Here is a 230686-nt window from a genome sequence, read left to right as displayed (position 1 = left end):
CGACCGCGTTTTTATGTACAACGATGTGAAAACCTTTATTATACGCGTCGACCGCAGTATGAAGCACACAAATATCCGTACAGCAGCCGACTAAATGAACTTCGTTAATTCCTCGTTCTCTTAACTTGATTTCCAAATCCGTCCCCGCAAATGCGCTATATCTCGTTTTATCCATCCAATACACATTGTCTTTATGTTTGTTTGCCTGATAAACCGCTTCCAGTTCTCCATACAATTTCCGGCCGTCCGTGCCTTCGATATTGTGCGGCGGAAACAGCTTCGTTTCCGGATGATAAGTATCACCCGCTTTATGCATATCAATCGCAAATACAACAAAATCGCCATTTTCGATAAACTGTTTCGTAATCCGCACCAGCTCCGATTCGATTTGCTGGCCGGGCTTACCGCAAGTAAGCGCGCCGTGGTCAGCGATGAAATCGACCGTATAGTCTATGTTGATCAACGCCTTTTTCATCCAACACTCCCCCCACGTCTTTTTAAAATTTTTCCCTATCAGACAAAACGCTTCTTGCTAAGAACAGTGTGCGAAAACAGCTCCTGTTCTTTTGAATATAGAAAATACAACTAAGTAAAAGAGTTTCCCCTATATGATAGCGAAAAACCGCAAAAACAATCAACCATTCTGTCTTGGCTTGTTATGGAGCCTTACTTTGTTTTGCTCTCCACCAACGTAATTTTATATACGTATGCGCTTTCTACTTCTTTGACTTCTTCAGGAAAAGCACCTTCATGATTGGTATCACTTAGATGATTTTTAGAAGTGCCAAGCCAATAAGCGATATACACCGGTTTGTTCTTATGAAGTTCTACCGGTTTGGTTATATTTGCGACAAGCATACTGCTTGTAGGGACAGTTAGAATTGGGGATGTTACTAATCCGCCCGGAACCCCTGTCAACAATAATGGGGCTTGCTTCTCGACTTCCGCTGAGATTCCAAAAGACAAAATTTCTCCTTGAAAATCGCTTGGGATGTCTGCAGTGGCATGATGAAATTCGCTTTCCTTTCCGTTATGGTAGGCAATGACATCGACCACTAATTGTTCTTCTTGCCGTTTGGATCCGTTTAGCTCAAAAAACTTGATATCCCTTGTATTGGTTTTGCTGATGAGCAGTTTTTCTTTTTCTGTCAGCTTTAACGGTTGAATGATCAACTGTTTTTTTCCCTCGTTGTTTGCTCGAGTCGGATTCGCTTTAGGCTCTGAACAAGCCGACAGCAACACCATCAACGACAATAACGACAGCCAAATCCATCGTGTTTTCATCCTTGTCTCCTTTCATCTATTGTTCTATAAGTATTCATTGCTATCATAATGTTTAATTTTTCCACATTATTGTAGTTGATGTTATTCATTTTGTCTACGTATGAAACGGTAAATTTTTCACTTTCTCTAAACTACTGCCTTTTTACATATCCATTTGACCGCTTTCTATTCGCGCTTTTTTACCACTAATATTGGAGCATTTTCTTTTCAATGCGATGGTCCTCGATTACAAAAACACCCCGCTCTCCGTTGATGGAAAGCGGGGAAATTGTCATGCTTGTCCGTTTTTTGCGGCTTTGACCGCTTTTAGTTGCGATCGTAAAATCAACGATTGGATGATGGAGAAGCAGCCGCCGACCACCCAGTAAAGCGACAGGGCGGAAGGAACGGAACTTGCCCCGAGAAAAATCATGATCGGCATGATATACGACATCATCGCCATTTGCGGCATTTGTTCCTCCGTCATCGATGGCGACAAACGCACCGAGATGAATGTCATGAGGCTGGCCAAAATTGGCAAAATGAAGTACGGATCGCGGTGGCCGAGCTGCACCCATAAAAACGAGTGCGTCTTAATTTCTTGCGTGCGCGAAATCGCGTAATAAAGCGACATAAAAATCGGCATTTGAATCAGCACCGGCAGGCAGCCGCTCGCAGGATTGACGCCGTGCTTTTGATACAATTGCATCATTTCCTGCTGGAGCTTACGCTGTGTTTCGATGTCATTCCCTTTATATTTCTGCTGGAGCTTTTGCAGTTCCGGGCGGATTTTTTGCATCGCAATCGTCGTTTTAAACTGCTTTAAAATCAACGGCAACAGGCAAAAACGGACGATTAACGTTAATATGATGATGGCAATTCCGTAGTTATTGCCAAATAGATGCCCAATCGTCAAAAGCAATTTCGACATTGGATAGACAAAATAATGATCCCAAATTCCTTGACTATGTTCATTAATCGGCTTGTTGCGATTGCAGCCGCTTAGTAAAACAACTGCTCCAAATAACGCAAAAATCCACTTTCTCATAAGAGACCTCCTTGTTGTTTTAGTCAATCAGTCAAAAAGAAAAGCGAGGTCTCCTTCCTTCCTCATCGGTTTGGCGCGAACGTTCACGAATAGGAATTTTTCGTCGTTTCCTTACGAAAACGCGGCAGAGCGGGACCATCGCGCCAGACGCGTATCTTTCGTCTTTTTTTCCCGCTACATACGAGAGCGTAACATCATATAAAAAGGCTTTCGTTTTTCGGTATTCGCCGATATAGCATTTCACAACAACAAGCAGTGCACCCACAAGCGATACATACGCCAGCAAATCAAAGGGGGCTTCCATTCTCCCACCTCTTTTCTATTCAAGAAAAGCTTTTCCTTACATAACATAGCAAACTTAGCGAAAAAAGAAAAGAAAAAGATTCACAAAAACGGCAATGTTATTTTTTCGACAACAGCCGCAACAGCGGCGCCAACGCCGGTTCTTCTTTAGCCAGTTCGGCAAAATCTCCTGTTTCATCTTCGTCAAGAACATGCGCCAATTCGCGCTCGGCTTCCTCCATTCGCCCGAGCTTGGCTAAATAACACGCTCGTTGATAACGAGCGAATAAGTCCTCTTCAGCAAATTCAAGCCATTCATTGGCAACGGAAAGCGCCTTTTCCGTCTGCCCCGCTTCGTCATACGCACGAGCCAATTCTTGCATCAACTCTGCATCATGCGGATGATGGGAAAGCCCATTCGCAAGTATGGCAATCGCTTCATCATAGCGCTGTTTTGTCGTATAGATCGTTCCTAACGTCAAAATACTGCGATGTAAGAGCGGCTCTATTTCAATGATGGAACGAAGCAGATTTTCTGCTTCCTCTTCCCGTCCATCGTCAAGGAGCAGGAACGCCTTTAACTCCAGCATAGCCAGGTCGTTCGGCTGTTCTTCGAGCAGCCGCTCGATCCACTCGCTTGCTTCTTTTTGGAGCTTGCTGCTTTCAGAGTGAATAAGAAGCAGGACAAGCTCACGGGCGACATCGGCATTCCACTTGCATGTTAATGCCCTGCGCAGCGTTTTGATCGCATCATCTGTCAATTCCGCCGCTTCGTAAAACTCAGCAAGTCGCTCATACGCTTCCATATTGCCGCGGTCAAGGCGAAGCGACGTTTCGTATAAATCCAAAACAGCGGAAACAGCAACAATTTCTTTCGTCCATGCTTTCGCTTTTGTCCACAGCCTTTTAGCGAAAGAGTCTTCCGCTTTGGCCCACGTTATGTCCATCATATATGGGGAAAGGGCGGAAGCGACGTGCATGTATATGATGCTCTTTTTTTGATCGTCAAGCTTCCATTTGCCGAGCCGCTCGCGCAGTTTTCCTATGCCTCTCATTGTATACGAAAATGCTTGAACATAAGTTTCATACAAGGATTCATTACGGACATCCTGCTCAATCAGCCGCTCAAGGATGGCGATCGCTTCGCTTGATTTCCCTTCCTTGATAAGCGTTTTCGCATAATGGTGGAGTACATCCGGATGATCAGGATGGAGGCGAAGCGCTTGTTCGACCGCCTCTTTTTCTTTGGCAACGTCCCCCATTGCTCCGTATACGTGGCCGAGGCTGTCATAGTACCAAACGTCGCCCGCCCGCTCCCGCGCAGATTCCAATATTTGGATAAGAAAGGAGGGATCTTCAAACAGCGCGACGGCACGTTCGACATGGACGTGCAGTGGCTCATGCACGAACGCTTTTTGCAGATGGAAGCGCTGCTTATCCATATTTTCTTCCATTTCGTAAAGAACCGCCAAGCGAAGGTGAGCCACTGCAAATGTATCATCGACCTCGAGACATGCTTCATAATACCGTTTCGCCTCGTCCCAGCGCTCAAACGCCCGATACGTCTCCGCAAGGCGATAAAGCGGGAACGTACTCTTTTGCACCTTGCTCGCCCGTTCGTATAAATCGATCGCTTTCGAAAACATGCCGCTTTGTTCATAAAGCACGCCGAGATAGCAAAGCGCGTTTACATCAGCCGGACGCTCGTTGATGAGTTTCTCGAGAAAAGCCACTCCGCGGTCGACAAGAGAATGGGCAGTCAGTTGTTCGATATAAAACTCATATGCTTCCGCCACATCAAATTGGGCGATCCGCAGGCCTTCTTCGAGAAATGAAAACACGGCGTCCCGCTCTTCCCCTTCTGTGACCAGCTCATTAGCCAGGAGCATTTTTCCGGCATTTAATAGAAATTCGCCGTTTTGGGCAAATAATAGCTTTTTGTCCAATAAATACTGTTTTGCCTCAGCGCGCTGCCCCCGCTGCATCATCACGTATGCAAGACCGAGATGGGCAAAAACTTCTTTTTCCTCTTGCTCGAGTGCTTTTTGGTAATGCGCTTCCGCCTTTTCCGCTTCTTCTCGCTCCATATACCAGTCGCCAAGGCAAACGTGTAACGCAGGGGCGCATCCAGCCTTGGCCACTCCTTCCAACAAAACGGCTTCGGCTTTTTGCCAATCTCCTAACTCGTTTTCATATAAATCCGCTAACGCCAGATATGGATACGGCTCTTCTCCATCGAGCGCTTTAGCGACAAGAAAACCGCGTTCTGCTTTGCGGATCTTTCCTAGCCTTTCATCGCAGCGCGCCCGTTCATACCATAGATAGGCATCATGCTTATGGCGGCGCAGTAATTGGTCGAAAAAGGCGCGCGCCTCCTGAAATTGTTTGGCCTGGAATAACATGATGCCATGGTTCGTGCCGATAAACAGATCGTCAGGATGTAGCGTTAAAGCGATTTGCGACAGTTCCAATCCTTTCTTTTCCTTTCCGCTATACGTGATGCTAAGGGCCATATAGCTCCAGACGTCAGGCTGGTCGGGATCGAGCTGGAGCGAAGCCCGGAAATAGCGGCTTGCTTCTTCGTACCGGCTTTCGTAAAACGCGATCCGTCCCCGCAAATAGTGATAAAGCGGACTTTGGGCTTTGCCCTTCACCCGTGCCAGCACCGCTTCGGCCCGTTCAATTTCTTTCACATACACATATGCTTTCGCTGCCACTAGCAGCAAATCATTGATATCGCCGTATTGGGCAAGCACCCGCTCGGTATAGTCGAGAAGCAGGTCTTTCGCTTCTTCCGTGCCAACATGCTTCACCACATACAGCCATGTGTATGGAATGTGTTCATGCCTGCGCAAAAACGAAAGAAACGGCGCCATATACGCTTGCTCATCTTCGTCCATTTTTTCGGCGAAGGCATGAAGCTGACGGAAATATTGATCTTCCTCTTCCGGCAGCAACATGGCAATCGCTTCTTTTTCCCGGGGAATCGCAGCAATCGACAAATAATGTGTTCCCGCATACCATTTTTCGACTTCGTCATAAGCAACCACAAACGGCTCAATCATGTTTGGGTCTTGCACGTAAAACGCCCCGAGGCGCTCATCATAGCCGAACAATACTTGCACATGCGACGATTGTTCGTAATCGACGCTTAACAGCACGGGAATACCGGCATCGACCAACCGTTTCCATCGCTCCGTAGAACCGATGAAAAAGCGGCATAAAAAACCGAGCGTTTCCAAATAATGTACGGTCGTCGATAATTTCGAGCCGCGCACATCGAAAATATGCTCGGCCACTTCATCTTGTGTGCGCTCTGTGCCTAACAGCCGCAGCATCATTTCCAAACTCGCGGGCACACAATAATTATGCTTTTGTACGACAGGCACAAGCGGCAAGATCACTTGCGGCAGAGAAGCGCGCTCGCCCGCACGCGCGTACGGCGTGGACGCCAACGATTTTTCCGTTTGCACTAGCGCCTTTAGTTCTTCCCATCTGCCAAGCTTGTAATAGATTTGCGCACGCACATGGGCAAAATAGCGGCGGTGGACGTGAAACGGAGCGAGGCGGTCGACTTCATCCATCGCTTCGAGCGCCGCTTTGTACTCCTGCAAGTCACGCAACCGGCGCGCTTTTTCCGCATATAACGCCGGCACTTGCGGAAACCGCTTGATGCCGCGCTCGACGATTTCCAGCGCTTTCCGCTGACAGCCGTTTAGCGCGTATAGGTCGGCCAAAAGCAAATGGCACATATCGCCGCGCTCCGGCTCATCCAATCCTTTCCGCAATATTTCTTCCGCTCTGTCGCGGTCGCCAGTTTCGATATAAAAATACCCCCATTTATCATAAATTGGAACTGTTTCATATCGCTCTACCACGTTCATCCACTGCTGTGCTTCTTCAATTCGGCGCATTTCCAAAAGAGTACGTACGAGCGTAAAAGCAGCACGAGCGATATGTTCCGGTTTTTCCTTTCCGTTCGCGATCGCTTCTTCCAAACGCGGCCGCAGCGCTTCCTCGGCATCCAGCGGCCGCCGTTCTTCGAGCCACTCATCACATACCCATGTCAGCGTCTGCAGCGTCGAAAAACGGCGATGGGCGTAGCGCGCCAATAGCGCGCTATGACGGTACATTAGCGCATAGTCAAACAAGCGAATCAGATGATGAAACGAGTCTGCTGTGTTCCATGTCCGCAGCAGCGTTCTCCAGCGAAACAGATGTTCTATTTTCTGAAGCATCGGCTTTATTTCCTCTAATGCTTCGATAATGCGTTTTTCTTTTATATAGGTAGCGATTCGTTCGATGTTCATGTGCGAAACCCCTTTTCTTTCTTCCATTCCCCATACTATAACTGTACAAGCCTGTCCAACAGATGATGCCAACTTTTCATGATATTTTTAGTGTAAAATGAATCACGGAGAAGTTCTATAAATTTTTAGAAAAATCGGCAGGAAAATGAATCCTATCCTATAAAAAAAGATTTGCCGCGGATGATGGCGGGCAAATCTTTTTTATTAAAAAACTAATTCGCTTCGGATAGGCTTTTTCCTTTTTTCTTATCGAAATAACGCAAGCGAACGACACCATTCGAAAAACAGCTGTTCTTTTGCGCCAATATAGATAAGCAAGGCAAATGCTGCGTAAAAGAGCGCTTTTTCGACAAAATTGCCTGTACGATAGATGGGAATCTTAAATCGCTTTGCGGTGAACGGCCAAAAAAGCGGCACGCCTTGGACGGACAAAAAGTCTTCGAAAATATGAAACAAATAGCCGAGCACCAATCCTGCAGCAAATAATGAAGGCGATTCCCACAAAATAACGAGGGCGATAACCCCCCATACAATAAGCGAATGGGTCATGCCGCGATGGCCGAACGCTTCTTTTACTTTATTGGACATCCCCATTGAGCGGCGACCGACGTACGACTTTGGTTCATCAATGTCGGGGAGCAGGCTGCCGATGACGACTCCCACCGTATAGCTTGCTGTAAAGGAAAGCGATGTGTGCGCGGCGACCGCCGCCCCAAGGCATAATGATGTGACAATATGGCTATGGTATCGCATGTAACCTCCTCATTATGTAAAACTTTTTTTCTATTATAACACAAGAAAAGAATGTTTGTTCGTTTTTCTCCATCGTTTGAAAGATTTGTGACAATCGCGCTAAGTGTGACAAAGTTAACATCTCTTTATTTCTATTATGGCTATAGTAAAATTACACACATTGATAAGGAGTGAGCAAAATGAAACGAAAACGATCACCGTTATGGAACCGTTTCAAATATATGAAACCGATAGAGCGATATGCGAACGAGCATAGTGAAGTGACATACGGCGATCGCGCTTGGGAAAATGTTTACCGCCGCCGTTGGCAACATGATAAAGTCGTCCGTTCGACCCACGGCGTCAACTGCACGGGTTCGTGCAGCTGGAACATATACGTAAAAGACGGAATCGTCACCTGGGAAGGGCAACAGCTCGATTATCCATCGACCGGACCGGATATGCCCGATTTTGAACCACGCGGCTGTCCCCGCGGCGCGAGCTTTTCTTGGTATATTTACAGTCCGCTCCGCGTTAAGTACCCATATGTGCGCGGCGTGTTAATCGATATGTGGAGGGAAGCGCTCCAAACGCACAAGAATCCGCTCGATGCTTGGAAAAGCATCGTGGAAAATCCAGAAAAGGCGAAGCGATATAAACAAGCGCGCGGAAAAGGCGGCTTCGTCCGCGTCAGCTGGGATGAAGCGTTAACGCTTGTCGCTACTTCGCTATTATACACTGTCATCAAATACGGGCCGGACCGCAATGTCGGTTTTTCGCCGATTCCAGCGATGTCGATGGTCAGCTATGCCTCTGGAGCTCGTTTTATGCAGCTCATGGGCGGACCGATGCTTAGCTTTTACGATTGGTATGCGGACCTGCCGCCAGCATCGCCGCAAGTTTGGGGAGACCAAACCGACGTTCCAGAATCGAGTGACTGGTACAATTCCGGCTACATCATTACATGGGGCTCAAACGTACCGCTTACTCGAACGCCGGACGCTCACTTTTTAGCGGAAGTCCGCTATCGCGGCACAAAAGTCGTTTCCGTCAGCCCGGATTACGCCGAATCGACGAAATTTGCCGACGACTGGCTCAGCGTAAAACCAGGAACGGACGGCGCACTCGCGATGGCGATGGGACATGTCATTTTAAAAGAATATTACGTCGATCAGCAAGTTCCTTACTTCCAGCAATATGCGAAAACGTACACCGATTTTCCGTTCGTCGTCACCTTGAAAAAAGATGGCGACAAATGGATAGCCGGCCGCTTCTTGCAGGCAAAAGACCTCGGCCGCAGCGTCGCCAACGCCGAATGGAAGCCGGTCGTTTACGATGAAAACAGAAAAACATTTGCGATTCCGCATGGAACGATCGGCTCGCGCTGGGATGGCCAAGGAAAATGGAATTTACATATGGTGGATGAGGAAACAGGAAACCCGATTGAACCGTGCTTAACGTTTTTACACTGCAAAGACGAGCTTGTTACGATTCATATTCCGTACTTCACTAATGAAGGAAGGGAAACGATGGAACGCGTTGTCCCAGCGAAAAAAATTCATACGGAAGACGGCGAAACATACGTAACCACCGTCTACGATCTTATCCTTGCCAATTACGGCATCGATCGCGGCATTGGCGGAAACGTCGCCCGTACGTACGATGATCTTGTTCCATTCACTCCGGCATGGCAAGAAGCGATTACCGGCGTGAAACGGGAGCTTGCCATTAAAATCGCGCGCGAGTTTGCGCAAAACGCGATTAATACAAATGGCCGCTCGATGATTATTATGGGCGCTGGCATTAACCACTGGTTCCACTCCGATACGATTTACCGCGCCGTCTTAAACCTCGTCTTATTTGTCGGCGCGCAAGGCGTCAACGGCGGCGGCTGGGCGCACTACGTCGGACAAGAAAAACTGCGGCCGGCGGAAGGATGGCAAACGATCGCAACGGCACGCGACTGGACAGCACCGCCGAAACTGCAAAACGGCACATCGTTCTTCTATTTTGCGACCGATCAATGGCGATATGAAGAAATGCCGGTCGATGAACTTGTATCACCGCTTGTGAAAAAAGCGCGCTATTCCCATTACGCGGATTACAACGTTCTCGCCGCCCGGCTTGGCTGGCTTCCGTCTTACCCGACGTTTAACAAGAACGGCATTGACCTTTACAAAGAAGCTGTCGCCAATGGAAAAACGACTCCGGAACAAATTGGAAATTACGTTGCCGAACAGCTCAAAACGAAGCAATTGCAATTTGCGATTGAAGATCCAGACAATGAAGTAAACTTTCCAAGAAACTTAATCGTCTGGCGCGCGAACTTAATTTCCAGCTCAGGTAAAGGCCATGAATATTTCTTAAAACATTTGCTCGGCACAACACACGGTTTATTAAACGATGATGAGAACAGCCTGCGGCCGCAAGAAATTACATGGCGCGACGAAGCTCCGGAAGGAAAGATTGATTTGTTAGTGAACCTTGATTTCCGCATGGCGGGAACGGCGCTTTACTCCGATGTTGTTCTTCCGGCGGCGACATGGTACGAAAAACACGATTTAAGCAGCACGGATATGCATCCGTTCGTGCATCCGTTCAATCCAGCGATTTCCGCGCCATGGGAAGCGCGCTCGGATTGGGACATTTTCAAATCGTTAGCGAAAGCCGTCTCCGATATCGCCAAACAAATCGGCATGAAGCCGGTCAAAGAAGTCGTCGCCACCCCGCTCTTGCACGATACAACACAAGAACTGGCGCAGCCGTTTGGCAAAGTGAAAGACTGGAGCAAAGGCGAGTGCGAACCGATTCCGGGAAAAACGATGCCGAACATTCATGTCGTCGAGCGCGATTACACGCTCATTTACGACAAAATGATTTCCCTTGGACCAAACATAGCCAGACAGCCGATGGGCACAAAAGGCATCGCCTGGTCAGCCAAAGACGAGTACGAAAAATTGAAAAAGACGTTAGGAACGATCAAATGCGCCTCGATCGCTGCTGGCTGTCCAGATATCAGCGATGCGAAAAACGCAGCGGAAGCCATTCTCACATTATCATCGACAACAAACGGAAAAGTGGCGGTAAAAGCGTGGGAGGCACTCGAGAAAAAGACGAATTTGCAGCTCGCCGATTTAGCGAAAGAACGCGAGGAAGAATGTTTTACGTTTGAACAAATTACGGCGCAGCCGAAAACAGTGATCACCTCGCCGGCGTTCAGCGGCTCGGAAAAAGGCGGCCGCCGCTACTCGCCATTTACAACCAACGTCGAGCGGCTCATTCCGTGGCGCACATTGACAGGTCGGCAGTCGTTCTATCTCGACCATGAGCTTATGCACGAATTTGGCGAAGCGATGGCTACCTTTAAGCCAATATTGCAGCACCGCCCGTTCTCGAAAAAGCGGCCGGAAGCAAAAGGAAAAGAAATCATTTTGAACTATTTAACACCACATAACAAATGGTCGATTCACAGCATGTACTTTGATGCGCTACCAATGCTTACGCTGTTCCGCGGCGGTCCGACCGTCTGGATCAACAAAGATGATGCCGAAGAAGCCGGCATTCGCGATAACGACTGGATTGAATGCTTCAACCGCAACGGCGTCGTTGTCGCACGCGCTGTTGTCTCTCACCGTTTGCCGCGCGGTATGGCATTTATGCACCACGCCCAGGACCGACACATTAACGTTCCTGGTACGAAACTGACAAACAACCGCGGAGGCACGCACAACAGCCCGACACGCATTCATATGAAACCGACCCATATGATTGGTGGGTATGCGCAATTAAGCTACGGATTTAACTATTACGGCCCAACGGGAAACCAACGCGACTTGTATGTCATTATTCGCAAATTAGAGGAGGTCGATTGGCTTGAAGATTAAAGCGCAAGTCGGCATGGTGATGAACTTGGATAAATGCATCGGCTGCCATACGTGCAGCGTCACTTGCAAAAATACGTGGACAAATCGTCCCGGTGCAGAATATATGTATTTCAACAACGTCGAAACAAAACCAGGGATCGGTTATCCGAAACAGTGGGAAGATCAAGACAAATATAAAGGCGGCTGGGAGCTCAAAAACGGCGAGCTCCAGCTCAAATCCGGCTCGAAAGCAACCCGTCTGCTTAACTTGTTTTACAACCCGTACCAGCCAACGATTGATGATTATTATGAACCGTGGAATTACGATTACGAAACATTGACCAACAGCCCGCAAAAACGCCATCAGCCGGTCGCCCGCCCGAAATCGGCCATTACCGGCGAATTCATGGAACTGTCCTGGGGGCCAAACTGGGAAGACGACCTTGCCGGCGCCCATATTACCGAGTTGAGAGATCCAAACGTTGTCAAAATGGAGCAGTCGATTCAAGCGGAGTTCGAAAACGTCTTTATGATGTATTTGCCGCGCATTTGCGAACATTGCATCAATCCCTCGTGCGTCTCGAGCTGCCCGTCAGGAGCGATGTATAAACGCGACGAGGACGGCATCGTCCTCGTCGACCAAAACGCCTGCCGCGCCTGGCGTTATTGCGTAACGAGCTGCCCGTATAAAAAAGTATATTTCAACTGGCAGACGAATAAAGCGGAAAAATGCACGCTCTGCTTCCCGCGCATTGAAGCAGGCATGCCGACGATCTGTGCGGAAACATGTGTCGGCCGCATCCGTTACATCGGCGTCATGCTTTACGATGCCGACAAAGTGAAGGAAGCGGCGAGCGTAGAAGACGAAAAAGAGTTGTATCATGCACAGCTTGGCATTTTCCTCGATCCGCACGATCCGGAAGTGATCGCAAAAGCAAAAGAAGAAGGCATTCCGGATGAATGGATCGAAGCGGCGCAGCGTTCGCCGATTTATAAAATGATTGTCGATTGGAAAATCGCGCTTCCGCTACATCCGGAATACCGGACATTGCCAATGGTATGGTACATTCCACCATTAAGCCCGATTATGAACATGTTTGAAGGAAAAGGAAGCAAAGCGAATGCGGAAGACATTTTCCCAGCGATTGACGAAATGCGTATCCCGATCGAATATTTGGCGAATTTACTGACAGCCGGTGACGAAACACACATCCGCACAACGCTGAAAAAAATGGCGGTGATGCGCTCCTATATGCGCGCAAAACAAACGAACAAACAGCCGGATGTCCGCATCATTGAAGAACTCGGGCTAAGCGAACAAGATATCGAAGACATGTACCGTTTGCTCGCCATCGCAAAATACAATGACCGCTTTGTCATTCCTGCCTCCCACCGCGAAGAAGTCGCAGAGCTATACGCAGAACAAGGAAGCTGTGGGTTGGCGTTTGCCGGCGGTCCTGGCTCTTGCGGTACGCTTTCTTAATGGAGGTGAGGAAACATGGACAAAGATCAAATACAAACGGTGTTTTTATGCGCTTCCCATCTATTGTCCTATCCCGATGAAGCATGGGCGGACTCTCTCGCTGATTGCCTCGAGGCAATCAGCGCCGTCCCAAACGATGCCATCGTCGAAAAAATGAGCACTTTTATTCACGATATCCAATCCATGCCTGCCCGCAAGCGGATGGAGCAATATGTCGAAACATTTGATTTCGGCAAAAAAACGAATTTATATGTGACTTACATGAATACAGGCGAGCAACGTGAACGCGGGCTCGAGCTATTGCAATTGAAACAGCGCTATAAAGCGGCTGGATTTGATACGAGCGAGCAGGAACTTCCAGATTATTTGCCGCTTATGCTCGAGTTTGCCGCCTATGCGGAACAGGAGCACGTCGTGCCGCTCTTTGCGGCATATGTCAATAACATCGATGAAATACGGAAGCAGCTTGCCGCGGGCGGCAGCCCTTATGCCACTGTGTTTGACGCGATTTTCCTCGCACTTGCAGAACTCGGCGTGACGCCGATTCCGAAAGGAAGTGTGTAACCGTGTTGGAGCAATTTCTTTGGGTGATTTTCCCTTATATTGTGCTAACAATTTTTATTGGCGGCCATATTTGGCGTTATCAATACGACCAATTCGGCTGGACGTCAAAATCGAGCGAAATGTTGGAAAAGAAGCAATTGCGGCTTGGCAGCCTGCTGTTCCATTGGGGAATTTTGTTTGTGTTCGTCGGCCACGTCATGGGCATTTTGATTCCAGAATCGGTGTACGCAACGCTTGGCATAACGGAAGAAGCGTACCATTTCATCGCCCTTATCGGCGGCGTTCCGGCAGGATTGGCCGCTCTTATTGGGCTTCTCATTCTGATTCGCCGGCGCGCGACCGTCAAACGGGTGTGGGCCACAAGCAGCCGCGGTGACTGGATCGCCCTCTTGTTCCTGGCGACGGTTATTGCAACCGGGCTGTCGTCGACGCTGCTGAATGTCGACTCGCATGGTTTCGATTATCGAACAACGATCGGCCCTTGGTTCCGGAGCGTTCTTCTGTTCCATCCCGATCCATCTTACATGGAAACCGTGCCAGTTTGGTTTCAAATTCATATTTTGGCTGCCCTCAGCATTTTCGCCGTCTGGCCGTTTACGCGTCTTGTGCATGTGTTTAGCTTTCCGCTTCGCTACTTGCGCCGAAGCTATGTCGTCTATCGCAAACGCATGCCGAAACAGGCGGAACAGCCGCATAACATTCATTGATCAAAATGTGTTCGAATCCCCCTTTCACATATTTCTCCCTCCTTCTTCTTTTAGAGGCGGGAGATTTTTTGAGCGTATGCAAAAACGGGATGCTCCTATGAGAAGGAGACATCCCGTTTTTTTATATTTGGCCTATTTTTTCCGCCAATTCTTCTTTTTCTTCGTCAGACAGCAAACGTTCGGCCATCGGAAATAGCACGTTTTCTTCTTTCATAAAGTGTTCCGCTAAAATATGATAGGCCTCGATTACCTCATTAGCAAGCGCTGCCGCACTTTCGCGGTCGACTGTTTCCGGAAGTTCCGCCGTTTTCGTTAAAAAGGAAGCAAGTCGCTGCTTCGCCTGGTCATGTTCATACTCCATAACGGCAATCGGTCCGAATGTTCTTCCAATATACTGCGCCATCATCGGAAACAGCACGCCTTCTTCCCGCTCGGAGTGCGGATCGAGTTCAGTCACCAATGCCTGTACGCTTTCCCGCAACACAAGCAACCGTTCCTTCCAATTTCGCTCTTCCTCATCGCCGACGATTTCTTGTGCCAGTTCAAACATGCGCTGTTTTAGCTCACGCAACGGTCCATGTTCCTGTTTTAAACGCTCTAATCCCGCGCATAGCTTCACTTCTTCCTGTCCGCCCATATGGCAACATAAATCCATCATCCATCATCCCTCCTACCCTTTCTTTGTCATGATTGTACCTTGTTTTTCGCAAACACGTTGTGAGCGATATCACACCCAAAGATAAAGAACAATCACGCAAGAGAGTTTCCTGCGTGATTGTTCCGCATTTTTTATAAATACAGATGTTCATGCTTTGCTTTTAGTATGCGCCATCTTCGTTCAACTTCTTCTTCCAATTCCATCAAAAGATCGCGGTTTTCTTCTTTTAATAAATGTTTCGTTTTTCCCATATATTTTAGCCATTCGCTTAACGGAATGCGCCGATTTTTTTCTTCCGGATCATACGTAATGGTTGTTTTTCCACGTTCTACTTCATATAGCGGGAAGAAACATGAATCTACCGCCGCTTTCAAAATTTGTTCGCCATATCGTTCTTCCGATTTCCAGTTCAGCGGACATGTAATAAGCAGCTTGCCGTATACCGTTCCTTCATGCTGAGCATACCATTGCGCTTTCGCCGCTTTTTTCACTAAATCTTGCGGAAACGCTTCTGTTCCCGTAAATACGTAAGGGATGTTCGTCGCCGCCATAATTTGCGGCGTATCTTTATGATGGAACGCCTTTCCGCGCTGCGCTTTTCCAACTCCCGTTGTACTTGTCATATGCCCCATCGGCGTGGAATAGGACATTTGCGAGCCAGTATTCATATATCCTTCATTATCATACTCGAGAATAATTAATTTATGGTTGCGCAGGGCAGTTCCGATGGCAGAGCCCATTCCGATATCCATGCCGCCGTCGCCTGTGACCATCACAAATGTCACATCGTCAGAAACATGAAGTTCCCCGCGGCGTTTCATTTCGAAAAATGCTTCTACCATTCCGGACAATGTCGCCGCTCCATTTTGGAATAAATTGTGGACCATTGTCTGTTTATGTGAGCTATACGGGTAAGCGGCCGATACAACATAAGCGCATCCTGTTTGAAACAAGACGACAATATCGCCTTCAATTCCTTTAAAAAACAGCTCTAACCCTGGAAAAATCCCGCATCCTGGGCAGGCGCCATGTCCTGGAGCAAGCCGTTTCGGCTTGGCGGTGAGCGCTCTTAGCGGCGGAATTTTAACTTTTAACCGCTTCGTCTCTTCATCTGGAGTGACTTGAATGAATCCCGTTTTAAACGCATCGCCATGCATTGGCTCCATTACTAGAGTTTGCCGATTTTCAGGGCGACCTGGCACATGCCCGAAATAATCAAACGGCTTTTCTGCGTATCCTTTTTCCATTGCCTCGATCGCCATTTGGAAAAATGCTTCCGCATCTTCCGCATAAAAATCTTTCCCACCAACGCCAAACACGCGGCTTAACACAATGGTTTTATTTTCTTTATCCTCTTGTAACGCTGATTTCACTTCATGCGTCATGTTTGGCCCATGTGCTCCGTACGAATCCGCCCGTTCCCCGATAAGAAGCGCTTTAACATGCTTTAACGCTTGGCGGATTTCTTCGGCTGGGAATGGACGGATAATATTTGGGCTGATGATCCCCGCTTTAATTCCTTTCGCCCGCAGCTTGTCAACGACATCTTTTGCCGTTTCCGCCGCTGAGTTTAATAAAAATAACGCTACTTCCGCGTCTTCCATTTTATATAAATCGAGTACCGGATATTCGCGGCCTGATAACACAGCATACTCGCGCGCTACTTGTTTAAACACTTCTCCTGCACGGTATAGCGCTTCGGATTGCTGATAGTTATTATTGATTAAATCATCCCCGAGCATATGCGCTCCGATGGTAATCGGCTTTTTCGGGTCAGACGCATTTGGGAAATTCGTTGGTCTCTCGCCAATAAAGGATTGTACGATGCTTCTGTCTTTAAAATATTGTACTTTTCGTTTTTGATGCGATGTGAAGAAACCGTCATACGCAACGATGACAGGTAAACGAACATCGGCATGCTCAGCGATTTTCAACGCCATAATATTCATGTCATATACCGCTTGTGGAGTGCGGGCAAGTAAAATAACCCATCCGGTGTTTAAGGCAAAATAAAGATCAGAATGATCGCCACGAATATCCAGCGGACCGCTGATCGAGCGGGTAACTAAATTGAGCACCATCGGGAAACGTGTTCCAGACTGTACTGGTAGCTGCTCAAGCATGTACATTAAACCGTTCGCACTCGTTGCATTTAACACGCGTGCTCCCATAGTGGACGCTCCATAACAAATACCGGCAGAACCGTGTTCCCCATCGGCTGGTATGAGTTGAATCGTATGCTCTCCTCTTACTTTCATTTGATCTAACAGCTGAGCAATTTCTGTAGACGGTGTAATTGGGAAATAACCCATAATATGATAGTTAATTTGTGCAGCAGCACGTGCCGCCATTTCATTCCCCGATTCGAACGCCGTCACTTGTTCTGCTTTTGTTGTCATGCTTAATTTTTCTTCCAAGATTGCCATCAGTTTGTCCCCCCTGCTACGAACGGGAATTTGTGTTTCACCGTATGCTGCTCAGCAAACCCAAGCACTTCTCTCTCAGCGCTTAGCGCGCCTGTCGGACATGCTTCGACGCATTTTAAACAACCTTTGCAATATTGATAATCGATACCTTTTAAGAACATTTGCTTTCGACCTTTTTTATCTAACCCTTCTTCCCAAACGAAGCAAAAATCTGGGCAAACATTATCACAAGCAACGCAATGAATGCATTTTTCCGCTTCCCATTTCGGCAAAAATCCTTGGCGTGATCCGCTTAAATTTTTGAAAATACTATTCCCATTCGCCACAATAATCCCGCCTATTTCTTGCGTTTTATATCCTAAAAGCGGTTCAGGGCGGGAAAACGCTTTTCCACGAACATCTTTCGGTGCTTCATATGTTTGAAAACGAACTTCATGATATCCACGTTCAAATGTACGAATATTCGGTTCTACTAAATGCGGATATTTCTTTGAAAACGTTTTTCGGATAACCTCTTTCATCATCTCTGGATCAAGAAAATCGCAAACGCGGAATAACGCTCCAAGCATTGCCGTATTTACCTTTGTTTTTTCTTCCACAGCAATCCCGAGCGCATCTACAACAGCAAGCGTTCCATATTCCAAACGCAAATCACGGCGAATATCAGCAAAATCCCTTGTGGAGTTCACTACAACGATTCCATCGGGAACTAAACCACTTACAACATCCACCATCTTATAAAGCGCTTCATGAAATATCCCGATAACATGCGGTTGTTCAACCGGACTATGCGCCCGGATTTCTACATCCGGCTCACAGAAGCGAATAAAGCTTTTGACCGGAGTTCCTTTTTTTTCGGAACCATATGAAGAAAAGTTAGAGCCATTTAGACCAAGCCCTAACACTCCCGCCTCGGCAAGCATTTTTCCTGCCAGATTAGCGCCGAGTCCCCCAATCGACTCGAGGCGTATTTCAAAAAAACCTAAGTCATTCGTTTTTGGCAAAATAGACATACAATCCCTCCCAAAATGAATAAAAGTAGTTTACACCCCCAAATTTCATTTTAATTAAAAAATCATAAAAAAGGTGTGACAAAAATCATATATTTAAGTTTTTACTAATAATACACATATTAAATATCTGATAAAAACCTTTTACTTATCACGGTTTAAGCAAACAGAACAATTATATAACAGATATTTATTTATAATATAACAGAAATAAACATAAAAACGCTTAAGGAACCGTGTCCTTAAGCGCTGTTTATGTAAAAGCGGTTATTTTTATAGGCTGGAAGTAGAATGTTTTATCCTTGTAATTGGCGTTCAAAATATTGCGACAACGTGACAATCATCGCCCCCATCCGCTCCAGTTTAGGAGCGATCACCCTAGTAATTCCTTCTTCTTGAAGCGCTTCTTGCGTGACTTTTCCAACCGCACAGGCAACGACATGTTCATTCAGCGTTTGGCGGAACAGCTCAATATCTTTTTGCTCCTTTACAAAAGAAAATAAAAAGCGGACTTGCATCACCGCTGTAAAACAAACGGCATCGACTTCGCGGCGCACGATTTCCTCATACAGTGTTTCCAATGTTTGCGAATCTGGCGCCACATGGCGGTATGGAAGCAATTCGCTATAGGACGCGCCGTTTTCGGTTAGATATTGCTTAAGCGTCGGCGCGGTATCGCCATGTAGTTGCACTACGACCCGTTTCCCCGCCAATGTATATTCTTCCAAGGAGCGGATCAGTCCTTTCGTGGTGCCATCATCGCTGACAGCGATAGGAGAAATGCCGATTTTTTTCAGCGCCGCAACCGTTTTATAGCCGCGCGCCGCTACGTTCGCCTTTTGGATGGCGGCCATCCATTCTTCTTTTATGTTTCCTCTCTCTGCCGCCTCCAGCAACGTCTCCACCCCAACGCCGGTTGTAAAAACAAACCAGTCCGGGCATAAGGCCATTACCGCGCTCATTTCCTCTTCCAGTTCCTTTTCTTTCAAAAATACCGTTCCTTGCGCCGGCCGCACGACCGCAATGCCGCCTTGCTTTTTAATCAGCGTCGACATTTCTTCCAGCTTCCGTGACGCGCATAATGCAATGCGTTTTCCACGCATTTTCCCCCCACCTTCCTAGATACGAATACCTTAATTGTAAAATACCTCCTTCCTACCGCGCAATACAAAAAAAGAGCAGGCCTCAAAGGGGCATGCTCTTTTTCTTTTTGCCTAGCGAGTATGTACCATATATTTTTCTCTTCGATCAAATGACCCGTAAATGCGCGTTGGTTCAATGGAAATCACATGGTCTAACGAGATGTTGATCAAGTTCATATTACGGTTATAGGCAAATAATTTCCGCACATCTTTATAAAGTTTTACAGGCAAAAACGTTGCCTCTCCTTGCTTTGTTTTAATCTTGACCGGCTGCTTTTCTTCAATCCACACCATTAACTGATTATAAAGCTCCATCATGATAGAAAAATCCCCCTTGATATAGCGTCTCTATTACAATTATAAAAACAAATGGAGGGGGGAAAGAATAAAGAAAAATCAACAAATTATTATACCCGTTTCTGAAAATATTGTCGATAAAACGATTGCCCAAGGTCCTTTCCTTTTCCATTTAAAACGCTAACGTTTGTTGAAAAACGCAGATTTATGTCAAAAAAACACTATGAATTCGTCCTTAACATCTGACACGTTTTCCGTTTACAATGTAATATATTAGCAGTAATTGTTGAATTGGCTCCAAGCGTACCGTATTCTGCGAAAGAAGGTGCAGCCATGCTTAATATCCTAAAAGACTTTTTGTTAAATTTGTTTTTTATCCTTCTTCCTATTTTCATTGTTCCGTTATGGATCGAGCAACGAAACGTGCCAAAGCATATTAAACAATATTTGCTCACCGTTTGTTATGCCCTTGTCATTATACTGTGCATCACCCTTCCGGTTGGCGCCGACAAGGATTTTATCTTCGATTTGCGGCAAATACCGCTTTGGCTCGGAAGTTTATATATAGGAGTCGGGACGGGCGTATTTCTTTGTTTGACGAACCTTGGCTATCGTTCGTTATTCGGAGGTGCGGGATTTTTCGTTACCGCTGTTATTTCCGTCCTCGTTATGATAACAAGTATCATATTGTCAAAAAAATTTTTACAGCTACCGTCAAAACATCGTATATCGTTGATAACGGCGCTATGCGCTTTTTCCGGAATGTTATCTGTCGGGCTAGCCGAAACATTTCACGGCATTCCGTCATCATCTGTTCCCCTTTCCCTTACCTATTTGCTCGCTCAGCCGCTATGCATGTTAATCGTCTCTTCATTAAAAGAAATGATATATAAAAATATTGCTTTGCGAAAGCGGATTATCCGCGCGGAAAAAATGGAAGCGGTAAGCCATCTAGCTGCCTCCATTTCCCATGAAATCCGCAATCCGCTCACGGCCGCGCGCGGGTTTATGCAATTGCTGGAGCAGCACCATCTACCGCCGGAAAAACGGAAGCAATATGCACGAATCGCGATTGAGGAGATAGACCGGGCCGAAGCAATCATCACCGATTATTTAACATTTGCCAAACCGGCACCGGAATCGGTAGAAAAGCTGAATGTGAAAACGGAAATCGAACGCGCGATCGATCTTATACGCCCGCTCGCCAATATGAACAGCGTCGAAGTGAAAGCAACATTGGCGCCGTTTTCCATCACAGGGGAGCGCGAGAAATTCCGCCAATGTTTGCTGAATATTATGAAAAATGCTGTCGAAGCGATGCCAAACGGCGGCTTGCTGCAAATTTACGTTTCGATTGAAAAGCAGCGTGTGCTGATTCGTATTTCCGATACCGGCGTCGGCATGACAAAAGAACAAATCGAACGGCTCGGGGAGCCGTATTTTACGACGAAAGAGATTAAAGGCACCGGGTTGGGAATGATGGTCGTATTCCGCATCATTGAATCCATGAATGGAACGATTCATATCCAAAGTGAAGTACATAAAGGAACCGAAGTATCCATTTATCTGCCTCTTTCTTCCTCCCACTTGCCACATGTGGTTCGGAAAGAAAAAAAGATTTTTGCCACGTCATAAACTAGGACGTCGTACATATGTCCAACAGAAAAGAAGCGCGTGAATGGAACGGCGGGCAAAATGCGTAGAAACAAAAAACGGCTATCCATCGCAAAACGGATAGCCGTTTTCATTACAACTGAAACTGTTCGACCGATTGGTATAAGTCTTGCGCCTTTCCGTTTAATGACTAAGCGGAATAAGAATTTCCTCCATCGCCGCCACTTGCCCGGAAGCCTGCATCTTGTAAAGAAGCCGATACTTCTTCGATCAGTGGGTGGTTCGCCGAAATGATCGTCCAAAACGAACGGGTGATGCGGGCAACTCATCTTTTGTATGAATATGCCGTTAAATCGCCTTTTGCTGCTTGCAACGTTCTTTCTTCAATCAGCATAAGATAGAAATATAATAGAAATTTCTTTCCAATGGAAGTTGGTTAAAAAGCAATCGTCCAGATCGAAATAAAATCAATAAAAAAGCTCCTTTTATTGACCTGATCGCCGCAACATTATTTTATCAAAAAATTTCGGGAATTAAAAATGTATTTACCAATATTTCCTTTTGTTTATCACCATGCCATTTTTCTGCTACAATACACAATAGACTTTCAGCAAATATGAATGAAAAGGGGATTTTGGCATGATTCATGTGAAAACGGAAAGAGAAATAAAACTAATGCACGAAGCGGGAAAATTATTAGCGGCTTGTCATCAAGAAATCGCTAAGCTCATTCAGCCCGGGATCACCACCATGGAAATTGACCATTTTGTGGAAACATTTTTGGCAAAGCACGGGGCAACGCCGGAGCAAAAAGGGTATCGCGGATATCCTTATGCAACATGCGCCTCGATTAACGACGAAATTTGCCACGGCTTTCCGCGCAATGAGCCGTTAAAAGAAGGCGACATTGTCACGATCGATTTTGTCGTCAACTTGCATGGCGCTCTTGCCGATTCGGCATGGACCTATGCTGTCGGCCAAGTGAGCGAAGAAGTGCAAAAATTGCTTGATGTGACAGAGCAGTCGCTCTATAAAGGGATTGAGCAGGCGGTCATCGGCAACCGGATCGGCGACATCGGCCATGCCATTCAAACGTATGTGGAAACAAACGGCTTCTCCGTCGTCCGCGATTTCACCGGACATGGAATCGGGCCGACGATTCACGAAGAACCATATATTCCGCACTTTGGGGAAAAGGGAAAGGGCATGCGCCTAAAAGAAGGAATGGTGATCACGATTGAACCAATGGTCAACATCGGCGCGTGGCAAAGCAAAATGGACCAAAACGGCTGGACCGCGCGGACGATCGATGGCTCCTATTCCGCACAATATGAACATACGATCGCAATTACAAAAAACGGTCCGCTCATTTTAACAACCCTTTCCTAAACCGTTTCCCTGCACTGTGCACGAAGAAAAGACAAAGGACTAGCCACTTTTGGTTAGTCCTTTGCGATTTAGTTTACATAATAATATTATAGTTATCCTTTTACGACTTTCACATAAAATGTGCGTTGGCGCGGACCGTCGTACTCGCAAAAATAAACGCCCTGCCATGTTCCTAAAAGGAGCCGTCCATCCGTAATAATGACATGCTGCGACGCGCCGACCGTACTCGCTTTCATATGCGCCGCCGTATTTCCTTCCAGATGGCGGTCAAGCGGGTGCTCCCAAGGATACGTTTCGTCAAAGCGGCGCATCATATCCCGCTTTACATCCGGATCGGCGTTTTCGTTAATCGTGATTCCCGCTGTCGTATGCGGGCAATACACGATGGCAACCCCTTCCGTTACACCTGACTCACGAACCGTTTCCGCGACAAACGAAGTAATATCAATCATCTCATCCCGCTTCGTCGTGCGAATGGCAAAAGAGCGAAGCATGTTCCTCACCACCAAGCAACATTTTTTGTTTCCGACAAGAATTTTTGTTACTTTTATATTATAGCGCACAAAAAAGGTGAGGAATAAAATGAAAAGATACGAAAATCTAGATGGGGTTTCGACGAAAAAAACATTTGCCGATTTTCGCCGCTGGCAAAAGGAACGGAAAAGCAAAAAGAAAGATTTATCTTACCAAGTTCCGCGCATCGCCATGCCGCAGTACGAACAGCTTCATACGAACCGCGGCCGCACATTGCTATCTTGGGTCGGACATTCGACCTTTGTCATTCAGATAAACGGCATCACGATCGTCACCGACCCGGTATGGGCCAAACGGATGGGAACGGCAAAGCGGCTTTCCGAACCAGGCATTCCATTAAGCGAAATGCCGCCAGTCGATGTCATCCTTATCTCCCACGGCCATTACGATCATTTGCATTTTCCAAGCATTCGCAAACTAAAAGGAAATCCTCATCTATTGGTGCCGATCGGGCTTGGCCGCCTGTTCCGAAGACGAGGATACAAGCAGGTAACAGAATTTTCGTGGTGGGAAACGCAACAACTTCAAGGCGTTGCGTTTACATTTGTCCCAGCGCAGCACTGGACGAGACGGACGCTATGGGATATGAATACATCGCATTGGGGCGGATGGGTAATCGAGGCAGACGAAAAGCCGACCATCTATTTTGCCGGCGATAGCGGCTACTTCCGCGGATTCCGTGAAATTGGCGAGCGCTTTTCGATTGATTATGCGCTTCTGCCAATCGGCGCGTATGAGCCAGAATGGTTTATGGGACCGCAGCACGTTACTCCTGAAGAGGCCGTGCAAGCTTTCCTTGATTGTCAAGCCGGCTGCTTTATTCCCATGCATTACGGCGCTTTTCGCTTGGCGGATGATACGCCGAAAGAAGCGCTTGACCGCTTACTCGCTGAATGGAAGCGGCGCGGGTTGGATGATAGCCGATTAAAATGCCTGAAGCTTGGGGAAGTGGTAAACCTCTCCTCCTAAATACTACACATGATAGAAAGTGGTTCACCTATGATACATAAGAAACGCGGTCACCGATTTCAAGCCGGAAACCCTCCCTAGCAATGTAAAAAAGGAGCCTGTCATTGGCTCCTTTTCACTGATTATATTGGCGAAATACGTACGGCTCCTTCGGCTCGCTGATCCGTTGCCATGATGTTACTTTCACATATGGGATGTTCATATGAAACGGCTGGTAATAAACAGTGGAAAGCGTTCCTTTGACATGAATCCATTCATCATTTTTCAGCCGCGGCTGCTGCGGAAACTCCGTCAACAGACCATATACCCCCGAATCGGCCACACAATGAATAATGCCAAAGCGAAGCACAAAAACTTGATTGGCTTTCGTCGTCTCATCATGGTACACAAACCCATCAAATTCGATGTCTCGCTCGTCAAACTGGCCTGGGAATTGGTAAATCGTCTCCATCACATTTAAATAATTTTGTGGATCAAGCTTTAGTCGCGACACTTTCCCGTATTTTTTTAATTCCTTTTGCATTAAATCATTATAATCATCTTTCCCGTAATAAATGCTGGTGTCGGGACGCAAAAATTGCCGCTGGACAAACGGATCGCCGCTGTCGGCCGCCATTCCGGGAATATGAAATCCTTTCGCTTTCACCATCTCCGAATCAAGCGTTGCGACAGGAAACAGCAGTGCCGATACAATCGGAAAAATAAATATCATATAGTTGACCGCCCGCTTCCAACGCGATTGTTCTTCATGGTGATGGTGGCAGCACGCGTCATCATCGCAGTGATCATGTTCTTGTTTCCGGCTGACAAAAATAAACTGGATAATTGTCAACAAAGCAAAAACAAAGATGGCGCTGAATGATAGATACGAATAACGCATATTAATATATTTGCTAATTTCCCCTGTAATATATAAATGAAAGAATAAAAACGTAAATCCGAGCAAAATATACATGCGCAACACGCTATTTCACCTCCTTTATATCAATAGCGAACCGATAAATACGAATATTGTAATATACAAAATGAGCATCAATACAAAACGCGTTTTAAATGACTGCAGCAACATGATCGTGTTTTTTATATCCAGCATCGGTCCGAATACGAGAAACGCGGCAAGCGCGCTAAACGGAAACGTATTTTGAAACGAGGAAGCGATAAACGCATCCGCTTCCGAGCACAATGACAAAACAAAAGCCATCGCCATCATCACCAGCGAGGAAGACGCTTTCCCATGGCCAATCGCCAGCAACACGGATGTTTTTACATACGTTTGCATCACGGAAGCAATAAAAGCGCCAATGATTAAATATTTTCCGGTCGTGAAAAACTCTTCAATCGTATGCTCTAGCGTCCCAATGACCTTTTCTTTCCACGTTTTTGCCGCAATGCTCGGAGCCGGCGTCAAATGGCGCAATTGAGTATCTTTATATTGTACAGCGATAACCAAACCGACTACAATGGCCACGATGCAAGCAAAGATAGAGCGATATAATACCATCGTCCAGTTGCTTCCAAACGCAATATAGGTCGAAAACAAAACAACCGGATTAATGACTGGACCGGTTAACATAAACGGAATCGCGGCATACAGCGGCACGCCTTTGGCGACAAGACGGCGCGTAATTGGCACAATCCCGCATTCGCAGGCGGGAAACAACACACCGATCAGCGCCGAATAGATGATAGCCAGCACCTTATTTTTCGGCACCCACTTCTTTACCATTTCTTCCGTAACAAACATTTGAATGATGCCGGAAATAAACACGCCAAGCACGACAAATGGCATCGATTCTATTAATATACTAATAAATATCGTATTCAGCTGGAGAAATGTCTTCATAGATTTGTAGGCTCTCCTTTTTCACATATTACAATCATCTATTGTACCATGAAACATTCCTTCTTTCATCGTTTTAGCACCTTCCTCCTTTCTTTTGAGTAAAGCATATCGCTAAATATATGAGATAATATAATTAGTGAAAGTGAGGTGAAAACGAGTGGACATTACATTAACAGCCAAAATTAAAATTTCTCCAACCATCGAACAAGCGGAATTACTCCAACAAACGCTATCCGTTTATCGGTCGGCTTGCAACTATGTGTCTGCCTTGATCCATGAAACCAAGATACTCGTACAAGCAAAACTGCATCACATGGCCTATCGGACCCTTCGAGCAAACTACTCCATGCGCTCACAAATGGCGCAATCCGTGATGAAAACCGTCATCGCAAGGTATCGTTCTCTTAAAAGCAACGGTCATGAATGGACATTGATTCGTTTTAAAAAACCGGAATACGATCTTGTTTGGAATCGGGACTATTCCCTTGTTCAAAGAACATTTTCCGTCAACACGCTAGAAGGTCGAATTAAAGTTCCGTTCGAAACAAAAGGAATGGAACACTATTTTGACGGATCATGGACGTTTGGAACCGCGAAACTCGTCTATAAGCACGGCAAGTTCTTTTTGCATATCCCGATGACAAAAGATATTCCATGCGTGGAGGACCACCACATTCGACAAGTCGTTGGGGTAGATTTGGGTGTTAATTTCCTTGCGGTCGCCTATGACTCACAAGGGAAAACCACGTTCTTCCATGGTCAGGAAATCAAGCACATACGAGCGAAATACAAGCGAATGCGAAAAGCCCTTCAACAAAAAGAAACTGCTTCAGCCCGTCGTAAACTCAAAAAAATGGGACAACGAGAACACCGTTGGATGACGGATGTCAACCATACCGTCAGTAAGGTACTCGTTCGTCAATATGGGGAGCGCACCCTTTTTGTATTGGAGGACTTAACAGGCATTCGAGAAAAGACGGAACGTGTACATATCCATGACCGTTATGAAACTGTATCATGGGCGTTCCATCAATTCCGTGAAATGCTTGAGTATAAAGCCCGCTTGTACGGCTCGAAAGTGGTGGTGGTTGATCCACATTACACCTCACTCACATGCCCAAAATGCGGACATACGGAAAAAGCGAATCGCAACAAGCGGACACACATGTTTTGTTGTCAGACATGTGGTTACACATCCAACGATGACCGCATTGGTGAGATGAACCTTCAACGAAAAGGAATCGAGTACATCGTTGAAGGAACGGCTCAAGCATGACTTGGGTCGTTGGGTAGCTGTCAACCTGCCTAAAGTAACACCAAGTCAAGGAAGGAGGTTTATAAGAACCGCTTGCACTTCCGGGTAGTTACAACCCCCCACTTCAAAAGCCTCTAGGCTTTAAGTGGCGGGTAGTTGACGAAAGTTTGATAAGAAAACTGGAGCGGCAACCAACCGCTCCAGATTTCCTTTCGTTATTCTTCCACTTCTTTCTTCCACAATCCGACCATCAGCGCCGTGACAAGCGAGCCGATCAAAATCGCCAATACATATAACCAAGAGCTGCCTTTTACGATCGGGATGACGAAAATTCCGCCGTGCGGCGCCGGAAGACCGATGTGAAACAACATCGTCAACGCTCCAGCCACCGCGGAACCGACAATAATAGACGGGATTACCCGCACCGGGTCGGCTGCCGCAAACGGAATCGCGCCTTCCGTAATAAAAGTCGCTCCCATGATGTAGCACGTTTTTCCTGCTTCCCGTTCTGCTTTTGTGAATTTCTTTTTAAAGAAGGTCGTCGCCAGCGCGAGCCCTAGCGGTGGCACCATTCCGCCCGCCATAATCGCCGCATGCGGCGCATAGTTGCCGGCGTCGATCATAGCGAGGCCGAACGTAAACGCCGCTTTATTAATCGGACCGCCCATATCGACCGCCATCATGCCGCCAAGAATCGCACCGAGCAATACCAAGTTCGCCGTTCCCATATGTTCAAGCCAATGTTTTAATCCTTCGTTCAGCGCCTTGACAGGATCGATAACGACATACATCATAATCATTCCGGTAATAAAAATGCCAAACAGCGGATAAAGCAAGACCGGTTTAATTCCTTCGAGCGACTGCGGCAGACGGCTGAATAGCTTTTTCAAGCCAACGACTAAATAACCCGCAAGAAATCCGGCAATTAATCCGCCTAAAAATCCCGCTCCGCCGTTAGCCGCCATAAAGCCGCCGACCATTCCCGGCGCGAACCCCGGACGATCGGCAATGCTCATCGCGATAAATCCGGCAAGCACCGGAATCATTAAGGCGAAAGCATTGCCGCCGCCGATATCCATCAACGCTTTGGCGATTGGATGATACGATGGGTCTTTCGGGTCGAATGCCTTAATGCCAAAAATAAACGAAATCGCAATTAAAATCCCACCGCCAACGACAAACGGCAGCATGTTGGAAACGCCGTTCATTAAATGTTTATAAAATCCGGTACGAGGCTTCCCTTGCCCTATCGTTTCTTTGACGCCGCTTCCTTGGTAAATCGGCGCTTCCTGGCGGAGAGCTTGGTCAATCAGTTCTTTCGGCTTGCGGATCGCCTGCGCCACAGGCACTTGAATAACATGCTTTCCGTTAAACCGCTCCATTTCGACCTGCTTGTCCGCCGCTACAATGACCGCTACCGCTTCCTCAATATCTTGTTTTGTTAATTTGTTTTTCACACCGCTAGAACCATTTGTTTCCACTTTGATGTCGACGTTCATTTCGGCCGCTTTCGCTTTTAACGCATCAGCTGCCATATACGTATGGGCTATTCCCGTTGGACACGCGGTAACCGCGACGACTTTCGGGCGCTTCGCTGCCGAAGCCGCCGTCTTTTCCGTTTTCTCCTCTCCTTCTTTTTCCGCGATTAGGCGAAACACTTCTTCTTCGTCTGAAGCGCTTTCAAGTTGTGCGCGAAAAGACGCATCCATCAGCATCGACGATAAGCGGGCAAGCGCTTCTAAATGCGTGTTGTTCGCTCCTTCTGGCGCCGCGATCATAAAAAACAAATGGCTTGGTTTTCCGTCCAATGCGTCATAATCAATGCCGGTTTTGGAGCGCCCAAACGCAACTGCCGGCCGTTTTACCACAGCAGTTTTGGCGTGCGGAATGGCAATGCCGTCGCCGACGCCTGTCGTGCTTTGCGCTTCCCGAGCCCAAATCGCTTCTTTAAATGCTTGGGCATCCGCTAATACTCCCGCTTCCTGTAATTTTGCGACAAGTTCCTCAATCACTTCCTCTTTTGTGTTCGCTTGAAGCTGAAGAATCATCGTCTCTTTTGTGAGCAAATCCGTGATTTTCATCCAAATAATCCCCCTATCTATCAATCTATCGTCACGATGCAACACGCGTAACTTTAACGGCATTGACCAACTGTTCCACATCCTCTTTCGAACATAAATCTTCAGAAAACGCCGTTGCGCTTCCGGATGCGACGCCGTAAGCAAACGCCTCATCGATCGTTTTCCCGCTCACATACGCAGCAAGAAAACCAGCGACCAGCGAATCGCCCGCACCGACGGAGTTTTTCACCGTTCCTTGCGGCGCTTTGGCAAACAGCGTCACTTCGCGATTAAAGTAGAACGCGCCATTGCCGGCCATCGATACGATTACATTTTCAACGCCCATTTCGACAAGCCTGCGGCCGTAAGCGATGATTTCCTCTTTAGCTTGAAATCTTGTCCCAAATAGCTCGGCTAATTCTTTATGATTTGGCTTGGCGAAAAACGGCTTGTGCGCAAGCAGCGCTTTCAATGCCGGTCCGCTTGTATCCACAACCACTTTTGCATTCCGTTTTTTTGCCTCATCGCAAATTTTCTCATAAACGTCTGAAGGCATGGAAGACGGCACACTCCCTGCCAAAACAATGATATCATTCCCCGTCAGGGAGCGGATTTTTTCAAGAAGCTGCGCTTCGTGCTCCGCCTTTACTGTTGGTCCTTGGCCATTAATTTCCGTTTCTAGACCCGCTTTCAATTTCACATTAATTCGCGTATTTCCCGGAACTTTCACAAAATCGCACACAATGTTTTCTTTGCCAAGCTCTTTTTCGATAAACTCGCCGGTAAAGCCGCCGATAAAGCCAAGCGCGGTGCTGTCGACACCGAGCCGTTTCAATACCCGCGACACGTTAATTCCTTTTCCGCCAGGGAATGCCAACGTTTTCATTGCGCGGTTTAATTCACCCACGCGAAGTTCATCGAGTTGCACTATATAATCGACAGATGGATTTAACGTACATGTGTAAATCATTTTGTCACAACCTCTACTGCTGTTTTTGCTTTGTATAGTTCTTGCCACTCTTCATCCAACTGATCAGTAATCAGTATTGCTTCATGCAAATCGGCAATTTTCGCAAACGTGCTTTCGTTCAGCTTCGAATGATCGGCAAGTACATACGCTTTTTGCGCCAGCCGCATCGCCGTATGCTTCACCATCGCCTCTTCCGGATCCGGCGTCGTATATCCGTATTCATAGTGAACCCCGTTGGCGCCGATAAAACATTTGTCAAAGCTGTAGCTTTGCAACGACTGCAACGCGCCGCGGCCGATGAGCGCTTTCGTTTTCTTTTTCAACAAACCGCCAAGCAAATAAGTCACAATATCATTTTCTAAAAGCAGTTCTAGATGCATCATCCCGTTTGTCACAACCACGATATCTTTGCCGCGCAAGTGCGGAATCATCTCGAACGTCGTTGTGCCCGCATCTAAATAAATGCAATCCCCGTGCTGGACAAGGCTTGCTGCGTATTCGGCAATCCGTTTCTTTTCTTCGATATGCTTTGTCGATTTTTCCAACACGCTTAACTCTTCCCGTTTTTGATGAGGCAACGTGGCACCGCCATGGATCCGCCGCAGTTTTTTCTCTTTTTCCAGCTGTGTTAAATCACGGCGAATGGTGGACTCGGAAGAATTGGTCGCCTCCACTAGCTCTTGCAGCTTGACTACTTCTTTTTCTGCGAGAAGTTCTAATATAATACGGTGGCGTTCCTCAGTGAGCAAACATTCTACCTCCTCGGACGGAAATGATCACTTTGTACTTTTATCATAAACGAAAGCGCTGGTACCGTCAAGAATTTTGTGTAATGTAAATGGGGTAGGGTTTCTCTGAAATGGATTTGAATTGATAGGGGACTGATTTTCTCCACACAGGAGACTGAATATTCAGTCTCTTGTGTGGAAAGGGAGAATCCCCTTATTTTGTTTATTTACAATATTTGGTTAACAATAACGTTCTTCAAACATTCGTTGAAGGGCTTCCTGCGCTTCGGCAAATCCTCTTAACTTTCGCCCTGCCCATTTCTCATTAAAATCTTGGATGGTCAAATACACGACTTTTTCCGCGGCTTCTAAACTGCTCAAACTGTTCATCGGCTTTAGACGTTTCCGAATCTCTTTGATCGTTCGTTCGATGACATTCGTCGTGTAAATCACACTTCGAATACTGCTTGGATAATCCATAAATGTAAGGAGGACATCCAACTCATTGGCCCAAGATTGAACTTCTCTTGGATATTTGCTGGACCATTTCGACTCAAACTGTTGAAACATTTGTAACGCCATCTCCTTATTCGGCGCGCGATAAATCAGCTTGAGATCCTCGGCCACTTCGAATTGGTCTTTTTTCCGAACACGGCTGAGGGTGTTGCGGACTTTGTGCACGACACAGCGCTGCACATCGGCTTTCGGATACACCGCCTTAAAGGCTTCCTCCAGCCCCGGAAGGCCATCGAAGACGCCAAGAAGCACTTCCTTGACGCCTCTTTGGTAGAGGTGTTGAAGAATTTCCTGCCATCCATAGGCGCTTTCTTGTCCTCCCACGAAGAAATCCAGAATTTCTCGATACCCTTCTTCATTCACTCCTAACACCACATAAATGACTTCTTTCTCTACCGTATCGCGGCGAAGTTTCACGTACAAGCCGTCCAAATATAAGACAGAATAACGTTTGGATAGTGGACGATGGTGCCATTTCTCGATGTCTTCTTTCACGACATCGGTAATACGGCTGATCGTCGCTGGAGAATAAGCATTTCCTAGAATTCGTTCGATAAACTTGCCAATTTCCCGTGTACTCATGCCACTTTGATACATCCTAATGATGGCTTCCTCCAGCCAGCCGGTGTGGCGTTGATAAGGGGCAAACAACTGTGTTTGAAATTCCCCGTTTCGGTCTCTTGGAACCAAAAGACCCTCAATCCGGCCATATTGCGTATCTAGATTTCGCTGATAGTAGCCGTTTCTCATATTCGGCGTTCCAGCCTGTTCGATTTCGAGGAAATGTTTGATTTCTTCCCGCATAATCAGCTCTAATTTTTCCTTCACAAACTGACGAATGACACTTTCCAGTTGATTTGCCCAGTCGACATTCGGTATACTTCTTTTAGACATAGGTAGGGTACTCCTTTCTCTAAGATTTTTGGTCCAATCAGAGAATACCCTACCTTTTTTCTTTTGTTCTAGCAAAATGCTTTACACAAACTTTTATACATCATCAAAGCGCTTTAAAAATCAATCATTTTCAATCAATATATTTCAAAATCAATCAAATTTCATCAAAAAACATTCAAATTCAATCATTTTTACAAAAAGAAAAGCCGTCCCTTTATCGTTGGACAGCTTTGTTATCTTGATATTCCTCCGCTTGTTCTTGAACACGCGATAAGTATTTTTCTTGAACAAACTCTGTAAATAATTTCGCGTAAAAAGGATCGAACTGAGTGCCTGCGCAATGTATAATTTCGGATACTGCCTCTTCAAACGTTTTTGTGCGCTGATACGGCCGTTCCGTCGTCATCGCATCAAACGAATCAATAATACATAAAATGCGGGCCAGTTTTGGAATTTCCTCCCCTTTCAGCCCGTACGGATATCCTTTTCCATCATAGCGCTCATGGTGAAGTTCCACTAGCGGGATTAAATCATCAAACTGTTTTTCCGCAGCGATAATTTCTTTCCCCCAAGTGACGTGCTTTTTGACAATTTCCCATTCGTGCTTTTCCAATTTCCCTTCTTTGTTTAAAATATCCCGAGGGACTTCAATTTTGCCAATATCATGGATTAATGCTCCTAAAATAAGCGTTTGTTTTTCATGATCCGTTAAATCAAGCCGTTCGCTAAATTCGAGCGCATATTTGAAGACGCGTTTGCTATGGCGATATGTATAAACGTCTTTAGATAAAAAAAATTTTACTTGTTGTTCCAGCGTATCTAAATCTTGTTTAAACTTTATTTCATCAAGACTGATGTTGTGCTCTTTGTAGATTTGCACATTGTTTTTTCCTTGCGCTTTCGCATAATAAAGCGCTTGGTCTGCTTTATGAATCAACTCACCGCTGTCATACATTCCTTTTTCCATTTCCGCAATCCCGCAGGAAAAAGAAAGACAACGGTAAGGAATGTGCTCCACTCCGAAAAAGTATGTATCATTGACCTTTTTTCGCAACCGGTCTAAAAAGACATACGCCTCTTCCTTCGTTGTATTTGGCATTAAAATCGCAAACTCCTCGCCTCCGTAACGGGCGGCGATAAAATTTGTATCCTCCGTCGATTTTTTCAGCAACTCACCGAAAAACTCAAGCAGCTTGTCTCCCTGAAGATGACCGTTGCGGTCGTTATATTTTTTAAAATCGTCCAAATCTAATAAAGCAAGAGTAAACGGTTGTTTTAATTTTTTCGCATCATGAAATTGTTCCTTTAACGTTTCTTTAAAAAATCCGTGATTATACAGTCCTGTTAAATGATCTTTATTTGCACGATTAGATATTTGTTGATATAGATGAAGAAACTTACTAAATGCAATAGATAATAATACAACTAAAATAGTAAACAAAAATATACCAAAATATTTTTCTTTCTGTAACAAAATAGACAAGACAAGAGAAAGAATTAGAGTTATGCAGTATGTCATTGCAACTTCCTTAAAAAGTCCAAAGTTCAATACTCCCTTAAATATTTTTGAGGAAACAATGAAATAGGATGACAATACAAAAATGTTTAATAAAAAATATATTAACAATGCAAATACATACTGTAGATGAGCAAATTCGCTAACATAAATTTACAACCAAACAAAAAAAGAGACATGAACCCGATTCCTTGATTAGAATAGATGTGTCACCAAAACTATTCACAAGGAGGTTCATGTCTCATGAATAGATTAGCACATCATCAAGGAATCCACAAGTTTTTCACGATGTTGGGGTTGGCCCTTTATTTTTCAAAACCTGTCATGAAGCATCTCGTTCATATCGTGGATGCGCTGACCACCAAAGGATTTGCGGGAACATTGACCGATCTTCATCATTGGAGCTTTCATCCGAACCACCGCACGACACTCAGCCATTTTTTCACGAAAAGCCCTTGGGATGAAGAGACGCTGCTTCGCAAACTTCAACAGTGGATGCTTCGTCGTGTCGAACGCATCGCCAAACAGGAGAGTCAACCCCTTTTTGTTTCGATCGATGATACGATTTGCCAAAAAACCAAGCCTTCGTCACAGGCAACGCACGCCATTCAAGGGTGTGATTGGCACTATTCTCACACAGAGAAAAAGTCGATCTGGGGACATTCTCTCGTTTGGCTCATGGTTCATACGATGACCCAGGCTTTTCCCTTTGCGTTCCGCCTCTACGACAAGGCGGCTGGGAAAAGCAAGGGGGAACTCGCGATCGAGATGCTTTCTTCTTTGGATGTACACCGTCCTGTTTATGTGCTGATGGACTCTTGGTATCCATCGCAAACGCTCGTGGAAGCTTGTCTGAAAAAGGGATTCCACGTAATCGCAATGCTCAAGGCCAATCGGCTTCTTTATCCAAAAGGCATTGCGGTTCAGGTGAGGGAGTTTGCCCGCTACATCGAACCGAAAGACACTCACCTCGTCACGGTGGGAGAAGAGCGTTATCGGGTTTATCGCTACGAAGGCTCTCTCAAAGGTCTCGATGATGCCGTGGTGCTGCTCGCTTGGAAAGCCGATCAGCCGATGACATCGGAACATCTTCACTGCGTCTTGAGCACCGACCGGGATCTAAGCGATGAAGAGATCTTGCGCTACTATGCCCAGCGTTGGTCGATCGAATGTTTTTTCCGTCAAGCGAAAGACCAGCTGAAACTCGATGGATACCGCGTTCGCGGACGTCGGGCGGTGAAACGCTACTGGATCTTGGTGCAGCTTGCTTACGTGTACAGCATGTTCGAGTCGAACAGCGATTTTTCTGATGGGCTCGATCTTCTGCGCAAGAGAAAAGGACATAGCCTCGTGGAGTTCATTTACCGTGCAGCGAAACAAAATATTCCCATTGATACCGTGAAAAAACAGCTCCACGTGGCATAAGGGGTACCCTGTTTGTCTCTTTTACATGGTAATTATTGTAATTAAAATTGCTCAACTACAGTACATATGGAAAAATATCATAAATATTTATTACACCGATTTTCCCACCAATAACTAAGAATGTATAATAAGAACCTATAATCATCAAGCTGTACATTGAAAAGTTAAACAAATGCTTCCATAACTCTATTTTACGTTTATATAAAGCATATATAAAGCTAGCTAAAAGCAAGATAATTAAAGTTATACGTAATCCAAACGTAAAAAGACATGCTAAATAAATGGCTGAATCCATTGAGATGGAGTTTCCCTCTGGGGGTAAATATACTAGAAAATGATTGACTAATAAAACCGACGATGTCAATACATAAATTAAAACCCAATTATCTAAGGATGCTGCTGGAAGCTTTGCATGTAACAAATAAACGGCTATCCCTAGCCAAATTATAAGCCAAATATATAATTTAGTATATATGGAATGTCTATACATATTTAATCACTCTCGACTCATTACTCAATTAATAGCAAAACAAGGAGAAGTAATTATAAAATTACTTCTCCTCCTATTTCTACACTAACTTCATTCCAGACGTCAACGCCACAATTACAGAACCAATAATAAAAAGATTAATAAGCACTTGTTTTGCTTTAACACTCATGCTTTTTGCCTCCTTATAAATATTATAATTTATCTACTCGCAGGAGCGGTAGATGTTTTCTCACTTGGTGCACTAAGCATTAGATGCTGGATAAATAAAAACGCCCCAACATTCATCACGACATCGCCAATGCTGATCACTTGCCTGCGCGGATATGGCGGTGAAAGCGGAATAATATCACCTAGAAACGGCAACAATGTTTCTGATGTAATCGCTTGATGTTTGCCGTATGTTCCCGCTTTTAGCGCGTCTATGTATTCGCGGCCAAGAAATTGTGCCGCTTCGACCGATACCGGCATCCTTCCACCATTGAGTGCCATTACGATAAAGTTTAATAGCACTCCCATAAAAATAACGGTAAATCCAGGCTGGTTTCGATTGAGCCAAAGAAATATAAGACCGATAATATAAATGAGAAGAAATAAACTATTACTTAATTTTTCAATGATGCTAACTTTATTTTGTAACGCAAAAATAATGATTTGTATTACTAACAATAATGGAAACAACCAGCCGCCACGCAGTTTCATATTGGCGAGGCCTTTTAAACTTCCGCCGCGAAAAAAGCCGATCACCAGCGATAACAAAATCCCATCATATACCATGATGTTTTCTCCTATCATTCATTAGACAGAATATTTAACCTTTTCGAAACTATCCTTCTATCTTCATTAATATCGATTTTTGTCGTCCATGTAAATAGGACTTTCTTACTAATTGAAGTAATTTTTTTCTAATTCCCCTAAAATTCACGGTTATTAGATAAATTTTCCGATTATGCTTCGGCATATAATTTCGACAGAAGAACAGCCATAGAAAAAGGATTCTCGCCCATAGTGGAATGGGCAGAATCCTCGTTCACTCACTCAGATGCGATTTTCTTGGTTATAGGAGTATGTCGAAGCACATGAACCTTCGCAATTCTTGGCAAGGGAGCAGCTTGCGCATTTCCCTTTAGAGCTTTTTTTAATATGGCGGACAAGCATAAAGCCCGCATAGCCAAAGATAACGCCACCAATCAAAATATTTGCAATCATTGTTTGTCGCCTCTTTTTCCTTTTATTTTATTATGAAAGTCCAAACCATCTTCCGCCTTGATAGACAACGAAAGAAATGATATACGCAATCGTCAGCGCACAACCAATGGAAATCAACGTCCATTTTCTTGAACCAGCTTCTTTGCGAATCGTCGCCACTGTAGCTAGACATGGGATGTAAAGGAGCACAAACACCATAAAGCTAAGCGCCGATAGCGGCGTAAAGTGTTGCGTGATCGCCCCTTGCAGCAAGTCCATATCTTTTGCATGATAAATGATATTCATCGTCGAAACAACGATTTCTTTTGCTAAAAATCCCGTTATCAACGACGCGCCGGCTTGCCATGTTCCAAAGCCAAGCGGCGCCAAAATCGGCGCGATCACACCGCCTATCACCGCGAGAAAACTGTCATCCATGGAAACACCAATTCCTTTTGGCCCAACATACGTCAATAACCAAATCGCAACCGATCCTCCGAAAATAAACGTACCAGCTTTCCGCACAAATCCTTTTCCCTTGTCCCATGTGCTCCGCCACAACGTCAATAGTTGCGGCATTCGATACGGCGGCAGTTCAATCACGAAAATGGAGCTTTCATTTTTTAATAAGGTAGAAGAGAACAGTTTTGCAAGACCAAGCGCGACAACAATTCCTAATACATATAGCGAAAACACGACAATTGCTTGGTTTTTCGCGAAAAATGTACCGGCAAACAACGCATATACCGGCAGGCGAGCCGAACATGACATAAACGGCAGCAACAAAATCGTCAACAGCCGCTCTTTTGGCTGCTCAATCGTTCGCGCAGCCATGACGCCCGGAACGTTGCAGCCAAAACCGATGATCATCGGAATAAACGCTTTCCCGTTTAAGCCAATCGCCTCCATAAACCGATCCATGACCATGGCGACGCGCGCCATATATCCGGAGTCTTCTAACAACGAAATGAAAAAGAAGAGAATGAAAATTTGCGGCACAAAGACAAGCACTCCGCCAACCCCGGAGACGATTCCATCCAATACGATCGCTTGAATGAACGGCGATGCCCCTGCAAGCGTCAACAGCTTAGACAGCCAATCCGTTAACGGACCGGAAAAAAATTGATCCAGCAAATCAGCAAGCGGCGACCCAAGCCAGTCAAACGTTAACATAAACATGATATACATAAATGCTAGAAATATCGGTAAACCCAAATATTTATTGGTGACGACGGCATCGATTTTCTCCGTTAATGTAAGCGATTTTTGCTGAAATATAACCGTTGATGTCTCGATGGCATGCGCAATCCACTTGTCGCGCGCGTCATAAATATGTTCGGCTAAAGGACGGCCGAGCGTTTGCTGCGCCTCATCCCGAATCGCTATAAGAGGAGCGATGTCCATATACGTCTGCAAATAGGTGTGAATACGCTCATTTCCTTCTAAAAACTGAAGCGCAAGCCAGCGTTTCGCTGCCGGCAAATCGTCAGGCAGCTGCTCGGCTATTTCTTGCACGGCCGTTTCTACATCTTGGCCGTAATCGATCGCAACATGCTCCCTACTTCGCTCAGACAGGGACAAAATCGTGCGAACGAGCTCTTTCGTTCCTTTTCCAGTGCGGGCAATCACCGGAACGACAGGAGCGCCGATGCATCGCGACAGTTTTTCCGCATCGACTTTGACGCCACGCTTTTCCGCTACGTCCACCATATTTAACGCGACAATCAACGGCTTGCCAAACTCCAGAAGCTGCACAGTTAAATGCAAATTCCGCCGCAGCTGGGAAGCATCAACAATGTTGACAATCGCGGAACAAGGTTCCGTTAGTAAAAAATCGGTCGCCACCCCTTCATCGCGGGAAAGTGGCTGCAGCGAATAGATTCCTGGAAGGTCGACGATTGGAACACCGTGCTGCCGCAATACGCCAACCTTTTTTTCTACCGTTACTCCGCTCCAGTTCCCAACATATTCATAGGAGCCAGTTAAATTATTAAACAATGAAGTTTTTCCCGTATTAGGATTGCCGAATAACGCAATATATGATGACATCGATTATCTCACCCCAATGCAAGCAGCCTCTTTCCGCCGCAGACAAATGTATTGCCCATCGACCTCTACCATGACCGGTCCGCCAAACGGCATGACGCATTTCACGCAAACTTTTTCTCCTTCATGCATCCCCATATGAAGAAGACGTTGTCTCACTACTTCATTGGCTACTGCTAGATTTGTAATAACGGCCTGTTGCCCTTGTTGAAGATCAGTCAAAACCATCTTTTCCGTCCCCCCAAACAACAATGATTCTTTTTTTCAATTAACAATATGGTAAAGTGAGAAAATGGATAAAATGGTGTTTTTCATTTTTCTTATTTGATTAAGAATGATTTTCACCGAACAGCAATAATGATTATTTTTCTCAATTAATATAATAACCCACAATTTACGATTTTGAAAGTGATTTTTTTCACACTTTTTCTACTGTCACCTCACATTTCGCACCCTAACAAGGTCAAAACAAAGGATTTTTTATTTAGTTTTTCAGAATAACTTTTTGACCAACACAACGAGCGATGGCAATCCTTTTTTTACCATCGCTGGTCGTTCCGTATCACGTTACACGTAGATGCTCTCATCCATGCCCAATCCCTGCAGAATCCTTCGCTGATCAGGGGTAAGGGAGCGATCCAGTGAGCGTTGGATGCGCCCATCCGGCAGCTTGAACAGGACGACGTTCACATATTGAAACAGCTGAAAAATCGCCTGTCCCGTCGGCCGGGTCAGCTTGCGGCCTCCAGGACCCTTCAACGGGTGTTCTGGAGTAATAAACTGACGCACTCGGCGCTGAAAAACGCGGTAAATAGCCAAGGCCAACAGAAACAAATAGCCTAATACTGCGACCCGTTCTGGTTTTTTGACGTAAATCTCATCCGTGAAAAACGGATCTTTCAAAAAAGCGAAGTTCATTTCCACCGAGATCTGCCCTTTATACAGCTTCAAGATCTCTTGGGCATCCATGGGTTGGCCCTTCCATTCCTTCGGAACGGTCGTGACAAGGACAAACCGGGACGCTTTCCGTCTCGCCTGTTCCCACGCGTCTTGGTCGAATTCGACGTCAAGGTGCAAGAAATACAGCGTCTCCACCTCGGGTTCCGCCCCTTTTTTCGGCCGTCCGCGCCGTTTTTTCAGGCGTACGATCTCTTCGACCGCGGCCTCAACCCGATGAAACCGGGGGCGAAGGGACGCCTTGAGGGACGCCAAGGCTTGTTCGGCATCTTCCCGGCAGGAGAAGGGGTGACGCTCCCAACGGGCTTGTTCCTCGCGAAGAAGCTCCGCTTCTTTGGTTCGTTCTTTTTCAAGCGTCTTTCCTTTTCGCTGGTCGAGCGCGCTCGATTCAACAACGATCAGCCGAACGGGGTGGCCTTCATACGTCGAGGCCGTTTCCCATACCCGGTACGTGGCGCCGTTTCTCTCCGCCAACGTAAAGGGATCGCTCCACGTCGTGTCCTCAGCATCCGCTTCGGCCAGCGCGGTTTTCACGATCCGGAGCGACGAAGGGCCTCTGGTGATCAAAAAGGCGTTGGCCGCTTTGGTTTGCGCCAGGGTCTCTTTCGTCATCGCGGCGGAATCGGCCACGTAAATCCATTCGTCTTCGATTTTGGCCTGCTTCAGCTGTTCATGGACACGAGACAGCACCTCGGGATTCCATGTTTTATCGGGCAGGTTGCCATCGTGCACATCGCCGTAAAACGGGATGCCGTCCTCGTTGCCGACCAGTCCGAAACCGATCTGTTTTTGCCAACGATGATGGCGGTTGTAGCCATGTGTGATTTGTAAGGCCTCTAACGAGGCCGATTCATACGCGCCGTAAACGGTCTTGTCCGTCGTATCGGCGTGGAAGGCTCGGAGGGAAAGGCCTTCTTTTCGATAAATATGAATCAAGCAAGTGCTGATGACGTTGTGAATGCCAGCCTCATACAGGCGATCGAGATGACGGGCCAACGCATCGTCGTTCAACCAGGAAGGATGGAGATCGGGACGGATGAGTTTCTCACAATCGACCTCCTGAGCCCAATGTTCCAAGTGAACAAGGGCTTGCCGGCCGTCAAACACATTGTAGAGGATGGCCTGAACGGCATCGCTGACTCGCGTTTGGCACTGCGGATCGACGGGCACGAGATGGTCAATCAATTGAGGCAGACCCAGTTTCTTGAATAGGGCACTTATTATATTCAAATAAGAATTGCGATAGACCTTTTTGACTTGAACGTTCATAAGTGAAAAACTCCTTTACGTTCCTTGTGTGTCAAGGATTCATTCGACATCGGAACGAAAAAATCCTCCCGATTTTCGTCGAGAGGGTGCGAAATGTGAGATTAAATCCATCTCATTTTGCGATAAATGGCAGGGAGGGGAGAGAAAAATGGAGCTGAGACAGCTGCAATATTTCGTGGAGGTAGCGAAGCGAGAACACGTTTCCGAAGCGGCGGAAGCGCTGCATGTCGCCCAATCCGCCATCAGCCGGCAAATTGCAAATTTGGAAGCAGAACTTGGCGTCCAATTGTTTGAGCGGGAAGGGCGAAACGTCAAACTCACCCCGGTTGGCCGCCATTTTTTGCCGCACGTCGAGACGGCGCTCAAAGCGATTGAATACGCCAAGCAGCAAATCGAAGAATATTTGGATCCCGAGCGCGGAACGATCAAAATCGGTTTTCCGACGAGCCTCGCGAGCCATACGATGCCGATGGTCATCTCCGCCTTTAAAGAAGAGCATCCAAACGTGGCGTTCCACCTGCGGCAAGGGTCCTATCGCTACTTAATCGATGCCGTGAAAAAACGGGAAATCGATTTGGCGTTTCTCGGGCCTGTTCCTACTGGAGAAATGGGGATTAAAGGAGAAATTTTATTTTCGGAACCGTTTGCCGCGCTGCTGCCGAGCACCCATCCGCTCGCCAAGCGAAGCAGTTTAGTATTAAACGAGCTGCGCAACGATCCGTTCGTCACGTTTCCAGAAGGGTATATTTTGCATCAAATTGTGCTCGATGCCTGCCATCAGGCCGGATTTTCCCCGGTCATCTCGTCAGAAGGAGAAGATTTGGATGCGATCAAAGGACTTGTCTCGGCGGGAATCGGCGTCACCCTGCTTCCGGAAAGCGCCTTCTATGAAACGGTATTGCGCTTTGCCGTCAAAGTGCCGATCGAAATGCCGCAAGTCAAGCGAAACGTCGGCATTATCATCTCCGACCATCATGAACTGGCGCCGTCAGTCAAAGTGTTTTATCGGTTTGTGAAAGACTTTTTCGCCCAGTTGGAGCGGTATCAGTAAAAAACATTGTCTAGCTTTTTTATAAAAACCAGCTCTGCGGCTTATCTTGTGCCACACCAGTTGCTGCAAAATTTTTTCGCGGCCAAACAAACAAAAGCCCCCGGAAATCATTTCGATTCCGGGGCTTTTCTATCAATGTTTCTTCACGTTTTCGCTTTCCATTATTGCCATGGTTCGTTCATTCAGCCTCTGAACGTGCCACTTTCACCATCTGCTTCGCCTGTTCGCACGCGCGGACGACTTCATCAAGCGATTTTCCCAATCCCGCTTCCACGGCGGCGATATACGCTCCTTCCACCAACGGAGCATCAGCGATGGCGATACGATCCGTTTTTTCTAGCATCTCGATCGCCAATTCCGCGTTCATCAAAGCGCTTCCTAAATCAAACAGAATGACAACCCCGTTTTCCGAAAAAACGGATTCAATCGCTTCTTTGATGCGGAAAGCGTTTGTTCCGATCTCTCCGTCATTCCCTCCCGCAACTGCGATGTTGACATCGGGCTGGACTTGATTTAATAGTTTTTTTAAACCGTTTACAATTTCTTCGCTGTGCGAAATTAATACAAGGCTGACATACTTCATGAATGATCTCTCCTTTATCCCTCGAGCGCTTCCGCTAAAGCGGCAAACAATAAATACGAAGAAGCCGAACCTGGATCGATGTGGCCGATCGATCTTTTTCCTAAATAAGCGGCGCGGCCTTTTTTCGCCTCGAGATCTTTTGTATGTTCCATTTTTTCTTTCGCGAGAAGCGCTGCTTCTTTCGCTTGTATGCTTCCTTTCTCCCGCAAAAATTCCATGATCGGCTCCCATACGTCCACCATCGTTTTCTCGCCGACGTTTGCTTTTCCGCGCGCTTTGATTCCGTCTAGCGCCGCTTCTAACGCTGCGATCAGCTCCTTATCATCCGCTTCCTTTTTTCCCGCGAGCGCCAGCGACATTTTTAAAAAGGCAGTGCCGTATAGCGGTCCTGAAGCTCCTCCAACTTTCGCGATTAGCGTCATGCTTATATCTTTGAAAAGCGAGCCGAGATCTTCGTAATTGGCAGAAGCAATTTTTTCAACTACTTCTTGAAATCCCCGCGCCATATTTAGCCCGTGGTCTCCATCGCCGATTGCTTGATCGAGCTCCGTTAAATATTGTTTTTGTTGCTGAATGTGATCGTTTGCGATGCTTATCCATCGTTTTGCCTGTTCCACGCCAAACGCCATGACAATTTCTCCTCTCACCCTTATTTTTTCAACGCAATCGTATCCGCAGGCGCATCTAGCAATTCGATCAAGGAATCATCCAATTTGAATAGCGATATTGAACAGCCGGCCATTTCCAGCGAGGTCATATATTCTCCAACAAATGTTTCATGGACGTGAATTTGTTTTTCTTCCAACGTCTCCGAAACTTTCTTGTTGACAATATATAATTCCATCAACGGTGTCGCGCCAAGCCCGTTAATCATCACCGCGACGCGATCGCCTTTTTCTAGTTTCATGTCATCGAAAATTTTGTTCAACAACGTTTCCGCAATTTCATCCGCTGTTTTGATCGTTGTTTTTTCAATTCCCGGTTCGCCGTGAATACCGATGCCGACTTCGATTTCGTTTTCTCCAAGTTCAAAGCCAGGTTTTCCCGCTGCTGGCACGGTGCATGGAGTAAGCGCCATCCCCATGGAGCGAACGTTTTGCACCACCTTTTTCGCCGCCGCCTCGATTTCTTCAAGCGATGCGCCGCGTTCCGCCAGCGCCCCTGCGATTTTATGAACGAACACCGTTCCCGCGATGCCGCGCCGCCCTGTCGTAAACGTGCTGTCTTCCACCGCTACGTCGTCATTTACAATAACTTTTGCAACACGAATTCCTTCTGCTTCGGCCAACTCCGCGGCCATTTCAAAATTCATCACGTCTCCCGTGTAATTTTTGATAATAAGCAATACGCCTTTCCCGCTATCGACCGCTTTGATGGCCTCTAGCACTTGGTCAGGTGTCGGTGAGGTGAACACTTCCCCGCATACCGCCGCATCTAACATTCCTTTGCCGACATAGCCCGCATGCGCCGGTTCATGTCCGCTGCCGCCGCCGCTTACGATTCCGACTTTTCCTTTTACTGGAGCATCATTTCTTACAATCACATTTGTACCCGGCAGCCGTCTCACTCGATTGCGATAAGCCGCTACCATTCCTTCTAACATATCGTTGACGACTTGATTTGGGTTGTTGATTAGTTTTTTCATCACTTTCTCCCCTCCCAATAAAAGTGAACATGTTCAAAAGTAGATATAGAATGATAACCCAGTTTCTAAAGCACAAAAAACTTGTCACCCCATTAATCTTTATTAGTTAAGATGAAAGAAGGCAGCCATACGCTCACCTATACCTCAATCACGAAAAAGGTGACAAATTTGTTACCTCTATTAATAGCTTATTTCCTTAAAAATAGCAAGAATATTCCGGTTCATCCACCTACTGGCTCATCACCAAAAGATGTACTTGATTTTTACGTAAAAAATGTGCAGGAAATTTCGTTTTTTTGTACCCTTATGCACAAATAAATGAGGCTGTTAAGTACATTTGTGGTGAAAAGCATAATTTTCATCTTTTTTACCACAATTTGTGATTAAGCGTTTGTTTTATTTGCGATGTTTTAGATCCCTTTTTATAACCTCATAGCTATGTTGAACATACAATGTTACATGCTTTTTTGTTACGGTCAAGCATATGATGATAAACTCTATATTTTACCTAAAAATCCATTGACATCCTTTTTTTGCTCCATTAATTTAAAAATAAATTAAATATGCAGGATGGGGATGTTGTGAAACTATTTATATTTCGCTCGCTTATGTTTGCGGTTTTATGGACAGGGTACTTATATGAACATAGCCAACATTCAAATCAACCTGCTCTTCTATGGTTGATTAGCTCACTTGCGATTTTAAGTTATTTTTTACTTTCTATTGTGAAAGAGCCGCTTGTCTTATATATAATCATTCATTTTTTGATTGTAGTAGCTGAATTTTGTTATCCGCTTCCTAAAAATATGTATAACCCGTGGTGCTAGTTGAGTTTTAACACTCAACTAGCCCAAGAACAACAAGGGAGTAAGCCAGTAAAATACCATCCAGCGCCGTTTCAAATCCAGAAACCGAGTTCGCTCGAATCTCGGTGATCCGATACGAATCGACTAAAATCGAAAACACGGTTTCCACCACTTTACGTTTTCGCTTCATCCACTGTTTCCATGCGTCCGATTGGCGAATTCGCTGATTTTTTCGAACGGGCGTCCAAAAAGCGACCCGGTGCTCTTCGTACAGCTTCTTTTGCAGCTTTTGGCTGATATACCCTTTGTCACCGAGGTTATACGGATGTGGAATTTGCGTCATGACGGTTTCAGCGGCCACCCGGTCGTGACAAGACGCTTCGGTGACAACATATCCCATCGGAAGCCCTTGGTCGGTGACCTGCAGGTGAAGTTTCAACCCATAGAAAGTGATCCTTTTGGAAGCACAATAGCCAATATCGGCAATTCCACGGAATCGTTTGACGCGATGCATTCGAGCTGAATGACACAGCTCGATCGGCAAGCTGTCCACGACCGCATACGCATGGTGTTGCCCGCGCTTGGCCAACTGGTGTCGAATCCACTTGATCGCAAAGCTAAGCGCTCGGCAGCGACGGTTGTACCGAGAACGCTCAGGGAACAAGGCCTTGGGAAACAAATTCCCAATCACAAACCGGTGCCAAGCCCGTTCGGAAGTGAAGCCCAACAACTTTCCAAGGACATGGATGGTGATGATGACTTCGTCTTTCTGTTTCAACAAATGACGATTTCGACGTTGAAGATGAATCTGGATACTCGATAGTTGAGCCGATACAAAAAGCAAAATCGATGCATATTGTTTTTGAAGTTTGACACGATCTGTTGTAAAATGAAAGTGCTCTTGCATGGGAACTTCTCCTTTTGATGTTTGGTTGCACTTTCATTTTAAGGAGATCCTCATGCAAGGGCTATTTTTATGCTTGTCTGATTTTATCTAGCACCACGGGTATGTATAGTCTTTTATTATTTTTATACATTTATTTAGAAGCAATTTTTCAACTGCCGATAAAAAAATTCCGCTTATTGACCATCATTACGTTTCTGTGTTCAGCAATGATCATTATTGGCTTAAAAAGCGGAGAAATGGAATGGCTCATCGCTTTCATTCTTTTTTCGATCATCTCTGCTCTATTAAACGAATATGTGTTGGAAAGAAAAGAGCAACGAGAAATTTATGAACAGTTATTAGGAGAATACCGGCGTTTAAAACGTTTGCATTATGAAACAGAACGATCTGCAAGATTGGAAGAACGAACAAGAATTGCCCGTGAAATTCACGATTCCGTAGGGCATAAATTAACCGCCCTTCTTATGCAGCTAGAAATGTTGTCCATCAAAGAACCGAAACAAGAATACGAGCAATTAAAACGTTTAGTTCGTGATAGTTTAGAGGAAACAAGACAAGCCGTAAAAGCGTTAAAAACAGAAGAAAATGAAGGAATTGCCTCTGTGCTTCAATTGATTCGAAAATTAGAATCGGAAAGTCATATTATGGTTCACTTTACAACGAAACAAGGGGTGCTATCTACGAAAATTTCCAATCAACTTAGTGTTGTGCTATATCGCGTCATTCAAGAAGCATTGACAAATGCAATGAGGCATTCCCATTCAAGAGAAGTATTTGTCGTATTAGGAAAATCAGCAGTGGGTGATATTCATTTTTCTATTAAAAACCGTATTTTTGAGCCGAAACCTTTTCAAATGGGGTTTGGTTTAACGAGCATGAAAGAACGTGTAGAGGAAGCCGGAGGAACTCTGCACATTTTCCAAACCGATGATGAATTTATTGTTCAAGGAACGATTCCAGTAAAGGAGGGTCATCGTGTTTAACATTTTACTTGTAGAAGATCAAGCGCTTGTCAGACAAGGATTAAAAATGATGATTGAACAGGATCCGCAACTAAAAGTCGTCGCAGAAGCGGAAAATGGATTAGAAGCACTGCACGAAATGGAACAACATATTATCGATATCGTTATTATGGACATCCGCATGCCTGTGATGAACGGATTGGAAGCAACAAGGAAAATGAAAGAGCGATGGCCGGATGTCAAAATTTTAATTTTAACTACTTTCAATGATGATGAATATGCTGTGCAGGCATTGAAAGATGGGGCCAATGGATTTTTATTGAAAACAGCTGAACAACAAAAACTGATTCAAGCGATATATAGCTGTATGAAAGGCGGAATGACCATCCATGAAGATGTCGCGGCAAAAATGATGCCAAAACTATTACAAAAATCGAAACAAGCCCATGTTGACATTCCTCTATCCCCTCGTGAACTCATCATTACAAAATTAGTAGGAGAAGGAAAAACGAACAAAGAAATTGCGGCAGAGCTTCATTTATCCGTCGGAACAGTAAAAAATCATATTACACAAATCCTCCAAAAACTTCAGCTGCGCGATCGCACCCAGCTTGCCATTTATGCCATTAAACATGATATTACCTCATAATACCGACCGAAACATACGGTCATTTTTTTATGGGTTCATGAACCCAAAAGACGAATGAAAAATGACTAAAGTCATGTTTTTTATTTGAAGTAATGACTTGCGATAGTATGATTTTACCAAGCAATAGCGTAACATGAAAATCAAAGAAGAAGGAGAGAGAGAATGATATTAGAAGCGGTAGAATTAACGAAACAGTTTAAACAAATGAAAGCGGTGAATGGCGTTAACTTATTTTTAGAAAGAGGAGAAATTGTAGGATTGTTAGGTCCAAACGGAGCTGGCAAATCCACAACGATTTCCATGGTCTCTACTTTAATTCCACCCACAAGCGGGGATGTCCGCTTTAACAACGAGAGCGTCCTCAAAAACCCAACGAAATTAAGAAAGGTATTGGGAATGGTTCCGCAGGAAATTGCTTTATACACTGAGTTGTCTGCAAAAGAAAATTTATATTTTTTCGGAAGAATGTATCGCTTATCAGGTGCGAGCTTACAAAAGAAAGTGGATGAAATATTGGAACAAATTGGTTTAACTGAACGGCAAAACGATTTAGTGAAACATTTTTCTGGCGGAATGAAAAGAAGATTAAATATCGGAGTCGCGCTTTTGCATGAACCGGAATTTATTATTATGGACGAACCGACTGTCGGTATTGACCCTCAGTCAAGAAATTATATTTTGGAAACGGTCAAACGATTGAATCAAGAGAAACAAATGACCGTTTTATATACGAGCCATTACATGGAAGAAGTCGAATTTTTATGTGACCGGATTTACATTATGGATAAAGGCAATATTATCGCATCTGGTACAAAAGAAGAAATCAAAAATATTTTATCATCCGAAAATACCGTTCAAATAAAAGTAGAAAGGGTTCACGAGCCATTTATTGACGCGTTGCGCGCGGAACCAATCATTAACCGTGTAACCGTCCAAGATCGATCGATTACCATTTTAACTCCTAAAGAAGTAAATGTATTCAATATGTTATTTAAGTTAGCCGAAAAGACTGACACCGTTTTAACTTCGGTGGAAATCCAAACCCCTACATTGGAAGATGTGTTCTTGCATCTAACCGGCCGGGCATTAAGGGATTAAAAGGAGGATCATGATGATTGGACAATTTATAAAGAAGCAGCTCCTATTGTTTATTCGAAACCGGCATGAATTGCTTGTTCTTCTTGGAATGCCGTTTCTTTTAATTACGATATTAGGCTTAGCGCTCGGAAACATGATGAAGAATGACTCTCCTGCCATTCGCGCAAAAGTCGCTCTCATTGAGAGAGGAAACGAACAAGCAGATTTACAAAAATTTGTTCATGATTTAGAAAATCTAGGCATACCACCCGAACAGAAGCAAATGATGACGAACGCAGCAAAACAGATGCTTCCCGTTACTGCATTAAAAAACGATGTATTGGGTTCCAAAGAATTAAAACCATATATCACGCTGGTGACGGCAAAACCATCTGAACTCGAAAAAATTAGGAAAGATAAAAGCTACACAGCGATTATCGAAATTCCTCGACAATTTACGTATTCGGTTCTACAAAGCGTCTTTCTAGGAAAAAAGCAACAACCAACGCTTTCCTTCTATACAAATGAGCAAAAGGAAATCTCATCGAAAATAGTAGAAGATATAGTCAAAACATTTCAAGAGCGCTACTCCACTTTTTCTGCTCTTGGAAAATCAGGCTTACTAAACAGTTCATTTAGCATGCCCGCTGTCCATGTCCAAGGTAAAGTCGAAACGGTCACAAAGAGAGAACCCATTAATGCCGTTACTTATTATATGGTGGGAATGAGCGTCATGTTTGTCTTATATATCGCATCAAATATCGGTTCTTATGCATTTCAAGAAAAACAACTTCATGTTTTTAATCGAATATTGCTTGCCAATGTATCGAAATGGTCTTACATGATAGGGATTTTTATCTCATCTGTACTTCTTGCGTTTTTACAGCTAAGTTTGCTGTATGGGGTCACTTCGATCATCTATCACATTAGATGGCCTCATATTACTGCCTTTTTTGCAGTAACTCTTGCCCTATGTTTTGCTGTTGGAGGATTATCCGTTTTGTTAACATCCTTAAATTACCGATTGAATTCAGAACATATGTCAAACTTTTTTGCAAGTATCGTTGTTACCGTTTTTTCGCTTCTCGGAGGAAGTTTTTTTCCTTCTAACCAACTATCAGGCTGGATTCATACACTTGGAAATCTTACCCCTAACGGTTCAGGGATGACAGCGTATTTAAAAATACTTCAGGGGTATGGTTTTGCGGAAGTTACGGGTTCGATTTTGTATTTACGCTTATTTAGCATGACGATGATAATAGCAGCCGTATTCACCTTCCCAAAAAAGGGGGAATTATCATGAGTAGCATTTTAATAGCAAAACTTCGCCTTTTTCTTCGAAAACCATGGATGTTTATTATTATGACCGCCATTTGCGTTTTAATGGCTTTTATCATAGGCACAGCAAATCAAAGCAAAGTAAAAGTTCCTGTCTACAGCCATCTTCCTAAAAAGGAAACGAACGAAATATTTCGTGCTCTCCAACATTCCGATTTGTTTGACTTTGAACTGACGGATCCAAACGAAGTTCGCAAGCTTGTGAGTGAAGGAAAAGTCGAAGCGGGAGTAGAGCTAGAAAAAAATGGTTTTCGCTTAATCATTTCATCAGAGACGGCAAATGTAAACTTTATTCGTCAATATGTTCAAAAAGTATATGTCGATCATATGCAAACGAAAGCCGTCATCGAACATGCCTCTACGCATTCGAATATGCGCGCGGAAGAGGTCAAAAAGATACTAAACGAAGCAAAGGAACAGCCCCTTTTTACTTTTGAAAAGAAAAGTTTCCACGGAGAAAAACCGGTTATGATTGATAGTCAATTGCAGCCAATATTTGGGTTCTCTTTATATTTTGTCATTTACACGATTGCTTTTAACGTTCTCCAAATCCTCGTCGAAAAAAGAGAACGAATATGGGATCGCATGATTCTTTCACCGTTGAAAAAATGGGAAATATATACAAGTAATTTATTATATAGTTTTGTAGTCGGATATATTCAAGTGGCGCTCATATTCTCTGTCTTTCATTTTGGAATCGGCGTCGATTTTCATGGAAAATTCGCAGAAACACTTTTGTTATTAGTCCCTTATGTTTTCGCGCTTGTTGCGTTATCTATTTTTCTAACAGGACTTGTGAACAACGAGCAACAGTTTAGAGCGATTATTTCGATTGTATCGGTTAGCATGGCGATGATCGGCGGAGCGTACTGGCCTTTGGAAATCGTCTCCTCTAAAATTTTATTGGCTCTCTCTAAATTCGTACCTGTTACTTACGGCATGGAACTCTTAAAAGGAGCAGCGGTTTATGGAAATTCCATCGGCGATTTATTATATCCAATCAGCATTTTATTTTTTATGGGAGTCGTATTGATGGGGCTTGGCATTAATTTGGTAGAAAGAAGAAATGCATAATTCACGTTTGGAAACTTTAATGTGGTTACAAGGGCCTCCCTTTTTTTTACGATACCAAAACGGAGGCCCTACTTATTCCAATACATAATAAAGAATGGTTATTATCTAGCTAAGCTTTTTATGTTCACGGAAAATCAACAATGTTGAATTGCTGAACGAAGTAACAGAACTATCGATCGTGAACGTTCCCTATCTCCAGATCGAACGGTCGATGTTGCGTTCGGATGTCTCCAAGAATATAACTCGCTTACCAGTTTAGTGGAGGCATCTCATCTATTTATAAAATGTGAAAGACGATGAATACTCCTGCAGCGAATAATAATCCGATATGCACAGAACGAATAGGAGAACTCGCTTTATTTTTCGAAAGAACTGTTCCAAAAATCGCCGCTGTCCCCATGAGTGCAGTTGCGATGATACCGAGATACTCCCTTATCTCCAGCTCACCTTTTGAAACATACATGAGAATTCCGTGCGCTGCGGCGAACGTAAAAGCAACCGCCCCGATAAGCATGTGCCATTTTGTTAGTAATTTTAATAATAAGACGAAAAATTGTTTTACGTTAGGAAATGTTTTCATAATGAATTTTGCGTTTCGACGCAAGGGAAAAAGCGCTCCTGCTGATAAAGCGACGGAAACTGCTCCCCATCCTAATAGCTTTCCGCCTTCTTTTGTCGCTTTTCCCCCTCTTTCTTCCTGTTTCTCATGTTTTTCGTAATGCCCATGAATTTTCGTTTTGCCATTATCGGCGAAAGCATAATTCGTCTGTCCAATTGCAAAATAAATCAATAGACATAATACCGATACGCTGAACATGGCAAAAATCCATGTTTTCATTCATCTCACTCCGTTTCCCAATCATTATCTTCAAGCACATTTTAAACAGTAATTGTGAAAAAAAGGTGAAAAAAATAGAAAAACAACAAAAAAGAGATAAAACTCATCTTTGTTTACAAGAACGTGTCGCAAAACCTTCATCGACGCATAAAAAACGTAAAAAATCCACCCCTTGGAGCGGCTGAAGCGCCATTCCAAAGGCTGGACATTGTCATGATGTCCCATTTCGTGACGGAACAAGCATTGAGTGCGATATCGTCTCCATTTCCATTGCCTTAAAAACTGATGCGGTGCAGAGCAGCCGATTCGAATGATCTAGTAGATCGATGACGCGTTCAAGACAAATAAAAAACCCCTTGTCCGAATCCTCGGAACAGGGGGATAGTTATCATTATGATAGTTTTACCACCGTTCTTCCGCGCAGTTTGCCTTTTAAAATATTCGATAACGCCTCAGGAAGCTGTTCGAGAGTAATTTCCCGCGCAATTGATTCTAATAGTCTATCAGGTTTTAAATCGCTGGCCATTCGTTCCCAAACTTGTTTTCTTAACTCCATCGGGCAATAAACGGAATCAATGCCTAGTAAACTAACGCCGCGAAGAATAAATGGGAAAACAGTGGTTGGAACGTCCGCACCGCCTGTCAGCCCGCTAACCGCTACAGCGCCATTATATTGGATGCGGCTTAAAACAGTGGCAAGCGTTCTTCCGCCGACAGGGTCAACGGCCGCTGCCCAATGTTGTTTATCTAACGGGCGGATCTTCTCGGCACATACATCTTCTCGGGAAAGAATTTCTTTCGCGCCGAGTTCGCGCAAATATTCATGCTCTGTTTCTTTGCCTGTGCTTGCGACCACTTCATAGCCCCGTTTTGCCAGCATCGAAACCGCCAAACTGCCGACACCGCCGGTTGCCCCAGTGACAAGCACTTTCCCTTTTTCCGGAGATAGACCGTTTTCCTCCAAGCGGTGAATCGACAATGCCGCCGTAAAGCCGGCTGTTCCTAGCGCCATTGCTTCTTTTAATGTCAATCCTTTTGGAAGCGGAACAATCCAATCTCCAGGAATACGGGCGTATTCACTGTACCCTCCATAATGCGTTACCCCAATTTCATAGCTAGTCGCAATGACTTCGTCCCCTTCTTTAAAACGCGGATCGCTCGAAGAAACCACAATGCCGGCCAAATCAATCCCCGGGATAAACGGATACGTCTTTACAATTTTGCCATCGGGAATGCATGCCAATCCGTCTTTATAGTTGACGCTGGAATATTGGACCTTGATCAGGACGTCTCCTTCTGGAAGGTCATCCATGGTAACAGCTTGTACATTGACGGTAAAATCGGTTTCCGTTTTGTTCACTACTAACGCTTTAAATTCGCCCACCAGACATCCTCCTCAAAATTTTTCCATATTCTTGTCTATAACGATAACAAAATTACTCTCGATGGTCAAAATAATTTTTGTTGTCCAAGCCGTATTTGCATTACCCCTGCTTCACGTTATTCGGTGGCATCCCTCCATACATGAAAAACCTTCCCTCTCCCATCGGAAAGGGAAGGTCGTTTTCTTACTGTTTAAGAGCAATCGGGTTTTGTTTTAACTCTGGATGCAACTTTTCAAACACATCGGCAACGTTTAATATTTTTCCTTCTTGGAAGGCCGGGCCGACTATTTGCATGCCTATCGGAAGACCTTGCGCAAAACCGCACGGTACCGTTACAGCTGGCAAGCCCGTCAAATTGAACGGTCCAGTAAAACGAATAATATGGTCAAGAAAATTCACTTCTTTTCCGTTTAATAGTACCGTATCTTGGCCTATTTTCGGAGGCAGTAACGGAAGTGTTGGGGTAATGATGACATCTACCTTATCGAATATCTCCTTAAATTCTCGATCCAACTTCAAACGAATTTGCTGCGCCTGCAAGTAGTCCACGGCGGATGGTATTTCTCCAAGCTTCAATAGAAAACGAACATCGTCACCAAAATCCTCTTCTCTTTCTACTAAATTATGATGATGAATGGCGCTAGCTTCCGAGATAATCGTAATCATTTCCGCGTATTGCGCATATTGCAATGTCGGAATTCGTACTGTTTCGACGATGGCGCCTTCACGCTCCAGCGATGAAATGGCATTCTTCACCGCTTTTTCCACTTCTGCATCCACATTGTCAAAGAAATATGGTTCTATACCGATTTTTACACCTTTGACGGACTCCGTTAATTGCGTGGAATATCTAGCTGTAGGGGCATCGATAGAGGTCGGGTCTTTGGGGTCATAGCCTGCAATCGCTTCTAAAACATAGGCAGCATCTTCCACCGTTTTCGTCATCGGACCGATGTGATCCAACGACCACGCGAGCGGAAAACAACCGTATTTGCTCACTAATCCATGGGTAGGCTTTAAACCGACAATGCCGCAAAAGGAGGAAGGAATTCTGATCGATCCGCCCGTATCCGTTCCTAAAGAGGCAATCGTCATATGAGCAGCTGTCGCAACTCCTGATCCTCCGCTCGATCCTCCCGAAATTCGCTCGGTATCCCAAGGATTGCGAACAGGACCAAAATGGGGATTATTATTCGTCGCTCCCCAAGCATATTCATGCAAATTGAGCTTCCCTGGAAAAACCGCTCCCGCTTCAGAAAGTTTCTCCACCACAGTCGCATGATAGCTAGGTTGAAAATGCCGATGTATTTTTGATCCCATCGTTGTTGTTTCATTGGCAAAATAAATATTATCCTTAATCGCCACTGGAATGCCATGTAGCGGACCACGATAATTTCCCGATAATATTTCCACTTCCGCCGTCTCCGCTTGTCTGCGCGCTTTATCCGCGGTTACCTCAATATAAGCATTTAACTCACCGTTTAACTTTTCGATTTGTTCAAGTACATCACGGACGATCTCAACTGGGGAAATTTGCTTGCTTTTTACAAGCGGCGCAAGTTCGGAAATCGTTTTCTCATTGAACCGTTACACTAAAAAGCCAGCTCTCTACAAAAGGAGAGCTGGCTCTAATTTTCTCGATATTGTGCTAAAAACCACTTATAAACGTGACAACTTTTCGAACATTGCTCCAAACTGATTATGATTGCCATGATTTTGTAGTATAGTAAGATTGAGAAATATTTCACATGTTACTAGGAGGACGCGGACGACGATGATTGTGCATGAATTGATTGGTACGGAAACCTTGTTTACCGAGCAACTGAAAGAAGGATACTATGTGATTCGGGAAAAATACAACAAGCTGGACGTTCAGCCGCAGGACATCGATACGTTTCAGCAAATCGACTGCGGAACAGAAGAAATCGTCACTGTTGTTTTTGACCCGGGCAACGACTATTCTCTCGTTTGCTTGGACACATATATATTCAAAACCGAAGTTCCTTCCCTTTCCGAATTGCGGCAAACGCTTGAAATGAAGCACGAAGATCTTTTCCAACCAAGAGTCGCTGTCTAGATTTTGTACCTCCAGGGCGGAATTTGCTAAAGCCGAACTCCTTCACCCGCATTTTACCCCCTCAAAAATTTGGCGAACAGTGCATATTACTGTTCGCCATTTTTTCATGCAAACGCATATTCCGTTGCAACGATTTGTTCCAAAGAATACCGATGATTTACCATGTCAACGACAAATTCGATCGCATCGTCCTGGGGAATATTCCAACCATATCCATCGCAAAAGAAAAAGAGAGCCTGTCGTATCCAACCGTACCGACAACTCTCTTTTTTGATGCTCTTTTTCATATGTCTGAAGCAGAACAAGAACACAACTTCATAAAATTCAGGTTCTCACTCAAAAAGGGGATAAAACTTTTTCAATTACGCTACCATATATCCCCATGATATTCCAATCCTCTAAACGAGGTCGTTCTTTTAAAAGAGCACCTTCATTTTACCATTGATTCTCTAGGGCGGCAAGGGGCGTTTTTGCACACCCCCGCAATAAATAAATTGTTGTTATGTAAACTAGACGGTTTGACCAAAATCGTTAAACGTCCAAATCCTTCATATATCAACATCGCACTTTAGTTTATGAAAGCAAAATGGCGCTGTACACCTATGCCCTTTTTTTGGCCGTTTTTAGACCGTGCAGAAGTGATGTTGATGTAGTTTGAAGAATGCCAGCTGCCGTATTAGAGAAAATGTTCTTTCACCAACCGAAGCATTCGTTCCAAACACGTGTCGACTCCCATTGCAGGCATACATGCGGTCCAATCCGCTTTCGATGCCCGATGACCGCAAAACATGAGCATTCCCTTTTTTCCTTGCCCGATTGGGTTTGATCATGTATGATTAAAAAACTTCCCGATTCATCTCCCCCTTCCCTTCGTTTTGGGGAGGGAGACTTCTCGGGAAAAATGTTAAACTACCTGCAGCGCCTGCCACACATCCGCTTTCAGGTCATCGATGTGCTCGATGCCGACCGAGAATCTTACGAAATTGGACGGAATCCCAGCTGTCTTCATCTGCTCCTCGGTCATCACTCCTTCCCACATCGCCGCTGTATGTACTACAAGGGAGTCGACCCCTCCCAGACTCACCGCGTTAGGCGGCAGTTTCAACGCAGAAACAAATCGCTGAGTCTCTTCATAACCGCCTTTAATGGCAAAGGCAATGACTGCTCCGAACCCTCGCATTTGACGTTTTGCCAACTCGTGTTGCGGATGGCTAGGAAGGCCAGGATAATAGACACGCTCTACCTGTGGCTGCTGCTCCAGAAACTCAGCCAAGGCTAAGGCGTTGGCATTAATGCGTTCCATCCGTATCGGAAGCGTACGCAGACCACGCAATAGCAGCCATGCATCCATTGGCGAGAGGACGGAACCGATGGAAATATGCGTGTGCCAAATGCGCTCGGCTAACTCCTTGCTGGTGCAAATGACACCAGCTGTCAAATCATGGTGTCCGCCCAAATATTTTGTTGCGCTATGAATGACGATATCGACGCCTAAATCGTGAGGACGCTGATTGATCGGCGACGCGAACGTGTTATCGGCCACGACGATAATTCCATGCGGGCGCGCCAGCTCCACCACAGCAGCCAAATCCGTCAACACCAAAGTCGGGTTAGCTGGCGTCTCTACCATGATGAGCTTCGTGTTAGGCCGTATCGCTTCCGCAAAGGCGTTGATGTCCGCTTGTTCAACCAGAGTCACTTCCACACCAAATCGCGGCAGCATCTCATCCATGATCTTGGCGGTACTCATATAATGCCGCGTCTGTGCAATCACATGATCTCCTGCACTGACTAGAGCTAGAATGGTCGTAGCAATTGCCCCCATCCCCGAGCCAGTGACCAGCGCGGTTTCTGTGCCTTCCAGTTCAGCCATAATCTTCGTTACACGCTCATGCACTGGATTACCGTAACGCGTGTAATACCGAGCATGACGGGGCGTTCCCGCCATTTCCGCAAATTCACTGGAATTATGTGCGCGAAACGTAGCTGTGTAGTAAATTGCTGGAGCCACCGTCTTATCATTGGTGACCCAATCATCGCCATGCACGACCAAGGTTTCGGTTCGGAGTCCTTCAAGATTCAACTCTTCACGATTATCACGTTTGGCCATCTACTCTCTCTCCTTTGCTTTTCTAGATACTCGGCTAGATAAGAGTTTTTGATAAAAAATAGATAGTTAGAAATCTATCTTCCCGGAACTCTGCCCGAGGAAAGTTGGCAGGTTCTTGTGTACTATAGAGCTTCTTCTATCCCCTTCGCATAGACACTCACTCTAATTCCACAAGACTTCATGAACAAGGATTCCTATGAATCCATCAGTGTCCTGTTCGCCCGATTCAAGACGCTTTCATCGATAATCAAATCCCCTACCGCCTACCATCAGAAATCTTTTAAAAGAATTTACTATTAACCACTTCATCCCAATGACGAAAGCCATGGGCTTTCGTGGTTAGTCATCCTTTAGTAAACAGAATTTTTGTTTATTTCAGAACTTAATAGATATTATATAATTTTTTTAAAAAAAGTAAACCTATAGTTTTAATAGAGTTACTGACTAGTCGAACAGTGCCTGCTACTGTTCATCTTTCCTTTTTCGAACGGAACATTCCCCGATCTGGTTTATATAGAAAACGTCACCCTCATTATTTTGCTGCTTTTTCTTTTCGAGCTATTTTAATCCAAAGATACGAGGTACAAAAAGCGGTTTTTCAAAAGGAAAAACAAAATATGAAACAAAAATCTTTCCATCTTCTCTCCCCTTTGCTGTCGGCTGAATAATCAAAAAATTTTAACTAAAAATAAAAACTACTTTAGTTCGCCCGTCTCAGTTTATTTTTTTGCGCCCATTCTTGAATGTGTTTCAATTTTTCCCCCATTGTTTGGCTCAACGGGCTTGTTTGGCCGATTTCTTTCAACAAATACGGCATTTCTAACGTTTTTTGGTCATAGGCGGCTTGAAAAATACTTTCGTTAATTACCGCCTCGATTTCACTGCCAGAAAATCCTTCTGTTTTTTCCGCAAGCAGATCTAGATCAAACTTCTCTGGTTGATATCCTTTTTTCTTTAAATGAATGGCAAAAATCTCTTTACGCTCTTGTTTTTCCGGCAGATCGATAAAGAAAATTTCATCAAATCTCCCTTTACGCATAATTTCTGGAGGAAGATGTTCAATATTGTTTGCCGTAGCCACAACAAAAACTGGATGCTTTTTTTCTTGCATCCACGTAAGCAAGGTAGATAAAATCCGCTTACTAACTTCATGGGTATTGGTGCTGGTCGGGTCTGGGATCACTTTATCGATTTCATCAATGAACAAAACGCAAGGGGAAATGTTTTCCGCCAGCTGAATCGCTTTGCGCATATTTTCTTCGCTTTCTCCGAGCCATTTGTTCATCAACGCCCCGATATCTAAACGAAGCATCGGAAATTCTAGGAAGTTGGCGATTGCTTTTGCCATGTAACTTTTCCCGCATCCTTGCACTCCTGTCATTAACAGTCCTTTAGGCAAATTTAATCCGTATTTTTTGCGAATCACTTCATTGTAAGCAATTTTTCGTTTCTTCACCCAATCAATTAACGGCTTCAGCCCTCCAATTTCATTTAATGACACGTCTGGCTCGTAATACTCTAGCACCCCTTGTTTTTCAACAATTTGCCGCTTTTCACTAGCAACCGTTTTCGGTTCGATTTTTCCATTATTTCGCAACATCGATTTGATATAGGCGTTAAAAATCTCGGTTTCCGTTAACCCTAGCGATGCATTAATAAGCCGCTCTTTTTCTTCTCGATCCATCTGATAATGGCTGTTGGTTTTTTTTATAATAATGTCAATCATCTCTGCGATTTCGTCCCGCCCAGGCAGCCCAAAGCGCACCACATGAATCAATTTATTTAATTCTAACGGAATTTCCGCCTTTGGTGCGGTAATGGCAATATGCTTGTAAATACAATGATCGACATCGGAATAACGCTTCCATGAAAACTCCTTCGTCATCGGCACTGTAATATGCAATACCGTATCTTTTAATTCGAGCAACAATTCTTTATTTTGAAAGAAAATATGCAAATCATGGAGAACGAAGATCGCGTTGTGTGGGTATTCTTTAATTTTTTTGAACATCTGAAAGGGATTCCGTATATCCTCTTTGCGAATCGTTTCCGCTTCCAACACTAGCCCGCTAGAATAGTTCCATGTAAACACATCGTATTGCAATGAATCTTGTTTGGCAATCCAATGAAACGTCTCCACTACTGGACGTTCATCTTCTGTCACGACATACAAAAGGGGATATCCCGCCAAAATGACGTCCTTCAGTTCTTCCTTTGCCGCTTGATAACTCATTCATGCCACTCCCCCATCCATTATCCCTATGTTTTCATTTTAGCATAAATTTCCAATATGGTTACCGTGAATCTTCTCCATAACGCATATTCCATCTGCCGCGGCCACTAATCAACAAAAATATCGAACCCATCAACCGTGTTTTCATACATTTTCCCATCACCGCCACGCAATCGTTCCCTAAAAACTTTTGTGATTTCCGCCACCCTCGCACCTCATTATCGTTTCCCCCGTTTCGCAAACACAGCCTTATGCCATCGTTTCGACCAATATCCTACCTATAAACGCACGATGCCAAACCGTTGTACGCAACCAAACACATATCCACCCCTTTTACACGAACTGCGAAACCTCCTAGTTCCATGCCAGCACATACATAGAAACAGCCAGCCCTCCATTGATGGAGAGCTGGCTGTTCTTTTTAACCTCTTCCATTCCGTCTTTCATATTTTCAAGAAGTCACCGTGAGATTTATCGGAACTGACTAGGGAAATCCTCTAAACGAGGTCATCCTTAAAAAAGAGCATCTTCATTTTAGCATTGATTTTCTAGGGCGGCAAGGGGCGTTTTTGCACACCCCCGCAACCCCCACAGAAAATAAATTGTTGTTATGTAAACTAGACGGTTTGGACGAAATCGTCAAACGTCCAAACTGTTGATATATCAACATCGCGCTTTACTCTGTGAAAACAAAATGGCGCTGCACACCTATGCCCTTTTTTGGCCATTTTTGGACCGTGCAGAAATAAAAAAGAAAGAATTGCCCATCTATTGGCATGCACTTGAATAATTGATGTAACTTTATCTCTTACACACACATCTTTTCCCTCTTTAATCAACTCCTACGTGAACGGCTAAGTACCGAAACTCTCCATGCTTTTCATTGCGAACGGTTGAATAATCATGCCATTGCATTTTATACATCCCTTTTAGGATAATCGATTCTTCACGGTTTTTTGTCGTTCCCGCTGACGCATGCTCCAGCCACTTCAGCTCTCCAGTTAAAATCCTGTTTTCATGGATTCGAAAACAGCTGTCCACCGTATTGGATCTGGTTGGCTTGCTCCAATACAAATGGTCATTGGTTAATAGAATCGCAATTCCTTGGACATTTTCTCTCCCTGTGGCAAGCTTTTCAAGTTTCTCGACTTGTTTAAGAAAATCATAACGGCCAATGTCTTGAGCACCGTGATGTTTTAATTCTATTGATTGATTGTTTTGTTTCATTGTTAGCCTGGCGAGTTTATTCATTAAATAGGTTCATCACCAAATTTTGTGATTTAGTGACAAAAAAGAGAAAGCACTGACGAGATCCTGGCAATAATGTTAGCGGTGAAATAAACATTAAGGAGGTCTCGTAAGTGCTTTCTATACCACTAGGATTGCCAGAATTTAAAGTTATTAAACAAGAACTTCTTTCCTATGGTTATGCGATTCATGTAGAGAAAACAGAGACACAGGAACGTTGCCCTCATTGTGGGTTTGCCACTTCCTCTGTCCACGACAGACGGACAAGAAAAGTACGGGATTTGGCGATTTTCCATCAACCGGTGTACTTGTTCGTAAAGGTAAAGCGCTATCGGTGCTGGAATTGTTCCCAAGTGTTTTCCGCCTCTTTGGAATCGATTCCACCCAATCAACACTACACCAATCGATTTTGTGAGTACTTGTATGAACTTTGTGAAGGCTCCACCATTCAAGAGGTTAGCCGAAAGCACCGCATCCCATATACGACATTGGAACGCATCTATTACTCCATCGCATCGAAAAAAGCAAAAGAGCGCCAAGCAGCAAAGGGGGCATCTTTTCAGGAAGGGATGGTGCTTAGCTTAGATGAAATCGCTGTAAAAAAGGGACATCAGTATGAAACCGTATTGATGGATGCCAAAGCCGGATCGGTCATGGGAATGCATGCCGATCGCCAATGTGACTCCGCCATCAACTTGTTGAGCCAAAATGTCCTGTCGAAAGAAATGGTCCAAACGGTGATTCTTGACATGTGGGAACCTTATCATAAGGCGGTTCGCGCCCTGTTTCCATCTGCTTCGATTGTCATCGATAAGTACCATGTGGTTCAAAAAGTGACACAAGCCTTGGATCAAGCAAGAAAGGAATTTTATCCATTGAAAAAGGCTCGATATCTTCTCTTAAAAGGCTGTGAAAAGCTTCGTAAGGACCAACGGCTTCGATTAGACGATATCTTGGAGGAGTATCCGGCACTTTCCATTGCTTATTATCTGAAAGAGTTGTTTCGGGATTTTTACCGAACCGATGGATATAACGAAGCAAAGGAACGCTTGGAAGAATGGATTAAGTTAGCCAAACAGAGCCCTTTTGCTTCTTTTCAGGAAGCAGCCAACACGCTTGAAAGGTGGAAGGAGCCTATTCTTTCCTACTTTTTGTGCCCATATACAAATGCCCGGATCGAGGGGACGAATCACAAGATCAAAAACATCAAACGCCGGGCATATGGCTATCGAAATCTAGAACGGTTTCGTTTGCGTGTATTTCTGGAGTGTACAGGGAACACTACAGGTAGTCAGGCTGCTTAAGCGCTCCCTTCTTCCGCTATCGGTATGATAGTTGGTAGAATGGAACCCGTCAAGGAAAGCACTTGACTGTTTCCATTCTACCAACTTCGTGGTCTGTATGCGGAAGAAGGATCCTGACTGATGAACCTATTTCATCCAGCTAACATGTTTCTAGGATTGAGTAGAAATCACAGAAAATGGTGAAGACCCCTAATTTTTGAGTCAACAGTTGTTTTGTTTCTCTATCGATCACTTTTGTTTGGTGCTGCTCGAGCACTTGTTTCAGCTGTCTAGGATAAACCACGTAAGCATGGGTGAAATGAACATCTGATTTGAACTTTGCCCGCGGCAGAAACACGACAATCGAGTGAATCGGAATATGCGAGAACGCCTCCCCGAGCCAGTTTCTTAATGCCTTGATATGTCCTTTGTTTTGCAAAACGGGATTGAGAAATTTTTCTTTTCGTTTGTAAATTACTTGTGTCCAGTATTTTGATGTTTCATCGCCGAAAATCCAGCCGCTGTAATTTTTCGTTTCGATGACAAACAGGCCTTGATCGGAAAGGATAATATGATCCATTTGTGAAGTAGAGACATCTTGTTTAGGAATATACAGGTTATGAAAAGCTTTGTATTTTCCAGATGATGTTGCTTCTATCTTTTTGATTGCTTTACGGACTTTATATTCTCCATACGATCCCATCCATTCCGCTTCTTTTGACTTGATCCATCTTGCCAATAAGGCAAGCAAACATAAAAGAAGCAGCGTATAAAAAAGATTCGCGTTCATCCGCTTTCCCCTCCCTTTGTCATAGATAGAAAGACTTGGTTAATCTGATTCTATCAATTTTTGTAAAAACATGGTGTCGAATATTGTCAAGTGCATAAAAAAAGCAGAAGCCTTTATGGCTTCCGCCTTAGCCAACGGGGATCGAATATAGCGAACAGCTCCCGCCTTACACCTTTTTCTCTCCGTTTGTCTTTTCTTGTCTATATGATCCGGTTATACTGTTTAGTAAGGAGGTGAATAAGGTGGAAGAACAAACGATGTTAAAAGAAATCTTAAAAGCGCTCGATCTGTATGCATCTGACTTTCGCTCACAAATCGCTGCATTAAACGAAAAAATCGAAACAATGGACAAAAAAGTCGAAGCATTAGACAAAAAAGTTGAAGCAATAGATAAAAAAGTCGAAACGATGAATGGAGAATTTAAAAGAAAGTTTGCGGAAATGGACGAGCGGATACAAGAGATGGAAGACCGGTTGGAAAGCAGAATCGATCGGCTGGAAAATGGAATGAACGAACGATTTAACCGTTTGGAAACAAAAATCGACAACTTGCGCATTGAACTTATCGAAACACAAGAAACCGTCGATTTCCATTCAGCCAAGATCGCTCAACACGACCGAAAAATCCGCAAGCTCTCCCAGCAACAATAACCTCTCCTAACACAGCTTCCTTGTTCTCTCCACAATAAAATTGCCCCCATCACCGACAGATGGGGGCGTTCGTTATTCCACAATCGGTCTAAACATGTGCGCATCATCATACGTTATAGCATACGATAATTGAAAAAACTGAAACAGAAACAACTTCACATCACTGCCGACGTCTTAACCGCTACAGACAAGTTTATTGGTGAATAATATGCCAAGTACATGTAGAAATCACAGAAAATGATAAAGACCCCTTATTTAATTTCCCATAATGCATCTGTTAACGTATTTATTAAGAATGAGAGATCTTTGTCCTCAATATTCAGCGGTGGAGATAATGTTAGCACGTTGTTGTATCCTGCCACTGTCGCACCGTTTTTCCCAATAATCAGACCGTTTTCTTTACAAATGCCAACCACTTTATTAACAAGCGAAACATCAAGAGGCTCTTTCGTGTTTTTGTCGGCTACTAGTTCAATTCCAATCAACAAGCCTTTTCCGCGCACATCGCCAACGTAAGGGTGGTCTTGCAGTTTATTTTTTAATTCATTTAGCAGCCGTTCGCCTACTTCCTTCGAACGCTCAAATAAATTTTCTCTTTCCATAATTTCAATATTTTTCAATGCTAAAGCGCATGCGGCAGGATGGCCGCCAAACGTGTTGACATGACGGAAATAGTCATATTCTTCTGTTCCTTTAAACGCCTCATAAATCTCTTTTCTCACAGCGGTCGCCGATAATGGCAAGTACGCGCTTGTAATTCCTTTTGCCATCGTAATAATATCCGGCTTTACCCCATAGTTCATGAATCCAAACGGTTTGCCTGTCCGTCCAAATCCACAAATCACTTCATCTACAATCAACAAGGCGCCGTGTTTTTCGCACACTTCTTTTACGGCTTTCATATATCCTTCCGGCGGTATTAGCACTCCTCCTCCAGTGATAATCGGTTCCATGATTACCGCCGCAATCGTTTCGCTCAACTCCCATGTCATCACATCGTCAATTACTTTGACGGACCGTAAATCTCGCGGATTTTCCGCTTGATCATTGTCACGATAGCTGTCTGGAGGCGGAACATGAATAAACCCAGGCGCAAGCGGTTCATATTTATATTTCCGTTGTGCCTGTCCCGTTGCGGCAAGAGCTCCCATCGAATTTCCATGGTACGCCCGATACCGGGAAATAATTTTATACCGGTTATACTCTCCTCTTTGCTGATGATATTGCCTCGCGATTTTAAATGCAGTTTCATTGGCTTCGGAGCCGCTGTTGGAAAAGAAAATGACATATTCGTCCCCTAACAGCTCATTTAATTTCTCCCCAAGCTGAATAGCCGGTACATGGCTTTGAGTAAGCGGAAAATACGCAAGCTTTTTTAGCTGTTCGTAAGCTGCTTCCGCTAATTCCTCACGCCCATATCCTACATTCACGCACCATAATCCCGCCATCGCATCCAAATATTTTTTTCCTGTATGGTCGGTAACCCAACAACCTTTCGCTTCTGTCACCACTATCGTCGCATCAGGATTATACGGCTTCATCGAATGCCATATATATTGACTATCTTTCGCAAGCCATTGCTGGTTTTGATGAACCTGAACCATTTCTCTTCCCTTCTTTCTATTGTATATAAAGTGAACTCCTTCCATCTGAGCTTCGTTTCAAAAGCGGAGGGATTCTTGTCATTATTTCGCTCAGCTTCATAAAATTTATAAGCCGAAAATTTCTTTCAAGATCGAGCTAAAAATCGAATCGAGAAGTAATCATTTTTTTGCGTGTATAGAAGTTTACTCCATCTTTTCCATTTACATGGAGATCGCCATAAAACGAATCTTTCCAGCCGGAGAACGGGAAGAACGCCATCGTTGCCGGTACACCTACATTGATTCCTAACATTCCCGCATCCGCTTCTTCACGGAATTTGCGTACAGCTTTCGCATCTTTCGTATAAATGGTCGCACCATTTCCGTATCGAGATTTACGAATGTATTCAAGCGCTTCGTCCAAGTCTTTGGCACGCAGCAAGCTAAGAACAGGAGCAAAGATTTCTTCTTTTGCAATCGTCATATCCGGGGTGACGTGATCAAAAATCGTTGGACCAAGGAAGTTCCCTTCTGGCATTTCATCCATTTCTTTGCGGCCATCCCGAAGGAGCGTTGCCCCTTCTTCAATCCCTTTTTGAATGTAGCCTAATACTTTTTCACGATGGGACTGGCGAATAACTGGGGTTAACAGTACTTCCGGATCCATGCCATTTCCAATAACAAGCTCATCTGCCTTTTGCTTTAATAGTTTTACAAACTTCTCATTGTCGCCGACAATAACCACCGCGCTGCAAGCCATGCAACGCTGCCCCGCACTTCCAAAAGCGGAACTAATCACGTGCTGCACCGCTGTCTCTATATCAGCATCAGGCATAACGATATGATGGTTTTTCGCCCCGGAAAGCGCTTGTACACGTTTGCCTTGTGCCGCTGCACGTTCATATACATACTTAGCGACAGGTTGAGAACCAACAAAAGAAATGGCTTTAATATCCTCGTGATCGATGAGGGCATTAACGACATCATGCGCTCCATGAACGATATTGAGCACTCCTTCTGGTGCCCCAGCTTTTGTAAACAACTCCGCTAGTTTATTGGCTAAAATTGGTGTTCTTTCAGATGGCTTTAATACAAACGTATTCCCGCAAGCAATCGCCAACGGAAACATCCAGAGAGGCACCATCATCGGAAAATTAAATGGCGTAATTCCTGCGACTACTCCTAAAGGATAACGGAACATTTCCGAATCAATACCTTCGGCAATTCCCGATAGTGACTCCCCCATCATTAATGTTGGAGCACCCGCAGCAAATTCCACGCACTCAATTCCCCTTTGAATCTCACCATACGCTTCTTTATAGGCTTTTCCGTTCTCTTGAACGACAAGCTTTGCTAATTCTTCGCGATGCTCGTTCAATAAATAATGAAATGTAAACATAATCCGCGCCCGCTTAGGAACCGGTGTATTTTTCCATGTTTCAAATGCTTTTTTGGCCGCTTGGACAGCTCTGTCTACATCTTCCTTCGTCGAAATCGGAACCCGCGCCAGCACTTCCCCTGTCGCCGGATTTGGCACTTCCAACGTCTCTGTCCCGCTCGATTCTATCCATTGTCCATTAATAAAGTTTTTCAAAATAGTTGTTTCCTTCTTTGTCACAGCCATCATAAAAACCTCCTTTCTATATTTGACTATTTTAAATTATTTAACTTTAACAAAATTATCTCTTAATTTCCAATATCCTTCATTAGACAAAACGTAAAAATTTTAAATATGTTTATTCCACAATATGACCAAGTGTCTTTGCCAAACGATAACCATGTTATATACATAAAAAATAAAACTCCTCTACTTTTGTAGAAGAGTTTTACTTATGATTTTGTACATATTGGGACTCGTCATTTGACATTAAATACTCGTATGCTTTGATCATAAATTCAATAGCTAACCGTTTTTCCGGATTCATAAAATCGTCGCCCAATAATTTTTCTAGTTTTTGGATGCGATGATAAAGTGTTTGTCTAACCACAAACAATCTTTTGGCCGTTTCTTTTTTCGAGCCGTTGCACGCCAAATACACCTTTAATGTTTCCATCAACTTTCCATTATACTTTTTGTCATATTGAATAACAGGTTCCAAATATTCCATTACCACCTCATACAAGTCGCTATATTTATGAATAAGCGAAATAATACGATATATATGTAAGTCCTCGTAAAAATAGCTATTTGCTTTTTCTCCCAGTTGATTTTGAATTTTAATGGTTTCTAAAGCAGTTTGATAGCTTTTGTCCATCTGAGAGATGTTTTCCACAAACTTCCCAACTCCTATAAGGAAGTTCGGTATTCTTTTCTTATTCGCAAAATCAGATTCCATCAAATATTTAATTCCCATCTTCATACGATTTTTCCATGTTTTTATGTCTCGCTTATTTACCATAATAAACACAACACTATTATGAAAATCAACAGGAAATGTGGAGAATCCCTGTTGTTCAAAAATAGTTCGAAACAATAATTTGAAATAAGTAATGTCTAAGTTTGAGTACTGTTTGGATGATTTGAATCTACAAATACTTACAAATCCACCTTTTGGTTTTAATTCTGTTTCATGGTCTGTTAAATAGTCAAAAATAGCTTCACTCGAATGCTCTCCTTCTAACCAACTCTTTAACCATTCATTTTCTTGCGCCCGCTTTTTTTCCTCCACATATAAATCCCGCAATAAATGCTGGGCAAGAGCAGTAGCCGTTCGATCTAAAATGAGAAGGTCAAATTCACTAATTTCTTTATCGATGGAAACAATGGATAATTCCGCATACTCATTACCAAAGATTCGGATGGATTGAGTGGCTGTCTTTTGCTGTGAATGAAGCACAGAATCAAACAATTGCTGTTCTTCTTTAGATTGTTTCACATATTTCGGTACTAACTCTACCTCTTTCCCATTTATCTTAAAAATGACTTGATGACCTAAATAATGATGTAGAAATTTTAAAATCTCATCATAATGATCAATCGATAACAATTTCTTGTTCAATTCTTGTGAATAGGACTCTAGGTTGGAGATGATTTGATAATGCTGGTTAATTAAATAGGTGTGAATATCCTGGGTGATTTCGACGAATGGGACTTCTTTAAGAAAGAGAATGATGGGAAAACGGTGTTCGTTGGCTAAATCAATAATCTCTTGTGGAATGGAAGAAGCATAAGTTCCCATTTCAATGCATAATCCGGATGCATCACATTCAATTAGCTGTTGCACAAAAGATATAAACAATGATTTATTTTCTCTCCATCCTACTCCAGTGGATAAGATCAGTTCTTTTCCCCTCAATAGCTTATTAATTTTTGTCACTTCCATAACATGCACCCATTTTACCGTGCGATTCAAACCTTGATGCCCAGCTACAATTTGGATATGTTCAAAATGCTTCCTTTTCAAGATATCGGAAACCGTTAATTTAGGAGTTTTCATACACTCTTTTATCACTCCTTTGTGCAACAGAAAATTTAAATATAATGATAATATTCAATATATTCTTGTTTTTTCCTTCTTATAACGAATAAACGAGTTGTTCATCATGAACAGGTTAACGTATAAGGTGAAAAACGGTAAAACACACACTAAATCGCAAGATATTCACAATGAACGAACTAACCATTCACATCAAAAATAGGCTTGGAGAAATTTTTCCAAGCCCATGATTTACTACTTGTTATTTAACTTGCATATCCTCATTTTTCTAACATCCTCAAACCAATATCATTTAGTATTTTACAAATCGTCAAATAGATAGCCTATTTTTGTTTACATTTTGTGTAGTGATATGTAACCGCTTTCTAAATAAACTAAGGTATAATAGTATTTATCTAATTATTCTGATAATTTTGTAACAAACTATTTACAAGGAGGGGATTTTTTTGGCAAAACAGGACACAGGTCTGCAAAAGGGATTAAAGGAACGTCACATGACAATGATCGCAATAGCCGGGGTCATCGGTGCAGGTCTTTTTGTGGGAAGCGGAGCCGTCATCCATTCTACAGGTCCTGGAGCGATTGTTTCCTACGCATTAGCCGGCTGTTTAGTCATTCTTGTAATGAGGATGTTAGGGGAAATGGCTGCGGCTCATCCAACGAGCGGCTCCTTTTCCGCGTATGCACACGAAGCTATTGGGCCTTGGGCTGGATTTACCATCGGATGGCTTTATTGGTTTTTCTGGGTAATAGTGATCGCCATTGAAGCAAACGCAGGCGCTTCTATTATTCAATATTGGTTTAAGGATATTCCTATATGGCTATTAAGCTTAATTCTCACCATATTACTAACGCTCACAAATATTTGGTCAGTAAAGTCATATGGAGAATTTGAGTACTGGTTTTCTTTCATCAAGGTCATGAGCATTGTTTTGTTTTTAATCATCGGAGTTGCTTTCATATTCGGCCTCTATCCTGGCAGCAGCCCAATGGGGTTGAAAAATCTAGTCGGAAATGGCGGATTTATGCCTCATGGCATCAGTTCCATCCTTTTAGGAATTGTCGTTGTTATTTTTTCATTTGTAGGAACAGAAATCGTTACGATTGCCGCGGGAGAATCCGCTGAACCGCAGAAAGCAGTATCTAGAGCGATTAAGTCTGTCCTGTGGAGAATCCTAGTTTTTTATATTGGCTCGATCGCTGTAGTAGTCACTTTGTTGCCTTGGAACTCCGCAAGCGTTTTAGAAAGCCCCTTTGTTGCGGTGTTAGAGCACGTTGGCATCCCAGCCGCCGCACAAATCATGAATTTTATTGTATTAACAGCCGTTTTATCTTGCCTAAATTCAGGGCTATATACCACTTCAAGAATGCTTTATTCCTTAGCGGAAAAAGGAGAAGCTCCAAGACGATTCCTCAAGCTAAACAAAAACGGTGTACCCGCTCAAGCTGTTATTGCTAGCACATTCTTTGGGTACATAGCAGTGATCATGAATTACGTTTCCCCAGATAAAGTGTTTTTATTTCTCGTTAACTCCTCGGGAGCTATTGCCCTGCTTGTATATTTAGTTATTGCGGTTTCACAATTACGTATGCGGAAAAAACTTGAACAAAACAATCCTGAAGCATTAAAGATAAAAATGTGGTTATTCCCGTATCTAACCTATTTGACTATCTTGGTTTTATTAGTAATCCTTATCTCCATGTTATTTATCAAATCCATGGTTTCCCAATTGCTATTGACACTCTTAATCACTGCCGTAGTGATTATTTCTTATTTCGCATTTGCCAAAAAACGCTTACAAAGCGGCTATAACCAACAAGCATCACCGCTGGCGAAAGACTAAAATAGCGCTGACCAAGCCATTCACCGGATGGGAAGAGCATAGTAATATCCAAAAGAGTCCGCAATCTATATTGACTAGGACCGTTTATTTCCTTAAAAAATCACCTGTTCGCCATTTTCCCAAGGTGGTATTATCCCCTGCAAGTAGACAGCGAAAAAAGAGGACATTGATATGATGTTCTCAACAGTCTACTTGGAAGGGGATTTTTTTTGGCGAAGAAAGGACAAACTAGTGCGTCCAAAAACGATCGAACAGGCTTACCAGGCGATGGAAGAGTATATTATAAGTTCAGCCAATCGACTGCGTAAACTTGCATTTCGGATAATTATTGCAACCTTTAAATGTCCCGAATTTCCCTTTCCGAACGATTAGAACACCGCCGCATTTCGGACAGCGGTTTTGCTGTATATGTTGTTCCGCCTGCCTTTGCTTCGTTTGAATCGTTTGCACGTGCCGCTTCTTCACTTCTTTTTCTTGCTGTTTGTCTTTGACAAGCGCAGTTTCTAATTTTTGGGTCAACAGTCGCTTTGTTTCTCCATCGATTACGTTTGTTTCATGCTGCTTAAGTACTTGCTTCAATTGTTTCGGATAAACCACGTAAGCATGGGAAAAATGAGCATCTGATTTAAACTTTGCCCGCGGCAGAAACACGACAATCGAGTGAATCGGAATATGCGAGAACGCCTCCCCGAGCCAGTTTCTTAATGCCTTGATATGTCCTTTGTTTTGCAAAACGGGATTGAGAAATTTTTCTTTTCGTTTGTAAATTACTTGTGTCCAGTATTTTGATGTTTCATCTCCGAAAATCCAGCCGCTGTAATTTTTCGTTTCGATGACAAACAGGCCTTGATCGGAAAGGATAATATGATCAATTTGTGAAGTGGAACCATCCTGTTTAGGAATATACAGGTTATGAAAAGCTTTGTATTTTCCAGATGATGTTGCTTCTATCTTTTTAATTGCTTTACGGACTTTATATTCTCCATACGATCCGATCCATTCCGCTTCTTTCGACTTGATCCATCTTGCCAATAAGGCAAACAAACATAAAAGAAGAAGTGTATAAAAAATACTCATATTCATTCACTATCCCATCCCTTGTCATATCCCCCGTATTGCTGTTACAGACCGCTCAATCGACTTCTCTCAATTCTTATCGTATTGTCTTTCCCATCAAGCATATCAGCGCGCTTGCTGCCGTAAATGCGCAGCCATGGGGAGCCTTTGACCGCCTTCACTGACAGCCGTGCTGTTCCACGAATCTGCTCTTTTTCGATATCCACGCACTCGATAAATTCGTCCCAGTAGACGATGGCAATGACTTGGTTGTAGTCGCTTAATTGCTTTTGCTCGCAAATGAAGGCAAAGATAAATTCTTTTTCCTTGCTGTTTTCCTGATGAATCTTGATGATTTCCTCAAGCTCATTGTCGCTAAACGGAAAGGACCAAGTAAAATCCTTGGAACCTGATGGAGTGGTATTGTACTTCGTATAAATGATATAACTCGCTTTATTCGTCATTACTTCGTAAATTTGACGCTTGTCATTTTCTTTTTCAAACAAAGCCGGTGCAAGTCCCCCGTTGACCAACGCAGAAAGCAACGCCCCGTAATAGTAATCCGCTTTGCAAATCGTTGTCATCATGATCCCCTTTCTTATTCCTAAACCAAAAATCTCATTTAATTCGATTGTACCAACATTTGTAGAAAAACGTTGTCGAATATTGTAAAATCATTTACAAATTTCCTATGCATAATTAACTAATATACCATCTGAAAATTCAGGCGATCGAAACAAAAAAGCTACCCCATCATCTTAGGGTAGCATTCTCCTTTAGCGGGTAACAGCAGGTACCAGGCCAATACATATCTGAGAAAAAGCGAAGAATAAAACCATTAAAAAACGCTGTGCCAGCTCTTTATTTAAACAAGCGGTCGTGGTCAATCGTTATACATTCACTCCACATGCAAAATATCGTTTTAAATCTCTTTATTTCCTCCCATAATGTATACGTTCTCGCTCTCTGTTAAATTCTTCATGCAACTTCCCTTGTTCATATTCCATCAAATAATTTAATGTCTGCTCAATGGTTGCTATTTTCATTGTTATTAATATATCGGAAGAAGTACCCGCATCATCTAATGTTCTCTTGTATTTCTCTAGTTCCAAAAGGCGCTCCATTATTTCTTTAAATCCTCTAATCGTCTTTTCATCCTTGTAAATAAAATCACGTTCGAGCAGATGCCAAGCACTGTCCCTTCCTACTCATCTTTTACCCTTTTATGAACTTCTTCTTCCGTTAGGTCAAATATATGTGCAATATCGGCAATGCTCATTCCTTTTGCAATCATTTTTCGCATCATTTCACGCTCTTTTTGCTTAGCTCCTTCACGTTTTCCCTTTTGTTCATACGAAATCAACAATTCCAACACTTGCTCTTTTTCTTTCGTTTCCATTTGATTCACCTCGTTTCGTAATCGCTGTTCTTCTTCATCCGACAATTTCACATATATTTCAAAAAAGCCCATTAACAGTCTCTGCTTTGCTTCATCCAGCTCTAAACGAACTAACATGCGTAAAAACTGTTTTTTCAATTCGATTCGTTCACTTTCAGTATAACCCATTTTGCTTAACAGCGCAGCGGCGATCGGGTTGTCAATGCGAATGTAGTTGCGCCAATTTTGTTTGCGTAGTTCGATGGTAAAAAAACGGAAGTGAAGGATGTTGCCAAAAGGAAGTTGAAGCGTAAACGAAGAGGGTTCGTCGCGGATGGTATCGTAGCTGAAAACGGCAATCGGAACGACATTCGTGCGGTATTTCTCAAACAAGCGGCTGAAGTAAATGAACATCCGTTCAGGAAACGACGGTTGCACGTAGCTTTGATTTTCAATATGGACGATGATCAGCCCGTCTTCCCCTTTTAATTTCGTTTCGACTAACAAATCGACGCGATACTTCTCCCCTGCCGTTACATCGGTGAACAGTTCTTCGGATAAAAAGGACAAATGCTGAAAATCAATATACTCGTACATTTCGGGGAAAAAGAGAAGGATAAACTCTTCAAAAAATGCTTGGATCAACTCTTTGAACAAGCGGTCATGGTCAACAGCCATACATTCACCTCACATGTGAAAATTCACATACGTTATTTCGACAACATGTGCGAAATTCCTGCATGGGATAAAACAAAAACAGAGAGCCAAGCAATGACTCTCTGCTTCTACAAATTCCAGTAATCCTTAGAGAGTGGCGGGAGAGCAACCATTCCATATCACACAAACGGCAATGCCCGTTCATGCTTTGAACGCGGATGAATGAGCCCTCGGTTATGGAAAGTAGAGCTCAAATCGGCGTAATGGATCGTAATCGGCAAACGTGTCTTCAGCATGGAATGAATATGCATAAACGATAGCTTATATATATCGGAGACAATCTCATGAATCGATAAACCGTTTGTTTTTTGCACAATTTTAATCGGTTGGGCCATGCCGACTGCCTCTTTCGGGTCCGTCGCGCATAAATACGCCATGTTTCCTTTCGAATAATATACCCCTTGCTTTGTCATCCATTTTCGGTTGGAGTAAACAGCCATTCGTCTTCGCGTTTTTTTGATGACTTCCACAAAATCAAAAGGAATTTGAAAAGACCGCAAATAAGCTTGCAAAAACTCTAAATCCTCCCGGCAAGCGCCATCGCGGTGAAAAGTAATATGCCGCGGCTTCGCTCCATATATTTGTTCGTAGCTGTATATGCTTTCATTCACAATCTCTTCCATTGTGGAATTGGCGATTATTTCCCCTGCTTCCGCCGTGGCAACTGATTTTTGTTTAATGATTTTCCCATCGCGTCCAATAACTTGAATGATTCCAGAGGCGTGCTTTCCGTGTTCATGGCTGACATCCAAGCCAATGAAGCAATCTGAATGCATCGGGCTGGCCAAGATCCAAGGCTGAACTCCTGCCTTAGCATAAATCCCCAGCAAAATATTATAGTAGTGAAAAATATTATTTTCCGTAACTAAAGAAGAAGTGAACCCAACAAATTGCGTCATTAAGTCTTCTTTTCCACCAAATTCTCTTTTAATCGCCACATATGCGCGGTCAATATTCTCCTCTGTTCCAATGACCACTACTACCGTTCCACGGAACTGGTCAGTAATGGATTTCAAATAATACGACAGGTTATCTTGCCTAAAAAAGTCTTTTGGCAATTGACCGTATAGTTGGCGCGGCTGATCGGAAACATTAAGCTTTACTCCAAGTGCTTCAGACATTGATTCTAGCTTTTTTACAAAACATCCTACTTCTTTTCGTTTTTGTAGGTCATAGTTCAACTGTGGATCAACAAAAAAACTAACAGCTACATCGCTCGGTTCATACACTCCCGACTGCTTGAGCCCTCTATAAATCTCATTTGTTTTATATCCTTGTCCAAACGCCATCAGTGGGGAATCCAGCTCATTAACATCATAGCCTAGATTAACCGCCCGCACATTTTCTTTTTTGAACGTCAACACTTGTTGTTGCCCAAGTAAGCGAAACGCTTCTGTATAAAGCTTAAACATTTTTTCATGTGGTGACAGCTTAATCAGGCGATTCACTTTTTTCGTCATCGATGGCGGCAATTGCTCATATGAACAAGTTAACTTTAATAAATGGGGCAAATAAGGAAGAAGATGACCGTCTCTGTTTTTTACATGTACAACCGGTGTTTTTTCATGAACCCCTTTTAGCTTCCACAGTTCATTTTTTTCTAAGTAATAATCAATGACACTTTGTTGTAAAAACGGACTTTTTTGCCCGGCTGTATAGTCAGCCATCCCCACAAAAGTGTAATAGTATGCTCGTCTATTAAATGGATCGACAACCTCCATTCCTTCTTTGAGAAGCGATGGATCATTATTGATCACATCTTGCAATGTTTTTCGATATTCAAAACGGTGCTGATAATCAAAACCGACGAAAATATCTCCATTTTCTTCGACTGAAAAGGAAATATAGATCGCCGGATGAATGCTAATTTCACCGACATGCATAGACTGTTCATTGGCTAAACGGAATAAGTCGTTATCCATCTTATAGCTGCTTTTACAACGATTCTCTAATTCTTTCTTTAATAATTTTTCTAAAATTGTTCTTTCCATAGGCAAAGAACATTGAATGGGCCGATGTTCGTGCTGAATATAACGATGATCTCCCCAATGACAAATCTCTTCAAACGACGCTATATACTGTCCGTGCGCCGCCACCGTTATGTACGAATTTAGCTTTCTCAGTTCATAAGCGATCGAGTGAGCATAAGAATATTTTTCGTGCGGATTAGATAAAGGAACCGTATAAAGATGAATGGGAATATCCGACGCTTTTTCATTCGCTTTACATTCAGAAAAATAATAGTGGTTCACAATCTCACCGCCTTTCCAAATCGATCCACGGTATATTATATCATCATCTTTCGGAATTATAGTAAGAATAGAATGATTTAAAATAAAAATCTGAATTGAGTATCATGCACGAAGCCAAAATGAACCCGACAAATCCTGTTGTATGCGATTATATAGCTATAATGACTGATTATTATGCTAAGCAACTTTATAAACCGTATTTTTTAGAAAGTTGAATTTACACATTGAAGCTGTCCCGGAAGGCCGGTAAAACCGGTGTTTGGGACAGCTTCGTTCTATTTTCATCCAAATGGATGATCTAAGATCATGTGCAAATACTGAGGAACCATTGGAACATAACCTGAAGGCTTGCAGCCGATTAAAGTTCTACTTTTGTTCAAGAATGACTTCTTTACATAATATCTTTACCCAAGGATGTGTATAATCAAAAGTATAGATGTTAATGTGATGCAAGCCCATATTAGTCTGTCGGCTGTTGTACACCCTTTCAAATAATACGATCGTAAACCAACTATTCACGTTAATCTCGTCTTTTGACAGTTGGGTAAACTTACTTGGCATACTAAATTCTGCTTTTAGGCAGTCCTTAAAAACAGTGTCAATTCCCTAGTTTCACTCTTACCGTCTTGTATATCCCAATAACAATCTACGCTGATTGATAAATCTGTTAAATGATTAACCCATTTGACACCCGTTATTATACTGTCGGTAAAATCAAAAGCGTTCTCAATTTCTTCAATGTTACTTGCAATAATCAATGAAACCGCCTTCTTTCAGAAAAAAAACTTTGTGCATTTGAGAAATATTCTTTTTCCTCTGAAGATGGATTTGGTGATTGATAAAGGAAGATCATGGTAGCAGCGCATTCTTAGAAGAAAATGATCATGAACCATGTTAATGTAGTCAATTTTTTGTTTTTTGATGCCATTTTAACACGTTGTAGAGATGCCTGCTAGCGATAAACAAAGCAATTCGTGAATACGAAAAGGTCCATCCCCTAAAATAAAAAGAGCGACACGATGCCGCTCCTCTTCTTGACCTGTCATCCATATGAATGACAGGGTTTATTCATAATTTGAAAAAGGGATTCTAAAATAATGTGCTAATTTACATTAATCACTCACGTTCTTTTGTCCCAATTCTTCTTCAATTCAATGAGACCGTTCACCGCAAATGTTAAAAAGCTGATCATTTCTCCCATAAACTTTTGCGGGATATTTTTGAATGGTTGAGGTGCTTGCTACCAAGTAAAAATTCCACAATCAGCTTCCGTGTTAAATTTTACGGTTTTATAGCAACTGTAATAAGATCGATGATATGTCTTTACGTATTCTTCCTCTCGTGCACCGACTGTTCCCGCATGCTTTTATCTCTAATCGAAATTTTCGCTCTATTTTAATATTTGATAGTACCTATCCCTAAAAAGCAGAAGCCTCTTTGCTTCTACCATTTTTCTCGCCGGCTCATCACTCGCATCATAAATCCATTAATGCCTCTTTTCTGGTCCAATTACTCTAGAGAGTAACAGGTATCGGTTCAAAATTTTATACTTAAGCGACGCAACATGTCAAAGGTATCCGAGTAGGGCACATTGAAAGCGTGACAAACATTAGGAATAAAAATTCTCCTTTTGGAGTCAGGATGAAATTGTTCATGTGTCACGACTGTAAAATTGTATGTCTTTGCGAACGCTATTAACCAACTATCTGCTGCACTAGCAAACTCACTTTTTGCGATATCAAAATATTGATCTTGCTGAACAGCCCAAGTAATAATTTCCCGATATGTGCTTATAACCTCCACCTTATCGGTCGACTCGAACCATTGGGCAAAATGATGATTGACCCATTTGCTTAATTCATCATCTTTATGAAAGTTATTAATTTCTTGTTTAACACGATCAATGCTTATTATGTTACCGTTTTCGGCATGTTGAAGCACGGCATTCCAAAAGGAAGGAGCGATATCAAAAGAATAATACCTGTTATAGGCTTCAATAAAAACGTTCGTATCGATCACAAACTTATGGCTAGAACTCATACATATCTCCCCGTATCGACATATTCGGCAAACTTAGCAAAAGTGCTGCCTGAAAGCCCCGTCAATTGATAGGCTTCGCGATAAAGAATCGTTCCTTCCTTTGCCGCTCTTATGACCGCTTCCGCAAAATGACGGCCGATACGCATCGTTTGAGTTGCGTAAAAATTGACTCCGTTTGTTTTCGTTTGTTCCGTTTGTTGCCGAAGCCGTTTCATATAATCTTCATAAAATGAAAAAAACTCCTCTTTTGTCACAAGGTTTAAGTCTAGAGCTCTACGTGCCGCCACAATTTCACTAACCTTAAAATGGCGAGCCACTTGTTCAAAACGATCTTCCGATTGACCAACCTGTTTCCATATAATAATTAATTCATCTTCAGGGACAAGAAACTCAGCAGCTGCTTTGTTGCACACGTTTTCAATTTCAGCATCAGCAGGCTGAAGACTTTTTAAATCGAATGCGGCACTCGCCCCGTACCAAATATGAGCAAGTTCGTGGGCCAATGTAAACATTTGCGCAGCTTTTCCGTCTCTACCATTTATAAATATTAAAGGGGCATAGTCATCAATAAGAACAAAACCGCGAAATTCTGCAACATCCAGTTTTCGATGTGTATTATTACCGACTACTCCATTAATGACGACAATAATGCCGATATCTTCAGTTTTTCTAATAAGATTGCGTAAAGCTTCCTGCCAAGTTGATTGTTTTGATGCCCATCCATCTTCCAAACTTAACGTTCTTCGCATATCTTGTGCAACGAGTTTTGGATTCGTTGACAAGTTCGCACGACCCACATAATTTAAAGGCGGATTGCCTAGCTGAATTAAATAATCGCGCATCCACTGTTGCCGTCTTTCCATCGTTTGAACCGTTTCCAAAAGATTGGGACTCGGGCGAACAGCCCCTTCATCTCTCACCGTGCGATAATAAGGAATACTCAACTTCTCCTCTGGTGGATTAGGGAGAAAAAAATAACCAAGAGGTACAGCTGTCATTTTTGCAAGTTTTTCTAACTGCTTAAGCGTCGGTTGGCTTTCTTGATTGATCCATTTATCAATATTAGGAAACTGATCCTTCAGCCGATCAAAATTATCCATGCGTTTGATCACCCATTGTAGAACATTGGGTTTAACCTCAACCTTAACCATCATATTGCCCCTCCTCTTTGACTATAGTATGCCACAAATGCTGGAAAGGAAAAAGAGAGGAGAGAGCATTCAATAAAAAAAAGCTGGCCTCAAAAGGTCGTTTTACCACCTTTTGGGACAGCCTCCTGTAAATGCATTATTAACGGTTAACCGCCCGCAGCATAAACGCCTCCACATCATTCTCCGGGCCGACAAACTCAATATCCGTGCCAATTGCTTCAAAGTGTTTGCGGGCAAACGCGATTTTTGCCGATTCGCCCGGACGCAATTCTCCTTCCCATTCCTGTCCTTTCGTCTCAAGGACGAAGTACAGCTTTTCTTCCCCGTCTTTCTCAATGACAAGCGCCCAGTCAGGGTTGTAGGCGCCAATCGGCGTGTCAATTTTAAACCAGCTTGGCAGCTTTACATATACTTTTACTTTTTCGTCGTTCTCAAAGCGTCGGGCAAAACGCTCTTCCACATCTGAATCATAGACGATATGGTCAAACAGCGACTTTTCGCTCGGAATAGCGTTGTCATTCAAGTAAGCAAGCAGCTCTTCGTTTTGGAATAGCTCCACCGCATAATACGCATCGTCTCCGATTTTATAATATTTCACTCCGTCTTTTAACAGCTGCTTCATTTCACGCTGGATGATCTTTGTTACTTCTTCGATAAATTTTTGCGGATTGTTTTTGAAATCCTCTAGCCGCTTGCAGCCGGTTAAAATACGGACGATCGTCTTCCGCGTTAAATTGGTGCGGTTTTGCAGTTCGGTAATGACATCTGGAAGCGTATGGTGCAAGCTGACGTAATCTTCGACGCTTTCGCTTACCGTTTGCGCCTGTACTCCTGTCATGCGGTCGATTTCAACTTTTCCCTTGCGGCTTAAAATGCGAATTTTCTCAATGCGCGGCATCGTTTGAATGCTTTCAATACACTTTTGAATCAATTGTTCACTGTCGAAATCGACGGAATAGACCGTTTTATATTTGATTTTGTCCCATAACTGTCTGAATTCTTCCTGATTGAATACGGACATATTTAATTTCACTTTTTGTTTTTTGGTCGCGTCTTTGATCGGCAATGCTTGCAAGTGGCGTTTTATTTCTTTTACGATCGCCGGAAGCCATGGTTGAAACTCCGCGCTTAAGCGCAAGTCATAGTTTTCTATCGCTTTCTTTAATTCAGAGGTGACCATGCTATGCTTGTCAATATAACCGTTTTGTTTTAATTCTTCATATAATTTTACCGATAAGTCATAGCCTATTTGCACCGGCTCTTCCGTCTTCTCGTCGACATAGACGAGTTTAGCAAATATATGTTTTTCGATTTTGCCGAATTTGACTCCTGTTTCTTCTTCGATTTCTTTTTGCAGCGTCGCAACAAACTCTTCGTACGATTCGTTCGCCATGACCGTTAGCGTGTTGATATGATAGTCCTGCACACGCTCCCCGTTTTGGTTGACAGCCAGACGCAATCCGCGTCCGATTTCTTGGCGTCTCGATACGTACGTTCCTGCGGAGTCTTTCAACGTGCAAATTTGAAAGACGTTAGGGTTATCCCATCCTTCACGAAGCGCCGAATGAGAGAAAATAAAGCGAAGCGGCTCATTGAGGCTAAGCAGCCGTTCTTTGTCTTTCATAATAAGGTTGTACACATCGGTGTCTGCTTCCGTATTTCCTTTTGTATCTTTCAGACGACCCTTTTTGTCTTGCGCGAAATACCCGTTGTGTGCTTTTTCTACGTCCGGATCAATGCCTGGGTCGTCCCAGAGTTGGCGGTATTTCGGTTTTTGGATCAAATTCTTATATTCTTCCTCAAACATCACCGCATATTTTCCTTTAATCGGATTGCCGTCTTTATCATAATCGCGGTAATGGGCGACTTTGTCGATAAAGAAAAGGCTTAATACTTTAATGCCGCGGCGGCGAAGCTGCAGCTCTTTGTTCAAATGCTCTTCGATCGTTTTGCGGATTTGATACCGTCTGATCGCATCGTCGTCCAAATCGCCGATCGCTTCTCCAATTTGCAAGCGGTAGCCATTGATTTCGATCGCTTCGTTCCCTTCCGTCCAATCAATCTGCTCGACGATATAACCGCGATACAATTCGCGCTCCCCGGAAATATCGTACAAATCGTCTCCGTATTTCACCGTTTTCGTCGTCCGTTTCACCTTTCCGCGCGATTCGACGTCCAATTCGATCTTCGCTTTTCCTTCCTTTACCTCGATTAGTTTTATATACGGTACGTTAAAAGACGGCTCGGAACGAACGGACATGACTTCAATTTTTTTGACGAGTTTTTGATTATACGCGTCGACTGCATCGAGGCGATACACCATATTATATTTTTCCACATGCGTCGCCGAGTAGCGCAGTGTGCAAAGCGGATGGAGCGAAGCGATTGCTTCTTTTGATTTCGGCGTCGTATCGACGCTTTGCGGTTCGTCGATAATAACAATCGGGTTTGTCTGTTGAATAAATTCGATTGGTCGATAGCCATTCAAACGGTCGTTCGGACGGTGGATAACGTTCGCTTTATCTTCTTTATCAGGGTCTTCAAAGCTTTTTCGGAACGCGTCAATATTAATAATCATGATTTGAATCGTTGTCGCTGTCGCAAAGTTACGGACTTGATCCAGTTTTTGCGAGTCGTAAATAAAGTACTCAACCGGCGTATGGTCATACAGTTCATTAAAATGGTCCCTCGTAATTTGCAGCGACTTGTACACCCCTTCGCGAATCGCCACGGACGGAACAACAATGACAAATTTCGTAAATCCGTAATGTTTATGCAATTCGTAAATCGTCCGTAAATAGACATATGTCTTCCCCGTACCTGTCTCCATTTCAACGGTAAAATGCATGCCATCAAGCCGCTCACTGCGCGGCAGGCCGTTTTTCATTTGAATGTCCTGCACGTTTTTTAAAATTTCTTCCGGCGTAAGGTCTAAACGATTCCCTACGCCTAAATCCGTTTGAATCATTCCCGCGTTTGGTCCATACGAAACGGTGAAGTTGGACTGGCTCATTTCTTGCCCTTTAAAAATTTGCACAACGGAATCAATCGCCCGCTTTTGATAATCCAAGTCCGCGATAAACTTCAGCTTCATCGGTTACACACTCCTAACATCCGTGATTCCGTGCTTTTTCAATGTTTGAATCGCGTTCGTTTTCACGGCGTCGCTAATAAAGCCAGACTCTTTGAAAATGACTTTCGGCGGCATATGCTCGGATTGATATTTCAACATCTCCTGAACGATATCCAAATCGATGTCATCTTCTAAACATACTAACACGGAACCATAGGCAACGTTATAAATCGTTTTGCCGTTATAATCAATTTCTTCAATCGGTGTGGTGAGCGGCAGGCCGATTTTCAGTAAAATCTCATACAACAAATCTTCTTTCGTGCGGTCTTCTTTAATGTTATCCTGCAAATCGAAAAGGGTTTGCTCCAAGTTGTCGAAATCAGGATCCCATGTTTTCACGTTCGAAGAATCGAGCTTAAACACTTTAAAGCCGATATCTAAATCCGTTTTTCCCGTTTCCTGAACGATTTTCTCGCCCGCGCGTCGGATGCGTTCTTTGCCGATTTCACAAATGTTTTTATAACCGGCTTTATACGCTTCGTCATTTTCTTTGAGTATTTCCGGCAACTGAACCAATATAAATTTATTTTTTCGACTTGTTGATTTTGCATTCGACAATATTACTGAATGGGCAGTAGTGGCTGAACCACTAAAAAAATCTAAAATAATATCGTTATCATCAGTTAAAAATTCAATAAAATATTTAATTAATTCAACAGGTTTTGGATTGGAGAACACATGGCGGTTAAAAAGATTGAAAACTTCCTCTGCTCCAGTACTAGTGTTTCCTTTATCATCCAAAATGCTTCTAGGCTTTTTTCCTTTTGGTAATCTTTGTTTAAATTGAACCGACCAGCCATTTTCAGTTTTAACAAATCGGATTTCTCCCTCTTCTAAATCTTTATAAAATCTATCTTGCGATCTTAACCAACTAATCTTATTTCCATATTCATCATATTCCAATACTGTTCCATCTGGACAAGTAATTGGATAATATTGCTTTCCTGATTTTCTTTTAAATGTATCCCAATAAAACTTTCCTTTTTCGTCTTCTTCTTTGTATCGTTTTAAATATTCTTCAGAATATGCTTCAAAGAAAGGAGGGAGCACATTTAAATTTTTTGCAAACACGACAATATACTCATGCTCAACTGCAATAAACTTTGAATCGTTTCCTCCACCCTTTTTATTTTGCCAAACAAAATCGCAAATATGATTTTCTTCTCCAAAAATTTCTTCACACAATTTTTTTAGATTAGTAATCTCTGAATCGTTAATACTTATTAGTATAACTCCATCCTCTCTCAACAAATTCCGTGCCAACTTTAACCGCGGATACATCATATTCAGCCAATCGGTATGAAATCTCCCGCTCGTTTCTGTGTTCGCTTTTGTCGTCTGTTGCGTGATTTCTTTGTAATTTTTGATATTATCACGGAAATCATCTTTGTACACAAAATCCTTCCCTGTATTATATGGCGGGTCGATATAGATCATTTTAATCTTTCCGAAATACGATTTTTGCAACAGCTTCAATACTTCGAGGTTGTCGCCTTCAATATAAAGGTTTTCGGTCGTAGCCCAGTTTTTGCTGGATGCTTTATCCGGCCGCAGCGTGCCAGTAGATGGCGTTTGTGCGAGTTTCATTGCCTGTGTTTTGCCGTGCCATGTAAATTCATATTTTTCATTGCGTGTTTCGATCTCTTCCCCAAGAATCAGTTTTAGTTTTTCAAAATCGATTTTTTCTTCGGTGACCACTTCTGGGAATAGTTGCTTTAACGCCTCGATGTTCGCTTTTACAATATCCATCGATTTTCCATCTAGTTTTTCCATTGTGCTTCCCCTTTCATCGCAATTGTTGTTTCCATTGCTCGATTTGCTTCGTTAGCTGTTGAATTTTCATGTTGTACTCTACTTTCCGGTTAAATTGCGTTTCTTTTTTAATTTTGTTTTTCCATTTCGCAATTTCTGCTTCGGCCTGTTCAATTTGCGCGATTAGCTGTCGCGATTCTTCGTCGGTAGCGATGTAAAACGCGCCTACCGCTTTCACGTGCTGAAACGCCTGTACCGCGATATGAATGTCTTGATAAAACCGAAAGAAGTGGGAAAAAGATAGCGCTGTTATGTGAACCGCATCGATGAATCGCCGAACCATTTCATCGTCACTGTCGGATGAAAACCACGGAGTATACGCAAATTCTTCCAAAACGACTTGCGTCTTATCGATTTTGTTTAATCGCTTTAAACACGTACCAACCTGAATATTTCCTTCTTTTTCAAACACGATGACGACAGGATTTGGCAATGCTCCTTGGATAATTTCGCCAATGACAGAAAGGTGGGCATCTTTCGTTTCCTGCCTTAATCGAATCGTGATAAACATAACTCCTTCGTAATGGTAATCCTCATTGATGAATGGCTGGATATTCACCACACTCGGAGTCAGTAAATACGTTAGCTCGATCCGATCGACGTATTTCGTAATATAGTCTTTTTCCTTTTTCGTTAAATCGGCAAAATCGTAAAACATTTTTTTATCCAACTTCTTATGTAAAGGGCGGACTTTATCGTCCAGCCCTATTCTAGCATAAAATGTGAATCCAGCCACCGCTCTCACCCTTTAATGATAAGATAAGAGATAATTTCAAAGTCTTGCAAACTCGTAATCGCGTTCGTCACTAAGCTGTCCAAGCTTCCGAGGCTAAATATGTTCAGCGTTATTTGCTGATCGATTTTTCCAACGATATCTTCTACCGCTTTTTCCAGCAGCGCCTTATATCGCCCCATGTCTTTTCCGTTTTTCGTTTCTTGGTAAAACGTTTCGTATAAATCCCATTCCACTTCTTTTTTTCCGTTGCATAGCGAACGGTATAAATCTAAAATTTTCTTTACGTGGACATGGTTATACAACACCGTACCGTCTTCCCGCACGTACACTAAATAATATGGATGGAGCGCGTTTTGTTCGTTTGATGATGCAACGTGATCGATTTGTTTTAGACAGAAAATAACCCCAGGTTGAATTTCGTCTTTTAGCTTTTCGTTTTTATTCACGGTAATGCTAAAAAGCCCTAGTGGCGCTTTTTCTACGGCTTCTTTATGTTCCTTCATGAAATTTAATAAATCCATGCGGAAGTCGTCTAACGTAAAATCGGTTAAAGAAATGTTTCCGGAAATGTCCTCTAGATCAATGACTTCGTTTTGCAGTTTTTCGAGCTGTTTGCGGCGGTATTCCAAATCTTTCATTTCATTGCTGTTGTCGGCAATGACATTTTCTTCTCCGGTGGAAGAAATATCAAGAATGGTCATTCGGTCTTTTACCCTGTTGACGAGATTAATATATTCATCAAGTTCTATCGATGGCCAGAAGTTAACGAGTTGAATTCGTTCATTTTTGCTGCCAATCCGATCGATACGACCAAAACGTTGAATAATACGGACCGGATTCCAATGGATATCATAGTTAACGAGATAATCGCAGTCTTGCAAGTTTTGCCCTTCGGAAATACAGTCGGTAGCGATCAGTATGTCAATTTCCTCTTTCATCTCGGGCATCACTTTTGCCCGTTCTTTCGAAATAGGTGAAAAGTTCATTAGGACATTATTAAAATCGACTTTTTTCATTTTTAATGTTGTCTTTGGATGATCCGAGCCAGTTACAACGGCGGAGTGCAAACCAAAATGGCGATAAATCCACTTGTGCAAGTTTTCATATAAATATTTCGCCGTATCCGCAAACGCGGTAAAAATCAGCAATTTCTTGTTTTGGCCGTTAATCGGATTCTCAATTTTGTTTTGAATGACTTTTTTCAATGCCAATAATTTTTTATCACGCTCTGGCGTTACTTTTCGCGCTTGGACAAGCAACTTCGCTAAAATTTCGCGGTCATATAATAAATCTTGCTTCCAGCGGATTAAGTCCATATCTTTGATGAAAATTTTCACTTTCGAGCCAATTAACGCATCTTCTAAGTCTGGATCTTCCATATCTATATCGTTAATATCTCCGATCGTTTCGTTTTTCGGGTCATATTGATCGATTTTTTGAATGTGCGAATCAATCTGATGAATGATGTTTTCCAATGTTAAAGAAAAGGAATGAATGCTGCTTTCTAATCGTTTCAACAAGTTGGACTTCATTAAATAGACAAGGTTATTTTCCCGGTCGGTTTGTTTAAAAATTCTTCCGTTTGCTACTTTCGTATCGTACTTTTCGCTATAAACGGCCTTTTTATGCGGCAAAATATATTGCATCGGCGAATATACCGCCAATCGCAACCGCAATATTTCATTATTGATTTTCTCGAGCGGCGGAAATTCATCTTTGGCGTCAATCGTTTCTTTAATATTGATTGGCTTCAGGCGGGTCGGAAACGAGCCGATCGCATTCACATTGTAATATTTTTCGATATGGCGGCGAGAACGGGCGATTGTTAATGAGTCAAGCAAGGTGAAATAATCCCAGTTTAGCATATCTAACAACCGCTCAGTAGTCCGCTCTTCTTCAGGAAGATTGCTCCATTTGTTGAACTGCGACTGTGCGCGGCGGATCGTTTGGCTAATGCTTTTGATGTTCGCCGTTTCCGCTAGCGCCTTGTCATTTCCTTCCGTAATGAATGCTATCTGATTTTTTAAATCATCGAGCTTATTATTGACAGGAGTGGCAGAAAGCATTAACACTTTCGTTTTCACTCCCGCTTTAATAATGTCGTTCATCAAGCGGGAATATCTCGTCACTCGATCGTTGCGCGGATCATTATTGCGAAAGTTGTGCGATTCATCGATAACGACTAGGTCATAATTTCCCCAGTTCACATGTTCCAAATTAATATCGCCGCTATATCCGCGCTCACGCGATAAATCGGTATGGTTGAGCAAGTCATAGGAAAAGCGGTCTTCCGCTAAAATGTTGCGTTTATCGTTTAAACGGTAAATAGCCCAGTTTTCCCTCAATTTTTTTGGTGCCAGCACAAGAACGCGATGATTGCGCAGTTCATAATATTTAATGACAGCTAACGCCTCAAACGTTTTTCCGAGCCCGACGCTGTCGGCGATGATGCATCCCCCATACGTTTCAATTTTATTGATGGCGCCAATTACCCCATCGCGCTGAAAATCGTAGAGTTTGTTCCAAATGACCGTATTTTCAAATCCCGTTCTTGTTTGTAGCGATTCGTAGTTTTTCGCATCTTGCAAGAAGCCTTTAAATAGATTGTAGAGCGTCACGAAGTAAATGAACTCCGGTGAATTTTCTTTATACATCACTTCCAAGCGCCGCAATATTTCGTCTTTCACATCTTGTAGCGCTTGTTCATCTTGCCAAATGACGTCAAACTGACGAAGCAGCTGGGTATTTGACTCCTCATCGTCGACAATATGATTAATATAAATATTGGAAGAGTTGCTGTACCCTAGCCCAGGGCTGGAAAACGGCGCACCGCCGATTAGGCCGATTTGCGTTCCATCGTTGTTTTTGACATGATACAAACCGCCTTGAATGCGCTGATTGTTGACTGATTTAATTTGTGCTTTTCGCTTCAGCCATTTCGCTAATTCTTTGGCTATGTATGCTTGATTTAACTCTACTTTATATTTTCGTTCTTCTTCCACTCCATACAGTGCCGCTTCATTTTTCTCCATTAGTCCTTTTAACGCACGGTCTCCGCGCACAAAGGCAGGCTCTGTGAAAATGAAACGGAATTCATCGAGTTGTGATAGCTCTTTTTTCAGCTCCACAAACGCATATAATGTCAAATGTGCCGCGGCAATCGACAGTTTACTTCCTTTGGTTATATATTCTTTTAAAACATCCCCCACTAAACCACTCTGCTTATTGTCAATCATTCCTTTAGATCCCATGCGATCCATGCTCCTTCAACCATTAATGACATAATCCTATTTTACTAAAATAACAAGAATAATATTGTTGAATTTTGTCGAAAAGCGGTCGAATCTTCCTGCCAACCTATCCAATAAAAGCAAACTGCCTCCCGCTCAATGAACGCGAGGCAGCTTATCTGGACAAAACTAATTTCACGATGCCCCTTTTAGTTGATTAATCCAAGACTTTTTTCTTATTTTTTGAATGGTTTCTCATGATTTATTTTTATATACCTTTGTTGTCTGAACGGGTACCGTCAAGAATTTTGTGTAATGTAAGATAGATAGGGTATCTCTGAAATGGATTTAGAATAGAGGGGGGATATTTCCTCCACACGAGAGACTGAATATTCAGTCTCTTGTGTGGAAAGGGAGAATCCTCCTATTTTGTTTATTTACAATATTTGGTTAACAATAACGTTCTTCAAACATTCGTTGAAGAGCTTCCTGCGCTTCGGCAAATCCTCTTAACTTTCGCCCTGCCCATTTCTCATTAAAATCTTGGATGGTCAAATACACGACTTTTTCCGCGGCTTCTAAACTGCTCAAACTGTTCATCGGCTTTAGACGTTTCCGAATCTCTTTGATCGTTCGTTCGATGACATTCGTCGTGTAAATCACACTTCGAATACTGCTTGGATAATCCATAAATGTAAGGAGGACATCCAACTCATTGGCCCAAGACTGAACTTCTCTTGGATATTTGCTGGACCATTTCGACTCAAACTGTTGAAACATTTGTAACGCCATCTCCTTATTCGGCGCGCGATAAATCAGCTTGAGATCCTCGGCCACTTCGAATTGGTCTTTTTTCCGAACACGGCTGAGGGTGTTGCGGACTTTGTGCACGACACAGCGCTGCACATCGGCTTTCGGATACACCGCCTTAAAGGCTTCCTCCAGCCCCGGAAGGCCATCGAAGACGCCAAGAAGCACTTCCTTGACGCCTCTTTGGTAGAGGTGTTGAAGAATTTCCTGCCATCCATAGGCGCTTTCTTGTCCTCCCACGAAGAAATCCAGAATTTCTCGATACCCTTCTTCATTCACTCCTAACACCACATAAATGACTTCTTTCTCTACCGTATCGCGGCGAAGTTTCACGTACAAGCCGTCCAAATATAAGACAGAATAACGTTTGGATAGTGGACGATGGTGCCATTTCTCGATGTCTTCTTTCACGACATCGGTAATACGGCTGATCGTCGCTGGAGAATAAGCATTTCCTAGAATTCGTTCGATAAACTTGCCAATTTCCCGTGTACTCATGCCACTTTGATACATCCTAATGATGGCTTCCTCCAGCCAGCCGGTGTGGCGTTGATAAGGGGCAAACAACTGTGTTTGAAATTCCCCGTTTCGGTCTCTTGGAACCAAAAGACCCTCAATCCGGCCATATTGCGTATCTAGATTTCGCTGATAGTAGCCGTTTCTCATATTCGGCGTTCCAGCCTGTTCGATTTCGAGGAAATGTTTGATTTCTTCCCGCATAATCAGCTCTAATTTTTCCTTCACAAACTGACGAATGACACTTTCCAGTTGATTTGCCCAGTCGACATTCGGTATACTTCTTTTAGACATAGGTAGGGTACTCCTTTCTCTAAGATTTTTGGTCCAATCAGAGAATACCCTACCTTTTTTCTTTTGTTCTAGCAAAATGCTTTACACAAACTTTTATACATCATCTCTGAACGCGTTGCAAAACACATAACGAATGGATAAATGCACATAAAAAATCCACCACCTTCGAAATCATATACAGTGACCAAAACCAACTACCAAGGGGTGGACATTACTATGGTTTCCAATTGGAACAGCGAACATACATCTAACAAATCAACCAACACTATTCAATTTTATAATTCAGTATATTTCTTTTTTGACCCAAACGATTTCTCAATCGGATACTTCTGTTCATTTTTCTTTATTTTATCTATAACAGCTTTTTCCACATCAATTCCTAATTCATGCGAAAGCAGAAGTGCTTGACCACTCCCCATGCCTAAAGGCAGGGGATTCTTGGGTAATCCCTTCTACCGAAGAGAAATGGACCAAGCTCAACCCGCCGGCCCGGCGGTGAATAGTCTTATCCCTTCTTGTAAGATGTTTATAGCTGCGTTTACGTCCCGGTCATGGTGCGCTCCGCAATTCGGGCATGTCCACACCCGCAAGTTTAGGTTTTTGACTTCTTTGTTTTGATAGCTACATTCAGAGCAAAGTTGTGAAGATGGAAATTGTTTGTCCATTTTTACGATGGTTCTGCCATACCATTTCGCCTTATATTCCAACATATCTACAAACTCAGACCAAGACGCATCTGTGATTGATTTTGCCAGATGATGATTCTTAACCATGTTTTTTACTTGCAAGTCCTCCAAACAGATTACTTGGTTTTCGTCAATCAGTTTGGTGGACAACTTATGAAGAAAATCACGTCTTGCGTTTACGATCTTTTCATGAATTTGAACCACCTTTAATCGTGCTTTGTTCCAGTTAGATCCGCCTTTTTGGCGGCGAGATAGGATTCGTTGCCACCTTGCTAGCTTCTTTTCATACTTTCTGAAGTATTTCGGAGCATTGATTTTTTTGCCAGTAGAGAGGATTACAAAATCTTTTAATCCTAGGTCAACACCCACTGCCTTTTCGGAAGTTGGTAACGATTTAATCTCCGTTTCGCAAGTAATAGCTACAAAATATTTGCCTGATGGATTGCGGCGGATCGTAGCAGAAAGGATTTTTCCTTTGACTTCTCTTGATTTTGCAAATGTTACCCATCCTAACTTGGGTAGTTTAATTTGATTTCCAACTACTTCGATCGTTGGTCTTCCTTTTTTTGGGTAATTGCATTGGCTAGTGTAAGATTGGACAGGATTTTTCTTGCTTTTGAAGCGTGGACGGTTATTCTGCTTTTGAAAAAATCGTTTAAATGCGTCATCTAGATGTTTCAATGCATTTTGCAATGTTGTAGAATCCGCTTCTTTTAACCATTCCAATTCCTTTTTTAATTGGGTTAACTGATTGGCACAGGCGTTATAGGTTAATCCTTTGCCTGTTTGTTCATACGTTTCATTCCACTTGGCTAAGAAGTGATTGAAAACAAAACGGCAACATCCAAACATCTTGTTTATTAATATTTCTTGTTCTTTTGTGGGATAGATTCGAAACTTAAACGTTTTATGCACTTCTTTTCACCTCCTTGATGTACGTAATTTTACCGTACACTTGTATTATACGGTATTTTCCCGTACAATACAAGCGGAGGTGATTAAAATGACGGTTAAACGTGAACGTGTAGAAATGCGGATTCCTTCGCCTATTCTTAGGGAAGTTGAAGAATATCAAAAACGAAATTGCATTTCTACTCGGACAGCCGCTTTTTTAGAATTAGTTAGAAAAGCACTTGAACAAGAAAAACAAAAATTGTCGGACTTACGAGAGGAGGAATAGCCCCTCCCTTGTTCGACGCTCGCTCTCATCCCCATAGCTGAAGCTAGTGGTTTTCCCGTTCGCTTTTTATAATATCCGCGCTACGTCGAAGTCGTAACGGTTTTATCCATCATTGCGACCCAAGGGACATCCGTCCATACCCCTTGGCCAACCGATCCTTTAATCACGTAGCGATCTTGCGGGATAAAAGGCAACTTTTCGATTGCTTGCGGAATCGCTTTCATCACTAATTGGAACACCGGCTGCTCTTTGGAAAATCTCTCTCGTTTCTCTTGCAAGTACGTCTTCATCACTTGTAAAAAAAGATCACGCAACGCCATTTGGAATGCTCCTTTAAAAGCTGTTTCTGCTAATATGATAAACTAGTAACTTTTACCTTATATTTTACAAAAATAAGCGACAAAACGTCTAATAATTCTTGACAAAATCAGACAGTTCCACTTTTAACTCGATCAACCATGCGCTCAGTCATCTTTTCATGATATCACTTACCTAATGTTTGATTGGAAAGTGGGGAAACAAACTTTTTTCTTTCGTTTCCTACGCAATCCAAAGCAAAATAAGCAAGCCTAAAAGCCAGCGGCCGCGAAAAACCATTAAAAAAGAAACTGGCTCCTTTTTCACGTTTCAGCGATAGCAATAAGGAAGCCAGTTTTTCTTATGACAAACAGTATGAAACAAGCTAAAGCTAAATCGACGCCTCATTCCTTACTCCTTTTTTCCACTCATCCAAAAACGCAGGCAGCCGGCTTTGGTACGGAACGATGACGCGCTGGTAGTAGGTTTCCCATTCTTTTGGCTGCTTAAGAATATTTATATAAACATGGCGGATTTCTGTTATATATTCCACCGCATGACGATACGCTTTACGGTTTTTTTGCGCAATAAACGCTTCTGCTTTCTGTTTGTAGTAAGCAATCATCTCAGACGGATGACGTTCGTTCAAGTAACGTTCATAGATGATGTGGCGAGAGTACACGGCATAGGACGCGTCTCTTGTCACATAGCGAAGGAGTTCTTGGCTGTTCCCTTCTTGATAGTCAATTTCCGCTTTTATAGAAGAGTAACGGAGATCGCTAACAAATGAATACAATTCTTTCCTCACTGCTTCTTTTTCGCTTTTCTCTGCATAAGAGATGGTTTTCTTATACAACTCATAAGAAGGACGGTGTTGGAAGTATCGTTTTAATAGTTGAAGCGCCTTTCCTTTTTCTCCTATTTGATCGTAGTGCCGAAATACGTATTCATATAATGTATCTAAAGCTCCTTGCCCTTTTTCCAATCCTTGTTCCGCGACGTCGAGCGCTTTTTTCACTTCTCCTTTGCGGTGCAAAAATTGGACATAATCCCAATAGTCGCTTCCGTAAGTTAATTGCTGCATCCGCATTAGTTCATATGTATCTTCATCCCCAAGCTTGTGCCGATAAATTTTTAGCATGAGCGATTGATCATATGTGCTGTTTGACCGCTTCAAGTACGATAAAATAAGGTGCCAATGCTCTTCTTCGCAGGCGATTTGTTCAATCCAGCCCCATATGACGTCGTCAAATCCCGAATTTCCCTCGAGGTATTGTTCCATCAATCCGTGAATCATTTCCTCCCTGCATTCATCCGGCAGCTTCCCGTCTTCAAGCAATGAAAGAATATGTTCCATATTCTCATATGCACGATATTCCTCCTCTTGCAGACCACCGCCGTACATATTAAACTCGGAAATAATGTCTATTGTTTCTGAAAATTTGTCACGGTACTCGTGATAATATTTCTGTGCCAACTGTTCATCATTGAGATACCCTTTTTCCTCCAAAAACTGGAGCGCTCGCTCCTTTGCTTTTTTGTCAAGCACAATTAGGCTCATCGCGAGCTCAATCATATCTCGATGGGAAACACGCTTCAAAATCGCGCGAATATCCATAGTTTCAACTCCTTGCTTGTTTTTCCATAGTATACTTTAGTACAATACCATCGGCAATGGCTTATGACAAAAACGAGCATGGTTCTAAAACAAGCAAATTCGCAAAAAAGAGGTTGAACAGTAGTTCCCCGCACCTGCTTTGCTGCGCAGGAAAACAGTAAACCCTCATTCTACAGAAAACAAGGATGGACGGTAAAAAGAAACCGGCTTCCTCCTTGCACACTACCGAGGAGGAAGCCAGTTTTTTCGATGATAAACAGCACAAGACGATCGGCAGTTCTCTCCCTATACGATTTCTAACTGCATATCATGCAATACGTCAACATGTATCTTCTGTTTATTTTTTTGACACTATGATCTTACGATCTTCGTCTCCTTGGCACTCTTGTTGGTTTTGCTGGTTCATATGCTTTTAGCCCTTCGTCGCCGGTAAGAATTTCGACTTCCCATCCATTCACTCTTGCGTAGTATTCAGCCACTGTTTTAATCGTTGCATCCCCAATCGATAAACGCTCAGACGCTTGCTTTGGCCATTCGGAAATGAGTTTATGCAATTCATCAGCTGTCCATAGCTCTGCTTGCTCGGAAAATTGCGCCCAAGGAGACTCTTTGTCTAACGCCTTTTGTATAATGTGAACGAGCTTTTTCGCGCATTCATATCGTTCTTTTGCTGCTTGGGCGATATGGTTGCCTGTTTCAATGATCGTTGCCAGCGGAAGGACAAACGTTGCCCCACGTTTCTCTTCTTCCGTCAAAAGCTCGTTCACACGCCTGTAGTCCCAAATGTTCCCTTGCGCGCCGCATGTTTCTTTGCCGGGAACTTGCAACCAGCAGCATAAAATCGACGTATCAATGACAAGGATTTTTCGCTTCACCGCTCCTCACTTCCTTGCCACGACAGCGTTTCTTCGATTTCACCTTCTGCTACTAGCTTGCCAATCGATCCGCCTGCAAGAAGCTTCGGCAACGATTGAATATCTTCTAATGGTGTCAATTCACTTGCCCCGTCCTCCATCGAACGATGAGCAACAATAATAAACGGGATCATTTCTGGCCCTAACTCATCGAGTAACGCTGGATTGTGTGTTGTCATTAAAATATCAATTTGCCGATCGGTGCCAATTTCATTTAACATATCAATTAAAATCCCCGCACGGGAAGGGTGTAGGCCATTATCAATTTCTTCGATCACAATAAGACTTCCCTTCGGACGGGTCAATAATGCCGTCAAAATTCCGATAAAACGTAGCGTGCCATCCGACATGCCGCGCGCATCGACAATCAACTTTTTGTCGCTTCCCGGCCATTGCTCTTCACAGTACAGCATCGCATCTGTTTTAAAACGGCCGACCGGCTCCGCCCAAACTCGCTGGACATCTCCTTCCGGAAGGCGGGAGACGTATTTTGAAAGCAATTTTTCCGTTTGTTTCTTTTCTTCTTTCGGCAATGCCGCCAGCACTCCTGCTACATTAGAGGCATTGCTCGCAAGGCGGTTGGAAAACGGTTTATAATCACGCATCAAAGCAGGAGCGGGATCTAATATAAAAACATTTTCCAATGTATGCACAACAAGTTGTATAGCTTCATCCACTTCAGGATGTGTTTCTTGGTTTTTTAATTGGCTAATAACCGATACAGAACGTTTGAACGGTTTCTTTTTTGGGCGTCTTCCATTATAAACTGAAGCAGCAACCGTCGGGCTGTCTTCCTCTGCTGTAGCAGTGAATAATTTTGTCCGTTTGTTCATTTTTCTATCTATTTTCACTAATGACTCTGAAACAAGCTCCACATCGGATTTTGTACTCACTTCAATGCTATAATGATAGTCTGTTTCTTCATCGCCTTCGATGACCGCTTCTAATGTAAAAGAAGAATGTGGATGCTTAGCAGCCCATTCAACACCACCGCGTATCGCTTGAATATTCGCTTCTAAAAGAAGAGCAGAATCTCCCGATAAAATCGTCTGTAGCTCTTTTCCTTGTACCACTCGGCTCAAAAAAGCGATACCGTCCAACGCGTTCGATTTTCCGCTTGCATTCGTTCCAATCAAAACTGTTAACGGATCAATGTATAATGTTGCATTAGAAAAACTTTTCCAATTTTTATAATGAACTTCTTTCAACATTCGATCACTTCCTAATCAAACTTCCATTTATCAAGTAGGTAATCCAGAAAAATCATTGTCTAATAAAAAACACTTATAATTAGGAACGATCCATACTTACAACCTAATTACAAGAAAGGTTTTATTGAAAATTATACCATATTTCGAGTATTATTAAAAGAGATAGGTTGTCTCCTGCTCCTTTCCTATTTCCTATATATAAACAAGGTGCAATGCGTTGCATAAACAACAGCAAGCTGTACAAAATGTTGGCTCACTAGGAATAATGGAGTTAATATTAGTACCGTTAGTTAATGCATAGTAGAGAAAATCTGCAAAAAATCTCATCCACGGGATATTGGCAAAAAGAAACCGGCTTCCTCCTTGCACACTACCGAGGAGGAAGCCAGTTTTTTCGATAATAAACAGCACAAGAAGATCGTCAATGCTCTCCCTATACGTTTTCTAACTGCAAATCATGCAATACGTAATTTTTCTTCGTTCATCTAGAAAACAGATCGAAAACCGTAAAAACTGATTTAAAAAAAGAGAAAGCGCCCTCTCACCTTCTCTTTCCCATTCCTTCTTTAATTTTTATACGCACAATACGGACGCAGCTTGACACCGATGAGGCTGCCAAGGAAGGCAAACACGAACCAAATCCAGCCGTGGACGCTGAAGGAGGCGATGCCGCTGAAGTATGCGCCGATGTTGCAGCCGAACGCAAGGCGGGCGCCATATCCCATCATCAGACCGCCGATGAGGGCGCCGATCGTCATGCGCGATGGTCGTCTCCACTGGATCGGTTTGGCGTAACGGCCGGCAAACGCCGCTGCCAGCAAGGCGCCGAACATTAAGCTGATGTCCATGACCGTTGTCGTATCTTGATACAATGGGCTTTTCAGTGCATTTAGCTTCGCCGGGTCTTGCCAATAGACCCATTGCGTCGGATCAACGCCAAACAGTTGTACGAATTTTGCTCCCCAAAGGGCGAAGGCGGAAGTGATGCCCCACGGTTTGCCGTTGACCATTAATACAAGAGCGTTCATAACGGCAAGCAAGAAAGCGCCGACAAGAAGTGACCATGGGCCTTTATAAATCGCTTTCCAGCCGTTTTTGTTTTCGATTTTCATCGAAATCAGTTTGCCGTGGCGGCGTTTTTCGAGGACGGTTACAACGTAATAAACGAGTGCCAACAGTGCGAGCTGAAGCAGAAAACCGCCAAATGCACCAAGCTGGTGGATCAGCGAAATTGGCGCAAGATGCGGCGTGTTCATCCAAAAATCAAAATGGGTCGTCGCGATGACCGAGCCGGCGATAAACCCGATTAAGGTGACAATGCCGTTCGTATCGCCTCCGCCGATATGGTACAGCGTACCCGATGCACAACCATCGCCGAGCTGCATGCCGATGCCGAAAATAAACGCACCGACGATGACGGAAATGCCGACATCATGCACATTGCCCGCCACGGCATGACCGAAGATCGATCCTTTCAACAATAGCGGCAAGAAGAAAATGCTTGCCACTAGTAGCATGATCATTTGCGCGCGAATGCCTTCGCCTTGTCGGTATAAAATAAATTTGCGCCATGCGGACGTGAAGCCAAAGTGCGCTTGGTACAAGATAAATCCGCCGAACGCTCCTAACACGTAAAGGAGCGCTTGCTGCCAGGAAACGCGGCTGTATAAAAACAACGTACCTCCGATCAACACGATGGACGCAATGGCGATGATCCACCACGTTGGATTTTTCGGAGCGTTCTCTGCTTGCTTGACACGGACGTCCGTTTGTTTTTTTACCGCAATATCCAAGTTATCTTCCCCCTTTACTAAAATTAAGTACATTATATAATACTATAAATTCGATTGATTTTCTATGTTTTTGCCTCGCTGTTTTGTAAAAATAGGTAAAATGTTCCGTCAGCCGCATGGAGCTGGCATTTTTACAACCCCCTATGTTATATTTTTTTGTACCAATATTGTAAAAGCAGGGTGAGGATCATGTGGAAAGAATTTAAAGAATTTGCCATGCGCGGAAATGTCGTCGACTTGGCTGTGGGGGTCATTATCGGCGGCGCGTTCGGCAAAATCGTTTCTTCGCTTGTCAATGACATCATTATGCCGCTTATTGGCTTGTTGCTGGGCGGCATTGATTTTAGCGGGCTGTCGTTGAAATTTGGGGATGCCGTCGTGAAATACGGCATGTTTATCCAAAAGGTCGTTGACTTTTTGATTATCGCCTTTTCGCTCTTCCTTTTTGTCAAAGCGTTAAATAAACTGTACCACCGCATTAAAAAGGAAGAAGAAGTCAAAGATACAGAGCCGACTTTAACGAAGGAAGAAGAGCTGTTGATGGAAATCCGCGATTTGTTGAAACAGCAGCGGGAAGTGCAATAAGCGAATAATACGAAAAGAGCCTGCCCGATAAGTGGACAGGCTCTTTTTCATAGCAACAATACTCTAACGGCGTGGCGAACATAAGCGTCCAAATCGTCCGCTCGGCCCAAATGGCTCATAGCTTTGGAAACGATGATGGAAAAGCACGCGCTGCCAACGCGTGCTTTTGGTTTCCAATGCCTAGTAGCAAAGCCTCCCGCTTTTCACCACCACTCGGCTGTTTTTCACGACTGTATCGGTATGGTTCATACCGTAATGGTAGATGAGCTGCATATAATTTGGGACGTCGAAAAGGACCAGATCGGCTTTTTTCCCGACTTCAATGCTTCCGATTTCGCGGCCGCGGTTGATCGCGTGAGCGGCGTTGATCGTGACGGCTGCCAGCGCTTCGGCAGGGGTCATGCCCATCTGCAGGCAGCCGAGGTTCATGATCAGCGGGAGCGATACGGTTGGCGAGGAGCCGGGATTGCAGTCGGTGGAAAGCGCAACCGCTGCGCCGGCGTCGATGATCTTGCGGGCGTTTACGGCCTTGGTCATCAGGAAAAACGCTGTGCCCGGCAGCAGCACCGCAATCACGCCTTTTTCCGCCATACGGCGAATGCCTTCGTCCGAAGCGCGCAGGAGATGATCGGCGGAAATCGCCCCGACTTCCGCGGCCAGCTCCGCGCCGCCGTATGGTTCGATTTCATCGGCGTGAATTTTTGGCATCAGCCCGTACGCTTTTCCCGCTTCCAAAATGATTCTTGCCTGTTCTGGTGTAAACACGCCGCGTTCGCAAAAGACGTCATTGAATTCAGCAAGCCCGAGTTCGCTCACTTTCGGAATCATTTCTTCAATGATGACGCGTACAAAGCCGTCGGGATTGTCTTTCCACTCGACGGGTATGGCATGCGCTCCCATAAACGTGCGCACGACATCGATCGGATGGGTGTCATCGAGCTTTTTCGCCACCGTCAGCTGTTTGATTTCGTGCTTGAGGCTCAAGCCATAGCCGCTTTTCGCCTCCACGGTCGTGACGCCGTGAAGCAAAAACTGATCGAGCCGCCGCTTGCTTTCTTCATACAATGTTTCTTCCGATGCTTCCCGCGTTGCTTTGGTCGTCGCGTGAATGCCGCCGCCGGCGTTCATAATTTCCATGTACGTCGCCCCGCTAAGGCGCATCGCGAATTCGCTTTCACGGCTTCCTGCGTACACGAAATGCGTGTGCGGATCAACAAGCCCCGGCGTCACCGTTTTTCCTGTCGCATCGATGATGTCTGCTTCCGTGATCCGCTCTTGAAATCGTCGCGAAAGCTCCTCATCCGTTCCGACAGCGGCAATTTTTCCGTCTTCCACCCAGACGCTGCCGTTTTCAATGATATGAAGTTCGTTCATTTTCTCCTTCGTTAGCGGGGCTAACGAGCTGCCGGCCAGCGTCACGAGCTGGCTGGCGTTGCGGATAAACAACGGGCGCATGCGTCCCCCTCCTTCCGTTTATTTCAGCATCGGCATATGGATGCCTTTTTCTTTCGCCGTTTTGATGGCGAGTTCATAGCCGGCATCGGCGTGGCGGACAACGCCAAGGCCCGGGTCGGTCGTCAAGACGCGCTCGAGCCGTTTTTCCGCTTCTTTCGTGCCATCGGCGACAATGACCATTCCCGCATGAATCGAATAGCCCATGCCGACGCCGCCGCCATGGTGCACCGATACCCAGCTTGCACCGCCGACTGCGTTAAGAAGCGCGTTTAAAATCGGCCAGTCGGCGATCGCGTCGCTGCCATCTTTCATCCCTTCCGTTTCACGGTTTGGCGAGGCGACGGAACCGGAATCCAAATGGTCGCGGCCGATGACGATCGGCGCTTTCAGCTCGCCTTTCTCCACCATGTCGTTAATGATTTTGCCAAATTTCGCGCGTTCGCCGTAGCCGAGCCAGCAGATGCGTGCCGGCAGCCCTTGAAACTGGATTTTTTCCCGCGCCATGCGGATCCAGTTGCACAAATGTTGGTTGTCGCTGAATTCGCGCAAAATGACTTCATCGGTTTTGTAGATGTCTTCCGGATCTCCTGAGAGAGCCACCCAGCGGAATGGCCCTTTCCCTTCGCAAAAGAGCGGGCGGATGTAGGCGGGAACAAAACCTGGAAAATTAAACGCCTCTTCCACTCCTTCATCTTTCGCGACTTGGCGGATATTGTTGCCGTAATCGAATGTCACCGCGCCTTGCTTCTGCATGGCGAGCATCGCTTTAACATGTTCGGCGATCGATTGTTTGGCGCGGCGGATATACTGCTTCGAATCGTGCTGGCGCAGCTCAGCCGCTTCTTCGAGCGTCATGCCTGCCGGAATGTAGCCGTTAAGCGGATCGTGGGCGGACGTTTGATCTGTTAATACGTCCGGAATAAAACCGATTTTGATCATTTTCGGCAACACTTCCGCCGCGTTGCCAAGCAGGCCGATGGATAGCGCTTTTCCTTCTTCCTTCGCCTTTTTCGCCATTTGGATCGCCACATCGAGACGGTCGGTCATCGTGTCTAAATATTTCGTGTCAATGCGGCGCTGGATACGGGCTGGGTCCACTTCGACGGCAATGCAGACGCCGCCGTTTAACGTAACGGCGAGCGGCTGTGCTCCACCCATGCCGCCAAGACCTGCCGTCACCGTAATCGTGCCTTTTAGCGTGCCGCCATAGTGCTGGCGCGCCATCTCGGCAAACGTTTCGTACGTGCCTTGCACGATGCCCTGGCTACCAATGTAAATCCAGCTTCCTGCCGTCATTTGCCCATACATGATTAAGCCTTTTTTATCGAGTTCGTGGAAATGATCCCACGTCGCCCAGGCAGGCACAAGGTTCGAGTTGGCGATTAGCACCCGCGGCGCATCCGCGTGCGTTTTAAACACCGCCACTGGCTTTCCCGACTGAATGAGCAGCGTTTCATCGTTTTCTAAGTTTAATAGCGTTTCGACAATCGCCTCGTAGCACTCCCAGTTGCGCGCCGCTTTGCCGATGCCGCCGTAGACGACCAACTCTTCCGGACGCTCGGCCACCTCTGGATGTAAGTTGTTGTTGAGCATTCGCAACGCGGCCTCTTGAATCCAGCCTTTCGCATGCAAGGTCGAACCGGTGTATATTTGCACCGGCCGGCGTTTCGTTGCCATTGTGATCCCCTCCGTTTTTTCCTTTGTTTTTAACCCAGAATGCCGTCAGGATGAATAAACGTCAGATAAGGGACGGCTTTCGCCATCTCGATGGACCGACTCAGTCATTCTCCTTTTTTAAGAATTAAAAAATGAAACCGGTTGCGAATATATGCATCCCGTTTTTAAAATCGTATATAATTTTTTGAATTTTATGCCCATTAGTGAAATGAAATGGTTATCTTGCATCATTTTCTTTAGATTTATAAAAAAGAACCGCTCGGTCATTGCAGTTCTTTGCGCTGCTCATCGCGGTATTCAGTTGGCATCCTCCTCGTTTCTTCTTTATTTCGGTGTTTCCTTTTCTAATATCCTCATGTCTGCTCGACAGTATTGACGGTATAGACGCGATGAATAGGCGGAAACAAACCAGCGGATCGCCGCGCTCTCGTTTTCCATCCCGCTCCGCAATCGATAGTTTCATCGGGTTCACCGACCTGTCGACGCTCGCTGGCGGCGGTGGAAATGAACAAGCGCTTCCATGCAGAAGGCGGCGGCTAACGCAATCGTTTTTCGATTTTCATCGACCAACGGATTCACTTCACAAATATCGAAACTGATCGTTTGCGGCTTGGAAATAATATAACGAAGCAGGGCGCGAACGATTTTCGGATCAAGCCCGAACGGCGAAGGCGCGCTCACTCCCGGCGCCGCGCTTGCGCTCAACACATCCATGCAAAGCGTCAGCACCAGCACATCATAGTTTTGGATAAAATCGTCAATGAACTCATACGCGCGTTCTAACTTTTCCAATGTCAATTCTTCCTCCAACATGTACGTGCATCCGTATCGCTTCGCGGTTTCAAATAACGCCGCCGTGTTGCCTAGCGTCTGAATGCCGAGGCAGCAGTATCCCGCGTTTCCATCTTCATCTAATATTTGCCGAAACATCGTCCCCGATGACGGCCCTTGTTCATATGGGCGCATGTCAAAGTGGGCGTCGATGTTGATAATGCCAAGCTTCGTTTCCGGACCGACCGCCTGCCGTACGCCGAGATAATGCCCGTACGCGGTCTCATGTCCGCCGCCGATGACAACCGGCGTGATGCGATGGCGGATAAGGCGCTCTACCGCTTGCCCCAAATGTTTCTGGCTGTTTTCTAATTCTCCTCCTTCACAAGTAATTTCGCCCACATCGTAAAGTATTACGTCAGGCGGCAGGTGCCACGGCAAGTTCGCCAGCGCCTTTTTCACTTCCACCGGCGCGTGATACGCTCCTTGCCGCCCTCGATTGCGGCGGACCCCTTCATCACATTGGAAGCCTAATAAAGCAAAGGCGTTTTCTGCCTGTGCCTGTATTTGCCCCATATCAAGAAGACGAATTTTTTGATGGACGCGAAAACTTTTTTCATCGCTCTCGCTGTCGATCCGCCCCTTCCATCTCTCCTTGTCCGGCTGTTTGTACATAAAACGAGACCCCCTACTTTATGCTCTGCACGACACCAACATCCTAGATTAGTCATTGCGTTGATTTGTCTATATCAGGTTCTAGTTCTTGTTCCCATCGCGTAAATGATATCCCTTCTTTTGTTTTGCCGTCTATTTTAACTTATGCATAGCGACCCGATCCCATAAGCAACTAAATGGTTAGGAAAGGGAAAAGGAAGAGAGAAAAAAGGAAATCTTCTTATTTTCGCGAATAGGTAGTATGGGAGCTTACCATTTTTAAAGAAAGGATTGTGGCTATGGCAAAAACCGTCAACTTGCACGAAGTCATTGCAGGAAAAAGTGCACCGCCAGCCTGTGATACATCGCTTGGCGTTCAATTAGTGGAAACAGGCGAAGGATATGCGAAAGGAAAATGGACGATCGGGGAGCATTTGCTCAACGGCAACGGCGTCATTATGGGCGGATTTGTCAGTGCGGCGGCCGATATTATGATGGCGTATGCGATTACGACATTGCTTCATGAAGACCAAACATTCGCTTCGATCAATCTGCATACGACGTTCCATCGCCCGACCGTTGTCGGCGAAGTGGAAGTCGAAGCGAGGGTGGAAAAATTCGGACGCACCGTTTCCTACCTGACCGCTGTCTTAACGCAAAACGGCAAAGAAGTGGCAAGCGCCGTTTCCTCGGTAATGATCATGCCAAAACGATAAAAAAGCAGGACGACCTCCTGCTTTTTGCTTGCGAATGGACGTGTTATTTTTGCCCAAACGTCTTCGGCATGACCACCGCCACGACTTCACCGCGCGCGCAAAGTTCTCCATCGGCGAATACTTCCGTATCTACTTTCCACTTTTTCGGATGAATTTCTTCGACGGTTCCCACCGCTTTCAGTGGCCCCCCGTGCGGCGTCGGCTTGACAAACTCCACCTTCAGCGAAGCGGTGACAAAACGCGGCGGAGTCTCGCCGTCACCAGGTTCATGGCCGTTTTTGCGATGCAGTGCCAGCGCGGCCGAACCCGTTCCGTGGCAGTCGATCAGCGAGGCGATCAATCCGCCATACACAAAGCCGGGAATGGCAATATGCTCAGGGCGCGGCGTGTAAATCGTGACCGTTTTCTCCCCTTGCCATCCCGTGCGGAAATGGTGGCCGTGCTCATTCATCCGGCCGCATCCGTAGCACCAGGCAAATTCCTCTGGATATTCGTCTTGAATGGCGTGTTTTACTTGTTCTTCCATGATTTCTCCCTCCCCTTTCCTTTTCAGTATATCACAATGAGCACATTACTTCCTTTTCCTTTTAATTTCCTTTACAATAGTGATAGGTTTACAGAGAATGGAAAGGACTGCAGCAATGAAAGTGTTAGAAACCTATATCGTCGCGGGACTGACCGGCTTGCTGTTTTATCATCTCCATTCCCCGATTCCGTGGATGCTCGGGGCCATTACCGGAATGCTTGTTTGGAAAACGGTCATCAAGCGCCAAGTAGCGGCGCCAAAGGCGTTATCCAACAGCGGATTGATTGTTTTAGGCACCTACTTTGGACTGTCGTTTACAAAAGAGACACTGTTAACAATTGCGCCATATATTGTTCCGTTTCTCGCTGTCGCTGTGTCCCTGATTGTCATCAATATTATGAACAGCATCGCGGTGACGAAATGGACGCATATGGATAAAGTGACAAGCGTGTTTGCCTCCGTTCCTGGCGGATTGTCGGAAATGGTGGCCGCTAGTGAATCGTTCAATGCCAATACAGCGCTAGTAACGATTTTTCAAACGATTCGTTTATTAACGGTCGTTTTTCTTGTGCCAACGGTCGTTGTCCATTGGTTGAGCGGACATGCGCCGTCAGGAAGCTCCGCAGCTCAGGCGGCTGCTGCCTCTTCCGATGGTCATTACGCTTGGTTTTTGTTAAGCATTTTCGGTGCGCTTCTTTTACGAAACGTCATTCCGGCGGCATACGTCGTCGGACCGCTTGCCGTAACGGCAGTTATGCATGTGGCTGGAGTAAACTTGCCGTCACTGCCTTCATGGTTGATTATTTTGGCACAAATTAGCGTTGGAATGAACATGGGAAACCGCATTACGTTAGAAGATATTAAGCTTGGCGGAAAATTTAGCTGGGTATATTTCCTGCTTGCGCTAGTATTAATTGCTTTATCATTCGGATGCGGCTGGGCATTTGCGAAATTAACGGATCTTCCACTGTCGACCGCGCTGTTAAGCCTGGCACCGGGCGGGCTAGTGGAAATGGTATTAACGGCGCAGACAGTCGGCGGCGACCCGGCCATCGTCAGCTCGCTGCAGTTTATGCGGCTATTGCTTGTCATTATCGTTGTGCCGAACGTCTTGAAATGGGTGTTTCGCAAATTTCCATACATTACCGATACGGCATGGAAAAACCGCTCTGTTCGCAACTAGGAACAGAGCGGTTTCATTTTACTTAGCTGGTTCATAAAATTCGATCCATTCTCCATCCGGCCCAAGGAAAAACAAATATTTCGCCCCGTTTGGCAGCGTCGTAATATCTTCCCAGACGAGCGGAACACCGAGCGATTGAAGCCGCTCTTTTTCTTGCTCAATTCCTTCAACGGTAAAGGCGACGTGATGCACTTTTCCTTCCGTCGGCAAATTCGGATTATACCCTTCGATCAATTCGACAATGACCGAGCCATCCAATCCTAAAAACGCCAGCTTCATCGTGCCGTTCGTATGCGTCATCTCGCTAAGCAATTCCAAACCGACTACCTCTTGATAAAACTTTTTCGATGTTTCAATGTCTTTTACTTGAATGCCGACATGTTCGAATTTTTTCACTGACATCATAGTTCTCCCCTTTTTTTATTATTTTCAAGATTGAGAAAATACCGCCCGCAAATATGGAGTCATATGTACGATCGAAATTCCTTTTTCCGCTAGTTCGCTAAAAATATAGCGATCGAGCGCATAAGGACCAGCGGCTTTCCATTCTTCCACTTCCGCAAGCGTCAAAATAAGATAAAAAGACTTTCCTTGCGTATGCCCATATAGATGAAAAAAATTCGCGTAACAGTCAAAATGCAGCACTGTCTTTTTGTCAAATTGCAACAGCTGCTTTCTTATGCACCGGGCGACATGGGAAGCGAACGATTCTGCTTTCAAGTGTGCCGCCATATAACTGCGAATCAAATCATTTTCGCGCACTCGGCGTTCCCACCTCCTTCCTTTGTTTTGTACATAAAAACCCCTTTCGCCATGAATGATGCGAAAGGGGTTTGGCCGTTCTTATCATCCAAAGCGAAACCGCTTTGCGGGTTGGAGCACCTTGCGAAATACGCAGGTTGCTGTGGAGTCATCGAGCCCGATCTCTCGTCCACTCTTGATAAGACTGTATGTAATTTTTCTCTATCTTACCACGGTATCTCAATGATGACAATGATTTTTTGTTTTTTCATAAGGGAAAGAAGGAGAGCAAAGGAATCTCCTTCTTTCCGATTTATTATTGCGCTACTTCCGGCTGCTCCGAAGTGACACCGACATCTTTCCATGTCAATTTCGAACTAGGGTCAACCGTAAAGTTTTTCACACGATTGTTGACCGCATAAATGATCGAGCGGTATAGCGTCGGGATGACAGGTACTTCTTCATTCATTAACTCTTGCCATTCGTTGTAAATTTTCTTGCGGTATTCTTTATCAAATGCTTGCTCGGAATGACCTTTTTCAAGCAGTTCATCATTTTTCTCATTTACCCAGCGAGAGTAGTTGAACATAACGTTACGGCCATATAATCCATATGGGTCCACATCGGTTCCTGTGTACCATGCCGCGGCGAACACATCGACTTTCGGATCGTCTTTTTCGACCATATCATAGAACGAGTTGAATTCCGCCAAGCGGCCATCAACCAGCTGTACATTCAAGCCGACGTTTTTCCAGCATTGCATGTAAAATTTCGCTAATGGTTCGGCAATATCCCCGCCGCTCATCGAGAGGAAATTAATGGTGAATTTTTTGCCATTTGGATCTTCGCGGAAGCCGTCGCCATCGACATCTTTATATCCCGCTTCATCCAATAATTTTTTCGCTTTTTCTGGGTCGTATGTGTATCCTTTCTCATTTTTATCATGGTAGCTTGGGAAGGATGGCGGAATAAGCGTCGTTGCCGGGAAACGCAAACCGTGATACAATCTGTCTGCCACTTCCTTGTTATTAATCGCATATGCCATCGCCTGGCGAAGCTTTTTGTTTTGGAATTTCGGATTATCCATCACGTTTTCTTGTTTTTTCGCATCCCAGTGCCCGAGTTTAAAACCAATATAGTTGTAAGCTAAATCGACTTTTCCAATAAATTGAAGGTTTTTTGTTCCTTTCGCATTGAGATATTGGTCAGTTGGAAATTCGGCAATGTCAATTTCTCCTTTTTTAAGCGCCTGCAGCACAACTTGCGGGCTGACTACCTTCAAGATAACACCTTTTAAGTTCGGCTTTCCGGCCCAGTAATCGTCGTTGCGAACAAATTCAACCGATTCGCCTGGAACGATCTTTTTCACTTTAAATGGACCAAAGCCAATTGGATGTTTGCGGATCTTATCCGATTTCGCCAAATCTTTAATCGGCACATCTTTTAAATAATGTTTCGGAAGCGGATATGCCCAAATGCCTGTTAGTACAGATGGATTGGCATGTTTCCATGTAATGGTTAATGTTTTGTCGTCAATGACTTTAATTCCTGAAATTTTGTCCGCTTTTCCGCTATGGTATTCGTCCATGCCGACGATATCCTGGATGAGCGCATCTCCGTAGCGGACGCCCGTATAATCTTTATTGCCGATGACTAAGTAGGCATATTCTAAATCTTCCGCTTTGACAGGTTCACCGTCATGCCATTTTACATTATCTTTAATTTTGATCGTCATCGTTTTTTTGTCAGCGGAAAGTTTGTATGTGGCCGCGCCATCGTTCGTAATTTCATAGTCTCCATTTGTACGGAAAAGTGATTCGTCAAAAAATTGCAAAATCTCCGCGTCTGGCTGTCCTTCGTAAAACGCATAGCTCAATGTTCCTTCAAATGGGGTATCCGATACTAATCCGTATTTTAATACACCATCAACGATTTTCCCGTCATTTTTGACGGTCATTGGGAATTTTCCGATATCTTCCTTTTGCGCTGTTTGTTTATTCTTGTTGTCTTTGTTGTTGCTTGCGGAGTTGCTGTTGCACGCCGTTAATCCTAACAAAAGAACGACGAGCACCACCAAAAACCTCCATTGCCACTTTTTCCTCACTTTTTCTCCCCCTTTATCCTAATCGTTGTCTTGCATCGGCCGCGCGTTTTAACGCTTGGCCGATAAAATTTATGCACAACATCATTACTAAAATAAGCAATGATGCTGGTAACCATACCCACCATTTGCTTTGCAAAACATCCGGATTCATCGCATAGCTGACAAGCGTCCCTAGACTTGGCGTACTTTCCGGCAATCCAAAGCCTAAATAGCTTAAGCCTGATTCAATTCCAATATTTCCGGCAAGGTTTAATGTTAAGTTTACGATAATGATCGAACTTAAATTAGGCAAAATTTGAAAAAGGATGATTTTCCAATCCGGCGTACCGAGCGTTTTCGATGCGCTTACGTAGTCCAATTCCCGCTCTGCCAGCGTTTTTGCTCGAATAAGCCGCGCCTTTCCCGTCCATAAAAAGGCACTCATAATCAGAATAAACGTGAAAATATTATATTTAGGCACAATCGCCACAACTACGATCACAAGCATTAAAAATGGCAATACAAGGATAAAATCGATAATACGCATGATTATATTATCAATAACTCCCCCAAAATATCCGGCAATGAGGCCAACGGCAAGACCAATCAGGCCGGTGATCAGCGTAATCGCTAAACCAATGGTAAATGAGTTTCTTGCACCGATAATCAGCTGCCCAAAAATATCCCTTCCTCCATAATCCGTACCAAGCCAATGCTCTGCTGACGGCGGAGAGTAAATGTCCAGCAAGTCCACTTTGACAATTTCATCTTGGTCTAATAATAACGAGGCACCATATACAACGATCAAAATCAAGGAAAGAAGAATGAGAGAACCGAGAGCTAACTTATCCTTCACCAACTCACGCCACATAATAGAAAGGCTTGAAGGACTTTTTTCATTTTTTGCATGGATATCGCCTAGTTCTGCTTTCATCATTGTGTCCCCCCATTCCATTACTCAATGCGAATACGTGGATCAACCGCACTTAAAATAATGTCAGACAAAAGTGTCCCAATTAAAGTGGCAAGACCAGAAATCATCACGAGTGCGGTAACAACGCTGTAATCTCGCTGCATAATCGATTGCAAAAACAATTGCCCAATCCCTGGATAACTAAAAATAGATTCCAGAAAGATAGATCCGCCAATTAATCCTGTAATCTCATATCCTAAGAAAGCAGCAATCGGCAAAAACGAATTTCGTAAAATATGACGCCAATAAATGCTTGATTCTGGCACTCCTTTTGCACGTGCGGTTTTAACAAAGTCTTTCACCTTTGTATCGATAATTTCACTGCGCAAATATTGAATCGTCCCAACCGTATTGATCAGCGCTCCAGACAGAGCCGGAAGCAAAAGATGGTTTAGCTTGCTTACATAATAGGCAAACGTTCCTTTTTCCACTTGAATATCAACGCTTCCTCCCGTCGGAAACCATCCTAATTTGAACCCGAAAATAAACAACATAATTAACGCAAAGATAAACAACGGTGTCGCAAAGCTAACGTAGCTGTATCCAACGATTAGCTTATCCGCCCAAGAGTCCGTCCATCTTCCCGAAATAATTCCTAAAGGAATCGCGATCATATACGTTAATATTAAAATCGCGGCAGATAGCAAAATCGTATTCCACATTCGCCCAGCTAATAAATCGTTGACAGGTTGCTGATGAATATAGGACATGCCAAGATCTCCATGCAGCAAGTTTTTCATCCAACGCATATATTGAACATGTACCGGATCATTGAGTCCGAGCTTTTCTTTCATTTCCGCCAATGTTTGCGCGTCCATTTTTGGATTGCTTGCCAACTGTCCTGTCAATGCATCCCCAGGCATCGCCTTTGCCAACAAAAACACAAGAACACTTAAAAGAAATAGTTGCGGAATCATTATCATGATTCGCCGCAATATAAATTTCAGCATCGTGTCGTCTTCCTCTCTTTACGGAATCGCAACGGAATGCGTCTCAGAGATTTTCTTTAACGGGTGCACCTTGCCCTCATCATCAAAGTAGCGATGGTACAGCTGTTTGTATTCCCTTTCGACTTCTTCGCGAAGCTGAAACTGCTGTCTTCTCTGCCGCGGATCCGCGTTTGGAATTGCCGAAAGGAGACGCTTTGTATAAATGTGCTGCGGATGGTGAAAAATTTCTTCGCTCGTTCCTTCTTCAACAAACCTGCCGCGGTACATAATACCGATGCGATCACACATATGACGGATAATGCCTAAGTCATGGCTAATAAACAAATATGTAAGCTGAAATTCTTTTTGGATCTCTTTCATAAAATTTAACACCTGCGCTTGCACCGATACATCAAGCGCGGATACTGGCTCATCTGCAATAATAAGCTTTGGATTGAGCGTAAGCGCTCGTGCAATGCCGATCCGTTGCCGCTGTCCTCCGGAAAACTCATGTGGATATTTATAAATCGACTCTGGATTTAATCCTACCCTTTCGATAAAATATTGCACTTTCCGTTTTTCTTCTTGCGGCGACAATTTTTCGAAATTGCGGATCGGTTCGGCAATAATATCGAGCACACGTTTGCGCGGATTAAGCGAAGAATATGGGTCTTGAAAAATCATTTGAATGTCTTTTCGGTACGAATAAAACTGCCTGCGGCTTAGTTTCGTTAAATCGGTGCCCTCTAATAAAATTTCACCTGCTGTCGCTTTTATGAGCCCGATAATCGTACGCCCCGTCGTCGTTTTTCCGCATCCTGACTCTCCGACAAGTCCATACGTTTCTCCTTGCCTTAGCTCAAAGCTGATATCATCTACAGCCTTCACATAATCAACAATGCGGCGAAAAAACCCTCCGCGTACCGGATAATACACTTTTAAATGATTTACTTTAAGAAATGCCATAGCCCACGTCCCCTATATGATCATGTGGAAAGTAGAAATGTTGATAACATGTGCAGCGAACCCAATGTCCTGGTTCAACTTCGCGCAAAATCGGATTCGGTTCATGTTTTGACTCATCAATCCAGCTAATTCGCGATTGGAATCGACACCCTGTCCGCGGCATCTTTTGCAAAGAAGGAACGATTCCTTGAATGACGTGAAGTTTTTCTTTACGGGTTTGTGCGGATGGAATCGACTGCAATAACGAGCGTGTATACGGATGAAGAGGATGGTGGAATAACGTTTCCACATCTGCCAATTCAACAATTTCCCCAGCGTACATAACAGCTACGCGATCGGCCATTTCCGCAACTACACCTAAATCATGAGTAATTAAAATAATGCCTGTTTTCATTTGTTGTTGCAGTTCTTTTAATAGTCCCATAATTTGTGCTTGGATCGTAACATCCAAGGCAGTTGTCGGCTCATCTGCAATAATAAGCGACGGTTCGCAAGCGATGGCGATCGCAATCACAACCCGCTGTCTCATTCCACCTGAAAGTTCATGAGGATAACGATGATATGTTTTTTCCGGATTCGGAATGCCAACACGTTTTAACAGTTCTAATGTGCGCTGCCTTTTTTCCGCCGAAGATAATTTTGTATGATAATCCATGCTTTCTTCAATTTGTCGCCCTATCGTCATTAATGGGTTCAATGCCGTTAACGGGTCTTGGAAAATCATTCCGATATCTTTGCCACGAATTTTGTTCAACTGTGAAGTAGATAACGATAATAAATTCATTCCTTTAAATGTAATGCTTCCTTCTAATTTTGTCTTTTGTGGCGGATGCAATCCCATGACTGCAAGTGCCAGCGCGCTTTTTCCGCACCCCGACTCTCCAACAATCGCCACCACTTCGTTTTCATTCACCGTAAGGGAAACATCATCAACCGCAGCGTAATATTGATCTTGAATTCGAAACGAAACGCGTAAATGGTCTATTTCTAAAATTGGTTTTCCGGTCAATGTATTCTCCCCTTTATAATCTTTGTAATACGTAAATTAAATGTAATTTTTATAATTTTATGAATATTTTATTACATCTTTTTTACAAATTCAACCGTTTTTCCTTGTTTTTATTGGTTATTTAGCACATAGTTTTATTTTATAATTATTGGGTGTACAGTTTTTTATCACAGAATAAAGGAACATTTCCAAGCCTGCCACATAAACGATGGAATATATTTTATCCGCAATTCATCATTTTTCGTTAATGTTCTATTTTTTCGACAAAAGTCATATCAAAGATGATAATATAGTAAAGGAATATGATTTCTTAAGATTGGAGTTGCTTTTGCATGCAGAAAAATCAAGTGGAAACTCCTTATGCTTCCCTTTATTTTTTCATGCCTGCCATACAGTTCATTTTAGATAAAGATGGCTATATCGTCGATATAAATGAGTTCGCTGCATTAACGCTTGGATACAAACGAAATGAACTAATCGGTGCGCCTGTTTCCGCCGTCGTTTGTGAAGAAGATCATCATCGCGTCAAACAACAGCTTCAGTTTATGCTCACACATCCGACCGATGTTGTCCATGCGATGGAATTACGACAGGTAACGAAAAGTGGGAAAATTTTATTTGTCAAAATGAGAATTCGACGAAAACAGATCGATGGTGGCGAAACACTTTTTCTTGCATCATGTTATAATATTTCGTCTGAAACATATGCAAAACAACTGTTAGCAGCACAGAAAAGCATTTTAGAGCTTATTGCAAAACATACGCCTCTCGAAGAAATTTTAACGAGGCTCGTTTATGCTGTGGAAGAAATCCGGCCAAAGATGGCTTGTTCTATTTTACTAGTCGACGAGGAAAGCGGCCGGCTTTATCATAAAGCGGCCCCTAGCCTGCCAAAGAAATATATTGATGCGGTTGACGGACTGGAAATCAGTCCACACTCCGGATCATGCGGCGCGGCAGCTTATCGTCAGGAAATTGTCATCGTTAACGATATTCAACATAATCCGTTATGGGAGCAATATAAACATTTTGCCTTGCCGCATGGATTACGTTCCTGCTGGTCTGTTCCGATTTTTTCCTCCACAGGAAAAGTATTAGGTACGTTTGCAATCTACTATTACGAACAATGTGAACCGCATGAAGAAGATATAGAGATTATTTATACGTTTTCTTCACTGGCAGGACTGGCGTTGGAGCGGGAAAAAATGAAAGATGCGCTCCAAGAAAGCCGTCAAATGTATGAGTCATTGTTTCATTTTAATCAAGATGCTGTCTTCTCGTTACGGCTGGACGGCAAGTTTTTTGCAGCCAACGAAGCCGCTGCCAACATTTCTGGGTATAGCCGTGATGAGCTGCTGACGATGACCATGTATGATTTCATTATCGAAGAGGATCTACCGAAAGCAATGGAGGCGTTTCGCGATACAATAAAGGGGCATTCCCGCCATCTTGAACTGCGCTTTCGCCATCAATCAGGGAACCAACGCTATGCTAGCGTCACTTCTATTCCTATTCTTGTAAATGAAAAAATTATTGGCGTTTCATGCATTGCCAAAGATGTGACGGAGCGGATCGAACAAGAAGAGCGCATTCGTTATATGGCGTATCACGATTCATTAACGGGGCTGCCAAATCGTCGCCTGTTTCATGTACTTGCTGCGGAGGCGCTTATGAAGGCGCGGCAGTCGGGAAACAGCGCGGCCATTTTATATCTCGATTTAGATGGGTTCAAATATATTAATGATTCGATTGGACATCTTAACGGAGATAAAGTATTGAAAAAAGTGGCAGAGCTGCTGAAAGAGAAAGTCGGATCTCACGGAACCGTTGGCCATATGAGCGGGGACGAGTTTACCATTTTACTGCCGTCGTTGTCTGAGCGCAAGGAGGCCGTAGAAATCGCAAAAGAATTGCTGAGTATTTTTAAGGAACCGCTATGCATCGACAAGTTCGAATTATTTCTTACTTGCAGCATCGGCATCGCTTTTTATCCGTATGAGGAAGCGGATGTTGATACCATCATCAGCTATGCAGATATAGCGATGTATGAAGTAAAGCGGAAAGGAAAAAACGGATACTATATTTACGATGCAGATCTTTTACAGCAGCGATTGCCTAATATTTTTTTGCTAAACGATTTACACCATGCAATTAAGCATAAAACGGAAGAATTGCACGCTGTTTATCAGCCGATTGTCGATATACGGCGAAAACAGATTACAGCGATGGAAACGCTCATCCGTTGGCATCACCCAGTGCATGGAACTATTTTTCCAGGTCAATTTATTTCGCTCGCCGAGGAAACGGGACTTATCGTTCCTATTGGCGAATGGATTATCCGGCAGGCATGCAGACAGCATGAGCGCTGGCGGAAACAAGGTTTGCCGCCGATTCGCATAGCGGTAAACGTCTCTGTAAAACAATTGCAAGATCAGCAATTTGCTTCCCGCATTGAAGCGATTTTAACCGAGACAAAGATGGAGCCAAAATGGCTTGAATTAGAAATTACAGAAAATATGTTCATTTATAATGAAACAACGATTTCAAACAACTTACGGCACGTGAAAGAGCTTGGGGTCCGGATTTCGATTGACGACTTCGGGACGGGGTATTCTTCCCTTGCCTATTTAAAACATCTTGATTTCGATACGGTAAAAATCGATCGGTCGTTTATTTCCGATTGCCCCCACTCTTATTATGAGAGCATGATAACAAACACGATTATTTCATTGGCGCATCATCTAGGGATAAACGTTGTCGCCGAAGGAGTAGAGCGTCCTGAACAGATTGATTATTTGCGAGAAAAAGGTTGCCAAGAAGCCCAAGGATACTTCTTTCACCCGCCCCTTCCCGCGAATGAGGCGACGCTCCTGCTTCAAAAAGGAATCGCCCATTTATACTAAAACACATAATGCCATCCATAAAGAAAAAGGGGCTCTTTTCCAATCGGAGAGCCCCTCCTTTTTATTTAAACGCCATCGCAGCTTTCACCGCTTTTTTCCAACCTGCATAAAGCGCTTCTTGTTTTTCTTTTTCCATTTGCGGTTCAAAGCGGCGCTCTAATTGCCACTGGACGGCAATTTCATCGCGGTCTTTCCAATAGCCGACGGCAAGCCCGGCCAAATAGGCGGCGCCAAGCGCTGTCGTTTCATTAATGACTGGGCGCTCTACCGGCACACCGAGCATATCGCTTTGAAACTGCATGAGGAAGTTGTTTTTCACCGCTCCGCCGTCGACGCGCAACGTTTTCAAGGCAATGCCGGAATCCGCTTCCATCGCCGCCAGCACGTCTTTCGTCTGGTAAGCGAGCGATTCCAATGTCGCGCGAATGAAATGTTCTTTCGTCGTGCCGCGCGTCAAACCGAATACCGCGCCGCGTACATCGCTATCCCAATACGGCGTGCCAAGGCCGACGAATGCCGGCACGACGTAAACGCCGTCAGTCGAGTCGACTTTTTCCGCATATGCTTCGCTGTCTGCCGCCTGCTTCAGCATGCGGAGCCCATCGCGCAGCCACTGAATCGCCGAACCGGCGACGAAAATGCTGCCTTCAAGCGCATATTCGACTTTTCCGTCAATTCCCCAGGCAATCGTCGTTAACAATCCGTGTTTCGATTGCACCGCTTTTTCGCCCGTATTCATCAACATAAAACATCCAGTGCCGTACGTGTTTTTCGCCATTCCTTCCGCAAAGCACTCCTGCCCAAACAGCGCCGCCTGCTGGTCGCCCGCCGCCCCGGCAATCGGCACTTCGACGCCGAAGAAATGATATGGAATCGTTTTGGCATACACTTCGGAAGATGGACGCACTTCTGGAAGCATCGATTTCGGAATGCCTAAAATCGTTAAAATTTCTTCATCCCATTGCAACGTGTGAATGTTAAATAACAATGTGCGTGACGCGTTAGAGTAGTCGGTGACATGGGCGCGGCCGCCGGAAAGCTTCCAAATGAGCCACGTGTCGATCGTGCCGAACAACAAGTCCCCTTTCTCTGCTTTCTCCCGCGCTCCTTCCACGTTGTCTAAAATCCATTTTACTTTTGTTCCGGAAAAATAAGGGTCAATTAATAAACCAGTTTTCTCACGGAATAAGTCGTCATATCCTTGCTGTTTCAATTGCTCGCAAATGTCGGCCGTCTGCCGCGATTGCCAAACAATGGCATTATAAATTGGTAGCCCTGAATGTTTATCCCATACGACCGTTGTTTCCCGCTGGTTCGTAATACCGATCGCCGCCACTTGTTCCGGCTTTATTTCCGCCTCAGAAAGGACGCTGGCAATGACGGCTAACACCGAGCCCCAGATTTCATTCGCGTTATGTTCGACCCATCCTGGTTTCGGAAAATATTGCGTGAACTCTCGTTGCGCGATATGAACGATTTCTCCCTTTTGATTGAACAATATTGCGCGTGAGCTTGTTGTTCCTTGGTCTAGTGCAAGAATATATTGTTCCACTGTCATTTCTCCCCCTTTATTACATTAAAACATTTTTTGGCTTGTTGTAGGTAGCTGTTTTTCCTTGATAAACATACGCGATCAAAAGCACGACGGCGATGGCGATAAGCACGTACCAAAACGCCGCGGTGAGCTTGCCCAAAAATACCGCCTTATAAAACAGACTGCCAAAAGAACCTCCTAAAATCGGTCCGACGACAGGCACCCACGCATAAGCCCAGTTCGACGGACCTTTGCCAGGAATCGGCAGCAGAAAATGGGCGATGCGCGGACCTAAGTCGCGCGCCGGATTAATCGCGTACCCGGTCGTGCCGCCAAGCGACAGTCCAATCGCGACAATAAGAAAGCCAACGACAAACGGATTCAGTCCTGCGGCAAATTTATTGGCTCCTATCGCCAAGATGCCGAGCACGAGCACAAACGTCCCGATCATTTCACTTATTAAGTTGGCAACATAGTTCGGCACCGCCGGACCTGTCGCAAATACGCCAAGTTTGACGCCAGGATCGTCCGTTTCTTTCCAATGTGGAAAATAATGGAGATAGACAATAACGGCGCCAATCATCGCTCCAAGCATTTGCGCGACAATATATTTCGGCACATCTGCCCACGGAAAATCACCGCTAAACGCCAATGCAATCGTCAGTGCCGGATTTAAATGGGCGCCGCTATATTGGCCAACGGCATAGGCGGCGACAGCGACGGCAAGCCCCCATCCCATCGTAATGACGATCCAGCCGGAATTTTGCGCAAACGATTTTTTCAAGTTCACTCCGGCGCAAACTCCGCCTCCGAAAATAATCAGCAGTGCAGTACCAATAAGTTCCGCTACAAATGATGACATCTTTTTACCCCCTTGTCCTGTAACGTTCGCAACTGCTAGGCTTTTCTTTTTCCTCTATCGCAGCTGCATTTCGGCGAAAAAGACAAAAACCCACACACTTCCCCTAAACTGCTCGAGGAATATGTGTGGGTCTCCGATTTCTCCGCCACAAACTATTAACTTACTTATAAGGTTAATGGATTGTGTAAGCGTTGTCAATAGATTTAAATTAATTTTCTTTTAATCTTGGCAAAATTTGAATATAGTCGAAATCGAGCGTATCGACCGCATCCTCAATATCGAGGCGGGTGATAAATCGGTATGACAATCCAGACTGTGAAGGCGGAAGCGAATCAGGAAGGTGATACGAAAACGGAATCTCCTTTCTCTGTCCCGGTTCGATGATAAACGTTTCCGCCACTGGTATCGTCGCAATGACGGCATCCACTTCCTTGCCGCTATGCAGCGTTTTTTGCACCAGCTCTACATCGAGCCTTGTTATCTTTTGTTCCACCGTTCCGCCGTAAATATGCAGCACACCGTCAATGCATTCCCCAGGACGCAGCACCGTTTTATTTAAAATCAAATCGACATACGCCGATCCGACTCCTATTCTTGACATCATTTTGCGCAATAACATCTTCCACACCTCTTGGTTCTTTTTCGTTCTTCATATAGTACGAAGCAAAGTGAAAGTTTGTTTCGTTATTTGCCATAAAAAATAAACAGACTTGTGCTTCACACAGCAAAAGTCTGTTCCTGTGAGCGAACAGGCAAAACAAGTTACCGTTTTATTGATAACGCTTACGATGTAGGATATAGCATGATTGGTTGTTTGTCAACGGTTATTCGTACACATTTTCATTTTCAATAATATAATCAATGCGAATAACCGGAATGTCATTTCTTTCGACCTCGGCAACGATGAAACCGATGCGGTCATTGTAAATGCAAAACGTTTCTTGTCCTTTTCGGAACGCCGTCTCTCCGTAAGAAAGCACCATGTTGTAAATTTTATTGTCCGAAAAATAGCGCCGGCTGACTCGATTTCCTAAGCGAACAATCACATCTTTCCCCGCGATTTTCCCGCGGTACATCCGATCCATCCCCCTTTTCATCCCTACTATTCCAATGTATGGCACTTTTCCTCCATCCATTCTTACTTTTTTTCTTTTACCAAACTATTTGGACGACGCCGCAAAAAATCCCTGCTTTTTTCCCTTTTATAACTTTTTTCGGAAATTTCCTTTCTTTTTCTTGACGATGCCTTTCCATTGGTGTATAGTAAAGTCATCACATAACAGAATATATTTCAGGCATGCAGCGTGGTTATACACCTTAGATTGCTGTGGGGTATATTCCGTTATTTGATAAAAATCTTGAAGTTAGCCTGATCGGCTAAAGGTATTAGGAGGAATTCAGTATTATGCAACGTGGTAAAGTAAAATGGTTTAACAATGAAAAAGGTTACGGTTTTATCGAAGTAGAAGGCGGTTCTGACGTATTCGTACACTTCACAGCGATCCAAGGTGAAGGGTTCAAAACGTTGGAAGAAGGCCAAGAAGTTTCTTTTGAAATCGTTCAAGGCAATCGTGGACCTCAAGCTGCTAACGTTGTCAAATTATAAGGCGTTCGTTAACATAAACGAAAGAACGTAATCGAAGCCAATGAGAACTGAAAGACCGGCCGTGCGCCGGTCTTTTTGTTTGGCGCGCATATTTTTTCTTCTTTCGCAAACACTATCCGCTAGGAGGTATAAGCAGTTTATTAAACATCTATAAATAAATACCTCCTGTTATTGGACGTAAAGAGGCGGATGTTCTCCAGCTTTTCCCTCGTTTCCTGCCTTATGATAAAAAATCATCTCCCCCTTCCTCATGGAAAAAGGAAAGGAAGAAAAGTTAGCGAATATATGTTCTTGAGAATCCAAACAAGGGGGAAGGCAAGGGGATGAAAACCGTTCGGGGGATGAAAATCGTTTCTCATGATGAATCACAACTTCGTTCATTAGATGAGTTGATGCGCGTCTTTGGTTCCGCGAAGCGATACGCGTTTAACCGTTTGCTCGAGGGAAGAAGCGCAAAAGACATCATCAAGCACCTTCCGCGCCAATTTTGGCTCAACAAACGGTTTGCCGAAGATGCGGTCTTGCTTGCTCAATCGCTGATTTCTTCCCAACGTGAGTTACTTCCAATAAGGCTGGAGGATGTGCGGGCGAAAATCGAAAAAACGGAAAAGAAAATTGATGAGTACCAACATGGAAGAAAAACATCGGAGAACGTCGATCTTCCAACATGTCTAGGTGGATTGCACCAACGGTTAGAAAAGCTCAAAGCGAAAGAAGCCCAGCTAAAGCACCATCTCGATCATGGGACGATTCCATGTGTGATTTTTGGCGGAAGAGAGAACTTTTATAAGCGCTTGAAAGGAAACATCACGAACGAGGAATGGAAAGACTTACGCTCGAATCAGTTGTACGCCAGAGGGGATAAAAGCAAAAAAGGAAATTTGAATATTCGTCTCGTGTATGACGAGCACACTTATAAATGTTATGTAGAAATTGCGAATCCACTTGGACAACCAAAAGGGAAACACGCTCCCCGCTTGAGGTTTCCTGTGTTGGTTCCTGAAAAATATGAAGAGGAAATCATCGATCTCGTTATGGGAGAACCAGTCGGAGTAAATGCAAAAGGCAAGCCGATCATCGAATATCGACCATATACCGTTGAAATCAAACGCAAAAACGGGGAATATTATGTCCATCTCATTTATGAAGAAGAGGTATATGGCAGGGAACTTGCCTATGACGAACCGATTCAAGCGGAACGAATCGCTGGCATTGATATCAATATTGATCGAATCGCCGTAAGCATCGTTTCGAAACAAGGAAACTTCATCCAATCGAAAGGGTTTTATTGTCATGAACTCGAATATGTGCGGGCGAATAAACGAAACAACATCGTTGGAGAAACCGTACGAGACGTGTATGACTGGCTGCTTCAAGAAAATGTTGGGGCAGTGGTCATCGAAAACATTCAACTAAGACAGCGGCACGATACGGACAAACGATTCAATCGTTTCACTCATAATTTTAAAAAGAAAAAACTGACGGAAATGATCCTTCGTCGGGGGATGCGGCTTGGTTTTCGTATCAAAAAAGTGAATCCGGCGTATACCAGTGTTATCGGGCGTTTTAAGTATATGAAGAAATACGGGTTATCCGTCCATGAAAGTGCCGCTTTGGTGATTGGCAGACGGGGATTAGGGTATCAGGAACGATTGCCAAAGGAACTTATTGACATCATAAAAACGAAAGTGAAACGCCATTTGATTGCGGTGTTAGGGTCGATGGAAGAATCCTATAAGCAATCAAAAAGTGGAACGAAACAACGACAATATCTAGGCATGATGTTAAAAAAGATCAAGAACTTCAAAGAAGAACATGAATGGTCATTATGGAACATCTTGCATAAATTCTGCTGGCTGAACCAGGACCAAATTCAACTGAAGGAGGTGTAACCCTGGTTACTAAAATCGTTGTCGTGTACTGACCGAGGGAAGGAATGGTGCACGACAGGCGCCGTCGCTGACAGCGAGCCACGGGTTGTCTTTCACAGCAGGTGAGACATTAGGATTCCCTTCCTGATGGAACTCGGTGAGAATCCGAGCGGCAAGCGGTGTTTCCTGGTTCCATCGCGATATGTCGATTTTTTATAGATTTTAGTAACCAGGTGTTGGCGATTGGAACGGAATATCGATATTCATACCGGCTATAACGATGTAAAACAGGTAGAAATGTTTGTCGAAACAGCCGAAAAAATGGTCGGACAAGCGACGATGAGCTTGGACAAGGAGATGCTCGAAGGGGCAAAACAAGCGGTCGAAAATGCCCACGCCCAGCTTTCCCGCGCCCGCGCGCAAGCGACTGGCGTGGATGAAGAGTTTTTCAAACATTGCGAACAGAAACTAGAAAGAGCAGAACACCAATTAAATGAGGCGCTGCGTTAGGCTGCTGGCCATACGAAAAAGGACTTCCCACCCAGTGTGAAGTCCTTTTTTGTGCTATTCGGCGGAACGCGAAGAAGCGGCTAAAAGCATCGCCCCATACTGCCGCATTTTCTCGCCGACCGTGCATTGGTTGATGCAAAACGATTGCGCATATGTTTTTCCGTATTCTTTGCGGAAGGTGCTTTTTAAAAAGCAGCCTTCGCAATACGTTTGCTGCAATTCCGTAATTTTATCTAATATTTCTTTTCGCTTGTTTGGCTTTTTCTCTCTCATTTTTCGCCTAATCCTTTCTCCGTAAGTTCCATCATGCTTGTGATCACCTGCCCGGCAAGCGCTTGGCACGCAAGTTGATCGGCTTCTTTATTTTGCTTTCGCGAAATCGGTTCATAAATCGGCTCAATTCCCAATTCACTCATCTTTTCTTCGATGCGGTCGAGCCACGCGTTATAGTCGTCTTCGAAACACGGCCAGTCGCCGAACAACTGCTTCAAAACAACATGCGAATCCCCGCGGAAAGTAACTGGCAAATGATGAACACCAAGCTCCTCGAGCATTTGCATTAAAAACCAAAATGCGGCGTATTCCGCTTCATTGTTGGACTTTAACTCATCAAGCTGGAGGTTGGCGCGCAAACGATACCGCTCATTGTTTTGCTTATAGTAAATGACGACACCGACCCCGCCCTTTGCAGTCGCATGGTCAAAGCCGCCGTCAAAGTAAGCGATCACATCATGCGGTTCGCGTTCTATTTCTTTTAAAAGCTTGTTTAGCTCTTTTTTCGACCATGTCACACCACGATGGTCGATAAAATGTATTTCTTTTACCCGTCCAGTTTTTTCGAAATCTTCGGCTAATACCAGTGCCTCTTCCGCGCGGATAAAGTCGGAAGTCAGCACCACTTCGCGTTTTTTCGGCGTCATATATGTCCAATGGATCCTAACGTCCAAATCATTGTCACCCTTCCATCGTCCATTCCGTACCGTATTCCTATTTTCATTATACAATGATAGTCAAGAAAACAGGTAAAGCAATCATTTCCCTTTTCATTACCTATATTATGCACGATTTGTTTAGATATCAACCTTTTCGTTTTCCAGCGCATATTTTTTCAAAAAAGTGTGTTCTTTTTCAGCGATTTATAGTATACTACCGCTCGACTATGTTTATTTTTTGAAAAATAGCAAAACGGGGGGATCGAGTTGAAAAAACGCTGGATCGCCGATATCAGCCTGCTGGCGGTGACATTCGTCTGGGGAGCGACGTTTGTCGTCGTGCAAAATGCGATTTCGTTTCTTGAACCGCTTTCGTTTAATGCCGTCCGCTTTACCTTGGCGGGAGTATTTTTGCTGCTATGGCTGGCCATTTTTCATCGCTCTCTTTTTCGGCATTATACGTTGCCGCTCTTTCGCGCCGGTATATGGATGGGGCTGTGGCTATTTAGCGGCTACGCGTTTCAGACGATCGGCCTGCTGTATACAACCTCATCGAAAGCCGGATTCATTACCGGACTCAGCGTCGTGCTTGTGCCGTTATTTTCGTTTCTCTTTCTCAAACAAAGACCATCGCTTAACGCGGCGATCGGGGCGGTCATCGCCACTGTCGGCCTTTATTTTTTGACGATCGGAGACGGAAAAATGATGCTGAACCGCGGCGATGTATTCGTATTTTTTTGCGCTGTTTCATTTGCAATGCACATTATTGTCACCGGGAAGTATTCGTCCCGCCATTCGACGCTGTTATTAACGATGACGCAAATTTTTACGGTAGCTGTCATGTGCGCCATATTTGCGTTTTTGTTTGAAGATGCCACGCAAATGTGGAATATGGCGGTGCTTCGGAAACAAGAAGTATGGAGCGCGCTTCTCATTACGTCTTTGCTTGCCACCACCGCCGCCTTTTTAATACAGACAAACTTTCAGAAATATACGACAGCCACCCGCGTCGCCCTCATTTTTGTGATGGAACCCGTTTTTGCCGCCCTGACCGCTTACATTTGGGCGGGAGAGCGGCTCACCGCTTCCGGCGTCATTGGCTGCATTGGTATTTTAGGCGGCATGATTCTCTCTGAACTGCCGCTGGCGTGGATCTTTGGAAAATGGTGGCGGACAAAGCGTCATTTTACTTCATGAACCTCTTCCAGCTGCGTTTCATTTTCATATTTTCTTGCTAGACGGTGATACTATGCCCATGGAGGTGAGTGCGATGGCAAAAAACGGCGGTAAAAATCGCGGAACAAAGGCGCCTGGCGTCAATCCGCAAGGCTTTGGCCAAGACGCGACACGGACCCCAGACCCGAAAAGCAAACTAGAAGATGCGGCAAAACGGTCGAATACGAAATAAAAGCAGGCTTCCGTGATGGAAGCCTGCTTTATTTCGTTTATTGTTTCACTTTTGCCAATTTTTCACGCAACACCATTGGCAAAATTCCGCCGTGGCGGTAATAGTCGATTTCGACTTCACTGTCGAAGCGGACGATCACTTCAAATTCTTTTTTCTCGCCCGTATCTGGATTTGTCGCTGTTACTTTAACAAGGTCACGCGGTTTGACGTTTTCATCAATATGCACTTCAAATACTTCTTTGCCGGTTAAGCCGAGCGTTTCCGCGTTTTCCCCTGCTTTAAATTGCAGTGGCAGCACGCCCATGAGCACCAAGTTAGAGCGATGGATGCGCTCAAAGCTTTCCGCGATGACCGTTTTAATGCCAAGCAAGAACGTTCCTTTTGCTGCCCAGTCGCGGGAGCTTCCCATTCCGTAATCTTTGCCGGCAATGACGACAAGCCCTGTGCCGTCTTGTTTATATTTCATGCATGCGTCGTAAATCGACATGACTTCGCCTGTAGGCCAGTAAGTCGTATAGCCGCCTTCTGTGCCAGGAGCGATTTGGTTGCGGATGCGGATATTTGCGAATGTACCGCGCATCATCACTTCATGGTTACCGCGGCGAGATCCGTAAGAGTTGAAATCTTTCGGCTCGACGCCTTTCGAGATGAGATATTGACCAGCAGGTGTATTTTTGCCGATCGCTCCAGCTGGCGAAATATGGTCGGTTGTGACAGAGTCACCGAATTTGCCGACGACGCGCAAGCCTTTGAGCGGTTCAACTTTGCGCACGTCTGGCGACAGGCCTTCAAAGAACGGCGGATTTTGAATGTATGTCGAATTTTCATCCCATTGATAAAGTGGTTCATCCGTCGTTTTGATCGCATTCCAGCGCGGATTGCCGTCGAACACGCGCTCATATTCTTTACGGAACAATTCTGGGTCGACCGCTTGTTTGACGACTGCTTTTACTTCTTCCATCGATGGCCAGATATCGCGGAAGTATACGTCATTGCCGTCTTTGTCTTTGCCGATTGGTTCGTTTAACAAGTCGATATCGACCGTGCCCGCGAGCGCGTAAGTGACCACCAGCGGCGGCGATGCCAAATAGTTTCCTTTCACTAACGGATGGATCCGGCCTTCGAAGTTGCGGTTTCCGGAAAGAACGCTTGTCACAAGCAAGTCGTTTTCAGCAATTGCTTTTTCCAGCTCTGGCGCAAGCGGCCCGGAGTTACCGATACATGTCGTACAACCGTAGCCGACGATGTTAAAGCCGAGTTGTTCGAGATATGGAAGCAATCCCGAATCACGCAAATAGCCAGTTACGACTTTCGAACCTGGTGCAAGCGATGTTTTTACATATTTCGGAACTTGCAATCCTTTTTCCACCGCTTTTTTCGCTACTAAACCAGCGGCAATGAGCACATATGGGTTCGAGGTGTTCGTACAGCTTGTAATCGCGGCAATGACAACGGCGCCTGTTTTCATTTTCACTTGTTCGCCGTTTAACGTTACCGTAATTTCTTTGTCGAGGTCCGCTTCCGTTAATCCGAAGCCTTGGTTGCCTTGCGGCGCTTTCACCGCATCGCGGAACGCTTGTTTCATTTTCGAAAGCGGAATCAAGTCTTGCGGACGTTTCGGTCCGGACAAGTTCGTTTCGATTTCGGACAAGTTAATTTCGACAACATCCGTAAACACTGGCTCTGGCGCATCTGGAGTGTAGAATAAGCCGTTTGCTTTGCAGTAGGCTTCCACTACTTGGACATGATGCTCATCACGGCCGGTTAAGCGCAAATAGTCAAGCGCTTCTGCGTCGACCGGGAAGAAACCGCATGTCGCACCGTATTCTGGAGCCATGTTGGCGATCGTCGCACGGTCTGCAAGCGGCAATGTCGCTACGCCTGGGCCAAAGAATTCAACAAATTTGCCGACCACACCTTTTTGGCGAAGCACTTGCGTCACTTTTAGGGCAAGGTCTGTCGCTGTCGAACCGTCTGGCAGTTTTCCTGTTAGACGGACACCGATGACTTCCGGTACTGGGAAGTAAGAAGGTTGTCCAAGCATGCCGGCTTCCGCTTCAATTCCGCCGACCCCCCAGCCAAGAACGCCAAGACCGTTGATCATTGTCGTATGGGAGTCCGTGCCGACCAGCGTATCCGGAAACGCTTCATATTCGCCGTTCTCTCCTTCTACGGTATGAACGACGTTAGCGAGATACTCCAAGTTGACTTGGTGGATAATCCCAGTTGCCGGCGGAACAGCGCGATAGTTGTTAAACGCTTTCTGCGCCCATTTTAAAAATTTATAGCGCTCAGCGTTGCGCTCAAACTCCAAGTTCATGTTGTACTCTAACGCATCGCCCGTTCCAGCGCGGTCCACTTGCACGGAGTGGTCAATGACAAGGTCAACTGGAATTTCCGGGTTGATTTCATATGGGTCGCCGCCTAAATCCGCCATCGCTTTGCGCATTGATGCCAAGTCCACGACGGCTGGCACACCAGTGAAGTCTTGCAAAATAACGCGCGACGGCTTAAACGGAACATCGATGTCTTTCATTTCCGGCGTTCCCCATTTGGCAAGGTTTTCGACGTGCTCTTTTGTGATCACACGCCCGTCTACTTGCCGGAGCACCGATTCTAATAACACTTTGATTGAGTACGGCAAACGGGAGATGTTGCCGATCCCTGCCTCTTCAAGCGCTTGCAAACGGTAATAGTTGTATTTTTTACCGTTTACTTCAAATGAAGAGCGGGCATTGAAAACGTCTTGTTTCGCCATATGTATTACCCCCTCACTTCAATACTATACTATTTTTTCGCGGCAAAGTCGAAAAAATAGCATGAATTCTCCCAATACCCGTAAATTTGGTACGTTTTTATCTTATTATAACGAAGGACATGTTGTAAATAGAATTTCGAAGGTTTCGTCATATATCCGCTTTCATAGATGAGCATAAAGTTGTCTTTCGGTCGCAAACTAGTATCGGAGGTGAAGAGGATGGGCAAACGAAAAGCCAATCACGTCATTCCGGGCATGAACGCGGCAAGCGCGCAAGGAATGGGCGCCGGCTATAACGAAGAATTTTCGAATGAACCATTGACAGAAGCGCAACGTCAAAACAATAAGAAACGAAAAAAGAACCAATAACCTTGCGCTTGTTTCGTCATCCCGACCTGCCGTAAGCGGATGCAAACAAAAGGGAATGTCGGATGGTGACATTCCCTTCATTGTATTTCATTAACTTCATCGACAATCGCCTGCAAGTCGTTGCGAAACTTTTCGAGCTGCGCCCGCTGTTTTTCCGAGGCGACTTCAAGCGCATTGTTAATTTGTTCAAACGCTTCGTTCACCTCTTGCTTTAAATGGCTTAATTGATGGCCGTAATCAGCTTGGTCGCGCACTAAATGGTCATGCCATTCTTTCGCTTCCATCGTTGCCTTTTGCGCCGCTTGAAACGCTTCTTGTTTCGCTTTATGATAAGCCATGATCGCTTCCTCCTTTGCTAATGGCGGTCATTCATTACTTAGCGTTTCAAACATGGCGCAAATTATACCGCGAATAATGAAATAGGGATGACGGCATGCTAGTAAACAAAAGGAGGGGGATGGACATGACCAATAAAAACACAGGCACAGACATGCGCAAAAACGCGCCAAAAGGCAATAATCCGGGGCAGCCGGAGCCGCTGGATGGTTCGAAAAAAGTGAAAAATCGGAACCATACGCGGCAAAAACATAATTCCAGCCACGACATGTAATAATAATTTTCCGCTCCCGCCGCGAACCTTTTCGGTGATGCTGCATACGATAAACAACAGCGATACAGTTTAACGATGCGGAGGGAGCTTTCCATCGTGCATAAAAGTGGCGAAGAACCAAATGAGCTGCGGCAGTGGATTGAGTTGTTATGTAACGATCCGCTTGCATCTCTGTTGGACGAAACGATCTTTCGCGTCGAAGTGCTCGAGACAGAGGAAGACTATATTATCGAAGCAGAGCTTTGCCATTGTCAAAAAGAACATATTGTCGTACTGCGCGAAAGCCGTTCCCTTTCGATTCAAATCCAGAAAAACGGCGGCACGGAAAAACAGCGGACGGTTTTATTGCCGTTTTCGCTTGCGGACAAATGTATTTCCGCGCATTTTTCCGCACCTATTTTAGAAATTCGCATCAGTAAAAGCGCACGGCAAAATGATGCGCAACCACAAGTCAACACGGTCATCGACATCAACGAGTAGGCTCTTACAAAAAGGGCTTTTTATTTACATAAAATATTTATCGGAAAATGTAATCTGATGCAAAAAGCCCAGCTTAGGTTTCCCTTGCTGGGCTTCGCTATTATCATACAGATGTTCGCTTAAAAAACTGCGGCAAATACTCTTTATGCGCCTCTAGCATTTCGTTTAAAATTTGTTTTGCGATCGTATCCGACGGCACAAGCGGATTGATCGTCATCGCCAAAAGCGCCGTGTAGTAATCGCCGGTGACCGCCGCCTCTGCCGCGACGCGTTCAAACGATTTGATTTGCTGCACCAATCCGCGCACCGCAACTGGCAAATCGCCAACGGCAATCGGCTTCGGGCCCTCTTTCGTAATGATGCAGTTGACTTCAACGGCAGACTCGCTTGGAATGCTGGCGATCGCACCGTTATTTTGCGTATTGACCGTCTGAATGTCCCGCTTGTCGTTATAAATGGAACAGATTAGACTGCACGCTGCATCGCTGTAATAAGCGCCGCCGCGTTTTTCCAGCTGCGGAGGCTTCACGTTTAAATTCGGATCTTTATAGAGCTCAAATAACTCTTCCTCCAGCTTTTGTACTACTTCGGCACGCGTTCCGACTTTTTTGGCAGCCTCTAATTCTTCCTCGAACATTTTACTCGTTTGAAAATAGTAACGATGATACGGACATGGCAGCAGTTTCAATCCCTTTAGAAAATCAGGCTCCCAGCCAAGGTCAGCGATATTGCGCATCGTCATGCCAGCTTTATCGCTGTTTGTCAATCGATCGATGAGCTGATCCATAATATTGTTGCCGTCCAAATAGACGTTAAGCCCAAACACCATATGGTTCAGCCCGGCAAAATCAATGTGGACGCGGCTAGCATCGACATTGAAAAGCTTTGCCACTCCCATGCGCATGCCAATCGGCACGTTGCATAAACCGACTGCTTTTTTATGATCGCTATAACGCAGCACTGCTTCCGTCACCATGCCCGCTGGATTGGTGAAATTAATGAGCCAAGCATCTGGGCAAAGCTCCTTCATGTCACGAATAATATCGAGAATGACCGGAATCGTCCGCAATCCTTTGAACAGCCCGCCCGGTCCGTTTGTTTCTTGGCCGATGACGCCGTATTTCAGGGGAATCTGCTCATCTTTCGCACGCGCTTGAAGCCCGCCGACACGAAATTGCGTTGTCACAAAATCGGCACCCTCGAGTGCCCGGCGGCGATCGAGCGTCAAATGAATGTCAAGCGGTACCCCTGCTTTTTTGACCATTCGTCTCGCCAATTCACCGACGATCTTCAGCTTTTCCTCCCCTTCAGGAATATCGACAAGCCATAATTCACGGACAGGAAGCTCATCATACCGCTTAATAAATCCTTCGATTAGTTCCGGCGTATAGCTCGATCCGCCGCCAATGGTAACAATTTTTACGCCTTTGGCGCTCATATTTTGCCTCCTCCCTTGTGTTGCAATGTTTCATACAGTTCGACAAACTCGTTGGCTAATTCTTTCACGGTAATCGCATTCATTAAATGGTCTTGCGCATGCACCATTAATAGCGTAACACTCTCTTTCTGTCCCCTTGCTTCATTTTGAATTAGCTCTGTTTGAATATGATGGGCGGCTTGCAATTCCTCCCCCGCCTTTTGCAGTTGCTTTTTCGCTTCGGCAAGGTCTCCTCTTTTCGCAGCGACAATCGCCTCCATGGCATGGCTTCTTCCGTTTCCTCCATGGAGAATCATTTGAAATACGATTTCTTCATACGTTTGCATATCGTTCTCTCCTACATTTGTTTTAATTCGCGATACGTGATCCGTTTTACTCCCCGCTTTTCCAACGCATCCCGCACATCCGGGTCGGTTAAAATCGCCAATTCATTGACGCGCTCGCTACAGTACGAACTGCCGGTAAACAAAGGAACGTCAATGTAGGCTGGGTGGCACATCACTTCGATCGTCTGACCATCATTCACTTCATCAAACAGGGACAAAAAATATTCTTTTGTTAAGCCGCGGCCATAAAACTGATGGAGAAATACATCAACCGCCCGCAAATGGCACGTTTTTTTTGTGCGTACCGGCCGAATCGGAAGATCGTATTGTTCAGCCAGCTTCTGTACAATAGGAAATACACATGGATGTTCATGGACATGATGATGGCTATCTATATGTGTCGGTGTTAATCCAAACGACAAAAACGTTTCTAGCTGCGCCGTAAGTTCCCGCTCGATATCGCCCGGATCGGCGTAAAACAGCTGCGCATCACGCTTGCGAAACTCACCGTCTTCGTTGACTAGCGAAGGAACATCCACTAAAATCGGTTTCCCGCACGTTAAGACAAAGTGAATGCCTACCCCAAGCGCCGGATTCTCCTTTGCCAGGCGGACGGCATGTTCCGTCCCTGGCATGTTCACCATCATCGTTGTCGATGTGACAATGCCATGTTGAAACGCTTCTAAAATACCGTAGTTAACCCCTTTGGAATAGCCGAAATCGTCCGCGTTGATAATGCAATAAATCGCCATTTTCTTCGCCTCACATTTGCTTCGCCGTATTCGAGTCGGTTGGAATATCCACCGTCCCTCTTTCTTCCGCCGTCTTCTGCTTATCCCACATCGCAAAAAATGGATAGTAAATGGCTAATGAAATGAAAAAGTTAATCATTTGCAAAATGCTTCCGGAAATTTTTCCGCCCGTCGCCAAATAGCCGCTAATAATGATTGGAGTGGTCCATGGCACGGCGACGCCGCTTGGTTTGGCCACAAGTCCCGTCGCCATCGCCACATAGGAAACAATCGTCAACACAATCGGCACTAAAATAAATGGAATAATGAGAAGCGGGTTCATGACAATCGGCATGCCAAATGTAATCGGCTCGTTGATATTGAAAATGCCCGGGGCAATCGCCAATCTTCCTAAGCTTTTCAACTGCTGGCTTCGCGCCCTCAGCAGCATCGCGATCGCCAACGCTAGCGTTGCTCCCGATCCGCCGATATAAATCCAAAGGTCAAAAAATTGCTGAGTAATAACGTTCGGTAACTCGGCATGAGGGTTTTGCTGGAACACCATACGGTTTTCATCCATCAACGACAGCCAAATCGGCCCCATCACTCCCCCGACAATGGCCGCACCGTGCAAACCAGTCGACCAGAGCAACTGCACAAGCAGCACCGCCACAACGGCGCCAAATAAGCTGCCGCCTAACGCGCTTAGCGGTTTATTTAGCAACACCGTTACGATATTATGAAAGCTTTCAAATGGCGTAACCTCTAAAATTAAACGGGCGACCCAAACAGTACAAAGCACGGCAAATCCCGGAATAAGCGCCACAAATGATCGCGATACGGCCGGCGGTACGCCGTCAGGAAGTTTAATAACAATACTGTAGTTGAGCAATTTTCATTACAATAATTACCATGTAAAAAGAGACAAACGGAGTACCCCTTATGCCACATGAAGCTGTTTTTTAACGACATCAATGGGAATATCTTGTTTGGCTGCATCGTAAATAAACTCCACGAGGCTATGTCCTTTCTTCTTTCGAAGGAAGTCAAGCCCGGTAGAGAAATCGCTGTTGGATTCGACCATACTGTACACATAAGCGAGTTGCACCAAGATCCAATACCGTTTCACCGCCCGACGTTGACGAACGCGGTACCCATCGAGCTTCAGCTGGTCTTTCGCTTGTCGAAAAAAGCATTCGATCGACCAACGCTGGGCATAGTAGCGCAAGATCTCTTCATCGCTTAGCTCCCGGTCGGTGCTCAAGACGCAGTGAAGATGTTCAGGTGTCATCGGCTGATCGGCTTTCCAAGCCAACAACACAACGGCATCATCGAGACCTTTCAGCGCTCCCTCGTAGCGATACACGCGATAACGCTCTTCTCCCACCGTGACGAGATGGGTGTCTTCCGGTTCGATGTAGCGTGCAAACTGCTTGGCTTGGATCGCAATGCCTTTTGGATAGAGAACCCGATTCGTCTTGAGCATCGCAATGACGTGGAATCCTTTTTTCAGGCAGGCTTCCACGAGTGTTTTCGATGGGTACCAAGAATCCATCAGCACATAAACAGAACCGTGCACATCCAAAGAAGAAAGCATCTCGATGGCCCATTGACCCTTGCTTTTCCCATCCGCCTTGTCGTAGAGGCGAAACGCAAAGGGAAAGGCTTGCGTCATCGTATGAACCATGAGCCAGACGAGAGAGTGTCCCCAAATCGACTTTTTGTCCGCGTGAGAATAATGCCAATTACACCCTTCAATAGCGTGTTTCGCCTGTGACGAAGGCTTCGTTTTTCGGCAGATCGTATCATCGATCGAAACAAAAATGGGGTGATTCTCTCGCTTGGCCGTTCGTTCCACATGACGAAGCATCCACTGCTGGAGTTTGCGAAGCAAGATTTCTTCATCCCAAGGGCTTTTCGTGAAAAAATGGCTCAGTGTCGTTCGATGGTTGGGATGAAAGCTCTCGTGATGCAGATCGGTCAAGGTTCCCGCAAATCCTTTCGTTGTCAGCGCATCGATAATATGAATGAGATGCTTCATGACCGGCTTAGAGAAATAAAGGGCCAGCCCCAACATTGCGAAAAACTTGTCGATTCCTTGGTGATGTGGTAGTCTATTCATGAGACATGAACCTCCTTGAGAATGGTTTGGTGACACATCTATTCTAATCAAGGAATCGGGTTCATGTCTCCTTTTTTGTATGGATGTAAATTTATGTTAGTGAATTTGCTCATCTACAGTAACAATATTTTTTTGGATAATTTTTCGATAAATTTCGGTGGAAACGATCGCTAGAATCATCGCGACAAACAGCCCTTTGCTGCCAACCCATTGCACCGGAATGCCGCCGCTGACCATAATCGCTTTTTTCGCGCCGTCCGGAACAAACGGCACTTTATAAGGGGTCGCCAATAAAAATGCCGCAAGCGAAATGGCGCCAGCTGACAGCGCGTCCACTTTGTACTTTTCGGCCAGCCGATAGGCAACTCCAAAGCTGACCACAAGCGCCATAATGTCAAATGTCGCTCCGACTGGATACAGCAGCTTTTCTAACCATTGATCGCCGAACAAATTCGCCATAAATTCGTTATAGCCTGGAATGGGAAGATACCCAAGAATTAAAAATAAAGACCCGATAATTAACAATGGCATCGATAAAATAATTCCGTCACGAATGGCTTGAAGATGTCTTTGTTCGGCAATCCTTCCCGCTACCGGCATGATGTTCTTCTCTAACACACTGATAAACCTATTCATCAGTTGCGCCCCCTCTTATCGTTTTAATCGCAAAGCAAGATCCAACACACCTGCGCCATTGACACGCCCATAATCGGCAGGATTAATCACATCAACCGGTATTCCGCGCGCTTCTCCTTCTTTTTTAAAATGCGCCAGCTTATAGCGAATTTGTGGCCCAAGCAGCACGACATCCGCTTGGTCTAGATGGTCCCTTGCCTCATCGGCGGATACAGCCCAAATGTTTGCATCGAGCCCTCTTTCCTTCGCAGCTTGCTGCATTTTCGTCACCAATAAGCTGGTCGACATCCCTGCCGCACAGATAAGTAAAATATTCATTTTCTCATTCCTCCTTTTTTTGCTGTCACCGATTACATATGCAATATTCGTGCCAATGCGTGAAAACGCAGGAAAACAAGCCGGTGGCATCAGTGTGTTAAAGATGAGCTGGATTGTGTTATGCAAACGCTTACAAAAGAGTTGCAAAATAGACCGCAAATTACGTTTGTGTGTTATTCCTTTCGCCGCAGTAATGGAAAAACTCCATCATATAACACAGTTCATCATCGTCTATATGAACATCGTATATTTGTTCAAGCGGCTGTACCCCGTTTTTTACCGCGGTGTACAAAGCAATATGTTCCTTCATATATTTTTCCTTTTGTTCAAATCGGACCGTATGCCCCCCGGAAATGAGACGGTCGATCATGCAGCATACATGCAAAACAATTCCGACGACATCATGGCAATGGACATGGATGTTTAATTGTTTCTGAATAGCGGCAAGGGACGCCCGAACATGCTCTACCGCTTCTGTTACGGATATATGCCGCAAATGTTGTTTTAACTCTTCGGCCATTTGCGCGTATGTTTCCTCGTTGTCAATCATCTCTTGTATCCGTTTGATCGCTCGCAAGCTTAACACCTCTGCAATATGAAAGTGTGGAATATGTTCAGCAACAGAAAAATTACTCACAACGCATATGATGCGATAGTTTTCCTCCAGCTTTGCCAACGTCTTTTTCATTGCCGCTTCATTGTCTATATGGATAGGTATAATTTTCCACCGCTCTATATCAAACTGCAAATAAGTTTCTAATATTTTTTTCAATGCGACGGCGCTGCCCTTTCCTGTCAAACAGGCGGTAACGATCGCCAGCGTTTCCCGTTCTGGCGCTGTTTCCTCCCATAGAGGCTCTCTTGTGTAGAACGGAACAGCGGTCATTACGTCTTCGTAAATTTCATCAAGCGAATAGCCTAGTATTGCTTTGCGCGCCGCTTCTAGCACATGGGGCGTGCTTGCCGCGGAAATCACCTTTACCGGAATGGAAAGGTCTTTTTCTAGCAATTTGGCAAATGTAACAAGCGAGCCCATATCCACTAATAGAAGCGCTCCTTTTTGAGTTGCGTTCTGTTGGATAAGCGCTTTTGCCTGTTCGTAAACATGTTTTGGCTCCGCATGAAGCGGCATATCGACCGCTTTCACATGGCCGGTCGCCAAAAGTTGGTTGACCACTTCAGCAATAGCCGATGCCACCCCATTCCCGTGCATCATCACGAAAATGGATACATAATCTTCCTCCTCTTCCAATACCTCTTGATTCATAGCAAAGAACATCGTTAAAAATCCTGCTTCATCGATGGGAAAATTGACATTTGTATGTTCTTCAATCATATTGAGGCAATCAAGAGCCAATGCAAACTCGTTTTTATAGGCGGACCGTACTTTATTTAACTGCGGATTGATCATCGTTTTTCCGCCAAGCATGCGGTTTAACGATGTTTGAATATGAAGCGCAAGCCCGTACATAACTTTCTCCGGCAAACGTCTTTTCAGCTTCTTTTCCGCATAAGCGATAATCATTTCCGTCAACGAGACAATCGAAGGTTCAACAATTTTTTCTAGATCACTGCTAGTATGAATACGGCGATTAATTCCTTTCATATATTGCGAGAAATAGTTTTCAATGTCGATTCCCATTAATAGTTCCAATTCATCGCCATGAATACCACGTGCCTTTAATTCGCTATATTTCCGCTCGATATCCTCATAAATCGTTTCATGATCGGTTTCTTCTGTTTCAAATTGCCCTCCTTCTCCTTGCGGCGAGAAAATATAATAGCGGTGGTGCAACGAAAATGGCTCCGCATGCTGGTTTTTCTTTTCCATAAAAAGCCCGTTTTTGATATAAATCGGCAAATCAGAGCTACTGATCCGTACGGTGTCTTTTTTCGCCGTTACATAATCCGCATAAGCCTTGGCGCATGCTAACTGAATATCAGCTTTTAACTGACCGACGTTGCTTGGACAAGGATAAAACAAAAAGGCGCGAATCGTATTAGCGGAAACGTATATTTCCTTTCCGAGGCGAACCGCTTCTTCTTGAAAAAATTGAAATACAAGACGATAGCGTTCCCCAACCGTTCGTTCTCTAAGCGGTGGCAGAAATATATTCATCGGAATTCGGCGGCGAAACGTAGTCAACAAGTTGGATTCCGGATTTTCCGTCGTCGCGCAAATCAGCAATACATTGGCGTTTCTCTCTACGTCCGTTTCACCAAGACGGCGATATGTACCATGATCCATAAAGGTAAACAACATTTCCTGTCCTTCCGCCGGAAGACGATGCACTTCATCCAAAAATAAAATGCCTCCATCTGCCTTTTCGAGCAGTCCCTTTTTTTCTATCGCCCCCGTGTACGCTCCCTTTCGTACCCCGAACAATTGTCCAAGCAGCAATTGTGGATTATTGGCGTAGTCCGCGCAGTTAAATGTCACAAATGGAGCATTTGACGGAAACTTTTGAATATCAACGGCAAAAGCATGGAGAAGTTTGGCAAACATCGATTTGCCTGTGCCTGTTTCGCCAAGAATAAGCATATGCATTCCTTTCGGTGGATAAAGGATCGCTGCTTTCCCTTGTTCGACGGCAATCGCTAAACTTGGATGCTGATAGGAAAGCTCATCTAATTTTGTGGCAAATATTTTTTCCGCCCCCTGTTCGGCAATAGCAAACCTCACTGGTCTTCCCGGCAGTTTTTTCGCCTTTCCTTTCCGCCACAGTTTATTTAAATCGCTGCTGACGTTAGCGCGGTCCAGATGCAATGCATCCGCCAATTCCTTCGCACTGACCCACCGATTTTCCTCTGCTGTCCATTCTTTTAGTTTTTCATAGATCCGGTCGATCCGTTTCATGGCAGCTCCCCCCTATAAATATGTTACGAGACAGAAAGGGGAAAATACTTGTTTTTGCTAAAACATCCACGGCCATCGATAACACCGTTTGGACAACTGTCCGTTTTAAATACAAAAACGAGGATATCTCCTCTTTTCGCAGGGGATATCCTCGTTTATCTCGCAAACACATGATGCCCGATTCGGATCGTGACCGGTCTTGACAGCATCCATTTATCTTTTGTGATTTTCGGATTATAAAAGTAGAGCGAACCGCGATGGTCGTTCGGAAACAGCGATAGCGCCTTATCGACCGCAGCGTAATCCTCCTTTGTCGGCTGAATGTGGGTAAGCTTCCCTGTTCTTACTGGTACAAACGCATAGCCTGATTTTGTTTTTTGATAAATGACACCTTTGACCGTCTTTGGAAAAGCAGGATTTTTGACGCGATTGAAAACGACGAGCGCGACTTCCACTTTTCCGGCAAACGGCTCGCTAAAGCCGGTTTCCGCTTGGACAAGCTGTGCCAACAGTTTTCGCTCTTCGGCGCTAATCAAAATCGTCCGATTTTTGGAGGAAGAGCCCGTTTTCGACTCTGCGCATGAAGCTGCGGCAAGCTGAGGCACTTTAATTGTCTCGCCCTCATAAAGAGCATCGCTTTTGCGGCCATTTAATGATTTTAATGCCGAAATAGTAGTTTTATATGTTTTGGCAAGCTTTGAAAATGTATCGCCTTTCTTTACGTGATAGTATGTATACGAGGTTGCCGCTTCTGTGGAATGCGAAGTCAAACCAAAGGCCATACAGCAAACTACTGCGAGTGTTGCAACAGTTTTCTTCATCTATTATTCCTCCTCATAGTTGCTTTTTGGCTTGGCGTCTGTGTTTAATAGAGTAGCATGTTTGTTCGCAGCGGTCACTGTCTATCATTTCCATATTACGATTGTGAGGCCCTCGCATCCATTGATATATAAAGGATCACGGCGCTTCTTTACATTTCCATTACATTTTTGTAACAGAGTGATAAAAACGTGCTGATCTTGCCAAAACTCGCTTTTTTCGCAATAATGATTGATAGATTATTCGACGAGGTGGGAAGGATGCTAACAGGCTGGTTTCTATGGTTTATTTTGTTTTGGAGCGTATTTTTGCTTGTCACGATGTCGATCGGCGGCTTTTTTATGTTTCGCAAATTTTTAAAGCGGTTGCCGAAAGAAGACGGGAAATCGGAATTAGACTGGCAGGAATATTATATTGAACAGACGCGGCATTTATGGGGAGAAGAAGAGAAAGCGCTTTTAGAGGAGCTCGTCAGGCCGGTTCCTGAGCTGTTTCGCGATGTTGCCCGGCAAAAAATTGCCGGAAAAATCGGGGAGTTAGCGCTGCAGGAAAACGCCTCCCGAATCACAAAAGATTTAATTATCCGCGGCTATATTATCGCCACCCCAAAACGCGACCATAAGTTTTTAATCCGCACGTTAAAAGAAAAACAAATCAATATTGCCCCTTATGAGCATCTGTTGCAAAGTAAATAGGTGAAACGGCTGGCTGAAATAATAAAAGCGGGGATTTTCCCCGCTTTTTATTATGTCGTTAAAATCGGCGGCCGATGTTTTAAGTTCCGCGCTAGTTTTTTATAAGAAATATACATAGCAATGCGCCACGGCACAATCATCGAAAAAGCGAGCAAATAAAACATGCCGCTTAACTGGTGGTAATCGATCGTTCGGCCTAAATAAGCTTTCAATGCGAGGCGAATGAGGATCAACACGATTAAAATAAGCGCAAATGCTTTCGAACGCTTCAAATAAATTTCGCCATCTCTAATTTCAAATTTCGACGTTTTAATAAGAAAGATGGAAAAAAACGCTCCGAGCACAATCGCCTCAAGCAGCTCGCCTTTCGTCACGCGGAAAACAGGATCCAAAAACATAAGCATCCCAGTGCTCATAAATATCGGCGGCAAAATAATTTTCTTCACGTTTGTCGGTTTTTTCGATGCTTTCATGCGCACGAAGAATATGAGAAATGCCATGAAAACCGCAATGATTGATGTTATGATAGCCAAGCGCATCATCCTCTTCTTTCAAGTTTCATGATAAAGTATTATAGCAAAAATCCACAAATTGTGCATATCCATATTGCTTATAGTAAACGGCTGACCGCTTCAAGCACGCGGCTTTCTTCAAACGGCTTTACAATAAAATCGGCGGCGCCCGCCTCAATCGCCTCTACGACCATGCGCTGCTGCCCCATGGCCGAACAAATAATGATTTTCGCATTTCGATCCATTTGTTTGATCGCACGCACCGCACCGATCCCATTCATCACCGGCATCGTAATATCAAGGATGACAATATCTGGATTTAAACGGCGATATAACTCCACTGCTTCTTTTCCGTTTTCCGCTTCACCGATGACAGTATGATTCGCTTTTTGCAAAATTTTCGTCAACGTTACTCTCATAAACTTCGCATCATCAACAATGAGAATGGTAGCCATAATATTTACGATTCCCCCTAACAAACAAATTTAGAAGCCAGCAAATCCCCCAAAAATGCTTGTCGTGTACGCAATAATTTTTGTCATCCAATCGAAAAAGAGGACAATCCCCATCGCAATCATGACATATCCGCCGACTTTCACCATTTTCTCGCTATGATTGCGGATCCATTGCAACTTTCCAATAAAGAAAGAAAGAATAAAAAACGGCACAGCAAAGCCTAGCGAATAAGCGAGCATGTACAGCATTCCCGATCCAGGATTGATCGCCGCCAAAGCAATGACCGACACTAAAATCGGGCCGGTGCACGGCGTCCATCCCGCCGCAAACGCCATGCCGATAATGATCGAGCCGATGTAACCGGAAGGACGTTCTTGAAAAGAAAGACGGCGGTCTTTCATTAAAAAAGTTGGCTTCCATATTCCGACAATCATCAGACCAAAAACCACAATAAGAATGGCGCCGATTTGCCGAATGAAATCTTGATATTCGCTAAACCATCGGCCGATAAACGAGGTGCCAAATCCGATCGAAATAAAAATCAGTGAAAATCCAAGCAGGAAAAACAGGGTATGCAATAAACTGCGCCGCTGCATCATCGCATTCTCCGTTTTTAGCTCACTTACCGATACCCCGGTAATATAGGATAAAAATGCCGGGTACAAGGGCAGGCAACACGGAGAAATAAACGATAAAAAGCCGGCGCCAAACGCCAAAAACACATTGACATCCGTCATATTTATTCAACCCCTACACATTTTTTTATTTTTATTGTAGCAAAAATCGGCCTATTAGTAACGTATTGTCTAGCGTCAGTATATATTTTCTATTTTTCCTTTTTGCATTAACTGGTAAAATAGTATACAATACAATCACCTACTATAACGAAAGGGACTGTTCTTCCGTGATTCAAAACGAAATTTTAACATTAATTGAGCAAAAGCGGATGGAGCTTGTAGAAATTGTCGCGAAAAACGGATTGAACTCGGCCGCCGCCATTCAAATAAGCAAGGAACTTGATTCGCTTCTGAACGCTTATAACCGGCAAAAGCGTAAGCAAAAAAGCGCTTCCCAATCTTAGCGGGAAATGCGCTTTTTCTTTTTATACGTACTCTTGTGCATCTACTAGGCCATTTTGCAATAAATACATTTTATAATACAGCCCTTTTTGTGTCAGCAGCTCTTGGTGCGTCCCCCGTTCGACAATTTCGCCTCGATGGAGCACGAGAATTTGGTCGGCGTCTTGGATCGTGGACAGCCGGTGGGCAATCGCAATTGTCGTCCGACCTTTCCGCATTTTTGCGAGCGCCTCTTGAATCGCTCCTTCCGTTTCCGTATCAATATTGGCCGTCGCTTCGTCCAGCACCAATATTTTCGGATTTGCCGCGATCGTGCGCGCAAAAGAGATTAGCTGCCGCTGCCCGCTTGAGAAAGTAGCCCCTCTTTCCACTACTTGATGGTCGTATTTGTCCGGCAGCTTTTCAATAAACGCATCCGCTTGCACGTAGCGGGCGGCTTTGACGATTTGTTCATCGGTTAATGAATGGTTGTACATGCGGATGTTGTCTTTAATCGTCCCGTAAAAGAGAAACGGGTCTTGCAGCACAAGGCCGATATGTTTGCGCAGCTCTTCACGCGAATAATCGCGAATCGATATGCCATCAATGAGAATATCGCCGCGGTCAAATTCGTAAAAGCGCATTAACAAATTAATAATCGAACTTTTCCCGCTTCCGGTATGCCCGACAAGGGCGACCGTTTCTCCCGGGTTGACGACAAAGGAAATATGTTTAAGCACATCACGCTTCCCGTCATAGGAAAAACTGACATCGCGAAACTCAATTTTTCCTTCTTGAATGACCGCTGTGGATGTTTCCGCATTTTGCGGCGCCAATTCTTCATGATCCAAAAGGGCAAAGACGCGCGCGCCGGAAACAATCGCCTGCTGGTACAGCGATAGGCGCATCATCATTTGCGTCACCGGTTCGAAAAAGCGCTCCAAGTAGTTAACAAACGCGTACAGCACCCCGATTTCCACCGGGCTTTCTTGAGCGGAAATGCCGAAGAAGCTTAACACAACGATAATCGATACAATATAGACGAAATCGATCGCCGGACGCAGCAATAGGCCGTCGATTTTAATGTTTTTCATGCCTGCTGCATAATGTTTGTCGTTGATTTGCGCAAATTCTTGGTAAAGACGTTTTTGCTGGCGGAACGCTTGAATGATCGCCATTCCTTGCAGCGACTCGTTTAACTTTGCGTTCAATTCGCTGAGGCGCTCGCGCATATCTTTATAAAAAATCGAACTATAATGGCGATACAATTTCATAATCCAAATAATGACCGGCAAAATAAACAAACAATAAAGAGCAAGGCGCACGTTTAACGAAAACATGGCGATAAATACGCCGATGACAAATACGCCGTTTTGAATAAAAGCAGCAAGGACGCTGATAAACATGTCTTTGATCGCTTCTGTGTCGTTTGTCACGCGCGAGACGATGCTTCCGCCCGGCGTGCGGTCAAAATAGCTCATGCCAAGCTGATGCACTTTTGTAAACACATCCATCCGCAGCGCTTGAATCACTTCGAGCGCCAGTTCTTGAAACTTGACGAGCTGAAAATAAGAAATCACTGTTTTCAAGAGCAGCACGGCAATATAGATTGCCGCCAGCAAAAACAATGGGGCAAAATCCAAGCGCCGCGGCGTTAAATAGTCGTCGATAAATATTTTGACTAAATATGGCCCGACAAGCTCCCCAGCGGTCGCAAGCACAAGCAGGGCAAAGGCGAGCGCCGTGTCTTTCTTGTACCGGCGCATATAAGAAAGCAGTCTCCATAACACTTGCCGTTGTTCTTTTGGGGTTAACGGTTTATCGTTCATATTTCTCCTCCCTGTTCGACTAACGATTCGAGCTGCTGACGCTCGTACATGTCGCGATACCATCCGCGTTCTTGCATCAATTGTTCGTGCGTTCCCATTTGCACCATCCGCCCCTCATCGAGCACAACAATGAAGTCGGCGTGCTGAATCGCGCTCAAACGGTGGGCGGTAATGATCGTCGTTTTTCCGGAACGGTTTTCTTTTAAAGCGGATAAAATCCGTTCTTCCGTCTTCGCGTCCACCGCCGACAGCGAATCGTCCAAAATAAGCACTTCCGGATTCATTAGCAGCGCGCGCGCAATTGAGATCCGCTGCTTTTGGCCGCCCGAGAGAGAAACCCCTCTCTCGCCGACAATCGTGTCGTAGCCATCGGCAAATTGCATAATATCGTCATGGATATTGGCCAGCTTCGCCGCCTTCACCACTTCTTCTTCACTCGCTTCCGGCTTGGCGAACGCAATATTTTCCCTTACCGTCGCCGAAAATAGAAAATGGTCTTGCGGCACGTAGCCAATCGCCGCACGCAGCGCATCCAGTGTATATTCACTAATTTCGTGGCCGCCAAAACGAATTTCTCCTTCATATTGGTCAAATTCGCGCAGCAACAGCTTTAGCAACGTCGTTTTCCCTGCCCCCGTTTTTCCGACAACACCAAGCGTCTGGCCGCGCCGCAGGCAAAAGCGGATATTTTGCAAAACCGGGGCGATTTCGTTCGGGTATGTAAATCGCTTTATGTCGTAGACAATATCGCCGGTTGGGGGGATGGCAATCGCATCGTCTGCTTCTTGAATTTCCTCTTTCTCTGCAAGAAGCGCGCGGACGCGGTCATAGGAGGCTCGCCCCCGCTCAACAATATTAAACAGCCAGCCAAACGCCAGCATCGGCCATATGAGCAAGCCAAGATACGTTGTAAACGACACAAGTTCCCCAATCGTTAATTCTCCTGCAATGACCATTTTAGCGCCGAATATGACCGCTAAAAAAAAGGAAATGCCGACAATCAATGAAATCGTCGGGTCAAACAAGGCGTCGATTTTTGCGACCGCCACGTTCTTCGCGACCACCTCTTCCGACTGCTTGCGAAACGATTCGACGTCCTCTTGTTCATAGCCAAACGATTTAATGACGCGAATGCCGCTGATGCTCTCTTGCACCTTATCGTTTAAAGACGAAAACGCTTCTTGCGCCTTTAAAAAGCGCTTATGCAAAATCGTTCCGTAACGGCTTGTGGCAATCGCCATGATCGGCATTGGCAACAAACTGATGATCGTTAATTTCCAGCTGATGGTCAGCGCCATCGTCGCCAGCACGAAACCGCCGAGCGTCAAGGAGTCGACAAGCGTCAAAATTCCGCTTCCCGCCGTCTGCTGAATCGCCTGCAGATCATTGGTCGCGTGCGCCATTAAATCGCCGATCCGTTTTCGCTGATAAAAAGATGGCGACATTTTCGTAAAATGGGCATATAGCTCATTGCGAATCTGACGCGCCAGTTTCACCGCAGAACCAAAAATTAAAATCCGCCACCAATAGCGCAAGATATACAACATGACCGCCACGGCAAGCAAAATCGCAATCCAGCGGGCAAGCGCCGCTTTTGTCATCGTTCCTTCTTTGATATGATCAATCACGATCCCAATTACTTTGGGTGGAATCGTTTCTAAAAACGCGACGACGATAAGGGTAAGAATCCCTGTTATATACGCTTTTTTCTCTTGACGGAAAAACCAAAATAAATCGCGGAATACTGTCATCGTACCTCTCCCATCATGACATAAAATGCGCTATATTATTGTAACAAAAATGTGAAAATTTAGAAAGATCGTTTTTTCAAAATAAAAAGACACTCCGGATCGAGTGCCTGTCTGATGTTTATTTGAGATGGTTGTTCATCATTTTCATCATCTGGTTGATTTTCTTCTGGGATGGCGTCATTCCCATTTGCATCATCATCATACGGATCATTTGCTCATTAATTGGCGGATTTTTCTTTAAATAGTTCATCATCGTTTTGCGGGCAATGAAAAATCCTAGCGCCGTTCCGGCAATAAGCGCTAGAATGCCAACGAGAATCGTTGTCCACATACAGCTATTTCCTCCTTCATGTTGTCTAACTAACAGTGTACTAAACCATGTGGTATTATACAATATTTCCTGACAAAAATCTTTTATTTACGCAAATTTTCTTCCGCCTGTCGAATTGGTAAGCCATCCGTAGTCGTCAAAATCGGCGTCGACCGCTAAAAATGAAGGAGATACTTGCGCAAGCGCGTGGCAAATGTCGCTGGCAATCGATTGGCTGTCGGTGACAAGAAGCAGACGGCGCTTTTGCACGATCAGCAGCGCTTCATCCCCGATTTCGTTTCGCAATATAAACATATTTCGTTCTAAATTTTTATTGACGCTGCCCGCAAAATATTGTTTCAATCCTAATTCCAATCTGGAAAACGATAACCGCTCGGTAATAAATTCCACTTGTTTTCGGCAAATGCTTTTTAACGGTGCTTTGGCGCATTGGTGCTCACGCAATAGTTCGACAATCTTTTCCGTTCGATTGCGGTAATAGCTTGCCACTTCTTCATTTAGCAAATAAATCCAATAACGTACCATTCCCATCCCCCGTTCCTACGTTTTCATTTGCTTCTATTATAGAGAAACTAAGAAAAAAAAGATGTCTATTAACGGAAAATTTTTTCACTAACATTGTCGATTTTTGCATAACAAAAGCTGTCTCCGACCGAGTGGCGAAGACAGCTTTTTCTTGTTATTTCCCAAGCAATGCTTTGACCCGTTTTACGACGTTCTCCACCGTAAATCCGTACTCTTCCATAATTTTCTCTCCTGGTGCCGAAGCGCCGAAGCGGTCAATCGCTAAAATATCGCCTTCTTCGCCGACGTAGCGATCCCAGCCGAGCGACGCGGCCATTTCAATCGCCAACCGTTTTTTCACAGCGCGTGGCAGCACTTGTTCTTTATAGTCAGCAGATTGCTTTTCAAAGCGATCCCAAGAAGGCATGCTGATGACGGAAACGTGAATGCCTTCTTCGGCCAATGCTTCTTGCGCTTTGACGGCAAGGCTTACTTCCGATCCGGATGCGAGCAGCAACGCTTCTGGCTGGCCATTTTTCGCCTCCGCTACCACATATGCACCTTTTTTCACTCCTTCATACGCCCGCTCTGCCGTATTCGGCAGTGTCGGTACGTTTTGCCGCGTCAACACCAGTGCGGTAGGATGATCGGTTGCTTCCAAGGCCAGCCGCCATGCTGCCGCCGTCTCATTCGCATCAGCCGGACGAATGACCGATAAATTCGGCATTGCTCTTAACGATGGAAGGTGCTCGATCGGTTCGTGCGTCGGACCGTCTTCACCGACGGCAATGCTGTCATGCGTCAGCACGTACGTAACCGGCAAGCCCATTAAAGCAGCGAGACGGATGGCCGGACGCAAGTAATCGGAGAACACAAAGAACGTACCACCGAATACTTTCAGACCACCGTGCAGCGCCATTCCGTTTAAAGCCGCGCCCATCGCGAATTCGCGAACGCCAAACCAAATGTTGCGGCCGTCATAGCTTTCCGGCAAAAAGTTGCCCGCGCCTTTCATTAATGTTTTGTTGGAGCTTGCGAGGTCCGCCGAACCGCCAAATAGTTGTGGAACCGCTTTTGCAATCGCGTTGATCACTTCTCCGGAAGAGGCGCGCGTTGCCAAGCTTTTCCCTGCTTCATACACTGGGAGCGATTTTTCCCATCCTTCCGGAAGTTTGCCATCGATCGCCAATTTCAATTGGTTCGCTAAATCCGGATATGCTTTCTCATACGCGGCAAACAGCTCGTTCCACTCCGCTTCTTTTTTCTCGCCTGCTTCTTTGACCACCTCGCGGAAATGGTCGTATACTTCTTGCGGAACGTAAAAATCTTCTTCAAACGTCCATTTATACGCTTCTTTCGTAAGTTTCAACTCTTCCGTCCCAAGCGGAGCACCATGTACGTTAGACGTTCCGGCTTTGTTTGGTGAACCGTAGCCAATGGTCGTTTTCACTTCAATCAGCGTCGGACGGGTCGTATCTGCTTTCGCTTCTTCCAGCGCTTTTGCAATTTCTTCGATATTATTGCCGTCTTCGACGCGCAAATATTGCCAGCCGTATGCTTTAAAGCGTTGTTCTACGCTTTCAGAGAAGGAAAGGTTTAATTCGCCGTCAAGCGAAATATCGTTCGAATCATACAGAACAATCAAGCGGCCAAGTTTTAAATGCCCCGCTAACGACGCCGCTTCGGAAGCGACACCTTCCATTAGATCGCCGTCGCCGCAAATTGCATATGTGTAATGGTTTACAATTTCAAATCCTTCACGGTTATATGTAGCTGCCAAATGACGTTCCGCCATCGCCATGCCAACGGCCATCGCAATTCCTTGGCCAAGTGGACCGGTCGTTGCTTCCACTCCCGGCGTATGCCCGTATTCCGGATGTCCAGGCGTTTTGCTACCCCATTGGCGGAATTGTTGAATATCTTCCATGGAAACATCATAACCGCTTAAATGAAGCAAGCTATATAGCAACATCGAGCCATGGCCCGCTGATAAAACAAAGCGGTCGCGGTTAAACCATTTCGGGTTGCTCGGATTATGGTTCATAAATTTCGTCCACAGCGTATACGCCATCGGCGCGGCGCCCATCGGCATTCCCGGATGCCCGGATTTCGCCTTTTCGATCGCGTCGATGGATAAAGTGCGGATCGTCGTAATCGCTAGTTCCTCGATCGTATGCGGCATATCTTTCCATCCTTTCATTAACATAGTGTCAACTCTATCATATAGAAAATTTCTCAAGATGTACAATATTAAGTGGCGCATAAAACAGAAAAAGAAAGCATCTTTTTATAGCATGCTTTCTTTTTCCAACAATATTAATTCATCCGCTTCTTTTGGCTTTCTTTTAATTTTTTCGGCGTGACGTCATTGCCGTTAGGGTCGATGACCGTTACAAAATGTAACATATCCTCCATCGCTTTACGAAACACTTGGATGTATTCGCGGCGAAGCTGCTGCTGTTCCAACGCTTCGTCTGCCGTCAAACCAGCCGTTTTTGCCTTTTTCGCCAATTCGTTAATGCGTGCCATTTTTTGTTTTGATAACATAACTGCCTCCACCTATTTTCTTGTTGTTACGCTCCCATCTTATAGGACGGAAAGAAAAATTGCAACGATCTTGTTTTTCCCCCGCAAGCCTGCACTATAGGCAAAATTATCGAGAGAATAAAAGCCGTATATATCGTTCCGCCCGAAAACAAAGCAGTCTATCTTCCATGCGGCGAAGCATGCTCATCGACATATTCCCGGTAGCGGCGATGGACGGTCGCTTTTGATACGTCATATCCAAAACCGCGCAACGTGGCGGCGATTTCGGCAAACGTCAAACCGTTGTGGCGCAAGCGGACGATTTCTTCGACAGGGAGCTCCTTTCGTTCCCGGCCGGCGTTTTCTCCCATATGTTTTAAATTTCGTTCGGGGCGGTAACCTTGCTCCACCGCCCGCTTCATTCCGCGCTTAATTTTTAAATTATGTATTTTCCGTTGATATTCTTCGACAATGCTAATAATGTTCAGCACCATCTCATCCGCTTCCGACAGCTGCATTTCACCGTTATGGGCGATGGTATATATTTTTACCCCTTCTTTTTGGATGCAATGAAGCAGGGCTATTCGTGCATGGCCGCGACCCAGCCTTGTTTCATCTTGAACTAAAAGCGCGTCAACCTCTTGTTCTTTGAATGCCGAAAGCAGCTCAAACACACCGTCTCTGTCCACTTCATAGCCGCTCGCCTGCTCCATAATCACTTTCACTACTTCAAAGCCATGCTTCTTCGCAAGCTGCTCCAGCTCTTCCCTCTGCCGTTCGAGCGATGTTTCCTGTTCTTCTTTTTCGGTGCTGACGCGGCAATATATAATCGCTTTCATGCGATACCATCCTCTTTCATGTTATTGGTTGACAGCCAACTGTTTATCTTCCTTTGATTTTAACACAGGAATAACAATTTTTTCACCGGCAATAATCCGCTGGCCGGATAGATGGTTAACGTCGACGACCCAGTTGATGAATTCCTCCGTGGAAAGCCCGTGCTGATCTTCATATTCTTTCGCCAGCTTCCAAAGCGTGTCTCCGGAAGCGACGGTAATTTCCATATATTGATCTTTTTCCACCGGTTTGTTTGCGTAAAACAGCGCCCCGATCACCATAAACAACAACAAAGAAAAGATAAGATAATGCACTATCATCCGTTTCATATTCCCCACCTCTTAAGAATGTTTGTTCGGTTTTGTTCTCATTATAATAAAGAACATTTGTTTGTGTCAATATAAATCTCGAACTTATGTTTGTTTTTTCCCTATCGCCGTGTTATAATATAAGCAAATGATGTGGCGAGAGGTGTATAGAATGACGAAACTATCAAAGCGGCAGCAACAAATTTTAGATTTCATCAAAAAAGAAGTAAAAACAAAAGGATATCCCCCTTCCGTCCGGGAAATTGGCGAAGCGGTCGGACTTGCTTCGAGTTCTACCGTCCATGGGCATCTTGCGCGGCTCGAAAGCAAAGGATACATTCGCCGCGACCCAACGAAGCCGCGTGCGATTGAAATATTGGATGCCGATTTCACTGCGACGAAGGAAAAAGAGGATGTTATCTCTGTGCCGATAATTGGAAAAGTGACGGCCGGACAGCCAATTACCGCAATTGAAAACATCGAAGATTATTTTCCGCTGCCAAAACGGCTCGTTCCTACAGAAGATCAAGTTTTTATGCTTGAAGTGATGGGTGACAGCATGATTGAGGCAGGGATTTTGGATGGCGATTACGTGATTGTGCGCCAGCAGTCTTCCGCTGATAATGGAGATATCGTCGTGGCGATGACCGAGGACAATGAAGCAACTGTCAAGCGCTTTTTTAGAGAAAAAGACCATATTCGCCTGCAGCCGGAAAATTCGAATTTGGAGCCAATTATTGTCCGCAATTGCACGATTCTCGGCAAAGTGATCGGCGTCTATCGCATTATTCATTGAAAAATAGAAAAGAAGTAAGATGGAGGACCCCTCCTGCTACCGTCCTGTATACATGAAAAATGGCTGTCTCGCTTGCACGAGACAGCCTCTTTGTTTTTAATAGAGTTCCATATATTGATCGCGTTCCCACTGATGGACCGTGGTGCGGAACATATCCCATTCGATTTCTTTCGCTTCGATGAAATGTTCGAATAAATGTTTTCCGAGCGCTTGCACAATGACTTCATCCGACTTTAAGTTTTCGAGCGCTTCCGCCAGTGTTGCTGGCAAGTCAACAATTCCTTCTTCTAAGCGCTCTTCTTTCGTCATGACGTAAATGTTGCGGTCGACCGGAGCCGGTGGAGTCAACTTGTTTTTAATTCCATCTAATCCCGCTGCCAATAATACGGCCATCGCCAAGTACGGATTGGCTGATGGGTCGACGCTGCGCACCTCAATGCGCGTGCTCATGCCGCGTGAAGCTGGAATGCGGATGAGCGGGCTACGGTTGCGGGCGGACCAGGCTACATAACATGGCGCTTCATAGCCAGGAACGAGACGTTTGTAGGAGTTGACCGTCGGGTTCGTTACCGCCGTAAAGTTTGGTGCGTGTTTCAGCACGCCGGCAATAAATTGCAGCGCCGTTTCGCTTAATTGCAAGTCCGCAGTTGGATCAAAGAACGCATTTTCATTATTTCTAAACAATGATAAATTGCAATGCATTCCAGATCCGTTAATGCCGAAGATTGGTTTTGGCATAAATGTGGCGTGAAGGCCGTGTTTGCGGGCAATCGTTTTGACGACGAGCTTAAATGTTTGAATGTCGTCGCACGCTTTCACCGCATGGGCGTATTTAAAATCAATTTCATGTTGGCCAGGTGCCACTTCATGGTGAGAAGCTTCAATTTCAAATCCCATTTCCTCAAGCTCAAGCACGATATCGCGGCGGCAGTTTTCTCCTAGGTCGGTCGGCGCCAAATCGAAGTAGCCGCCTCGGTCGTTTAATTCCAGCGTCGGGCGTCCTTTTTCATCTAATTTGAATAGGAAAAATTCCGGTTCCGCGCCTAAGTTGAACGAAGTAAAACCGAGCGCTTCCATTTCTTTTAAAATCCGCTTCAAGTTATAGCGCGGACATCCTTCAAACGGCGTACCGTCCGGATTATAAATGTCGCAAATAAAGCGGGCTACTTTTCCTTTTTCCGATGTCCACGGGAAAATGACAAACGTATCTAAATCAGGGTATAAGTACATATCCGATTCTTCAATCCGGACAAAACCTTCAATCGACGAACCGTCAAACATAATTTTGTTGTTTAACGCTTTTTCCAGCTGGCTGATCGGAATTTCGACGTTTTTAATCGTGCCAAGAATATCGGTAAATTGCAGACGGATATACTTGACGTTCTCTTCTTTGACGATGCGCATAATGTCTTCTCTTGTGTACTTTGCCATTTGAAATTCCTCCCCGGCTCCCAAGTTTTATTCAACAATCATTAATGAAAGAAGCGAGCGAGATCTCCTTGGCGAAGTGATGCACGTTGGAAACGCCCCGCCTGCAACAGCTCCGTTCGCAAAATTTCGCGCAGCTCCTCGTCTGATAGCTTTTGTTTCACAACTTTTTCCACTTTTTCTGGCTGCTCTTTGCGACCAGCCTGCCGCGACGCAAAAATTTGCTTAATGCCGGCCAAGTTGACTCCTTGATCAATCAAATCTTTGATTTCAAGAAGGCGGTCAATATCATTGAGGGAAAACAAGCGGCGATTTCCCTCGGTCCGCGCTGGAGACACAAGGCCATGCTCTTCATAATAACGGATTTGGCGGGCGGACAGCTCTGTCAATTGCATCACAATCCCAATCGGAAACAATGGCATGGAACGACGAATATTGCTATTCATGCCAATTCCTCCTCGCTTATGATAGTTTCATTTTACAATGTGTAAGAAAACGTGTCAATAAAATGTTAGATTTTCTTACAAAGAGATTAATTGTTTTTCGATTAATTGGTCAATCGCCGAACAAATTGCGATTTTTACATGGGAATACGTTAATCCTCCTTGTACGTAAGCCACGTACGGCGGGCGGATCGGTCCGTCCGCCGTTAATTCAATGCTCGCTCCTTGGACAAAAGTTCCTGCCGCCATAATCACGTCATCCTCGTAGCCGGGCATATAGCTCGGGTACGGGGTGAAGTGGGCGTTGACCGGAGAGGAAAATTGAATCGCCTGGCAAAAAGCGATCATTTGCTCTGGATCGTCAAATTGGACCGATTGCACCAAATCGGTGCGCTCCGCATCCCAGGAAGGGTCGGTGTTTAGACCGATCCGCTCTAGCATCGCGGCGGTGAAGACCGCCCCTTTTAGCGCCTGGCCGACGATGTGCGGTGCTAGGAAAAAGCCTTGATACATTTCGTGCAGACTATATAATGCCGGGCCTGCCTCCGCTCCGATCCCCGGCGAAGTCATGCGGTACGAGCACGCTTCTACATATTGTTTTTTCCCGACAATATATCCGCCCGTTTTCGCAAGCCCTCCACCGGGATTTTTAATGAGAGAGCCAGCGATTAAGTCGGCACCGACATGGCAAGGTTCTTTTTCCTCGACAAATTCTCCGTAGCAATTGTCAACGAAAACGACGACATCGGGCTTCACGGTCTTGACAAAAGAAATCATTTCGCGAATTTCTTCAATCGTAAAGGACGGTCTTGTCGCATAGCCCCTTGAGCGCTGAATGCCGATCATTTTCGTCCGCTCATGGATGGCCGCTTTGACGGCATCGAAATCCACCTTCCCTTCCGGGGTGAGCGGCACGCTTTGGTAACCGATCTGAAATTCTTTTAACGAGCCGTTGCCGCTGCCGCGGATGCCGACGATTTCTTCCAGCGTATCATATGGGTTTCCAGTAATGTACAATAACTCATCGCCTGGCCGCAAAATGCCAAATAACGCGATCGTAATGGCATGCGTCCCAGAGATAATTTGGGGGCGGACAATGCCTGCTTCGCCGCCGAATACATCGGCATAAATTTGTTCCAGTGTGTCACGGCCGATATCATCATAACCATATCCGGTAGACGGAATAAAATGGCTGTCGCTTACTTGATGGCGGCGAAAGCTGTCTAGCACGCGATATTGATTCACATCAATCCGTTCCTCAATTTTTTGATGAATTGGAGCAATTTGCGCTTCCACTTCTTTTACTAGTGCAGCAATTTTTTCTCCATGTCGCAGCTGTGTAAACATACGATGACCCTTTCTATTTTTGAAATTGACGCAACTGTCCGTAAAGCGGATGTTTTGGCATGACATACCCTTTGCATTCATACATGCCGCTTTCTTCATTATAATGCAATTCGTGCAAAATCGTTTCTGATTTTAACTGAGCCAGCAATTTTCCCTCATTATCAGGGATCGATACGTAATATTCGATCATTTGTTTCTTGACCATCTCTTCGATAAACTGCCGCAGTCGCTGAATATCGTCGGCGCAAAACGCGCTCACCATCATCGCTTCCGTTTTCGTGCTTGGCACAAAATGAGGGTGACGAATATCCCGCTTATTATAAATCGTAACGATAGGAATAGACGACACACCAAGCTCATCAAGCAGGTCGTAAACCGTCTGTTCATGATGATAATAATCCGGGTTGGAGGAATCAACGATATGCAATATTAAATCCGCTTCTTTTACTTCTTCGAGCGTCGAGCGAAACGCCGCGACTAACGTCGTCGGCAAATCTTGAATAAAACCGACCGTATCGGTTAAGAGCACCGTATAGCCGCTCGGAAGAATAAGCCTGCGCGTCAGCGGATCAAGAGTGGCAAACAATAAATTTTCTTCGAATGAATCGGCCGCGGTCAAGCGATTAAATAACGTTGATTTTCCCGCGTTCGTGTAACCGACAAGGGAAATTTGGAAAGCGCGATTTTTTTTGCGGCGCTCCCGATAGCGCTCACGATGTTCGGCCACCAGTTTCAATTGTGTTTTAATCTCATCGATGCGCCGATAAATATGGCGGCGATCCGTTTCTAACTTCGTCTCCCCCGGTCCCCTCGTGCCGATTCCGCCGCCAAGGCGGGACAACGCTGTTCCTTGCCCGCCTAAACGCGGCAATAAATATTGCAATTGCGCCAGTTCTACTTGCAGTTTGCCTTCTTTCGACCGGGCGCGCTGGGCGAATATATCTAAAATAAGCTGGGTCCGGTCAATAATGCGCACCGCCAGCAGTCTCGCCAAGTTGCGGTTTTGGCTTGGCGACAGTTCATCGTTAAAAATAACGAGATCGGCTTCCATTTGCTCGACAAGATGTACAAGTTCTTCTACTTTGCCTTTTCCGATATAGGTGGCCGGATGGATCGCTTCCCGCTTCTGCGTCACCGTCGCAACAACTTCTCCGTTTGCCGTATGCACGAGCGATGCCAATTCTTCCATCGAATAAAAAAACCGCTCATCATCAATATGAGGAAGCTGGCATCCGACTAAGATCGCCTTCTCCCGTTCGCTCAATTAGGCACCTTCTTTCCAACAGCATCACTGAGTCTGTCTCCATCATAGCAAATCTGCGGCAAAATCGCCACGGCCTTTGTTTGCAGCAAACATTCTTGTTCCAGCTATTGATTTTCCGCCTCCTTCGCCATACAATGTTACCGTATAACAGGAAGGAAAGGGATGCATCAATGACATGGGAAGTGTTAAGCATCATCGGCACGATTGCGTTTGCGATCAGCGGCGCGATTGTCGCAATGGAAGAAGAATATGATATACTTGGCGTTTATATTTTAGGCATTGTCACCGCGTTTGGCGGCGGCGCGATCCGCAATTTGCTCATTGGCGTTCCCGTCTCCGCCCTATGGGAGCAAGGAACTTTATTTATAATCGCATTAATCGCCATGACGGTCGTTTATTTATTTCCGCAAAAAACATTGCCCCATTGGAAACGGTGGGGGAACTTTTTTGATGCGCTCGGCCTTTCCGCGTTTGCCATTCAAGGCGCGCTTTACGCTGTTAAAATGAACCACCCGTTAAGTGCGGTTATTGTTGCCGCCGTGCTGACCGGAAGCGGCGGCGGCATCGTCCGTGACATTCTTGCCGGCCGAAAGCCGCTCGTGCTGCACGCGGAAATTTATGCGGTATGGGCGATTGTTGCCGGCATCGCGGTTGGCACAAAATTGGCGTCCACCCCTGTCGAACTTTATATATTGTTTTTTATCGTTACACTATTAAGAATCTTATCGTATACGTACCATTGGAAACTGCCGCACCGTTCGCTAAGGAATCAGGCAGTCGATCAATCATGAGCCTCTCCCACCTACACTCTGTTTAGAGGTGGGAGACTTCTCGATAAATATGTTAAAAAACCGGCGCATGATGCACGCCGGTTTTTTCGTTACAGCCGTTCGATAATCGTCGCCGTGGCCATCCCGTGGCCGATGCAAATCGTCAGCAATCCGTATTTGCCTTTTCGCCGTTCGAGTTCGTAAACGAGCGATGTCATTAATTTTGCGCCCGTCGCACCCAACGGATGGCCAAGCGCAATGGCGCCGCCGTTGACGTTTACTTTAGAGAACGGCGCGCCGATTTCCTTTTGCCACGCTAATACAACAGGAGCAAACGCTTCGTTAATTTCGATTAAATCGATATCCTCTATCGTTAGTCCTGCTTTTTCGAGCACTTTTTTCGTTGCCGGAATCACCCCATCGAGCATATACGTCGGATCGGAGCCGACGACCGTTTGCGCGACGATTCGCGCTTTTGGCGTTACACCAAGCTTTTGTGCCGTTTCCCTTTCCATCAATAACACCGCCGCCGCTCCGTCGCTCATTTGGCTCGCATTGCCGGCGGTAATTTTTCCGTTTTCCCGGAAAACGGGCTTCAAAGAAGCGAGCGCTTCCGGCGATGTATCCGGGCGCGGGCCTTCATCTTTCGTGACGATGATTTCGTTTCCTTCTTTATCGAGTCCTTTTACCGGCACGATTTCTTTGTCAAATATTCCTTCCCGCTGGGCACGAAGGGCGCGCTGATGGCTTTCGTACGCATAGGCGTCGAGCTGCTCGCGCGTCAAGCCATACTTTTCCGCGATTAGCTCGGCGGAAACGCCTTGATGGACAAATTCGTATTTTTCATGGAGCGACGGCGGAATCGTATGTTCGTTGCCATCGCTTAAAATCGGCACCTTCGTCATGCTTTCCACTTCGGCGGCAATTGTAATATCCATGTCGCCCGAACGGATTTCCTGAGCAGCGAAATGAATCGCTTGCTGTCCTGAGCCGCACATCCGATTGATTTGCACCGCCGGCACCTCGACGGGAAACCCTGCCTCGAGCGCGGCGAGCCGGCCGATGTTATAGCCTTGCTCGGCAATTGGCGTCACACATCCCATGACGATGTCTTCGACCAACCGTTTTTCGATTCCCGCCCTTTTCACTACTTCATCGAGCACCGTCGCCGCTAAATGGACGGGATGGACGTTGCGGAACACCCCGTTGCGTTTGCCGACCGGCGTGCGCACCGCTTCGACAATGACCACTTCTCTCATCGTTTTTCCACCTCGCGTCTATTCGTTATACGTATAAAATCCTTTTCCTGTTTTTCTTCCTAAATATCCCGCTTCGACCAGCTTGCGCAGCAGCTGCGGCGCCCGGAAGCGGTCCCCGTACGCTTCCGTTAAATTTTCGCTGACAAACAGCATCGTATCCAATCCGACCATATCAGCGAGCTCTAACGGCCCCATCGGATAGTTCAAGCCGAGGCGGACGGCCTTGTCGATATCTTCCGCCGAAGCGATTCCTTCCTCATACATGCGGATGCATTCAATCATATGCGCGGCAATCGCCCTTGTCGTGACAAATCCTTGCCGGTCTTTGACGACGACCGTTTCTTTGCCAATTTCTTTGGACAGGTGTTGAATCGCCGCCACCGTATCATCTGACGTTGTTTCGCCTTTCACGATTTCAATGAGCTTCATCACCGGAGCCGGATTAAACCAATGCATCCCGATTACTTTATCCGGCCTTGCCGTCGCCGCAGCAAGCGCCGTAACGCTTAGCTCGGACGTGTTCGTCGCCAAAATCGCTTCCTGTTTCGCATAACGGTCTAACCGCTGAAAGACATCTTTCTTTAGCGTTAAATCTTCCGGCACCGCTTCAATGACGACATCCGCGTCTTGCACCGCTTCTTGCAAATCGGTTGCGGTACGAATTCGCTGCAGCGTTTGCTGCGCATCTTGTTCGGATAATTTTCCCGCCTTCACAAAGCGGGCCAAGCTTTTTTGAATCGAAGCAATCCCTTTGTCAAGGGCCGCTTCGGAAATATCATATAAACGGACATCTTTGCCCGCCATCGCGATCGACTGGGCGATGCCGCTTCCCATCAATCCTGCGCCGATCACAGCAATCGTTTCCGCCATCACAAAATCCCCCGTTTCCTGTTTCGTTATCCATTTATATTTATTGCGCATTCGTATTTGTGAAATATTCTTGCAGCTGGTCGCGCAATTTCCGCTTCAAAAACTTGCCTACGCTCGTTTTCGGTATTTCTTTCATAAAGACAATATCGTCCGGCAGCCACCATTTCGTAAACTGCGGCCGCAAAAAGTCATACAGTTCTTCTTTCGTGACCGTTTTTCCTTCCTTCAACACGACGCAGGCGATCGGGCGCTCCTGCCATTTCGGATGCGGAACGGCGACAACCGCTGCTTCAAACACCGCTTCATGGGCCATGAGCGCGTTTTCTAAATCAACGGAAGAAATCCATTCCCCGCCGCTTTTAATCACATCTTTTGTCCGGTCGACGATTTTGACAAACCCTTCTTCATCGACGGTGACGACATCGCCCGTGTGCAGCCAGCCATCACGGAACGCTTCTTTTGTCCGCTCGTCATTGTAATACTCAGCGGCAATCCACGGACCGCGCAAACAGAGTTCGCCCATTTCTTTTCCGTCCCAGTTTACCTCGCCGTCTTTGCCGACGATTTTCATTTCCAGGCCTGGAGCGAGAATCCCCTGCTTCGCGCGGAATTCCAGCTTTTCTTCATACGGCAGATCTTGCTGATAGCTTTTCAGGCGCGATACGAGCACGAGCGGACTTGTCTCGGTCATGCCGTAGGCGTGAATAAACGGAATATGATATTTCTCTTCGAACGCGCGGATGATTCCTTTTGGCGCCGCCGCACCGCCGCAAATGACGCGCGTCAAGCTGCTTACATCGTAATTGCCTTTCTCCAACTCTTGCAGGAGACCGAGCCAAATCGTCGGCACTCCGGCGGTGATCGTCACTTTTTCCGATTCAATTAATTGCGCCAGCACTTTCGGAGTAAACGCCGGTCCCGGCATGACGAGCGTCGCACCGAACCATGTCGCGGCAAACGGAATTCCCCACGCATTGACGTGGAACATCGGCACTACCGGCATCGCGACATCACGCTCGCAAAGCCCTTGCGTATCAGCAAGCCCGAGCGCCATGCTATGCAAGACGGTGCTGCGGTGCGTATACATGACCCCTTTTGGATTTCCCGTTGTTGCCGACGTATAGCACATTCCCGCCGGCTGATATTCATCCAAATCTTTTTTAAACGGGAATGCTGGGTCTCCTTGCTCCAATAGTTTTTCATAATGATAGACAGGGGAAAGCGTCGTTTCCGGAAGCTCTTCTTCATCGGTCATAATAATGAACGCGCGCACGTTTGGAATCTCGTCTTTCACCGCTTCAATGGCCGGAAGCAAATCGTCATCAATGAGCAGCACGCGGTCGTCGGCGTGGTTAATAATATAGGCGATATGCTGCGGCGAGAGACGGATGTTAATCGTATGCAGCACCGCGCCGATGCCCGGGATGGCAAAATACGCTTCCAAATGGCGGTGGTGGTTCCAGGCAAACGTTCCGACGCGGTCACCGACGGAAACGCCGAAATTGGCCAGGACGCTCGCAAGCCGTCTTGTTCGCTCGCCAATTTCTTTATATGTATGGCGAACGGTGCCATGCTTCATGCGGGAAACGACTTGTTTCGCCGGGAAAAACATTTCTGCTCTTTCTAGCATTGTTGAAATGTTTAATTGCGTCCTCATCATTTCCACATCACTCCTCATTTCGTAATAGATTGGCATGTTCATTCAATAATGGCGCTCTTTTCCGTTTATGAAATGTGTTTGGCTCGTAGCGGGTAGCCACTTCGATGCGCCCATCTGTGATGTGGACCATCTTCCGGTAACTGTCATCCGCAAACAGTGTTTTCGCCTCATCCGTTTCGAGCACGGGCGCAAGGCAGCAATCAACCGTTTGGCTAAACTCCAGCCATTCTTGCAACGTTTTCGATCGGAACAGGTTTACGATTTCTTGATAAACACGGTTGTCTTCGTCCGCCGGCGAATAATGATGGGCAATCCATTCCGGCTTGCCGACGGCGCGGCAAAAGTTTTCCCAAAAGTGCTTTTCCAAGGCGGCGAGGCTGACGTAGCGGCCGTCCTTCGTCTCATACAGCTGGTAAGATACGATCGTTCCCGCAAGCTCGGTGATGCCGTCTTTTCTCCCTGTGTGATGCTCGATGGCAAAATGATTTGCCATCATCGACAGCAAGCCGTCGACTAAGGACAGGTCGATGTAGGTTCCTTTCCCGGTCCGCTCGCGGTAAAACAAAGCAGCGAGAATTTGTTCGGCAGCATGGATGCTCCCGATTAAATCGGCGAGCGTGATCGTCGGATGGACAGGACGGCCCTGTCTGTCTTTTAACTGCGCCAACACACCGGTAAGCGCCATATAATTTAGATCGTGGCTGCCAAAAGACGAATACCGGCTATGCTGGCCGAAGCCGCTGATCGAGCAGTAAATGATCGTGTCGTTCCACTTTCGCACATCTTCATAGCCAAACCCGAGCCGCTCCATCACCCCCGGGCGGAAGCTTTCGATGAGGACATCCGCATTGCGTATCAGCTTTTTCGCTATTTGCACGTCCTGTTCGCTTTTTAAATCCAAGGCGATGCTTTTTTTGCCTGCGTTATTGGCATGAAATACGCATTCATCGGCAAGCGAACGCATCCGATCACCGCTTGGCGGTTCGATTTTAATGACTTCAGCGCCTAAATCAGCGAGGCGAAGGCTGGCAAACGGACCGGGCAGGTAGTGGGAAAAATCGATGACTGTGATTCCGTTTAACATGAGGTCACCTTCTTTCTATAAATCTAAGTTTCTTGCAATGATCGTTTTCATCATTTCATTCGTCCCGGCGTAAATCGCGCTGACTGGAATGTCGCGGTAGCGTCTGGCAATCTCGTATTCTTCCATATAGCCATAGCCGCCATGAAGCTGCATGCTCTCGGCAGCGACCCGCTTCGCCATTTCCGTAATCCACCATTTCGCCATCGACACGTGTGTGACGACGTTTTTTCCTTGCATATGCTCCTCAATCACACGATCGACAAACGTCCTGCCAAGAGCGATTTCCGTCGCCATTTCGGCGAGGCGGAATTGGATGGTTTGAAACTCGCTAATGCGTTTTCCGAACGCCGAACGCTGCTTGACATATTGCTTCGTCAGTTCAAACATCACTTCCGCCGCCGTCTGCGCGGCGATCGCCACCACCAGCCGCTCTTGCTGGAGCTTTTCCATCAAGTAGTAAAAGCCTTTTCCTTCTTCACCAAGCAAGTTTTCTTTCGGCACTTTCGCATCGTTAAAAAACAATTCGGCCGTATCTTGCGCGTGCAACCCGACTTTCTCGAGCTTACGCCCGCGCGTGAATCCCGGTGTATCGCGCTCGATGACAAGCAGGCTGATGCCCCGATGCGGCGGTTTGGCATTCGGATCGGTTTTGCAGGCGACGACGATTAAATCGGCGTGGATGCCGTTTGTAATAAACGTTTTTTGTCCGTTGACGATATAGTAATCGCCGTCTTTGACCGCCGTCGTCGAAATGCCGGCCAAATCTGACCCCGCTCCCGGCTCAGTCATCGCGATCGCCGTAATGATTTCACCGGACACGCATTTCGGCAGCCACTTCTGCTTTTGCTCTTCCGTTCCATAAGAGGCGAGGTACGGAACGACGATATCGTTATGCAAACCGATTCCGACCATACTAGACCCAACTTTTTCTAACTCTTCATTGATCACGACCGAATAGGCGAAATCAGCGTTAAAGCCGCCGTACTGTTCATCGACCCATGGGCAAAGAAATCCGTTTTCGCCCATTTTCGTCCAAAAGGAGCGGGGGATGATCCCGAGTTTCTCCCATTCTTCATAGTATGGATATGCCTCTTTTTCTAAAAACTTGCGGAAGGCATCACGGAAAATGTGATGCTCTTCGCGTAAGTAGCGAGCCGCCATTGGTCATCCCTCTTTTCCGCTTTTCGCCACGTTTTTCATTTGTTCGCGAAGCAAAAATTTTTGAATTTTTCCGCTTGCGTTGCGCGGCAGGGCGTCGACGAAGTAATAGGCGCGCGGCCGTTTGTAAGGGGCGAGGCGGTCGCTGTTTTTGCAAAATTGCTCCAGCTCCTCTGCAGTAACATCCGGATCTTTTTTGACAACAAATGCCACCACTTTTTCGCCCCACTTTTCATCCGGCTCGCCGACAACAGCGACATCAAGCACACCGCGGTGTTCATACAGCACATCTTCCACTTCGCGGGGGTAGACGTTTTCGCCGCCGCTAATAATCATGTCATCGACACGGTCGGCAACATACAGGTAACCGTCTTCATCGATATAGCCTAAGTCGCCGGAATGATACCATCCTTTATACACCGCTTTTGCCGTTGCTTCTTCACGGTTGTAATAGCCGGCCATCATGCACGGCCCCCGCATAATAATCTCGCCGACTTCTCCCGGCGGCAGCACCTCGTCCGGATCGGACGGGCCGTCTTCCCGCGGCCTGACGACGCGAATTTCATGATTCAGGCAGGCGCGGCCGGCAGAACCGGCTTTTGTAAACTGTTCATCTTCCAGCAAAAACGTCACCGCCGGCCCCATTTCCGTCATGCCGTACGCTTGAATAAGCTGGATGCCCAGCCGCTCTTGGCATTCTTTCACAAGAACCGGAGCCATCGGGGCGGCACCGTACAATCCGAGACGGAGCGAAGATAAATCGTAATCGCTTACATTTTCCTGCAAAAGCATGTTCCACATCGTTGGCGCAGCAAATAATAACGTAATGCGTTCCTGTTCGATCGTTTTTAAGACAAGCTTCGGATCAAAATGGTGAAGAATGACATTCGTCGCGCCGGCATGCACGCGCGGCAAAAAGCAGCAGTGCAGCTCCGCGCAATGAAACATCGGAGCGCTGACAAGCCCGCGATCCGTATCGCGAATGCGCATGACCGCATTGCAAATCATGCTTTGCTCAATCATATCGCGATGACGGTGCATCACCCCTTTTGGCCGGCCGGTCGTGCCGCTGGTGTACATCATCGCGTACATGTCGCTTTCTCGTACTTCGATGGCTGGAGGCGTTACTTTCGCCGTTTGGACAAGCATGTGATAATCAGCGGCATATGCTGGTGTATCTTCGTCAATGTACCAAAAGGAAATGTGCGGGAATTGATCATGGATGCTCGTTATTTGCGGCTCTACCGCTTTCTCGAACAAGACGACTTTTGGCATCGCGTCTTCAAAAATGTAAGCGATTTCTTTTGGCTTTAAACGAAAATTAATCGGGTTGAACACGGCGCCGATTTTCGCGCAGGCGAAAAACGCCGTCCCAAGTTCAAACGTATTGTACAAAACGGTGGATACCCGGTCTCCTTTTTGTACGCCCGCTTCAAGCAGCGCGTTGGCAAGGCGGTTTACTTCCTGTTCCCATTGCACATACGTATAGCGTCGTCCTTTCGCGATATCGACGACCGCTTCCTTTTTCGGAAATTTTCGCACCGTCTGGGAAAATACTTCCCCAATCGTCATGTACAAGCGCCATACCCCCTTTATCCATTTTTAAAGCATCATTACTATACATATCAAAGAACAGGCAATGATATGCAGAAACGGGTAAGCATATTAAAACTATTCTGAATATTAAACCTTCACTGCCTCATGTTTCTTTATTCTACATATGATTGAAATCTCCTTTCTTTCGCACAAAAAAAGAAAGGGATTCCCCTTCCTTTTTAAGAACTAATGACTAGATCGCGATCGCGGATCACCATCAATTCCTTTTTATCGTATCGCCCTTCATGCAAAAGGCGCACCGCCTGTTTGCGAATCGCCTTTTCAATTAAGTTGCGGACGTAGCGTCCGTTGCTGAATTTTCCGCGCTGGTTAGTTTCCAGAACTTCCTCAATATGATAGTATAATTTTCGCTCCGCTTCCGGCGTAAACTCATATTCCCGTTCCCGCAGCATCTGTTTGGCCATTTTCACCAGCTCATCGACCGTATAATCAGGAAACTCAATCATCAGCGGAAAACGGGACGGCAATCCTGGATTTAATGATAAAAAATAATCCATCTCTTTCGGATAGCCCGCCAAAATGACGACCAAATCATCGCAATAATCTTCCATTCCTTTGACAAGCGTATCAATCGCCTCTTTGCCAAAATCTTTTTCGCCGCCGCGGGCAAGCGAGTACGCTTCATCGATAAACAAAATTCCGCCGCGCGCTTTTTTGATTAAGTCCCTCGTTTTATTGGCAGTATGTCCAATATATTCACCGACTAAATCGGCACGCTCCGCTTCGATAAAATGCCCTTTGGAAAGCACGTTCATTTCAAAAAACAATTTTCCTAACAGCCGCGCCACCGTCGTTTTTCCCGTGCCCGGGTTTCCTTTAAAAATCATATGGAGCGCTTGTTTATTTGGTTTTAAACCATTTTCTTTGCGGACTTTATTAATATAAAGCCACGCGTAAATTTCTTTAATGATTTTTTTTACATGATCGAGCCCAATCAGCTGATCCAGTTCTTTTTGAACATTTTTCAACGCCTGATGCTCTTCATAATTAATAAAATCATTCCGGTCCTCTTTTACTAGATGGTTAATATTTTTCGAATTGAGCACAATGTTAATCTGCCCTTTTGCTTTGTTCATCGTCAATTCCGACAATGGGGTGTCACCTCACTTCACCATTTTCGTGGCTGCTTTTTCACCGCTTCGTTCTTTATCAGTATACGTTTTTCACCGCCGATTCGTGACAATCGCCCAAGTAAAAGAAACAGGCAAGCAATCATCGCAGTTTGGCAGGAATAAAAGTTTGTATATTTTATTCAGCACGACCGATTTTTACGAATAAAAAAGCGCCCGCCTTTTCGGACGGACACTTTTGCTTCTACTGTTATATAACATATGATTCGACGTTGCCGTTATTCTGTTTCAAATTGAACGTTTTTTTCCGGGGCAAATGTCGAAATCGCATGTTTATAAATGAGCTGCTGCTTTCCTTGGACTTCCAGCAAAACGGTAAAATTGTCAAACCCTTTGACGTAACCGCGCAGCTGAAAGCCATTTAACAAATATACGGTGACTTGTATTTCGTTTTTGCGCAACTGATTTAAAAACTGGTCTTGAATGTTAATGGAATTTTTCATAAAACGTCCTCCTCTTTTTCTCTCTAGCTAATTTATATATTCGCTTCTAATTGAAGCTTTCCTGCTATGTATTGAAAAATTTCCTCAGTTTTCTCAGCAAACTTCTCTGCATCCGTCATATCAAACCATTGGACGGGCATTTGGTTTCGAAACCATGTCAGCTGCCGCTTTGCATAGCGGCGCGAGTTTTGCTTCAACTGTTCGACTGCTTCTTCTAAGGAAACGCGCCCATCAAAATAGTCATACAACTCTTTATAACCAATCGCCTGGACGGACTGACAGTCGCGAATACCGCGGTCATATAACGCTCTTACTTCTTCTAACAGCCCTTCGGCAAGCATTTGCTCGACCCGCTCGTTAATGCGGCGGTACAATTGTTCCCGCTCCATCGTCAGCCCGACGATGGCGGCATCATAAATGAGTCGTTTCGTTTGCCCACGCTGCCATTCCGTCATGGTCTTGCCTGTGCAATGATATATTTCTAAAGCGCGGATGACGCGGCGGACGTTGTGCGGATGAATGCGCGCCGCACTTTCTGGGTCAATGGCTTTTAATTGTTCATGCAACATTTCTTCTCCTTCTTCCTCCGCAATTTTCCGCAACTGGCGGCGATAAGCTTCATCGGAAGGAGCGGTAGAAAATTGATAGTCATAAATGACGGATTGAATATACAGCCCGGTGCCGCCGACAATCATCGGCAAACGTCCGCGTGCGGAAATTTCATGAATAAGCGAGCGGGCGAGCTGTTGAAACTCAACAACCGAAAACGATTCCCACGGTTCTTTAATGTCAAGCAAATGATGCGGTATCCCTTCCATCTCCTCCGGTTTAATTTTTGCCGTTCCAATGTCCATTCCTTTGTAAATTTGCATCGAATCCCCGCTGATGATTTCCCCATTTAACCGTTTCGCTAAAGCGATGCTTAATTTCGTTTTCCCGACGGCGGTCGGCCCAATGATGACGACAAGCTTCTCTCCCATCGGCAGTTTCACTACTTTCTTTTTAGCAATATGTACATTTATTTATTATATCCAAATACGCAAAAATTTTGCATGTATTTTTCGTTGCAAAACAAAAAAAACGAACGCCACTATGGACGTTCGCTATACGCGGAATCGTTTTAAAAGTGATTGTACGTCCTCCGCCATTTTCGATAGGGAAGCAGCGGAAGCAGAAATTTCCTCCATGGAAGCAAGCTGTTCTTCCGTTGCCGCCGACACTTCTTGCGTCCCCGAAGCGGCGGATTCAGCAATTTGCGTCACTAGCTGCATCGATTGCACTACTTGTTCCGCAGCGGCTGACATTTGTTGAACAGAAGCGGAAACGTCTTGAATTTGTGCCGCGACTTCATGGACAGCTGTTTGGATTTGTTGAAAAGCTTCTCCCGATGTGCGGATGGCTGCGGTACCAGTTTCCACTTCTTTTCGTACCGTCTCCATCGATTGAACAGCCTCATTTGTTTCCTTTTGAATCGTTGCAATTAACGAAGCAATTTGTTGTGCCGATTGTGCGGATTGTTCGGCTAATTTCCGTACTTCATCAGCGACAACCGCAAATCCCCGTCCATGCTCACCCGCTCGCGCCGCTTCAATCGCCGCATTCAACGCCAAAAGGTTCGTCTGTTCAGCAATTCCGCTAATCACTTCAGTAATTTTGCCAATTTGTTTGGAACGGTCTCCTAATCCTTTTACAATCCCAGCAAGTCGTTCCACCGTATTATTTACTGTATTCATTTGCGTGACAGCCGTTTGAATCGTCTTTCCGCCTTCCGATGCTTTTTCCGACGTTTGCACCGCAATCGTCGACACGTTTTGGGCACGTTCGGAAATTTTCTGAATTCCGTCAGACATTTGATCGATCGTCTCTGAAGTTTCTTCTACGCTTTGCACTTGCTTTTCCACACCTGAAGCAACATTTTGGATCGTTAACGCAATTTGTTCCGTCGCCTTGCTCGTCTGTTCCGCACTCGCCGTCAATTGTTCGGAAGACGCCGCAACTTGTTCGGCATTCATCGCTACTTGCTCTAATACATCACGTAAATTTTTCGTCATTTGGTTAAAACTCACATTTCGCACCCTAACAAGGTCAAAACAAAGGATTTTTTATTTAGTTTTTCAGAATAACTTTTTGACCAACACAACGAGCGATGGCAATCCTTTTTTTACCATCGCTGGTCGTTCCGTATCACGTTACACGTAGATGCTCTCATCCATGCCCAATCCCTGCAGAATCCTTCGCTGATCAGGGGTAAGGGAGCGATCCAGTGAGCGTTGGATGCGCCCATCCGGCAGCTTGAACAGGACGACGTTCACATATTGAAACAGCTGAAAAATCGCCTGTCCCGTCGGCCGGGTCAGCTTGCGGCCTCCAGGACCCTTCAACGGGTGTTCTGGAGTAATAAACTGACGCACTCGGCGCTGAAAAACGCGGTAAATAGCCAAGGCCAACAGAAACAAATAGCCTAATACTGCGACCCGTTCTGGTTTTTTGACGTAAATCTCATCCGTGAAAAACGGATCTTTCAAAAAAGCGAAGTTCATTTCCACCGAGATCTGCCCTTTATACAGCTTCAAGATCTCTTGGGCATCCATGGGTTGGCCCTTCCATTCCTTCGGAACGGTCGTGACAAGGACAAACCGGGACGCTTTCCGTCTCGCCTGTTCCCACGCGTCTTGGTCGAATTCGACGTCAAGGTGCAAGAAATACAGCGTCTCCACCTCGGGTTCCGCCCCTTTTTTCGGCCGTCCGCGCCGTTTTTTCAGGCGTACGATCTCTTCGACCGCGGCCTCAACCCGATGAAACCGGGGGCGAAGGGACGCCTTGAGGGACGCCAAGGCTTGTTCGGCATCTTCCCGGCAGGAGAAGGGGTGACGCTCCCAACGGGCTTGTTCCTCGCGAAGAAGCTCCGCTTCTTTGGTTCGTTCTTTTTCAAGCGTCTTTCCTTTTCGCTGGTCGAGCGCGCTCGATTCAACAACGATCAGCCGAACGGGGTGGCCTTCATACGTCGAGGCCGTTTCCCATACCCGGTACGTGGCGCCGTTTCTCTCCGCCAACGTAAAGGGATCGCTCCACGTCGTGTCCTCAGCATCCGCTTCGGCCAGCGCGGTTTTCACGATCCGGAGCGACGAAGGGCCTCTGGTGATCAAAAAGGCGTTGGCCGCTTTGGTTTGCGCCAGGGTCTCTTTCGTCATCGCGGCGGAATCGGCCACGTAAATCCATTCGTCTTCGATTTTGGCCTGCTTCAGCTGTTCATGGACACGAGACAGCACCTCGGGATTCCATGTTTTATCGGGCAGGTTGCCATCGTGCACATCGCCGTAAAACGGGATGCCGTCCTCGTTGCCGACCAGTCCGAAACCGATCTGTTTTTGCCAACGATGATGGCGGTTGTAGCCATGTGTGATTTGTAAGGCCTCTAACGAGGCCGATTCATACGCGCCGTAAACGGTCTTGTCCGTCGTATCGGCGTGGAAGGCTCGGAGGGAAAGGCCTTCTTTTCGATAAATATGAATCAAGCAAGTGCTGATGACGTTGTGAATGCCAGCCTCATACAGGCGATCGAGATGACGGGCCAACGCATCGTCGTTCAACCAGGAAGGATGGAGATCGGGACGGATGAGTTTCTCACAATCGACCTCCTGAGCCCAATGTTCCAAGTGAACAAGGGCTTGCCGGCCGTCAAACACATTGTAGAGGATGGCCTGAACGGCATCGCTGACTCGCGTTTGGCACTGCGGATCGACGGGCACGAGATGGTCAATCAATTGAGGCAGACCCAGTTTCTTGAATAGGGCACTTATTATATTCAAATAAGAATTGCGATAGACCTTTTTGACTTGAACGTTCATAAGTGAAAAACTCCTTTACGTTCCTTGTGTGTCAAGGATTCATTCGACATCGGAACGAAAAAATCCTCCCGATTTTCGTCGAGAGGGTGCGAAATGTGAGTTAAAAGATGCCGCCAGTTCCCCGATTTCATCGCGGTTGCGAATCACAATTTCCTCCCCGGTCAAATCGCCGCTGGCAATTCGTTTTGCGGCTTCCGAAAGAGTGAGGAGCGGGCGAGAAAGAACGCGGCTCATATAAATAGTAACGATGTTGCCAATAGCAAGTGCAATAACCCCGATTATAATCATCCATACTTTAAGGGATGATGCTTCTGACTTTGCAGCCTTGTCAGCCTGATTCATATCTTTTTGCTGGATTTTCGTTAGCTGCCCTACCGCTTCATCAAATTGTGAAGTAATATCTCTTCCCGTAGTTATAATTAACTGTGTATAAGCTTCTACATTATTTTCTTCTTTTAATTGAAATGTTTTCTGTCCAAGTTCGTAAAATTGCTGTTCTAGCTCATTCAGTCGCGCTAACAACTCTTTTGTTTTCGTTTTTGTCAACGTTTTCTCCAGCTCATTGCTTAGCCTCTCAAATTCATCATGCGCTTTCGTAAAGTTTGTCAATGACGTTTGATCGCCGGTAAGCAAATAACCGCGCATGCTCCCTTGCTCGCGCCGAACCAAAATTTCTAGCTGTTTAACATTGATAAGATTGGAAACATCGCCATTTAAAAGGCGCGTATAATTAGCATTAATAGTGGAAATCTCGTAATAAGCAATGCCAACAAGCGCGATTAACAACATATATACAGCGGCAAATACTGCATACAATTTTTTTCGGACTGTCACCTTCATCGTCTAACCCTCCCATTTATAAACATCGTGCAGCACTCCATCTGCAAAAAAAAGAGAAGGGAATAACCTTCCCTTCTTTATATCGGCATATAATGCCAAATATTTAGGCCATTTCTCCCGAACGAAGCAAATTTTTTTTCCCGTGTTCAGATTCGTCCCGAATGAGAAACGACGTTAGTAAAGCCACAATGCTGCCGATAAATCCAAATAAAAAGAGATGGTGAATGCCTGCCATAAATTCGGCCGCTTTCGTTAAAAAGGCGCCCATAATCGTGACACCAATGGCTGTGCCGATATTGCGGCAAAACATGAAAAAGGATGTCGCAATTCCTTTTTCATGCGCATCGGCAAGCTGCTGCGAGCCGATGATACCGACGGTAGATGTTAATCCGAACGATAGCCCCTGAATGAGCATGGCAAAAAAGACATACAAAAATCCGCTGCTTTCATTTAAAAGTGCAAGCAATAGTCCAGAAAGCACAAGAAGAACGTTTCCAATAATCAATAAAATGCGGTAGCCGTAGCGTAAAATCCATTTTCCCGCCGGTACAGCAGCAATCATCCAGCCAATCGACATGCCTAAAAGTGCAACACCGCTCACAAACACCGATTGATGCGCAATATTTTGCAAAAATAGCGGAATGTAGCTAGACGTGCCGAATAAAGCGACACAGCTGACAAATCCGTTCATGTTCATCCATTTTAACGTTTTATGCTGCACGAGTGCCAATGGAACAAGCGGAGATGCTTGCTTCTTTTCATATAAGTAAAAAATAACTAATAACACAGCACCAACGACGCCATACATCCATTGGTTGTTTTCGACTACCGTCATCAATAGAAGAAAGCTGATCGCGGTCGCAAATAATGCCGCTCCGATATAGTCAATCTCCACCCGCTTCGGCTCGTACACTTCTTTATATGGCAATAGTGTAAGTAAGGAAAGCAAGCAAATCGGGATATTCACATAAAAAATCCAGCGCCATGATGCGTATTCGACAAAAAAGGATCCTAAAAGCGGCGCAAGAACAGCGGAAATCCCCCACATTGCCGTGAAAAACGCTTGAATTTTGCCGCGCTTTTCAATCGGAAATAAATCCCCGGCAATGATGGCAGGAAACGGCATCATAAAGCCAGCGCCAATTCCTTGCAGGGCGCGGAATACAACAAGCTGGACCATATTTTGCGACATCCCGCAAAGAAGAGAACCGATTAAAAATAAAATAATACCGAAGCTAAATACTTTCTTTCTCCCAAAAATATCGGAAAGTCTCCCGGCGATTGGAGAAAGAACGGTCGTTGTGATCATGTAGGAAGCAAACGACCAGGCATAAAGAGAAAATCCTCTAAGTTCTTTGGCAATAATCGGCATCGTCGTATTCATGATCGTCGTATCCATCGATGCCACGAGCATCGCCAGCACAATGCTTACCATTACGGATATTCTGCTATTCACTGTAATCTACCCTCCTTTTTATCTACTACGAGTAATTTATTTTACACGATATCACCGTTTTCCTACAAAAAAAATGCTTTTTCTTTCCATACAAAACAGATCCATTGTCTTTTCTGCACTTCTTCCTTCTATCATTCGTTCGCTTCCAAAAGAACCGTTGCGAAAAAACGAATATAAATAAAAAACGAGGCTGTCTCAAAAGGTAGCTGAATCAACCTTTTGAAGCCAGCCTCTTCTATTGTCGAGGAAAATCGCTTCTGCCTCTTACTTTTTCTCGCTTCGGCTCACGGCTCCTTGGGAACAAAATAACTTCCCCTCGCGCCTCTGCGGGCAAAGAACATTTACCCCGCGGATTTAAGCGCGCGCCTTTGCTTTTCGATGTTGGTCAGACAGCTTAATTTTGCCTAACGCCAATCCCAACACAACACCGCACGCGACAAAAACAAGACCAAACACGAACACAGAATATAAAGAATCGACTAAGGAATGTTTCAAAATTGGAACGAGCGTATGGCTCCATTGCGGAGGCATCTTCTCCAATGCTTTTGGATTCAGCAACATCGAATACAATCCTTGCGGATCATCATGAATCATATGCTTGAATTGGTCGACCATTCCTTTTGCTTGTGGAGGGAGCGATCTCAACATCGGCATTAAACGGTCTTCTAACAAATGGCTTGATCGATAGTTCATGATCGCTCCTAAAATCGTCATCCCGAACGTTCCACCGATGGCGCGGAAAAATTGGCTGGATGAAGTGACAACACCGAGTTCTGATTTCGGAAAGGTTTCTTGCAACGCCAACGTCAGAATCGGCATGACTAAACCGACTCCAAGCCCTAACACAATCATATAAAGCGTGGCGGTCCATTTCGTCGTTTCCACATCCATCGTGCTTAGCAAACCAAACCCGGCGGCCATGATGAACATGCCGATAATTAATTGCGTCTTGACGCCGATTTTATAAACCATTCGTCCGCCGATGATGCTGCCGACAATCATCGTAATCATCATCGGGGTCATAACGGTTCCCGATTGCGTCGCACTGACGCCGACAACCCCTTGCATAAACAACGGAACGAACACAATCGCCCCAAACATGCCGATGCTCATTAAAAAGCCGATCCCATTTAACACCGTAAACGTCCGGTTTTTAAAGAAGCGAACCGGCAAGACCGGCTCCTCGACCTTCGATTCCACAAAAACAAAGGCCGTTAAGAACACCGCCGCAACAACAAACAAGGTGATGATTTGCCACGATGTCCAAGCATACTTATCGCCGCCAAACGTCAAAGCCAACAATAAGCTAACGACGCCGACGACCATCGTGAACATGCCGGCAACATCAAACTTCACCGGACCTTTCGCCTGATGTTTGTTTAATCCCATCGCAATAAAAATCGTCGCTAAAATTCCAACAGGAAGATTGATGTAAAATACCCATCGCCAGTTTAAATGGTCGACAATCCATCCGCCAATCTGCGGGCCTAAAACAGACGCAAGGCCATAAAGCCCGCCAAATACTCCTTGCCATTTCCCGCGTTCTTTTCCGGTAAACAAATCGCCGATAATAATCATCGCCATCGGCATCATAATCCCGCCGCCGATTCCTTGCAGCCCGCGGTAAATGATAAGCTGCGTCATGTTATTCGCCATGCCGCAAAGAGCGGATCCGACCATAAAAGTAATGAGTCCTGTCACATAAATGACCCGTCTGCCTAGCAAATCGGCAAGCTTTCCGGCAATCGGCACGATCGTGGTCGAAGTGAGCATATAAGCGGTCGTCAGCCACGTCATCAAGCTCAAACCGCCAAGCTCCCCGACAATGCGCGGCATCGCTGTTCCGACAATCGTGCCATCGAGCGCGCCGAATAACATGGCGATGATCAGCCCGATAATTAATATGTTGCGATGCTTAATGCTTGATTGTATTTCCAACGCAGCTACTTCTGCCATCTTCTCGTCTCCCATCTATCATTCGTGATATACTCTTGAACCATTTGGTCAATAAAGCTAATTCTTCGGATAATGGTTGAAGGTTTTGGCTTTCCGCTTTTTTCATTGCGAGAAACTTATTCCTTCCCAACCTGCACCTTGCCGCGCTGTGCGGCATGCATCGATGCGAGCCGATCGTTTGTCATGAAAAAGACGAACAGAAGCGTCAGCGCTGCTGGAATTAAGCTCCATAAAAACGTATGCGCGATGGAAGAAGCTAACGCTGCCGTTATTTTTTCGAGTATAGGCGCTGGAATGTGGGCGCGCGCTTCCGGAGAAAGAATCGCACGAGGGTCATGATTGCTCATTGCCGGAACACTGTTTGCCATTCCTTGAAACGCCTCTTTTAATCGGTCGGTAAACAAATTGCGTTGAATGATGCCGAAGATCGTAATGCCGATCGTCATGCCGAGCGACCGTAAAAACGAGTTCGTTGAACTGGCCGCGCCTCTTTCCGCTTCTGTGAAATGGTGAATGGCCGCCATTCCTAACACGGAAAATGAAGCTCCAACTCCCAATCCCACGATAATCATATAACAAGTTACGGTAAAGCGGGTCGTGTCCTCCGTAATCGTGCTAAGCAAAAACATGCCAATCGCAAATACTGACATAAAGAGAATCATGACGTTCCGATAGCTTGTTTTTCCCGCTAAAAACCCGCCTAATTGCGCAGAGACGGTAGTCGCCAACATCATCGGAAGCAAAATCAATCCAGAGTTCGTCGCCGTGCCGCCCGTTACCCCTTGAATAAAAAGCGGAATGTAAACGGTGGCAACGATAAAAGTTGCTCCCGAGAAAAAGCCAATAAGGTTGCTCGCGGCATATAAACGCTTGCGGAACATATGATACGAGACAATCGGCTCTTGCGTTTTTGTCTCCACATAAAGAAACAATAAAAATAGCACCGCAAAAGCAGAAAATAAACTAATGATAACCGAAGAGTCCCATGCGTATTGATTTCCGCCCAACTCAAGCGCAAACATCAAACATACAATCGCCGGAACGAGTGTGATGACGCCAAGCCAATCGATTTTTTGCTTCGTATGCTTCGGCGACTCCCGGTAAAAGAAAGTGATAAGCAAGAAAGCGACAATGCCAAGCGGAATATTAATATAAAATACCCAACGCCATGTCAAGTAGTCGGTAATATACGCTCCCAAGAGCGGCCCGAAAATGCTCGACAACCCAAATACCGCTCCGAAAAGACCGCCCATTTTCCCGCGCTGCTGTGGCGGAAAAATGTCAAACATAATCGTAAACGCAATCGGCACTAAAGCGCCGCCGCCAATCCCTTGAATCGCCCGAAAGATGCTGAGCTGGACAATACTTTGCGCGACTCCGCATAGCATTGAGCCAACTAGAAAGACCACCAATCCGAAGATAAAAAATCGTTTCCTTCCGTACATGTCGGAAAGTTTCCCGAAAATCGGCATCCCTGCCATTTCCGTCACCATATACGCGGATGTCACCCAAACAAACTTATCAAGTCCCCCTAAATCCGCGACAATCGTCGCCATCGCCGTCGCAACGATTGTATTGTCCATCGACGCGACAAAAATGCCAATGAGCAGCCCAAGTACCACCCATTTAATGTTTGTTTCGTTTCTCCTCATTCTTCTCTCCCTCTCTATCGTTTTCTTTTTTCTTTCACGACCGCTTTTTCGTCTTGCTGAAAACTTGTGTGATATTCCACAAGATCAATGTTACAGCCTGGACCAATGATGATGCGGTCCCCGCGGACGATTTTAGCGTGGGTATGTTCTAAATAAATGTCATCCCCTTCGATCGTTTCCGCTACTAGCTTTGCCGAATCAGGAGCAAATCGTTTCAAAAAGTGAAGAATATTCAATGCTTTACTTCGTTTGACGCGAATGGTTTTCCCGCCAATTTCGGCGATGCGGCTGTCGGCAAAATGAAGATACAATTCGACCTGCTCCGCGTTTAGCGTGTTGCCAATCTCCACCGCGCCTTTGACGGAAAAAACGTCCGCTTCGCAATCGCGGGACACTTTCATTTCTCCGTAACCGTGAATCGTTCCTCCTGTTACATCGCCATCTACATGGGCGGCACCGCGGAGATGAAAATCGGATGCCGCGGCATTTCCGCGCAGATTCATTTCCCCAAATAGCTTGATCGTTTCCCCTTGAACATTTCCCCGTATGTTCGCTTGGCCAAAAATGTGGAACGACTTCATCTCGATGTTGCCGCTCACATCGGCATTGCCAAACACCTTGCAACGATCACACCATAAATCACCGTTAATGGTAGCGTCCCCACGGATCGTCACTTTATGAAACGTTCCTCCCGAAGTAAGAGCCGATCCGTTTACGGTTAAATGGCGCACATGATTTCCCACGTTTATCTCTCCTTCACACTTTTTTATACGTACCGACTTTCGCTCCTGGATCACATTGAAACTCATCTTGATATTCCACAACTTCAATGTCGCATCCAGGACCGATCACCACCCGGTTGCCTCTAACTGCTTTCGCGCTCGTATGCTCTAAATAAATTTCATCCCCTTCGATACTTTCGGCGGTCAGACCAACATGGAATAACAGTTTTTTCAAAAATGTCATTCCTTGCTGCTTTACTTCAATACGTTCCCCTCCGATTTCTTTTGCTTGGCAATGTCCGAAAATCTTTATTTGAATGGTCCCCGCATTTAATAAGCCGCCAACGGAAAACTCCCCTTTCGCTTGAAATTGTTCCGCGTCACAGTCTCCTTTAATGACTGTTTCTCCATGAATATGCACTTCGTCCGCCGATAAATTCCCGTCTACACTGGCGCTCCCATGACAATCAAATTGTCTGCATTGTACATCGCCGCCAATTCGGGCGCTTCCATTAATTTTTACATGTTCCGTTTTTAACGTTCCGATAATACGGGATTTTCCGGATATATGTGCCGCCTTCGCTTTCACGTTTCCTTCCATTGTCGCCGTCCCGTGAATCGCCATATCGTTGCAGTCGATATCTCCATGCACCTTTCCATTTCCAGAAATTTTGACCAAATTGTATAGGCCGCCCGAAGCACTTCCTGTACCAGATATAACCAAATCCTTTCTTTCCATTGTTTATCCCTCCGACACCATCAGTTTTAATTGCTCTACGCAAGTCGGCACATGAAGACGAGCAATGATTTTCGCCTTTTCTTCAACATAGACGTCATTTCCGCTTGCTACTAATAGGCATATTGCTACTCCCATTTTTCTCAGGAAAAGCAATTCACAACTCCGGCCTTGGAAGGCAGCATAATGTTTCTCGAATACATCGAATACGCTTTTTCCTTCTTCCAAACTAATTTCCCCTGTTTGCAGCAATTGATCAAGAATATAGAGCTGCAACAGTTCGGTGAAGGAAAAAGTATGCTGTTCTCCTTTTTGTTCCATATAAAATTGCAGGGCCATTTTCGAAACAATGTTACGTTTTATAATTTCATCTCTATGCAGAGTAATCACAGCAGGATTCGGCGAAAACATATTTGCTAGTTCATCGAGGGACAGATCATCTTTCAGCTGTTTAATTTTTTCGACTCTCTCTAGTATTTTTCCTTTTGGAAAAAACGTTTCTTGCCCCGTAAAGGTCGATTTTCGAATAAACCATTCTTCGGGAATCAATTTTTTCCGTTTCCACCGATAAAGTTGACCATAAGAGATTCCTGTTTGCTCTAACAATTCTTTTTTCGAGATTAATTCCTCCTCCACCATGAGCACCTCCCTCGCTATATAATGTAACATAACAATGTTACGTTGTAAATAAAAAAAACAAACGGAATCCTTATTATTACCTCCTCTTGTTCAACTTCATTCTTCGCTTAATAAAAAAAATCGAGTGTAAAACCACCTATGCGATTTTACACTCGATCGCCTATGTTTTGTTACTCCACATTACCGGAACTATTTGATAGAACAAGGAGGTTGCGCTGATGTGTTTACATCACCCATTGATTAACGATATTCGCATTTTAACAGATCATTTATTGCGCTGAATTCAAACAAGCTCACTCAAACATTATACAAAACGATACGCCTTCATTTTAACTAGCTTTTTATTACTGTCTACTTGATTAAATCGTTGCTTTTCATAGATTAATTGATTACATTACACGTACTGCTTTCACATATCGTTCTTTCCAATAAGAAGAATTAATCGATGTATAAGAAACGCCTTTAGAAGTTGAAGCATTTAACATTTGGCCGTTACCCGCATAAATTCCAACGTGATTGATCGTTCCATCGAAGTCTGTATCAAAGAAGACTAAATCTCCTTTTTGAAGCTGATTGAAAGAAACCGGTGTGCCAACTTGTGATTGTGCTGCCGAAGTGCGAGGTAAAGAAATTCCAGCCTCACTGAATACCCGCATAGTAAAGGATGAGCAATCAAATGCATCTGTGCGAGATGGACTAGCACCATATAAATATTTCGCACCTAAATATTTTTCGCCAATTTGAATGACCCGATCAGCCAATGAAGAATTCACAGCTTTTGTGGTACTTTCGGAAGATGTGGTAGACGCCGCTGAAACAAGAGTGCGTTGAGAAACTCTTTGACTTGAAGATGGAACAGGGGCTTTTTCTCCGGTAACTTTAATAGATTGTCCCGCTCGAATAAGATTAGGATTCGTAATTTCCGGATTTAAAGCGAGCAATGAACGAACTGTTGTATTAAACATTTTAGCGATGCCAGAAAGAGTATCTCTTTCTTTCACTATGTAATAACCGTTAGTACCTGATTTCGTAGTAACAGGTCTAACAGGAGCTGGAGACGACTCAGACAAGCGGATGGTTTGACCAGCCTTAATAAAATTTGGATTAGAAATTTCAGGATTCCTTTTTAATAACGCATCAACACTCGTATTAAATTGCTTTGCAATTTTGCTTAAGGTGTCGCCAGCTTTCGCTACATATGTATCTTCTCTTTCGTCAACTTTTAATATTTGCCCAGGGAAAATACGATCAGAAGTGAAATGATTCATTTGTTTTAATGTTTCTACAGTAGTGTTGTATTTTTTCGATATCGCCCAAAGCGAATCGCCTTTTTGGACGGTATAATTGCTAGCGAAAGCAGTTTGGCCTGCTAATAAAGAACTTATAATTGTACCTGTAAGAATAAATGTTTTTTTCATTTTGTGCCCCCCAAGATGTATTTTTATCACGGTAATCATTTCTATGGTACCGTCAAGAATTTTGTGTAATGTAAATGGGGTAGGGTTTCTCTGAAATGGATTTGAATTGATAGGGGACTGATTTTCTCCACACAGGAGACTGAATATTCAGTCTCTTGTGTGGAAAGGGAGAATCCCCTTATTTTGTTTATTTACAATATTTGGTTAACAATAACGTTCTTCAAACATTCGTTGAAGGGCTTCCTGCGCTTCGGCAAATCCTCTTAACTTTCGCCCTGCCCATTTCTCATTAAAATCTTGGATGGTCAAATACACGACTTTTTCCGCGGCTTCTAAACTGCTCAAACTGTTCATCGGCTTTAGACGTTTCCGAATCTCTTTGATCGTTCGTTCGATGACATTCGTCGTGTAAATCACACTTCGAATACTGCTTGGATAATCCATAAATGTAAGGAGGACATCCAACTCATTGGCCCAAGATTGAACTTCTCTTGGATATTTGCTGGACCATTTCGACTCAAACTGTTGAAACATTTGTAACGCCATCTCCTTATTCGGCGCGCGATAAATCAGCTTGAGATCCTCGGCCACTTCGAATTGGTCTTTTTTCCGAACACGGCTGAGGGTGTTGCGGACTTTGTGCACGACACAGCGCTGCACATCGGCTTTCGGATACACCGCCTTAAAGGCTTCCTCCAGCCCCGGAAGGCCATCGAAGACGCCAAGAAGCACTTCCTTGACGCCTCTTTGGTAGAGGTGTTGAAGAATTTCCTGCCATCCATAGGCGCTTTCTTGTCCTCCCACGAAGAAATCCAGAATTTCTCGATACCCTTCTTCATTCACTCCTAACACCACATAAATGACTTCTTTCTCTACCGTATCGCGGCGAAGTTTCACGTACAAGCCGTCCAAATATAAGACAGAATAACGTTTGGATAGTGGACGATGGTGCCATTTCTCGATGTCTTCTTTCACGACATCGGTAATACGGCTGATCGTCGCTGGAGAATAAGCATTTCCTAGAATTCGTTCGATAAACTTGCCAATTTCCCGTGTACTCATGCCACTTTGATACATCCTAATGATGGCTTCCTCCAGCCAGCCGGTGTGGCGTTGATAAGGGGCAAACAACTGTGTTTGAAATTCCCCGTTTCGGTCTCTTGGAACCAAAAGACCCTCAATCCGGCCATATTGCGTATCTAGATTTCGCTGATAGTAGCCGTTTCTCATATTCGGCGTTCCAGCCTGTTCGATTTCGAGGAAATGTTTGATTTCTTCCCGCATAATCAGCTCTAATTTTTCCTTCACAAACTGACGAATGACACTTTCCAGTTGATTTGCCCAGTCGACATTCGGTATACTTCTTTTAGACATAGGTAGGGTACTCCTTTCTCTAAGATTTTTGGTCCAATCAGAGAATACCCTACCTTTTTTCTTTTGTTCTAGCAAAATGCTTTACACAAACTTTTATACATCATCTTCGTTCGCAGTATCTTTTTTTCTCATATTATAATTTTTGTATTTAATAGAAAATTTTATTATTTTATCCAAAAAGATTTTCACCTTTAGAAGTCATAATAAAATCAGCTTGCCGACTTTGTCGACAAGCTGAAATGAATACCCTTGTTCACCCTTCATGAACAATTTCTCCTAATTGTACATATTTTATATTGTCATTGAAAGGAGGAAAAAAGCATGGATAAATCCGCGTTCTTGTTTTTAGCTTGCATCCTTGCTGGTTTTGCACTAATACACCTTCCTTTAGCCGGTTCACCTTTAGCTGGTATACAACCAGTAACGACCTTAATTGGGATTTTAGCTATTCTTGTTTTTTCATTAGTCCTCATATTTAAAGGAATAATAGCCCTGGTAGGCAAATGAATTTTATGGAGGCTTTGTCGACAAGCAAAATCCCTCAGATTTATAGAATCTGTTTTGGGATTGCTGATAAAAACTATTAATGGGTAAACAGCTAATTGGCTAAAACCCGGCATTCGGCCAAAATCCGCCGTCTGCCGGGTTTTTAATGTTTGGGAAATTGCCCAGAAACATCCTAATAGAATATAAACTTCTACTTATGAAGCCGATAAGGAACGGTTGAGACAATCACATTTTTCTTATATAGAAGGTACAATCTCAATAAAACGCTCGATTGGTTATGCAAAAAGTTATGCCAGCCTTTTTTCGGTATAAATTGAGGAATCAAAACCGTTACCGTATGGTTTCTTTCCTCTGCCTTGCTTTCAATCGTATCCACTAGCTTGGAAATTGGTGTGATAAGATCGCGATAATAAGAAATTAGCGTAACAAGGCGAACATCCGGCCTCCATTTCTTCCATTTCTCTTCCATTCGGAGCATACTTTCCCGGTCAAATGCCACATATACAGCCAATACATAATCTCCAATGGCTTGGGCGTAATTTAAGGATTGCTCTACTACCTTCGTGATTCCCGCGACAGGAACAATCACGACATTTCCCTCTATTTTGTCCGGAATCTTATTTGGATTGACCCGCAGTTGTTCTGCCACCGCATCATAGTGCTTATGGATTTGATGAAAAATAAATACGATCATCGGAAGAAATACAAGCACAGACCATATCTGAGTAAATTTTGTGATAAAGAAAATGCACAGTACGGTTAGCGTAATGAGCGCTCCTAGCAAGTTGGCCAGCAGTTTCGGTATCCACCCCACTGGTTTTTCGCGCACCCATTTTACAATCATTCCCGTTTGTGACAAGGTGAAAGGAATGAATACGCCAACCGCATACAAAGGAATTAACTGTTCCGTTTGCCCTTTAAAAGCGATAATCAGCAAAATAGAAGCAAGGCCGAGCGTGATGATTCCGTTTGAATACCCTAATCGGTCACCGCGTATAAGATACATTCTTGGCATGTATTTATCGGATGCCAGATTATATGCCAGCAAAGGAAATGCAGAAAACCCCGTATTTGCCGCCAACACTAAAATAAGGGCCGTTGTTCCTTGTATAAAGTAATACACCACGCCTCTTCCAAACACCTTGGAAGCGAGTTGGGAAACAACAGTCTCTTCTGCTTTCGGAGCAATTCCATACCAGTATGCTAAAAAAGTGACTCCTACAAACAGAACTGCGAGAATGCACCCCATCATCACTAACGTTTTGGCAGCATTTTTTGCCGCCGGCTCCTTAAAATTTGGAACGGCGTTGGAGATCGCTTCTACCCCTGTCAATGCAGAGCAACCAGATGCAAATGCCCGCAGCAACAAGAATAACGTAATTCCGGGCACCGTAGTACCGATAGGCGTATGTAAGGTAGACGGTACTTGTCCATTGATAATATGAAAAATCCCAACAATAATGAGCATAACGAGCGCCAATACAAACAAATAAACGGGATATGCCAAAACGGAAGCAGATTCGTTTATGCCCCTAAGATTAAGAATAGTGATAAACACAACCAGTGTGATTGCAATTCCAACTGTGTATGGATGTAAAGTTGGAAACGCGGATGTAATGGCATCCGTTCCCGCGGACACGCTTACTGCCACAGTTAGAATATAGTCGACGAGCAAAGAGCCCCCGGCAATGAGGCCCGGATTTACACCTAAGTTCATTTTGGAAACGACGTAAGCTCCGCCTCCATGCGGATAAGAGTAAATGATTTGGCGATACGATAAAATAAGCGCCACCAATAGAATAAGAACTCCAATCGCAATAGGAATGGAATACCAAAATGCAATGAATCCAATCGTCGAGAGAACAAGTAAAATTTGTTCCGTACCGTACGCAACCGAAGATAGAGCATCAGAAGATAAAACGGCTAACGCCTTTAATTTGCCCAACTTTTGCTCTCCCAGCTCGGTTGATTTCAACGGTCTGCCGATTAAGAATCGTTTTAACGATGAAAACATACATACACCACCAATATGCAGAATTTCAATAAGGATATTATCATTTCTTTCAGGAAATGAATAGTCTTTGCTTAATTATTTTTATTCGTATTCACCGACTTTTAACTTGAAGATGTCGAAAATGCGAAAACTTGTGTTGATACCAATAAATAGATCTTCTTCTGTCATATAACGTCGAATAAGAATTGCATGTTCACCATATCCTAAACAATTAACGTCCATCACTACCCGCCACTTCATATATTGCTGCGTCCCCGCTCATAATTAGCACTGTTTAATAAATTTTGCAAACGGAACTACCATCTTGTTTTCTATTAGCTCTAGATTTTCTCCGCCATCCCAATTTTAAACACAGCATCATAAAAATCAATATTTCGATCATCTATCATCATTTATCTCTACTATACATTCATCTATAGTCATTGCTCTCTACCGTACATTTTTACTAGCGAGACAAGAGTACATATTAGATAAATTAGGTCTATTATCCAGTTCCTTCTTGATAGGGATGAATATGAATATAGTAAATCAAACAGATAGGGTCAAATGGCTCAAGACCCTTGAAAAAACAGGGAGGAAAAATAATGAGTTTCGAAATTGCAATGACCATTTTTGTGTTCATTATGACAATGTTAGTCATATTTTGGAGACCAAGAGGCTTAAATGAAGCGTGGCCAGCGTCGATTGGTGCGGGGATTATTTTACTAACAGGCATTGTATCACGCGGAGATATTTTGGATATTATCCATAAAATCGCTGGCGCATCGATTACCATTATTGCAACGATTGTCATGGCTGTCATATTAGAGAGTTTCGGTTTTTTCCACTGGGCAGCCGCACGACTTGCAAATTTGGCTAAGGGTTCAGGCTATCGCCTATATTGGTACATTCAACTGTTATGTTTTTTGATGACCCTTTTATTCAATAACGATGGCAGCATCTTGATTACGACCCCGATTTTAATTTTACTTCTAAAAAACCTCCAGCTAAAACCACATCAACAAATTCCATATCTCTTGACTGGAGCACTGACTGCAACAGCCTCTAGCGCACCTATTGGGGTAAGTAATATCGTCAATTTAATCGCATTGAACATTATTCACATGACACTTTATATGCATACAGCCATGATGTTTGTACCAGCAACGTTAGGACTGTTGTTTATGTCTTGGTTGATGTACGTAGTGGTAAAGAATAAATTGCCAAAAACATTGCCAAATACCGCATATGATATAGAGGGAATCTTTTTTACTAAACATTTCCATCCGTTAAAAAGAACAATTTCTGTCGAAACAAAACGGAAACGTACCCAATTTATGTTGAAGGTCTTGCTGTTTGTCTTTGTGATCCGTTGTCTACTCTTTGTTGCATCTTATCTCTCTATCCCAATTGAAATCGTTGCGGTACTCGGATCACTCGTCCTGCTTGTATGGAGATGGTATCATTTGCGCACCAATCCCGTTGATATCTTGAAAAAGACTCCTTGGCACATTCTTATTTTCGCATTCTCCATGTATGTCATTATTTACGGACTCCACAATGTAGGTCTAACAGCGATGCTTGTGAAAATATGTGAACCGATTGTAAACCAAGGATTGTTCTACGCGAGCTTTATCATGGGGGGATTAGTGTCCATTCTATCTAACTTCTTTAATAATCACCCTGCTTTAATGATCGGAACCATCACCTTGACGGAAATGGGCCTGGATCCTATTACATTAAAGACGATCTATCTCGCGAATATTATTGGCAGTGACATGGGATCTTTGTTATTGCCTATCGGGACGCTTGCCTCCCTTATTTGGATGCATATCCTAAAACAAAATAAGATGAAAGTAACATGGAAAGATTATTTAAGCGTCTCGTTGATTGTCATACCATTAACAACCGTTGTCACGTTGTTTTTATTATTCTATTGGGTGCAAATGGTTTTTGCCTAATGAAAACCATTCTGTACTCATCGTGGCTGTATAAAACGAAGGATAACGATGGCTGGTATTATCCCTCTTGTGTAAGGGCCATACTGTCTTACACAGGAGGGATATATTTATGGAATTTTAAAAACGATGCCTATATCCTCGAGAATGGAAAGTGGCAAACGATCTCGTCCTAAATATATGCACTTCTATAATCCTCAGCAGACACTTAACTACCTTAGACGAACGCAATATCGGGCAAAGACAGGTATAGAATAAGCGATAGTGGAATAAGACATACAAAAAAAGACCTTATATTGGTCTTTTTTCTGTGGCCTAAAAATCAACACGGAAATATAGCGGATCCCATCTCACGGCTTTCGCTTTGAATGACGAATTTGTGCCCAATGAAATCAACCTACTTTGTCATTTTTTGGCCCTTTCAACTGTTCCATCAACTGTTTACACCACTCAAAATCTCTGGTCGCCAACGCTAGATCTATCAATGTATCAAAATCCTCTTTTGTCATTGGTGACTTACTTTTGGCCGGGATTAATTCCTCTATCGTACAAATTTTTCGCCTATTTAATCGTTTCCCATTGTAATCTTGTACAAATTCGATTACGCAATAAGAATCAATAATTCGATCAACATAACCCAATGCACCCTCTAATTGTTGTTCATCCCCCGTATAATAAACCCAATCGCCGATTTTTAATTTTTCCATCTTATCACCCTTAATTAACAAAAAAAATTGCTATTGTGTTTCTTTTTGCATATACTTGCCAACAACATTGGTAAAACACGAAATAACTGAATAACGTCCAGCGCCGGACCACTTGCTTCTCCTTTTTCCATCCATACAAACATTTTTGCCTTTTCAAGCTTGGCATAATCCTCTTCACTAAGTTTGTACTTATCTTTTTTAGCCAGTTTATTCAACAAACTCCATTTCGTTCGTTCCTTTATAAAACTCAATGCTTAAATAGTTTAATTATCGAAAATGTCCTTCCGGAACAACGAACTACTGTGCTTTTAAATAACAAAATAATCAACATTCGCGGAAAATTATAGGAGTCCAATCAAACTGATAAAAAATCCTATATTATAAACTAAAAAACTAAAACAAATAAAATGGAGGTGTAATTAATGAGCTTTGCATTAATCGTCATCCTGTTCATCTTATTAATTATTGTTGGTTGTGGTTGTACGTTCAGGGGCTTTGGCGGTTATGGCTGTGGTGGTTATGGACCAGGATTTGGATTCTGGTACTAATCCCCTCCCCCTGCTTATGAGGATTTGAGATGCTTACCCTTGCCGTTATTGTCGAGCTACAAGTAACATGGTTGAACGAGGCGCACAAAAAGACCGATTTATTTCGGTCTTTTTTGTGTGGTCTCAGCTTGCCGACAAATTTGACAAACTGATAATGGATACATAAATACACATAAAAAAGCCCACCCACCTTGGAAAATATAGTGGCCAAAACGTGATCAAATGCTAAAAAATACAGCGCAACCCCTTGATGCAACAAGGGTGTTGCGCTAATGTGTTACATCACCCGCTTAAACATTTTCTCCAGCTCATACGTGGAAAAATGAATGATGATTGGACGACCGTGCGGGCATGTAAACGGATCGGTCGTTTTGCGCAGCGCTTCTAGGAGAGCGAAAATTTCGTCGTCGCGCAAGTGTTGGTTCGCTTTAATCGACCGCTTACAGCTCATTAAAATCGCAGCCTTTTCACGCAGCTGTTTAATGTCAACTTTTTTCATGTCAAGGACTTGTTGGATCATTTCTCTAATGATCTCTTCCTCTTCCCCTTTTGGAAACCACGATGGGTGGGAACGGACGATGAACGTATTATGCCCGAACGGTTCTAAAAAAACACCGCATTTCGCCAATTCCTCACGATGTGCGTCAATGAACACATATTCGTCTGTCGGATAATGAAACGTGAGCGGAACGAGCAATTCTTGCACTTCGTTTATTACTTCACCAACTTTTTCGCGAAAATATTCGTACTTAATGCGCTCTTGGGCGGCGTGCTGGTCAATGATGTAAAGCCCTTGTTCATTTTGCGCCAAAATGTATGTTCCGTGCATTTGTCCGATCGGGTAAAGCGGCGGGATGCGGTCGTTTGTGTGTTCCTGCTCGTTCTCCACCGTTTGCTCCACATGTTCCTCGGCTTCCATTGGCGCGTCATATTCGTTCATTTGTTCCCGTTCCTCTTCTGCCGGCAGCATCAGTGGGCTTTCTTCTTTTTCTTCCCTTAAAGAAATGGTTGGCTCTGGCTTTGTTATCTGTGCGAGATTTGGCAAAGGCGGCTCTTTTACCACATGCTCAAACGTCCATGTCGCTTGCTCTGTTTTCGGTTTTGCTTCCTGGCGGCTTACGGACATCGTTGGAATAAGCGTGCGCGTCCGGAACGCTTTGCGAATCGCCTCGGTCACAAGCTCGTTCAGTTCCGCTTCTTTGCTGAAACGTACTTCTAATTTCGCTGGGTGAACGTTGACATCGACTAAAATCGGATCCATCGTAATCGATAAAAATACAATCGGATAGCGGCCGATCGGCAGCAACGTATGATATCCAGCCTCAATCGCTTTCATAAGCGGAATATTGCGCACATACCGTCCATTGACAATGGTAGAGATGTAGTTGCGCGAGGCGCGCGTCACTTCGGGAAGGGAAATGTAGCCTTTGATCGTAAAATCAAGCGATTCCGCCTCAATGGGAACCATCTTTTTCGCGACATCCATGCCGTAAATCGCGGCAAGCACATGGCGCACATCGCCGTTACCGCTTGTGTAAAGCAGCTGCTTCCCATGATGGCGGAGGCGGAACGAAATATAAGGGTGCGCCATGGCAAGGCGGTTGACGACATCCGTAACATGGCCGAGCTCGGTATGAATCGTTTTCATATATTTTAAACGGGCTGGGGTGTTGAAAAACAAGTTGGATACGGTAATATCGGTTCCTTTGCGGCTTGCGGTCCGTTCGTGTTTCACAAACTGACCGCCTTTTAAGACAATTCGTGTTCCTGGACCGTCTCCAGTACTTGTTTTCATTTCCACTTCCGAAACGGAAGCGATGCTCGGAAGCGCTTCGCCGCGAAAGCCAAGCGTACGGATGCGGAACAAATCGTGTTCATCTTTAATTTTGCTTGTCGCATGCCGTTCAAAAGCAACGAGGCAATCCTCTTCTTCCATGCCTTCCCCATTGTCAATGACACGGATTTTCGCCAGCCCCGCTTCTTCCAGCTCAATTTCAATGACCGTGCTGTTGGCATCAATCGCGTTTTCCACCAGTTCTTTCACGACGGAGGCAGGGCGCTCGACGACTTCCCCTGCAGCGATTTTGTTGGACAATTGGTCATCGAGCTTGCGGATTTTTCCCATTGCGACGCCTCCTTTACTTTAATAGTTTTTGAATTTCGTATAATTTGTTTAACGCTTCAAGCGGCGTTGTTTCCAGTAAGTTGACGGATTTTAATTCCTCAAGCGCCTTTTTCTCTTTTTTCGATAGACGGGATTCTTCTTTTGCAGGCTGCTCTTCAGCAAACATGCTGAGCTGTTCGAACACCGCTTCGTTCTTGCCGATTGGCTGTTCTTTTCTCTGCTCTTGCTGCTCAAGCTCGGCTAAAATTTCTTTCGCGCGCTGAATGAGGGAAGATGGCAGCTCGGCAAGCTCAGCAACATGAATGCCGTAACTTTGGTCGGCCGGCCCTTCTTCAATTTTATGAAGAAAGACGACTTTGCCGTTTTCCTCAACGGCGCTGACATGAATGTTTTTCAATTTTGGAAGCGACTGTTCCAAATCGGTTAATTCGTGATAATGTGTGCTGAATAACGTTTTCGCGCCAATATGATCATGAATGTATTCGATGATCGCCTGGGCTAATGCCATCCCGTCGTATGTCGACGTGCCACGCCCGATCTCGTCAAACAAGATGAGGCTGTTTTGCGTTGCGTGCACGATCGCATTACGCGCTTCCAGCATTTCGACCATAAACGTGCTTTGCCCAGACACTAAATCATCCGCCGCACCGATTCTCGTAAACACTTGATCAAAAATCGGGAGCACTGCTTTATCTGCCGGTACAAAGCAGCCGATTTGCGCCATAATCGCCGTCAACGCAATCTGCCGCATATAGGTGCTTTTTCCGGACATGTTCGGTCCGGTAATAAGCAATAATTCCCTCTCTTTGTTCATATAGCAATTGTTCGGTACGTATGTTTGCGTTCCGAGCACTTTTTCGACGACAGGGTGGCGCCCTCCTTGAATATAGAGAACGCGATCGTCGGAAAACTGCGGTCTTACATAGCGCCGCTCTTCGCTGACGGTAGCAAACGACTGCAGGACATCGAGCTCGCTCACTGCTTTCGCCAGCGATTGCAAACGCGGAATATATTGTTTGACGCGTTCGCGGATATCGACAAACAATTCGTATTCAAGTTCCATGCTTTTTTCTTCCGCTTCTAAAATGAGCGCCTCTTTTTCTTTTAATTCCTGGGTAATAAAGCGCTCGGCGTTGGCGAGCGTCTGTTTACGCTCATAACGCCCTTTTGGCAGCAGATGAAGATTCGGCTTCGTCACTTCAATATAATAACCAAACACGCGGTTATAGCCGATTTTTAACGATTTAATTCCGGTTAGTTCCCGTTCTTTGCTTTCTAACTGGGCAATCCATGCCTTTCCGTTGCGGCTGGCATCGCGATAGCGGTCAAGCGTTTCATTGTACCCGTCTTTAATAATATTCCCTTCTTTCACCGATAGCGGCGGATTGTCTTGAATCGACCGCTCTAACAGCTCGACAAGCTCCGCACAAGGATCAAGCTTGTCAGCCAGTTGTTGTGTCTGATCATCGGAAAGATTAGCGACGATATTTTTTAACGTCGGAATTTGCTCGAGCGATTTTTTTAGCTGAATTAAATCGCGGGCATTCACATTCCCATAGGCGACGCGGCCGGCGAGCCGCTCGATGTCATATACTTCGCGAAGACGTTCGCGCAGCTCTTGGCGCTCAAAATAATGATGAATCAGCGTTTCTACCATATGTAAGCGCCGCTCGATTTGTCCGCGGTCTAAAAGCGGGCGATCAAGCCATTGTTTGAGCAATCGTCCGCCCATCGCCGTCACTGTTTCATCAAGAAGCCACAGCAGTGAACCTTTCCGCCCTTTGGCGCGGATGGTTTCCGTCAGCTCTAAATTTCGTTTCGAATATAAATCGATTTTCATGTACTGATCGACTTGGTACACTTGAACAGCCTGCATATGATCGAGACGACGCTTTTGCGTGCGGATAATGTAATGAAGAAGACGGGCGAATGTGATTTGCAGCTTGTCCTGCGCAAGCCCGCCGGCGATCGCCGCAAATCCTTCCGGCATCTTCGTCTCATCTTCGTACGAGATTGTCACTCCATATCGTTCTTTCAATAGTTGCTGCTCGCTGATTGGAAAATCGCTAGCAAGGACAATTTCTTTCGTCCCGATCGCATACAGTTCGTTCATCACGTCTTCAAAAGAGGCAAGGATCGTGATGCGGTTTTCCCCTGTCGATAAATCCGTATAAGCAAAACCATACGTACCATCATCAAACATTGTCACCGTCGCCAAGTAGTTGTTTTCCTTATCCAGAAGCCCTTTCCCTTCCATCACCGTGCCGGGAGTGATGAGCTGGACGACTTCGCGCCGGACGACGCCTTTGGCCGTTTTCGGATCTTCGACTTGCTCGCAAATTGCGACTTTATAGCCTTTGGCGATCAACTGCTCAATATATCCTTGCGCCGAATGATACGGAACACCGCACATCGGCACCCGTTCTTCACCGCCGCCATCGCGGCTTGTCAGCGTAATTTCCAGTTCCTGCGCCGCTTTGATTGCGTCGTCAAAAAACATTTCGTAAAAATCGCCAAGACGAAAAAATAAAAAGGCATCTGGATATTGTGCCTTAATGTCTAGATATTGCTGAATCATTGGCGTATATGTAGCCATCGTTCTCCTCCAACCTTGCAATGTTTCTTTTTACTTCATGCAAAAAACGTTCTTTATCAACGAATTTAGCGGCCATCTTGTCGTTTACGGCGTTTTCCGTTATTCCGTGTATCGCCATCAAAATAAAGCCGCTAAAAAAAGTATCTTCGCAATTCGTTGCATCCGTGAAATCTTGTCTATGTATCTAGTTTCGAACAAATATAGAAAATTTTTGAATGCATTTATGCATCATGATGTGTTTCAACACGTTTCATTATAACATATTAATGAAGAAAAAAAAGAAAGTTCGAATTCTGACTTCCCCTTTCTAATCATGATCCTCTCCCAACTTACATTCCAAACGCGATGCATAAAAACAGACGGCGGTCAAAAACCGCCGTCTGTTTTTTTATTTCGCCTGCGGAAGCGGGCGCTTTAGCCATTCTTTATAGAACGTATCAATATCAGGCTCGAAATCTTTGATGACCGGATACCAAGGCGTGACCGCTTCTACTTCAAGCTGGGTCGCACAGCTAGGGCAATAATACTCACGGAGCACCTGCCATTCCGGATCTGGCGCCATCAATTTCGGATACAGTTCCGCCATTTTTTCCACTGTATCACGAACATAGATGAGCGCATGAAGCTTCCAGTTGTCGCTTGCCTCGCAAAATTCATATCCACAATCACACTTTACGATGCGCCGGCCATCCGGCTTTTGAACAATATAGAGATGAAGGCCGGCCGGAAGCAAAATCGGATCATCCCACGGCACTCTTTCTTGAAGGATGCTGATATATTTGTCAAACCGGTCAACGTCTTTATAATTGGAGAGCATTTCTTTTAATTTGAAAAAATCTATCGTGCCGTCGATTAATTCTTCTATCGTTTTGCGATCGTATTTATCGTACTTTTCCATGTTTTCACCTCATTTCAGCTTATTGATTTTTGTTCCGAATACTGGAATGCCCAATTCCTCTTCTGTCAATTTCCAATCTTCCGGCAAGTTCCAGAACGACTTAAACTCATTATAAAATTTTTCACTTAACGCGAAAGAGCTCGCATACATGTGACGTACTTGTATCGCAGCGTCTTTGTTGATAATTTTCTTTCTTTCCTCTTGCATCCATTGTTTTGTCGGCACCCCTCGTTTCAGCCGCTCTTTTCTCATTTCTTCACGGCGTTTCTTCGTTGCTTCTTCATCAACGATATATCGCCCTTTTTCATCTTGAGTGAATACCGCTCCATAAACACTTTCGGCGAAACGAGGAAGAATATGGCCTTCGTTTAAATCATCTTCAATCATTTTTGGTTTCCGCTCTAGCGGATCGCCAAATCCTGGACCCCCACGCAAATAGTTCAAATATAGATCATAGTTTTCAAAAATCGTTTCCGTCGTAATCGCCTGCTTGTCACGGATAATTTCTTTTGCTTCCATCAGTTTTTCATATTGCGGATTATCCGGATCAGGGTCACCGCCAGTCGGAATCGGCAGTCTCTTTTCGATCCGTTCTTTTAAGTTCGTGCCATGGGCCTCAAAACGGTATCCCGCTGCGGCCGGATAACCGCCCATCAATCCACAGTCACTCGAGATGTAACCGTTGCCCATGAAGAACATCGTCCAGTCTTTTGCCCCATACACCATTCTCAACGATTCATAGCCGTTTCCACCGCGGTATTTTCCGTGGCCTCCTGTATTCGGCTTAACGCTTCTTCCGAGATAAATGAGCGGTTCTGCCAGCTCCCAGATTTCCATGTCGCCCATATCGCCTTCCGGATTCCAAATCGCCGCGGCGTGGCTGATTCCGTCTCTTACCGCGCTCGCGCCAACACCTTCAGCAGCTGACTCGAAGCTGTTGACGGCATGGTTTTCATTGAACTGGTTGTAGCCTCCGCCCTGCAGCCAGTTGGATGTATTGGCGTTTCCTGCGTTGACTTCTTCGAGATAACCGCGGGCGAAATAGTTGCGGCTGAGTCCACGCCATAACGGGCTCCACGCAGATACAAGGAAATGCCATGCGTAGCTGTGCGCAGTGCGAATATCGTCTGGATTTAGCCATGAACCGTACGGCAGATCAAACTTACTTGCATAATACGCTCCATCATTGACCCGGTCGTTCGGAATGAGCGTTTGCGACATCATAACCCAGATTCCGCTTGTAATTGAAACCGGTGTCGCGTTGTAGCTATGCCATCCCCATCGATTAACCCCTTCAAAGTCGATTTCAAACTTGCCGTCCTTATGAACGATGATCTCCGTCGGCGCGTGCATGATCGTGTTCACACGGGCATATGGAGGTACATCCAGATTTTTGTACGGTACGTCTACAAAGGAAACTTGACGATATCTTCCTGGAATAAGCAGCGTTTTTACTTGGTTGATAAAGCCTCGGCGCCCCTCTTCGATCACTTCGCGGATAAATTGTTTGTACGTGTCGACTCCTTCTTCTCTTACAATATCAAGAACAAGATCGCGGATCATGTGGCAGCCGGCTATGCGCGTCCGTTCGTCAAGCAGCCAGTACTTTGTCGTGCGGACCGAACGCTGACTTTCAATTAACCAGTCTTTTAGCAGTGTATCGTTTTTCCCGATTTTGCGGCAGGCCACTTGATAACCGTCATCGTAACGGGTAACCGGACCGACCGTCATGCTTCCAGGTGCTGTTGCGCCAACATCGATAACGTGAGTAACTCCGCCAACCCAGCCAATCAGTTCTCCTTCGTAGAAAATTGGCACGATCGTATGAACGTCACACGGATGGACGTTTCCGATCTGGCAGTCATTGTTACAGAAAATATCGCCATCTTCAATGCCAGGGTTCTCTTCATAATCATTTTTAATCATAAATTTGATGGCGGCACCCATCGTGCCAACGTGAATGATGATTCCGGTGGAAGTAACGACGCAATCACCTTCAGGAGTGTAAAGTGTAAAGCATAATTCACCTTCCTGCTCGACAATCGGCGATGCGGCAACTCTTTTCGCCGTTTCCCGCGCATGTACCACACCGCCGCGCAGTTTGGAAAAGATCTTTTCATAACGGATCGGATCGCTTTCTTTCAGCGGAAGTTCTTTCAATCCTGCGTAATGTCCAGTCAGCTGGCTAAGCCGATCGATTTCCTCCCGCATTTCTTTGAGCGTTTTTCCATTCCACCCGATCGTTTTGCGTTTTTTCACCTCTTTTACGTTCATCGCCATGATCGATCAACCTCCTTTTAAACTTCTTTCAAATGGAAAATGCGATGTTGGTCAAGATATGTTTCAAATCCCGGCGGAATGACAAATGTCGTAGCCGGAGATTCAATGATCGAGAACGCTTTAATTTTGTTGCCCGGCTTCAGTTTTTCCATTTCCCAAATATCCGCTTCGATCCATTGGCCTTTCCAATACACTCTGCGCTTGCCAAGATACGCTTCTTTCGGTGGTGTTTCACCCGCAAACGGTTCTACCGGGATTTTCGGTTTCGGCACTTCGACGATTCCCCGAACGATTGCGCCTGTGATGCTGTAACCGAGCTCTGGCGATTTCGCCGCCTTGGCGTAAACTCTCGCGTACGTGTCTTCGAACGCGTTCACAAGTGCATCCCAGTCATCCACGTTCTCGAACGCTTCGATCGGCGCTTCAATTTCCAAGTCGTTTAATTGCCCTTGGTACTGCATGCGGAAATAGAGACGGAAATCAACTTCTTCTTTGCTGAACTTGCTCTTCTCAAATTCGGCTGCCACTTTCTCCTTCAGCTCATCCCAAGCGGCCTGCAGTTCTTTTCCGGCTTTTAGTTTTTCATCGTCGCTGGCACCGTCATTGACGTTAATATCGAGCGTTTTATCATAACGATATTCAAAATCAGCGGCACCACAACCGAACGCAGAAAATCCTGCCGCCCACGCCGGTACGAGTACATCTTCAAAACCAAGTCCCTTCGTATAACCCGCGGTATGTAGCGGACCGCCTCCTCCATATGAGAAACATACATACTGGGACGGTGAATACCCTTTTCCTAAAATCATGGATTCAAGGTAGTTGCGAAGCTGTGATTCAAGCAGGTCAATCACGCCGTACGCCGCGTCTTCGACGGATAATCCGAGCGGATCAGCGATCTGTTTCTTAATCGCTTCGTATGCGCGCTCTGGATAGAGCTTGACTTCCCCGCCAAGAAAGTTATCCGGGTTGATCAGTCCGAGAACAACGTGGCAGTCCGTTACCGTTACCGTGTCCACGCCGCCTTCCGAATAGCACACACCGACTCTCGATCCAGCACTGTCCGGGCCAAGTGTCAATGTTTTATAGTTCGGATCGATTCGGACATAGCTTCCGGCTCCCGCTCCGACGGTATCCATAGCGACAAGCGGCAGTGAAAGTACAAGACGTGCCATATCCGGGCTTGTGTTGATGCTCAAATCCCCTTGGGTGATGAGCGCTATATCAAAGCTCGTTCCTCCAATATCCGAGCAGGCAATATTGCGAATGCCAAGCTTCTCTCCAAGGTATTTCGCGCCAATGACGCCGCCGATTGGACCAGAGACAAGCGTTCTTGCCAATTCGTTCGCCCGCGTGCTGATCGTTCCGCCATGGCTTGCCATCACGCGCAAATCAAAATTAGCTCCATGATCTTGTAACATGTTGTTAATTTTAGTCAACGTTTCGCGCGAAGGATCGGCCGCATACGCTTCAATGATCGTCGTATTTGTCCGATGCGACTCTTTTCTGACTGGATAATAATCAACTGACGCAAATACAGGAACTTCTTTGCCGACTTTCTTCATGACTTCTTTGGCGATATCTCTCACTCTTCGCTCATGATGAGGATACTTGTAAGAATGAAGCAAGCTGATGACAATTGCTTCCACATCTAGTTCGAGAAGTTCCCTTACAGCTGGTTCCACTTCATGTTCGTAAAGCGGAATGACAACGTTTCCAAATAAGTCAACCCTTTCGGTTACACCTCTTGTTAACTCTCTAGGCACAAGCGGCGGATCATAACGGTGAGTATTGATGTGCAAGCGATCCGAGTAAGAATAACCAAGATATGCTTGGATCGCACGGCCCATTCGGTGGAAATCTTCCATCCCTTTGTTAACGATCAGCCCGACACGGCGTCCCTTCCTCGAAACGAGCCGGTTTAGCATCGCGGTTCCCGAATAGACTCCGGCAAGCAGTTGCGGAAATTGCTCTTCAACGGTTGTACCCCAGTAAGCGAGCGCATCCTTCGCGGAATTTAAGAGGCCTATCGATTCGTCTTCCGGCGTGGATTGCGCTTTCCCGACGACAAACTCACCGTTTTCATCAATGATAAATGTGTCTGTCATCGTCCCGCCGGCATCAATCGCAAGAATTTGCGCCTTTCTTTTTACCGCTGTTTTTACCGCTGTTTTCATTTTTTCATCCCCTTCCTACATGTTAATTTGATAGCATCGTGATATTTTATAAGAGTGGTTATAATGATGGATCTAAAAAATGGAATAGTATACTAGAACATTTCATCTAAACTAGGAAGCATAATGGTAGAATATTTTACTTACGCGCAAAACCTTTTTCGCGTCACCCCCTTTATCTCCCGTTTGCACAGAGCAATCTGTACAAGATGATTTGCTCTTGATCTCATCCTATAACTAAACATCATCACCTCCTTCAATGGATATTAGAGAAAGGGATGACCGTGAATCACGATATTAGAAAAAATATTTACTACTACTATGCTTGCAGACAGAAAAATGATTTCAAAACATGGCAAGCATATGTGTTCAATAACGAATGAAAAATATAGTTTTTGAGTATTTTTAATCTATCTATGTTAAAAAATGGATAAATACTGTAAAAATCATCAGGGAAAAGACTGTGCACTTTTCGAAAGGAACGGACAGTTAAAAAGTAAGTTATGAAGCTTGTGAACGAAATAACTGAAAATCGTTGCTGGATGACATTGGACCATAAAAGAGATTTCAGTGAGCGGAACCGTTGCTTCGTTCAGTAGAACAATAGGAGAGCCATGATGTCTGGCGTTAAATCAGAAGAGTTGGTTGAGGCAGTTCAATGAATGGAACCGTTGCTTCAATGACTAAAACAACTGGAGAGCATCAACGCCTGCTTCATCAAAAGCGCTTTTTGCCTCCTCAATTCTCGCTTTCGATAGGAAATAGAGGATCAATTTAACACATTTCAAAAATCTTTAAGATTTATATGGCTTTTATACTAGATTAATTTTGTATTAGTATAACCTATTTGTTAAATAGAGTAACACATATAAACGTATATGTCTACAGAAATTTTTTATTTTTTGTAATTTTTTAATTTATTTTAATATGTTCTATAGAAAATGACTAAGTTCGAAAATCCTTAAGTTTTGTGTGACTTTTTATGCTAGATCTAGATTAATTCCTATTAAATAAAATAACATATATAAATGCATATGTCTACAAAAAATTTTTATTTTTTATAATTTTTTAATTCTTTCGAATAATATTTATAAAAAAATACTAAATATAACGTAAATTTTGATACAAAAAATTCCCATTAGGTCGTGCTGAACAATGGCAAGTTATATTCTATTGCTTTTCAACCCAAAAGAAAAAACTAGGAAGATCTTCCTTCCTAGTTTTACTCTTCATCGCCAAGCAATAAATCTGGGCTTAAATCTTCTAATTCTTCATCCAAATCGTCTTCCTCGAAATCATCTTCGCTGCTGCAGCCTTCTGGATTGACCGCCACGCATACTTTCGTTTCGCCAATGACTTCAGCGATAAATTCCCGCTCTACGTCGACGACGATTTTATTGCCGTTTGGCGAAATGGTGCATTCTAGGCAGTTTGGCTGCTGAATGACACGGACGATAATGTCTGTATCATCACTAATAATGTCATCATCGTCGCGGTATTTTAATCTCACCACATCGGTATAGGGTACTGTTTCTGTAACAACTTCTGTTTTTGTATTGTTGTTGTACGAATACCAAACGTTAACGTCATAGTGCCCATGGATTTCTACTGTCCTGTCACTTTTTTTCGCATCGTAACGATGGTTAATAATCCAGCACCCTAAAATGCTTGACGGACGATTTGGCGCCGTTATCGTGTGTGTGGACTGCGTAAATTTACGTCCTTTCCCGACAACCGCTTTTGTAATAATTTCTCTGTATTCTGTTTCTCTGTGTTCAGACATATAAGAAACCCTCCTCAAATGAATCTTCATTTCATCCTATGCATGATTTCGCCTAATGTGCACATAAGTTTATCAATCATTCCGTATAGTTCCATTGTATGCAGGATTTCCGTCGGATGTGCCTACTTTTTCGGCCATAAAAAAAGACGCCCTTCCTCATGAAGGACGTCTCGTCATTGGTTAATGGCAGCCGCAGCCGCCGTTTCCGCTATAGCGTATTTGCGCACCTGTCTCGCCGCGCAATACGTCGCCGCCAGTAGAAGCGATAATCTCATCGGTCACCGTATTGGAGATGGTAGAAGCGACGAGTTGCAGCAGGTCGTTCACTTCCGTTTGCGACTGTTGAAACTCGCTAACAATTGGAATTTGTGAAAGCTCTTCATAAATCGCATCGATTTGTGCTTCTACTTTTTTCAGCGCTTCATATTTTCCATAGTGTTTTAAGTTGACAGCTTGTTTTTGCAATGATTTAATTTGTTCAATCATCGTGCGCACTTTTTCGTTTTGATGGATCTTTTCTTCAGCGCGCTTAAAAAAGTCGACTTCCTCGGTTTCGGCAATCATTTTCGCCAATTGTTTCGCTTGCGCTAAAATGTCATCGCGTGTATACTTTGCCATCTTATTTCACCTCGATCGCTTCTTCTACCATTTCCCCGTTTAATGTCCATGTTTTCGCTTCGGTAATCCGCACTTTGACAAGTTTGCCAATCGCCGATTTCGGACCGATGAAGTTGACAAGCTTGTTTTTCCGCGTATATCCGGCGAGGACATTCGGGTTGTTTTTGCTTTCGCCTTCGACTAATACTTCAACAACTTTTCCTTCGTATTCCTTCATTTTCCGCGCCGAAATTTCATTGACCAGCGCGTTTAGCCGCTGCAGCCGCTCTTTTTTCACTTCCATCGGCACGTTGTCAACCATTTTCGCTGCCGGTGTGCCTTCGCGCGGCGAATAAATAAATGTGTAGGCGGAATCAAACTCGACTTCGCGGTAGAGCGACAGTGTTTCTTCAAATTGCTCTTCCGTCTCGTTCGGGAAGCCGACAATAATATCGGTTGTTAACGCAACGTCTGGAATCGCTGCTTTAATTTTGCGGACAAGCTCTAAATATTCCTCGCGCGTATATTTCCGGCCCATTAATTTCAATATTTCCGTGCTGCCTGATTGCACCGGCAAATGAATATGTTCGACTAAATTGCCGCGTTTGGCGAGCACTTCGATTAAACGATCGTCAAAATCGCGCGGATGGCTTGTGGTAAAGCGGATGCGCGCAATATCGATTTTGCGAAGTTCGTCCATCAAATCACCAAGGCCATATTTCATATCGGTGAAATCTTTACCGTAGGCGTTGACGTTTTGGCCGAGAAGGGTGATTTCCTTATAGCCTTGGGCGGCGAGATGGCGCACTTCTTGGATAATGTCTTCTGGGCGGCGGCTTCGTTCTTTTCCGCGCGTATATGGAACGATACAGTACGTGCAGAACTTATCGCAACCGTACATAATGTTCACCCATGCTTTAATGTTGCCTTTGCGCGCTTTCGGAAGATTTTCAATGACATCGCCTTCTTTCGACCATACTTCGACAACCATTTCTTTCGACATATATGCTTCATGCAAAATGTATGGCAGGCGATGAATGTTATGCGTTCCGAAAATCATGTCAACGTATTGATATTGTTTCAAAATTTTATTGACGACCGATTCTTCTTGCGACATACAGCCGCATACGCCAAGAAGCAAATCCGGATTGTTTTGCTTGAGCTGCTTTAAGTGGCCGATCTCGCCGAACACTTTGTTTTCCGCGTTTTCGCGAATCGCGCACGTATTCAATAAAATGACATTCGCATCTTCCGGACGGTCGGTCGGCTCATATCCAAGCGTCATAAAAATTCCTGCCATGACTTCGGTGTCATGTTCGTTCATTTGACAGCCGTACGTGCGAATATAAAACTTGCGGCCTTCGCCCATGCCGCGGAATTGTTCTGGTATGGTGAAGTCTTTAACATATTTTACTTCTTCTTTTCCGCGTTTTTTCGCTTCTTTTAAGTTAGGCGGAATAAACACACTCGAAAAATATTTTTCGTAATCCTTGCTTGTTTTTTTCTTTAGCGCATCCAATGCGGATTTTTTGTCCGTTGGATGGTCAGATGTTTGAATTTGTCCTGTTTGTTCTAAACGTTGTTTTTCGTTCATAATGATCTCCTTTCTATAAAAACTGCAAAAAACATGATGTTCTTCACATCATACACATTATCATAGTATATAATTGAGAACAAATTTAAACAATACTTTTCTTGTTCCCTTTCATACGGAACATGCTATCATAACAAAATGACTCCCAACTAGGCAATACCTAATTGGGAGTGAATCATTTCCAAATCACATAAATTCAGAAACTAATTCATCGAATTTTTCTTTGCTTAATTTCAAGTCTGCTTCGGCAAGCGGTGTTTCGCTATAACCGTGAAGCAGTTCTTGATACGATTTTTGTTCCTTATTTTGATAAATGAGCCCCGTTACTAGTCCTTTATATTTCATCACCGTTTGCATCGCCATGGCGCGGTCGGACGGGTCATATCCTTCAATGTCGCTTACTTTCACCAGATGTTCTTTAAACCAGTCGTATGTGTTTACCTTGTTATACGTTACACACGGACTGAACACGTTAATAAGCGAAAATCCTTTATGTTTGATTCCTTCTTCAATTAAGCTTGTCAGCTCTTTCAAATCGCTTGAAAAGCTTTGTGCCACAAAGGTTGCACCGGCGCTTAACGCGATTTCCATAATCGAAAGGGCCGGTTCGACCGAGCCTTGCGGAGTGCTTTTCGTTTTAAAGCCGACATCGCTGCGCGGCGATGTTTGTCCTTTTGTCAAGCCGTAAATTTGGTTGTCCATCACAATATACGTGATGTCAATATTGCGGCGGATCGCATGAATGGTATGGCCCATGCCGATCGCAAATCCGTCGCCGTCACCGCCAGCGGCAATAACCGTTAGATCGCGGTTGGCCATTTTCACTCCTTGGGCAAGCGGCAACGCGCGGCCGTGGGTGCCGTGAAAGCCGTACGAATGAATGTACCCGGAAATGCGCCCAGAGCAGCCGATTCCGGAAATGACGGCGAGCTGATGCGGCTCAAGCCCGACGTTTGCAGCGGCGCGCTGAATGGCGGCTTGTACGGAAAAATCGCCACAACCTGGACACCAGTTTGGTTTTACATCGTTACGAAAATCTTTAAATGTTGCCATGTTTATAACAACTCCTTGCATTTTGTATAAACTTCATTCGGCAAGAATGGATTCCCGTCGTATTTCAAAACGCTCACCATTTTCTCCGCGTGTCCGACATTCATTTTGAGGATGTTGGCAAGCTGGCCTGTCGCGTTTTGCTCGACAACAACGACTTTTTTCGCTGCTTCGACAAGCGGCAGTACTTCCTCTGTCGGGAACGGATGGAGAAGACGAATGTGCGCATGGTTGACTTTCACGCCGTCTTGTTCAAGACGCTCGATCGCTTCCTCGATCGCGCCGCGCGTCGAGAGAAAACCGACGATTAATAAATCGGCTTCTTCGTGTTTGACGTTTTTATGCACTGGCGTCTTAAATTGGATATGTTTTAGTTTGCGTAAGCGTTTTTCCATCTGTGCCTTGCGGTTTCCCGCTACCTCGGACGGTCTTCCTGACTCCGCATGCTCGACGCCGGTGACATGATGGATGCCGTTTGGCACTCCCGGAAGCACGCGCGGTGAAATGCCATCTTCGGTAATTTCATAACGTTTAAAATCATCTTTTTTCTCTAGCGGCGGCAGTTCACCGGTAACGAGTTTGCCGCGGCGGATTTCAATTTTATCGTATTCTAAAGGCTCAACCGTCTGTTTGCCAAGCGACAGCTGCAAATCAGACAAGAAGATGACCGGACATTGATATTCTTCGGCAAGGTTAAACGCTTCGATCATATCGTAAAACGCTTCTTCGACCGTACTTGGCGCCATGACGATTTTTGGAATTTCACCGTGTGTTCCGTAAATCATCGCCAATAAGTCCGATTGCTCCTGCTTTGTCGGCAATCCTGTACTTGGTCCGCCGCGCTGCGTATCAACGATGACAAGCGGCGTTTCTGTCATTCCGGCAAGCCCGATCGACTCCATCATCAAGGAAAGGCCAGGACCTGCAGATGCTGTAAACGCCCGCGCGCCGGCATAGTTTGCACCAATCGCCATCGTACATGCGGCGATTTCATCTTCCGTTTGAATGACAGCTCCTCCTAGTTCCGGAAGTTTTTTAATTAAATATTCCATAATTTCCGATGCCGGCGTAATCGGATAGGCCGCCATAAACCGCGCACCGCCAGCTAGCGCACCTAAGGCAATCGCATCGTTTCCGATCATAAACATCCGCTTTTTGCCATCTGCTTTTGCCAGTTTCATTGTTTGCATGCGATCGCCGAGCTGTTCCTTCATATATTGAGCGCCTGCTCGAATTGCTTCCATGTTCTTGTCTACGACCTGCTGACCTTTTCGGCCAAAAATTTCTTGTACTACTTCTTGAAATACGTTGATATCAAGGTCAAGAACTGCGCTGGAAGCGCCAACAGCGACCATGTTTTTCATCAACGATGTTCCTAAATTGGTCGCAATATCAGTAAACGGAACGGCATATAGCGTAACGCCCTCGCTTTCCGGAATCGTCGGGTTAAACTTCGCATCAGCAATGACAATTCCGCCGTCGCGGAGCTCATGAAAGTTAAAATCAATCGACTCCTGGTCAAACGCTACTAATATATCAAGATCATCAGCAATCGAGCGAACCGGTGTCGTACTGACACGAATTTTGTTGTTCGTATGCCCCCCTTTAATCCGTGAAGAAAAATGACGATATCCATATAAATAATAACCAAGACGGTTTAGCGCAATGGAGAAGATTTCCCCGGTACTTTCGATCCCTTCTCCCTGCTGTCCTCCAACTTTCCATGAAAGTTGATGAATCATTTCCTACACCCCTTTAAGTTCGGTCAAAAAATTACAATTATAAGTGTAGCACTTTTCCAACAAAATCACTAGACTTTTCAGATAAATGATTTTCGTTTTAACACCTTTCCCAGATCCATGCGTCCCAATGTTTCAACCATTTCCGCCGCAATCGATCACTGTGGCAAATGGTCATAGAAATTGCGGAATAAAAACCGCTCTACTTCCTCTTCGGAATAATGTTTCTGCAGCTCATTGACTAGGTTGGCGTAGTCGCGCACCGTATCGAGCCCGCTGACCGTTTCCTCGATTCCATCAAAATCCGAGCCGAATCCAACGTTTCTTGCCCCCCCGAGTGAACACACATGTTCTAAATGGCGAAGCACATCAGTGATCGAAGCTTTTTCTTTTGTTAAAAAATACGGAACAAAGTTAATGCCGATCATGCCATCTTTTGCAATAAGCGCCTTAATTTGCTCATCACGCAAGTTGCGCGGATGCGGACAAAAGCGATATGTATTCGAATGAGAGGCAATCGGAAAACGCGCGATTTCCAGCACATCCCAAAACGCTTTTTCCGATAAATGGGACACGTCGACCCAGCGTTTTGCGGCATTCAGCTGCTCGACGACCTGTTTTCCGAATGCGGTCAGCCCTGCCCCACGCTGTTCCCAGGCCCCGTCCGCTACGGCATTGGACCAGTTCCACGTCAGCCCGACAGACGAAACCCCGAGACGCAGCAAGGTTTTTAATTTAACCATGCTTGTCCCAATAACATCGCATCCTTCGAGCGTCAGCATTGCCCCGGTCTCATTTTCTCCCAACGCGTCAATGTCGCGTTTCGAACGGACAAATTTCATCGTTGGAAACCGACCGATAACTTGTTCAAAAAAAATATCGACCATTTCCAGCGCAACGGTAAACTGCGCTTCTTCCGGAACCGTTTCTGGTATGTAAATGGCAAAACACTGCACTTTGACCTTGGCCTCTTTCAGTGCCGGTAAGGTGACGTGAAGCGACTTGCCATCTTCGAACGATAACGAGCGATCGATCCATAACTTCATTAGCACGTCACAATGCGCATCGAAAATCATACCTATCCTGGTTACTAAAATCTATAAAAATCGACTCATCGCGATGGAACCAGCCAAACTGCTTACCGCCCGGATTCTCACCGAGTTCCATCAGGAATGGAATCCCCCTTGTCATTCACCTATTGTGAAAGACACCCCGTGGCTCGCTGTCAGCGACGGCGCCTGTCGTGCACCATTCCTTCCATCGTTCAGTACACGACAGCGATTTTAGCAACCAGGTCTACACCTCCTTTATAAAGTAAAAATAACCTGCCTGCCTTCTAAATGAAGGCGCCAACAGGTTATACCTCTATCATCAAAGCTTTGCACTATTAACGAGGTTCTACAATTAATTTAATCGCCGTGCGCTCTTCTCCGTCAATAATAATATCTGTAAACGCAGGAATACAAATGAGATCCATGCCGCTTGGTGCCACAAACCCTCGTGCGATAGCTACTGCCTTGACGGCTTGATTTAATGCACCTGCACCGATCGCCTGGATTTCCGCCGCCCCACGCTCACGCAATACCCCGGCAAGTGCACCAGCTACAGAGTTAGGATTCGACTTTGCTGAAACTTTTAATATTTCCATTTCTAGCTCCTCCCTCGTTTCCTCCTGAAATTTATCGAAAAAAATGATTTCATTGTTACTATATTCACTGTTTTGACAAGTATTCCTGCCGAGGTAATAAATATTTTTAAAAATTTTTAAAACGGAGACTATTCAAAATATGGATGGTCATCATTGATGATAATCCGCTCAATTTTATTCGCCCGCCCTGTTTTTACGTTCACATCAATGAGCACGGCATTCAACTGGCTTCTTCCTTCTTTTACTTCAAAGCGGACAGGTAATGATGTTAAAAATTTTCTTAATACCACTTCGCGATCTACTCCTAAAATGCCATCATATGGGCCGGTCATTCCAACATCGGTAATATAAGCCGTTCCTTTTGGCAAAATACGGGCATCAGCCGTTTGCACGTGCGTATGGGTACCGACAACGGCGGAAACCCTTCCATCCAAATACCAGCCCATCGCTTGCTTTTCACTCGTTGCCTCCGCGTGAAAATCAACGAAAATAATTGGCGTGCGCTGCGCCGCCTCTGCGATTAGCTCGTCGGCTTTCTTGAACGGGCAATCGATAGCCGGCAAAAACACTCTTCCTTGCAGATTAATGACGGCCACTTCCATGTGCTCTATTTGTATATAAACGATCCCTTTGCCAGGAACTCCTTCCGGAAAATTCGCCGGCCGCACTAATGCCTTTGCATCGTCAATAAATTCAAATATATCGCGTTGATCCCATGCGTGATTGCCAAGTGTGACAACATGGATTCCTTGTTCAAGAAACGTACGGTAAATTTTTTCGGTAATTCCTTTTCCACCCGCAGCATTTTCCCCATTTAAAATAATGATGTTCGGTTTATGTTTCTCCTTTAGCTTTGGCAAATATTGTTCTACCATTTTTCTTCCTGGTGAACCGACAACATCGCCGATAAATAATAATCTCATTATATATCCCTTTCTAAGCTGAAATGTAACTAGTTCAAGTTTGGCACAAAATATAAAAAAAATAAAGTGGCAATATTTCGCCACTTTATTTTGCGTACTCTACTGCTCTTGTTTCGCGAATAACAGTCACTTTAATATGTCCTGGATAATCGAGCTCTTCTTCAATCCGCTTGCGGATTTCTCGCGCTAACCGATGGGCTTCCAAATCATCGATCACATCCGGCTTCACCATAATGCGCACTTCGCGCCCCGCCTGGATGGCGTATGATTTTTCTACCCCTTCGTACGATTCCGCAATTTCCTCTAATTTCTCAAGACGACGAATGTAGTTTTCAAGCGTTTCGCTGCGAGCTCCCGGTCTTGCCGCAGAAAGCGCGTCCGCTGCGGCAACAAGTACGGCAATGACAGAAGTCGGCTCCGTATCACCATGATGGGAAGCAATGCTGTTAATGACGACTGGATGTTCTTTGTATTTTGTCGCCAATTCGACCCCGATTTCGACATGGCTTCCTTCCACTTCATGGTCAATCGCCTTGCCTATATCGTGCAAAAGACCAGCACGCCGCGCCAGCATTTCATCTTCTCCAAGCTCCGCGGCCATCAATCCCGCTAAAAACGCCACTTCGACGGAATGTTTCAGCACGTTTTGCCCGTAGCTTGTCCGGAACTTCAACCGTCCTAGAATTTTGATTAAATCCGGATGCAAACCGTGGACACCCACTTCGAACGTCGTTTGTTCGCCGACTTCGCGAATGTGCTCGTCAACTTCCCGTCTCGCTTTTTCTACCATTTCCTCGATCCGCGCCGGGTGAATCCGCCCATCTTGAACGAGTTTGTCTAATGCGATGCGGGCCGTTTCGCGGCGGATTGGGTCAAACCCCGATAGAATGACGGCTTCCGGCGTATCATCGATAATTAAATCGATGCCGGTGAGCGTTTCAAGCGTACGAATATTCCGGCCTTCGCGACCGATGATCCGCCCTTTCATTTCATCGTTTGGCAAATTGACGACAGATACGGTCGTTTCCGCGACATGGTCCGCCGCGCAGCGCTGAATGGCCAGCGATAAAATGGCCTTCGCTTTCTTATCCGCCTCTTCTTTCGCACGCGTTTCGGCTTCTTTCACCATCACGGCAATTTCATGAGACAATTCTTTTTCGACACGCTCCAAAATAACTTGCCGTGCTTCTTCACGAGTCAAACCGGAAATTCGTTCCAATTCGCTTTGTTGCTGTTGCACAAGTTCTTCCACTTTGCTTTCCATCTGTTCAATATGCTGTTGTCTTTCATTCAGTGCTTCTTCTTTCGACTCTAAAAGCGCCTCCCGTTTATTGAGGGCTTCGTCTTTGCGGTCGAGATTTTCTTCTTTTTGAAGCAATCGATTTTCTTGTTTTTGCAGCTCGCTTCTGCGATCGCGAATTTCACGTTCTACCTCGATACGAAGTTTGTGGATTTCATCTTTCGCTTCAAGAAGCGCTTCTTTTTTCAGGGCATCCGCTTCTCGTTTTGCTTCTTCCACAATCTGCTGTGCGGCTGCTTGTGCACCGCCAATTTTCGCCTCTGCAATCGATTTGCGAACAAAAAAGCCAACAACGGCACCGACAACTAAGGCAAGCAAAGCGGAGATGATAATTTGACCCATGGTTTCACCTCCTCTTGCTATAATTCAATACGTTGGACGTAACTGTCGGCATGTACATTGTTACAAACGTTTCAACATACAGCACAATCGTTGCAAACATCGGAGCTTCAAGTACCGGCAACTCGTCGATTCATGAAGCGTACACAGAGCGAACAGTCCAATGGATGGGAATTTCCGCTTTACGCAGACGCGGTCTAGTTTCCGCCCAATGTTTACGTACTCCTTGCATGATCATCCATCATTTAGCAAGTTGGTCCAGTACAAAACGATTCCGGCACCAGTTTATGCACGGACCGCTCCCATCTGCCGGAGTCACGGGCTTTTTATCGTTTATTTTTTTGAAAAATATACATGTTAATTTTAAAGGCGGCAAAATTTATTGTCAAGATATAGGAATCTCATGCCTTCATAAATGGAAATATAAAAAAAGAGAGGAAACCGCGTTCCTCCCTCATTTAATCTTCTAAAAGGTCGAACTCATCTTGCTGCGATGCGCCGGAGTCACTGATGTAAGAAGATGATTCAATTCCGTAATGTTTACGGATTTCTTGAGCAATTTCTTCGGCAATATGCGGGTTTTCTTTTAAAAATTGTTTCGCATTTTCCCGTCCTTGACCGAGGCGCTCATCTTTATAGGAATACCACGAACCGCTTTTTTGCACGATATCAAGTTCGGACGCCATGTCAATGATCTCGCCTTCACGGGAAATTCCTTCTCCGTACATAATATCTACGTCCGCTGTTTTAAATGGCGGAGCTACTTTATTTTTCACAACTTTAATTTTTGTTTTATTTCCAACCATATCATTGCCTTGCTTGATTTGCTCAGCACGGCGCACTTCGAGGCGGACGGAAGCGTAAAATTTTAACGCGCGGCCGCCCGGCGTTGTCTCCGGATTGCCAAACATGACTCCGACTTTTTCACGAATTTGGTTGATGAAAATAGCGATCGCCTTCGACTTATTAATCGCCCCTGATAATTTACGCAGCGCTTGCGACATCAAGCGCGCCTGCAAACCGACGTGGGCGTCCCCCATTTCTCCTTCAATTTCCGCTTTTGGCACCAGCGCCGCAACGGAGTCAATCACGATAATATCGACCGCACCGCTTCTTACTAACGCTTCAGCGATTTCGAGCGCCTGCTCGCCCGTGTCCGGCTGAGAAAGCAGCAACTCATCGATATTGACGCCTAATTTTTGCGCGTAAATCGGATCAAGCGCATGCTCCGCGTCAATAAACGCCGCTTGTCCCCCTTGCTTCTGCACTTCGGCAATCGCATGAAGGGCAACGGTCGTTTTCCCGGAAGATTCAGGTCCATATATTTCAACAATACGCCCGCGTGGATAGCCGCCCACTCCTAAAGCGATATCAAGCGCCAGCGATCCACTGGATACAGTGGAAATTTTGCGATCTGTTTGTTCACCGAGTCTCATAATCGAGCCTTTGCCAAACTGTTTTTCAATTTGTTTCAACGCCTGCTCCAAGGCGGCTTGACGGTCTTGATTCACCAACAAACTCCTCCTTTTTTCTCAACTACTTATACTATACCGTTTTTTACGTCTGTTGCCAAGCAAAAAATCGAACGTTCATTCGTTTTCTTGTGGTGAAAATAGAAACAATCTCCATTAGAAGAGGGCGAAAAAGCAGGGAATAACGCGAGGAAAGACGGCTACACTTCAGCGGTAGCCGTCAATGCTTTCAATAGGAAGGAGCAGCCATACTTTGCGGTGCGAGCGCGAATCGCGTCGCGCTGGCCGGATAAGGTGAGTGGATAGACATTGGTGCCGTGTTCAGACGTAGAAACGCCGATATATACGGTGCCGACCGGCTTTCCTTCCAGCGGGTCTGGTCCCGCTACACCGGTAAAGCTGATTCCGATATCCGCCTGGCAGAGCGTGCGGACATTTTCCGCCAACAGGCGCGCGCACTGTTCGCTTACCGCGCCGTCGGCTGTTAAAACCGCATGGGGAACGCCAAGCACTTTTTCTTTTACATCATTCGTATAGCAGACAACGCCGCCGCGAACCGCTTGGGAAGCACCGGGGACAGCTGTCAATTGCTCTAGGAAAAGCCCGCCCGTCAAGCTTTCAGCCGCTGCTACCGTTTTCTTTTGCGCTTTTAGCGTCTGAATCACCTTTTCAAATAATGTTTCCTCATTATAGCCATAAAGATAGGCGCCGACGCGTTCTACAATTTTCTTTTCCATCTCGTCGAGCAGTTTTTTTGCCTCTGCCTCCGAGCGGTGCTTCGCAGTCAAGCGCAATGTTACCTCTCCGTCGCCGGCAAGCGGGGCAATCGTCGGGTTGGACTGCTGGTCAATCAAGTCTTCAATTCTTGTTTCCAACTCTGACTCGCCGATGCCAAAAAAGCGCAATACACGCGATTCAATGCGCTCCTGATGTCTAAACTTCTCTAGCAAAAAAGCGCGGCCGTATTTTAAAAACATCGGCTGCATTTCTTTTGGCGGTCCGGGCAGAAGCATATACGTAATCGAATCAACCGTAAGCGCCATTCCCGGCGCCATGCCATGCTCATTTTTTAATACCGTCGAGCCTTGCAGCACTAATGCCTGCTTTTTATTATTTTCGGTCATGACTCGGTTTGTGCGGGCAAAATAAGCTTCAATCGAGCGAAGCGCTTCTTCATCGGTTACTAGCCCGCGCTGCAGCAAACGGGCAATCGTTTCTTTCGTTAAATCGTCTTTCGTTGGACCGAGCCCGCCGGTAAAAATAATCAAGTCGGCCCTTGTTTGCGCCACTTTTACCGCCTGTTCGAGCCTAGTGGTGTTATCGCCGACAACGGTATGGAAATAAACGTTAATGCCAAGCGTCGCAAGCTGCTGCGACAAAAACTGGGCATTGGTATTGACAATTTGGCCAAGCAATAGCTCAGAGCCAACCGCGATGATCTCCGCGTTCATAAAGGCGCCCCCTTTTAGACTGCACGTGTATTTCTATTTTGAATGTAAAAAAGCATGTTTATTTTTAGCAAAATAATCCCAGCCGGACCATATCGTAAAAATGACGGCCACCCACAACGCTAAATCAGCAAACGGAAACGATAAAAGCGAAAACGGAAAGTTATGTAAAAGAAGCGCGGAAATCGCGACAATTTGCGTCCACGTTTTAATTTTGCCGAGCATGTTGGCAGCCATTACTTCCCCCTCGCCGGCCAGCACAAGCCGCAATCCTGTGACGGCAAACTCGCGGCTAATGATGACAATCACCATCCATGAAGGCGCATAATGAAGATCGACAAGCACAATAAGCGCTGCCGAAACGAGCAGTTTATCCGCAAGCGGGTCCAAAAATTTTCCTAAATTGGTGACAAGTTGATATTTACGGGCATAGTAGCCGTCAATCCAATCGGTCATCGAAGCAATAATGAAAATCAAGGCCCCGAGCAAATGGGAAATCGGCAGCGTGACCGCACCGATTTTCACGCTGCCCCACCCGAACGGAACGAGCATGACAATTAAAAATAACGGTATGAGCATCATTCGCGCTACTGTTATTTTATTAGGCAGATTCACTCTAAATACCTCCGCTAGTCAACGTGTAAGCATCATGATTTTTTAAAGATAAACTTCAGCTTTTGAAATACTTCGTCTTTTGGATTGATTGGATAAGTAAAAGGCTGCCCGTTTACTTTTATGTCTACATCGAGCGTTCTTCCAATTTTCACAAATACTTCTGTTTCCGCGGACAAATCAAATGTTTGTGTTTGTCCATTTGTTAAACTTCCTTTAAAGAAAGAATGGCCTTTTGTATTGTATACTTCTACCCAAGAATTTCCTTTCGACGTCAGCTCAATGACAAATTGATTGGTATTGCTTACCTCAATCGTCGATAAGTTACCGTGTTTTTCTACGACGTTAAGCGTTGCTTTCGGTGCAGGCGCTTCTTTTGTTTGTTGGTCGGCTTTTTCTTGGTTGTTTTGGCTCGCCTGTTTTTTCGCTTTTTCTTTCGCTTTCTCAAGCGGCGAATTCTTCGAACTTTCTACCTCTGTGGTTGTTTCTCTTTTCACTTGGCTTTCCGGCTTGCTTGCCGTGTTATGCTGCAGCAGCAGCCAAATGATGACGGCAATGCCGACGACGACGGCGGCGATAAGCAGCTTTGGAAGCAAATCAAGCCATTTCGTGTTTTCCGGTGAGAGCTGCTGCCGCGTTTTCACCCGCGATAGCGGTTGAGGAGTCTCTTCTTGATAGGATTGTGGAATGTCTTGTTTGTACTCCTCAAATATTTGTTCCGGATCGAGTCCGACTGCCTCAGCGTATTGTTTAATAAACGCCCGCACATAGAAATTTCCCGGCATAATCGCATAGTTTCCTTCTTCAATGCCGATCAAATAGCGTTTTTGAATTTTTGTCATATTTTGCAGCTCGTCCAAACTAATGTTTTTTGCCTCTCGCGCTTCCTTTAAACGTTTACCTAATTCCGTCAACGACAAACACCTTCCATTTTTTGGTTAAAAATTAAAAATCAAATTCCGAAAAACCATCGTTTCCAAGCAGCGATGGCTGATCAATGACATCGTACGTAATCTCTTCATTTGGATCATGGCGCAGCTCAATAATATAGTCAAAGTCATCTAGCGTATATTCGGTATGGCGGACAAAAATATCCGGGTGCTCCACTACTTTCGTCGCCTCCAAACGCATCAGCTCGCGAATCAGCTGCCAATGCCGTTCATTCGCCCGCCGGGTGGACACAATGCCGTCAATAATAAAAATATTGTCTTCGCTATATTCGTCTTCGATCAGCTGGCTGCGCACCGTCTGTTTAATGAGCGTCGATGAGACGAAAAGCCAGCGCTTATTGGCGCAAACGCTAGCCGCCACGATCGACTCCGTTTTGCCGACGCGCGGCATGCCACGGATGCCGATTAGCTTATGGCCTTTCTCTTTAAAAATTTCGGCCATAAAATCGACAAGCAATCCGAGCTCGTCACGGACAAAGCGGAACGTTTTTTTGTCATCGGCATCCCGCTGAATGTAACGGCCGTGGCGGACGGCAAGGCGGTCAAGCAGTTTCGGCTGGCGCAGTTTCGTTACGGTAATATTATCCATCGTTTGCAAAATGGTAGAGAGCCGTTCAATTTGTTCATTATTATCGCAAAGCAACAACATGCCGCGACGCGAATCGCGCACACCGTTAATCGTCACGATATTGATCGACAGCATCCCTAATAAGGAAGCAACATCCCCTAATAGCCCCGGACGGTTAATATGTATTTCGTACTCTAAATACCACTCTTGCTTTCCCATCCCGTCTCCTCCCTCACTCGCAATGCCCGCACAAACTATCTATGATAAGTTCATACTACTATAATATCCGATAGAAAAGCAACCGAAAAGGGACGGGAATAAAAAAAGAGAGGGGACCCCCTCTCTCGTTCATTATTTTTGTTATGATTCTCGCTGTACTAACTTTACCATCATGTTCGCGATGGCATGCTGCTCTTGTTCGTCAGCAACGCTCCAAAGGTCAGCGAGCAGCCGTTCTTCTGGGTTTTTCGGATCCACTTGTTCCGCTAGGTAGTCTCCGATTTGATAAGCGACGTCCGAGATCACTTGTTGGCTTAATCCTTGCTGCTGCGCTTGTTGAAGGCGCTCTGCTAAAAAGTCTTTCCATTGTTCAAAATTATCTAGTACAGACATATGTGTACCCTCCTTCATTTTCGTTTCAAGAATAGTTTGTCTACCTTTTCGTAAAATATACTTAACAGTACCAGCCGCCGTTGACGGAAATAATTTGTCCGGTTATGTAAGAAGCAGCATCGGAAATTAAAAAGGAGACAGTTTTGGCGACCTCAACGGCCGTGCCAAGACGTCCGATTGGAATATCATCCGCAATCGCCTGTAAATCCTCCTTCGAAAATATGCTCAACATATCCGTATCAATCGCTCCAGGAGCGACGGCATTGACGCGAATGCCGCTCGGAGCTAATTCTTTCGCAAGCGCCTTCACAAACGCGTTTTGTCCGCCTTTGACCATCGAATAAACGACTTCGCATGCAGCTCCTGTTAATCCCCAAATGGAAGAAACGATGACGATATTGCCTCTCTTTTTTGAAATCATTTCCGGAAGCAGTTTTTTCGTTAATAAAATCGGACTTGTCACATGAAGCTGCACCATGCTTTGTACAAGCTCGTCGCTCATATCCGTAATAAGGCCGTAATAGCTGCTTCCACTATTATAAACGATGACATCGACCGGACGATTTATTTGTGACAGAAGCACATTTACCCCATCCGCCGTTGCGAGGTCTGCCTGAATCGGCACTACGTGCGTGGTTGCCAGTTCCTTTTCCAGCATTTCGATTGGCTCCCGGCGGCGGTTGTAATGCAATAAAAGCCCGTATCCGTCGGCAGCGAGCTGGCGGGCAATACTTGTCCCGATTCCGCCGCTTGCCCCGGTAATTAACGCGTATTTCATCACGATCCCCCTAAAAAAGCATCCTCCAGATGGAAGGATGCTACTTTTTCTCTTTTGGAACTACTTGGCAGATAGCGATTTGCGATTCATGAAAACACTGCTTTGCAATGTCACCAATTTGTTCCATCGTTAATGACTGCAACGCTGGAACAACATCGAACAAACTGACCCCATTAAACGCGTAGCGAGTAAACTGGTTGGCGATATATTCTGGAGAATTTAGTGAGCGCAAAAAAGCGCCGATTTTTTTCTTTTTCACTCGCTCTAGTTCCTCATTTTTCACAGTATCAATGGAAAAGGAAAGCAAAATTTGCTTCACTTCTTCGCTCAACCGGTCGGCATCGCTTGTGTCGCCGCCGACCATGGCGAAGCCAAATTCACGCTCTTCGGTATAATCATACATAAATGTTTCATCAATGAGGCCAAGCCGGTATAATCGTTCATAATGCGGCGAACTTTTGCCGAACAAATAGTCGAGCAAAACATTGAATGCCAGCTCATGAACTAATTTTTCTTCGCCGTCTGGAGGAACGGATGGATCTTTAATTGCGACAAAACATTTGTTTGTTTGCACGTGCATCGGGATGACTTTCTTTTTCTCAGCAATTTCGCTTGGCTCCTTATATACAAACCGCTCGACTTCCCGCGCTTTCGGGAACGATTTTTTCGCTTGATTGTCGCGAATTTGCTGCATTATTTTTTGCTCATCGACCGGTCCGACGACAAAAAGCAGCATATTGCTCGGATGGTAAAACGTTTCATAACATTCATACAATAATTCTTTTGTAATATGGGCAATCGATTCCACGGTGCCGGCAATATCAATTTTGACTGGATGGTTGTGATACATGCTTTCAATGGCGCCAAAGTAAACGCGCCAGTCAGGATTATCATCATACATGCGAATTTCCTGGCCGATAATTCCCTTTTCTTTTTCCACCGTTTTGTCGGAAAAGTAAGGGCTTTGCACAAAATCAAGGAGCGTTTCTAAATTTTTTTCGACATTAGCTGTACTAGAAAATAGATAAGCGGTGCGCGTAAAGGACGTAAATGCGTTCGCCGATGCCCCTTGTTTGCTGAACTGCTGGAACACGTCGCCGTCTTCTTTTTCAAACAGTTTATGCTCTAAAAAGTGGGCAATGCCATCGGGAACCCGTTTCATCTCTGTTTTGCCAAGCGGAACGAATTGATTGTCGACCGATCCGTAGTTGGTCGTAAACGTAGCATACGTTTTATTAAATCCTTTTTTCGGTAAAATATATACATCCAAACCATTTTCCATTTTTTCATAAAACAGCTGTTCCTGCAGCTGTTCGTATACCATTTTTTCCATTATTATTCCGCTCCCTCCATTCCAGTCAGGAAGTAAATCGTATCAAGTTCGACCTTGCTTGCCACGCGCACGATATCTTCACGAGTTACGCGATCGGTGCCCGAGAGCCATTCTTCGAAAGGTCGTTTTCGCTCAGAAACGACGTTATGATAAAGCACTTCCACTAGTCCGCGCGGAGTATCGATCGTTTCTAACAGTTGATTGCGAATGACCGCTTTCGTTTGCTCGATTTCTTCCTCGGTAAAATCTCCATTTTTCATCGCTTCCATTTGCTTTTCGATAATTTGCCGCGCTTTTTCGTAATTCGACGGCTCAATGCCCGACATCACCATCAATAACCCTTTATGGCTTTCCAAACGCGAAGCGGCATAATACGCTAAACTCGCTTTTTCACGAACGTTGATAAACAATTTGGAATGGGAGAAACCGCCGAAAATGCCGTTAAACATTTGCAGGGCATAATAGTCATCATCATCGTAAGTGACGTTCGTGCGATAGCCGATATTTAATTTTCCTTGTTTGATATCTTGTTTTTCTATCACTTCGTTCACTTTCTCCGGCGCTTTATGTGCCACTTTTGTTCCGCCTGACGGGCGGGTTGTGCGGGTTGGCATGGAAAAATGGGATATCACCGCTTGCAACACTGTTTCTTCCTGCACATCGCCAATGACGTATAAATCGATTTCATCTTCGGAAAGCGTTTTTTGATAATATTGAAACAGCTGCTCCGCGGTAATCCCATCGACGTCCTCAAGCTCGCCATTTATGTGTAAAGCGTATGGTTCTTCCTTGCACATTTCTTGAATGAGCCGCAAGTTGGCATAACGCATTTTATCGTCATAAACGGCTTGAATGCGCTGCTTTAGCGCCCGCTTTTCTTGGTCGACAATCTCACTGACAAATCGACCGTTCTCCAAGGCGGGGCGAAGAACAATATCCGCTAACAATTGAAGCGCCTTCTCTAGAAGGGGTGTTTTCTCTTGCAAAAATACTTCATTCGCCACGTCAATGCGAATCGTAATAATATGGTTTTCCCCTTTTTTCGATAAATCGACGTTTAATGTCGCTCCATACAATTCATCTAAATATGTCCGCAACTCCTTTGCACTTGGATGCTCCGTCGTGCCGCTTTGCAGCACATAAGGTAAAAGGGCGCGCAACGTAACCGTTTCCTTTGCGAGCGGCGCTTTCATTTTCCATACAAGCGTATTCGTTTTATATTTTTTGGTCGGAATCGTATGAACGTTAATCTGTTGGACTGTTGTTATTTTTTCATTGACCAATCAAATTCCTCCTTTTACATGAATCTTCTCGATAATTTTATTGTTGTGTTCGCCTTATCAACAATATACCTTTCTTAAAAGAAAAAATGCAAATAAAAGCAAAAAGAACCCGCCGAATTCGAACGGGTTCTTTTCGTATACTTGCCGGTACAGCCTTTAGCGTTTTCCTTTAATATAAGGCGTGCCTATGGCTTTCGGTGCTTCCGCGCGCCCGATAAAACCGGCCAGCGCTAAAATGGTCAATACGTATGGAGCGATGAGCAAATAAACGGTCGGGACATTTTTTAAAAACGGAATCGTCTGACCGACAATGCTTAAGCTTTGCGCAAACCCAAAAAACAGCGCCGCTCCCATCGCGCCGATCGGATGCCACTTTCCGAAAATCATCGCTGCCAGTGCCATAAAACCGTGTCCGGAAATGGTGGCATGGCTGAAATCGCGCGAAATAATCGTTGCATACACCCCTCCGCCAAGGCCGCCTAACGCTCCACTAATCATCACGGCAATATAGCGCATTTTCGCCACATTAATCCCCATCGTATCCGCTGCCATCGGATGTTCACCGACGGCGCGAAGACGAAGGCCAAATGGCGTTTTGTAAATGACATACCAGGCGACAAACGCCAAAATAATCGCCAAATACGACGGAATATACGCATTTGAGAAAAAGAGCGGCCCGATAATCGGAATATGGCTTAATACGGGAACGTCAATTTTATCAAATCCAACTTGGATTTGATCGGTTTGCCCTTTTCCATACATTTGTTTGACCAAAAAGAGCGTTAAGCCAAGCGCCAAAAAGTTGATCGCCACGCCGCTGACGACTTGGTCAGCACGAAAAGTGATCGAGGCAACGGCGTGAAGCAAGGAGAAAATCGCACCGGCAATCACCGCAGCCAGCAGGGCGAGCCATGGAGTAAACGCCCCAAATCGATCGGCAAACGTTAAGTTAAAAACAATGCTAACGAACGCGCCGATCGTCATTAACCCTTCTAAACCGATATTTACAACGCCGGAACGTTCACTAAATACGCCGCCAAGCGCTGTAAAAATTAGGGGAGCAGCAAAGAAAATCGCGGATGGAATGATGATTTGCAGAATTTCATAAATGCTCACTTATTCCGCCCCCTTTTGCAAACGAGATAATAATAAGCGAATGATGTAACTAGATGCGACAAAGAAAATGATGAGTGCGATAATAATATCTACTAGTTCGGTTGGCACTCCAGCGCTCGACGGCATTTCCAGCGCTCCGACTTTCAGCGCGCCGAATAATAATGCCGAGAGCAAAATGCCGAAAGCATTGTTTCCGCCAATCAACGCCACCGCAATTCCGTCAAATCCGATGCCGGTAAATCCTGCTTTCGTGGAAATGTAACCGAATGTGCCGAGTCCCTCCATGGCGCCGGCAACACCGGCAAAAGCTCCGGAAATGACCATCGCTAAAATGATATTCGTTCTTACGTTCATTCCCGCATATTGTGAAGCGTGCTGGTTAAATCCGACCGCGCGCAGCTCAAAGCCCTTCGTTGTTTTTTCGAGAAGAAACCACATGATAACGGCGCCAATAATAGCGATGATAATGCCATAATGCATCGTAGAATGGTACGTAATAGCATCGAGAAAATCGGAATGAAGCGATGCGCTTTCGCGTACAGGCTTGGATTTAAACCCTTGATCTGATAAAACAGAACGGATAATGGCATTGGTAACATGAAGGGCAATATAGTTCATCATAATCGTAATGATTACTTCGTGTACTTTTAAATAAGCCTTTAAAATGCCTGGAATTAACGCCCATAGCGCTCCTGCCAGCGCCGCCGCCAAAATGGCAAGCGGCAAGTGGATCACTTTTGGCAAATCGAACGATACGCCGACCCATACCGCTGCAAGCCAGCCGACAATAAGCTGCCCTTCGACACCGATGTTAAACAAACCTGTGCGAAAGGCAAAGGCAACGGCAAGTCCTGATAAAATATAAGGCGTCGTCTGACGAATCGTTTCGCCGATATAATACGGATCGCCGAACGCCCCATATATCAACGCGGAATATCCCGCAATCGGATTATATCCGCTGACGATCATGACGATCGAGCCGACGATCATCCCTAACAATACCGCCAGCACTGGAACGAGGAATTGATTAAGCCGACTTAAATTCATGAGGACACACCTGCTTCCTTCCGTTTACTTCCTGCCATTAGCAATCCGAGCTCCTGTTCCGTCGTTTCTTTCGGATTGACGATGGCGACAATTTTTCCTTCATAAATCACGGCAATGCGGTCACTGACATTCATTACTTCATCCAATTCAAAAGAAACAAGCAGCACTGCCTTGCCTTGATCCCGCTGTTCAATGAGGCGCTTATGGATAAATTCAATCGCCCCGACATCCAACCCGCGCGTTGGCTGCGCAGCAATCAGCAAATCTGGGTTGCGATCCACTTCGCGGCCGATGATCGCTTTTTGCTGGTTCCCCCCGGATAGCGCGCGCGCTTTCGTATACTCGTCAGGCGTGCGCACGTCAAACTCGGAGATTAGCTGACGCGCTTTTTCGTAAATCGCTTTAAAGTTTAAAATGCCGCGCTTCGAATATGGACGCTGATAATACGTTTGCAGCACCATATTTTCACCGATTGGAAAATCGAGAACAAGTCCATGCTTATGACGGTCTTGTGGGATATGGCCGACACCGGCTTCAATAATTTTCCGCGGTGGAAGATTGGTAATATCGCGGCCGTTGAGCAAAATCGTTCCCGATTCCGCCTTAATTAGTCCTGTCAACGCCTCGATCAACTCCGTCTGCCCGTTGCCGTCCACCCCGGCAATGCCGACGATTTCTCCGGCGTGCACCGTTAAATCTAAATGGTTCACGGTCGTCACGCCACGCGCATCTTTCACAACTAAATCTTTAATTTCCAACACCGGTTTGCCTGGCTGCGCTGGTTTCTTTTCTGTTTTAAACTGAACTTCGCGGCCGACCATCAACGCGGCGAGCTCATTTGGGTTCGTTTCCGAAACATTTAATGTAGCAATTCCTTTTCCGCGCCGAATGACCGTTACGCGGTCGCACACTTCCATGATTTCTTTTAATTTATGCGTAATTAAAATAATCGATTTTCCTTCTTTTACGAGCTTCTTCATAATTTGTATCAGCTCATGGATTTCCTGCGGCGTCAGTACGGCGGTAGGTTCGTCAAAAATTAAAATGTCCGCCCCGCGGTATAATGTTTTTAAAATTTCCACACGCTGCTGCATCCCCACGGAAATATCAGCAATTTTCGCCGTCGGGTCAACAGCAAGGCCATACCGTTCCGACAGCTCGCGCACTTCCTTTTCTGCCCGCTTTAAATCGATCATTCCGCCTTTTGTCGGCTCGCTCCCTAAAATAATGTTTTCCGTTACTGTAAACGTATCGACTAGCATAAAATGCTGGTGCACCATGCCGATGCCAAGATCGTTGGCCACGTTCGGATCGGTAATGTTGACTTTCTGGCCTTTCACGCGAATCTCTCCGCCATCCGGCTGGTACAAACCGAACAGCACGTTCATCAGCGTCGACTTTCCCGCCCCGTTTTCACCAAGGAGCGCATGAATCTCCCCCTTTTTTACTTGCAATGTAATGTTGTCATTTGCGACAAAATTGCCAAACACTTTGCGGATGTTTAACATCTCAATCACGTATTCCAACCTATTCACTCCTTACTTGAGCAAGGTAAAATCACAAAATGGAAGGATGCAATCAACCATTGCAGCCTTTCATTTTATGATTTTTGCGGATAAAAAGGCTAGCGGGACACACTAGCCTTTTTATTCAATTATTTTTTTAACGATGCTTCAAATTGTTGATATTCTTTGCGGTTCGATGGAACTTTTATTTCGCCTTTAATAATTTTTTGTTTCCATTCATCCACTGCTTTTAACACTTCCGGTTTAATGTTATCTTGTGTCGGCGCAATGCCTACCCCATTTTCCGGAAGCCCGTATTCGAGCGTTTTGCCACCAGGGAAGTCACCGTTTTTCGTCCGTTTTGCTACGTCATAAACGGCAACATCGACCCGTTTTACCATCGATGTCAACGTAACGTTATACGTTTTTCCGTTTACTTTCACAACGCCTTCCGGTGCTTGGTCTTTATCGACACCGATGACCCAAATTTCACGGTTCGGATCTTTCTTTTTCAAATCTTTCGCTTCCGAGAACACACCGGTTCCTGTTGCCCCAGCGGCATGGTAAATGACATCGATGCCGGAAGCATACATGCTAGAAGCGATCGCTTTTCCTTTATCCGCTTGGTCAAAGGCGCCGGCATATTGCACTTCTACTGTTGCTTTTGGATTAACAGCTTTTACGCCTGCGCGGAATCCGCTTTCAAACTTCTCAATTAACGGAATTTCCATCCCACCGATAAAGCCGATTTTGTTCGTTTTTGTCGTTAAACCAGCAACGACGCCGACAAGGAACGAACCTTCATTTTCTTTAAATGTAATGCTTGCCACGTTTGGTTCATTCACAACCGTATCGACAATCGCAAAATGTTTTTTCGGGTTTTGTTTTGCAACTTCTTTCACTGCATCTCCCATTAAAAAGCCAATTCCGTAAATCAAATCAAAATCGCTTCGTACTAGTTTATTTAAGTTCGTCGCGTAATCCTCATCGCTAGACGATTGCAAATAGTCGTAACCACCGCGGCCTTTTTGCAAGCCGTTATCTTTCCCGAATTTTTGCAAACCTTCCCAAGCCGATTGGTTAAACGATTTGTCGTCAATACCGCCGACGTCCGTTACCATCCCGACGCTAAACGTATTTTTGCCGGCATTATTGCCCCCTTGTCCAGCACAGCCGCCTAGTAAAGTGCCTGCTGCTAAAATAAGAGACAGCGCAATTCCAAATCTCTTCTTCATTGTCCATTACCCCCTAATCAAAAAATTGTCGTTCTTCTTCGTTAGTATGGAATCATCCTCGCCTTTCTATGTATTGGTTTCACCTCCTTAAAAGCTGATGCGTCTGCGCATGACATGGAAGCTAAATTTATCGGAGCGAAAATAGTTAATCGAATAAAAGATCGGCTCATCGTTTTTATCAAAATGCATTTGCTTCAATACAAGAAGCGCCGTTTCCGGCTCACATTGCAAAATCGGCGACACTTTCTCATGATAGCCGAGCGGCTCAATGCGGGCTACCGCGTAAGCGATGTCCCGATTGGTTTGATGATGTAAATTTTCAAATAGCGACTCTTGCTCATAAGAAATTCCTTTCGGCAAATATTTGCATAAAATTTTATCAATGCAATAGACGACAGGCTCCCCGTCCGCCGTGCGAACCCGTTCGATCAGTAAGATGTCATCATTCGGCGAACATTGAAATCTTCGCACATCATCTTCGGTCGGCTGCTGAACGGAAGAAGACAAAAAAATAGTTCCGGGTTTTCGCCCCGCCTGTCGAATCATATCGGTCACGCTGCTTAGCTGCTCAATGCCGGAGGTAAACAGCGGTCTTGCGTTGACAAACGTCCCGACGCCATGGCGGCGGATGATAACGTTTTCTTCTTCTAACACCCGCAATGCCTCGCGCAAGGTAGCGCGGCTGACGCCGAGCTGCTTTGCCAGTTCAAATTCCGAAGGAAGCTTTTGTTTTTCTTTATATACACCGGTTTCGATATCATGTTTAATGCGATCAATCACCTGCAAATATAGATGGCGATTGTCTGATTTGATCGACATCAGAAAATCCTCCGCTTTCTTCATTTTTAGATATCAGACCTCTGACATTAGACATGCAACCTTTTTGACATTACTATATCATTTTTTTTTTTATAAATAAATAGGTAATAACCCGTGGTGCTAGTTGAGTTTTAACACTCAACTAGCCCAAGAACAACAAGGGAGTAAGCCAGTAAAATACCATCCAGCGCCGTTTCAAATCCAGAAACCGAGTTCGCTCGAATCTCGGTGATCCGATACGAATCGACTAAAATCGAAAACACGGTTTCCACCACTTTACGTTTTCGCTTCATCCACTGTTTCCATGCGTCCGATTGGCGAATTCGCTGATTTTTTCGAACGGGCGTCCAAAAAGCGACCCGGTGCTCTTCGTACAGCTTCTTTTGCAGCTTTTGGCTGATATACCCTTTGTCACCGAGGTTATACGGATGTGGAATTTGCGTCATGACGGTTTCAGCGGCCACCCGGTCGTGACAAGACGCTTCGGTGACAACATATCCCATCGGAAGCCCTTGGTCGGTGACCTGCAGGTGAAGTTTCAACCCATAGAAAGTGATCCTTTTGGAAGCACAATAGCCAATATCGGCAATTCCACGGAATCGTTTGACGCGATGCATTCGAGCTGAATGACACAGCTCGATCGGCAAGCTGTCCACGACCGCATACGCATGGTGTTGCCCGCGCTTGGCCAACTGGTGTCGAATCCACTTGATCGCAAAGCTAAGCGCTCGGCAGCGACGGTTGTACCGAGAACGCTCAGGGAACAAGGCCTTGGGAAACAAATTCCCAATCACAAACCGGTGCCAAGCCCGTTCGGAAGTGAAGCCCAACAACTTTCCAAGGACATGGATGGTGATGATGACTTCGTCTTTCTGTTTCAACAAATGACGATTTCGACGTTGAAGATGAATCTGGATACTCGATAGTTGAGCCGATACAAAAAGCAAAATCGATGCATATTGTTTTTGAAGTTTGACACGATCTGTTGTAAAATGAAAGTGCTCTTGCATGGGAACTTCTCCTTTTGATGTTTGGTTGCACTTTCATTTTAAGGAGATCCTCATGCAAGGGCTATTTTTATGCTTGTCTGATTTTATCTAGCACCACGGGTAGGTAATAAAAATTTTGTCGAAAAAAGAAAATAATGATTGATAACAAATTCAATGTGACATACTTTTTAGCGAAGAACGGGCCAAAAATCGCCTGTTCTCCGCTTTTCCTATGACGTTTTTTTTATATCTTCTTTCGAAACCAATACGGCGCGTGGTTTACTTCCTTCATATGGGCCGACAACCCCGCGCGCTTCCATCGCGTCAATGAGACGGGCCGCACGGTTATAGCCGATGCGAAAACGCCGCTGCAGCATGGAGACAGAAGCGCTTTGCATCTCTACGACAAGACGCACCGCTTCCTCATATAATTCATCGTCAAATTCCGTATCATTGCTTTCTTCGCTAACCATCATTTCTTCATAATATTGCGCTTTTTGCTGGGAAACCACAAAGTCGACCACTTCTTCGACTTCCTGATCGGAAACAAACGCTCCTTGGACGCGCACCGGTTTGGAAGCGCCCATCGGCAAAAAGAGCATATCGCCGCGACCTAGCAGCTTTTCCGCGCCACCCATATCCAAAATCGTGCGCGAATCCGTTTGCGAGGAAACGCTGAACGCGATTCTCGACGGAATATTCGCTTTAATGACACCGGTAATGACGTCCACCGACGGCCGCTGGGTAGCGATAATTAAATGAATGCCGGCCGCACGCGCCATTTGCGCAAGCCGTGTAATCGAATCTTCCACATCGGAGGAAGCGACCATCATCAAATCTGCCAGCTCGTCGATAATGACGACAATGTATGGAAGAAGCGGCTGTTTTTCTTTTGCTTCTTGATTATGGCGCTGTATATGTTCATTATACCCTTCGATGTTGCGTGTTCCGGTGTGCGAGAACAATTCATAGCGTCGTTCCATTTCTTGCACTACTTTTTTCAGCGCTTGCGATGCTTTTTTCGGATCGGTCACGACCGGCGTCAACAAATGCGGAATACCATTATAGACGCTTAATTCTACCATCTTCGGATCGATCATCATTAGTTTTACTTCGTGCGGTTTTGTCCGCATCAGCAAGCTGATGACAATCCCGTTGATGCATACGCTTTTGCCGCTGCCGGTCGCCCCGGCGATTAATAAATGCGGCATTTTATTCAGCTCTGCGACCACAACTTCGCCGGAAATGTCCCGCCCTAACGGGATTAACAGCTTCGCTTCCTGTTTGTAGTGATCAATCGCTTCTAACACTTCCCGCAGCGAAACGGTGGCAATTTCTTCATTCGGAACTTCAATGCCAATGGCGGATTTTCCGGGAATCGGAGCTTCAATGCGAATGTCCTTCGCCGCTAAAGCAAGCGCAAGGTCATCGCTCAAACTGACGATTTTACTTACTTTCACTCCAACATCCGGATATACTTCATATTTCGTCACCGCCGGGCCAAGGTGAACTTGCGTTACTTTCGCTCTAACACCAAAACTTTGAAACGTTTTTTCCAGCTTGCGCGCATTCGCATAAATATTGGCATGATCCTTCACCTGACCGGTTTGCTTCGGCAAATGCAGGAGTTCAAGCGGCGGCAGCTGATAATCCGTATTTTCCATCTCCGAAAACGCCAGCGGTGGAGAATCTTCTTCTACATTTTCCCTGCTTTCTTCAGGCGGTTCATACTCGGTTTCACTCGAGCGGGCAGAGGTAAAATCAGAAATAATCGGCGGCGAGAAAACTTCCCCTTCCTGTGCGGCCAGTTCCTCGTCGATGCTGTCGCTGCGTGGAGAAGGCGGCGCTGCGGGCGCTGCGCTTGGTTTCCGCCGTTTGCGCTCCTTTTTTTGGCGGTTAAACTGTTTCATATCGGCAATAAATGCTAGCCATTGCTGCTTCAGAAATGAAAGAAACAGCATCACCGCTTTTCCGAGTGTTTCCCGCAGCGATTTCCCCGTCAGAAAGACGATGCCAATGAGAAAAAGAAAAAAACAGATCCATTTTGTGCCAAGTTCATCAAATAGTTGATAACTTACGGCAAACAGAAATGCTCCGACCATTCCCCCGCCTAAGTCCGCACTCGCCGTTTTGCCGCTTGCTTCATTCCAAAACAATTCCCACGTCGTCCGGATCACGCTAGGATCAAATTGCCCCCGGCGCGATAACAAATCAAACAGCTTTTCGTGGCTTAAAAGCAAAAGCGCGGAAATAATAATATTGGAACCGAGAAAAATACGGTTAGCAAACGAAGGCCAAGCGCGCTTCCAAATGAGATAAAACGACAAGATAAACAAGCCTACCAACAGCAGCATATACCATTCACCAAAGAAAAAGCGCGCCACAAGCACAAGCGTTTTTCCCACCAACCCAAGGTGGGCCATTGCAATCATGGAAATCGCTAACATAGCGAGCCCGAGCAATTCGAAGCGAAACGCCTCTTTCCATTGCTTTTTCGGCTGTTTTGTTTTTTTGTTTTTTTTCTGTCGCTTCCGTTTTGCCACAACGATTCACTCCAATGAACGAATTGGAAGACTGGAAAAAAGCAGCCAACAATGGCTGCTTTTTTCCGTTTGCTTATTTATTATATCATGAATGGACATGGAATTCATTACGATGTTGCGGCAGAAATCGGGAATCGCGACCCAGGCGCATATTTTGACTCTAAAAAATGAAACGGGTTGGTACTTAAATTTTGCACAATTTCATATTCATCGGTGTCTGTCTTTTGCACGAGAAACGGAATACCGTCATAATAGACCATCTTTTGCTTTTCATATGCTGAGGCGTCCGTTGGAAAAATTAAATGCTCCGGCATGATCGTGTATAAAATCATTGAATCATCTTCCTTTCACCGGATTTTTTCATTTCAATTAGTTCCCGCAATTTGTTCATCGCCTGCGAAACACCGCCGACTTCATCAATCAACCCGTATTGGACCGCATCGGGGCCGACGACGTTCGTGCCGATGTCACGCGTCAAATTTCCTTTTGAAAACATCAGTTCCTTAAATTTATCTTCGCTAATTTTCGAATGCTTTGTCACAAAGCGAACGACCCGTTCCTGCATTTTGTCCAAATACTCAAATGTTTGCGGAACGCCGATCACGAGCCCTGTCAGACGAATTGGATGGATCGTCATCGTTGCTGTTTCGGTAATGAACGAATAGTCGCAAGACACGGCAATCGGCACGCCGATCGAGTGGCCGCCCCCTAGCACGATCGAAACGGTCGGTTTGGACAAGGAGGCCAGCATTTCCGCAATCGCCAACCCTGCTTCCACATCTCCGCCCACCGTATTTAAAATCACGAGCAGCCCTTCAATATTTTGATTTTGTTCGATCGCTACAATTTGCGGAATGACATGTTCGTATTTCGTCGCTTTGTTTTGTGGAGGCAGCTGAATATGGCCTTCAATTTGCCCGACAATCGTCAAACAATGAATGTTCGTATCCAGCGTCATTTGCGGAATGTTCGTTTGCCCTAACTGTTGAATCGCCGCTGTCGTTTGCTCTGTTTTTGTTTCCTGATTTTCATCGGCATCAGACTGTATGTAACGCTCTTTTTCCATAATGCATTCTCCTTTCTTTCCATCATACGTTTAGTATGCTCGAATCGGAAAAGAAAAATGCTGATAGGGTTGCTTCCCTACCAGCATTTTCCCGTGGACTTTGAGCATGATCGTACTATACTTCCATAATAATTGGCAAAATCATTGGTTTGCGTTTCGTTTTTTCAAATAAAAATTGGCCTAACGCTTCGCGAATATTGGATTTTAAAGAAGACCATTCCATCATATAGGTCTGCAAACATTGGTTGATGATAGCAGCGACGATTTTAGTCGCTTCCTCGAGCAATGTTTCCGATTCTCTCACATACACAAAGCCGCGCGAAATAATTTCCGGTCCAGCAATGATTTTTTTTGCTTCTTTGCTTAATGTTACAACAACAATTAAAATGCCGTCCTGCGATAAAAGACGCCGGTCTCTTAGCACAATATTGCCCACATCGCCGATGCCAAGACCATCAATTAAAATGTTTCCGTACGGAACTTTCCCGCCGGGACGCGCCACACCGTTGCGAAATTCAATCACTTCGCCTTTGTCAATCAAAAACGTCCGCTCTTCGGAAATTCCGACCGCTTTGGCGAGATTGGCGTGCGCCTTTTGCATGCGGTATTCCCCATGAACAGGAATAAAATACTTTGGCTTCATCAAATTAAGCATGAGCTTTAGCTCTTCTTGGCATCCATGCCCGGACACATGCACTTTTCGTTCGCGGTAAATGACATTCGCTCCTGCGCGATATAACGCATCAATCGTTTTCGCGAATCCTAGCTCATATCCCGGCATGACGGAAGCAGCGACAATGACGGTATCTCCTTCTTTTATATTCACCTGCTTATGGGCTTGTTTTGCCATGCGGGCTAATGCGCTCATCGGTTCACCATGGCCGCCTGTCGTTAAAATAATTAATTCTTTATCGTCGTAGCGGTCAATATCATGAATGGAAATCGTCACTTTGTCCGGAAGATGCAGATAGCCGAGGCGCACCGCTATATCCATCACTTTATGCAACGTTTTTCCTACGACCGCCACCTTTCGTCCGTATGTTTTGGCCGCATGCAGCACTTGCTGGATTCTTGTAATGTTGGACGCATAGCAGGCAACAAAAACACGGCCCCTCGCGTTGTAAATCACATCGGCGATTTCCTGAGCGACAAGCGTATCGGAACCGGTATATCCCGGCCGTTCTGCATTGGTGCTATCGGATAGTAAGCAAAGCACCCCTTGTTCGCCAATTTGTGCCATCTTCCCTAAATCAGCTCGATTTTTGCCGTATGGAGTCTGGTCAAATTTAAAATCACTCGTGTACACAATCGCTCCTTGCGACGTATGAATGCTAATTCCGACAGAATCGGGGATGCTGTGAATCGTCCGGAAAAACGTCACTTTCGCTTTATCGAACAACACTTCGGAATCGGAGCGAATTTCATGCAGTTTTGTGTTTGTAATTCCTTGCTCCTTTAAAATCGCTTCCGCCAACGCTAACGTCAGTTTCGTTCCGTACACCGGCGCGGAAATTTTCTTCAGCACATATGCAATGGCTCCGATATGTTCTTCATGTCCGTGGGTTAAGAAAATCGCTTTAATACGGTCTTGGCGTTCGACAAGGTAGCTAATATCAGGGATCACTTTATCAATTCCGAGCATCTCATCTTCAGGAAACATAACCCCGGCGTCAATGACAAAAATGTCATCATCGAGCTCCACGACATACATGTTTTTGCCGATTTCCCCAACTCCCCCGAGGGAAAAAACCCTTATTTTCTCCACTTGTTTCGTTCTCAATGCTACGTCCTCCTATGATGATACTAACCCGCTCAAAGTCACTTGATTTTATTATAACTGATGGTCGATTTTAAACACAAGATAGTTTATAAAGCGCTTTATTCCACAAAAAAACCAACCCGCATAAAGCGGATTGGTCCGGATTATAACGTATTTAGGAGACGCAACAGCTCACTGCGCTCTTGCTCGGTGAGCGGGACAAGCGGCAGGCGCACCGAGCCGACATCTAATCCTTTTAGCTGCAATGCCGTTTTTACCGGCACCGGGTTTGGCGCGGCAAACAGCCCTTTCATAAGCGGTAGCAGTTTTTGATGTAGCTTGGCCGCTTTCTTATTGTCACCGGCTTCAAAGGCGGCGATCATTTGCTGCATTTCATTGCCGATGATATGCGATGCGACCGAAACGACGCCGGCTCCGCCGATCGCTAACACCGGAAGCGTAATGCTGTCATCGCCGCTGTAAAGCTGGAAGTCTTCCCGCGTACGCGCGATGATTTCCGTCATCGCATCCAAATTGCCGCTCGCGTCTTTCACGGCAACGATATTTGGAATTTCGGATAAACGGACAACCGTATCGACTGCCATGTTTACAACCGAACGGCCCGGGATGTTATACAACATGACCGGAAGCGATGTGCTTTCGGCGATCGCTTTAAAATGCTGATATAATCCTTCCTGATTTGGTTTATTATAATATGGCGCCACGAGCAGCACCGCGTCGACACCGATTTCTTCCGCCTTTTTCGTCAGCTCGATCGATGCGCGCGTATTGTTTGTCCCCGTCCCGGCAATCACTGGAACTCTTCCATCAACCACGGAAACGACATGGCGGAATAACGCCAATTTTTCTTCGGTCGTCAAGGTCGCCGATTCACCGGTCGTGCCGGCAACAACGAGCGAATCGGTTCCGTTTTCCAACAAGTAGTTGACAAGATTTGTCGTTTTCGCAAAATCAATATTTCCTTTACGGTCAAACGGCGTAACCATCGCTGTTACGATTTTACCGAATTGAACCATGCTTTCACTCCTCATTCCAATTTATATCGTACTCATCCCATGACGGTTCGGAAAGATGAAAGGCATCATGCAGCGCATTGACAGCTTTTTTCATGTCTTCCTCTTTTACTAATACCCAAATGGTCGTATGGCTGTCAGCCGATTGCAAAATTTGAATTCCTTGCTCGGAAAGAGCAGTGACAATTTTTGCGGTCACCCCTGGCACTCCGGCAATCCCCGCGCCAACGGTGGACACTTTTGCACATCCTGTTGTGACGATTGGTTCGTAACCGATGCGACGCAATGCGGCAACCGCTTTTTCCGTCATTTCTCCTGCAACCGTATAAACGACTCCGTGTGGCGAAATATTAATAAAGTCCACGCTGATTCCTTCATTGGCCATCGCTTTAAACACATCGGACTGCAGTTCATAATGCCCTTCTTTCGCCTGCACTTTAATTTGCGTAACGTTGGAAACGTACGTAATTCCTGTCACTAATCGCTCTTTGACATCGCTTCCTTTTTTGCCGCGAATAGCTGAAGTCACAAGCGTTCCTAATGAATCGGAATACGTGGAGCGCACGCGCAGCGGCACTTTTGCCTGCATTGCGATTTCGACCGCGCGCGGATGAATCACCTTCGCCCCTTGGTACGCCATGTTGCAAATTTCCGTATACGTAACGACATCGAGCGGACGGGCGTTTTCGACAATGCGCGGGTCAGCGGTCATCACGCCTTCGACGTCGGTAAAAATATCGACCCACTCGGCGTTTAGCGCCGCGCCAAGCGCCGCTGCCGACGTATCGCTTCCGCCGCGGCCAAGCGTCGTAATATCACCGTTTTCCGTCACCCCTTGGAAGCCGGCGACAACGACGACATCATACTCATGCAGCGCTTCAAGGACGCGCTCGCAACGCATTTCAATAATCTTGGCATTCGTATGATCATCATTCGTGCGAAACCCTGCCTGCGCGCCGGTGAACGCCGTCGCTTTGATGCCATGTTTATTTAAAAGGTTGGTAAACACGACGCTGGAAATAATTTCGCCGCATGCCATCAGCATATCTTGTTCACGCTTGCTGACGTAATTGTTCGCCCCTCCAATCAGGCTAAGGAGCGTATCCGTTGCATACGGCTCTCCTTTCCGTCCCATCGCCGAAACAACAACGACGACTTTGTAGCCGTCTTCCAGCGCTCTTTCAATATGTTTGCGCGCAAAATCCCGTCCGCGTTCATCGCGGACGGATGTGCCCCCAAATTTTTGGACAATGATTTTCATGTTAACACCTCGATGTGACTGTCTCCATTTTTTATTTCACAAGTCCTAATTTCAGCAGGCTTTCGGCAATTTGCACCGAATTCGATGCCGCGCCTTTTAATAAATTGTCCGCTACAATCCATAAATGGAAAGCGCGGTCATTGTCTAAGTCTTTACGAATGCGGCCAACGAACACATCATATTTGCCGACGCAATCGACCGGCATTGGATACACCTGTTCGCTTGGTTGATCTTGTAAAACAACGCCTGGCGCCTCTTTTAACACCGCTTTAATGTCGTCCGCGCTGACGCCGTCTTTTTCAATTTCAATATATACCGACTCCGAATGGCCGCTGACAACCGGGATGCGCACACATGTCGCTGCCACTTGCAGCTCTGGCATATGCATAATTTTTTTCGTTTCATTGATCATTTTCATTTCTTCAAATGTAAAGCCGTTCTCTTGGAATTTATCAATTTGCGGAATGGCGTTAAACGCGATTTGGTAATGTTTGCGGTCCGATTTCACCGGCAAAATTTCCGACGTCACCGACTCGCCGTTTAACACCGCTTTTGATTGTGTCTTTAATTCCTCAATCGCCTGCGCGCCGGCACCCGATACAGCCTGATACGTAGAGACAATCACCCGTTTTAGCCCAAACGCCTGGCGGATCGGTTCGAGCGCCACCACCATTTGAATGGTGGAACAGTTTGGATTGGCGATAATGCCGTTATGCCATGTTAAATCTTGTTCATTCACTTCCGGAACGACAAGCGGCACATTTTCGTCCATGCGGAACGCGCTCGTATTATCGATGACAATCGCGCCGCGTTTTACCGCTTCCGGCGCCAGCGCTTTGGAAACCGCTCCGCCTGCGCTAAAAAGGGCGATATCTACGCCGGCAAAGCTTTCCGGCGTCGCCACTTGCACTTCAATTTCTTCGCCGCGAAAGCGCATTTTTTTGCCCGCAGAACGCTCCGATGATAATAAAGTCAGTTTTCCGACTGGAAAGTTTCTATTTTCGAGTGTTTGTACCATTTGTTGACCAACTGCACCTGTTGCACCAACCACTGCAACGTGAAAGCGTCTTTCTTCCATGAACCATTCTCCTTCCACATCATCACTCAATCACATTACGGAATCTCTGTACGATGGAAATCGACAGGTTCTAGCGTACAGAAGAGTCTTCTCTACACCTTCGTGTAGACGTTCGCTCTTGTTCCGCTAGAATTTCATGGACAAACACCTCATTGGTGCTTTGCATCCTGTCGGCCCGGTTCAAAACCGGTTCCCACTTCATCCCGATGACTACAGTCGCGGGCTTTCGTGGTCAATCAATGTAAATTGATAGTTTTTATTTTATCATATTCTACTTTAAAAGAGTGAAAATTTTTATACATGAGAATGAATTTTCTACCGATTCGCTTTCGGATCGGTTACGACGGATCACCGTCGCGGAATTTCTCGATAATCACCGGTTGCAGCTGTTTTCCTTCCAACGCGGCAAGAATAGTATCGCGAAGCAGCGACATTTTTGCGACCATCGAATTTGGCTTCGTATGCGGAGCGTCTTGGCCAAACGGAATAAAGTAAATATTTTTCGCCGCCATTAGGCGCATTAAATTGACTCCGTTCAACCCTAACGCGTCGTTTGTGGAAATGCCAAGCACGACTGGACGATGATTGCGCATCGTCGCCTTTGCTGCCATCAATACCGGGGAATCGGTCATCGCGTTAGCCAGTTTGCTCATCGAATTTCCGGTCAACGGTGCGATAACCATACAATCGAGCGGAATTTTCGGACCGAGCGGCTCCGCTTTCACAATCGTATCAATCACTTCGTTTCCTGTTATTTCTTCTAGTTTTTTGACCCATTCTTCTCCTTCGCCGAAACGGGTGTTGGTCGCTTTCACCGTATACGTTACAATCGGCAGCACTTCCGCTCCTTCTTTTACTAATTTTTCAATTTCCGGCATGACCGCATCATACGTACAATGAGAACCCGTTAACCCAAATCCGATTCGCTTTCCTTTTAAACTCATTTACGCATTCCCCTTTCTTTTTTGTAAATCCGCATATAATAGTTGTGAAAGAACATTCGCGATAATTTGCCCCGCTGTTTTTGGCGCGACCGCTCCCGGCAGCCCTGGTGCGAGGATCGCTTTTACCCCGCGCTTTTCGGCGTAACGAAAATCGGTGCCGCCAGGCTTTGAGGCTAAATCAACGATAAGCGTGTGTGTCGGCATTTTCGCGATCACACTTGCCGTCACGATTAAATGTGGGATCGTATTAATGCAAATATCGATATCTTGCACTTCTTTTTCCAAATCATTGAGATGAAACGGCGTAAGGCCCATCTCCGTAATGCGGGCCAGATGCTCGGAACGGCGCGCTCCTACTTTCACCTTTGCCCCAAGCGCGGCAAATGTGCGGGCGACCGTCATGCCGATGCGTCCAAGCCCAAGGACCGCTACGCGAGACCCATGAATCGTAAAATCGGTATGTTGAATCACAATCATGACGGTTCCCTCTGCGGTTGGGATCGAGTTATAAATCGCTACATCATCACGTTCAAATAATTGAACATATTTGCGTCCGACTTT

197 protein-coding genes, 4 pseudogenes and 1 riboswitch (2 of these 202 running past the window's edge) are annotated in these 230686 nt (G+C 45.0%); of the genes and pseudogenes, 40 read left to right on the top strand and 161 right to left on the bottom strand.

Annotation, left to right across the window (positions count from 1 at the left end):
- The 6 genes from BDD39_RS05310 to BDD39_RS05285 form a co-directional block, all read right to left on the bottom strand.
- Nucleotides 1-475, bottom strand: partial view of a cysteine hydrolase family protein gene (locus tag BDD39_RS05310; protein ID WP_166908797.1) — the 5' portion only. 77 nt of this gene lie to the left of the window's left edge; the window shows 475 of its 552 coding nt (coding positions 1-475); its start codon is at nucleotides 473-475; the stop codon falls past the left edge of the window.
- A 191-nt stretch (nucleotides 476-666) separates the two neighbouring features.
- The gene (locus BDD39_RS05305; RefSeq protein WP_166908795.1) at nucleotides 667-1284 is read right to left on the bottom strand and encodes a hypothetical protein; all 618 of its coding nucleotides are present in this window, start codon (nucleotides 1282-1284) and stop codon (nucleotides 667-669) included.
- Nucleotides 1285-1555: 271 nt separating this feature from the next.
- Nucleotides 1556-2311 (bottom strand): membrane protein insertase YidC, encoded by a 756-nt coding sequence (gene yidC / locus BDD39_RS05300; RefSeq protein ID WP_166908793.1) that lies wholly within the window; start codon nucleotides 2309-2311, stop codon nucleotides 1556-1558.
- 31 nt (nucleotides 2312-2342) lie between these two features.
- Nucleotides 2343-2615, bottom strand: coding sequence for a hypothetical protein (locus tag BDD39_RS05295; RefSeq protein ID WP_166908791.1), 273 nt, complete (start codon nucleotides 2613-2615; stop codon nucleotides 2343-2345).
- Between the two features lie 97 nt (nucleotides 2616-2712).
- The gene (locus BDD39_RS05290; protein ID WP_166908789.1) at nucleotides 2713-6903 is read right to left on the bottom strand and encodes a tetratricopeptide repeat protein; all 4191 of its coding nucleotides are present in this window, start codon (nucleotides 6901-6903) and stop codon (nucleotides 2713-2715) included.
- A gap of 246 nt (nucleotides 6904-7149) precedes the next feature.
- Nucleotides 7150-7656 carry a metal-dependent hydrolase gene (locus BDD39_RS05285; protein WP_166908787.1) on the bottom strand — a complete coding sequence of 169 codons (507 nt, stop codon included), beginning with the start codon at nucleotides 7654-7656 and terminating at the stop codon, nucleotides 7150-7152.
- A 179-nt stretch (nucleotides 7657-7835) separates the two neighbouring features.
- Between BDD39_RS05285 and BDD39_RS05280 the strand changes: the two genes are divergently transcribed.
- Genes BDD39_RS05280 through narI form a run of 4 tightly spaced genes read left to right on the top strand, consistent with a single transcriptional unit; the run spans nucleotide 7836 to nucleotide 14252 of the window.
- A complete protein-coding gene (locus tag BDD39_RS05280) occupies nucleotides 7836-11519 on the top strand; it encodes a nitrate reductase subunit alpha (protein WP_166908785.1) in 3684 nt (1227 codons plus the stop codon).
- Nucleotides 11509-12981: a nitrate reductase subunit beta gene (gene narH, locus BDD39_RS05275; protein WP_166908783.1), complete on the top strand. Its 1473-nt coding sequence runs from the start codon at nucleotides 11509-11511 to the stop codon at nucleotides 12979-12981. Before BDD39_RS05280 ends, narH begins: the two co-directional genes overlap by 11 nt.
- 15 nt (nucleotides 12982-12996) lie before the next feature.
- Nucleotides 12997-13545 carry a nitrate reductase molybdenum cofactor assembly chaperone gene (gene narJ / locus BDD39_RS05270; RefSeq protein WP_166908781.1) on the top strand — a complete coding sequence of 183 codons (549 nt, stop codon included), beginning with the start codon at nucleotides 12997-12999 and terminating at the stop codon, nucleotides 13543-13545.
- A 2-nt stretch (nucleotides 13546-13547) separates the two neighbouring features.
- Nucleotides 13548-14252, top strand: coding sequence for a respiratory nitrate reductase subunit gamma (gene narI, locus BDD39_RS05265; protein WP_166908778.1), 705 nt, complete (start codon nucleotides 13548-13550; stop codon nucleotides 14250-14252).
- 121 nt (nucleotides 14253-14373) lie between these two features.
- Here the strand turns inward: narI and BDD39_RS05260 are convergent, their stop codons facing one another.
- The 5 genes from BDD39_RS05260 to BDD39_RS05240 form a co-directional block, all read right to left on the bottom strand.
- Nucleotides 14374-14910 (bottom strand): hemerythrin domain-containing protein, encoded by a 537-nt coding sequence (locus BDD39_RS05260; protein WP_166908776.1) that lies wholly within the window; start codon nucleotides 14908-14910, stop codon nucleotides 14374-14376.
- A 131-nt stretch (nucleotides 14911-15041) separates the two neighbouring features.
- The gene (locus tag BDD39_RS05255; RefSeq protein WP_166908774.1) at nucleotides 15042-17336 is read right to left on the bottom strand and encodes a thiamine pyrophosphate-dependent enzyme; all 2295 of its coding nucleotides are present in this window, start codon (nucleotides 17334-17336) and stop codon (nucleotides 15042-15044) included.
- A complete protein-coding gene (locus BDD39_RS05250; RefSeq protein WP_166908772.1) occupies nucleotides 17336-18349 on the bottom strand; it encodes a 2-oxoacid:acceptor oxidoreductase family protein in 1014 nt (337 codons plus the stop codon). Before BDD39_RS05250 ends, BDD39_RS05255 begins: the two co-directional genes overlap by 1 nt.
- A 293-nt stretch (nucleotides 18350-18642) precedes the next feature.
- Nucleotides 18643-19449, bottom strand: a complete 807-nt coding sequence (locus tag BDD39_RS05245) for a uroporphyrinogen-III synthase (RefSeq protein WP_166908770.1) — start codon at nucleotides 19447-19449, stop codon at nucleotides 18643-18645.
- Between the two features lie 111 nt (nucleotides 19450-19560).
- Nucleotides 19561-19806, bottom strand: coding sequence for a hypothetical protein (locus BDD39_RS05240; protein ID WP_166908768.1), 246 nt, complete (start codon nucleotides 19804-19806; stop codon nucleotides 19561-19563).
- Between the two features lie 312 nt (nucleotides 19807-20118).
- Between BDD39_RS05240 and BDD39_RS05235 the strand changes: the two genes are divergently transcribed.
- Both BDD39_RS05235 and map read left to right on the top strand, forming a co-directional pair.
- Nucleotides 20119-21420 (top strand): ATP-binding protein, encoded by a 1302-nt coding sequence (locus BDD39_RS05235; RefSeq protein WP_166908766.1) that lies wholly within the window; start codon nucleotides 20119-20121, stop codon nucleotides 21418-21420.
- Nucleotides 21421-22038: 618 nt separating this feature from the next.
- On the top strand, nucleotides 22039-22788 hold the full coding sequence (gene map / locus BDD39_RS05230; RefSeq protein WP_166908764.1) for a type I methionyl aminopeptidase: 750 nt from the start codon (nucleotides 22039-22041) through the stop codon (nucleotides 22786-22788).
- A gap of 92 nt (nucleotides 22789-22880) precedes the next feature.
- Here the strand turns inward: map and BDD39_RS05225 are convergent, their stop codons facing one another.
- The gene (locus BDD39_RS05225) at nucleotides 22881-23282 is read right to left on the bottom strand and encodes a secondary thiamine-phosphate synthase enzyme YjbQ (protein ID WP_166908755.1); all 402 of its coding nucleotides are present in this window, start codon (nucleotides 23280-23282) and stop codon (nucleotides 22881-22883) included.
- A gap of 88 nt (nucleotides 23283-23370) precedes the next feature.
- Here BDD39_RS05225 and BDD39_RS05220 point away from each other — a divergent pair, with 88 nt between their 5' ends.
- Nucleotides 23371-24291: an MBL fold metallo-hydrolase gene (locus tag BDD39_RS05220; RefSeq protein WP_166908753.1), complete on the top strand. Its 921-nt coding sequence runs from the start codon at nucleotides 23371-23373 to the stop codon at nucleotides 24289-24291.
- 115 nt (nucleotides 24292-24406) lie between these two features.
- Here BDD39_RS05220 and BDD39_RS05215 read toward each other — a convergent pair whose 3' ends face one another.
- Together BDD39_RS05215 and BDD39_RS05210 are read right to left on the bottom strand one after the other, a co-directional pair.
- Nucleotides 24407-25255, bottom strand: coding sequence for a TIGR03943 family putative permease subunit (locus BDD39_RS05215; protein WP_166908751.1), 849 nt, complete (start codon nucleotides 25253-25255; stop codon nucleotides 24407-24409).
- A gap of 15 nt (nucleotides 25256-25270) precedes the next feature.
- Nucleotides 25271-26134 carry a permease gene (locus BDD39_RS05210; RefSeq protein ID WP_166908749.1) on the bottom strand — a complete coding sequence of 288 codons (864 nt, stop codon included), beginning with the start codon at nucleotides 26132-26134 and terminating at the stop codon, nucleotides 25271-25273.
- A 157-nt stretch (nucleotides 26135-26291) separates the two neighbouring features.
- Between BDD39_RS05210 and BDD39_RS05205 the strand changes: the two genes are divergently transcribed.
- Nucleotides 26292-27410 (top strand): RNA-guided endonuclease TnpB family protein, encoded by a 1119-nt coding sequence (locus BDD39_RS05205; protein WP_166908747.1) that lies wholly within the window; start codon nucleotides 26292-26294, stop codon nucleotides 27408-27410.
- A gap of 194 nt (nucleotides 27411-27604) precedes the next feature.
- Here the strand turns inward: BDD39_RS05205 and BDD39_RS05200 are convergent, their stop codons facing one another.
- The 5 genes and pseudogenes from BDD39_RS05200 to BDD39_RS05180 all read right to left on the bottom strand — a co-directional run.
- A complete protein-coding gene (locus tag BDD39_RS05200) occupies nucleotides 27605-29470 on the bottom strand; it encodes a PTS fructose transporter subunit IIABC (RefSeq protein ID WP_166908745.1) in 1866 nt (621 codons plus the stop codon).
- 31 nt (nucleotides 29471-29501) lie between these two features.
- A complete protein-coding gene (gene pfkB / locus BDD39_RS05195; protein ID WP_166908743.1) occupies nucleotides 29502-30419 on the bottom strand; it encodes a 1-phosphofructokinase in 918 nt (305 codons plus the stop codon).
- On the bottom strand, nucleotides 30416-31168 hold the full coding sequence (locus BDD39_RS05190) for a DeoR/GlpR family DNA-binding transcription regulator (RefSeq protein ID WP_166908741.1): 753 nt from the start codon (nucleotides 31166-31168) through the stop codon (nucleotides 30416-30418). Before BDD39_RS05190 ends, pfkB begins: the two co-directional genes overlap by 4 nt.
- A 219-nt stretch (nucleotides 31169-31387) precedes the next feature.
- Nucleotides 31388-32557: an IS256 family transposase gene (locus BDD39_RS05185; RefSeq protein WP_166907073.1), complete on the bottom strand. Its 1170-nt coding sequence runs from the start codon at nucleotides 32555-32557 to the stop codon at nucleotides 31388-31390.
- 214 nt (nucleotides 32558-32771) lie between these two features.
- Nucleotides 32772-34184, bottom strand: a pseudogene (locus BDD39_RS05180) (diguanylate cyclase); the annotation flags it as partial.
- A 132-nt stretch (nucleotides 34185-34316) separates the two neighbouring features.
- Between BDD39_RS05180 and BDD39_RS05175 the strand changes: the two are divergent.
- On the top strand, nucleotides 34317-35498 hold the full coding sequence (locus BDD39_RS05175) for an IS701 family transposase (protein WP_166907872.1): 1182 nt from the start codon (nucleotides 34317-34319) through the stop codon (nucleotides 35496-35498).
- A 688-nt stretch (nucleotides 35499-36186) separates the two neighbouring features.
- On the opposite strand, the gene BDD39_RS05170 is transcribed toward BDD39_RS05175, so the two are convergent.
- The 5 genes from BDD39_RS05170 to BDD39_RS05150 all read right to left on the bottom strand — a co-directional run bounded on the left by BDD39_RS05170 (nucleotide 36187) and on the right by BDD39_RS05150 (nucleotide 41445).
- Nucleotides 36187-36762, bottom strand: coding sequence for a DUF5317 domain-containing protein (locus BDD39_RS05170; protein WP_166908739.1), 576 nt, complete (start codon nucleotides 36760-36762; stop codon nucleotides 36187-36189).
- Nucleotides 36763-37023: 261 nt separating this feature from the next.
- Nucleotides 37024-37194: a FeoB-associated Cys-rich membrane protein gene (locus BDD39_RS05165; protein ID WP_166908737.1), complete on the bottom strand. Its 171-nt coding sequence runs from the start codon at nucleotides 37192-37194 to the stop codon at nucleotides 37024-37026.
- 30 nt (nucleotides 37195-37224) lie between these two features.
- Entirely contained in the window at nucleotides 37225-39222 is a 1998-nt protein-coding gene (gene feoB / locus BDD39_RS05160; RefSeq protein ID WP_166908735.1) for a ferrous iron transport protein B, read from the bottom strand.
- Nucleotides 39223-39225: 3 nt separating this feature from the next.
- Nucleotides 39226-39447, bottom strand: coding sequence for a FeoA family protein (locus BDD39_RS05155; protein WP_043904503.1), 222 nt, complete (start codon nucleotides 39445-39447; stop codon nucleotides 39226-39228).
- Between the two features lie 339 nt (nucleotides 39448-39786).
- Nucleotides 39787-41445, bottom strand: a complete 1659-nt coding sequence (locus BDD39_RS05150) for an IS1634 family transposase (RefSeq protein ID WP_015863777.1) — start codon at nucleotides 41443-41445, stop codon at nucleotides 39787-39789.
- Nucleotides 41446-41593: 148 nt separating this feature from the next.
- On the opposite strand from BDD39_RS05150, the gene gltC reads away from it, so the two are divergent.
- On the top strand, nucleotides 41594-42496 hold the full coding sequence (gene gltC, locus BDD39_RS05145) for a glutamate biosynthesis transcriptional regulator GltC (protein ID WP_166908733.1): 903 nt from the start codon (nucleotides 41594-41596) through the stop codon (nucleotides 42494-42496).
- Nucleotides 42497-42674: 178 nt separating this feature from the next.
- Here gltC and dhaM read toward each other — a convergent pair whose 3' ends face one another.
- From dhaM to BDD39_RS05120, 4 genes are all read right to left on the bottom strand, one after another.
- Nucleotides 42675-43079 (bottom strand): dihydroxyacetone kinase phosphoryl donor subunit DhaM, encoded by a 405-nt coding sequence (gene dhaM, locus BDD39_RS05140; protein WP_166908730.1) that lies wholly within the window; start codon nucleotides 43077-43079, stop codon nucleotides 42675-42677.
- 14 nt (nucleotides 43080-43093) lie between these two features.
- Nucleotides 43094-43708: a dihydroxyacetone kinase subunit DhaL gene (dhaL, locus tag BDD39_RS05135; protein WP_166908729.1), complete on the bottom strand. Its 615-nt coding sequence runs from the start codon at nucleotides 43706-43708 to the stop codon at nucleotides 43094-43096.
- 20 nt (nucleotides 43709-43728) lie between these two features.
- Nucleotides 43729-44724 carry a dihydroxyacetone kinase subunit DhaK gene (dhaK, locus tag BDD39_RS05130; protein ID WP_166908727.1) on the bottom strand — a complete coding sequence of 332 codons (996 nt, stop codon included), beginning with the start codon at nucleotides 44722-44724 and terminating at the stop codon, nucleotides 43729-43731.
- A gap of 834 nt (nucleotides 44725-45558) precedes the next feature.
- Nucleotides 45559-46437, bottom strand: coding sequence for an IS982 family transposase (locus BDD39_RS05120; protein WP_166907142.1), 879 nt, complete (start codon nucleotides 46435-46437; stop codon nucleotides 45559-45561).
- A gap of 101 nt (nucleotides 46438-46538) precedes the next feature.
- Here BDD39_RS05120 and BDD39_RS05115 point away from each other — a divergent pair, with 101 nt between their 5' ends.
- The 5 genes from BDD39_RS05115 to BDD39_RS05095 all read left to right on the top strand — a co-directional run bounded on the left by BDD39_RS05115 (nucleotide 46539) and on the right by BDD39_RS05095 (nucleotide 51537).
- The gene (locus tag BDD39_RS05115; protein WP_243845991.1) at nucleotides 46539-47420 is read left to right on the top strand and encodes a sensor histidine kinase; all 882 of its coding nucleotides are present in this window, start codon (nucleotides 46539-46541) and stop codon (nucleotides 47418-47420) included.
- The gene (locus tag BDD39_RS05110) at nucleotides 47413-48048 is read left to right on the top strand and encodes a response regulator (protein ID WP_166908725.1); all 636 of its coding nucleotides are present in this window, start codon (nucleotides 47413-47415) and stop codon (nucleotides 48046-48048) included. Before BDD39_RS05115 ends, BDD39_RS05110 begins: the two co-directional genes overlap by 8 nt.
- A gap of 162 nt (nucleotides 48049-48210) precedes the next feature.
- Nucleotides 48211-49146, top strand: coding sequence for an ABC transporter ATP-binding protein (locus BDD39_RS05105; RefSeq protein WP_166908724.1), 936 nt, complete (start codon nucleotides 48211-48213; stop codon nucleotides 49144-49146).
- A gap of 10 nt (nucleotides 49147-49156) precedes the next feature.
- Nucleotides 49157-50428: an ABC transporter permease gene (locus BDD39_RS05100; protein ID WP_243845990.1), complete on the top strand. Its 1272-nt coding sequence runs from the start codon at nucleotides 49157-49159 to the stop codon at nucleotides 50426-50428.
- The gene (locus BDD39_RS05095; protein WP_166908720.1) at nucleotides 50425-51537 is read left to right on the top strand and encodes an ABC transporter permease; all 1113 of its coding nucleotides are present in this window, start codon (nucleotides 50425-50427) and stop codon (nucleotides 51535-51537) included. Before BDD39_RS05100 ends, BDD39_RS05095 begins: the two co-directional genes overlap by 4 nt.
- A gap of 277 nt (nucleotides 51538-51814) precedes the next feature.
- Here BDD39_RS05095 and BDD39_RS05090 read toward each other — a convergent pair whose 3' ends face one another.
- The 3 genes from BDD39_RS05090 to BDD39_RS05080 form a co-directional block, all read right to left on the bottom strand.
- Nucleotides 51815-52375, bottom strand: a complete 561-nt coding sequence (locus BDD39_RS05090; protein WP_166908718.1) for a hypothetical protein — start codon at nucleotides 52373-52375, stop codon at nucleotides 51815-51817.
- Nucleotides 52376-52766: 391 nt separating this feature from the next.
- Nucleotides 52767-53759: an acrylyl-CoA reductase family protein gene (locus tag BDD39_RS05085; RefSeq protein ID WP_166908716.1), complete on the bottom strand. Its 993-nt coding sequence runs from the start codon at nucleotides 53757-53759 to the stop codon at nucleotides 52767-52769.
- Between the two features lie 184 nt (nucleotides 53760-53943).
- A complete protein-coding gene (locus BDD39_RS05080) occupies nucleotides 53944-55329 on the bottom strand; it encodes an amidase family protein (RefSeq protein WP_166912268.1) in 1386 nt (461 codons plus the stop codon).
- A gap of 205 nt (nucleotides 55330-55534) precedes the next feature.
- Here BDD39_RS05080 and BDD39_RS05075 point away from each other — a divergent pair, with 205 nt between their 5' ends.
- A complete protein-coding gene (locus tag BDD39_RS05075) occupies nucleotides 55535-55837 on the top strand; it encodes a hypothetical protein (protein WP_166908714.1) in 303 nt (100 codons plus the stop codon).
- 904 nt (nucleotides 55838-56741) lie between these two features.
- Here BDD39_RS05075 and BDD39_RS05070 read toward each other — a convergent pair.
- The 3 genes from BDD39_RS05070 to BDD39_RS05060 all read right to left on the bottom strand — a co-directional run bounded on the left by BDD39_RS05070 (nucleotide 56742) and on the right by BDD39_RS05060 (nucleotide 61431).
- Entirely contained in the window at nucleotides 56742-57947 is a 1206-nt protein-coding gene (locus BDD39_RS05070) for a trans-sulfuration enzyme family protein (RefSeq protein ID WP_166908712.1), read from the bottom strand.
- 700 nt (nucleotides 57948-58647) lie between these two features.
- Nucleotides 58648-60180 (bottom strand): AAA family ATPase, encoded by a 1533-nt coding sequence (locus tag BDD39_RS05065; RefSeq protein ID WP_166908710.1) that lies wholly within the window; start codon nucleotides 60178-60180, stop codon nucleotides 58648-58650.
- A gap of 831 nt (nucleotides 60181-61011) precedes the next feature.
- Nucleotides 61012-61431 (bottom strand): hypothetical protein, encoded by a 420-nt coding sequence (locus BDD39_RS05060; RefSeq protein WP_243845989.1) that lies wholly within the window; start codon nucleotides 61429-61431, stop codon nucleotides 61012-61014.
- Nucleotides 61432-61541: 110 nt separating this feature from the next.
- Here BDD39_RS05060 and BDD39_RS05055 point away from each other — a divergent pair, with 110 nt between their 5' ends.
- Nucleotides 61542-62732: an ISL3 family transposase gene (locus tag BDD39_RS05055; RefSeq protein WP_166908708.1), complete on the top strand. Its 1191-nt coding sequence runs from the start codon at nucleotides 61542-61544 to the stop codon at nucleotides 62730-62732.
- A 139-nt stretch (nucleotides 62733-62871) separates the two neighbouring features.
- Here the strand turns inward: BDD39_RS05055 and BDD39_RS05050 are convergent, their stop codons facing one another.
- A complete protein-coding gene (locus BDD39_RS05050) occupies nucleotides 62872-63501 on the bottom strand; it encodes a nuclease-related domain-containing protein (RefSeq protein WP_166908706.1) in 630 nt (209 codons plus the stop codon).
- Between the two features lie 218 nt (nucleotides 63502-63719).
- Here BDD39_RS05050 and fliD point away from each other — a divergent pair, with 218 nt between their 5' ends.
- Entirely contained in the window at nucleotides 63720-64151 is a 432-nt protein-coding gene (gene fliD / locus BDD39_RS05045; RefSeq protein WP_279587952.1) for a flagellar filament capping protein FliD, read from the top strand.
- A gap of 251 nt (nucleotides 64152-64402) precedes the next feature.
- On the opposite strand, the gene BDD39_RS05040 is transcribed toward fliD, so the two are convergent.
- From BDD39_RS05040 to BDD39_RS05030, 3 genes are all read right to left on the bottom strand, one after another.
- On the bottom strand, nucleotides 64403-65755 hold the full coding sequence (locus BDD39_RS05040; RefSeq protein ID WP_166908702.1) for an aspartate aminotransferase family protein: 1353 nt from the start codon (nucleotides 65753-65755) through the stop codon (nucleotides 64403-64405).
- 136 nt (nucleotides 65756-65891) lie between these two features.
- Nucleotides 65892-67358 (bottom strand): CoA-acylating methylmalonate-semialdehyde dehydrogenase, encoded by a 1467-nt coding sequence (locus BDD39_RS05035; RefSeq protein ID WP_166908700.1) that lies wholly within the window; start codon nucleotides 67356-67358, stop codon nucleotides 65892-65894.
- A 202-nt stretch (nucleotides 67359-67560) separates the two neighbouring features.
- On the bottom strand, nucleotides 67561-69171 hold the full coding sequence (locus BDD39_RS05030) for a PucR family transcriptional regulator (RefSeq protein WP_166908698.1): 1611 nt from the start codon (nucleotides 69169-69171) through the stop codon (nucleotides 67561-67563).
- Between the two features lie 446 nt (nucleotides 69172-69617).
- Between BDD39_RS05030 and gabP the strand changes: the two genes are divergently transcribed.
- Complete coding sequence (gene gabP, locus BDD39_RS05025; protein ID WP_166908696.1) at nucleotides 69618-71015, top strand: GABA permease; 1398 nt, start codon at nucleotides 69618-69620, stop codon at nucleotides 71013-71015.
- Between the two features lie 288 nt (nucleotides 71016-71303).
- Here the strand turns inward: gabP and BDD39_RS05020 are convergent, their stop codons facing one another.
- The 4 genes from BDD39_RS05020 to BDD39_RS16665 all read right to left on the bottom strand — a co-directional run bounded on the left by BDD39_RS05020 (nucleotide 71304) and on the right by BDD39_RS16665 (nucleotide 76418).
- The gene (locus BDD39_RS05020; protein ID WP_243845988.1) at nucleotides 71304-72098 is read right to left on the bottom strand and encodes an NERD domain-containing protein; all 795 of its coding nucleotides are present in this window, start codon (nucleotides 72096-72098) and stop codon (nucleotides 71304-71306) included.
- Nucleotides 72099-72136: 38 nt separating this feature from the next.
- Nucleotides 72137-72655: a hypothetical protein gene (locus BDD39_RS05015; RefSeq protein ID WP_166908694.1), complete on the bottom strand. Its 519-nt coding sequence runs from the start codon at nucleotides 72653-72655 to the stop codon at nucleotides 72137-72139.
- 620 nt (nucleotides 72656-73275) lie between these two features.
- Nucleotides 73276-74127 (bottom strand): Rpn family recombination-promoting nuclease/putative transposase, encoded by an 852-nt coding sequence (locus BDD39_RS05010; RefSeq protein ID WP_166908692.1) that lies wholly within the window; start codon nucleotides 74125-74127, stop codon nucleotides 73276-73278.
- A 158-nt stretch (nucleotides 74128-74285) separates the two neighbouring features.
- The gene (locus tag BDD39_RS16665; protein ID WP_166908690.1) at nucleotides 74286-76418 is read right to left on the bottom strand and encodes a Piwi domain-containing protein; all 2133 of its coding nucleotides are present in this window, start codon (nucleotides 76416-76418) and stop codon (nucleotides 74286-74288) included.
- A gap of 104 nt (nucleotides 76419-76522) precedes the next feature.
- On the opposite strand from BDD39_RS16665, the gene BDD39_RS05000 reads away from it, so the two are divergent.
- A complete protein-coding gene (locus BDD39_RS05000; protein ID WP_166908688.1) occupies nucleotides 76523-76633 on the top strand; it encodes a hypothetical protein in 111 nt (36 codons plus the stop codon).
- Nucleotides 76634-76993: 360 nt separating this feature from the next.
- Here the strand turns inward: BDD39_RS05000 and BDD39_RS04995 are convergent, their stop codons facing one another.
- The 10 genes from BDD39_RS04995 to tnpB form a co-directional block, all read right to left on the bottom strand.
- Nucleotides 76994-77176, bottom strand: coding sequence for a hypothetical protein (locus BDD39_RS04995; RefSeq protein WP_166908686.1), 183 nt, complete (start codon nucleotides 77174-77176; stop codon nucleotides 76994-76996).
- Nucleotides 77177-77954: 778 nt separating this feature from the next.
- Nucleotides 77955-78458, bottom strand: a complete 504-nt coding sequence (locus BDD39_RS04990) for a DUF4411 family protein (RefSeq protein WP_166908685.1) — start codon at nucleotides 78456-78458, stop codon at nucleotides 77955-77957.
- Nucleotides 78455-79612 (bottom strand): ImmA/IrrE family metallo-endopeptidase, encoded by a 1158-nt coding sequence (locus tag BDD39_RS04985; protein WP_243845987.1) that lies wholly within the window; start codon nucleotides 79610-79612, stop codon nucleotides 78455-78457. The genes BDD39_RS04990 and BDD39_RS04985 overlap by 4 nt, the downstream gene beginning before the upstream one ends.
- Before the next feature lie 136 nt (nucleotides 79613-79748).
- On the bottom strand, nucleotides 79749-82703 hold the full coding sequence (locus BDD39_RS04980) for a type III restriction-modification system endonuclease (RefSeq protein ID WP_166908684.1): 2955 nt from the start codon (nucleotides 82701-82703) through the stop codon (nucleotides 79749-79751).
- 3 nt (nucleotides 82704-82706) lie between these two features.
- Nucleotides 82707-84515, bottom strand: coding sequence for a site-specific DNA-methyltransferase (locus BDD39_RS04975; protein ID WP_166908683.1), 1809 nt, complete (start codon nucleotides 84513-84515; stop codon nucleotides 82707-82709).
- A 13-nt stretch (nucleotides 84516-84528) separates the two neighbouring features.
- On the bottom strand, nucleotides 84529-85290 hold the full coding sequence (locus BDD39_RS04970) for a DUF4391 domain-containing protein (RefSeq protein ID WP_166908682.1): 762 nt from the start codon (nucleotides 85288-85290) through the stop codon (nucleotides 84529-84531).
- 5 nt (nucleotides 85291-85295) lie between these two features.
- Nucleotides 85296-88541, bottom strand: coding sequence for a helicase-related protein (locus BDD39_RS04965; protein ID WP_166908681.1), 3246 nt, complete (start codon nucleotides 88539-88541; stop codon nucleotides 85296-85298).
- A 429-nt stretch (nucleotides 88542-88970) separates the two neighbouring features.
- Complete coding sequence (locus BDD39_RS04960; protein WP_166907073.1) at nucleotides 88971-90140, bottom strand: IS256 family transposase; 1170 nt, start codon at nucleotides 90138-90140, stop codon at nucleotides 88971-88973.
- Between the two features lie 275 nt (nucleotides 90141-90415).
- Nucleotides 90416-90559, bottom strand: coding sequence for a MazG-like family protein (locus tag BDD39_RS04950; protein WP_243845986.1), 144 nt, complete (start codon nucleotides 90557-90559; stop codon nucleotides 90416-90418).
- Between the two features lie 57 nt (nucleotides 90560-90616).
- Entirely contained in the window at nucleotides 90617-91741 is a 1125-nt protein-coding gene (gene tnpB / locus BDD39_RS04945) for an IS200/IS605 family element RNA-guided endonuclease TnpB (RefSeq protein ID WP_166908680.1), read from the bottom strand.
- Nucleotides 91742-91829: 88 nt separating this feature from the next.
- On the opposite strand from tnpB, the gene BDD39_RS04940 reads away from it, so the two are divergent.
- Complete coding sequence (locus BDD39_RS04940) at nucleotides 91830-92006, top strand: hypothetical protein (protein WP_166908679.1); 177 nt, start codon at nucleotides 91830-91832, stop codon at nucleotides 92004-92006.
- A gap of 80 nt (nucleotides 92007-92086) precedes the next feature.
- Here the strand turns inward: BDD39_RS04940 and BDD39_RS04935 are convergent, their stop codons facing one another.
- The 5 genes from BDD39_RS04935 to BDD39_RS04915 all read right to left on the bottom strand — a co-directional run bounded on the left by BDD39_RS04935 (nucleotide 92087) and on the right by BDD39_RS04915 (nucleotide 97839).
- A complete protein-coding gene (locus BDD39_RS04935) occupies nucleotides 92087-92326 on the bottom strand; it encodes an MrcB family domain-containing protein (RefSeq protein WP_166908678.1) in 240 nt (79 codons plus the stop codon).
- A 368-nt stretch (nucleotides 92327-92694) separates the two neighbouring features.
- Nucleotides 92695-93921 carry a hypothetical protein gene (locus BDD39_RS04930; RefSeq protein WP_166908676.1) on the bottom strand — a complete coding sequence of 409 codons (1227 nt, stop codon included), beginning with the start codon at nucleotides 93919-93921 and terminating at the stop codon, nucleotides 92695-92697.
- A 359-nt stretch (nucleotides 93922-94280) separates the two neighbouring features.
- A complete protein-coding gene (locus BDD39_RS04925) occupies nucleotides 94281-94796 on the bottom strand; it encodes a hypothetical protein (RefSeq protein ID WP_143415793.1) in 516 nt (171 codons plus the stop codon).
- Nucleotides 94793-96046, bottom strand: coding sequence for an AAA family ATPase (locus BDD39_RS04920; RefSeq protein WP_166908674.1), 1254 nt, complete (start codon nucleotides 96044-96046; stop codon nucleotides 94793-94795). The genes BDD39_RS04925 and BDD39_RS04920 overlap by 4 nt, the downstream gene beginning before the upstream one ends.
- A 566-nt stretch (nucleotides 96047-96612) precedes the next feature.
- Nucleotides 96613-97839: a YeeE/YedE family protein gene (locus tag BDD39_RS04915; RefSeq protein ID WP_166908672.1), complete on the bottom strand. Its 1227-nt coding sequence runs from the start codon at nucleotides 97837-97839 to the stop codon at nucleotides 96613-96615.
- Nucleotides 97840-98028: 189 nt separating this feature from the next.
- On the opposite strand from BDD39_RS04915, the gene mscL reads away from it, so the two are divergent.
- The gene (mscL, locus tag BDD39_RS04910; RefSeq protein ID WP_166908670.1) at nucleotides 98029-98424 is read left to right on the top strand and encodes a large conductance mechanosensitive channel protein MscL; all 396 of its coding nucleotides are present in this window, start codon (nucleotides 98029-98031) and stop codon (nucleotides 98422-98424) included.
- Between the two features lie 180 nt (nucleotides 98425-98604).
- On the opposite strand, the gene hutI is transcribed toward mscL, so the two are convergent.
- The 3 genes from hutI to hutG all read right to left on the bottom strand — a co-directional run bounded on the left by hutI (nucleotide 98605) and on the right by hutG (nucleotide 103002).
- The gene (gene hutI, locus BDD39_RS04905) at nucleotides 98605-99879 is read right to left on the bottom strand and encodes an imidazolonepropionase (RefSeq protein WP_166908668.1); all 1275 of its coding nucleotides are present in this window, start codon (nucleotides 99877-99879) and stop codon (nucleotides 98605-98607) included.
- Nucleotides 99880-99897: 18 nt separating this feature from the next.
- Nucleotides 99898-101556, bottom strand: a complete 1659-nt coding sequence (gene hutU, locus BDD39_RS04900; protein ID WP_166908667.1) for a urocanate hydratase — start codon at nucleotides 101554-101556, stop codon at nucleotides 99898-99900.
- A 468-nt stretch (nucleotides 101557-102024) separates the two neighbouring features.
- Nucleotides 102025-103002 (bottom strand): formimidoylglutamase, encoded by a 978-nt coding sequence (gene hutG, locus BDD39_RS04895; protein ID WP_166908664.1) that lies wholly within the window; start codon nucleotides 103000-103002, stop codon nucleotides 102025-102027.
- 278 nt (nucleotides 103003-103280) lie between these two features.
- Here hutG and BDD39_RS04890 point away from each other — a divergent pair, with 278 nt between their 5' ends.
- Entirely contained in the window at nucleotides 103281-103697 is a 417-nt protein-coding gene (locus tag BDD39_RS04890; protein WP_166908662.1) for a PaaI family thioesterase, read from the top strand.
- A gap of 43 nt (nucleotides 103698-103740) precedes the next feature.
- Here the strand turns inward: BDD39_RS04890 and BDD39_RS04885 are convergent, their stop codons facing one another.
- Nucleotides 103741-104223 (bottom strand): PaaI family thioesterase, encoded by a 483-nt coding sequence (locus tag BDD39_RS04885; protein WP_166908660.1) that lies wholly within the window; start codon nucleotides 104221-104223, stop codon nucleotides 103741-103743.
- Nucleotides 104224-104338: 115 nt separating this feature from the next.
- Here BDD39_RS04885 and BDD39_RS04880 point away from each other — a divergent pair, with 115 nt between their 5' ends.
- On the top strand, nucleotides 104339-105406 hold the full coding sequence (locus BDD39_RS04880) for an AbrB family transcriptional regulator (protein ID WP_166908658.1): 1068 nt from the start codon (nucleotides 104339-104341) through the stop codon (nucleotides 105404-105406).
- An 18-nt stretch (nucleotides 105407-105424) separates the two neighbouring features.
- On the opposite strand, the gene BDD39_RS04875 is transcribed toward BDD39_RS04880, so the two are convergent.
- The 7 genes from BDD39_RS04875 to BDD39_RS04845 all read right to left on the bottom strand — a co-directional run bounded on the left by BDD39_RS04875 (nucleotide 105425) and on the right by BDD39_RS04845 (nucleotide 112107).
- Nucleotides 105425-105808, bottom strand: a complete 384-nt coding sequence (locus BDD39_RS04875) for a VOC family protein (RefSeq protein ID WP_166908656.1) — start codon at nucleotides 105806-105808, stop codon at nucleotides 105425-105427.
- A gap of 27 nt (nucleotides 105809-105835) precedes the next feature.
- On the bottom strand, nucleotides 105836-106168 hold the full coding sequence (locus tag BDD39_RS04870; protein ID WP_166908654.1) for a hypothetical protein: 333 nt from the start codon (nucleotides 106166-106168) through the stop codon (nucleotides 105836-105838).
- 78 nt (nucleotides 106169-106246) lie between these two features.
- Nucleotides 106247-106353, bottom strand: a riboswitch (SAM riboswitch).
- A 110-nt stretch (nucleotides 106354-106463) separates the two neighbouring features.
- Entirely contained in the window at nucleotides 106464-108251 is a 1788-nt protein-coding gene (gene opp4A / locus BDD39_RS04865) for an oligopeptide ABC transporter substrate-binding protein (RefSeq protein ID WP_166908652.1), read from the bottom strand.
- 13 nt (nucleotides 108252-108264) lie between these two features.
- Nucleotides 108265-109167: an ABC transporter permease gene (locus BDD39_RS04860; RefSeq protein WP_166908650.1), complete on the bottom strand. Its 903-nt coding sequence runs from the start codon at nucleotides 109165-109167 to the stop codon at nucleotides 108265-108267.
- Nucleotides 109168-109184: 17 nt separating this feature from the next.
- A complete protein-coding gene (opp4B, locus tag BDD39_RS04855) occupies nucleotides 109185-110153 on the bottom strand; it encodes an oligopeptide ABC transporter permease (RefSeq protein ID WP_166908648.1) in 969 nt (322 codons plus the stop codon).
- An 18-nt stretch (nucleotides 110154-110171) separates the two neighbouring features.
- Complete coding sequence (locus BDD39_RS04850) at nucleotides 110172-111098, bottom strand: ABC transporter ATP-binding protein (RefSeq protein WP_166908646.1); 927 nt, start codon at nucleotides 111096-111098, stop codon at nucleotides 110172-110174.
- A complete protein-coding gene (locus tag BDD39_RS04845) occupies nucleotides 111085-112107 on the bottom strand; it encodes an ABC transporter ATP-binding protein (RefSeq protein ID WP_166908644.1) in 1023 nt (340 codons plus the stop codon). The genes BDD39_RS04850 and BDD39_RS04845 overlap by 14 nt, the downstream gene beginning before the upstream one ends.
- 332 nt (nucleotides 112108-112439) lie before the next feature.
- Here BDD39_RS04845 and BDD39_RS04840 point away from each other — a divergent pair, with 332 nt between their 5' ends.
- Nucleotides 112440-115010: a bifunctional diguanylate cyclase/phosphodiesterase gene (locus tag BDD39_RS04840; RefSeq protein ID WP_166908642.1), complete on the top strand. Its 2571-nt coding sequence runs from the start codon at nucleotides 112440-112442 to the stop codon at nucleotides 115008-115010.
- Between the two features lie 61 nt (nucleotides 115011-115071).
- Here the strand turns inward: BDD39_RS04840 and glpK are convergent, their stop codons facing one another.
- The 4 genes from glpK to BDD39_RS04820 form a co-directional block, all read right to left on the bottom strand.
- Nucleotides 115072-116562: a glycerol kinase GlpK gene (glpK, locus tag BDD39_RS04835; protein WP_166908640.1), complete on the bottom strand. Its 1491-nt coding sequence runs from the start codon at nucleotides 116560-116562 to the stop codon at nucleotides 115072-115074.
- 19 nt (nucleotides 116563-116581) lie between these two features.
- Nucleotides 116582-117406, bottom strand: a complete 825-nt coding sequence (locus BDD39_RS04830) for an MIP/aquaporin family protein (protein WP_166908638.1) — start codon at nucleotides 117404-117406, stop codon at nucleotides 116582-116584.
- A 208-nt stretch (nucleotides 117407-117614) separates the two neighbouring features.
- On the bottom strand, nucleotides 117615-118025 hold the full coding sequence (locus BDD39_RS04825; RefSeq protein ID WP_166908636.1) for a sporulation protein: 411 nt from the start codon (nucleotides 118023-118025) through the stop codon (nucleotides 117615-117617).
- 205 nt (nucleotides 118026-118230) lie between these two features.
- Nucleotides 118231-118482 carry a hypothetical protein gene (locus tag BDD39_RS04820; protein ID WP_166908634.1) on the bottom strand — a complete coding sequence of 84 codons (252 nt, stop codon included), beginning with the start codon at nucleotides 118480-118482 and terminating at the stop codon, nucleotides 118231-118233.
- Nucleotides 118483-118811: 329 nt separating this feature from the next.
- On the opposite strand from BDD39_RS04820, the gene cspD reads away from it, so the two are divergent.
- From cspD to BDD39_RS04805, 3 genes are all read left to right on the top strand, one after another.
- Nucleotides 118812-119012 carry a cold-shock protein CspD gene (gene cspD / locus BDD39_RS04815; RefSeq protein WP_003251474.1) on the top strand — a complete coding sequence of 67 codons (201 nt, stop codon included), beginning with the start codon at nucleotides 118812-118814 and terminating at the stop codon, nucleotides 119010-119012.
- A gap of 323 nt (nucleotides 119013-119335) precedes the next feature.
- Entirely contained in the window at nucleotides 119336-120904 is a 1569-nt protein-coding gene (locus BDD39_RS04810; protein WP_166908632.1) for an IS200/IS605 family accessory protein TnpB-related protein, read from the top strand.
- Between the two features lie 222 nt (nucleotides 120905-121126).
- On the top strand, nucleotides 121127-121393 hold the full coding sequence (locus BDD39_RS04805) for a DUF2564 family protein (protein ID WP_166908630.1): 267 nt from the start codon (nucleotides 121127-121129) through the stop codon (nucleotides 121391-121393).
- A 54-nt stretch (nucleotides 121394-121447) separates the two neighbouring features.
- Here BDD39_RS04805 and BDD39_RS04800 read toward each other — a convergent pair whose 3' ends face one another.
- Together BDD39_RS04800 and BDD39_RS04795 are read right to left on the bottom strand one after the other, a co-directional pair.
- On the bottom strand, nucleotides 121448-121666 hold the full coding sequence (locus BDD39_RS04800; protein ID WP_166908628.1) for a zinc-finger domain-containing protein: 219 nt from the start codon (nucleotides 121664-121666) through the stop codon (nucleotides 121448-121450).
- On the bottom strand, nucleotides 121663-122340 hold the full coding sequence (locus BDD39_RS04795; protein ID WP_166908626.1) for a ribonuclease H family protein: 678 nt from the start codon (nucleotides 122338-122340) through the stop codon (nucleotides 121663-121665). The genes BDD39_RS04800 and BDD39_RS04795 overlap by 4 nt, the downstream gene beginning before the upstream one ends.
- 252 nt (nucleotides 122341-122592) lie before the next feature.
- Between BDD39_RS04795 and BDD39_RS04790 the strand changes: the two genes are divergently transcribed.
- Both BDD39_RS04790 and sspL read left to right on the top strand, forming a co-directional pair.
- Nucleotides 122593-123522 (top strand): DMT family transporter, encoded by a 930-nt coding sequence (locus BDD39_RS04790; protein ID WP_166908624.1) that lies wholly within the window; start codon nucleotides 122593-122595, stop codon nucleotides 123520-123522.
- Between the two features lie 73 nt (nucleotides 123523-123595).
- Nucleotides 123596-123733: a small, acid-soluble spore protein L gene (sspL, locus tag BDD39_RS04785; protein ID WP_166908622.1), complete on the top strand. Its 138-nt coding sequence runs from the start codon at nucleotides 123596-123598 to the stop codon at nucleotides 123731-123733.
- A gap of 37 nt (nucleotides 123734-123770) precedes the next feature.
- On the opposite strand, the gene acnA is transcribed toward sspL, so the two are convergent.
- On the bottom strand, nucleotides 123771-126491 hold the full coding sequence (acnA, locus tag BDD39_RS04780) for an aconitate hydratase AcnA (RefSeq protein WP_166908620.1): 2721 nt from the start codon (nucleotides 126489-126491) through the stop codon (nucleotides 123771-123773).
- Between the two features lie 219 nt (nucleotides 126492-126710).
- Here acnA and sspO point away from each other — a divergent pair, with 219 nt between their 5' ends.
- On the top strand, nucleotides 126711-126860 hold the full coding sequence (gene sspO / locus BDD39_RS04775; RefSeq protein WP_017434996.1) for a small acid-soluble spore protein O: 150 nt from the start codon (nucleotides 126711-126713) through the stop codon (nucleotides 126858-126860).
- Between the two features lie 77 nt (nucleotides 126861-126937).
- Here sspO and BDD39_RS04770 read toward each other — a convergent pair whose 3' ends face one another.
- Entirely contained in the window at nucleotides 126938-127198 is a 261-nt protein-coding gene (locus tag BDD39_RS04770; protein WP_166908618.1) for a hypothetical protein, read from the bottom strand.
- Between the two features lie 125 nt (nucleotides 127199-127323).
- Between BDD39_RS04770 and BDD39_RS04765 the strand changes: the two genes are divergently transcribed.
- Nucleotides 127324-127470, top strand: a complete 147-nt coding sequence (locus BDD39_RS04765; protein ID WP_166908616.1) for a small acid-soluble spore protein P — start codon at nucleotides 127324-127326, stop codon at nucleotides 127468-127470.
- A 96-nt stretch (nucleotides 127471-127566) separates the two neighbouring features.
- Nucleotides 127567-127950 carry an alpha-crystallin domain-containing protein gene (locus tag BDD39_RS04760; protein ID WP_166908614.1) on the top strand — a complete coding sequence of 128 codons (384 nt, stop codon included), beginning with the start codon at nucleotides 127567-127569 and terminating at the stop codon, nucleotides 127948-127950.
- Between the two features lie 103 nt (nucleotides 127951-128053).
- Here BDD39_RS04760 and BDD39_RS04755 read toward each other — a convergent pair whose 3' ends face one another.
- From BDD39_RS04755 to BDD39_RS04715, 9 genes and pseudogenes are all read right to left on the bottom strand, one after another.
- Nucleotides 128054-129388, bottom strand: coding sequence for a 6-phospho-beta-glucosidase (locus BDD39_RS04755; protein ID WP_166908611.1), 1335 nt, complete (start codon nucleotides 129386-129388; stop codon nucleotides 128054-128056).
- A complete protein-coding gene (locus BDD39_RS04750) occupies nucleotides 129385-129714 on the bottom strand; it encodes a PTS sugar transporter subunit IIA (RefSeq protein ID WP_166908609.1) in 330 nt (109 codons plus the stop codon). Before BDD39_RS04750 ends, BDD39_RS04755 begins: the two co-directional genes overlap by 4 nt.
- Before the next feature lie 11 nt (nucleotides 129715-129725).
- On the bottom strand, nucleotides 129726-130466 hold the full coding sequence (gene chbG, locus BDD39_RS04745; protein ID WP_166908607.1) for a chitin disaccharide deacetylase: 741 nt from the start codon (nucleotides 130464-130466) through the stop codon (nucleotides 129726-129728).
- A gap of 10 nt (nucleotides 130467-130476) precedes the next feature.
- Nucleotides 130477-131325 (bottom strand): annotated as a pseudogene (locus tag BDD39_RS04740) (PTS sugar transporter subunit IIC); the annotation flags it as partial.
- A 60-nt stretch (nucleotides 131326-131385) separates the two neighbouring features.
- Nucleotides 131386-132567 carry an IS701 family transposase gene (locus BDD39_RS04735; protein WP_081189990.1) on the bottom strand — a complete coding sequence of 394 codons (1182 nt, stop codon included), beginning with the start codon at nucleotides 132565-132567 and terminating at the stop codon, nucleotides 131386-131388.
- 120 nt (nucleotides 132568-132687) lie between these two features.
- Nucleotides 132688-133203 (bottom strand): annotated as a pseudogene (locus BDD39_RS04730) (PTS transporter subunit EIIC); the annotation flags it as partial.
- Nucleotides 133204-133218: 15 nt separating this feature from the next.
- Nucleotides 133219-133554 (bottom strand): PTS sugar transporter subunit IIB, encoded by a 336-nt coding sequence (locus BDD39_RS04725; RefSeq protein ID WP_341801483.1) that lies wholly within the window; start codon nucleotides 133552-133554, stop codon nucleotides 133219-133221.
- A 127-nt stretch (nucleotides 133555-133681) separates the two neighbouring features.
- Nucleotides 133682-136378, bottom strand: coding sequence for a sigma-54-dependent transcriptional regulator (locus BDD39_RS04720; RefSeq protein ID WP_166908603.1), 2697 nt, complete (start codon nucleotides 136376-136378; stop codon nucleotides 133682-133684).
- Nucleotides 136379-136533: 155 nt separating this feature from the next.
- Nucleotides 136534-137199, bottom strand: a complete 666-nt coding sequence (locus BDD39_RS04715; protein ID WP_166908601.1) for a cell wall hydrolase — start codon at nucleotides 137197-137199, stop codon at nucleotides 136534-136536.
- 258 nt (nucleotides 137200-137457) lie between these two features.
- On the opposite strand from BDD39_RS04715, the gene BDD39_RS04710 reads away from it, so the two are divergent.
- Nucleotides 137458-137892, top strand: a complete 435-nt coding sequence (locus BDD39_RS04710; protein WP_166908599.1) for a DUF2621 domain-containing protein — start codon at nucleotides 137458-137460, stop codon at nucleotides 137890-137892.
- 50 nt (nucleotides 137893-137942) lie between these two features.
- Here the strand turns inward: BDD39_RS04710 and BDD39_RS04705 are convergent, their stop codons facing one another.
- The 3 genes from BDD39_RS04705 to BDD39_RS04695 all read right to left on the bottom strand — a co-directional run bounded on the left by BDD39_RS04705 (nucleotide 137943) and on the right by BDD39_RS04695 (nucleotide 139597).
- The gene (locus BDD39_RS04705; RefSeq protein ID WP_166908597.1) at nucleotides 137943-138425 is read right to left on the bottom strand and encodes a CcdC family protein; all 483 of its coding nucleotides are present in this window, start codon (nucleotides 138423-138425) and stop codon (nucleotides 137943-137945) included.
- Between the two features lie 77 nt (nucleotides 138426-138502).
- A complete protein-coding gene (locus BDD39_RS04700) occupies nucleotides 138503-138859 on the bottom strand; it encodes a response regulator (protein ID WP_166908595.1) in 357 nt (118 codons plus the stop codon).
- A gap of 30 nt (nucleotides 138860-138889) precedes the next feature.
- Complete coding sequence (locus BDD39_RS04695; protein ID WP_166908593.1) at nucleotides 138890-139597, bottom strand: cytochrome c biogenesis CcdA family protein; 708 nt, start codon at nucleotides 139595-139597, stop codon at nucleotides 138890-138892.
- Between the two features lie 167 nt (nucleotides 139598-139764).
- On the opposite strand from BDD39_RS04695, the gene BDD39_RS04690 reads away from it, so the two are divergent.
- Complete coding sequence (locus tag BDD39_RS04690) at nucleotides 139765-139941, top strand: Spo0E family sporulation regulatory protein-aspartic acid phosphatase (RefSeq protein WP_166908591.1); 177 nt, start codon at nucleotides 139765-139767, stop codon at nucleotides 139939-139941.
- 21 nt (nucleotides 139942-139962) lie between these two features.
- Here BDD39_RS04690 and BDD39_RS04685 read toward each other — a convergent pair whose 3' ends face one another.
- From BDD39_RS04685 to yneA, 8 genes are all read right to left on the bottom strand, one after another.
- Entirely contained in the window at nucleotides 139963-141747 is a 1785-nt protein-coding gene (locus BDD39_RS04685) for an ABC transporter ATP-binding protein (RefSeq protein WP_166908589.1), read from the bottom strand.
- A complete protein-coding gene (locus BDD39_RS04680; protein WP_166908587.1) occupies nucleotides 141744-143498 on the bottom strand; it encodes an ABC transporter transmembrane domain-containing protein in 1755 nt (584 codons plus the stop codon). Before BDD39_RS04680 ends, BDD39_RS04685 begins: the two co-directional genes overlap by 4 nt.
- Nucleotides 143499-143616: 118 nt before the next feature.
- Nucleotides 143617-143829 carry a YneF family protein gene (locus tag BDD39_RS04675; protein WP_043904230.1) on the bottom strand — a complete coding sequence of 71 codons (213 nt, stop codon included), beginning with the start codon at nucleotides 143827-143829 and terminating at the stop codon, nucleotides 143617-143619.
- Between the two features lie 87 nt (nucleotides 143830-143916).
- On the bottom strand, nucleotides 143917-144354 hold the full coding sequence (gene sirA, locus BDD39_RS04670; RefSeq protein WP_166908585.1) for a sporulation inhibitor of replication protein SirA: 438 nt from the start codon (nucleotides 144352-144354) through the stop codon (nucleotides 143917-143919).
- A gap of 154 nt (nucleotides 144355-144508) precedes the next feature.
- Nucleotides 144509-146515, bottom strand: coding sequence for a transketolase (gene tkt, locus BDD39_RS04665; RefSeq protein ID WP_166908583.1), 2007 nt, complete (start codon nucleotides 146513-146515; stop codon nucleotides 144509-144511).
- A gap of 134 nt (nucleotides 146516-146649) precedes the next feature.
- Nucleotides 146650-146880, bottom strand: coding sequence for a DUF896 domain-containing protein (locus BDD39_RS04660; RefSeq protein WP_166908581.1), 231 nt, complete (start codon nucleotides 146878-146880; stop codon nucleotides 146650-146652).
- A gap of 158 nt (nucleotides 146881-147038) precedes the next feature.
- On the bottom strand, nucleotides 147039-147698 hold the full coding sequence (locus tag BDD39_RS04655; RefSeq protein WP_166908579.1) for a YneB family resolvase-like protein: 660 nt from the start codon (nucleotides 147696-147698) through the stop codon (nucleotides 147039-147041).
- 21 nt (nucleotides 147699-147719) lie between these two features.
- A complete protein-coding gene (gene yneA, locus BDD39_RS04650; protein ID WP_166908577.1) occupies nucleotides 147720-148025 on the bottom strand; it encodes a cell division suppressor protein YneA in 306 nt (101 codons plus the stop codon).
- Nucleotides 148026-148176: 151 nt separating this feature from the next.
- Between yneA and lexA the strand changes: the two genes are divergently transcribed.
- Nucleotides 148177-148800: a transcriptional repressor LexA gene (gene lexA / locus BDD39_RS04645; RefSeq protein ID WP_166908575.1), complete on the top strand. Its 624-nt coding sequence runs from the start codon at nucleotides 148177-148179 to the stop codon at nucleotides 148798-148800.
- Nucleotides 148801-148896: 96 nt separating this feature from the next.
- Here lexA and glnA read toward each other — a convergent pair whose 3' ends face one another.
- The 4 genes from glnA to hflX form a co-directional block, all read right to left on the bottom strand.
- Nucleotides 148897-150231 carry a type I glutamate--ammonia ligase gene (gene glnA / locus BDD39_RS04640; RefSeq protein WP_166908573.1) on the bottom strand — a complete coding sequence of 445 codons (1335 nt, stop codon included), beginning with the start codon at nucleotides 150229-150231 and terminating at the stop codon, nucleotides 148897-148899.
- 41 nt (nucleotides 150232-150272) lie between these two features.
- A complete protein-coding gene (locus BDD39_RS04635) occupies nucleotides 150273-150674 on the bottom strand; it encodes a MerR family transcriptional regulator (RefSeq protein ID WP_166908571.1) in 402 nt (133 codons plus the stop codon).
- Nucleotides 150675-150749: 75 nt separating this feature from the next.
- Nucleotides 150750-152018 (bottom strand): methionine gamma-lyase family protein, encoded by a 1269-nt coding sequence (locus BDD39_RS04630; protein WP_166908569.1) that lies wholly within the window; start codon nucleotides 152016-152018, stop codon nucleotides 150750-150752.
- A gap of 13 nt (nucleotides 152019-152031) precedes the next feature.
- On the bottom strand, nucleotides 152032-153282 hold the full coding sequence (hflX, locus tag BDD39_RS04625; protein ID WP_166908567.1) for a GTPase HflX: 1251 nt from the start codon (nucleotides 153280-153282) through the stop codon (nucleotides 152032-152034).
- A 170-nt stretch (nucleotides 153283-153452) separates the two neighbouring features.
- Between hflX and BDD39_RS04620 the strand changes: the two genes are divergently transcribed.
- The gene (locus BDD39_RS04620) at nucleotides 153453-154073 is read left to right on the top strand and encodes a trimeric intracellular cation channel family protein (RefSeq protein ID WP_166908565.1); all 621 of its coding nucleotides are present in this window, start codon (nucleotides 153453-153455) and stop codon (nucleotides 154071-154073) included.
- A gap of 89 nt (nucleotides 154074-154162) precedes the next feature.
- On the opposite strand, the gene BDD39_RS04615 is transcribed toward BDD39_RS04620, so the two are convergent.
- The 20 genes and pseudogenes from BDD39_RS04615 to BDD39_RS04520 all read right to left on the bottom strand — a co-directional run bounded on the left by BDD39_RS04615 (nucleotide 154163) and on the right by BDD39_RS04520 (nucleotide 177914).
- The gene (locus tag BDD39_RS04615; RefSeq protein ID WP_166908563.1) at nucleotides 154163-155311 is read right to left on the bottom strand and encodes a thiolase family protein; all 1149 of its coding nucleotides are present in this window, start codon (nucleotides 155309-155311) and stop codon (nucleotides 154163-154165) included.
- Nucleotides 155312-155329: 18 nt separating this feature from the next.
- On the bottom strand, nucleotides 155330-156181 hold the full coding sequence (locus BDD39_RS04610; protein ID WP_166908561.1) for a 3-hydroxyacyl-CoA dehydrogenase family protein: 852 nt from the start codon (nucleotides 156179-156181) through the stop codon (nucleotides 155330-155332).
- 40 nt (nucleotides 156182-156221) lie between these two features.
- Nucleotides 156222-157841, bottom strand: a complete 1620-nt coding sequence (locus BDD39_RS04605; protein ID WP_166908559.1) for a long-chain fatty acid--CoA ligase — start codon at nucleotides 157839-157841, stop codon at nucleotides 156222-156224.
- A gap of 7 nt (nucleotides 157842-157848) precedes the next feature.
- Nucleotides 157849-158925, bottom strand: a complete 1077-nt coding sequence (locus tag BDD39_RS04600; RefSeq protein WP_166908557.1) for a CaiB/BaiF CoA transferase family protein — start codon at nucleotides 158923-158925, stop codon at nucleotides 157849-157851.
- Between the two features lie 15 nt (nucleotides 158926-158940).
- The gene (locus tag BDD39_RS04595; RefSeq protein WP_166908554.1) at nucleotides 158941-160086 is read right to left on the bottom strand and encodes an acyl-CoA dehydrogenase family protein; all 1146 of its coding nucleotides are present in this window, start codon (nucleotides 160084-160086) and stop codon (nucleotides 158941-158943) included.
- Nucleotides 160087-160089: 3 nt separating this feature from the next.
- Entirely contained in the window at nucleotides 160090-161661 is a 1572-nt protein-coding gene (locus BDD39_RS04590; RefSeq protein WP_166908552.1) for a fatty acid--CoA ligase, read from the bottom strand.
- Between the two features lie 197 nt (nucleotides 161662-161858).
- Entirely contained in the window at nucleotides 161859-162791 is a 933-nt protein-coding gene (spoVK, locus tag BDD39_RS04585; protein ID WP_166908550.1) for a stage V sporulation protein K, read from the bottom strand.
- Nucleotides 162792-163048: 257 nt separating this feature from the next.
- Entirely contained in the window at nucleotides 163049-163273 is a 225-nt protein-coding gene (hfq, locus tag BDD39_RS04580) for an RNA chaperone Hfq (protein WP_166908548.1), read from the bottom strand.
- 32 nt (nucleotides 163274-163305) lie between these two features.
- A complete protein-coding gene (miaA, locus tag BDD39_RS04575; protein ID WP_166908546.1) occupies nucleotides 163306-164253 on the bottom strand; it encodes a tRNA (adenosine(37)-N6)-dimethylallyltransferase MiaA in 948 nt (315 codons plus the stop codon).
- A 123-nt stretch (nucleotides 164254-164376) separates the two neighbouring features.
- A pseudogene (locus tag BDD39_RS04570) lies at nucleotides 164377-165336 on the bottom strand (methyl-accepting chemotaxis protein); the annotation flags it as partial.
- Nucleotides 165337-165462: 126 nt separating this feature from the next.
- Entirely contained in the window at nucleotides 165463-167121 is a 1659-nt protein-coding gene (locus BDD39_RS04565) for an IS1634 family transposase (RefSeq protein WP_015863777.1), read from the bottom strand.
- A 39-nt stretch (nucleotides 167122-167160) separates the two neighbouring features.
- Nucleotides 167161-167961, bottom strand: coding sequence for a HAMP domain-containing protein (locus BDD39_RS04560; RefSeq protein WP_243845984.1), 801 nt, complete (start codon nucleotides 167959-167961; stop codon nucleotides 167161-167163).
- A 103-nt stretch (nucleotides 167962-168064) separates the two neighbouring features.
- Nucleotides 168065-169417, bottom strand: coding sequence for an MFS transporter (locus tag BDD39_RS04555; RefSeq protein ID WP_166908544.1), 1353 nt, complete (start codon nucleotides 169415-169417; stop codon nucleotides 168065-168067).
- A gap of 354 nt (nucleotides 169418-169771) precedes the next feature.
- Nucleotides 169772-171373 carry an MDR family MFS transporter gene (locus BDD39_RS04550; RefSeq protein WP_166908541.1) on the bottom strand — a complete coding sequence of 534 codons (1602 nt, stop codon included), beginning with the start codon at nucleotides 171371-171373 and terminating at the stop codon, nucleotides 169772-169774.
- Between the two features lie 116 nt (nucleotides 171374-171489).
- Complete coding sequence (locus tag BDD39_RS04545) at nucleotides 171490-173025, bottom strand: MDR family MFS transporter (RefSeq protein WP_166908539.1); 1536 nt, start codon at nucleotides 173023-173025, stop codon at nucleotides 171490-171492.
- A 14-nt stretch (nucleotides 173026-173039) separates the two neighbouring features.
- Nucleotides 173040-173768 carry a polymer-forming cytoskeletal protein gene (locus BDD39_RS04540; protein WP_166908537.1) on the bottom strand — a complete coding sequence of 243 codons (729 nt, stop codon included), beginning with the start codon at nucleotides 173766-173768 and terminating at the stop codon, nucleotides 173040-173042.
- A 13-nt stretch (nucleotides 173769-173781) separates the two neighbouring features.
- Entirely contained in the window at nucleotides 173782-174486 is a 705-nt protein-coding gene (locus tag BDD39_RS04535; protein ID WP_166908535.1) for a polymer-forming cytoskeletal protein, read from the bottom strand.
- 3 nt (nucleotides 174487-174489) lie between these two features.
- Entirely contained in the window at nucleotides 174490-175119 is a 630-nt protein-coding gene (locus BDD39_RS04530; protein ID WP_166908533.1) for a DUF4004 family protein, read from the bottom strand.
- A gap of 392 nt (nucleotides 175120-175511) precedes the next feature.
- Complete coding sequence (locus BDD39_RS04525; protein WP_166908531.1) at nucleotides 175512-176540, bottom strand: C40 family peptidase; 1029 nt, start codon at nucleotides 176538-176540, stop codon at nucleotides 175512-175514.
- Nucleotides 176541-176744: 204 nt separating this feature from the next.
- Nucleotides 176745-177914 (bottom strand): IS256 family transposase, encoded by a 1170-nt coding sequence (locus BDD39_RS04520; protein WP_166907073.1) that lies wholly within the window; start codon nucleotides 177912-177914, stop codon nucleotides 176745-176747.
- A gap of 321 nt (nucleotides 177915-178235) precedes the next feature.
- On the opposite strand from BDD39_RS04520, the gene BDD39_RS04515 reads away from it, so the two are divergent.
- Nucleotides 178236-178421 carry a hypothetical protein gene (locus BDD39_RS04515; RefSeq protein WP_166908529.1) on the top strand — a complete coding sequence of 62 codons (186 nt, stop codon included), beginning with the start codon at nucleotides 178236-178238 and terminating at the stop codon, nucleotides 178419-178421.
- Nucleotides 178422-178611: 190 nt separating this feature from the next.
- On the opposite strand, the gene BDD39_RS04510 is transcribed toward BDD39_RS04515, so the two are convergent.
- Nucleotides 178612-180435 (bottom strand): APC family permease, encoded by a 1824-nt coding sequence (locus tag BDD39_RS04510; protein WP_166908527.1) that lies wholly within the window; start codon nucleotides 180433-180435, stop codon nucleotides 178612-178614.
- Between the two features lie 584 nt (nucleotides 180436-181019).
- Here BDD39_RS04510 and BDD39_RS04505 point away from each other — a divergent pair.
- On the top strand, nucleotides 181020-182375 hold the full coding sequence (locus BDD39_RS04505; protein WP_166908525.1) for an arsenic transporter: 1356 nt from the start codon (nucleotides 181020-181022) through the stop codon (nucleotides 182373-182375).
- A 389-nt stretch (nucleotides 182376-182764) separates the two neighbouring features.
- Here the strand turns inward: BDD39_RS04505 and BDD39_RS04500 are convergent, their stop codons facing one another.
- Both BDD39_RS04500 and BDD39_RS04495 read right to left on the bottom strand, forming a co-directional pair.
- A complete protein-coding gene (locus tag BDD39_RS04500) occupies nucleotides 182765-183079 on the bottom strand; it encodes a hypothetical protein (RefSeq protein ID WP_166908523.1) in 315 nt (104 codons plus the stop codon).
- A gap of 14 nt (nucleotides 183080-183093) precedes the next feature.
- Nucleotides 183094-183294, bottom strand: a complete 201-nt coding sequence (locus tag BDD39_RS04495) for a hypothetical protein (RefSeq protein WP_166908521.1) — start codon at nucleotides 183292-183294, stop codon at nucleotides 183094-183096.
- A 207-nt stretch (nucleotides 183295-183501) separates the two neighbouring features.
- Here BDD39_RS04495 and BDD39_RS04490 point away from each other — a divergent pair, with 207 nt between their 5' ends.
- Nucleotides 183502-183627, top strand: coding sequence for a YjcZ family sporulation protein (locus BDD39_RS04490; protein WP_166908519.1), 126 nt, complete (start codon nucleotides 183502-183504; stop codon nucleotides 183625-183627).
- Nucleotides 183628-183904: 277 nt separating this feature from the next.
- On the opposite strand, the gene mutL is transcribed toward BDD39_RS04490, so the two are convergent.
- The 38 genes from mutL to dpaA all read right to left on the bottom strand — a co-directional run.
- Nucleotides 183905-185752, bottom strand: a complete 1848-nt coding sequence (gene mutL / locus BDD39_RS04485) for a DNA mismatch repair endonuclease MutL (protein ID WP_166908517.1) — start codon at nucleotides 185750-185752, stop codon at nucleotides 183905-183907.
- A gap of 13 nt (nucleotides 185753-185765) precedes the next feature.
- Complete coding sequence (gene mutS / locus BDD39_RS04480; protein WP_166908515.1) at nucleotides 185766-188348, bottom strand: DNA mismatch repair protein MutS; 2583 nt, start codon at nucleotides 188346-188348, stop codon at nucleotides 185766-185768.
- Between the two features lie 388 nt (nucleotides 188349-188736).
- A complete protein-coding gene (locus BDD39_RS04475; RefSeq protein WP_043904193.1) occupies nucleotides 188737-189246 on the bottom strand; it encodes an acetone carboxylase subunit gamma in 510 nt (169 codons plus the stop codon).
- A 9-nt stretch (nucleotides 189247-189255) separates the two neighbouring features.
- A complete protein-coding gene (locus BDD39_RS04470; protein ID WP_166908513.1) occupies nucleotides 189256-191526 on the bottom strand; it encodes a hydantoinase B/oxoprolinase family protein in 2271 nt (756 codons plus the stop codon).
- A 17-nt stretch (nucleotides 191527-191543) separates the two neighbouring features.
- On the bottom strand, nucleotides 191544-193703 hold the full coding sequence (locus BDD39_RS04465) for a hydantoinase/oxoprolinase family protein (protein WP_166908511.1): 2160 nt from the start codon (nucleotides 193701-193703) through the stop codon (nucleotides 191544-191546).
- 1219 nt (nucleotides 193704-194922) lie between these two features.
- Nucleotides 194923-195483, bottom strand: a complete 561-nt coding sequence (gene cotE / locus BDD39_RS04460; protein WP_166908509.1) for an outer spore coat protein CotE — start codon at nucleotides 195481-195483, stop codon at nucleotides 194923-194925.
- Between the two features lie 180 nt (nucleotides 195484-195663).
- Nucleotides 195664-196101: a YlbF/YmcA family competence regulator gene (locus tag BDD39_RS04455; RefSeq protein ID WP_166908507.1), complete on the bottom strand. Its 438-nt coding sequence runs from the start codon at nucleotides 196099-196101 to the stop codon at nucleotides 195664-195666.
- A 1-nt stretch (nucleotide 196102) separates the two neighbouring features.
- Entirely contained in the window at nucleotides 196103-197674 is a 1572-nt protein-coding gene (miaB, locus tag BDD39_RS04450; RefSeq protein ID WP_166908505.1) for a tRNA (N6-isopentenyl adenosine(37)-C2)-methylthiotransferase MiaB, read from the bottom strand.
- 186 nt (nucleotides 197675-197860) lie between these two features.
- On the bottom strand, nucleotides 197861-198727 hold the full coding sequence (locus tag BDD39_RS04445) for a 2-oxoacid:ferredoxin oxidoreductase subunit beta (protein ID WP_166908503.1): 867 nt from the start codon (nucleotides 198725-198727) through the stop codon (nucleotides 197861-197863).
- 2 nt (nucleotides 198728-198729) lie between these two features.
- Nucleotides 198730-200466 (bottom strand): 2-oxoacid:acceptor oxidoreductase subunit alpha, encoded by a 1737-nt coding sequence (locus tag BDD39_RS04440; RefSeq protein WP_166908501.1) that lies wholly within the window; start codon nucleotides 200464-200466, stop codon nucleotides 198730-198732.
- A 155-nt stretch (nucleotides 200467-200621) separates the two neighbouring features.
- A complete protein-coding gene (locus tag BDD39_RS04435; protein ID WP_166908499.1) occupies nucleotides 200622-201539 on the bottom strand; it encodes a dipeptidase in 918 nt (305 codons plus the stop codon).
- A gap of 311 nt (nucleotides 201540-201850) precedes the next feature.
- Nucleotides 201851-202111, bottom strand: a complete 261-nt coding sequence (gene spoVS / locus BDD39_RS04430; protein WP_003251598.1) for a stage V sporulation protein SpoVS — start codon at nucleotides 202109-202111, stop codon at nucleotides 201851-201853.
- 128 nt (nucleotides 202112-202239) lie between these two features.
- On the bottom strand, nucleotides 202240-203034 hold the full coding sequence (locus BDD39_RS04425; RefSeq protein WP_166908497.1) for a TIGR00282 family metallophosphoesterase: 795 nt from the start codon (nucleotides 203032-203034) through the stop codon (nucleotides 202240-202242).
- Between the two features lie 85 nt (nucleotides 203035-203119).
- On the bottom strand, nucleotides 203120-204676 hold the full coding sequence (rny, locus tag BDD39_RS04420; RefSeq protein ID WP_166908495.1) for a ribonuclease Y: 1557 nt from the start codon (nucleotides 204674-204676) through the stop codon (nucleotides 203120-203122).
- 455 nt (nucleotides 204677-205131) lie between these two features.
- Complete coding sequence (gene recA, locus BDD39_RS04415) at nucleotides 205132-206184, bottom strand: recombinase RecA (protein ID WP_166908493.1); 1053 nt, start codon at nucleotides 206182-206184, stop codon at nucleotides 205132-205134.
- 161 nt (nucleotides 206185-206345) lie between these two features.
- A complete protein-coding gene (locus BDD39_RS04410) occupies nucleotides 206346-207596 on the bottom strand; it encodes a competence/damage-inducible protein A (protein ID WP_166908491.1) in 1251 nt (416 codons plus the stop codon).
- A 33-nt stretch (nucleotides 207597-207629) separates the two neighbouring features.
- Nucleotides 207630-208208, bottom strand: coding sequence for a CDP-diacylglycerol--glycerol-3-phosphate 3-phosphatidyltransferase (gene pgsA, locus BDD39_RS04405; RefSeq protein WP_166908489.1), 579 nt, complete (start codon nucleotides 208206-208208; stop codon nucleotides 207630-207632).
- 32 nt (nucleotides 208209-208240) lie between these two features.
- Nucleotides 208241-209119 carry a helix-turn-helix domain-containing protein gene (locus BDD39_RS04400; RefSeq protein ID WP_166908487.1) on the bottom strand — a complete coding sequence of 293 codons (879 nt, stop codon included), beginning with the start codon at nucleotides 209117-209119 and terminating at the stop codon, nucleotides 208241-208243.
- A gap of 31 nt (nucleotides 209120-209150) precedes the next feature.
- Entirely contained in the window at nucleotides 209151-209942 is a 792-nt protein-coding gene (locus tag BDD39_RS04395) for a DUF3388 domain-containing protein (RefSeq protein WP_166908485.1), read from the bottom strand.
- Between the two features lie 141 nt (nucleotides 209943-210083).
- The gene (locus tag BDD39_RS04390) at nucleotides 210084-210335 is read right to left on the bottom strand and encodes a DUF3243 domain-containing protein (RefSeq protein ID WP_166908483.1); all 252 of its coding nucleotides are present in this window, start codon (nucleotides 210333-210335) and stop codon (nucleotides 210084-210086) included.
- A gap of 61 nt (nucleotides 210336-210396) precedes the next feature.
- Entirely contained in the window at nucleotides 210397-211113 is a 717-nt protein-coding gene (gene ymfI / locus BDD39_RS04385) for an elongation factor P 5-aminopentanone reductase (protein ID WP_166908481.1), read from the bottom strand.
- Nucleotides 211114-211153: 40 nt separating this feature from the next.
- Nucleotides 211154-212446: an EF-P 5-aminopentanol modification-associated protein YfmH gene (gene yfmH, locus BDD39_RS04380; protein WP_166908479.1), complete on the bottom strand. Its 1293-nt coding sequence runs from the start codon at nucleotides 212444-212446 to the stop codon at nucleotides 211154-211156.
- A 2-nt stretch (nucleotides 212447-212448) separates the two neighbouring features.
- Nucleotides 212449-213729, bottom strand: coding sequence for an EF-P 5-aminopentanol modification-associated protein YfmF (gene yfmF / locus BDD39_RS04375; RefSeq protein WP_166908477.1), 1281 nt, complete (start codon nucleotides 213727-213729; stop codon nucleotides 212449-212451).
- A gap of 156 nt (nucleotides 213730-213885) precedes the next feature.
- On the bottom strand, nucleotides 213886-214845 hold the full coding sequence (locus tag BDD39_RS04370; protein WP_166908474.1) for an ABC transporter permease subunit: 960 nt from the start codon (nucleotides 214843-214845) through the stop codon (nucleotides 213886-213888).
- Complete coding sequence (locus BDD39_RS04365) at nucleotides 214846-215892, bottom strand: ABC transporter permease (protein ID WP_166908472.1); 1047 nt, start codon at nucleotides 215890-215892, stop codon at nucleotides 214846-214848. It abuts the gene before it with no gap.
- Complete coding sequence (locus tag BDD39_RS04360; protein WP_166908470.1) at nucleotides 215889-217418, bottom strand: ABC transporter ATP-binding protein; 1530 nt, start codon at nucleotides 217416-217418, stop codon at nucleotides 215889-215891. Before BDD39_RS04360 ends, BDD39_RS04365 begins: the two co-directional genes overlap by 4 nt.
- Nucleotides 217419-217546: 128 nt before the next feature.
- Nucleotides 217547-218632: a BMP family lipoprotein gene (locus tag BDD39_RS04355; protein ID WP_166908468.1), complete on the bottom strand. Its 1086-nt coding sequence runs from the start codon at nucleotides 218630-218632 to the stop codon at nucleotides 217547-217549.
- An 87-nt stretch (nucleotides 218633-218719) separates the two neighbouring features.
- Nucleotides 218720-219451, bottom strand: coding sequence for a GntR family transcriptional regulator (locus tag BDD39_RS04350; RefSeq protein WP_166908466.1), 732 nt, complete (start codon nucleotides 219449-219451; stop codon nucleotides 218720-218722).
- Between the two features lie 131 nt (nucleotides 219452-219582).
- Entirely contained in the window at nucleotides 219583-220461 is an 879-nt protein-coding gene (locus BDD39_RS04345) for an IS982 family transposase (protein WP_166907142.1), read from the bottom strand.
- A 209-nt stretch (nucleotides 220462-220670) separates the two neighbouring features.
- Nucleotides 220671-222983, bottom strand: coding sequence for a DNA translocase FtsK (locus BDD39_RS04340; protein ID WP_166908464.1), 2313 nt, complete (start codon nucleotides 222981-222983; stop codon nucleotides 220671-220673).
- Between the two features lie 107 nt (nucleotides 222984-223090).
- Nucleotides 223091-223315, bottom strand: coding sequence for a YlzJ-like family protein (locus BDD39_RS04335; RefSeq protein ID WP_166908462.1), 225 nt, complete (start codon nucleotides 223313-223315; stop codon nucleotides 223091-223093).
- Nucleotides 223312-224049: a ClpP family protease gene (locus BDD39_RS04330; RefSeq protein WP_166908460.1), complete on the bottom strand. Its 738-nt coding sequence runs from the start codon at nucleotides 224047-224049 to the stop codon at nucleotides 223312-223314. The genes BDD39_RS04335 and BDD39_RS04330 overlap by 4 nt, the downstream gene beginning before the upstream one ends.
- Before the next feature lie 115 nt (nucleotides 224050-224164).
- Nucleotides 224165-225829 (bottom strand): ribonuclease J, encoded by a 1665-nt coding sequence (locus tag BDD39_RS04325; protein WP_166908458.1) that lies wholly within the window; start codon nucleotides 225827-225829, stop codon nucleotides 224165-224167.
- 143 nt (nucleotides 225830-225972) lie between these two features.
- Complete coding sequence (gene dapA, locus BDD39_RS04320) at nucleotides 225973-226845, bottom strand: 4-hydroxy-tetrahydrodipicolinate synthase (RefSeq protein ID WP_166908456.1); 873 nt, start codon at nucleotides 226843-226845, stop codon at nucleotides 225973-225975.
- Between the two features lie 4 nt (nucleotides 226846-226849).
- Nucleotides 226850-228103: an aspartate kinase gene (gene dapG, locus BDD39_RS04315; RefSeq protein WP_166908454.1), complete on the bottom strand. Its 1254-nt coding sequence runs from the start codon at nucleotides 228101-228103 to the stop codon at nucleotides 226850-226852.
- Between the two features lie 31 nt (nucleotides 228104-228134).
- Complete coding sequence (gene asd, locus BDD39_RS04310; RefSeq protein WP_166908452.1) at nucleotides 228135-229181, bottom strand: aspartate-semialdehyde dehydrogenase; 1047 nt, start codon at nucleotides 229179-229181, stop codon at nucleotides 228135-228137.
- A 338-nt stretch (nucleotides 229182-229519) separates the two neighbouring features.
- Nucleotides 229520-230125: a dipicolinate synthase subunit B gene (locus BDD39_RS04305; RefSeq protein ID WP_166908449.1), complete on the bottom strand. Its 606-nt coding sequence runs from the start codon at nucleotides 230123-230125 to the stop codon at nucleotides 229520-229522.
- A protein-coding gene (gene dpaA, locus BDD39_RS04300; RefSeq protein WP_166908447.1) for a dipicolinic acid synthetase subunit A crosses the window boundary here: on the bottom strand, nucleotides 230126-230686 show its 3' portion. Its footprint extends 342 nt past the window's final position; the window shows 561 of its 903 coding nt (coding positions 343-903); its start codon lies beyond the right edge, outside the window; its stop codon occupies nucleotides 230126-230128.

Origin of the sequence: Saccharococcus thermophilus (assembly GCF_011761475.1) — a bacterium.
Taxonomy (GTDB): Bacteria; Bacillota; Bacilli; order Bacillales; family Anoxybacillaceae; genus Saccharococcus; species Saccharococcus thermophilus.
This window is presented reverse-complemented; position numbering and strand designations above follow the sequence as displayed.

Excerpts from the sequence above, each read along its gene's own strand:
- BDD39_RS05305 (WP_166908795.1), bottom strand. The coding sequence starts at position 1,284 with ATGAAAACACGATGGATTTGGCTGTCGTTATTGTCGTTGATGGTGTTG.
- yidC (WP_166908793.1), bottom strand. The coding sequence starts at position 2,311 with ATGAGAAAGTGGATTTTTGCGTTATTTGGAGCAGTTGTTTTACTAAGC.
- BDD39_RS05295 (WP_166908791.1), bottom strand. The coding sequence starts at position 2,615 with ATGGAAGCCCCCTTTGATTTGCTGGCGTATGTATCGCTTGTGGGTGCA.
- BDD39_RS05290 (WP_166908789.1), bottom strand. The coding sequence starts at position 6,903 with ATGAACATCGAACGAATCGCTACCTATATAAAAGAAAAACGCATTATC.
- BDD39_RS05285 (WP_166908787.1), bottom strand. The coding sequence starts at position 7,656 with ATGCGATACCATAGCCATATTGTCACATCATTATGCCTTGGGGCGGCG.
- BDD39_RS05280 (WP_166908785.1), top strand. The coding sequence starts at position 7,836 with ATGAAACGAAAACGATCACCGTTATGGAACCGTTTCAAATATATGAAA.
- narJ (WP_166908781.1), top strand. The coding sequence starts at position 12,997 with ATGGACAAAGATCAAATACAAACGGTGTTTTTATGCGCTTCCCATCTA.
- BDD39_RS05260 (WP_166908776.1), bottom strand. The coding sequence starts at position 14,910 with ATGATGGATTTATGTTGCCATATGGGCGGACAGGAAGAAGTGAAGCTA.
- BDD39_RS05255 (WP_166908774.1), bottom strand. The coding sequence starts at position 17,336 with ATGGCAATCTTGGAAGAAAAATTAAGCATGACAACAAAAGCAGAACAA.
- BDD39_RS05250 (WP_166908772.1), bottom strand. The coding sequence starts at position 18,349 with ATGTCTATTTTGCCAAAAACGAATGACTTAGGTTTTTTTGAAATACGC.
- BDD39_RS05245 (WP_166908770.1), bottom strand. The coding sequence starts at position 19,449 with ATGCGTGGAAAACGCATTGCATTATGCGCGTCACGGAAGCTGGAAGAA.
- BDD39_RS05240 (WP_166908768.1), bottom strand. The coding sequence starts at position 19,806 with ATGATGGAGCTTTATAATCAGTTAATGGTGTGGATTGAAGAAAAGCAG.
- BDD39_RS05235 (WP_166908766.1), top strand. The coding sequence starts at position 20,119 with ATGCTTAATATCCTAAAAGACTTTTTGTTAAATTTGTTTTTTATCCTT.
- map (WP_166908764.1), top strand. The coding sequence starts at position 22,039 with ATGATTCATGTGAAAACGGAAAGAGAAATAAAACTAATGCACGAAGCG.
- BDD39_RS05225 (WP_166908755.1), bottom strand. The coding sequence starts at position 23,282 with ATGCTTCGCTCTTTTGCCATTCGCACGACGAAGCGGGATGAGATGATT.
- BDD39_RS05220 (WP_166908753.1), top strand. The coding sequence starts at position 23,371 with ATGAAAAGATACGAAAATCTAGATGGGGTTTCGACGAAAAAAACATTT.
- BDD39_RS05210 (WP_166908749.1), bottom strand. The coding sequence starts at position 26,134 with ATGAAGACATTTCTCCAGCTGAATACGATATTTATTAGTATATTAATA.
- BDD39_RS05200 (WP_166908745.1), bottom strand. The coding sequence starts at position 29,470 with ATGAAAATCACGGATTTGCTCACAAAAGAGACGATGATTCTTCAGCTT.
- pfkB (WP_166908743.1), bottom strand. The coding sequence starts at position 30,419 with ATGATTTACACATGTACGTTAAATCCATCTGTCGATTATATAGTGCAA.
- BDD39_RS05185 (WP_166907073.1), bottom strand. The coding sequence starts at position 32,557 with ATGTCTAAAAGAAGTATACCGAATGTCGACTGGGCAAATCAACTGGAA.
- BDD39_RS05175 (WP_166907872.1), top strand. The coding sequence starts at position 34,317 with ATGAATAGATTAGCACATCATCAAGGAATCCACAAGTTTTTCACGATG.
- BDD39_RS05170 (WP_166908739.1), bottom strand. The coding sequence starts at position 36,762 with ATGGTATATGATGGGATTTTGTTATCGCTGGTGATCGGCTTTTTTCGC.
- BDD39_RS05165 (WP_166908737.1), bottom strand. The coding sequence starts at position 37,194 with ATGATTGCAAATATTTTGATTGGTGGCGTTATCTTTGGCTATGCGGGC.
- feoB (WP_166908735.1), bottom strand. The coding sequence starts at position 39,222 with ATGTCATCATATATTGCGTTATTCGGCAATCCTAATACGGGAAAAACT.
- BDD39_RS05155 (WP_043904503.1), bottom strand. The coding sequence starts at position 39,447 with ATGGTTTTGACTGATCTTCAACAAGGGCAACAGGCCGTTATTACAAAT.
- BDD39_RS05150 (WP_015863777.1), bottom strand. The coding sequence starts at position 41,445 with ATGAACGTTCAAGTCAAAAAGGTCTATCGCAATTCTTATTTGAATATA.
- gltC (WP_166908733.1), top strand. The coding sequence starts at position 41,594 with ATGGAGCTGAGACAGCTGCAATATTTCGTGGAGGTAGCGAAGCGAGAA.
- dhaM (WP_166908730.1), bottom strand. The coding sequence starts at position 43,079 with ATGAAGTATGTCAGCCTTGTATTAATTTCGCACAGCGAAGAAATTGTA.
- dhaL (WP_166908729.1), bottom strand. The coding sequence starts at position 43,708 with ATGGCGTTTGGCGTGGAACAGGCAAAACGATGGATAAGCATCGCAAAC.
- dhaK (WP_166908727.1), bottom strand. The coding sequence starts at position 44,724 with ATGAAAAAACTAATCAACAACCCAAATCAAGTCGTCAACGATATGTTA.
- BDD39_RS05120 (WP_166907142.1), bottom strand. The coding sequence starts at position 46,437 with ATGCAAGAGCACTTTCATTTTACAACAGATCGTGTCAAACTTCAAAAA.
- BDD39_RS05115 (WP_243845991.1), top strand. The coding sequence starts at position 46,539 with ATGTATAGTCTTTTATTATTTTTATACATTTATTTAGAAGCAATTTTT.
- BDD39_RS05105 (WP_166908724.1), top strand. The coding sequence starts at position 48,211 with ATGATATTAGAAGCGGTAGAATTAACGAAACAGTTTAAACAAATGAAA.
- BDD39_RS05100 (WP_243845990.1), top strand. The coding sequence starts at position 49,157 with ATGATGATTGGACAATTTATAAAGAAGCAGCTCCTATTGTTTATTCGA.
- BDD39_RS05095 (WP_166908720.1), top strand. The coding sequence starts at position 50,425 with ATGAGTAGCATTTTAATAGCAAAACTTCGCCTTTTTCTTCGAAAACCA.
- BDD39_RS05090 (WP_166908718.1), bottom strand. The coding sequence starts at position 52,375 with ATGAAAACATGGATTTTTGCCATGTTCAGCGTATCGGTATTATGTCTA.
- BDD39_RS05075 (WP_166908714.1), top strand. The coding sequence starts at position 55,535 with ATGATTGTGCATGAATTGATTGGTACGGAAACCTTGTTTACCGAGCAA.
- BDD39_RS05070 (WP_166908712.1), bottom strand. The coding sequence starts at position 57,947 with ATGGCCAAACGTGATAATCGTGAAGAGTTGAATCTTGAAGGACTCCGA.
- BDD39_RS05065 (WP_166908710.1), bottom strand. The coding sequence starts at position 60,180 with ATGAGTTATCAAGCGGCAAAGGAAGAACTGAAGGACGTCATTTTGGCG.
- BDD39_RS05060 (WP_243845989.1), bottom strand. The coding sequence starts at position 61,431 with ATGAATAAACTCGCCAGGCTAACAATGAAACAAAACAATCAATCAATA.
- BDD39_RS05050 (WP_166908706.1), bottom strand. The coding sequence starts at position 63,501 with ATGAACGCGAATCTTTTTTATACGCTGCTTCTTTTATGTTTGCTTGCC.
- BDD39_RS05040 (WP_166908702.1), bottom strand. The coding sequence starts at position 65,755 with ATGGTTCAGGTTCATCAAAACCAGCAATGGCTTGCGAAAGATAGTCAA.
- BDD39_RS05035 (WP_166908700.1), bottom strand. The coding sequence starts at position 67,358 with ATGGCTGTGACAAAGAAGGAAACAACTATTTTGAAAAACTTTATTAAT.
- BDD39_RS05030 (WP_166908698.1), bottom strand. The coding sequence starts at position 69,171 with ATGAAAACTCCTAAATTAACGGTTTCCGATATCTTGAAAAGGAAGCAT.
- BDD39_RS05020 (WP_243845988.1), bottom strand. The coding sequence starts at position 72,098 with ATGAATATGAGTATTTTTTATACACTTCTTCTTTTATGTTTGTTTGCC.
- BDD39_RS05015 (WP_166908694.1), bottom strand. The coding sequence starts at position 72,655 with ATGACAACGATTTGCAAAGCGGATTACTATTACGGGGCGTTGCTTTCT.
- BDD39_RS05010 (WP_166908692.1), bottom strand. The coding sequence starts at position 74,127 with ATGGCTGTTGACCATGACCGCTTGTTCAAAGAGTTGATCCAAGCATTT.
- BDD39_RS05000 (WP_166908688.1), top strand. The coding sequence starts at position 76,523 with ATGCACGAAGCCAAAATGAACCCGACAAATCCTGTTGTATGCGATTAT.
- BDD39_RS04990 (WP_166908685.1), bottom strand. The coding sequence starts at position 78,458 with ATGAGTTCTAGCCATAAGTTTGTGATCGATACGAACGTTTTTATTGAA.
- BDD39_RS04985 (WP_243845987.1), bottom strand. The coding sequence starts at position 79,612 with ATGATGGTTAAGGTTGAGGTTAAACCCAATGTTCTACAATGGGTGATC.
- BDD39_RS04980 (WP_166908684.1), bottom strand. The coding sequence starts at position 82,703 with ATGAAGCTGAAGTTTATCGCGGACTTGGATTATCAAAAGCGGGCGATT.
- BDD39_RS04975 (WP_166908683.1), bottom strand. The coding sequence starts at position 84,515 with ATGGAAAAACTAGATGGAAAATCGATGGATATTGTAAAAGCGAACATC.
- BDD39_RS04965 (WP_166908681.1), bottom strand. The coding sequence starts at position 88,541 with ATGGGATCTAAAGGAATGATTGACAATAAGCAGAGTGGTTTAGTGGGG.
- BDD39_RS04960 (WP_166907073.1), bottom strand. The coding sequence starts at position 90,140 with ATGTCTAAAAGAAGTATACCGAATGTCGACTGGGCAAATCAACTGGAA.
- BDD39_RS04950 (WP_243845986.1), bottom strand. The coding sequence starts at position 90,559 with ATGGGGAGTGGTCAAGCACTTCTGCTTTCGCATGAATTAGGAATTGAT.
- BDD39_RS04940 (WP_166908679.1), top strand. The coding sequence starts at position 91,830 with ATGACGGTTAAACGTGAACGTGTAGAAATGCGGATTCCTTCGCCTATT.
- BDD39_RS04935 (WP_166908678.1), bottom strand. The coding sequence starts at position 92,326 with ATGGCGTTGCGTGATCTTTTTTTACAAGTGATGAAGACGTACTTGCAA.
- BDD39_RS04930 (WP_166908676.1), bottom strand. The coding sequence starts at position 93,921 with ATGGATATTCGCGCGATTTTGAAGCGTGTTTCCCATCGAGATATGATT.
- BDD39_RS04920 (WP_166908674.1), bottom strand. The coding sequence starts at position 96,046 with ATGTTGAAAGAAGTTCATTATAAAAATTGGAAAAGTTTTTCTAATGCA.
- mscL (WP_166908670.1), top strand. The coding sequence starts at position 98,029 with ATGTGGAAAGAATTTAAAGAATTTGCCATGCGCGGAAATGTCGTCGAC.
- hutI (WP_166908668.1), bottom strand. The coding sequence starts at position 99,879 with ATGCGCCCGTTGTTTATCCGCAACGCCAGCCAGCTCGTGACGCTGGCC.
- hutU (WP_166908667.1), bottom strand. The coding sequence starts at position 101,556 with ATGGCAACGAAACGCCGGCCGGTGCAAATATACACCGGTTCGACCTTG.
- hutG (WP_166908664.1), bottom strand. The coding sequence starts at position 103,002 with ATGTACAAACAGCCGGACAAGGAGAGATGGAAGGGGCGGATCGACAGC.
- BDD39_RS04890 (WP_166908662.1), top strand. The coding sequence starts at position 103,281 with ATGGCAAAAACCGTCAACTTGCACGAAGTCATTGCAGGAAAAAGTGCA.
- BDD39_RS04885 (WP_166908660.1), bottom strand. The coding sequence starts at position 104,223 with ATGGAAGAACAAGTAAAACACGCCATTCAAGACGAATATCCAGAGGAA.
- BDD39_RS04880 (WP_166908658.1), top strand. The coding sequence starts at position 104,339 with ATGAAAGTGTTAGAAACCTATATCGTCGCGGGACTGACCGGCTTGCTG.
- BDD39_RS04875 (WP_166908656.1), bottom strand. The coding sequence starts at position 105,808 with ATGTCAGTGAAAAAATTCGAACATGTCGGCATTCAAGTAAAAGACATT.
- BDD39_RS04860 (WP_166908650.1), bottom strand. The coding sequence starts at position 109,167 with ATGATGAAAGCAGAACTAGGCGATATCCATGCAAAAAATGAAAAAAGT.
- opp4B (WP_166908648.1), bottom strand. The coding sequence starts at position 110,153 with ATGCTGAAATTTATATTGCGGCGAATCATGATAATGATTCCGCAACTA.
- BDD39_RS04850 (WP_166908646.1), bottom strand. The coding sequence starts at position 111,098 with ATGGCATTTCTTAAAGTAAATCATTTAAAAGTGTATTATCCGGTACGC.
- BDD39_RS04840 (WP_166908642.1), top strand. The coding sequence starts at position 112,440 with ATGCAGAAAAATCAAGTGGAAACTCCTTATGCTTCCCTTTATTTTTTC.
- BDD39_RS04830 (WP_166908638.1), bottom strand. The coding sequence starts at position 117,406 with ATGTCATCATTTGTAGCGGAACTTATTGGTACTGCACTGCTGATTATT.
- BDD39_RS04825 (WP_166908636.1), bottom strand. The coding sequence starts at position 118,025 with ATGTTATTGCGCAAAATGATGTCAAGAATAGGAGTCGGATCGGCGTAT.
- BDD39_RS04820 (WP_166908634.1), bottom strand. The coding sequence starts at position 118,482 with ATGTACCGCGGGAAAATCGCGGGGAAAGATGTGATTGTTCGCTTAGGA.
- cspD (WP_003251474.1), top strand. The coding sequence starts at position 118,812 with ATGCAACGTGGTAAAGTAAAATGGTTTAACAATGAAAAAGGTTACGGT.
- BDD39_RS04810 (WP_166908632.1), top strand. The coding sequence starts at position 119,336 with ATGAAAACCGTTCGGGGGATGAAAATCGTTTCTCATGATGAATCACAA.
- BDD39_RS04800 (WP_166908628.1), bottom strand. The coding sequence starts at position 121,666 with ATGAGAGAGAAAAAGCCAAACAAGCGAAAAGAAATATTAGATAAAATT.
- sspL (WP_166908622.1), top strand. The coding sequence starts at position 123,596 with ATGGCAAAAAACGGCGGTAAAAATCGCGGAACAAAGGCGCCTGGCGTC.
- acnA (WP_166908620.1), bottom strand. The coding sequence starts at position 126,491 with ATGGCGAAACAAGACGTTTTCAATGCCCGCTCTTCATTTGAAGTAAAC.
- sspO (WP_017434996.1), top strand. The coding sequence starts at position 126,711 with ATGGGCAAACGAAAAGCCAATCACGTCATTCCGGGCATGAACGCGGCA.
- BDD39_RS04770 (WP_166908618.1), bottom strand. The coding sequence starts at position 127,198 with ATGGCTTATCATAAAGCGAAACAAGAAGCGTTTCAAGCGGCGCAAAAG.
- BDD39_RS04765 (WP_166908616.1), top strand. The coding sequence starts at position 127,324 with ATGACCAATAAAAACACAGGCACAGACATGCGCAAAAACGCGCCAAAA.
- BDD39_RS04755 (WP_166908611.1), bottom strand. The coding sequence starts at position 129,388 with ATGAGCGCCAAAGGCGTAAAAATTGTTACCATTGGCGGCGGATCGAGC.
- BDD39_RS04750 (WP_166908609.1), bottom strand. The coding sequence starts at position 129,714 with ATGCAAACGTATGAAGAAATCGTATTTCAAATGATTCTCCATGGAGGA.
- chbG (WP_166908607.1), bottom strand. The coding sequence starts at position 130,466 with ATGGCGATTTATTGCATTATCAACGCGGACGATTTCGGCTATTCCAAA.
- BDD39_RS04735 (WP_081189990.1), bottom strand. The coding sequence starts at position 132,567 with ATGAATAGACTACCACATCACCAAGGAATCGACAAGTTTTTCGCAATG.
- BDD39_RS04720 (WP_166908603.1), bottom strand. The coding sequence starts at position 136,378 with ATGAAACGGATCGACCGGATCTATGAAAAACTAAAAGAATGGACAGCA.
- BDD39_RS04715 (WP_166908601.1), bottom strand. The coding sequence starts at position 137,199 with ATGAAGAAAACTGTTGCAACACTCGCAGTAGTTTGCTGTATGGCCTTT.
- BDD39_RS04710 (WP_166908599.1), top strand. The coding sequence starts at position 137,458 with ATGCTAACAGGCTGGTTTCTATGGTTTATTTTGTTTTGGAGCGTATTT.
- BDD39_RS04700 (WP_166908595.1), bottom strand. The coding sequence starts at position 138,859 with ATGGCTACCATTCTCATTGTTGATGATGCGAAGTTTATGAGAGTAACG.
- BDD39_RS04695 (WP_166908593.1), bottom strand. The coding sequence starts at position 139,597 with ATGACGGATGTCAATGTGTTTTTGGCGTTTGGCGCCGGCTTTTTATCG.
- BDD39_RS04685 (WP_166908589.1), bottom strand. The coding sequence starts at position 141,747 with ATGAACGATAAACCGTTAACCCCAAAAGAACAACGGCAAGTGTTATGG.
- BDD39_RS04680 (WP_166908587.1), bottom strand. The coding sequence starts at position 143,498 with ATGACAGTATTCCGCGATTTATTTTGGTTTTTCCGTCAAGAGAAAAAA.
- BDD39_RS04675 (WP_043904230.1), bottom strand. The coding sequence starts at position 143,829 with ATGTGGACAACGATTCTCGTTGGCATTCTAGCGCTTATTGCCGGAACG.
- sirA (WP_166908585.1), bottom strand. The coding sequence starts at position 144,354 with ATGGTACGTTATTGGATTTATTTGCTAAATGAAGAAGTGGCAAGCTAT.
- tkt (WP_166908583.1), bottom strand. The coding sequence starts at position 146,515 with ATGCCGCATACGATCGAGGAACTAGCGATTACGACGATCCGCACTTTA.
- BDD39_RS04660 (WP_166908581.1), bottom strand. The coding sequence starts at position 146,880 with ATGTTATCAAAACAAAAAATGGCACGCATTAACGAATTGGCGAAAAAG.
- BDD39_RS04655 (WP_166908579.1), bottom strand. The coding sequence starts at position 147,698 with ATGAAAGCGATTATATATTGCCGCGTCAGCACCGAAAAAGAAGAACAG.
- yneA (WP_166908577.1), bottom strand. The coding sequence starts at position 148,025 with ATGAAACGGATGATAGTGCATTATCTTATCTTTTCTTTGTTGTTGTTT.
- lexA (WP_166908575.1), top strand. The coding sequence starts at position 148,177 with ATGACGAAACTATCAAAGCGGCAGCAACAAATTTTAGATTTCATCAAA.
- glnA (WP_166908573.1), bottom strand. The coding sequence starts at position 150,231 with ATGGCAAAGTACACAAGAGAAGACATTATGCGCATCGTCAAAGAAGAG.
- BDD39_RS04635 (WP_166908571.1), bottom strand. The coding sequence starts at position 150,674 with ATGAATAGCAATATTCGTCGTTCCATGCCATTGTTTCCGATTGGGATT.
- BDD39_RS04630 (WP_166908569.1), bottom strand. The coding sequence starts at position 152,018 with ATGTTTACACAGCTGCGACATGGAGAAAAAATTGCTGCACTAGTAAAA.
- BDD39_RS04620 (WP_166908565.1), top strand. The coding sequence starts at position 153,453 with ATGACATGGGAAGTGTTAAGCATCATCGGCACGATTGCGTTTGCGATC.
- BDD39_RS04615 (WP_166908563.1), bottom strand. The coding sequence starts at position 155,311 with ATGAGAGAAGTGGTCATTGTCGAAGCGGTGCGCACGCCGGTCGGCAAA.
- BDD39_RS04610 (WP_166908561.1), bottom strand. The coding sequence starts at position 156,181 with ATGGCGGAAACGATTGCTGTGATCGGCGCAGGATTGATGGGAAGCGGC.
- BDD39_RS04605 (WP_166908559.1), bottom strand. The coding sequence starts at position 157,841 with ATGATGAGGACGCAATTAAACATTTCAACAATGCTAGAAAGAGCAGAA.
- BDD39_RS04600 (WP_166908557.1), bottom strand. The coding sequence starts at position 158,925 with ATGTTAAACGGAATCACAGTCATCGATTTTTCCCACTACCTGCCCGGT.
- BDD39_RS04595 (WP_166908554.1), bottom strand. The coding sequence starts at position 160,086 with ATGGCGGCTCGCTACTTACGCGAAGAGCATCACATTTTCCGTGATGCC.
- hfq (WP_166908548.1), bottom strand. The coding sequence starts at position 163,273 with ATGAAAAATTCCATTAACATTCAAGACCAGTTTTTAAATCAGTTGCGC.
- miaA (WP_166908546.1), bottom strand. The coding sequence starts at position 164,253 with ATGGGAGAGAAGCTTGTCGTCATCATTGGGCCGACCGCCGTCGGGAAA.
- BDD39_RS04565 (WP_015863777.1), bottom strand. The coding sequence starts at position 167,121 with ATGAACGTTCAAGTCAAAAAGGTCTATCGCAATTCTTATTTGAATATA.
- BDD39_RS04560 (WP_243845984.1), bottom strand. The coding sequence starts at position 167,961 with ATGAAGGTGACAGTCCGAAAAAAATTGTATGCAGTATTTGCCGCTGTA.
- BDD39_RS04550 (WP_166908541.1), bottom strand. The coding sequence starts at position 171,373 with ATGGCAGAAGTAGCTGCGTTGGAAATACAATCAAGCATTAAGCATCGC.
- BDD39_RS04545 (WP_166908539.1), bottom strand. The coding sequence starts at position 173,025 with ATGAGGAGAAACGAAACAAACATTAAATGGGTGGTACTTGGGCTGCTC.
- BDD39_RS04535 (WP_166908535.1), bottom strand. The coding sequence starts at position 174,486 with ATGGAAAGAAAGGATTTGGTTATATCTGGTACAGGAAGTGCTTCGGGC.
- BDD39_RS04525 (WP_166908531.1), bottom strand. The coding sequence starts at position 176,540 with ATGAAAAAAACATTTATTCTTACAGGTACAATTATAAGTTCTTTATTA.
- BDD39_RS04520 (WP_166907073.1), bottom strand. The coding sequence starts at position 177,914 with ATGTCTAAAAGAAGTATACCGAATGTCGACTGGGCAAATCAACTGGAA.
- BDD39_RS04515 (WP_166908529.1), top strand. The coding sequence starts at position 178,236 with ATGGATAAATCCGCGTTCTTGTTTTTAGCTTGCATCCTTGCTGGTTTT.
- BDD39_RS04510 (WP_166908527.1), bottom strand. The coding sequence starts at position 180,435 with ATGTTTTCATCGTTAAAACGATTCTTAATCGGCAGACCGTTGAAATCA.
- BDD39_RS04505 (WP_166908525.1), top strand. The coding sequence starts at position 181,020 with ATGAGTTTCGAAATTGCAATGACCATTTTTGTGTTCATTATGACAATG.
- BDD39_RS04500 (WP_166908523.1), bottom strand. The coding sequence starts at position 183,079 with ATGGAAAAATTAAAAATCGGCGATTGGGTTTATTATACGGGGGATGAA.
- BDD39_RS04490 (WP_166908519.1), top strand. The coding sequence starts at position 183,502 with ATGAGCTTTGCATTAATCGTCATCCTGTTCATCTTATTAATTATTGTT.
- mutL (WP_166908517.1), bottom strand. The coding sequence starts at position 185,752 with ATGGGAAAAATCCGCAAGCTCGATGACCAATTGTCCAACAAAATCGCT.
- mutS (WP_166908515.1), bottom strand. The coding sequence starts at position 188,348 with ATGGCTACATATACGCCAATGATTCAGCAATATCTAGACATTAAGGCA.
- BDD39_RS04475 (WP_043904193.1), bottom strand. The coding sequence starts at position 189,246 with ATGGAAAAGTACGATAAATACGATCGCAAAACGATAGAAGAATTAATC.
- BDD39_RS04470 (WP_166908513.1), bottom strand. The coding sequence starts at position 191,526 with ATGGCGATGAACGTAAAAGAGGTGAAAAAACGCAAAACGATCGGGTGG.
- BDD39_RS04465 (WP_166908511.1), bottom strand. The coding sequence starts at position 193,703 with ATGAAAACAGCGGTAAAAACAGCGGTAAAAAGAAAGGCGCAAATTCTT.
- cotE (WP_166908509.1), bottom strand. The coding sequence starts at position 195,483 with ATGTCTGAACACAGAGAAACAGAATACAGAGAAATTATTACAAAAGCG.
- BDD39_RS04455 (WP_166908507.1), bottom strand. The coding sequence starts at position 196,101 with ATGGCAAAGTATACACGCGATGACATTTTAGCGCAAGCGAAACAATTG.
- miaB (WP_166908505.1), bottom strand. The coding sequence starts at position 197,674 with ATGAACGAAAAACAACGTTTAGAACAAACAGGACAAATTCAAACATCT.
- BDD39_RS04445 (WP_166908503.1), bottom strand. The coding sequence starts at position 198,727 with ATGGCAACATTTAAAGATTTTCGTAACGATGTAAAACCAAACTGGTGT.
- BDD39_RS04440 (WP_166908501.1), bottom strand. The coding sequence starts at position 200,466 with ATGATTCATCAACTTTCATGGAAAGTTGGAGGACAGCAGGGAGAAGGG.
- BDD39_RS04435 (WP_166908499.1), bottom strand. The coding sequence starts at position 201,539 with ATGATTTTCGATGCGCATTGTGACGTGCTAATGAAGTTATGGATCGAT.
- spoVS (WP_003251598.1), bottom strand. The coding sequence starts at position 202,111 with ATGGAAATATTAAAAGTTTCAGCAAAGTCGAATCCTAACTCTGTAGCT.
- BDD39_RS04425 (WP_166908497.1), bottom strand. The coding sequence starts at position 203,034 with ATGAGATTATTATTTATCGGCGATGTTGTCGGTTCACCAGGAAGAAAA.
- rny (WP_166908495.1), bottom strand. The coding sequence starts at position 204,676 with ATGGGTCAAATTATCATCTCCGCTTTGCTTGCCTTAGTTGTCGGTGCC.
- BDD39_RS04410 (WP_166908491.1), bottom strand. The coding sequence starts at position 207,596 with ATGAACGCGGAGATCATCGCGGTTGGCTCTGAGCTATTGCTTGGCCAA.
- BDD39_RS04395 (WP_166908485.1), bottom strand. The coding sequence starts at position 209,942 with ATGGGAAAGCAAGAGTGGTATTTAGAGTACGAAATACATATTAACCGT.
- BDD39_RS04390 (WP_166908483.1), bottom strand. The coding sequence starts at position 210,335 with ATGTCTGTACTAGATAATTTTGAACAATGGAAAGACTTTTTAGCAGAG.
- ymfI (WP_166908481.1), bottom strand. The coding sequence starts at position 211,113 with ATGAAATACGCGTTAATTACCGGGGCAAGCGGCGGAATCGGGACAAGT.
- yfmH (WP_166908479.1), bottom strand. The coding sequence starts at position 212,446 with ATGGAAAAAATGGTATACGAACAGCTGCAGGAACAGCTGTTTTATGAA.
- BDD39_RS04365 (WP_166908472.1), bottom strand. The coding sequence starts at position 215,892 with ATGAATTTAAGTCGGCTTAATCAATTCCTCGTTCCAGTGCTGGCGGTA.
- BDD39_RS04355 (WP_166908468.1), bottom strand. The coding sequence starts at position 218,632 with ATGAAGAAGAGATTTGGAATTGCGCTGTCTCTTATTTTAGCAGCAGGC.
- BDD39_RS04350 (WP_166908466.1), bottom strand. The coding sequence starts at position 219,451 with ATGTCGATCAAATCAGACAATCGCCATCTATATTTGCAGGTGATTGAT.
- BDD39_RS04345 (WP_166907142.1), bottom strand. The coding sequence starts at position 220,461 with ATGCAAGAGCACTTTCATTTTACAACAGATCGTGTCAAACTTCAAAAA.
- BDD39_RS04335 (WP_166908462.1), bottom strand. The coding sequence starts at position 223,315 with ATGATTTTATACACGATCATGCCGGAGCATTTAATTTTTCCAACGGAC.
- BDD39_RS04330 (WP_166908460.1), bottom strand. The coding sequence starts at position 224,049 with ATGGAAAAAGAGCGTTACATACAGTCTGATGCCGATGAAAATCAGGAA.
- dapA (WP_166908456.1), bottom strand. The coding sequence starts at position 226,845 with ATGGTTCAATTCGGTAAAATCGTAACAGCGATGGTTACGCCGTTTGAC.
- dapG (WP_166908454.1), bottom strand. The coding sequence starts at position 228,103 with ATGAAAATCATTGTCCAAAAATTTGGGGGCACATCCGTCCGCGATGAA.
- asd (WP_166908452.1), bottom strand. The coding sequence starts at position 229,181 with ATGGAAGAAAGACGCTTTCACGTTGCAGTGGTTGGTGCAACAGGTGCA.
- BDD39_RS04305 (WP_166908449.1), bottom strand. The coding sequence starts at position 230,125 with ATGAGTTTAAAAGGAAAGCGAATCGGATTTGGGTTAACGGGTTCTCAT.